At 63.5% G+C, this 165,529-nt stretch carries 161 protein-coding genes, 2 tRNA genes, 1 other RNA gene and 8 pseudogenes; 64 read left to right on the forward strand and 108 right to left on the reverse strand.

Annotated features, from left to right (window positions below):
• Positions 1–71: 71 nt before the first annotated feature.
• Positions 72–548: a tol-pal system-associated acyl-CoA thioesterase gene (gene ybgC, locus NKH19_RS04635; RefSeq protein ID WP_352864879.1), complete on the reverse strand. Its 477-nt coding sequence runs from the start codon at positions 546–548 to the stop codon at positions 72–74.
• Between the two features lie 57 nt (positions 549–605).
• Between ybgC and NKH19_RS04640 the strand changes: the two genes are divergently transcribed.
• Complete coding sequence (locus NKH19_RS04640) at positions 606–1,856, forward strand: glycoside hydrolase family 5 protein (RefSeq protein ID WP_352864881.1); 1,251 nt, start codon at positions 606–608, stop codon at positions 1,854–1,856.
• A gap of 12 nt (positions 1,857–1,868) precedes the next feature.
• Here NKH19_RS04640 and NKH19_RS04645 read toward each other — a convergent pair whose 3' ends face one another.
• From NKH19_RS04645 to NKH19_RS04680, 8 genes are all read right to left on the reverse strand, one after another.
• Positions 1,869–1,994: a hypothetical protein gene (locus tag NKH19_RS04645; RefSeq protein WP_352865140.1), complete on the reverse strand. Its 126-nt coding sequence runs from the start codon at positions 1,992–1,994 to the stop codon at positions 1,869–1,871.
• 63 nt (positions 1,995–2,057) lie between these two features.
• Positions 2,058–3,095 (reverse strand): Holliday junction branch migration DNA helicase RuvB, encoded by a 1,038-nt coding sequence (gene ruvB, locus NKH19_RS04650; protein ID WP_352864883.1) that lies wholly within the window; start codon positions 3,093–3,095, stop codon positions 2,058–2,060.
• Positions 3,096–3,135: 40 nt separating this feature from the next.
• Positions 3,136–3,756, reverse strand: coding sequence for a Holliday junction branch migration protein RuvA (gene ruvA, locus NKH19_RS04655; protein ID WP_352864885.1), 621 nt, complete (start codon positions 3,754–3,756; stop codon positions 3,136–3,138).
• A 15-nt stretch (positions 3,757–3,771) separates the two neighbouring features.
• Entirely contained in the window at positions 3,772–4,185 is a 414-nt protein-coding gene (locus NKH19_RS04660; protein ID WP_352864888.1) for a type II toxin-antitoxin system VapC family toxin, read from the reverse strand.
• Between the two features lie 2 nt (positions 4,186–4,187).
• On the reverse strand, positions 4,188–4,439 hold the full coding sequence (locus tag NKH19_RS04665; RefSeq protein WP_224700539.1) for an AbrB/MazE/SpoVT family DNA-binding domain-containing protein: 252 nt from the start codon (positions 4,437–4,439) through the stop codon (positions 4,188–4,190).
• A 63-nt stretch (positions 4,440–4,502) separates the two neighbouring features.
• Positions 4,503–5,012 (reverse strand): crossover junction endodeoxyribonuclease RuvC, encoded by a 510-nt coding sequence (gene ruvC / locus NKH19_RS04670; RefSeq protein ID WP_352864890.1) that lies wholly within the window; start codon positions 5,010–5,012, stop codon positions 4,503–4,505.
• 75 nt (positions 5,013–5,087) lie between these two features.
• Positions 5,088–5,621 carry a protease adaptor protein RcdA gene (gene rcdA / locus NKH19_RS04675; RefSeq protein WP_352864892.1) on the reverse strand — a complete coding sequence of 178 codons (534 nt, stop codon included), beginning with the start codon at positions 5,619–5,621 and terminating at the stop codon, positions 5,088–5,090.
• A gap of 448 nt (positions 5,622–6,069) precedes the next feature.
• Positions 6,070–6,450: a hypothetical protein gene (locus tag NKH19_RS04680; RefSeq protein WP_352864895.1), complete on the reverse strand. Its 381-nt coding sequence runs from the start codon at positions 6,448–6,450 to the stop codon at positions 6,070–6,072.
• A gap of 333 nt (positions 6,451–6,783) precedes the next feature.
• Between NKH19_RS04680 and NKH19_RS04685 the strand changes: the two genes are divergently transcribed.
• The gene (locus NKH19_RS04685; protein ID WP_352864897.1) at positions 6,784–7,335 is read left to right on the forward strand and encodes a DUF2269 family protein; all 552 of its coding nucleotides are present in this window, start codon (positions 6,784–6,786) and stop codon (positions 7,333–7,335) included.
• A 32-nt stretch (positions 7,336–7,367) separates the two neighbouring features.
• Here NKH19_RS04685 and NKH19_RS04690 read toward each other — a convergent pair whose 3' ends face one another.
• Together NKH19_RS04690 and NKH19_RS04695 are read right to left on the reverse strand one after the other, a co-directional pair.
• The gene (locus tag NKH19_RS04690) at positions 7,368–8,138 is read right to left on the reverse strand and encodes a sulfite exporter TauE/SafE family protein (RefSeq protein ID WP_352864900.1); all 771 of its coding nucleotides are present in this window, start codon (positions 8,136–8,138) and stop codon (positions 7,368–7,370) included.
• Positions 8,139–8,340: 202 nt separating this feature from the next.
• On the reverse strand, positions 8,341–8,820 hold the full coding sequence (locus tag NKH19_RS04695) for an Lrp/AsnC family transcriptional regulator (RefSeq protein WP_127268483.1): 480 nt from the start codon (positions 8,818–8,820) through the stop codon (positions 8,341–8,343).
• Between the two features lie 132 nt (positions 8,821–8,952).
• On the opposite strand from NKH19_RS04695, the gene NKH19_RS04700 reads away from it, so the two are divergent.
• The 8 genes from NKH19_RS04700 to NKH19_RS04735 all read left to right on the forward strand — a co-directional run bounded on the left by NKH19_RS04700 (position 8,953) and on the right by NKH19_RS04735 (position 16,190).
• Positions 8,953–9,870, forward strand: coding sequence for a DMT family transporter (locus NKH19_RS04700; protein ID WP_352864903.1), 918 nt, complete (start codon positions 8,953–8,955; stop codon positions 9,868–9,870).
• Between the two features lie 132 nt (positions 9,871–10,002).
• On the forward strand, positions 10,003–10,650 hold the full coding sequence (locus NKH19_RS04705) for a thiamine phosphate synthase (RefSeq protein ID WP_352864906.1): 648 nt from the start codon (positions 10,003–10,005) through the stop codon (positions 10,648–10,650).
• 1 nt (position 10,651) lies between these two features.
• Positions 10,652–11,686, forward strand: a complete 1,035-nt coding sequence (locus tag NKH19_RS04710) for a tetratricopeptide repeat protein (RefSeq protein ID WP_352864908.1) — start codon at positions 10,652–10,654, stop codon at positions 11,684–11,686.
• Positions 11,687–11,825: 139 nt separating this feature from the next.
• Complete coding sequence (efp, locus tag NKH19_RS04715) at positions 11,826–12,392, forward strand: elongation factor P (RefSeq protein WP_013529127.1); 567 nt, start codon at positions 11,826–11,828, stop codon at positions 12,390–12,392.
• Between the two features lie 24 nt (positions 12,393–12,416).
• The gene (locus tag NKH19_RS04720) at positions 12,417–13,217 is read left to right on the forward strand and encodes an inositol monophosphatase family protein (protein ID WP_352864910.1); all 801 of its coding nucleotides are present in this window, start codon (positions 12,417–12,419) and stop codon (positions 13,215–13,217) included.
• Positions 13,218–13,338: 121 nt separating this feature from the next.
• The gene (gene trhA / locus NKH19_RS04725) at positions 13,339–14,025 is read left to right on the forward strand and encodes a PAQR family membrane homeostasis protein TrhA (RefSeq protein WP_352864912.1); all 687 of its coding nucleotides are present in this window, start codon (positions 13,339–13,341) and stop codon (positions 14,023–14,025) included.
• 106 nt (positions 14,026–14,131) lie between these two features.
• Positions 14,132–15,157, forward strand: a complete 1,026-nt coding sequence (locus tag NKH19_RS04730; protein ID WP_352864914.1) for a MotA/TolQ/ExbB proton channel family protein — start codon at positions 14,132–14,134, stop codon at positions 15,155–15,157.
• A gap of 1 nt (position 15,158) precedes the next feature.
• Complete coding sequence (locus NKH19_RS04735; protein ID WP_352864916.1) at positions 15,159–16,190, forward strand: peptidoglycan -binding protein; 1,032 nt, start codon at positions 15,159–15,161, stop codon at positions 16,188–16,190.
• A 126-nt stretch (positions 16,191–16,316) separates the two neighbouring features.
• Here the strand turns inward: NKH19_RS04735 and NKH19_RS04740 are convergent, their stop codons facing one another.
• On the reverse strand, positions 16,317–16,670 hold the full coding sequence (locus NKH19_RS04740) for a DUF1304 domain-containing protein (RefSeq protein ID WP_352864918.1): 354 nt from the start codon (positions 16,668–16,670) through the stop codon (positions 16,317–16,319).
• 141 nt (positions 16,671–16,811) lie between these two features.
• Between NKH19_RS04740 and NKH19_RS04745 the strand changes: the two genes are divergently transcribed.
• On the forward strand, positions 16,812–18,299 hold the full coding sequence (locus tag NKH19_RS04745) for a carboxypeptidase M32 (RefSeq protein WP_352864920.1): 1,488 nt from the start codon (positions 16,812–16,814) through the stop codon (positions 18,297–18,299).
• A gap of 35 nt (positions 18,300–18,334) precedes the next feature.
• Here the strand turns inward: NKH19_RS04745 and NKH19_RS04750 are convergent, their stop codons facing one another.
• Positions 18,335–20,134 carry an ABC transporter transmembrane domain-containing protein gene (locus tag NKH19_RS04750; protein WP_352864922.1) on the reverse strand — a complete coding sequence of 600 codons (1,800 nt, stop codon included), beginning with the start codon at positions 20,132–20,134 and terminating at the stop codon, positions 18,335–18,337.
• Positions 20,135–20,340: 206 nt separating this feature from the next.
• On the opposite strand from NKH19_RS04750, the gene rpmE reads away from it, so the two are divergent.
• Complete coding sequence (gene rpmE, locus NKH19_RS04755) at positions 20,341–20,562, forward strand: 50S ribosomal protein L31 (RefSeq protein ID WP_023800009.1); 222 nt, start codon at positions 20,341–20,343, stop codon at positions 20,560–20,562.
• 84 nt (positions 20,563–20,646) lie between these two features.
• Here rpmE and NKH19_RS04760 read toward each other — a convergent pair whose 3' ends face one another.
• A complete protein-coding gene (locus NKH19_RS04760) occupies positions 20,647–21,288 on the reverse strand; it encodes a TetR family transcriptional regulator (protein ID WP_352864924.1) in 642 nt (213 codons plus the stop codon).
• 127 nt (positions 21,289–21,415) lie between these two features.
• On the opposite strand from NKH19_RS04760, the gene NKH19_RS04765 reads away from it, so the two are divergent.
• Together NKH19_RS04765 and NKH19_RS04770 are read left to right on the forward strand one after the other, a co-directional pair.
• Positions 21,416–21,895 (forward strand): anthrone oxygenase family protein, encoded by a 480-nt coding sequence (locus NKH19_RS04765; protein WP_352864926.1) that lies wholly within the window; start codon positions 21,416–21,418, stop codon positions 21,893–21,895.
• Between the two features lie 79 nt (positions 21,896–21,974).
• Complete coding sequence (locus tag NKH19_RS04770; RefSeq protein ID WP_502910880.1) at positions 21,975–22,124, forward strand: glycine zipper domain-containing protein; 150 nt, start codon at positions 21,975–21,977, stop codon at positions 22,122–22,124.
• Between the two features lie 18 nt (positions 22,125–22,142).
• Here NKH19_RS04770 and NKH19_RS04775 read toward each other — a convergent pair whose 3' ends face one another.
• The 3 genes and pseudogenes from NKH19_RS04775 to NKH19_RS04785 all read right to left on the reverse strand — a co-directional run.
• Positions 22,143–22,439 carry an Rdx family protein gene (locus tag NKH19_RS04775; protein WP_352864928.1) on the reverse strand — a complete coding sequence of 99 codons (297 nt, stop codon included), beginning with the start codon at positions 22,437–22,439 and terminating at the stop codon, positions 22,143–22,145.
• Entirely contained in the window at positions 22,436–23,185 is a 750-nt protein-coding gene (locus tag NKH19_RS04780; protein WP_352864930.1) for a YebC/PmpR family DNA-binding transcriptional regulator, read from the reverse strand. The genes NKH19_RS04775 and NKH19_RS04780 overlap by 4 nt, the downstream gene beginning before the upstream one ends.
• 234 nt (positions 23,186–23,419) lie before the next feature.
• Positions 23,420–23,584, reverse strand: a pseudogene (locus NKH19_RS04785) (ArsR/SmtB family transcription factor); the annotation flags it as partial.
• Between NKH19_RS04785 and NKH19_RS04790 the strand changes: the two are divergent.
• Both NKH19_RS04790 and NKH19_RS04795 read left to right on the forward strand, forming a co-directional pair.
• Positions 23,584–23,730 (forward strand): annotated as a pseudogene (locus NKH19_RS04790) (SRPBCC domain-containing protein); the annotation flags it as partial. The pseudogenes NKH19_RS04785 and NKH19_RS04790 overlap by 1 nt on opposite strands.
• A pseudogene (locus NKH19_RS04795) lies at positions 23,727–23,966 on the forward strand (SRPBCC family protein); the annotation flags it as partial. The pseudogenes NKH19_RS04790 and NKH19_RS04795, both read left to right, overlap by 4 nt.
• A gap of 5 nt (positions 23,967–23,971) precedes the next feature.
• Here NKH19_RS04795 and NKH19_RS04800 read toward each other — a convergent pair.
• From NKH19_RS04800 to ssrS, 4 genes are all read right to left on the reverse strand, one after another.
• Positions 23,972–24,739, reverse strand: a complete 768-nt coding sequence (locus NKH19_RS04800; RefSeq protein ID WP_352864933.1) for a TerC family protein — start codon at positions 24,737–24,739, stop codon at positions 23,972–23,974.
• 74 nt (positions 24,740–24,813) lie between these two features.
• Complete coding sequence (locus tag NKH19_RS04805) at positions 24,814–25,638, reverse strand: TIGR00282 family metallophosphoesterase (RefSeq protein ID WP_352631978.1); 825 nt, start codon at positions 25,636–25,638, stop codon at positions 24,814–24,816.
• A gap of 70 nt (positions 25,639–25,708) precedes the next feature.
• Entirely contained in the window at positions 25,709–26,296 is a 588-nt protein-coding gene (locus tag NKH19_RS04810; RefSeq protein WP_352865129.1) for a 5-formyltetrahydrofolate cyclo-ligase, read from the reverse strand.
• A gap of 95 nt (positions 26,297–26,391) precedes the next feature.
• A non-coding RNA gene (gene ssrS, locus NKH19_RS04815) (6S RNA) lies at positions 26,392–26,547 on the reverse strand.
• Between the two features lie 162 nt (positions 26,548–26,709).
• Between ssrS and NKH19_RS04820 the strand changes: the two genes are divergently transcribed.
• The 6 genes from NKH19_RS04820 (at position 26,710) to msrB (ending at position 30,562) form a co-directional block, all read left to right on the forward strand.
• Complete coding sequence (locus NKH19_RS04820; RefSeq protein WP_352864935.1) at positions 26,710–27,549, forward strand: AAA family ATPase; 840 nt, start codon at positions 26,710–26,712, stop codon at positions 27,547–27,549.
• A gap of 90 nt (positions 27,550–27,639) precedes the next feature.
• On the forward strand, positions 27,640–28,086 hold the full coding sequence (locus NKH19_RS04825; protein ID WP_352864937.1) for a GNAT family N-acetyltransferase: 447 nt from the start codon (positions 27,640–27,642) through the stop codon (positions 28,084–28,086).
• 62 nt (positions 28,087–28,148) lie between these two features.
• Positions 28,149–28,343, forward strand: a complete 195-nt coding sequence (locus NKH19_RS04830) for a type II toxin-antitoxin system HicA family toxin (RefSeq protein WP_352864939.1) — start codon at positions 28,149–28,151, stop codon at positions 28,341–28,343.
• A gap of 11 nt (positions 28,344–28,354) precedes the next feature.
• On the forward strand, positions 28,355–28,759 hold the full coding sequence (locus NKH19_RS04835) for a type II toxin-antitoxin system HicB family antitoxin (RefSeq protein WP_023758609.1): 405 nt from the start codon (positions 28,355–28,357) through the stop codon (positions 28,757–28,759).
• Between the two features lie 6 nt (positions 28,760–28,765).
• Positions 28,766–29,956, forward strand: a complete 1,191-nt coding sequence (locus tag NKH19_RS04840) for a vWA domain-containing protein (RefSeq protein WP_352864942.1) — start codon at positions 28,766–28,768, stop codon at positions 29,954–29,956.
• A gap of 201 nt (positions 29,957–30,157) precedes the next feature.
• Positions 30,158–30,562: a peptide-methionine (R)-S-oxide reductase MsrB gene (gene msrB, locus NKH19_RS04845; RefSeq protein ID WP_352864945.1), complete on the forward strand. Its 405-nt coding sequence runs from the start codon at positions 30,158–30,160 to the stop codon at positions 30,560–30,562.
• A 181-nt stretch (positions 30,563–30,743) separates the two neighbouring features.
• Here the strand turns inward: msrB and NKH19_RS04850 are convergent, their stop codons facing one another.
• The 13 genes from NKH19_RS04850 to NKH19_RS04910 form a co-directional block, all read right to left on the reverse strand.
• Positions 30,744–31,055 (reverse strand): hypothetical protein, encoded by a 312-nt coding sequence (locus NKH19_RS04850; RefSeq protein ID WP_352864947.1) that lies wholly within the window; start codon positions 31,053–31,055, stop codon positions 30,744–30,746.
• Between the two features lie 6 nt (positions 31,056–31,061).
• Positions 31,062–31,502, reverse strand: a complete 441-nt coding sequence (locus tag NKH19_RS04855) for a hypothetical protein (protein ID WP_352864949.1) — start codon at positions 31,500–31,502, stop codon at positions 31,062–31,064.
• A gap of 50 nt (positions 31,503–31,552) precedes the next feature.
• Positions 31,553–31,813 carry a DUF2312 domain-containing protein gene (locus NKH19_RS04860; protein ID WP_013529099.1) on the reverse strand — a complete coding sequence of 87 codons (261 nt, stop codon included), beginning with the start codon at positions 31,811–31,813 and terminating at the stop codon, positions 31,553–31,555.
• A gap of 180 nt (positions 31,814–31,993) precedes the next feature.
• On the reverse strand, positions 31,994–35,452 hold the full coding sequence (gene pyc / locus NKH19_RS04865) for a pyruvate carboxylase (RefSeq protein ID WP_352981887.1): 3,459 nt from the start codon (positions 35,450–35,452) through the stop codon (positions 31,994–31,996).
• A 303-nt stretch (positions 35,453–35,755) separates the two neighbouring features.
• On the reverse strand, positions 35,756–36,874 hold the full coding sequence (locus NKH19_RS04870; RefSeq protein ID WP_352864953.1) for a branched-chain amino acid ABC transporter substrate-binding protein: 1,119 nt from the start codon (positions 36,872–36,874) through the stop codon (positions 35,756–35,758).
• Between the two features lie 137 nt (positions 36,875–37,011).
• Positions 37,012–37,359: a DUF6867 family protein gene (locus NKH19_RS04875; protein WP_352864956.1), complete on the reverse strand. Its 348-nt coding sequence runs from the start codon at positions 37,357–37,359 to the stop codon at positions 37,012–37,014.
• Between the two features lie 111 nt (positions 37,360–37,470).
• Complete coding sequence (locus NKH19_RS04880; RefSeq protein WP_352864958.1) at positions 37,471–38,199, reverse strand: ABC transporter ATP-binding protein; 729 nt, start codon at positions 38,197–38,199, stop codon at positions 37,471–37,473.
• The gene (locus tag NKH19_RS04885; protein WP_352864959.1) at positions 38,199–39,749 is read right to left on the reverse strand and encodes an ATP-binding cassette domain-containing protein; all 1,551 of its coding nucleotides are present in this window, start codon (positions 39,747–39,749) and stop codon (positions 38,199–38,201) included. The genes NKH19_RS04880 and NKH19_RS04885 overlap by 1 nt, the downstream gene beginning before the upstream one ends.
• Entirely contained in the window at positions 39,749–41,344 is a 1,596-nt protein-coding gene (gene livM / locus NKH19_RS04890) for a high-affinity branched-chain amino acid ABC transporter permease LivM (RefSeq protein WP_352864961.1), read from the reverse strand. Before livM ends, NKH19_RS04885 begins: the two co-directional genes overlap by 1 nt.
• Positions 41,345–41,348: 4 nt before the next feature.
• The gene (locus NKH19_RS04895; protein ID WP_352631950.1) at positions 41,349–42,251 is read right to left on the reverse strand and encodes a branched-chain amino acid ABC transporter permease; all 903 of its coding nucleotides are present in this window, start codon (positions 42,249–42,251) and stop codon (positions 41,349–41,351) included.
• Positions 42,252–42,585: 334 nt separating this feature from the next.
• A complete protein-coding gene (locus NKH19_RS04900; protein ID WP_352864963.1) occupies positions 42,586–43,587 on the reverse strand; it encodes a 4-hydroxyproline epimerase in 1,002 nt (333 codons plus the stop codon).
• A 32-nt stretch (positions 43,588–43,619) separates the two neighbouring features.
• Positions 43,620–44,870, reverse strand: a complete 1,251-nt coding sequence (locus NKH19_RS04905) for an NAD(P)/FAD-dependent oxidoreductase (protein ID WP_352864965.1) — start codon at positions 44,868–44,870, stop codon at positions 43,620–43,622.
• A gap of 56 nt (positions 44,871–44,926) precedes the next feature.
• Complete coding sequence (locus tag NKH19_RS04910) at positions 44,927–45,820, reverse strand: dihydrodipicolinate synthase family protein (RefSeq protein WP_352864967.1); 894 nt, start codon at positions 45,818–45,820, stop codon at positions 44,927–44,929.
• 69 nt (positions 45,821–45,889) lie between these two features.
• Between NKH19_RS04910 and NKH19_RS04915 the strand changes: the two genes are divergently transcribed.
• Positions 45,890–46,582, forward strand: coding sequence for a GntR family transcriptional regulator (locus NKH19_RS04915; RefSeq protein WP_352864969.1), 693 nt, complete (start codon positions 45,890–45,892; stop codon positions 46,580–46,582).
• A gap of 47 nt (positions 46,583–46,629) precedes the next feature.
• Here the strand turns inward: NKH19_RS04915 and NKH19_RS04920 are convergent, their stop codons facing one another.
• Both NKH19_RS04920 and NKH19_RS04925 read right to left on the reverse strand, forming a co-directional pair.
• Positions 46,630–46,833 carry a hypothetical protein gene (locus tag NKH19_RS04920; RefSeq protein ID WP_352864970.1) on the reverse strand — a complete coding sequence of 68 codons (204 nt, stop codon included), beginning with the start codon at positions 46,831–46,833 and terminating at the stop codon, positions 46,630–46,632.
• 409 nt (positions 46,834–47,242) lie between these two features.
• The gene (locus NKH19_RS04925) at positions 47,243–48,739 is read right to left on the reverse strand and encodes a CoA-acylating methylmalonate-semialdehyde dehydrogenase (protein ID WP_352864972.1); all 1,497 of its coding nucleotides are present in this window, start codon (positions 48,737–48,739) and stop codon (positions 47,243–47,245) included.
• A 162-nt stretch (positions 48,740–48,901) separates the two neighbouring features.
• On the opposite strand from NKH19_RS04925, the gene NKH19_RS04930 reads away from it, so the two are divergent.
• Complete coding sequence (locus NKH19_RS04930) at positions 48,902–49,783, forward strand: LysR family transcriptional regulator (protein ID WP_352864974.1); 882 nt, start codon at positions 48,902–48,904, stop codon at positions 49,781–49,783.
• Positions 49,784–49,915: 132 nt separating this feature from the next.
• Here NKH19_RS04930 and NKH19_RS04935 read toward each other — a convergent pair whose 3' ends face one another.
• From NKH19_RS04935 to rsfS, 8 genes are all read right to left on the reverse strand, one after another.
• Entirely contained in the window at positions 49,916–51,172 is a 1,257-nt protein-coding gene (locus NKH19_RS04935; protein WP_352864975.1) for a D-amino acid dehydrogenase, read from the reverse strand.
• An 88-nt stretch (positions 51,173–51,260) separates the two neighbouring features.
• On the reverse strand, positions 51,261–52,400 hold the full coding sequence (gene alr / locus NKH19_RS04940; RefSeq protein WP_352864978.1) for an alanine racemase: 1,140 nt from the start codon (positions 52,398–52,400) through the stop codon (positions 51,261–51,263).
• A gap of 78 nt (positions 52,401–52,478) precedes the next feature.
• The gene (locus NKH19_RS04945) at positions 52,479–52,994 is read right to left on the reverse strand and encodes an RNA pyrophosphohydrolase (RefSeq protein ID WP_352864980.1); all 516 of its coding nucleotides are present in this window, start codon (positions 52,992–52,994) and stop codon (positions 52,479–52,481) included.
• Between the two features lie 156 nt (positions 52,995–53,150).
• Entirely contained in the window at positions 53,151–54,326 is a 1,176-nt protein-coding gene (locus NKH19_RS04950) for a divergent polysaccharide deacetylase family protein (RefSeq protein WP_352864982.1), read from the reverse strand.
• Between the two features lie 199 nt (positions 54,327–54,525).
• Positions 54,526–55,857: a S41 family peptidase gene (locus NKH19_RS04955; protein WP_056586250.1), complete on the reverse strand. Its 1,332-nt coding sequence runs from the start codon at positions 55,855–55,857 to the stop codon at positions 54,526–54,528.
• Positions 55,858–57,195 (reverse strand): murein hydrolase activator EnvC family protein, encoded by a 1,338-nt coding sequence (locus NKH19_RS04960; protein WP_352981888.1) that lies wholly within the window; start codon positions 57,193–57,195, stop codon positions 55,858–55,860. It lies immediately after the preceding gene.
• A gap of 178 nt (positions 57,196–57,373) precedes the next feature.
• Positions 57,374–57,856: a 23S rRNA (pseudouridine(1915)-N(3))-methyltransferase RlmH gene (gene rlmH / locus NKH19_RS04965; RefSeq protein ID WP_352864985.1), complete on the reverse strand. Its 483-nt coding sequence runs from the start codon at positions 57,854–57,856 to the stop codon at positions 57,374–57,376.
• Positions 57,857–57,912: 56 nt separating this feature from the next.
• A complete protein-coding gene (gene rsfS, locus NKH19_RS04970; RefSeq protein WP_023758584.1) occupies positions 57,913–58,290 on the reverse strand; it encodes a ribosome silencing factor in 378 nt (125 codons plus the stop codon).
• Positions 58,291–58,531: 241 nt separating this feature from the next.
• Here rsfS and NKH19_RS04975 point away from each other — a divergent pair, with 241 nt between their 5' ends.
• Positions 58,532–59,383: a mechanosensitive ion channel family protein gene (locus NKH19_RS04975; protein ID WP_352864986.1), complete on the forward strand. Its 852-nt coding sequence runs from the start codon at positions 58,532–58,534 to the stop codon at positions 59,381–59,383.
• A 4-nt stretch (positions 59,384–59,387) separates the two neighbouring features.
• Here the strand turns inward: NKH19_RS04975 and NKH19_RS04980 are convergent, their stop codons facing one another.
• From NKH19_RS04980 to obgE, 5 genes are all read right to left on the reverse strand, one after another.
• Entirely contained in the window at positions 59,388–60,677 is a 1,290-nt protein-coding gene (locus NKH19_RS04980; protein ID WP_352864987.1) for an MFS transporter, read from the reverse strand.
• A 68-nt stretch (positions 60,678–60,745) separates the two neighbouring features.
• Positions 60,746–61,378, reverse strand: a complete 633-nt coding sequence (locus NKH19_RS04985; protein WP_352864989.1) for a nicotinate-nucleotide adenylyltransferase — start codon at positions 61,376–61,378, stop codon at positions 60,746–60,748.
• A gap of 204 nt (positions 61,379–61,582) precedes the next feature.
• Positions 61,583–62,869, reverse strand: a complete 1,287-nt coding sequence (locus NKH19_RS04990; protein ID WP_352864990.1) for a glutamate-5-semialdehyde dehydrogenase — start codon at positions 62,867–62,869, stop codon at positions 61,583–61,585.
• Positions 62,870–62,871: 2 nt separating this feature from the next.
• Positions 62,872–64,044, reverse strand: coding sequence for a glutamate 5-kinase (proB, locus tag NKH19_RS04995; RefSeq protein WP_352864991.1), 1,173 nt, complete (start codon positions 64,042–64,044; stop codon positions 62,872–62,874).
• 4 nt (positions 64,045–64,048) lie between these two features.
• A complete protein-coding gene (gene obgE, locus NKH19_RS05000; RefSeq protein ID WP_352864992.1) occupies positions 64,049–65,080 on the reverse strand; it encodes a GTPase ObgE in 1,032 nt (343 codons plus the stop codon).
• 132 nt (positions 65,081–65,212) lie between these two features.
• Here obgE and NKH19_RS05005 point away from each other — a divergent pair, with 132 nt between their 5' ends.
• On the forward strand, positions 65,213–66,082 hold the full coding sequence (locus NKH19_RS05005) for an endonuclease/exonuclease/phosphatase family protein (RefSeq protein WP_352864993.1): 870 nt from the start codon (positions 65,213–65,215) through the stop codon (positions 66,080–66,082).
• Positions 66,083–66,259: 177 nt separating this feature from the next.
• On the opposite strand, the gene NKH19_RS05010 is transcribed toward NKH19_RS05005, so the two are convergent.
• From NKH19_RS05010 to NKH19_RS05020, 3 genes are all read right to left on the reverse strand, one after another.
• The gene (locus NKH19_RS05010) at positions 66,260–66,847 is read right to left on the reverse strand and encodes a GNAT family N-acetyltransferase (RefSeq protein ID WP_023758577.1); all 588 of its coding nucleotides are present in this window, start codon (positions 66,845–66,847) and stop codon (positions 66,260–66,262) included.
• A 118-nt stretch (positions 66,848–66,965) separates the two neighbouring features.
• Entirely contained in the window at positions 66,966–67,235 is a 270-nt protein-coding gene (rpmA, locus tag NKH19_RS05015) for a 50S ribosomal protein L27 (protein ID WP_015315190.1), read from the reverse strand.
• Between the two features lie 98 nt (positions 67,236–67,333).
• On the reverse strand, positions 67,334–68,017 hold the full coding sequence (locus tag NKH19_RS05020) for a 50S ribosomal protein L21 (RefSeq protein ID WP_352864996.1): 684 nt from the start codon (positions 68,015–68,017) through the stop codon (positions 67,334–67,336).
• Positions 68,018–68,415: 398 nt separating this feature from the next.
• On the opposite strand from NKH19_RS05020, the gene NKH19_RS05025 reads away from it, so the two are divergent.
• Positions 68,416–68,505: transfer RNA gene (locus NKH19_RS05025), tRNA-Ser, on the forward strand.
• Between the two features lie 77 nt (positions 68,506–68,582).
• On the opposite strand, the gene NKH19_RS05030 is transcribed toward NKH19_RS05025, so the two are convergent.
• Positions 68,583–68,876: a type II toxin-antitoxin system RelE/ParE family toxin gene (locus NKH19_RS05030; protein WP_352864998.1), complete on the reverse strand. Its 294-nt coding sequence runs from the start codon at positions 68,874–68,876 to the stop codon at positions 68,583–68,585.
• Positions 68,876–69,130: a type II toxin-antitoxin system ParD family antitoxin gene (locus tag NKH19_RS05035; RefSeq protein WP_352865000.1), complete on the reverse strand. Its 255-nt coding sequence runs from the start codon at positions 69,128–69,130 to the stop codon at positions 68,876–68,878. Before NKH19_RS05035 ends, NKH19_RS05030 begins: the two co-directional genes overlap by 1 nt.
• Positions 69,131–69,832: 702 nt before the next feature.
• On the opposite strand from NKH19_RS05035, the gene NKH19_RS05040 reads away from it, so the two are divergent.
• On the forward strand, positions 69,833–70,309 hold the full coding sequence (locus tag NKH19_RS05040; RefSeq protein WP_352865003.1) for a hypothetical protein: 477 nt from the start codon (positions 69,833–69,835) through the stop codon (positions 70,307–70,309).
• Positions 70,310–70,381: 72 nt separating this feature from the next.
• Here NKH19_RS05040 and recQ read toward each other — a convergent pair whose 3' ends face one another.
• The gene (gene recQ, locus NKH19_RS05045) at positions 70,382–72,217 is read right to left on the reverse strand and encodes a DNA helicase RecQ (protein ID WP_352865006.1); all 1,836 of its coding nucleotides are present in this window, start codon (positions 72,215–72,217) and stop codon (positions 70,382–70,384) included.
• Positions 72,218–72,483: 266 nt separating this feature from the next.
• Here recQ and NKH19_RS05050 point away from each other — a divergent pair.
• Positions 72,484–72,677, forward strand: a pseudogene (locus NKH19_RS05050) (aldehyde dehydrogenase family protein); the annotation flags it as partial.
• Positions 72,678–72,945: 268 nt separating this feature from the next.
• On the opposite strand, the gene NKH19_RS05055 reads toward NKH19_RS05050, so the two are convergent.
• The 8 genes from NKH19_RS05055 to uxaC form a co-directional block, all read right to left on the reverse strand.
• Positions 72,946–73,281 carry a cupin domain-containing protein gene (locus NKH19_RS05055; RefSeq protein WP_352865008.1) on the reverse strand — a complete coding sequence of 112 codons (336 nt, stop codon included), beginning with the start codon at positions 73,279–73,281 and terminating at the stop codon, positions 72,946–72,948.
• A 112-nt stretch (positions 73,282–73,393) separates the two neighbouring features.
• Positions 73,394–74,158, reverse strand: coding sequence for a 2-dehydro-3-deoxy-D-gluconate 5-dehydrogenase KduD (gene kduD, locus NKH19_RS05060; RefSeq protein WP_352865011.1), 765 nt, complete (start codon positions 74,156–74,158; stop codon positions 73,394–73,396).
• A complete protein-coding gene (gene kduI / locus NKH19_RS05065) occupies positions 74,155–75,006 on the reverse strand; it encodes a 5-dehydro-4-deoxy-D-glucuronate isomerase (RefSeq protein WP_352865013.1) in 852 nt (283 codons plus the stop codon). The genes kduD and kduI overlap by 4 nt, the downstream gene beginning before the upstream one ends.
• 21 nt (positions 75,007–75,027) lie before the next feature.
• Positions 75,028–75,804 carry a FadR/GntR family transcriptional regulator gene (locus NKH19_RS05070; protein ID WP_352865016.1) on the reverse strand — a complete coding sequence of 259 codons (777 nt, stop codon included), beginning with the start codon at positions 75,802–75,804 and terminating at the stop codon, positions 75,028–75,030.
• 69 nt (positions 75,805–75,873) lie between these two features.
• Complete coding sequence (locus NKH19_RS05075) at positions 75,874–77,154, reverse strand: TRAP transporter large permease (protein ID WP_352865019.1); 1,281 nt, start codon at positions 77,152–77,154, stop codon at positions 75,874–75,876.
• Entirely contained in the window at positions 77,154–77,681 is a 528-nt protein-coding gene (locus NKH19_RS05080) for a TRAP transporter small permease (protein ID WP_352865021.1), read from the reverse strand. Before NKH19_RS05080 ends, NKH19_RS05075 begins: the two co-directional genes overlap by 1 nt.
• Positions 77,682–77,740: 59 nt before the next feature.
• Entirely contained in the window at positions 77,741–78,718 is a 978-nt protein-coding gene (locus tag NKH19_RS05085; RefSeq protein WP_352865023.1) for a TRAP transporter substrate-binding protein, read from the reverse strand.
• 34 nt (positions 78,719–78,752) lie between these two features.
• The gene (gene uxaC, locus NKH19_RS05090; protein WP_502910881.1) at positions 78,753–80,165 is read right to left on the reverse strand and encodes a glucuronate isomerase; all 1,413 of its coding nucleotides are present in this window, start codon (positions 80,163–80,165) and stop codon (positions 78,753–78,755) included.
• A 145-nt stretch (positions 80,166–80,310) separates the two neighbouring features.
• On the opposite strand from uxaC, the gene NKH19_RS05095 reads away from it, so the two are divergent.
• Positions 80,311–81,828, forward strand: coding sequence for a mannitol dehydrogenase family protein (locus NKH19_RS05095; RefSeq protein WP_352865026.1), 1,518 nt, complete (start codon positions 80,311–80,313; stop codon positions 81,826–81,828).
• Positions 81,829–82,126: 298 nt separating this feature from the next.
• Here NKH19_RS05095 and NKH19_RS05100 read toward each other — a convergent pair whose 3' ends face one another.
• From NKH19_RS05100 to NKH19_RS05130, 7 genes are all read right to left on the reverse strand, one after another.
• A complete protein-coding gene (locus NKH19_RS05100; RefSeq protein WP_352865027.1) occupies positions 82,127–82,534 on the reverse strand; it encodes a F0F1 ATP synthase subunit epsilon in 408 nt (135 codons plus the stop codon).
• A 100-nt stretch (positions 82,535–82,634) separates the two neighbouring features.
• Positions 82,635–84,227 (reverse strand): F0F1 ATP synthase subunit beta, encoded by a 1,593-nt coding sequence (gene atpD, locus NKH19_RS05105; protein WP_352865030.1) that lies wholly within the window; start codon positions 84,225–84,227, stop codon positions 82,635–82,637.
• A 68-nt stretch (positions 84,228–84,295) separates the two neighbouring features.
• Complete coding sequence (locus NKH19_RS05110) at positions 84,296–85,180, reverse strand: F0F1 ATP synthase subunit gamma (RefSeq protein WP_352865032.1); 885 nt, start codon at positions 85,178–85,180, stop codon at positions 84,296–84,298.
• A 31-nt stretch (positions 85,181–85,211) separates the two neighbouring features.
• Complete coding sequence (atpA, locus tag NKH19_RS05115) at positions 85,212–86,741, reverse strand: F0F1 ATP synthase subunit alpha (RefSeq protein ID WP_352865033.1); 1,530 nt, start codon at positions 86,739–86,741, stop codon at positions 85,212–85,214.
• Positions 86,741–87,301: a F0F1 ATP synthase subunit delta gene (locus NKH19_RS05120; protein ID WP_109664418.1), complete on the reverse strand. Its 561-nt coding sequence runs from the start codon at positions 87,299–87,301 to the stop codon at positions 86,741–86,743. The genes atpA and NKH19_RS05120 overlap by 1 nt, the downstream gene beginning before the upstream one ends.
• A gap of 246 nt (positions 87,302–87,547) precedes the next feature.
• Positions 87,548–87,943 (reverse strand): AGROH133_08824 family phage infection protein, encoded by a 396-nt coding sequence (locus NKH19_RS05125; protein WP_109664413.1) that lies wholly within the window; start codon positions 87,941–87,943, stop codon positions 87,548–87,550.
• Positions 87,944–88,036: 93 nt separating this feature from the next.
• A complete protein-coding gene (locus NKH19_RS05130) occupies positions 88,037–88,732 on the reverse strand; it encodes an aspartate/glutamate racemase family protein (protein WP_352865034.1) in 696 nt (231 codons plus the stop codon).
• A 65-nt stretch (positions 88,733–88,797) separates the two neighbouring features.
• On the opposite strand from NKH19_RS05130, the gene NKH19_RS05135 reads away from it, so the two are divergent.
• Positions 88,798–89,043, forward strand: coding sequence for a type II toxin-antitoxin system Phd/YefM family antitoxin (locus tag NKH19_RS05135; RefSeq protein WP_352865035.1), 246 nt, complete (start codon positions 88,798–88,800; stop codon positions 89,041–89,043).
• Positions 89,044–89,091: 48 nt separating this feature from the next.
• On the opposite strand, the gene NKH19_RS05140 is transcribed toward NKH19_RS05135, so the two are convergent.
• Positions 89,092–91,275, reverse strand: a complete 2,184-nt coding sequence (locus tag NKH19_RS05140) for a primosomal protein N' (RefSeq protein WP_352865037.1) — start codon at positions 91,273–91,275, stop codon at positions 89,092–89,094.
• A gap of 90 nt (positions 91,276–91,365) precedes the next feature.
• On the opposite strand from NKH19_RS05140, the gene fsa reads away from it, so the two are divergent.
• Positions 91,366–92,022, forward strand: coding sequence for a fructose-6-phosphate aldolase (gene fsa, locus NKH19_RS05145; protein ID WP_352865039.1), 657 nt, complete (start codon positions 91,366–91,368; stop codon positions 92,020–92,022).
• Between the two features lie 74 nt (positions 92,023–92,096).
• Here the strand turns inward: fsa and NKH19_RS05150 are convergent, their stop codons facing one another.
• The 3 genes from NKH19_RS05150 to leuS form a co-directional block, all read right to left on the reverse strand.
• Positions 92,097–94,802, reverse strand: a complete 2,706-nt coding sequence (locus tag NKH19_RS05150) for a DNA translocase FtsK (protein ID WP_352865041.1) — start codon at positions 94,800–94,802, stop codon at positions 92,097–92,099.
• Between the two features lie 224 nt (positions 94,803–95,026).
• The gene (locus NKH19_RS05155; protein WP_352865043.1) at positions 95,027–95,605 is read right to left on the reverse strand and encodes an LPS assembly lipoprotein LptE; all 579 of its coding nucleotides are present in this window, start codon (positions 95,603–95,605) and stop codon (positions 95,027–95,029) included.
• Positions 95,592–98,216, reverse strand: a complete 2,625-nt coding sequence (gene leuS, locus NKH19_RS05160; RefSeq protein ID WP_352865045.1) for a leucine--tRNA ligase — start codon at positions 98,214–98,216, stop codon at positions 95,592–95,594. Before leuS ends, NKH19_RS05155 begins: the two co-directional genes overlap by 14 nt.
• A gap of 155 nt (positions 98,217–98,371) precedes the next feature.
• Here leuS and NKH19_RS05165 point away from each other — a divergent pair, with 155 nt between their 5' ends.
• The 3 genes from NKH19_RS05165 (at position 98,372) to NKH19_RS05175 (ending at position 100,726) form a co-directional block, all read left to right on the forward strand.
• Positions 98,372–99,034 (forward strand): YggS family pyridoxal phosphate-dependent enzyme, encoded by a 663-nt coding sequence (locus NKH19_RS05165; RefSeq protein ID WP_352865048.1) that lies wholly within the window; start codon positions 98,372–98,374, stop codon positions 99,032–99,034.
• A 199-nt stretch (positions 99,035–99,233) separates the two neighbouring features.
• Positions 99,234–99,560, forward strand: coding sequence for a hypothetical protein (locus tag NKH19_RS05170; RefSeq protein WP_352981889.1), 327 nt, complete (start codon positions 99,234–99,236; stop codon positions 99,558–99,560).
• Between the two features lie 116 nt (positions 99,561–99,676).
• Positions 99,677–100,726, forward strand: coding sequence for an aldo/keto reductase (locus NKH19_RS05175; RefSeq protein ID WP_352865053.1), 1,050 nt, complete (start codon positions 99,677–99,679; stop codon positions 100,724–100,726).
• A gap of 48 nt (positions 100,727–100,774) precedes the next feature.
• On the opposite strand, the gene NKH19_RS05180 is transcribed toward NKH19_RS05175, so the two are convergent.
• The gene (locus NKH19_RS05180) at positions 100,775–101,683 is read right to left on the reverse strand and encodes a LysR family transcriptional regulator (protein WP_352865056.1); all 909 of its coding nucleotides are present in this window, start codon (positions 101,681–101,683) and stop codon (positions 100,775–100,777) included.
• Positions 101,684–101,802: 119 nt separating this feature from the next.
• On the opposite strand from NKH19_RS05180, the gene NKH19_RS05185 reads away from it, so the two are divergent.
• Together NKH19_RS05185 and NKH19_RS05190 are read left to right on the forward strand one after the other, a co-directional pair.
• A complete protein-coding gene (locus NKH19_RS05185; RefSeq protein ID WP_352865134.1) occupies positions 101,803–102,984 on the forward strand; it encodes an MFS transporter in 1,182 nt (393 codons plus the stop codon).
• 57 nt (positions 102,985–103,041) lie between these two features.
• A complete protein-coding gene (locus NKH19_RS05190) occupies positions 103,042–104,076 on the forward strand; it encodes an aldo/keto reductase (protein WP_352865060.1) in 1,035 nt (344 codons plus the stop codon).
• A gap of 308 nt (positions 104,077–104,384) precedes the next feature.
• Here NKH19_RS05190 and NKH19_RS05195 read toward each other — a convergent pair whose 3' ends face one another.
• Entirely contained in the window at positions 104,385–104,657 is a 273-nt protein-coding gene (locus NKH19_RS05195; RefSeq protein WP_352865063.1) for an usg protein, read from the reverse strand.
• Positions 104,658–104,972: 315 nt separating this feature from the next.
• Here NKH19_RS05195 and acs point away from each other — a divergent pair, with 315 nt between their 5' ends.
• Positions 104,973–106,928, forward strand: coding sequence for an acetate--CoA ligase (acs, locus tag NKH19_RS05200; RefSeq protein ID WP_352865065.1), 1,956 nt, complete (start codon positions 104,973–104,975; stop codon positions 106,926–106,928).
• Positions 106,928–107,677, forward strand: a complete 750-nt coding sequence (locus tag NKH19_RS05205; RefSeq protein WP_352865067.1) for an MOSC domain-containing protein — start codon at positions 106,928–106,930, stop codon at positions 107,675–107,677. The genes acs and NKH19_RS05205 overlap by 1 nt, the downstream gene beginning before the upstream one ends.
• A gap of 1 nt (position 107,678) precedes the next feature.
• Here the strand turns inward: NKH19_RS05205 and NKH19_RS05210 are convergent, their stop codons facing one another.
• The 3 genes from NKH19_RS05210 to NKH19_RS05220 form a co-directional block, all read right to left on the reverse strand.
• On the reverse strand, positions 107,679–108,947 hold the full coding sequence (locus tag NKH19_RS05210; RefSeq protein ID WP_352865136.1) for a class I SAM-dependent methyltransferase: 1,269 nt from the start codon (positions 108,945–108,947) through the stop codon (positions 107,679–107,681).
• A 390-nt stretch (positions 108,948–109,337) separates the two neighbouring features.
• The gene (locus NKH19_RS05215; RefSeq protein WP_352865069.1) at positions 109,338–110,756 is read right to left on the reverse strand and encodes a pilus assembly protein TadG-related protein; all 1,419 of its coding nucleotides are present in this window, start codon (positions 110,754–110,756) and stop codon (positions 109,338–109,340) included.
• A gap of 328 nt (positions 110,757–111,084) precedes the next feature.
• Positions 111,085–111,954, reverse strand: a complete 870-nt coding sequence (locus NKH19_RS05220; protein WP_352865071.1) for a transglutaminase-like domain-containing protein — start codon at positions 111,952–111,954, stop codon at positions 111,085–111,087.
• 167 nt (positions 111,955–112,121) lie between these two features.
• On the opposite strand from NKH19_RS05220, the gene NKH19_RS05225 reads away from it, so the two are divergent.
• On the forward strand, positions 112,122–112,787 hold the full coding sequence (locus NKH19_RS05225; protein WP_352865074.1) for an HAD-IA family hydrolase: 666 nt from the start codon (positions 112,122–112,124) through the stop codon (positions 112,785–112,787).
• A gap of 82 nt (positions 112,788–112,869) precedes the next feature.
• Here the strand turns inward: NKH19_RS05225 and NKH19_RS05230 are convergent, their stop codons facing one another.
• The gene (locus NKH19_RS05230) at positions 112,870–113,091 is read right to left on the reverse strand and encodes a DUF1674 domain-containing protein (RefSeq protein ID WP_352865076.1); all 222 of its coding nucleotides are present in this window, start codon (positions 113,089–113,091) and stop codon (positions 112,870–112,872) included.
• A gap of 105 nt (positions 113,092–113,196) precedes the next feature.
• On the opposite strand from NKH19_RS05230, the gene htpX reads away from it, so the two are divergent.
• The 4 genes from htpX (at position 113,197) to purH (ending at position 119,340) form a co-directional block, all read left to right on the forward strand.
• Positions 113,197–114,213 carry a zinc metalloprotease HtpX gene (gene htpX, locus NKH19_RS05235; protein ID WP_352981890.1) on the forward strand — a complete coding sequence of 339 codons (1,017 nt, stop codon included), beginning with the start codon at positions 113,197–113,199 and terminating at the stop codon, positions 114,211–114,213.
• Entirely contained in the window at positions 114,210–115,598 is a 1,389-nt protein-coding gene (locus tag NKH19_RS05240) for an RsmB/NOP family class I SAM-dependent RNA methyltransferase (protein ID WP_352865081.1), read from the forward strand. The genes htpX and NKH19_RS05240 overlap by 4 nt, the downstream gene beginning before the upstream one ends.
• 248 nt (positions 115,599–115,846) lie before the next feature.
• Positions 115,847–117,571: a heparinase II/III family protein gene (locus tag NKH19_RS05245; protein ID WP_352865083.1), complete on the forward strand. Its 1,725-nt coding sequence runs from the start codon at positions 115,847–115,849 to the stop codon at positions 117,569–117,571.
• 152 nt (positions 117,572–117,723) lie between these two features.
• Positions 117,724–119,340, forward strand: coding sequence for a bifunctional phosphoribosylaminoimidazolecarboxamide formyltransferase/IMP cyclohydrolase (gene purH / locus NKH19_RS05250; protein ID WP_352865086.1), 1,617 nt, complete (start codon positions 117,724–117,726; stop codon positions 119,338–119,340).
• A 141-nt stretch (positions 119,341–119,481) separates the two neighbouring features.
• Here the strand turns inward: purH and NKH19_RS05255 are convergent, their stop codons facing one another.
• Together NKH19_RS05255 and NKH19_RS05260 are read right to left on the reverse strand one after the other, a co-directional pair.
• Positions 119,482–120,858 (reverse strand): MFS transporter, encoded by a 1,377-nt coding sequence (locus NKH19_RS05255; protein WP_352865138.1) that lies wholly within the window; start codon positions 120,856–120,858, stop codon positions 119,482–119,484.
• 253 nt (positions 120,859–121,111) lie between these two features.
• Complete coding sequence (locus tag NKH19_RS05260; RefSeq protein WP_352865089.1) at positions 121,112–125,974, reverse strand: NAD-glutamate dehydrogenase; 4,863 nt, start codon at positions 125,972–125,974, stop codon at positions 121,112–121,114.
• Positions 125,975–126,109: 135 nt separating this feature from the next.
• Here NKH19_RS05260 and NKH19_RS05265 point away from each other — a divergent pair, with 135 nt between their 5' ends.
• Together NKH19_RS05265 and NKH19_RS05270 are read left to right on the forward strand one after the other, a co-directional pair.
• Positions 126,110–126,673, forward strand: a complete 564-nt coding sequence (locus NKH19_RS05265; protein ID WP_352865092.1) for a peroxidase-related enzyme — start codon at positions 126,110–126,112, stop codon at positions 126,671–126,673.
• Between the two features lie 136 nt (positions 126,674–126,809).
• Positions 126,810–127,133 carry a YciI family protein gene (locus NKH19_RS05270; RefSeq protein ID WP_352865095.1) on the forward strand — a complete coding sequence of 108 codons (324 nt, stop codon included), beginning with the start codon at positions 126,810–126,812 and terminating at the stop codon, positions 127,131–127,133.
• 4 nt (positions 127,134–127,137) lie between these two features.
• Here NKH19_RS05270 and NKH19_RS05275 read toward each other — a convergent pair whose 3' ends face one another.
• A complete protein-coding gene (locus NKH19_RS05275; RefSeq protein ID WP_352865097.1) occupies positions 127,138–127,752 on the reverse strand; it encodes a LysE family translocator in 615 nt (204 codons plus the stop codon).
• Between the two features lie 750 nt (positions 127,753–128,502).
• On the opposite strand from NKH19_RS05275, the gene NKH19_RS05280 reads away from it, so the two are divergent.
• A complete protein-coding gene (locus NKH19_RS05280; protein WP_352865099.1) occupies positions 128,503–129,129 on the forward strand; it encodes a DUF1062 domain-containing protein in 627 nt (208 codons plus the stop codon).
• Positions 129,130–129,186: 57 nt separating this feature from the next.
• On the opposite strand, the gene typA is transcribed toward NKH19_RS05280, so the two are convergent.
• Positions 129,187–131,016: a translational GTPase TypA gene (typA, locus tag NKH19_RS05285; RefSeq protein WP_352865101.1), complete on the reverse strand. Its 1,830-nt coding sequence runs from the start codon at positions 131,014–131,016 to the stop codon at positions 129,187–129,189.
• Positions 131,017–131,213: 197 nt separating this feature from the next.
• Here typA and NKH19_RS05290 point away from each other — a divergent pair, with 197 nt between their 5' ends.
• Positions 131,214–131,495, forward strand: coding sequence for a hypothetical protein (locus NKH19_RS05290; RefSeq protein ID WP_352865104.1), 282 nt, complete (start codon positions 131,214–131,216; stop codon positions 131,493–131,495).
• Between the two features lie 43 nt (positions 131,496–131,538).
• Here the strand turns inward: NKH19_RS05290 and NKH19_RS05295 are convergent, their stop codons facing one another.
• Together NKH19_RS05295 and NKH19_RS05300 are read right to left on the reverse strand one after the other, a co-directional pair.
• Positions 131,539–133,113, reverse strand: coding sequence for an alkaline phosphatase D family protein (locus NKH19_RS05295; protein ID WP_352865107.1), 1,575 nt, complete (start codon positions 133,111–133,113; stop codon positions 131,539–131,541).
• A gap of 144 nt (positions 133,114–133,257) precedes the next feature.
• Positions 133,258–134,541, reverse strand: a complete 1,284-nt coding sequence (locus tag NKH19_RS05300; protein WP_352865110.1) for an MFS transporter — start codon at positions 134,539–134,541, stop codon at positions 133,258–133,260.
• 74 nt (positions 134,542–134,615) lie between these two features.
• Between NKH19_RS05300 and NKH19_RS05305 the strand changes: the two genes are divergently transcribed.
• A complete protein-coding gene (locus NKH19_RS05305) occupies positions 134,616–135,233 on the forward strand; it encodes a TetR/AcrR family transcriptional regulator (RefSeq protein WP_352865112.1) in 618 nt (205 codons plus the stop codon).
• Positions 135,234–135,277: 44 nt separating this feature from the next.
• A complete protein-coding gene (locus NKH19_RS05310; protein WP_352865114.1) occupies positions 135,278–135,871 on the forward strand; it encodes a hypothetical protein in 594 nt (197 codons plus the stop codon).
• Between the two features lie 10 nt (positions 135,872–135,881).
• On the opposite strand, the gene ppa is transcribed toward NKH19_RS05310, so the two are convergent.
• The 6 genes from ppa to NKH19_RS05340 all read right to left on the reverse strand — a co-directional run bounded on the left by ppa (position 135,882) and on the right by NKH19_RS05340 (position 140,172).
• The gene (gene ppa / locus NKH19_RS05315) at positions 135,882–136,415 is read right to left on the reverse strand and encodes an inorganic diphosphatase (RefSeq protein ID WP_352865116.1); all 534 of its coding nucleotides are present in this window, start codon (positions 136,413–136,415) and stop codon (positions 135,882–135,884) included.
• A 112-nt stretch (positions 136,416–136,527) separates the two neighbouring features.
• Positions 136,528–137,034 carry a GNAT family N-acetyltransferase gene (locus NKH19_RS05320; RefSeq protein WP_056586049.1) on the reverse strand — a complete coding sequence of 169 codons (507 nt, stop codon included), beginning with the start codon at positions 137,032–137,034 and terminating at the stop codon, positions 136,528–136,530.
• Positions 137,035–137,152: 118 nt separating this feature from the next.
• On the reverse strand, positions 137,153–137,791 hold the full coding sequence (locus NKH19_RS05325; protein WP_352865118.1) for a TPM domain-containing protein: 639 nt from the start codon (positions 137,789–137,791) through the stop codon (positions 137,153–137,155).
• 8 nt (positions 137,792–137,799) lie between these two features.
• Positions 137,800–138,684, reverse strand: a complete 885-nt coding sequence (locus tag NKH19_RS05330) for a TPM domain-containing protein (RefSeq protein ID WP_352981891.1) — start codon at positions 138,682–138,684, stop codon at positions 137,800–137,802.
• Between the two features lie 4 nt (positions 138,685–138,688).
• Positions 138,689–139,516, reverse strand: coding sequence for a TPM domain-containing protein (locus tag NKH19_RS05335; protein WP_502910882.1), 828 nt, complete (start codon positions 139,514–139,516; stop codon positions 138,689–138,691).
• A gap of 17 nt (positions 139,517–139,533) precedes the next feature.
• Positions 139,534–140,172, reverse strand: a complete 639-nt coding sequence (locus tag NKH19_RS05340; protein ID WP_352866100.1) for a LemA family protein — start codon at positions 140,170–140,172, stop codon at positions 139,534–139,536.
• A 158-nt stretch (positions 140,173–140,330) separates the two neighbouring features.
• Here NKH19_RS05340 and NKH19_RS05345 point away from each other — a divergent pair, with 158 nt between their 5' ends.
• The 6 genes from NKH19_RS05345 (at position 140,331) to NKH19_RS05370 (ending at position 145,620) form a co-directional block, all read left to right on the forward strand.
• The gene (locus tag NKH19_RS05345) at positions 140,331–140,582 is read left to right on the forward strand and encodes a hypothetical protein (protein ID WP_352866105.1); all 252 of its coding nucleotides are present in this window, start codon (positions 140,331–140,333) and stop codon (positions 140,580–140,582) included.
• Positions 140,583–140,595: 13 nt separating this feature from the next.
• Complete coding sequence (pdxY, locus tag NKH19_RS05350; RefSeq protein ID WP_352866108.1) at positions 140,596–141,480, forward strand: pyridoxal kinase PdxY; 885 nt, start codon at positions 140,596–140,598, stop codon at positions 141,478–141,480.
• The gene (locus tag NKH19_RS05355; RefSeq protein ID WP_352866110.1) at positions 141,477–142,247 is read left to right on the forward strand and encodes a DUF429 domain-containing protein; all 771 of its coding nucleotides are present in this window, start codon (positions 141,477–141,479) and stop codon (positions 142,245–142,247) included. The genes pdxY and NKH19_RS05355 overlap by 4 nt, the downstream gene beginning before the upstream one ends.
• 146 nt (positions 142,248–142,393) lie before the next feature.
• Positions 142,394–143,038, forward strand: coding sequence for a carbonic anhydrase (locus tag NKH19_RS05360; RefSeq protein ID WP_352866113.1), 645 nt, complete (start codon positions 142,394–142,396; stop codon positions 143,036–143,038).
• Complete coding sequence (locus NKH19_RS05365; RefSeq protein ID WP_352866115.1) at positions 143,035–143,469, forward strand: nuclear transport factor 2 family protein; 435 nt, start codon at positions 143,035–143,037, stop codon at positions 143,467–143,469. The genes NKH19_RS05360 and NKH19_RS05365 overlap by 4 nt, the downstream gene beginning before the upstream one ends.
• A 96-nt stretch (positions 143,470–143,565) precedes the next feature.
• Positions 143,566–145,620, forward strand: a complete 2,055-nt coding sequence (locus NKH19_RS05370) for a M3 family metallopeptidase (protein ID WP_352866117.1) — start codon at positions 143,566–143,568, stop codon at positions 145,618–145,620.
• 144 nt (positions 145,621–145,764) lie between these two features.
• Here the strand turns inward: NKH19_RS05370 and NKH19_RS05375 are convergent, their stop codons facing one another.
• From NKH19_RS05375 to NKH19_RS05390, 4 genes are all read right to left on the reverse strand, one after another.
• Positions 145,765–147,261, reverse strand: coding sequence for a M81 family metallopeptidase (locus tag NKH19_RS05375; RefSeq protein WP_352866120.1), 1,497 nt, complete (start codon positions 147,259–147,261; stop codon positions 145,765–145,767).
• Positions 147,262–147,284: 23 nt separating this feature from the next.
• Complete coding sequence (locus NKH19_RS05380; protein ID WP_352866580.1) at positions 147,285–148,109, reverse strand: carbohydrate ABC transporter permease; 825 nt, start codon at positions 148,107–148,109, stop codon at positions 147,285–147,287.
• A gap of 11 nt (positions 148,110–148,120) precedes the next feature.
• Entirely contained in the window at positions 148,121–148,990 is an 870-nt protein-coding gene (locus tag NKH19_RS05385) for a carbohydrate ABC transporter permease (protein ID WP_352866122.1), read from the reverse strand.
• Between the two features lie 262 nt (positions 148,991–149,252).
• On the reverse strand, positions 149,253–150,485 hold the full coding sequence (locus tag NKH19_RS05390; RefSeq protein ID WP_352866124.1) for an extracellular solute-binding protein: 1,233 nt from the start codon (positions 150,483–150,485) through the stop codon (positions 149,253–149,255).
• Positions 150,486–150,667: 182 nt separating this feature from the next.
• Between NKH19_RS05390 and NKH19_RS05395 the strand changes: the two genes are divergently transcribed.
• The 3 genes from NKH19_RS05395 to NKH19_RS05405 are packed head-to-tail and all read left to right on the forward strand — an operon-like array spanning position 150,668 to position 153,436.
• The gene (locus NKH19_RS05395) at positions 150,668–151,474 is read left to right on the forward strand and encodes an SDR family oxidoreductase (protein ID WP_352866126.1); all 807 of its coding nucleotides are present in this window, start codon (positions 150,668–150,670) and stop codon (positions 151,472–151,474) included.
• 2 nt (positions 151,475–151,476) lie between these two features.
• A complete protein-coding gene (locus NKH19_RS05400) occupies positions 151,477–152,544 on the forward strand; it encodes an ABC transporter ATP-binding protein (protein WP_352866129.1) in 1,068 nt (355 codons plus the stop codon).
• A gap of 10 nt (positions 152,545–152,554) precedes the next feature.
• Positions 152,555–153,436 (forward strand): MurR/RpiR family transcriptional regulator, encoded by an 882-nt coding sequence (locus NKH19_RS05405; protein WP_352866131.1) that lies wholly within the window; start codon positions 152,555–152,557, stop codon positions 153,434–153,436.
• Positions 153,437–153,452: 16 nt separating this feature from the next.
• Here the strand turns inward: NKH19_RS05405 and NKH19_RS05410 are convergent, their stop codons facing one another.
• Together NKH19_RS05410 and NKH19_RS05415 are read right to left on the reverse strand one after the other, a co-directional pair.
• Complete coding sequence (locus tag NKH19_RS05410; protein ID WP_352866134.1) at positions 153,453–153,767, reverse strand: DUF167 family protein; 315 nt, start codon at positions 153,765–153,767, stop codon at positions 153,453–153,455.
• Complete coding sequence (locus tag NKH19_RS05415; protein ID WP_352866137.1) at positions 153,764–154,054, reverse strand: YggT family protein; 291 nt, start codon at positions 154,052–154,054, stop codon at positions 153,764–153,766. Before NKH19_RS05415 ends, NKH19_RS05410 begins: the two co-directional genes overlap by 4 nt.
• A 160-nt stretch (positions 154,055–154,214) precedes the next feature.
• On the opposite strand from NKH19_RS05415, the gene NKH19_RS05420 reads away from it, so the two are divergent.
• Together NKH19_RS05420 and NKH19_RS05425 are read left to right on the forward strand one after the other, a co-directional pair.
• Positions 154,215–154,290 (forward strand) — tRNA-Ala (locus NKH19_RS05420).
• Between the two features lie 149 nt (positions 154,291–154,439).
• Positions 154,440–154,980 (forward strand): annotated as a pseudogene (locus NKH19_RS05425) (XRE family transcriptional regulator); the annotation flags it as partial.
• A 24-nt stretch (positions 154,981–155,004) separates the two neighbouring features.
• Here NKH19_RS05425 and NKH19_RS05430 read toward each other — a convergent pair.
• Positions 155,005–155,082 (reverse strand): annotated as a pseudogene (locus tag NKH19_RS05430) (helix-turn-helix domain-containing protein); the annotation flags it as partial.
• A 286-nt stretch (positions 155,083–155,368) separates the two neighbouring features.
• Here NKH19_RS05430 and NKH19_RS05435 point away from each other — a divergent pair.
• Entirely contained in the window at positions 155,369–155,623 is a 255-nt protein-coding gene (locus tag NKH19_RS05435; protein WP_352866140.1) for a hypothetical protein, read from the forward strand.
• A 233-nt stretch (positions 155,624–155,856) separates the two neighbouring features.
• On the opposite strand, the gene NKH19_RS05440 is transcribed toward NKH19_RS05435, so the two are convergent.
• From NKH19_RS05440 to NKH19_RS05455, 4 genes are all read right to left on the reverse strand, one after another.
• Entirely contained in the window at positions 155,857–156,774 is a 918-nt protein-coding gene (locus NKH19_RS05440) for a TonB family protein (protein WP_352866143.1), read from the reverse strand.
• Positions 156,771–157,205 carry a TonB system transport protein ExbD gene (gene exbD / locus NKH19_RS05445; RefSeq protein ID WP_352866146.1) on the reverse strand — a complete coding sequence of 145 codons (435 nt, stop codon included), beginning with the start codon at positions 157,203–157,205 and terminating at the stop codon, positions 156,771–156,773. The genes NKH19_RS05440 and exbD overlap by 4 nt, the downstream gene beginning before the upstream one ends.
• Positions 157,206–157,209: 4 nt before the next feature.
• Positions 157,210–158,181 (reverse strand): tonB-system energizer ExbB, encoded by a 972-nt coding sequence (gene exbB, locus NKH19_RS05450; protein ID WP_352866148.1) that lies wholly within the window; start codon positions 158,179–158,181, stop codon positions 157,210–157,212.
• Positions 158,182–158,246: 65 nt separating this feature from the next.
• Positions 158,247–159,038, reverse strand: coding sequence for an ATP-binding cassette domain-containing protein (locus NKH19_RS05455; protein ID WP_352866583.1), 792 nt, complete (start codon positions 159,036–159,038; stop codon positions 158,247–158,249).
• 221 nt (positions 159,039–159,259) lie between these two features.
• Here NKH19_RS05455 and NKH19_RS05460 point away from each other — a divergent pair.
• Positions 159,260–159,598 (forward strand): annotated as a pseudogene (locus NKH19_RS05460) (cysteine hydrolase family protein); the annotation flags it as partial.
• A 7-nt stretch (positions 159,599–159,605) separates the two neighbouring features.
• On the opposite strand, the gene NKH19_RS05465 reads toward NKH19_RS05460, so the two are convergent.
• A complete protein-coding gene (locus NKH19_RS05465) occupies positions 159,606–160,547 on the reverse strand; it encodes an LLM class flavin-dependent oxidoreductase (protein WP_352866151.1) in 942 nt (313 codons plus the stop codon).
• 112 nt (positions 160,548–160,659) lie between these two features.
• Positions 160,660–160,815 (reverse strand): hypothetical protein, encoded by a 156-nt coding sequence (locus NKH19_RS05470; protein WP_352866152.1) that lies wholly within the window; start codon positions 160,813–160,815, stop codon positions 160,660–160,662.
• 159 nt (positions 160,816–160,974) lie between these two features.
• Between NKH19_RS05470 and NKH19_RS05475 the strand changes: the two are divergent.
• A pseudogene (locus NKH19_RS05475) lies at positions 160,975–161,545 on the forward strand (SDR family NAD(P)-dependent oxidoreductase); the annotation flags it as partial.
• Positions 161,546–161,582: 37 nt separating this feature from the next.
• On the opposite strand, the gene NKH19_RS05480 reads toward NKH19_RS05475, so the two are convergent.
• The 3 genes from NKH19_RS05480 to NKH19_RS05490 form a co-directional block, all read right to left on the reverse strand.
• Complete coding sequence (locus tag NKH19_RS05480; RefSeq protein WP_352866154.1) at positions 161,583–162,527, reverse strand: ABC transporter permease; 945 nt, start codon at positions 162,525–162,527, stop codon at positions 161,583–161,585.
• On the reverse strand, positions 162,524–163,579 hold the full coding sequence (locus NKH19_RS05485; protein ID WP_352866156.1) for an ABC transporter permease: 1,056 nt from the start codon (positions 163,577–163,579) through the stop codon (positions 162,524–162,526). The genes NKH19_RS05480 and NKH19_RS05485 overlap by 4 nt, the downstream gene beginning before the upstream one ends.
• A gap of 224 nt (positions 163,580–163,803) precedes the next feature.
• On the reverse strand, positions 163,804–165,315 hold the full coding sequence (locus NKH19_RS05490; RefSeq protein ID WP_352866158.1) for an ABC transporter ATP-binding protein: 1,512 nt from the start codon (positions 165,313–165,315) through the stop codon (positions 163,804–163,806).
• Positions 165,316–165,529: the final 214 nt, after the last annotated feature.

Below are 165,529 nucleotides of genomic sequence, written 5' to 3' on the forward strand. Positions count from 1 at the left end.
AGTATATAAGGCGCGGCGCATTGCCACGCCCAGTGGCAAGGCGCAAGCCATCCCTATTGATCACAATGGGGCTAGTCAGCAGCGGCCTTGGGCATGAACGCCGCCACCCATTCCCTCGGAAAGCGCCTTGGGCGGCCATTCTCGCCGATGATCGCCGCCTCGACCTTGGCCTCGACCAGCACCTCGTCGCCGCGCTTGAGCTTTTGCGCCATGAAGATGCGCGCGCCGGAAATATCCTCGGTGCTTGTATCGACCGTCAGGATGTCGTCGATGCGGGCGGGACCGCGAAAATCGATCTCCATGCGCCGCACCACCCAAACAATTTTTTCGCCATGCTTGCCTTCGGCAAGTTCGGTGTGATGCACGCCAGTGAGTCTCAGATAGTCGGAGCGGCCGCGTTCGAAGAATTCGAGATAACGCGCATGATAGACGACACCCGAGAAATCGGTGTCGGCGTAGTAGACCCGCGCCATCAGCCGGTGGCCGAACGCCGTCAGCGCGCCGGAAAGCCCGGCCAGCAGCGTCGCCGATTCACCATGATCGCCCATTGCGCTTCCTTTTTCAGTCCCGACGAGGCACCTGTTTCCCGCGTGGCATAGCATCGGATGGCACTGTTGACGGCGATGATCAAGACCTTGACGGCGGTGTTGTTTGTGCTCACGGCGTTGGTGTGGCCCAGCCATGCGGCGACCTTCTCGATGAAGCGCGGCCTCAATCTGGACCAGTGGGTCACTTGGCCAGGCGAGGACCAGTGGGGCGACGCCAAGGCCATCCTGCCCTACCCCGAATGGCGCAAATTCCTTGGGGAAGACGATCTCAAGGCACTGAAGGACGCGGGCTTCGATTTCCTGCGCATGCCGGTCGATCCATCTCCGTTCCTGTCCGGCCAGACCGTGGCGTTGCGCGACGACCTCTATGCCAGCGTGCTGGACTCGGTGCGGATGATAAACCGCGCCGGGCTGAAGGTGGTCGTCGACATGCACCTGACCTCGGCCGGCGGCAGCCGCAAGATCGGCATGGCGCAAGTGATGGACGACCCGCAAACCTTCGACGACTATGTCGAGATGGTGCGCAGGATGGCCCGCACGCTGGCGAGCGAAGATCCCGCCCATGTCGCTTTCGAACCGATGAACGAACCGATCGTCGATTGCGACAGCGACGGCACCAGCCTGTGGCCGGACCGCCAGCGCAAACTGTTCGCCGCGGCGCGATCCTCGGCGACGAAACTGACCCTGGTGCTGACCGGCGCCTGCTATTCCGCCGCCTCGTCGCTTGAGAAGATCGATCCGAAGGCGATCCGGGACGACAATGTCATCTGGACCTTCCACTCCTACGATCCGTTCCTGCTGACCCATCAGGGTGCGACCTGGGCCGGCGACTTCATCCCGTATGTGACCGGCCTGCCCTATCCGCTGACCGCGGTGCCGCGGGCGCAGCTCGACGTGACACTCGACACCATCCGCGCCAGGATCAAGGCAGAGGCGCCATGGGCTCGGCAGAGCGGCCTGCTTGCCTATCTCGACGAACAGGTCGCCAGCATGGACAGTCCCGACAAGCTGCTCGGCTTGATGGATGCGCCGTTCAAAAAGGTCGAGGCGTGGGCGAAGGCCAACGGCGTCAAGCCCGAAAACATCACGCTGGGCGAATTCGGCATGATCCGCCAGGAATACGGCAACGCCTATGTGATGCCGGCCGAGTACCGGGCCGCCTATGTCAGGGACATGATCGCGCGCGCCGAAGCGCATGGCTTCTCATGGTCGGTGTGGAGCTATGGTGGCGCCTTCGGCATCGTCGATGCCTTCAGCGGCGACAAGGCCGAGCCGGATGTGCTGGACACGATCAAGTCGCTTCACTGAGGCGACTTGGATTTAGCCAAGCTCGATCGACAGGATTTCGGGGCGCATCCCAAAACGCACCGGCAGAATGCTGAAGCCGAGGCCGCCGGAGACGATCAACCTGCCGATCAGCCGCAGGAACCCACATCTGGTTGTCATGGCTCGCCGGCAAGCCGACCAGGACGAGGAGAGTTTGCGCAGACGTAGCGGCGCGTTGGAAAATTACTCTTCCTGGAACAGGTTGATCTGCCGCTGCGCCAGGTCCTTCGGCGCGTCGAGGCCGAGATGGCGCCAGGCATTGGCCGTCAGCATCCGGCCGCGCGGCGTGCGCTGGATGAAACCCTGCTGGATGAGATAGGGCTCGATGATGTCCTCGATGGCGTCGCGCGGCTCGGACAGGCCGGCGGCGATCGTTTCGATGCCGACCGGCCCGCCGCCGAAATTGCGCGCGATCATCGACAGGTACCGGCGGTCGAGCGCGTCGAGGCCGAGCGCGTCGACCTCCAGCCGGGTAAGCGCCTCGTCGGCGATCTTGCGGTCGACATGGCCGTCGCCGGCGACCGAGGCGAAATCGCGCACGCGGCGCAGCAGCCGGCCGGCGATGCGTGGCGTGCCGCGCGCACGCCGCGCGATCTCCAGTGCGCCATCATCGCCGAGCGGCATTTGCAGGATGCGCGCGCCGCGCCGCACGATCTGCTCCAGCTCCTCGACCGTGTAGAAATTGAGCCGCACCGGAATGCCGAAACGGTCGCGCAGCGGGTTGGTGAGCAGGCCAAGTCGCGTTGTGGCGGCGACCAGGGTGAAGCGGGCGAGATCGATCTTGACCGAGCGCGCCGCCGGCCCCTCGCCGATGATCAGGTCGAGCTGGAAATCCTCCATCGCCGGATAGAGGATTTCCTCCACCGCCGGGCTCAGCCGGTGGATCTCGTCGATGAACAGCACGTCGCCTTCTTCGAGATTGGTCAGCAGTGCCGCGAGGTCGCCGGCCTTGGCGATGACCGGGCCGGAGGTCGAGCGGAAATTGACGCCGAGTTCACGTGCCATGATCTGCGCCAGCGTTGTCTTGCCGAGGCCAGGTGGTCCGACGAACAGCACATGGTCGAGCGCCTCGTTGCGGCCCTTGGCGGCCTCGATGAACACTTTGAGATTGGCCCGCACCGCCGCCTGGCCGACGAAATCGTCAAGCGTCTGCGGCCGCAAGGTCTGCTCGGCATCCTCGCCGCGTTTTTCCGGCGCAATCAGGCGGGGCGACAGGCTCATAACGCCTTCCTTGCACACGGCAAGGAGCTGAACAAGCGACTCACCGTGCCAGTTCCTTCAACCCGAAACGGATCAGCTTCGGCGCATCCGCGTCCCCGCCCGCCGTCTTCAGCGCAGCCGCCACTGCATTGGCGGCCGTGTCGCGCGAATAGCCGAGATTGACCAGTGCCGAGACGGCGTCGGTGATCGGCGCGGATGCCACGCCGTCGCCGAGCTCCTGCTTGAGGCCGATGGTGCCCGAAGCGGTCCCGGCATAGGCCGGCGACTTGTTCTTCAACTCGGTGACGATGCGCTCGGCCACCTTCTTGCCGACGCCGGGTGCGCGCGAAACCATGGCGATGTCACGCAGCGCAATGGCATTGGCGAGGTCGGCCGGCGCCAGCGTCGACAGGATGGCCAGCGCCACCTTGGCGCCGACGCCCGGCACGTTGTTCATCAAGAGCCGGAACCACTCGCGCTCGAGCTGCGACTGGAAGCCGTAGAGCCGCAGCATGTCCTCGCGCACATAGGTCTCGATGAACAGCATGACCGCTTCGCCGATCGAAGGCAGCGCCGCCAGCGTACGCGCCGAGCAATAGGCGACATAGCCGACGCCATGGATGTCGACGAGGCAATGATCCTCGTCGATCCCATCCAGCGTGCCCTTGAGCTTGCCGATCATTGGATGCAGCCCTCGTTAAGGGTGGGTATCGGGCGTAATGAGCTCGACATCTGGAAAGTACTTTCTGAAACCTACGGGATCGCGAGTAAGAATGGGGTAGCCTCGGATGGCAGCGTGGGCACCTATCAGGAAGTCGGGCATCACTCTCTCTCGAGGTCCGCCCAGCCGCCGGTAGACCGAAAACGCTCTCGACGCCGCAAAGGCCGCTTCGAATGGGAGCCCTTCGCGCCGAAACTCATCTTGGGGCAAGGCATCATCGACATCATCGATGGCCTCATAGCGCATCGAAAACTCGGCGTAGATAATCTGATTGATGACCAGGCTGCCCTTCTCAAGGGCAGCCGCCATTTTTGACCGCGACCATTTCGACCAGACGGGATCGCGAACGGCGATATCAATAAGCACATTGGTGTCGACAAGTGTCGCCAAGATCAGCGATCCCGAGTCAAAGCCATGACATCGTCAGCATTCATTGTCTGATCGCCGCTGCCTTCAAGCCGATCAAGCGCAGCGAGAAAACGATCGAGTCTTTCGCGATCGGCAAGCCGTCCCCTGTCGTGCTTCGGCGTGATCGTGATCTTGCCCCCCTCAATGCCAAAGATGACTTCGCTGTTGGCGCCAATCCCGAATGTCTCCCGCAGATCCCGTGGAATTGTCACTTGGCCTTTGCTCGTCACGCGCATGGAACATACCTTGTTCTTACAAGTAAGAAATATTCCAACTATGCGAACAAGTCAAGAACATCTCTATCCAGCAAGCGCCATCCTGTAAGCCACGCTCTGCCGGTGATGCGCGTGGCAGATGGCGATGGCCAGCGCATCGGCGGCATGTTCGGTATCGAAAGTGGCTTTCGGCAACAGCACCTTCACCATCATGTGGATCTGCTTCTTGTCGCCATGGCCGACGCCGATCACCGCCTTCTTGACGGCGTTGGGCGCATATTCGGCAACGACGAGGCCCGCACGCGCCGGCACCAGCATGGCAATGCCGCGCGCCTGGCCGAGCTTCAGCGTCGCCACGGCGTCCTTGTTGACGAAGGTCTGTTCGACGGCCGCCTCGTGCGGCATGGCGGTGTGTAGGATCTCGGCGAGCCCGTCATGCAATTGGCACAGCCGCGTCGCCAGAGCCGCCTTGTCGTCGGACTTCACGGTGCCGGAAGCAATGAAGCGCAGCGAATTGCCAAGGCTTTCGACGATGCCCCAGCCGGTGCGCCGAAGCCCCGGATCGATACCGATGATGCGAATCGCTTCCCCCATCCGTCCAGTCTACCTCCGATGGACAGCGATGCCAGCGAAATGTGAACAAACCGGAAACAGAGAAGTACCCGAGGTCTATCCTCTGGCGAAAGCCGTGTTGAGCAGGCTGATCTGGTCGGAAACCGGATTGAGGCGGCGAGCCATCGGCTGCATGTCGGCCAACGCGCCGGAGCCATAGATCTCCTCGTCCATGCGGCGAACCAGTGCCTGCAGGCGCAGCGAGCGGGTGACGAGGTCGAGGAAATCCTCGGGCAGTTCGGCCCAGCCGGCGGCTTCGTCATGGGCGGAAGCGGTATCGAGGCGCACCTTGGACTTTTCAGACGCGACCTGATCGCGGGTCATCTCGCCGGAGTTGGCGGCGCGCTGCAAAAGCAGCCAGGACGCAACCTGCATAAGCCTGGTGGTCAGCCGCATCGATTCGGCCGCATAGAGCGTGGCCGCCAGCCTGGACAGCTTCTTCGCCTCGGCGCGGCCCTTGCCATCGAGATATTCGGCCGCCTGTTCGACCAGGCCCATACCTTCCTGGTAAAGCGGCTTGAAGGATTGCGAGAAAACCCGGCGTTCCGCCAGCTTGACGGTTTTCGCACTGCCCTTCGAAAGCTCGTTCATCGATACGTCCCTGCACTTGCAACCGGCCGATTCGGCTCCCTGCCGATACACCCGGAAACCCGTCTGACTGAAGCTTGAAAATGCGCTTCGTCACCGGTGAAGGCAAGCACATGTTTAACAGAAGGTTAATGGGCGAGCCGATGTCGGGCGCCCCATCTGAAATTCGGGCAAAAGGAAAAATGCGAACAAAAAAAGAGCCGCGGATAAGGCGGCTCTCAGGAGTTTAACAGGGAGGCGTCAAACAAAGTGGCTCCAACCACTCGGTAAGAATCCAGATCACTGGATGAACATAGTAAACACCTGTAAAGCTTAATGAAGCCTTAACAGCGCATATGTTTTTTGACCGAACGCCGCCGTCCTGTGCCGTAACAGCACAGCACGAACCTCACACTCAGTTCAGGCCGTCTTCCAGACGGCCGGCACAGCTTTATCTTGCCTCATGCTCAGTTCAGGCGGTCTTCCAGACCGCCGGCAAGGCGATGAAGGCAAACAGCAGCAGGGCTACGTAGAAGCCCATCGAAGAGGCCGCCACCAGCGGTTCGATCGCGGCATTGCCGGCAAGCAGGAAAAAGAGGCCGATCAGCAGGCCGATGCCGCTGATTGCAGTCAGCCAGAAATGAACGGTGGCGAGCGTCTTTTGCCCGATTGCCGGAAACAGATGGTAGAAGAAGGCGAAGACCGCCGACATCAGCCACCCGGCCACCATCGTGTGGGCATGGGTCGGCATCTGGCCGTGATCCTGGCTGATCGCCATGTACAGGCCGAGCGCCATGCCGCACAGCGCATAGATGATGGCCAACGTGAAGAAATTCCGTGCTACCCCTTGCATAATGGTCCCCCGAATTGCCTTTCCCGTCTGCGGGAATGGGTTGATGGTCAGGCGATCGTTGTCGCCACCGGGCTCCCGGCGTCGGCGCACTAGCATCGGCAATGTTTCCGGACGATGTCGCGCCAACCCCTCCCGACATTTCGTACATTAGCAGAAAATCAGATTGCGCAATCACTATCTCAGCCGCTTCGTTCATTGGCAGGGCGCTGAAACAGAGCCACGTTTTTCGCGACATCGTTTCGAAACAGGCGCCGCGCTAAACGCCCGCTCCTCTGACGGCCGGCGCAAATCAGCGCCGCCGCAAATCCGACCGGAACACCGCAGGAGCAACCCATGGACTGGTACTCGATCGTTAAATTCCTCCACGTCATCACGGCCATTCTGTGGGTCGGTGGCGGCTTCGTGCTGTTCCTGCTCGGCATGCTTGCCGAGCGGGCGGGCAACATCGAGGACAAGCTGCAGGCGATGCGCGCCAGCGGCCAACTGGGCGGCAAGTTCTTTGCGCCGATGTCGATGCTGACGCTGATCTTCGGCCTCATCATGTGCGGTTTCTGGGTCGGCTTCTCCGATCTGTGGGTACTGATCGGCCTTGCCGGCTACGCCACGACCTTTTCGATCGGCATGTTCATCTTCAAGCCGACCGGCGAGCGCATGGGGGCGATGATCGCCAAGGAGGGCGTCACACCGGCTGTTCTTGCCATCGGTGAGCGCATGATGAGCGCGGCACGCTTCGACTATGCGGTAATGCTGGTGATCATTGCCGACATGGTGCTTAAGCCGACCGCGCATGACATCGGCATCCTCGCCGGCATGGTGCTGGCCGTCGTGGTTGGCGCGGCACTGGCCTTCGGCGGCAATCGTCGCCTCGTGCCGAGCGCCGCCTGACCCTCGGTGAAGGCGGCCGCGCGGCCGCCTTTCTACATCAAGCCAACAATGCCGTCCCACAGCAGCTTCAGCGCCACGACCGCGACGGTTGCATAGGTGAAGGGATAGAAGATTTCCGGGCGCATCCGCCGCACCAGCCACGCCCCGGCGATGGTCGACAGCGGCGCCAGCGGCATCAGCACCGCCGACGCCGTCAGATTGGCGGTGTCGAACTGGCCGAGCGCGAAATAGGGCACCAGCTTCAGCGCATTGGTGGCGGCAAAGAAGATCGCCGCCGTGCCCGACAGCACCTTGGGATCGAGCCGGATCGGCAGGGCATAGACCTGGAAGGGCGGGCCGCCGACATGGGCGACGAAGCTGGTGAAGCCGGCGACCGTGCCCCAGACGGCGGCGGCCACACGGTTGGGCGCGACCGCGTGGTCGGCGCCGTGGCGAAACTGCAGATAGAGCCAGCGCAGCACGAAGATGATGGCGACGGCACCAACGATCAGCCGCACCGCCCCTTCGGTGACCAGTGCCGCCGTAAGCCAGCCAAGGCCAATGCCGATGACGGCGCCCGGCATCATGTCGAACAGCATCTTCCGGTCATAGACACCCCACCATGTCCAAACCGAGACGATGTCCATCAGGCACAGGATCGGCAGCAGGATAGCGGCGGCCTGCACCGGCGGCATGGTCAGCGCCATCAGCGGCACGCCGACGAAGCCGACGGCGCCGCCAAACCCGCCCTTGGACAGGCCGACCAGAATGACCGCCGGAATGGCAGCCGCGTAGAACCACGGATCGAGAAGCAGGCCTGACATGGGAGGGGACTGGTCCGGAGGGAAAGCGTGTCGGTGCTTGAATAACCCAGAATCCCGGGCGGAGCGACAGCAAATATGAACGTGGCTCCTGCGCGCCGCCAATGGCAGGCGCTGCCTATCAGCGGGCCGAGACCAGCAGGAACACTGGCCGCTCGAGATCCTTCGATTCAGGCTTCCGAAAGCCGGCCGGGGTTAGTCCGGTTCAAGATGCCTGCAAGACCTTTGCCCTGTCCCGAGACGCGGTTGCATCGAGCGGCGGCGGCCGCCGCCGGATCGGCTGCGCCTTGATGATGGCGGTGCTGGTCTCGGCCTTGTCGGCGATGCGGTCCAAAATCCCGTCAAGATCGCCGATCGAACGCACGAACAGACGGGCGACGAAACAGTCATCGCCCGTCACCTTGTCGCATTCGCCGAATTCGGGGATCTCCTCGATCAGCTTCTGGACGATGTGCAGCTTGCCCGGCAGAGGCCGGATGCGCACGATCGCCTGCAACGTATAGCCGAGCGCCAGCGGATCGATTTCGACGGTGAACGCCCGGATGACGCCGCGTTCCTCGAGCCGCCGAAGCCGCTCCGAAACGCTTGGCGAGGACAGCCCGACCTGGGCGGCCAGCTCCTTCAGCGACGTCCGTGCATCCTTGACCAGGATTTCGAGGAGATTTCGGTCGAGATCGTCCAGCATTTTACATTTCCCGCTGATTTGGAACCAGAGCCTAATATAATTAGGTGTCTTACCCATACCTCCTTTCTCATTCGATAGAAAGCCGCGTTACGGCATGAGATTATAACGGCTTAACCGATACGGAGGTTTGTTATGAACGATACAGTGCGTGGCACGGTCGAAATGTCGGCCGCGATGGCGATCCTGGGAACGATCGGATGGTTCGTCATCCTGTCCGGCCAGCCTATCATGGATGTGGTGTTCTGGCGCTGCGCGTTCGGCGCGCTGACGCTGCTCATCATCTGCACCGTCCTGGGCTTGCTGCGCAACAGGCTGTCGCCGCGCATCATCGGCATCGCCGTGCTCGGCGGGGTCGCCATCGTCGTCAACTGGCTTTTGCTGTTCAGCGCTTTCTCCCGTGCGTCGATCTCGATCGCCACGGCTGTCTACAACACGCAGCCCTTCATGCTGGTCGGCTTCGGCGCGCTCTTCTTCGGCGAGCGGCTGACCCTGACCAAGCTGACCTGGCTGGCCATCGCCTTCGCCGGGATGGTGCTGATCGTACAGTCGGCCCCCGACGCCGGCGCCAATGCCGGCATGCCCGGCACGGACTATTTTACCGGCATCGTCATGGCGTTGGGCGCGGCTTTCTTCTGGGCCGTTGCCGCCATCGTCACCAAGAAGCTCAAGGGCACGCCGCCGCACCTGATCGCACTGATCCAGGTCTGCGTCGGCGTCCTCATGCTGGCGCCGTTCGCCAATTTTTCGCAGCTTCCGGCCGATGCGTGGAGCTGGACCATGCTGGCGACGCTCGGCATCGTCCACACCGGCCTGATGTACATTTTGATGTATGGCGCCATCCAGAAGCTGCCGACGCATCTGCAGGGGTCGCTGTCCTTCATCTACCCGGTGGTCGCCATCCTGGTCGATGTCGTCGCCTTCGGCCATCGGCTGCATCTGAGCCAGGTCGTCGGCGCCACCGCCATCCTGATCGCCGCCGCCGGCATGAATCTCGGCTGGACGCTGTGGAGGTCGAAAACGCCCGTCGCAAGCCCACACCCGATCAGGTAAAGCGGTCCGCCGGCGTCCGGCGGGCCAATATCGCGATCCCGGCTGCCCGCCTGTTCAAAGCGGGCACTTTGCTCTATGCCGCAATCCAACCATCTTCGCCCGGCATAGGCGAAACGCGGGACCCGAAGAACCATGAATGACGCAACGCCCCCCAACCGCTGTCGCATAGTGCTGATCGCGCCGCCCGGCGTGCCGGCGGCCCGTATCGCCGCCGCATTCGAAGGCGGCGACGTCGCTTCGCTGATCCTTCCCGAAAACGGCATGGATGAGGCCTCCTTCCAGGCTTTCGCCGAACAGATCGTGCCGGCAGCGCAAGCCGCCGGCGCGGCCGTTATTATCGCCGGCGACACCCGCATAGCCGGCCGCGTCCAGGCCGACGGCATCCATGTCGAGGTCTCCAAGGCCGAGCTGGCCGAGACGATCGAGCATTTCCAGGCAAGGATGATGGTCGGCACCGGCGGCGCCAAAACGCGTGACAACGCGCTCGAACTCGGCGAGACACGGCCCGACTACATCTTCTTCGGCCGCTTCGGTTACGACAACAAACCCGAACCGCACCCGCGCAACCTGTCGCTCGGCAGATGGTGGGCGGATATGATCCAGATCCCGTGCATCGTCATGGCCGGATCCGACATCGCCTCGGTCGAAGCGGTAGGCGCCACGGGTGCCGAATTCGTGGCGCTGTCGAGCGCTGTGTTCGCCGACGGCACCGATCCCAAGACAGCGGTCGCCAGCGCCAACGCGCTGCTCGACGAGACCGCGCCTCGCTTCGAGGACTGACGTGCCCTCGGCGAGGCTTCCCCTCCAGGCTCTGCTTGCGGCGCTGATGGTCCAGGCAGCGGCCGCGGAGACCATCCCGCGGCCCAAGCCGGAAATCGGCATTCACACCGACAAGCCGATCGACAAGCCGCTGCCGCAGCCCGCCACCACGGCCGAGCCCGCGCCGCTGCCGTCGGCCGACACCATCAACCCTGACCGCTTCGGCGCAAAACCCGCCGACGCGGCCTATGGCGCCTTCCAGCGCGGGCTCTACAAGACGGCCTACAATCTGGCGCTGCTCCGGGCGCAAAACGGCGATCCGGCGGCGCAGACGCTCGTCGCCGAGATCCTGTCGCGCGGGCTTGGTGTGCCGCTCAATTCGGCTGAGGCGGCGAAATGGTACGCGCTGGCCGCCGAGCAGGGCGTGCCCGAAGCGCAGTTCCAGTACGCCCTGATGCTGCTTGACGGCCGCTACGTGAAGAAGGACGAAAAGGAGGCCTATGCGTTGATGCAGGCCGCCGCCGAAGCCGGCAACCGGCTGGCGCAATTCAATTTCGCGCAGATGCTGGTTCAGCAGGACCCCGGCGACGCCGGCATCGCGAAGGCGGTCTCCTACTATGAGCGCGCCGCCGCGACGGGCCTTGCCGACGCGCAGTATGCGATGTCGCAGATCTACGCCAATGGAGTCGGCGGCAGGCCGCGTGACGATGCGCAGGCAAGGCGACTGCTGGCGCAGGCGGCACGACAGAACTACGACACCGCGCAGATCGACCTCGCCGCCTGGATGATCGAAGGCCGCGGCGGTGCGCGCGACCTGAAATCCGCCTTCGGCTGGACGAAACAGGCGGCGGAAGGCGGCAATGTCGCCGCCGAGAACCGCCTGGCAAAACTCTATATGCAAGGCATCGGCACCGATCCGGACCTTGTCCTCGCCGGCGCTTGGTACATCGTTGCCCGCCGCGCCGGCCTCATCGATCCGCAGATGGACGACTTCCTGCAAGGGTTGAGCGACGACGAGACCAAGCAGGCATTGCAGAAGGCGAACCGCCTGCCGTAACCGCCTCTCCGGTTCGTTGCCGACTTGGCGCTCCCTTGCCTCTTCTGACGATTTGTGGTCTTGGGAGCCGAAATCGCTTTCCCAGCGAACACCCCATACCAACAGCCAGGCCGTTGGTATCATTCCGGATCACCTCATCATGGCCAAGATCAATGGCAACGAAATCCGTCCCGGCTATGTCATCGAGCATGATGGCGGCCTTTGGGTGGCGGTCAGGACCAACACCGTCAAGCCCGGCAAGGGCGGCGCCTACAACCAGGTCGAACTGAAGAACCTCATCAACGGCACCAAGCTCAACGAGCGCTTCCGCTCGGCCGAGACGGTCGAGCAGATCCGGCTCGACCTGAAGGATTTTTCCTTTCTCTACGCGCAGGAAGACGCGCTGGTGTTCATGGACACCCAGAGCTACGAGCAGCTCGAATTGAACAAGGACTTCGTCGGCGATCGCGCCGCCTTCCTGCAGGACGGCATGATGGTGACGGTTCAGCTCTACGAAGAGAGGCCGATCGGCATATCGCTGCCCGACTATGTGACGCTGACCATCACCGAGGCCGACCCGGTGGTGAAGGGCCAGACGGCGGCATCGTCCTACAAGCCCGCGATCCTGGAAAACGGCATCCGCGTGCTGGTGCCGCCATTCATCGGCGCCGGCGAGCGCATCATCGTCGACACCAACGAAATCACTTACGTGCGCCGCGCGGACTGACACGCAGCAGCAGGAAGAACCACTATGGCACGCTCAGCCCTTCTCAACGTCATGGTCCAGGCCGCAATGAAAGCCGGCCGCTCGCTATCGCGCGACTTCGGCGAGGTGCAGAACCTGCAGGTCTCGATGAAAGGCCCCGGCGATTACGTCAGCCAGGCCGACCGCAAGGCCGAGGACATCCTCTTTGCCGAGCTGTCCAAGGCACGGCCGGGCTATTCGTTCCTGATGGAAGAGCGCGGCGCGGTCGAGGGTGACGACGCCCAGCATCGCTGGATCGTCGACCCGCTCGACGGCACCACCAATTTCCTGCACGGCATCCCGCTCTTTGCCGTTTCGATCGCGTTGGAACGCCAGGGGCAGATCGTTGCCGGCGTCATCTACAACCCGGCGATGGACGAGCTCTACACCTGCGAACGCGGCGGCGGCGCCTTCATGAACGACCGCCGCTTGCGCGTCGCCGGACGCATCAAACTGGTCGACACGGTGATCGGCTGCGGCATGCCGCATCTCGGCCGTGGTCATCACGGCAATTTCCTCGTCGAGCTGCGCAATGTCATGGCCGAAGTCTCCGGCGTCCGCCGCATGGGCTCCGCCTCGCTCGACCTTGCCTATATCGCCGCCGGCCGCATGGACGGGTTCTGGGAAACGGGCCTGTCCCCCTGGGATATCGCCGCCGGGCTGCTTCTGATCCGCGAGGCGGGCGGCTTTGTCTCCGACATGGATGGCGGCCAGGACATGCTCGACAACGGCTCGGTTGTCGCCGGCAACGAGATCATCCAGCGAGCCCTGCTGAAGGCCGTGAAGAAGCCGCTCTCCTCTCGTTGACAGCCAAGCCGCGTTGAAGGCATGCCGCGCTGAAGCGCCGCAGTCGTAAAACCGCAAACAAGACTTGAAATACTGCCCGGCGAGCGTCCAAATTGGAGCGCTCGGCGCAGGAAACCCGGCAGTGAACGACATCAATCCCACCCCCGACATCCCATTCATCGGACGCTGGCACTATTCGCGCGCCGAGATGATCGCTGACGGCATCGTCCACGCGGTCGGCATCGTGCTGGCGATATCGGTCGGTTCGGCATTGCTGGCGCTGTCGGCCTTTCGTGTCGGGCCGGGCGAATACATTGCCGCCGCCTTCTATGTGGTCTCGCTGCTTACCGTGCTGTCGGTGTCGATGACCTACAATCTGTGGCCAGTGTCGTCGCCGGCGAAATGGGTCTTGCGGCGTTTCGATCACGCCGCGATCTATCTGCTGATCGCCGCGACCTACACGCCTTTCCTGGCCCAGCTCGAAGGCTCGCCGTTGGCGCGCTGGATGATTGTCCTGGTCTGGACCGCGGCGGTGCTGGGCATTGCCGTCAAGGTATTTTTTCCCGGCCGTTTCGACCGGCTGGCCATCGGCTTCTATCTCGCCATCGGCTGGAGCGGCATCATCCTGGTCAAGCCGCTGGTCCAGACGCTGCCGACGACATCGATCGCCCTCATCGTCGCCGGCGGCATCGTCTACTCCTGCGGCGTCGTCTTCTTCGCCTGGAAGGGGCTGCGCTTCCACAATGCGCTGTGGCACGGTTTCGTCGTCACCGGCGCCGGCCTGCATCTGGCCGCCATGGTCGACTGTCTGGTCATCAATCGGCTCTGACACAGAGTCGACGCGTCAATCTTGCCAAGCGCCATTCAATTTGGTCACAATTCCGTTTAGAGTCGCGGTTTACGTGATCGGCGGCGGCATCGGAAACGGGGCACGGATGGCTTTTCTCAAATCCTTCGGCATGGGCAGACGCTCTGACGTCCTGATCTACGACCCGCACAAACTCTCAAGCCCGCAGGTCTTCCTGCTGACCATGATGATCTTCCTGGTCATCGTCGCCTTCATCGCAGCCATCCTGACCCGGCAGATCTCGACCGCCTTTGGCAGCAATCCCGGCCTCAACGGGCTGATCGTGGGCGTCCTGGTGGTCGGCATCCTCTTGGCCTTCGCCCAAGTCGGCCGGCTGTTTCGCGAAGTTCGGTGGGTCAACTCCTTCCGGGCCGGCTCGGAGACCACCGAACCGGTGCTGCTGGCGCCAATGAAGGCGATGATCGGCCGCTCCTCGGCCACGGCATTCTCGACCAGTTCGATGCGCACGATGCTCGATTCCATCGCCACGCGCCTCGACGAAAGCCGCGACACCTCGCGCTACCTCGTCGGCCTGCTGGTGTTCCTAGGCCTGCTCGGCACCTTCTGGGGCCTGTTGAACACCATCGGCTCGATCCGCGAGACCATCGAATCGCTCGACCCGGGCACCGGTGACGCCGCGGCGGTGCTCGATTCGCTGAAGCAAGGGCTGTCCGCGCCGCTGGCCGGCATGGGCACGGCCTTCTCGTCCTCGCTGTTCGGCCTGTCCGGCTCCCTGGTGCTCGGCTTCCTCGACCTGCAGGCCGGCCGTGCCCAGACGCGCTTCTACACCGAACTGGAAAACTGGCTGTCCTCGGTTACGGACCTGTCGTCCGACATTGTCGTCGCCGACCCGGCCAAGACCGAATCCTCGGACGAGATCCGGGTCCTGTCGGAAAGACTGCGCAGCATGCAGGAGAATGGCGGCGGCTCCAATCCGCGCGTCGCCACCGCCATGGCCAATCTCGCCGACGGCATTTCCGGCCTGGTCAAGAACATGCGCTCGGAACAGCAGATCATGCGCGACTGGGTCGAGGCCCAGTCCGACGAGCAGAAGGCGATGCGCAACACGCTGGAAAAGATCGCCGACGCCCTGAAGAAGCCAGGGGTGCATTGACGTGGCACTTGCCAGGGGCCGGCGCACCGATCGCCGCATCGACTATTGGCCGGGCTTCGTCGACGCGCTGTCGACGCTGCTGCTGGCCATCATGTTCCTGCTCACCGTCTTCGTTCTGGCGCAGTTCCTGCTCGGCCGCGAACTCTCAGGCAAGGATACGGCGCTCACGCGCCTCAACTCGCAGATCAACGAATTGACCCAGCTTCTGGCGCTGGAGCGCTCGTCAACGCAGGACAAGGATGACTCGCTGGCCAATCTGCAGGCGTCGCTGTCGGCGGCTGAAGCGGAAAAGAGCCGGCTCGAACAATTGCTGGCGCAAGGTGCGGGTGCCGGCGACGCCGCCAACCAGCGCGCCGCGGCGCTGGGCGGCGAACTCGACAACCAGCGCCAGATCAGTCAGCAGGCGCTGAGCCAGGTCGAGATCCTCAACCAGCAGATCGCGGCTTTGCGCAAGCAGATCGGCGCGCTCGAGGATGCGCTCAACGTCTCCGAAACCCGTGACCGCGATTCCAACACCAAGATAGCCGATCTCGGCCGCCGCCTGAACGTCGCACTGGCGCAGCGCGTGCAGGAATTGAACCGCTACCGCTCCGATTTCTTCGGCCGTTTGCGCGAAATCCTCGCCGACCGCGAGAACATCCGCATCGTCGGCGACCGCTTCGTCTTCCAGTCGGAAGTGCTGTTCCCGACCGGCTCCGAGGTGATCAACGATGCCGGCAAGGTCGAGATGAAGAAGCTCGCCGACGCCATCATCGAGCTGCAGAAGGAAATCCCGCCCGAGATCAACTGGGTGCTGCGCGTCGACGGCCATACCGACAACAAGCCGCTTTCCGGCACCGGCCGCTACCGCGACAATTGGGAGTTGTCGACGGCGCGTTCGACCTCGGTGGTAAAATTCTTGATCGAGAATGGCGTGCCGGCCAACCGGCTCGTCGCCGCCGGTTTCGGCGAGTTCCAGCCGCTCGATCCCGCCGACACCGAAGAGGCGCGCAACAAGAACCGGCGCATTGAACTGAAGCTCACCGAACGTTGATCCATCATCACGGCGGCAACTACCCGAACGGCTGAGGCCACAGCGCCTGAAACGGTCCAAGAGGAAGGGGCCGCCTGACGCCCTCGGGGGGCCAATCCCGCGGGCTTTTTTTACCACCCCAGCTTCCTACCAGCCAAGCCAGACCGCGATCAGGGCAACTACCGCCGGCACGGTCTGGATGAACAGGATCTTGCGGCCGACCGTTGCCGCGCCATAGAGGCCGGCAATGGTTACGCACAACAGGAAGAAAACCTTGACCTGGAGACCGGCCGCACCGAGGTAAAGTCCCCAGATCAGGCCGGCTGCGAGGAAACCATTGTAGAGCCCCTGATTGGCGGCGAGCACCTTCGAGGCGCTGGCGAATTCGGGTGTCAGATTGAAAGCCTTGCGTCCGCGCGGCGTGTCCCACAGCACCATTTCGAGGTAGACGATGTAGATATGGATCAAGGCCACCAGTCCCACCAGGATGTTGCCGATCATGTTGTTCCCCCTCAATTGTTGCCGGCAGCATTTCACGCATGACCGCACCTGCGCAAGACGCGTCCCCCGCACCGTGCCTGAGGGTTGCAAACGTCTTTGTGTTGGTATCTTTTCGCGCCGTCCTCAATCACGGAAGCCGCCATGTCCTTTCAGAAACTCGATGACCTCGGCCACAAGCTCGAAGCGCTCGAGCATGCGCTGGCCATCCTCGGCGCCGACGAAGCCACCCACATGGCTGTCGGCGGTGGCGAGAAGCGCGCCGAGGCGATGTCGGCACTGGCCGGCATGTATCACACCAGGGCAACGGCGCCGGAGATAGCGGACTGGATCGCCGCGGCCGAAGGCGAAGCGCTCGGTGAGGAGCAACGGGCTGCTGTCGCGGAACTGCGGCGGCAATACACCAATCTGACCTGCCTGCCGGTCGAATTCGTCGAACGCCAGACGACCGCGCGCATGCGTTGCGAGCAGCTGTGGCGCGACTTGCGCGCCAAGAACGACTGGGCGGGCTTCCAGCCGGCGCTGGAGGGCGTGGTGACGCTGGTGCGCGAGGAGGCGGCGCTGCGTGCCGACGTGCTCGGCCTTGCCCCCTATGACGCGCTGATGGAGCAATACGATCCCGGCAACCGCACCGCCGACATCACGCCTGTGTTCACCGATCTGAAGGCTTTCCTGAAAAGCTTTGTGCCGGAGGCGCTTGCGATCCAGGAAACGCGGCTGCGTAAGCGCCCGTTGAAGCCGCTGTCGGGCACCTATGCGATCGACCGGCAGCGCGAGCTCGGCCTCGCCATGATGGCGGCGGTCGGCTTCGACCTGACACACGGGTCGCTATCGGTGTCGCACCATCCTTTCTGCGGTGGCGTGCCGAGCGACGTGCGCATCACCACCCGCTACAAGACGTCTGATTTCCTGTCGGCGCTGATGGGCGTGCTGCACGAGACCGGCCATGCGCTCTACGAACAGAACCTGCCGAAGGCATGGTCGCACTGGCCGCTCGGCAAGGCGCGCGGCATGGCCGTGCATGAAAGCCAGAGCCTGTTCGTCGAGAAGCAGCTCGGCCGCAACCCGGCCTTCTGGCGCTGGGCGCTGCCGGTGGTCGAAAAGCATCTCGGCGAAGCCTGGTCGCTCGACGACATCCTGCCGCATGTGCATCGCGTCGAGCGCGGCCTGATCCGTGTCGATGCCGACGAGGTGACCTATCCCCTGCATGTCATCCTGCGCTACGAACTGGAACAGGACCTCGTCTCGGGCCGGCTGGAGGTGGCCGACCTGCCCGAAGCCTGGGACGCCAAGATGCGCGACTATCTTGGTCTCTCCACCATCGACAACCCCGCCGACGGGCCTATGCAGGACGTGCATTGGCCGGGCGCCGCCTTCGGCTACTTCCCCTCCTATACGCTGGGCGCGATGATGGCGGCGCAGCAATGGGCGGCGCTGACGCGGGAACATCCTTTAGCCGACGAGGATCTTGCCAAAGGTAATTTCGAGGCGATCAACGACTGGCGCCGCCAAAAAATCTGGTCGCAGGGATCATGCTGGTCGACGCCGGACCTGCTCGAACGCGCCACCGGCGAAAAGCTCAACGCCACCTATTTCGTGAACCATCTGAAGCAGCGCTATGGAGCCGCGTAGGGCGGCCGCCACTTCAAGATTGCAGACAGCTTGAACTACTCCGCCGCCCCCTTGAAGGCGCTGGCGCCGGTTTCGAACTGCAGCTTGGCCAAGCGCGCATAAATGCCGCCCTTGGCGACAAGGCTCTGATGCGTGCCTTCCTCGACGATCGAGCCACCATCCATGACCAGGATCCTGTCGGCCTTCAACACGGTTGCCAGCCGGTGGGCGATGACGATGGTGGTGCGGCCCTGCATCAGGCGTTCCAGCGCCATCTGCACCAGCGTCTCGCTTTCGGCGTCTAGCGCCGAGGTGGCTTCGTCGAGCAGCAGGATCGGCGCGTCGCGCAGGATGGCGCGGGCGATCGCCACCCGCTGGCGCTGGCCGCCGGACAGCGTCACGCCGCGTTCGCCGACCTGGCTGTCATAGCCTTTTTCCAGCCTGAGGATGAATTCGTCGGCCAGCGCGTCCTTCGCCGCCGTGTCGATCTCGGCCTTGCTGGCGCCCGGCCGGCCGAAGCCGATATTGTCGCGCGCGGTGGCGGCGAAGATGGTGACGTCCTGCGGCACGATGGCGATGCGCTGGCGGACCGAAACGGGATCGGCCTCGCGCACGTCGATGCCATCGATCAGGATCTTGCCTGTTTCGGGATCGTAGAAGCGCAGGATCAGCGAAAACACCGTGCTCTTGCCGGCCCCTGACGGCCCAACGATCGCCACCGTTTCCCCGGGCATGACCTGAAAGCTCAAACCGTGCACGGCGGCGCGATCGGGCCGTGCCGGGTAGGAGAAGGAGACATTGTCGAAGACTATCTCGCCTTTTGCGACCGCGGGCAGTGGCTTCGGATCTGCCGGAGCATGGATCGCCGGTTTCTCGGCCAGGATCTCGGTCAGCCGTTCGGCGGCACCCGCCGCTTGCGCAAGCTCGCCCCACACCTCCGACAGCGCGCCCAGCGCGCCGGCGGCGAACACCGAATAGAGCAGGAACTGACCGAGCGTGCCCGGCGTTATCGAGCCTTCGAGCACGTCGCGCGAGCCGAACCACAGCACCGCCACGACCGACGAGAAGATGGTGAAAATGGCAAAGAAAGTGAGGAAGGAGCGCGCGAAGATCGAGGCGCGCGCCGCCTCGAAAGCGGCTTCCACCGCGGCGGAGAAATGGCCGGTGACCAGCTTCTCGTTGGTGAAGGCCTGCAGCGTGCGCACCGCGCCGATCTGTTCGCTCGCATAGGCTGTGGCATCGGCCAGCGTATCCTGCGCCTGTCGGGACTTGCGTCGCACCGAACGGCCGAAGGCGACCAGCGGCAGCACGATGACGGGAATGACGGCAATGACGAGGCCGGACAGTTTCGGGCTGGTGATTACCATCATCCCCACCGCGCCGAGGCCAAGGATGACGTTGCGCAGCGCGACCGAGGCCGTCGCCCCGACCGCCGACTTGACCTGCGTCGTGTCGGCGGCGAGCCGCGACACGATCTCGCCCGACTGGGCGGTATCGAAGAAGGAAGGGGACAGCGTCGTCACATGAGCAAAGACATCACGGCGGATGTCGGCGACGACGCGTTCGCCGAGCGTGATGACGAAATAGTAGCGGCCGGCCGATGCCGCCGCCAGCAGCGCGGCCATCGCCACCAGCGCGGCGAAATATTCGGCGATGAAAATGGTGTTGGCCGACGAGAACCCATGATCGATCATGCGCCGTACCGCCAGCGGCAGCGCCAAGGTCGTTGTCGCGGCGATGACCAGTGAGATGATGGCGCCGATGACCAGCGTGCGATAGTGCGTGATGTACGGAAACAGGCGCCCGAGCGGCTTGAGCGAGCGCCGGCGCTCGTCTGCGCTGCTGATTTGCGCCATCCCAGTGTTTCCTCTAGCCGCCCTTGAGGCATGCGCTTCAATATGCGCTTGCCGCGGCCTTGTGATTCAATTCCGGCTGATGTATAGGCTCGCCGACCGTTTTAGAAGCCGTGGCTCCTCAATAGCTGCGGCTTCGAGTTTTAAAAAGGGGCGCATCGACGCAGGCTCATGCCCGTCAGCAGCGCCGGCAAGCCAGGAACCGAACCATGAAGACCGACATTCATCCCGATTACCACACCATCAAGGTCGTCATGACCGACGGCACCGAATACACGACCCGTTCGACCTGGGGCAAGGAAGGCGATACGATGAACCTCGATATTGACCCGACCACCCACCCGGCCTGGACCGGCGGCCAGCAGACCCTGCTCGACCGCGGCGGCCGCCTGTCGAAGTTCAAGAAGCGTTTCGAAGGTTTCGGCCTCTAAGCGCGATAATCTTTCTCGGATCGGAAAACCCGCCCTTGTGGCGGGTTTTTTGTTGCAGCATTCATCCTCGCGCTTTTCCGCCTGCTATTCAGCCAGCAATTCCCTGAGCGCCATCCGCTTGTAAGCGGCGACCAGCCTGTCGCCCTCCTGGCGCTCGACCGAGATCGCCAGCCGCATGGCGGCTTCACCCATCTGCCAGACCAGGAACGCCGTCGTTTCCAGCGCCACCGGATCGGCCGTCGGTCGCAGCCGTTTCAGCACCGCGGACAGAAACTCCGCATTGGCCCGGCTGTCGGCGAGTTCGAGCTGTCGCAGCGCCTTGTCGGCCTGCGTACCCGACCAGATGTCGCGCATCACCGGCTCGGCCAGGAACAACCGGTAATAGATATCGACCAGCTCCGAAAACGCTTGGCTCAGGCCTTCGGCATCGCCGACGCCGGCGAGTGCGGCCGAGATGCAGGCCTGGCTCTCTGCGGTGTAGCGCTCGGCCAGTGCCCAGATGATCGCCCGCTTGTCCGGAAAGAACTGGTAGAGTGAGCCGATCGATACCCCTGCCCGCTCCGCCACTTCACCCATGCGCATGGCGTCGCTGCCTTGCTCGGCAATCAGCGCCGAAGCGGCGGCGAGCATGCGCTCGACCCGCTCGCGACTGCGCTGCTGGCTCGGCGCCCGGCGCGGCGAAGCGACCTGCTCCTGAGGGGAAATCCGCGCGGCCGTGTCTTCCATTGCTAACTCCAGTGCCGGAAAAATCGCTTGACTAGGAAAATACGAGTGTTTATCACGTTTTACAAATGTGAGGATTAGTCACATTTTAAATGCCGAAGAACCCGCAACAGGCATCTGGAGCAATGACATGATTGCCAAACTTCTACCCATCCTCGTCTTCGTCGCCGCAATCGGCTCGGGAATCATCGGCGGCGTCTTCTTCGCCTTTTCCAGCTTCGTCGTGCCGGGCCTCGCACGCATGCCGGCCGCCGGCGGCATCGCCGCGATGAATTCGATCAACGTGACGGCTGTGACGCCGCTGTTCATGACAGCGTTGTTCGGCACGGCGCTTGCGTGCCTCATTGTCGGTGCCGGCGCGGTGATGGGCTGGAGCCAGCCGGGTTCGCTCTGGCTGATTGCCGGCAGCCTGGTCTATCTGATCGGCGTCGTGGTGGTGACGATGGTTTTCAACGTCCCGCTCAACGATGCGCTCGCCGCCGTCGATCCGGCAAGCGCCAGCGGCGCAAGCCTGTGGTCGCGCTACCTCAATGAATGGGTGATGTGGAACCATGTCCGCACCATCAGCGGCATAGCCGCATTGGCATCCTTCTGGTTCGCTGTGCGTTGACGACAACGCGCGGAGCCGCCGGTGATCGACAGTGTGTCTCCGCGCTTGAAATTCACGGCGATCGTTTGCGAGATGCGTTTTGAAGGATCAGTACTCAAACATGGCCTTCGGCATGGCAATCGGAGTTGGTGTCGGCACGGCGATCGGTGCCGCTCTGGATGATCTGCCAATCGGCATCGCTATGGGCATTGCCATAGGCGCCGCCTTCGGAGCCTTGCGGCCCAAATGACGGCGGTGCCGGCGACCTTCAGGCCTTTGTTTTCCGATCCGAATGGCCGAGATCGCGATCCGGATCGATGACGTCGCGCACAAGCTGCTTGAGTTTGGCTGCGTCTGGAAAGCCGCCATCGCGCTTGCGGTCCCAGACCAGAGTGTCGTTGCAGGAAATGGTGAAGATGCCGCCGGTGCCGGGCACCAGCGTCACCTCGCCGAGATCGGTGCCGAAGGTCGACAGTAGCTCCTGCGCCATCCAGCTGGCACGCAGCAGCCATTGGCACTGCGTGCAATAGGTGATGCGGATGATGGGAAGCGCTTTTTCGCTCATGCCGCGCTGAGCTTTGCCATGGTCTCGTCATCGACCTCGAAGTTGGCGTAGACGCTTTGCACGTCGTCGTCATCCTCGAGCGTGGCGACCAGCTTCATCAGCGACTGGGCCCGCTCCTCGTCGACCGGAACATTGTTTTGCGGCCGCCAGATCGGCTTCACCGATTCGGCCTCGCCGAGCGCGCCTTCCAGCGCCTTCGATACCTCGCCGAGATTTTCGAAGGCGCAATAGATCGTGTGGCCTTCTTCGTCGGACTCCACATCATCGGCGCCGGCCTCGATCGCCGCATCCATGATCTTGTCGGCGCTGCCGGCCGCTGCCGGATAGTAGATCTCGCCGGCACGGTCCCACATGAACGACACCGAGCCGGTTTCGCCCATCGCTCCGCCGGCCTTGGTGAAGGCGGCGCGCACGTTCGACGCCGAACGGTTGCGGTTGTCGGTCAGGGCCTCGACGATGACGGCGACGCCACCTGGACCATAGCCCTCATAACGCACGGCTTCGTAATTTTCGGCGTCACCCATCGAGGCCTTGTTGACGGCGCGCTGGATGTTGTCTTTCGGCATCGACACCGCCTTTGCGTTCTGGATCGCCAGGCGCAGGCGCGGGTTCATCGATGGATCGGGCGTCCCGCTCTTGGCGGCGACGGTGATTTCGCGCGCCAGCTTGGAGAACATTTTCGACCGCACCGCATCCTGGCGGCCCTTGCGGTGCATGATGTTCTTGAACTGTGAATGGCCAGCCATGGCACCCCTGTCGTCTTCTCGGCTAGAGCATCCCGAAGCGAGGTGATCTCACCTTCGTCTTCCGCAATGCTCGAATTCAAAATTTCAGAGCGTCCCAGGTGCAACTCGTGGAAGCACGGCGTTCTCTGTCGGAATGGCCGGCTTATAGATAAATCGGCTCAATTCGTCCAGCCACACGGCGTAGGGGACGCACGACATGGGTCGCCGCCATCGCTCACGCCTCCAGATCCGACTTCGGTCGATAATGCTGAGCGCGTGGCCTGCATACTGGCTGATCCAGCGGTCGTGGATCTGCTTGATCGGCAGCGCGTTGAGATGGTTCCAGCGCTCGCGTCCGTCGCGCCGCGCGACGATCAGGTCGGCCTCCTCCAGCACCTTGAGATGCAGCATCACGGTGCAGGCGCATCGTGCTGCGCTGGGATGCCACCGACGCCGACGGCAAGCCCGCCTACAAGACCCGCATCGAGATGAATTTCGAGCCGCTCGACGATGGCGGTACCTTCGTCACCATCGCCGAGAGCGGCTGGCGGGAAGGCGCGGTCGGTGGAGCGATCCGCCGACCACGGTGGTCTGGACCTTCACGGAAATGCCAGGCGACGCGACCTTTCTGGAGGTTCGCAATTTCGGCTTCGCCGGCAACGGCGATCAGCAAGTAAAAGAAGCCGTCGATTCAACCGGCGGCTTCACCCTCGTGCTGGCCGGCGCCAAGGCGTGGCTGGAGCAAGGCCTGACGCTCGGCCTGATCGGCGACCGTCACCCGAAGAGTGTGCCGACCAATTAGTTTCCTCAGTGCCCGCCGCCCGACTTCGCCTTCTTGCGCCGCCGCGCCAGCATGTTGAGCCCCTCGACCAGCGCCGAAAAGCCCATCGCCGCGTAAATATAACCCTTCGGCACATGGTAACCCATGCCGTCGGCGATCAGCGTCATGCCGATCATCAAAAGGAAGCCCAGCGCCAGCATGACGATGCTCGGGTTCCTGGCGATGAAATCCGCCAGCGGTCCGGCCGCCAGCATCATCACGCTCACCGCGACGATCACGGCGATGTACATGATGGCAATCTCGTCGGTCATGCCGACGGCGGTGATGATCGAATCGATCGAGAAGACGAGGTCGAGCAGCAATATCTGGAAGATCGCGCCGGCAAGGCTGATCTGCAGCGTCTCGCCCAGCATCGTATCCCTGTGGTCGTCGGGATCGACCGTGTGATGGATCTCCTTGGTCGCCTTCCAGACCAGGAACAGGCCGCCTGCGATCAGGATCAGGTCGCGCCAGGAGAAGCCGTGGCCGAGGGCCGTAAAGACCGGCGTCGTCAGTTGGACGATGATGGAAATGGTGGCCAACAGCACCAGCCGCATGATCAGCGCCGCCGAAATGCCGAGCCGGCGGGCGCGGGCCCTTTGCGCTTGCGGCAGCTTGTTGGTCAGGATCGAGATGAAGATCAGATTGTCGATGCCGAGGACGATCTCGAGCACCACCAGCGTCAGCAGCGCGACCCAGGCTGTTGGATCGGACACGAATTGAAAATGCGGCGCCAGGAATTCGATGAGCTGCATGGAGGTCGTCCCCTCTTTTAACGATCTAGAGCAGTGTCGCCGGCAATTAGGTACTAAGCGCGCCTATATCAATGTCACGACCAGAAGGACGGCGCGGTTTCCTCCAGCCGTGGGCCGCGACGAAACGGCGCGATCCGCTCGGTCAGCCCGGTGCGGTCGGAAATATCGACGCCGACGCCGCACAATGTCGCCGGTCCGGTCGCGGCCTCGAAGCGCCCTTTCGGTACCTTCGACAGGAACCGGTTGAGCGGTTCCTCCTTGTCCATGCCGAGCGAGGAATCATAGTCGCCGCACATGCCGGCGTCGGACATATAGCCAGTGCCGCCATTGAGGATCTGGTGATCGCCGGTCGGCTGGTGGGTGTGGGTCCCGATGACGAGGCTGGCGCGGCCATCGACGAAATGCGCGAAGCACATCTTTTCCGAGGTCGCCTCGGCGTGGAAGTCGATGACCACCGCGTCCGCCTGCTCGCCGAGCGGGCAGGCGGCAAGCTCGCGTTCGCCGGCCTGGAACGGGTCGTCGAGCTCGGGATGCATGAACACGCGGCCCATGATGTTGGCGACCAGCACGCGCGCGCCGCTCCTGGCGATGTAGACGCCGGAGCCGCGTCCGGGCGTGCCCTTGGGAAAGTTGGAGGGGCGCAGGAAGCGCTCTTCGCGCGGCGCGAAGGCCAAAGCGTCGCGCTGGTCCCAGACATGGTTGCCGGTGGTGACGACATCGGCGCCGGCCGCGATCGTCTCGCGAAAGATGTCTTCGGTAATGCCGAAGCCGCCGGCGGCATTCTCGCCGTTGACGATCACGAAATCGAGTTTGAAATCGGAGATCAGCCCCGGCAGTTGTTCCCACACCGCCGTGCGTCCCGTTTTTCCAACCATGTCACCGAGGAAGAGAAGTCTCATAAGATCCCGCACCGAAAGTCAGCAAAGCAAAAGTTGCATGACGCCAGTGGAAGATCATGCGTCCATTTATCTACAATTTTGGCACGAAGCGGCGCAACCCGCTCTCGGTGAGTATTTCCGCGATGATGACGTCATGCTCCTCATCCGGCACCTGCGCCACCTCTTGGCAATCAAAGGCGATGCCGATCAGTCGCGGCGGCTGTCCGTTGTCGATCAGCCTGGCGATAGCGCGGTCGTAGTAGCCGGCGCCATAGCCGATGCGATGGCCGCGCGCATCGAAGGCGGCGAGCGGAACCAGCATCACCGAGGGGTCGAGCACCTCGGCTTCCTCATGCGGGCCGATCGTACCAAAACCCATGTCGACCATCGGCGCGCCGCGCACCAGCTCGCGAAAGACGATGGTGGTCTTGTCGAGAATGGCCGGCAGGCAAAGCCGTGCGCCCTTCTCGCGCAAGGCAAACATCAGCGGCCTGACGTCGACTTCCGAACGCATCGGCCAGAAGCCGGAAACGATCTGGCCCGCCTCGATGTGGAGGTGATCGCGCGCCGTCTCGGCCATTTCGAGCGCGACCTCGACCCGCCAGAACTCATCGAGCGCGTCGCGGCGCCCGAGTGCCTCGCGGCGAAGCTGCTTTTTCAGGTCTCTGGGAGAGGTCATGCGGCCAAGGTAGAAAAGGACAGGGCTGGGTGGAGTGTTGGGAGCGACGGTTTCCACCGCATCATCCACCGAAATGCGTGGACGCGAGGCAATAGTGACGGTCCACACAACCGGTGGAGAGAGCGATCCCGGGAACCTACAAAGTAGGTGGGCGCCGTGTGAGAAAACCCACGGGTCTTCCCAGGGACAGCTCCCTAAGGATCGTTAAGGCCCCGGGGAAAATGTTCTCCTGCCGGGAAGCACAGACCGTCATCTGCAATATAGGCTGCTCATCGGGCAAGCGCCAGAGAGACAGCGTTGCCGGCGACTTTATTCTCTGCGAATCCGTTACCCCTGTTCAGCGCCGTTCGCCGCCGTGCCTTGCACTGGCAAGTCCGCCTCCTTACGGTTGTCATGGCAACCAGGGAGCAAAAATGCGTTTCGAAGGCACGGCGGCCTATGTCGCCGACAAGGATCTGATGGTGGCCGTCAACGCGGCGATCGCGCTGGAACGGCCCTTGCTGGTCAAGGGCGAGCCGGGAACAGGCAAGACGGAACTGGCGCGCCAGGTGGCGGCGGCACTTGGCCTCGACCTGATCGAATGGCACGTCAAGTCGACGACCAGGGCGCAGCAAGGTCTTTACGAGTATGACGCCGTCTCGCGCCTGCGCGACAGCCAGCTTGGCGATATCAGGTTCAACGACATCAGGAACTACATCAAGCGCGGCAAGCTTTGGGAGGCGTTCGCGGCCGGCAAGAAGATCGTGCTCTTGATCGACGAGATCGACAAGGCCGACATCGAATTCCCCAACGATTTGCTGCAGGAACTCGATCGCATGGAGTTCTTCGTCTACGAGACCGGCGAGACGATCCGCGCCGCGGTCCGGCCGATCGTCATCATCACCTCCAACAACGAGAAGGAACTGCCGGACGCCTTCCTGCGCCGCTGCTTCTTCCACTACATTCGCTTTCCTGACGTCGACACGCTGCACAAAATCGTCGATGTCCACTATCCCGGCATCAAGCAGAATCTGGTGCGAGCGGCGCTGACCCAGTTCTACGAGATCCGCGGTGTGCCGGGGCTGAAGAAGAAGCCTTCGACCTCCGAGGCGCTCGACTGGATACGCCTGCTGGTCGCCGACGACATCGCGCCGGAGGATCTGCGCGCCGATCCGAAGAACGCCCTGCCCAAGCTGCATGGCGCGCTGTTGAAGAACGAACAGGACGTGCACCTGTTCGAACGGCTGGCCTTCATGGCGCGAAGGCAGCAATAGGGTAGCAGCAGCAGCGCTTTCCCTTCTGTGGACCGTTGCCGACAGCCGAACAGGCAGGCAGGTTCGGCCAGAACCTTCGGAGGAGATGAAATGTCTGAGATTGTCGTCCGTCCGCTCGCGCGGTCCGACCACGCCGACTGGCGGCGGCTGTGGACCGACTACCTCACCTTCTATGAGACGAAGCTGCCGCAAGAGGTCTACGCCGTCACCTGGAGACGGCTGTTCACGGAAAGTGAGTTCGAACCGAAGGGCTTCATCGCCACCCTCGACGGCAAGGCGGTCGGCCTCACCCACTATCTCTACCACCGCTCCGGCTGGTCGGAAAAAAACAACTGCTATCTGCAGGACCTGTTTGCCGACCCGGATGTGCGCGGCAAAGGCATCGGCGCGGCGCTGATCAAGGCGGTACAACAAGAAGCGGCGAAAATCGGCGTCAAGAACGTCTACTGGATGACGCACGAGACCAACACCACCGCGCGCAAGCTCTACGACCATGTGGCGCGGCGAACTGGCTTCATCGAGTATGATCTATTGTGAAGAAAGTGGGAGATTGAAATGGTCGCCATTGCGCAATATATTGCGCATGATCTGAGTGTGTAATGCCGTTGATCGAGACCAATACGCGCAAAATTGTCATCAGGCTTTTGCGCGATGGCTGGATAAGTGTCGGCGGCGGCAAGCACGACAAGTATGAGCATCCGGAACGGCCAGAGGTGATGATCATCGTACCTAGGCATCGTGAACAATCTCCCGGTGTCGCCCGGTCGATCGCCCGACTGGCTGCATGGATTTGAGGACAGACCGCATGACGCATTATGTCGGAATTCTCGATGGGGCAGAGGACATCTGGGGGGTGCGAGTCCCTGATCTTCCCGGCTGCCACGGCGGCGGCGCAAGCCCCGAAGAAGCCATTGCCGATGCGACTTCCGCCGTGCGCGAATGGGTCGAAGCACGTGCGACGAAACATCTGCAGTTACCGGTCTCGCGTACGGTGGCGCAATTGCTCCTGCAAGACGAACTCGATACTGCCGCCGGCGAATCCGCCGTGATGATCCCGGTGCTGATCGACTCCGGCCGGCCCGTCCGAGCCAATCTGTCGCTCGACGCCGGTCTTCTGGCGGCGATCGACGAAGAAGCAGGCCGACGTGGCCTGACGCGTTCCGCATTCATTGCAAGCGCCGCACGAGAGAAGATCGAAGGCCACAGATAACCGACGATGTTCATCCCCTTCTTCCTCGAACTGAAGGCAGCGCGCGTTCCCGTTTCGCTGCGGGAATATCTGTCGCTGCTGGAGGGGCTGGAAGCCGGGCTGGTCGACTATGACGTCGAAGGCTTTTATTACCTCGCCCGCACCGCACTGGTGAAGGACGAGCGCCATATCGACCGCTTCGACCAGGTGTTTGCGCATGTCTTCAAGGGCATCGAAGCGCTGGGCGGACCGGATGCGGTCGACGTTGCGAACATTCCCGAGGAATGGCTGCGCCGCCTTGCCGAAAAGCACCTGACCGACGAAGAGAAAAAGCTGGTCGAGGCGCTCGGCGGCTTCGAAAAGCTGATGGAGACTTTGAAGCAGCGGCTCGAAGAGCAAAAAGGCCGCCACCAGGGCGGCTCGAAATGGATCGGCACCGGCGGCACCTCGCCTTTCGGCGCCTATGGCTACAATCCCGAAGGCGTGCGCATCGGCCAGCACGAAAGCCGCAACCGCCGCGCGGTCAAAGTCTGGGACAAGCGCGAGTTCAGGAATTTCGACGATGCGGTCGAACTCGGCACCCGCAACATCAAGATCGCGCTGAAGCGCCTGCGCCGCTGGGTGCGCGAGGGCGCCGAGGAGGAGTTCGACCTGCCCGGCACCATCCACGCCACGGCCGAACATGGCTATCTCGACGTGCAGACGCGGCCGGAACGGCGCAACGCCGTGAAGCTGCTGATGTTCTTCGATGTCGGCGGCTCGATGGACGACCACATCAAGAGCGTCGAGGAGCTGTTCTCGGCCGCCCGCGCCGAATTCCGCCAGCTCGAATATTTCTACTTCCACAACTGCCTCTATGAAGGCGTGTGGAAGGACAATCGCCGCAGGCATGCCGAGGTGATTCCGACCTTCGACCTCATCCACAAATACGGGCCGGACTACAAGGTGATCGTCGTCGGCGATGCCTCGATGAGCCCCTACGAGATCGCTCACCCCGGTGGCTCGGTCGAGCACTGGAATCCGGAAGCCGGGGGCATCTGGCTCGGCCGCCTGCTGCAGCAATGGCCGAACGCCGTATGGCTCAATCCTGAAAACCCTGAGAATTGGCGCTTTACCCATTCGATCGCCATGATCCGCGACATCTTCGGCGGCCGCATGTTTCCGTTGACATTGGCCGGGCTCGAAGGCGCGACGAAGCAGCTTTCAAGAAAGCACTGAACCTTGCCCGGCTTCTCGGAACTGGGCAGACGCGTAACAAATGCCTATGTTGGTGCGAATATGAGGTTGCAATCCGCGCATGACCCCGAACCTCCGGTTCGGAAAGGATCATGCGCAAAGCCAAAAGTGCTACAGCGCCCTTTGCGCGTCCGATGGACGCGCGGCGCTGTAGCAGCGAGCCGGTAAGGCTGAGGAGATCGAATGGACACCCGCACCTACCCCGTAACCCGTACCGACGCCGAATGGCGTGCCCGGCTGACGCCGGAGCAATATGCCGTCATGCGCGGCCACGGTACCGAACGGCCGGGAAGCTGCGCTTTGCTCTACGAGAAGCGCGCCGGCACCTTTTCCTGCGTCGGCTGTGACCAGCCGCTTTTTGAATCCAAGCTGAAGTTCGAGAGCGGCACCGGCTGGCCGAGCTTCAACGATCCGGTGCCGGGCTCGGTCGAGAACACTGTCGACCGCAGCTACGGCATGGTCCGCACCGAATGCCACTGCGCCCGCTGCGGCAGCCATCTCGGCCATGTCTTCGAGGACGGCCCGCCGCCGACCGGCCTGCGCTATTGCATCAACGGCGTGGCGCTGAAATTCGAGCCGGCGGCTTGATGCAAGTCGCCCAAAAGTGCGCAGCGGTTTTGGGACAACGACATGCATAGAAACAGTAATTCAAAGCGCGACGCGCTTTGAGCCAAACGATCGCTGGATAAGTGGAAAGGGCGGCTGCGGCCGCCCTTTTCTTTGGGCGGCAGGAACTCCGGCGAACACGACAGGCGCCCGTCTCGCGCTATCAGGCCACGACCGTCAGGATCAGCCACAATGTAGCCCCGAGCGCCATCAACGAGGCCTTGGTGCCACCGGCCCTTTCCGTGGTTCGCCAGACGGCAAAGGTCAGGAAGATGTTGTAGGGCACCAGCGCGAAATGCACCGCCAGAACCAGCACAAGCGGCAGCTTCAGCGCAAGCACGATAATCGCGGTCACCGCGGACGCAACGTTGAGCGCCGTGCCGACAAGGGCAAGGTCGCGCCAGAACAGCCGGTCGAGCGGCACCCGGCCTTGCCAACGTGAGCGGAAGAAGGATCCGACGCCTTCTGGCAACACCTGATATCACCCCTGCCCCAGGACTTCGGTCACCGCATGTTCGATACGCGAACATTCGGTCACCAGCCAGTCGGTCATAGCCGGCCAATTGTCCTCGGCATAACAATTCACCCGCCACATCGAATTGATGCCGAGGCCCTCGCAACTCTGTTCCGGCCTGAGCTTCAGCCTGTCTTCGATCGCCGGCTGGAACGGCTTCAACCGCGACCAGGCTTGCGTGGCGCCGAACTTCTCGTTGCGGCCGAAGAAGACGCCGACATGGTTCTGCGCCGGCGCGACATACATGGAAAGGACCAACGCGAAGTCGGGCAGCCCGCGTTGCCAGAACCAGGGTCCGCGCCTCGCCATCAGAGGCTTTTCTTCCGGATGCCGCTCGGCGAACAGCATCCAGAAGCCGCGTTGGCGGAATTCAGAAGCACGGCGGGCGCCGAAGTCGAATTCGCTCATGGTTCAAACCGTTTCTCCGGCAACCGCATTGGATGCCGGGTCGGTTAGTCTTACACCATGCCGAGCGCGGCCTTGTACAGGTCGAGGATAGTTTCCTCTTCCTGCCGCTCGGCCTGGTCCTTCTTGCGCAGCCGGATGATCGTGCGCATCGCCTTGGTGTCGAAGCCGGTGCCCTTGGCCTCGGCGAACACTTCCTTGATGTCGTCGGAAATGGTCTTCTTCTCTTCCTCGAGCCGCTCTATGCGCTCGATGAAGGCACGCAGCTGGCCGGCGGCAACAGTCTGGCTGGTATCGGTGATATCGTCGGCCATTTTTTCTCCACATCGTTTCCGCGCCGCGACTCGGCGACGACGGCGGCAAATTCGAGCCGGTTCGATGCCCGACCGGCGGCGGCGGGTCAAGCCGTTATCGATGCTGCATGAAGGGTTGGGCACACCCTAAGGTGTGTTGAGATTGAGGTCAGGCCGGCATCATCTGAATATCAATACACCTTATCCGAAGACGATCAGCAGATCCTTGGCATCGATCTGGTCGCCGGCCTTGACCAGCACCTCGGCGACGGTGCCGTCGCGCTCGGCATGCAGCGCCGTTTCCATCTTCATCGCCTCGATGGAAAGCAGCACGTCGCCGGCCTTCACGGCCTGGCCGGCGGCAACCGAAAGTGCGGAGACGACACCCGGCATCGGCGCACCGACATGGGCCTCGTTGCCGGGCTCGGCCTTGCGGCGGGCCTTGGCGGCGGACGCGCCATGCGCCCTGTCGGGCACCTTGACGCGGCGCGGCTGGCCGTTGAGCTCGAAGAACACGGTGACCATGCCCTTTTCGTCGACATCGCCGATGGCAAGGCAGCGCACCACCAGCGTCTTGCCCTTCTCGATATCGACGAATATCTCGTCTTCCGGCTTCATGCCGTAGAAATAGGTCGGCGTCGGCAGGACGCTGACCGGACCGTAGGTTTCCTGCGCGCCGGCGAAATCCGTAAACACCTTCGGGTACATCAGCCACGAGGCGAATTCGAACTCCGAGAGTTTGCGCTCGAGCTTCTCCTCGATCTCCTTGCGGTTGGCCTTGAGGTCCGCGGGCTTCAGTAGCGAGCCAGGCCGCGCCTTTATCGGCTTGTCGCCTTTTAGCACCTTCTTCTGCAGCTTGTCAGGCCAGCCGCCGGGCGACTGGCCGAGATCGCCGCGCAGCATCGACACCACGGAGTCCGGAAAGGCGATGTCCTTGCTGGGGTTCTCGACATCGGCGACGGTGAGATCCTGGCTCACCATCATCAGCGCCATGTCGCCGACGACCTTGGACGACGGCGTCACCTTGACGATGTCGCCGAACATCAGATTGACGTCGTGATAGGTCTGCGCCACCTCGTGCCAGCGTGTCTCCAGCCCGAGCGAACGCGCCTGCTCCTTGAGATTGGTGAACTGTCCGCCCGGCATCTCGTGCAGGTAGACTTCGGAGGCCGGTCCCTTGAGGTCGCTTTCGAAGGCCGCATACTGGTTGCGCACCGCTTCCCAGTAGAACGAGATCTTCCTGATCCATTGCGGGTCGAGGCCCGGATCGCGCTCGGTGCCCTTCAGCGCCTCGACGATGGAGCCGAGACATGGCTGCGAGGTGTTGCCCGAGAGCGAATCCATCGCCGCGTCGATAGCATCGACGCCGCTGTCGACCGCCGCCAGCACCGTCGCCGCCGACAGGCCTGACGTGTCGTGGGTGTGGAAATGGATCGGCAAGTCGGTCGCTTCGCGCAGCGCTTTGAACAGCACACGTGCGGCGGAAGGCTTCAGCAGTCCGGCCATGTCCTTGACGGCGATGATGTGGGCGCCGGCCGCCTGCAATTCCCCGGCCAGGCCGACATAGTATTTGAGGTCGTATTTCGCCCGCGCCGGATCGAGGATGTCGCCGGTGTAGCAGATCGCCGCTTCGATCAGCTTGCCCTCGGCGCCGACCGCATCCATGGCGACGCGCATGTTCTCGACCCAGTTCAGGCAGTCGAAGACGCGGAACAGGTCGATGCCGCCGGCGGCCGCCTGCTTGACGAAATGCTGCACGACATTGTCGGGATAGTTGGTGTAGCCAACGCCGTTGGCGCCGCGCAGCAGCATCTGCAGCAGCACATTGGGCGCCGCCTCGCGCACCAGCGACAGCCGCTCCCACGGGTCTTCGGTTAGGAAGCGCATGGCAACGTCGAAGGTGGCGCCGCCCCAGCATTCGAGCGACAGGAGCTGCGGCAGGGCGCGCGCATAAGTGCCGGCAATGCCGGCGATGTCATGCGTGCGCATGCGCGTCGCCAGCAGCGACTGGTGGCCGTCACGCATCGTCGTGTCGGTGACCAGCACCTCTTTCCGGTCGCGCATCCAGCCGGCGAATTTCTCCGGTCCGAGCACGTCGAGCTTCTGCTTGCTGCCATCAGGCACATTGCCGTTGAGATAGGGCACCAATGGTGCGGCCGCGTCGGCCTTCGGCTGCGGCCGGCCGCGCGTCTCGGGATGACCGTTGACCGACACGTCGGCCAGATAGTTGAGCAGCTTGGTGGCGCGGTCCTGCCGCTTGACCTGCTGGAACAGCTCCGGCGTCGTGTCGATGAACTTCGTCGTGTAGGAATTGTCGGCGAAGCTCGGGTGGTTGATGATCGCTTCGAGGAAGGTCAAATTGGTGGCGACGCCGCGGATGCGGAACTCGCGCAGCGCCCGGTTCATGCGGGCGATGGTCTCCGCCGGCGTCGGCGCCCACGCCGTCACCTTCTCCAGCAGCGGATCGTAGAAGCGGGTGATCACCGCCCCGGAATAGGCGGTGCCGCCATCGAGGCGGATGCCGAAACCCGTCGCGCCGCGATAGGCGGTTATGCGACCGTAGTCCGGGATGAAATTATGCTCGGGATCTTCCGTGGTGATGCGGCACTGCAAGGCGTGGCCGTTCAGCCTGATGTCCATCTGCATCGGCACGCCCGATTCCGGCGTGCCGATGGCGAAGCCGTCGAGGATGTGGATCTGCGCCTTGACGATGTCGATGCCGGTCACCTGCTCGGTGACGGTGTGCTCGACCTGGATGCGCGGGTTGACCTCGATGAAGTAGAATTTGCCGGTGTCGGCGTCCTGCAGGAACTCGACCGTGCCGGCGCCGATATAGCTGGTTTCGCGGGCGATCTTCAGCGCATGGCCGCAAAGCTCCTCGCGCTGCGACATTTCGAGGTATGGCGCCGGCGCCCGCTCGACGACCTTCTGGTTGCGGCGCTGGATCGAGCAGTCGCGCTCGAACAGATGCACGGCGTTGCCATGCGTGTCGCCCAGCACCTGCACCTCGACATGGCGGGCGCGCTCTATCAGCTTTTCGAGATAGACCTCGTCCTTTCCGAATGCGGCTTTCGCCTCGCGCTTGCCTTCCGTGACTTCACGGGCAAGGTCGGCTTCGGCGCGGATGGCGCGCATGCCGCGGCCGCCACCGCCCCATGATGCCTTCAGCATCACCGGATAGCCGATCTGCTTGGCCAGTTTCTTGACCGCATCCATGTCGTCCGGCAACGGATCGGTGGCGGGGATCACCGGCACGCCGACCTCGATGGCGAGATTGCGCGCCGCGACCTTGTTGCCGAGCCGGCGCATCGTATCCGGCTTCGGCCCGATGAAGGTGATGCCGGCCTCGGCACAGGCATCGGCGAATTCGGGGCTTTCCGACAACAGGCCGTAGCCGGGATGAATGGCATCGGCGCCCGAGAGCCTGGCGACGCGGATCACCTCCTCGATCGACAGATAGCTTTCGATCGGTCCCATGTCCCGGGTCAGATGCGGCCCGCGTCCGACCTGGTAGCTCTCGTCGGCCTTGAAGCGATGCAGGGAGTATTTGTCCTCCTCGGCCCAGATCGCCACGGTTTTGAGACCGAGTTCGTTGGCCGCGCGAAAGACGCGAATGGCGATTTCGGACCGGTTGGCGACGAGGATCTTCGTGATGGCCAAGGACTGAGGCTCCAGCAACGGAAGGGAAGAGAAATCGGCGCAATGATTAGCGTGAAAATGCTGCAGTGCAAACGAAATTGACAGGCATTTAAACCGATTGAAATGGAATCTTTGCGCCAAGGGCGGTCGCATTCAGTCGAACACGCAGCGAAGCGATGGGCATTGCGGTCAACGCGCGATCGTTTCCGGGCTAAAGGCCCGGGCTGGATTGGTCTGCCGGCCTCGATGGAGAGGCAACGGCCTCAAAAGAAAAATGCCCGGCGCGAAGCACCGGGCATCCGTAAAGTCTGGAGACTGACGAGCTTACATCTTCTGGATGTAGGTGTACTTGCCGTCGGCGCCCTTCTTCCATTCGTACATGACGTAGCCGGGCAGCGTCGGGTCGCCCTTGGCGTCATAGGACAGGTCGCCGAGCACGGTCTTGAACGGGCCGTTTTCATGCAGCGCCTTGGCAACTGCCTGCGGGTCGTTCGACTTGGCAGCGGTCGCTGCTTCGGCGAGCGCCTGTACGGCGGCGTAGGAGTAGAGCGTGTAGGCTTCCGGCTCGAAGCCCTGCGCGCGGAACTTCTCGACGAGTTCCTTGTTGGCGGGGATCAGGCGCGGGTCCGGGCCGAACGTGTTGAGCGTGCCCGCAACCGCGTCACCTGCGATCGAAGCCAGCTCGTTCGACACGATGCCGTCGCCGGAAATCAGTGTCGCCTTGAGGCCCTGGTCAGCCGCCTGGCGGATGATAAGGCCGGCTTCGGTGTGCAGGCCGCCCCAGTAGATGATGGTTACGCCGGCTTCCTTCATCTTGGCGATCAGTGCCGAGAAGTCCTTGTCGCCGACATTGATGCCTTCGTACATGACTTCCGTCAGGCCCTTGGCATTCATCGCCTTCTTGGTTTCGTCGGCAAGGCCCTGACCGTAGGTGGTCTTGTCGTGAACGACGGCGATCTTGGCGTCCTTGAAGTTCGCGGCGAGATAAGCGCCGGCGATGCTACCCTGCTGGTCATCGCGTCCGCAGGTGCGGAACACGTTCCACAGGCCGCGCTCGGTGAGCTTCGGGTTGGTGGCGGCCGGGGTGATCTCGACGATGCCGTTTTCCGCATAGACTTCCGATGCCGGGATCGAGACGCCCGAGTTGAAGTGCCCGACCACGAACTTGACACCGTCGCCGACGAACTTGTTGGCAACCGAGATGCCCTGCTTCGGATCGGAGACGTCGTCGCCGACTTCGAGCTTGATCTGCTCGCCATTGATGCCGCCCTTGGCATTGATGTCGGCCACAGCGGCTTCCGCACCCTTCTGAAGCTGCGCGCCGAAGGCGGCATTCGGACCAGTGATCGGACCGGCTACGCCGAACATGACGTCAGCCCACGCGTTGCCGCCGAACGCGACCAGCGCGGTCAGGGCGACGGCGGACAAAAGTGACTTTTTCATTTAAACGCTCCCATTTACGGAGTGGGCGTGGATGAAGCTTTCATGCGATGCCCACCCTTATCGCAGAAAGCATAGTTTGCCGATTTTCAGGCACTTGTCACGCCGATTCAATTCCGATGCGGCGCTAATGATGAACGTCAACCTTTCGGTTTCCAGCTCAAGATTGAAGCTCTTTCGTAGAGCCAATTATACTGTGTCACCATCTGGTTGGTGCGCGTGTATTGAAAGCCGACAAAACCGAGGATCATCAGCACGATTGTATCGACGACATAGTAGTGCAGCGAGAACATCGTGCCGCCGAACAGCGCGTGATGGATGAAGCGGATGCCGATGCCGAGACCCAGCATGTAGGCGAACAGCTGGATGAAGCTGCGCCAGGTCTGCGCGCTGGCCTTGCCCGTCATCCAGGCCGCCCAGCCGCCGAGCAGACAGGTGACGAAGAAGAACTGCCAGATCGAGGGTTCCTCATAGAGAATGCCCTGCATGATGAAGTCTCCTTAGCATGATCCCGAAAAGTTGCAGACTTTTCGGACAAGGATCATGCGACAAACAAACAATTTGGAGCGGAATATCGAACGCACACATCCGCTCTAAACTCAGTGGTGTCCGCCTTCGAGATAGGCGGCGCGCACTTCCGGATTGGCGAGCAGTTCCTTGCCGGTACCGCTCATCGTCACGTTGCCGTTGACCATGACATAGCCGCGCGTGGCGAGCTTGAGCGCGCCGAAGGCGTTCTGCTCGACCAGGAACACGGTCAGCCCCTGGGTGCGGTTCAGCTCGCGGATGGCGTCGAAGATCTGTTTGACGATCAGCGGCGCGAGACCCAGCGACGGTTCGTCGAGCAAAAGCAGCTTTGGCCGCGCCATCAGCGCGCGTCCGATCGACAGCATCTGTTGCTCGCCGCCCGACAGCGTGCCGCCGCGCTGGGCGATGCGCTCCTTCAGCCGCGGGAACAGCGTGAACACCTTCTCGACGTCCTCGTCATAGTGATTGAGGTTGTCGAGGCTGGCGCCCATTTGCAGGTTTTCCATCACCGTCATGCGCGGGAAGATGCGCCGGCCCTCGGGCGATTGGGCAATGCGCATGCGCGCGATCTCATGCGTCGGCATCTGGGTGATGTCGGTGCCGGCGAATGTGATGGTGCCGGCGCGGGCGCGCGGCGCGCCGAAGATAGTCATCATCAGCGTCGACTTGCCGGCGCCGTTGGCGCCGATCAGCGCCACGATCTCACCTTCCTTCACGGTGACATCGACGCCGTTCAGCGCCCGGATGTTGCCGTAATAGGTCTGCACACCCTTGATATCGAGCAGCGTTGTCCCGGCCATCACTTGCCCCCTCCGCGCTTGCCCGCCACGGGCTTGGCGGCAGTCTTCCCGGAAGTATGGCTGGTCGCAACCTTGCCCGCATCGACCCGGCGCGAAAATTCCGTGTCCTTGCCCTGGCCGAGCAGCCTGGCCTGCTTGACCCACTCCTCACGAGCGATGCGCCCATCGAAGGCAAGATAGGCTTCGGCGGCTTCGACGTCGGCCTTTTTCCAGGCGCCGATCTGGTCGAAGTGGAAGATGCCGTGATCGTTGAGCTTCTTCTCGTTGACCGAACCGATGCCCTTGATGCGGGTCAAATTATCGGCCTTGCCGCCGCGAGGCGCTGGCAGCCGGTTGGAGATTCCCCCAGCCGTCGCCGCAGGGGCCTTCGCGGCAGGAGCCTTGGCTGCCGGCTTGGCCGGCGCAGTCGACTTCACCGCCGTTCCGGTTGCCGCCTTTGACGCCGCTTTCGGAGCAGGCTTTGCCCTCCCCGCCGGAGCGCGCGGCGTAGGCGGCACAGCCGCCAGCGAGGCCGCCTTGTTTGCCGCGGCGAGCGATTTTGCGTCGACCTGACCGGCCTTTGACGCGCCCTTGGCCACCGTGACCCGCTCGCCCGAACTGTGGCCGACCGTGTCGGTCACCGGCCCGGCGAGATAAGACGACGATGTTCCCGGGCCGTGTGCTGCATCCGGTCCCGTATCGAGCTGTTCGATGACGTCTTCGTCGCCGACTTCTGTCAGCACCGACTCGACTTCCTCGTCGTCGACGCCGAGATAGGCTGCGATGACGCGCGGATCGGTACGCACCGATTGCGGGCTGCCGTCGGAGATCTTGCGGCCATATTCCAGCACCACGACATGGTCTGAGATCTGCATGACCACCGACATGTCATGCTCGATCAACAGGATCGAGGCGCCTGATGTGTTCTTGATGTCGATCAACAGCTCGTTGAGCGCTGCGGATTCCTTTGGATTGAGGCCAGCGGCCGGCTCGTCCAGGCACAAAAGCTCCGGACCGGTGCACATGGCGCGGGCGATCTCGAGGCGGCGCTGCGCGCCATAGGGCAGGTCGCCGGCCGGATCGTCGGCGCGGTCGACGAGATCGGCCTTCTCCAGCCAGTGCCTGGCAAGTTCGACCGATTCGGCGGAGGCCTTGCGGTAGCCGCTGAAGCCGAACAGGCCAAGGACCGTATAGCCCGAGGCCTTCATCAGCTTGTTGTGCTGGGCAACCAAAAGGTTCTCCAGCAGCGTCATGCCCGAGAACAGGCGGATGTTCTGGAACGTACGCGCCACCTTGGCGCGCGCCGGGATCTCGTGGTTGGGCAGACGTTCGAGCAAATAGCTCGAGCCGTCGTTCCGGTTGAGCGTGATCATGCCTTCCGACGGCTTGTAGAAGCCGGTGATGCAGTTGAACACGGTGGTCTTGCCGGCACCGTTGGGTCCGATCAGCGCGGTGATCTCACCGCGCTTGGCGGTGAAGGACAGGTCGCCGATGGCGACCAGGCCGCCGAACTTCATCGACAGATGCTCGACCCGCAGGATGGCGTCGTTCATGGATGTGCTCGCATTCATCAGCCGTGGCCTTCCTTGGTGAAGGAACCGGAGACCGCTCTTCGCACCTTGAGGAAGGCGGTCGGCTCGCGACTGCCGACGAAGCCGCGCGGCTTCCACAGCATGACGATGACCATGGCCATGCCGAACAGAAGCATGCGGTAGAGCTCCGGTGTGAAGTCCGGCCCGAATATCTGCTTGAGGAAGTCGAGTTCGCGCAGCGCCTCGGTGCCGCCGATCATCACCATCGCGGCAACCGCGATGCCGACCAGCGAGCCCATGCCGCCGAGAACGACGATGGCCAGGATGATGGCCGATTCCAGGAAGACGAAGGATTCCGGGCTGACGAAACCTTGCCGCGCGGCGAAGAACGAGCCGGCGAAGCCGCCGAACATGGCGCCCGTGGCAAAAGCCGTGAGCTTGGTCGTCGTCGTGTTGATGCCCAGAGACCGGCAGGCGATCTCATCCTCACGCAGCGCTTCCCAGGCGCGGCCGACCGGCAGACGCCGCAGCCTGATGGTGACGAAGGCGGTGAGCAGGCACAGGCCCAGGATCAGATAATAGAGGAAAATCTTGTAGTAGGCGCCTGACTGGGCGATGCCCAGCACCTTGGCGATGTAGTTCGAGTCAGACACGTTGAACGACATCAGGCCGAAGAAGCTGACCTTGGGAATGCCGGAAATGCCGGCCGAACCGTTGGTCACGTCGCGCCAGTTGATCAGCACCAGGCGGATGATCTCGCCGAAAGCCAGCGTCACGATAGCCAGATAGTCGCCACGCAGGCGCAGCACGGGGAAGCCGAGCAGCACGCCCCAGAGGGCGGCCATGGCGCCGGCGGCCGGCAACAGGATCCAGAACGACAGGCCGAAGTGCGTGGCGAGAAGCGCATAGGAATAGGCGCCAAGCGCATAAAAGGCGACGTAGCCGAGGTCGAGCAGGCCGGCGAGGCCGACAACGATGTTCAGGCCCCAGGCCAGCATCACATAGATCAGGATCTGGATGCCGAAATTGTCGACCCATTTCAGCGAACCCTGCAGCCCGCTGGCGATCGACCAGGCGTTCAGCGACAGCACCGCCACCACGAGGATCGGATACAGCACCAGAGCCGTGACGCCCAATTTGTTGAAGTTGGCATGGATGAAGGCGCGGAAGTAATAGATCACGCAAGCCAGCAGATAGATGACCGCGAGCGCGCGCAGGAATTGCAGATAGCCGGCGGGTTCTGCTCCGACCCATCCGGGGAGAGAATTGCTGAAAACGAACAGCAGCACCGCGGCGATGACGGCCGCGATGAAGGCCGGCAACTGGAAGAAGCGTGATGCGACGCTGGCCGGCAACAGGCCGGTGGCAACATCGGCGATCTTCTGGTTGGCCAAGAAGGGCTGGCCATAGGCGACATAAAGAAACCGCCCGACCGCCGTGGCGATCACCACTGCGGCAAGCAGGCCCCAGCGCGCGGTCAGGACCAGTTCATTGGAGATGTTCTGACCGGTCTTCAGCCCGATGAACAGCACGAACAGGCCAAGCGCGATGGCGCCGGCATAGAAGGCTTCCTTGAGAGCGCGTTGGACAGGGGTGGCGACGACGTCGCGCTCCGGAGATACGGTGACGGCCATGGTCTCAGACCTTTTCGACTTCTGGCCGGCCCAATATGCCGGAAGGCAGGAAGATCAGCACGATCGCCAGGATCGAGAACGCCGCGACGTCCTTGTAGTCGATCGAGAAATAGGCCGACCACATGCTCTCGATGAAGCCGATCATCAGCCCGCCGAGCACCGCGCCCGGAAGCGAACCGATGCCGCCCAGCACCGCTGCGGTAAAGGCTTTCACGCCGGGCGTGAAGCCGTCCGAGAAGGCGATGACACCGTAATACATCAGGAACAAGGTGCCGGCGACGGCGGCAAGCGCCGCGCCCATTATGAAGGTGATCGATATGGTACGGTCGACATCGATGCCGAGCAGCGCCGCCATTTTGCGGTCCTGCTCGCAGGCGCGTTGCGCTCGGCCAAGCGAAGTCCTGTTGACCAGGTACCAGAACAGCGCCAGCAGCAGCGCCGTGACGATGACGATGATGATCTGCTTCAGCGACACGCTGATGCCGTTGATGTTGTAGACTTGGCTGACCATCGGCGGGATCGGCTTGTTGCGCGGCCCCTGCGTCACTTGGACGAAGTTCGACAGCGCGATCGACATGCCGATCGCTGTGATCAGCGGCGCCAGCCGGAACGAGCCGCGCAATGGCCGGTAGGCAACCTTCTCGATCGTCCAATTGTAGAGGCTGGTGAGCAGCATAGCCACGATCATCATGAGCAGCAGCGCCAGCACCACGGGCACCGAATAGAACAGCGCGCCTAGAGCGAGGAAGACGATCAGGGCCGTGAAGGCACCCACCATGAAAATGTCGCCATGAGCGAAGTTGATCATGCCGATAATGCCGTAGACCATCGTGTAGCCGATTGCGATCAGCCCATAGATCGATCCCAGCGTCAGCCCGTTGATAAGCTGCTGGACAAAGTACTGCATGTGTACGTGGCTCCCCTGGAATGTCGCCCATGCAGACGCATTCCTTTTCGTATTTCCCCTAGTCGTAAAGTTTCGAGCCCGGATTGCAACGTCATTTTTCAATCGTCATGCGCGTTTTGCCGACACGCCGTCTGATTGCCCGTTTTTTCCCACCCGGCCCCTGGACTATCGCGGACCCTACCATTGGCATAACGCAATGTCTTTGACGATTCGACCGCATCATGCACCTCGTTTCGAAGAAATCGCCGTCAAAATTAGGTGATGAGAAGAATCGTTGCGTTACTGACATAGTCCGTTTTTCGTTCCGCTCCTTGCCGTAGGGTCAGCTTTCCCTTCACTTGACCACAAAACCATGCGCGAACGGATCGCGGTCGTCGATGAAAATGGTGTTCAATCCGGTCATCCGCGCCCAGCCACCGATCGAGGGAACAATGGCCGGTTTGCCCGCGACGGTGACATCCTTTTCGACCTTGCCCTTGAAAAGCGAACCGATGATCGATTCATGGACGAAGCTGTCGCCGGCCTTGAGTCTGCCCTTGGCATGAAGCTGCGCCATGCGCGCCGAGGTGCCGGTGCCACAGGGTGAGCGGTCGATCGCCTTGTCGCCGTAGAAAACGGCATTGCGGGCGTCGGCCTCGGGGTTGGTCGGCTTGCCGGTCCACAGCATGTGCGACAGCCGGTTGATGCCTGGGTTCTCGGGATGCACGAAGGAATATTTCTCATTGAGCCGCTGCCGCACCACCGGGCTCCAGGCAATGAAGTCGCCCGCCGAATAGTCGGCCATGTCGCGATAGTTCTTCTGCGGCTCGACGATGGCGTAGAAATTGCCGCCATAGGCGACGTCGACGGTGATTTCGCCGAGCTGCGGGCATTCGACCGTCAGCCCCTCCGCATGGAGGAAAGACGGTACATTGGTGATGCGCACCTCCTCGACATAGTCGCCGACCTGCTTGTACTCGGCGATGACCAGGCCGGCCGGCGTGTCGAGCCTGAGCACGCCCGGCGTCCTCGGCTTGATCAGCCCATGCTCGATCGCCATCGTCACCGTGCCTATCGTGCCGTGGCCGCACATCGGCAGGCAGCCGGAGGTTTCGATGAACAGGATGGCGATGTCGCAATCCTCGCGCGTCGGCGGATAGAGGATCGAGCCGGACATCACGTCATGGCCGCGCGGCTCGAACATCAGCCCGGTGCGGATCCAGTCATATTCGGCCAGAAAATGCGCCCGCCGTTCCATCATCGTCGAACCCTGCAGCAGCGGGCCGCCACCGGCGACCAGACGGACCGGGTTGCCGCAGGTGTGGCCGTCTATGCAGAAGAAGGATTTCTTGGCCATGACGCTCCTCGAAAAATCAAAACCCACGAAAATCAAAAACGATGTGGACTGAAGGGGGCCAGATCGATCGACGGAGTCTGCCCCAGGACGAGTTCCCGGATCAACCGTCCGGTGGCCGCCGCCTGGGTCAAGCCGAGATGGCCGTGGCCGAAAGCATAAACCGCCGATCGGCTTCCCGATGCATGACCGATGACGGGCACTGAATCCGGCAGCGAGGGACGGAACCCCATCCATTCGCGCCCGCCCGAGGGATCGAGCCCCGGCAGGAATTTCTGCGCCTTCCGTAGCAGCGCTTTCGACCTGGCATAATTGGGCGGTCGCTCGATACCGCCGAGTTCGACGGCGCCGCCGACGCGCAGCCCCGTTTCGAGCGGCGTGATGACGAAGCCATGGCCGGAGAAGATCAGCATCCGCTTCACGTCGAAGGCGCTCGGCGGCAACGTCGTGTTGTAGCCGCGCTCGGTTTCGAGCGGGATGCGATCGCCGAGTTGCCTCGCCAGCAGATGCGACCAGGCGCCGGCGGCGACGACAAGGTGCCTGGCTTGCCTCGTCGTGCCGTCGGCCAATGTCAGCGCGGCGCCGTCATGATCCGCCGCGACGCGCTCGATCCGAGCCATCTCAAAGCGTGCCCCCTTGGTCTGCGCGTAGGCCCACACCGCCTTGCCGAGCAGTTTCGGGTCGGCGACCGTCATCCATCCCGGGACGAACGTGCCCTTGACGAAGCGCGGCGAAAGCCCCGGCTGCAAGGCAGCCAGGTCCTCGCCCTCGACATGGCGGAAACCGATGCCGAAACGCCCGCGCGCCGCCCAGCCAGGCAGCCCAGCCTGAAACTCGGCCTCGCTTTCGTAGAGTTCGAGCGAACCATCCTCGCGCAGCATCGATCGTGTACCGGACCGATCGAGCAGGCCCATCCATTCCGCTTCGGCGAGCTTCATCATGCCCGCCTGAGCGGCGAGGCTCGCCTCGTATTTTCCCGGCGCGCCGGCGCGCCAGAAGCGGATCAGCCAGGGCAGAAGTTTTGGCAGATAGGCCGGCGGAATGCTGAGCGGGCCGAGCGGATCGGCCAGCCATTTCGGCAGCTGCCGCATCATGCCCTTATGCGCCATCGGCATCACGTCGGAGAAGGCAAAGGCGGCGGCATTGCCGGAGCTCGTCTCCTCGCAAATGCCCGTCCGATCGAAGATCGTGACATCGCGTCCCGCCTCAGCGAGAGCGGCGGCGGCGCAGATGCCGATGATGCCGCCACCGATGATGGCGATGTCGATTGCAACGTTGCTATTCATCGTTGCACGCCAAGCCGCATGTCCAGTCTCCGCCCCGCTTCACCCTGCGGTCAGCCTCAGAACGACGGCAGCGTCGGCCGCACCGCCAGCGCATCCTTGACGATTTTCTCGACTGCCTTGCGGCGCTCGCCCGACAATGGCTGGCGCGGCATGCGCACGCGATCATTGGTGTTGATCGCGAACACTTCGGCAAGCTTGATGTTCTGTACGAGATAGGTCGAGACGTCGAGATCGAGCAGCGGCCGGAACCAGCGGTAGATGGCAAGCGCCTCTTCGCGGCGGCCCTGCTTCATCAGCTGATAGATGGCGACCGTCTCGCGGGGGAACGCGGTGACCAACCCGGCCACCCAGCCGATGGCGCCGACCGACAGCGCCTCGAAGGCGAGATTGTCGACGCCGGTGAACAGGTCGTAGCGAGTGCCGAGGCGATTGATGATCTCGGTCGAGCGGCGGATGTCGTCGGATGATTCCTTGATGGCGACGAAGCGCTTGTCCGACGCCAACTCCTCCATCTGGTCCACAGTGACGTCGACGCGGTAGGCAAGCCGGTTGGAGTAGATCATGACCGGCAGGTCGCCGGCCTCGGCTACGGCACGAAGTGCGGCGACCGTCTCTTCCGCATTGGTGTGGTAGATCGGGCTCGGCACGACCATCAGGCCGTTGGCGCCTTCTTTCGCCGCACGCTTGGCAATGCTGGCCGCCTCGCGTGTGCCGGCCTCGTTGACCGTCAGCAGCACCGGCTTCTTGCCGGCGACCTTCTGCGCGGTCTTCAGCACCTCGATCTTCTCGTCGGGCGACAGCATCGGCCCTTCGCCGAGCGATCCGCAAACGATGATACCGTCGCAGCCAGCCTCCATCTGCAGGTTGAAGCAGCGCTCCATCTCGGCATGATCGAGACGATCATCCGCGGTGAATTTGGTCGTGACGGCTGGAAAAACTCCGCTCCACATGATCATCTCTCCATCTGATATATCAGCCGTATATCTGTTAAGAAACGGCCTGTCAACACGGATTCCGTTATGATATATGCAAGATATATCAGGAGAGCGCCTTTGATATCCATGGAAGCCAGCACCGTGACCGAGCCAGCCGCGACCAAGGCCTATCACGTGCTCGAGCACATGATCGTCACGCTTGAACTGGCCCCTGCGAGCTTCGTCACCGAGGGCGCCCTGATCGAAAGGCTCGGGCTCGGGCGGACACCGGTGCGCGAGGCGATCCAGCGGCTAGCCTGGGAAGGGTTGCTCGACGTGCGGCCGCGCGCGGGCATCGCGATCGCTCCGCTCCATCCCGGCGACTGGCTGCGCGTGCTTGATGCGCGCCGCGGTGTCGAGGTGGTCCTGGCCCGCTCGGCCGCCCGCTTCGTCACCCGCGAAGCCGCCGACCTGTTTCACGAAGCAGCCCTTGCCATGCAGAAAGCAGTGATCGCGGGCAATGTGCTTGCCTTCATCCAGGCCGACAAGGCACTCGACGAGGCGCTGGCCCTGGCCGCCGACAATCCGTTCGCCGCTCGGCTGGCCGCCCCCTTGCAGACCCACAGCCGCCGCTTCTGGTTCCGCTACAAGGCCGACACCGGCTTGGCGGAATCGGCAGAACACCATGTCGCTCTGATCCGCTCGATCCTCGACGGCGACGAGGAGGCCGCGGCCAAGGACGCCAAGCGGCTGATGGCGCTGCTGCGCGGCCACGCCGAGGTGGCGGCGACACGCTGAGCGCCGTTAGGTCCGCCGGGCGTTCGGTGTCTTTCCAACGCTTCGGTCTAGGTGCCTGGCAAGGCAGCCTCCACCAAAGGACCGTCCCAACCTTCACCTGCCGTGATGACGCAGCTCTGACCCTGCGTATCGGTGGCCAGGATAGTCCAGGTGCCTTGGTCGGAAACGAAGATCTCGAGAATCACGCTCGGGTTGACCACGCCGCGCGCCGCCTCGCTTTCGTGGAACTTCTCGCCGAGCGCCTTGATCATGTCCGCTCGGGCCGCGCATTGTCCGGCCGCCAAGGCCGGGACGGCAAAAGACGAAGACGCAGCACAAAGTATCATTGCCATGAGACGTGTCATCAGACACCTCCTTGCGCCACGCGGTACCCCCGAAGCTGTCGCCAGCGCCGTTGGTTGATCTGCCGCACCTCCTTCGCGGCAGGATTGAAACTTAAGACTACAAACGCCCGTCCGGTTCCATCACATTAACGTTTAGGCCGATACGGCCCGCGACCGGATTGCAAAAGGCCCGGGCGCAGCGCGCCCGGGCCTTGAGTTCAAAATCGATTGTCGTTCGGCCAGTTCATCGTCGGGATAACGAATTCCGCACTGTTCTTGATGCCTGCCCGCCCGCGGCAGTAGGTAGGCGAGGACGCGCAAGCAAGAAATCGTCCGTCTAGTTCATGGTCGGGATGACGAACTCCGCACCGTCCTTGATGCCGGACGGCCAGCGCGAGGTGACCGTCTTGGTCTTGGTGTAGAAGCGGAACGCGTCCGGACCGTGCTGGTTGAGGTCGCCGAAGGAAGATGCCTTCCAGCCGCCGAACGTGTAGTAGGCGATCGGCACCGGGATCGGCACGTTGATGCCGACCATGCCGACCTGGACACGCGAGGCAAAATCGCGCGCCGCGTCACCGTCGCGGGTGAAGATGGCGACGCCATTGCCCATCTCGTGGTCGTTGGCGAGCTTGATCGCGCTCTCATAGGTCGGCGCGCGCACCACCGAGAGCACCGGCCCAAAGATCTCTTCCTTGTAGATGCGCATGTCCGACGTGACGTTGTCGAACAGGCAGCCACCCATGTAGTAGCCGTCTTCATAACCCTGCATGGAGAAGCCGCGGCCATCGACGACCAGCTTGGCGCCTTCCTTGACGCCGGTGTCGACATAACCCTTGACCCGCTCCAGCGCCTGCGCCGTCACCAGCGGGCCGAAGTCGGCGGAAGAGTCGGTCGAAGGTCCGACCTTCAGGCTCTCGACGCGCGGGATCAGCTTTTCCATCAGCCGGTTGGCGGTGTCGTTGCCGACCGGAACGGCCACCGAGATCGCCATGCAGCGTTCGCCGGCCGAGCCGTAGCCGGCGCCGATCAGGGCGTCGACGGTCTGGTCCATGTCGGCGTCGGGCATGATGATCATGTGGTTCTTGGCGCCGCCGAAGCACTGCACGCGCTTGCCGGCGGCGGTGCCGCGCGAATAGATGTAGTGGGCGATCGGCGTCGAGCCGACAAAGCCGATGGCCTTGATGTCGGGATCGTCGAGGATGGCGTCGACCACGTCCTTGTCGCCATTGACGACGTTGAGGATGCCGGCAGGCAGGCCGGCTTCGAGGAACAGTTCGGCAATGCGCATCGGCACGCCCGGGTCGCGCTCCGACGGCTTCAGGATGAAGGCGTTGCCGCAGGCGATGGCAGGCGCGATCTTCCACAGCGGGATCATCGCCGGGAAGTTGAACGGCGTGATGCCGGCGACGACGCCGAGCGGCTGGCGCATCGAATAGACGTCAATGCCGGGGCCGGCGCCGTCGGTGAATTCACCCTTCATCATATGCGGCGCGCCGATGCAGACTTCGACCACTTCGAGGCCGCGCTGGATGTCGCCCTTGGCGTCGGCGATCGTCTTGCCGTGCTCGCGTGCCAGGATGTCGGCCAATTCGTCATAGTCGCGGGCGACGAGTTCGAGGAACTTCATCAGCACGCGCACGCGGCGCTGCGGGTTCGTTGCCGCCCACTTCGGCTGCGCTGCCTTGGCATTCTCCACCGCCGCGCGCAGTTCCGCCTGCGAAGCCAGCGCCACCGTGCCGCGCACGGAGCCGTCCATCGGCTGCATGACATCCTGCTTGCGGCCGCTGGTCCCGGCGACATGCTTGCCGCCGATGAAATGACCGTAGTCGATCATGATTTCTCTCCCTTTGTTTATGATGGCGTATTGTCCGCCTTTGCAGCGGCGATGGCAACGCGAGGGAGAACGCAACCGTTGTGCGGAAAGTAGATAACGATTGACGGGCGAGCATCAATTCCCGCAAATGATGAGACCGCAACATACATTTCAAGGATCGCCATGAACTGGGATGACGTCCGCATCTTCCTGGCCGTGGCCCGCGCCGGCCAGATCCTTGGCGCGGCCAAACGGCTGGAGCTCAACCACGCCACCGTCTCGCGCCGCATCGCCGCACTCGAGGATGCGCTGCGCACAAAACTGTTTCGCCGGCTGACCACCGGCAGCGAACTGACGCCGGCCGGCGAGCGCTTCCTCGACATTGCCGAGCGTATGGAGGGCGACATGATCGCCGCGCGCTCGACCATTGCCGGCGAAGGCGACGACGTCTCCGGCACGGTGCGCATCGGCGCGCCGGACGGCTTTGGCGTCGCCTTCCTGGCCAAGCGCCTCGGCGAACTGACCGCGCTGCACCGCGAACTGACGATCCAGCTTGTGCCGGTGCCGCGTTCCTTCTCCCTGTCGCGCCGCGAGGCCGATATCGCCATCACCGTCGAGCGGCCGACCGAAGGCCGGCTGGTGGCGGGAAAGCTGGTCGACTATTCGCTCGGCCTGTTTGCCTCGCGCGCCTATGTCGAGGCGCATGGCTTGCCCAAAACTGCCGCCGAGCTTGGCCAGCACACCCTCATCGGCTACGTGCCGGACCTCATCGTCAGTCCCTCGCTCGACTACGCGGCCGAGTTCAGCGCCGACTGGCGCACCAGCTTCGCCATCTCCTCCGCACTCGGCCAGGCCGAGGCGGTGCGCTCGGGCGCCGGCATCGGCATCCTGCACACCTTCGTCGCCCGCTCGATGCCGGAATTGGTGCCGGTCGATGTGGTCGCACCCATCCGTCGCGCCTACTGGCTGGTCTATCACGAATCGGTCAGGCCGCTGCGCCGCGTCCAGATCGTCGCCAGCTTCATCACTAAGATGGTGGAGCGGGAGCGGGGCCTCTTCACCTGATTTCGCAAATCCGGCAAAATAAATCCGCCATCTGGGGCGGGTCGAGCACAAACGAATTCACCACACGCTCAACCCTTGTCCGCCAATGGCGCCCATTCTACGAAGACTGGGTCCGGCAGTCGTTCCGACCTTTTATCGCAGATAGCGCTCCTGTGCGAGGTCGCGGACATCGATGTCCGGCACCCGGCTGGAGATGATATCGGCCAGAACCTTGCCCGAGCCGCAGGCCATGGTCCAGCCGAGCGTGCCGTGGCCGGTGTTGAGGTAGAGATTGGAAAGCTCGGTGCGGCCGATCAGCGGCGGGCCGTCCGGCGTCATCGGCCGCAGCCCGCACCAGAAGGTCGCGTCCCGCATCGCGCCGGCGCCCGGAAACAGATCGCCGACCGAGTGCTCCAGCGTGCGCCGTCGCGATTCATGCAGCCTGAGGTCGAAGCCGGAAATCTCCGCCGTACCGCCAACCCGAATGCGGTTCCCTAGCCGGGTGATCGCCACCTTGTAGGTCTCGTCCATCACCGTCGACACCGGTGCCGCCGCGGCATCCTTGATCGGCACGGTGATCGAATAGCCCTTGACCGGATAGACCGGGATCGGCCGCTTCACCCGGCGCATGAAACCCGCCGAATAACTGCCCATCGCCATCACATAGGCGTCGGCGGCCTTCCAGCCCTTGCTGGTGCTGAGATTTGCGATGCGGTTTCGGCTGCGGATGACACGCCAGATCGTCACGTCGTATTCGAACTTGATGCCGCGCGCCACGCAGAGTTCGGCCAGCCTGTCGGTGAACAGCTTGCAGTCGCCGGTCTCGTCATGCGGCAGCCTGAGGCCGCCGACGAACTTTTCGCGCACCCCGGCCAGGCCAGGCTCGGCCGCGATGCAGCCGTCCTGGTCGAGGATCTCGTAGGGCACGCCATACTTCTTCAGCACCTCGACATCGCCGCCGGTGCCGTCGAGCTGTTTTTGCGTGCGAAACAGCTGCAGCGTGCCCTGGGTCCGCTCGTCATAGGCGATGCCGGTCGCTTCGCGCAGCGCCTTCAGCGTGTCGCGGCTGTATTCGGCCAGCGGCACCATGCGCGCCTTGTTGATCGCGTATCGCTCGGCCGTGCAGTTGCGCAGCATCTTGATCAGCCAGGTCCACATATGCGGATCGAAGGCCGGCCGCACCACCAGCGGGCCATGCTTCATCAGCAGCCATTTGATCGCCTTCAGCGGAATGCCGGGTCCGGCCCAGGGCGAGGCGTAGCCGGGCGATATCTCGCCGGCATTTGCAAAGCTGGTTTCCAGCGCCGGGCCTTTCTGGCGGTCGAGAACCGTCACCTCGTGACCGGCTTCGGCGAGATAATACGCCGTGGTCACCCCGATGACGCCACCGCCCAGCACCATGATCTTCATCGTACAACACTCCCACGGCGACGCCCAAACCGGCCATCTTCTGTCTGCCGGATTCTGTGGCGCCCGCCAAGGGGCTACACGCTAAGCGTTAGCTATCGACATAGCGCCGATGGAAGCGCGGGCCGAGGCTGGTCAGGATCTCGTAGCCGATGGTGCCGGCATGACCGGCAGCCACATCGACGCTTTGTGAGGGACCGAGCAGTTCGACGAGATCACCCTCGCGTAGCCTGCCGGACGGCAGAGCGGAGATGTCGAGAATGATCGAATCCATCGACACCCGCCCGAGGAAGGGCAGGCGCGCGCCCTCGAACCAGGCTGCGGACGCCGCCCGCCGGTGCCAGCCATCGGCATAGCCCAGCGAGATCGTCGCGGCAGCGAGCGGAGCCGTCGTTTGGAACATGTGGCCATAGCCGACACCGGCGCCGGCCTCCAGCATGCGTGTCTGCACGACCTTGGCCTCCAGCCGTACCACCGGCAGCATCGGGTTCGGCCTGGCCGGTGTCGGATTGATGCCGTAGAGCGCGGCACCGGGGCGGGCGAGATCGTAGTGGAAGCGCTGCCCCAGAAAGATGCCGGACGAATTGGCGAGCGAGGCCGGCGCCTTCGGCAATAGTGCGCGCAGCCGCTCGAACGCCAGCCGCTGCCGCCCATTGGCCGGATGCTCCGGCTCGTCGGCGCAGGCCAGATGGCTCATCACGAAGTGGATGTCGATGCCGTCGAAGGCATGCGGATCGGCGGCAACGCGCTCCACGTCCAGGGGCGCCATGCCAAGCCGCGACATGCCACTGTCGACCTGGATCGCGGCCGGCAGTTTTCGGCCGGCGCGCCGAGCCGCCACGCGCCATGCCGCCAATTGTTCCGGGCTGTTGATCACGGCGCAAAGATCTGCCGCCACCGCGTCCGGTTCGGCACCAGGCGGAATGCCGTTCAAGACGAAAATGGCGGGATCCGGCCCAAGCGAGCGGCGCAAGGTGACGCCTTCGGCCAGAAGCGCGACGAAGAAGGTATCGCAGCCTTCGCGCAGCAGCGCCGCCGCGACCTGGCTGGCACCAACACCGTAGCCGTCGGCCTTGAGCACACCAGCGCAGCCGACATCGCCCAATCGCGATTTCAGCCGCCTGTAGTTTTCACGGATCGCGCCGAGATCGATGGTGAGGACGGCGCCGGCCGCCACTTCGCTTGTGGCGGTGACCTCTTCGGGCAGCGACCTTTTGGGGGCGTCGTTCATGGCGACCCTTTGCGCAGTGGATACATACATCAATAGGACCGCCGGGCCGGCGCGGCAACCAGGGTCGTTGTGTTGAGCCTATTGCACCAGATGCCGAAATGCCGCCACCACATCCTCATAGACATGGCGCTTGAACGGCACGATCAGGTCGGGCAGATCCTGCATCGGCCGCCATGCCCATTTGTCGAACTCGGCGGTGTGGCCGCCCGGCGGCGGATTGATCTGGATCTCGCTGACATCGCCGTGGAAGCGAAACGCGAACCATTTCTGCGTCTGGCCGCGATACCGCCCCTTGAAGGCGATGCCGACGAGATGGTCCGGCAAATCATAGTTGATCCAGTCCGGCGCCTCGGCCAGCAAAGAGATGCCGCGCATGCCGGTCTCTTCGTAGAGTTCGCGCTCGGCCGCCTGCAACGGCTCCTCGCCCTTGTCGATGCCGCCTTGCGGCATCTGCCAAAGCTGAGTCGTGCCGGCGAATTCGCTGTCCGGCTCGGCAATGCGATGCCCGACCCAGACCAGGCCCTCGGCATTGAGGATCATCAATCCGACGCAGGGGCGATAAGGCAGCGTTTCGCGGTCAATCTTTTTAGCCATGCGTGATGGGCTCCAGCCGTTTTGAGAATTCGCTCCGGTGAGGCAGGTGGCGAGCGGTTTCGAGAACCGGAGCGGAGCGTACTTAAAGTACGTGAGCACCGGAAGCGCAGAAAACGTCGCCAGATGCCCGCCGGAGTAGAATTATCAAGACGGCTGTTAGCCTTTTTGCGGATCAATCGCCACCGCTGAAATCGGCACGATCTCGATGCCGCGCTTCTTTGCCTCGACCACCCACGACGACACGGTGTCGACCGTCAGGTCGAAGGCCGAGCCGATGCCGACGGCAGTGCCTTTGGCCCGCGCGGTCGCTTCGAGACTGTCCAGTTTCTTGAGGATTTCGCCGCGATCCTGCACCGCATCGATCGCCATGTCGCCGGAAACGAAGGGCACGCCATCCCTGAGCGCGAGGTCGGGCGCCAGGCTGCGCGCCGACGATCCGTCATCGATATAAGCGAGGCCGCGTTTGCCGAGTTCGGCCATGAACGGCTCCATCGCCGCCGCGTCGGCGGAAAAGCGCGCGCCCATATAGTTCATGACGCCGGTGTAGTTGGTCGTCCGCGACAGCGCCCAATGCAGGTTCTTCAAATTCTCGTCCGCGCTCGCCGCCACCGTCAGCGTGTTACGGCCGGGATTGATGTTCGGATAGTCGAACGGTTCGAGCGGCACCTGCATGACGATCTCGTGGCCGCTTTGCCGGGCGGCCTGCATCCAGCGGCCGATGCTGTTGCCTTGCGGCGCGAAGGCCAGTGTCACTTCCGCCGGCAGCTTGGCGATGGCCGCCTGGGTGCCTGTCTGCGAAACGGAAAGCCCGCCGATGACGATCGCCACCCGCGCGCCGCGCCCGCCCGACCAGGGCCGCGCATAGACGTCGAACGGCCGCCTTCCATCGGCGGCGCGCACAGGCAAGGGTCCGGTATCGCTGGCTTCGATCAGCGCCCTGTCGGGAATATGCGCGATCTTCAGGTTCTGGCCGATGGTCGACGGGTCGCGAATGACGATCGCCGCCTTGGGCGGGCCATCGCCCTCTTCCGTCTGCACGTGGATGATCCGCGGCCCGCCTGTCTTTGTCGGCGTCTCCGTCTTCGGTGCCGTCACTGGGGCCAATGCGGCAGCGGGTTCGGCCGCCGCTGTTACTTTCGGCGTCGAAACGGCAACCTCTCGCGGCTTTCGGAACGGCTTTTCCCGGAGCGCGATCGCGCCGGAGACGCCGACCACCGCCAACACGGCCACGGTCGCCATGATCGCACCGCCGCTGACCTTGCTGCCGGCAGCGCGCGGCGACCTGACAGCCTGTCCGAGCGGGCGTTCGATGTCCTTGCCTATATCAGCCAAGCCTAATCCCCGGGGCGCATCAGCTTCGAAGACGAAACCGCTTCGAAAGGACATGCGCGAATTCATCAATCCTGGCGCACCCCTGGCGCCGTGTTTGGGGCTTTGCCTTGCCCCCGAATCAAACTGCCGGAACCTTTCGGTCCCGGCAGCATCGCATTGCTTCCATCGGGCGGCCAGACCTACTTGTCCGGCCCCACCGCTACTGGTTGAGAACGGCCTTCTGCGGATTGGGCGGGAAGGACGGATCGGTCTTCTGGCCGCGCAGCAGCTGCTCGGCATAGATGAGCTGCAGATCGTCCTTCGGATCCGGCGGCACATAGGCCGCCGAGCCCGAACCGGTCGTGCTCTCGTCGGCGCCCTTGATATGGCCCTTGAGGTCGGATTCGCCGCGCGTCAGGTCCCTGCCCTGCAGTTCCGGCGGCAGCGGCTGGTCGACCTTGATGTCGGGCGTGATGCCCTTGCCCTGGATCGACTTGCCGGACGGCGTGTAATAGAGCGCCGTCGTCAGCCTGAGCGCGCCATTCTCGCCGAGCGGAATGATGGTCTGCACCGAACCCTTGCCGAAGGACTGCGTGCCGACCACCGTGACACGGCGCAGATCCTGCAGCGCGCCGGCGACGATTTCCGACGCGCTGGCCGAACCGCCATTGACCAGAACGATCATCGGCTTGCCGTTGATGTCGTCGACCTGCTTGGGCTTGGCGTCGAAGCGAGTGACGTCCTTGGGATCGCGGCCGCGCGTCGAGACGATCTCGCCACGGTTGAGGAACGCATCGGACACGCTCACCGCCTGGTCGAGCAGGCCACCAGGATTGAGGCGCAGATCGAGCACATAGCCCTTGAGCTTGTCGTCCGGCACCTGCTTCTTGATGGTATCGATGGCGTTCTCGAGGTCGTCATAGGTCTTTTCGGTGAAGGAGGTGATCTTCATGTAGCCGATGTCGTTCTCGACCCGGAACTTGACCGCCTTGACCTTGATGATGTCGCGCACGACCGTCAGTTCGATCGGCTTGTCGGCGCCCTGGCGCAGGATGGTAAGCTTGATCGGTGTGTTGACCAGGCCGCGCATCTTGTCGACCGCGTCGTTGAGGGTGAGGCCGCGAACCTCTTCGCCATCGATCTTGGCGATATAGTCGCCGGCCAGCACGCCTGCCTTGGCGGCCGGTGTGTCGTCGATCGGCGTGATCACCTTGACCAGATCGTTCTCCATGGTGACCTCGATGCCGAGGCCGCCGAACTCGCCCTTCGTCTGGACGCGCATATCCTGCGCCTGCTCGGCGTTCATGTAGGAGGAGTGCGGGTCAAGCGAGGCGAGCATGCCGTTGATGGCGTTCTCGACCAGCGACTTGTCGTCGGGCGGCGTCACATACTGTGCCCGCACCCGCTCGAAGATATCGCCGAAGATCGCCAATTGCTTGTAGGTCTCCGACCCTGCGGCGTTCGCCGCCGAGCCGGGCGTACCATAAACAAGGCTCATGGCGGACGCGCCCATCAGCGCACCGGCAAACAGAAGCGACAGTTTCCGCATTATTCACGTCCTTCCAGAAAAACGGTCCGCCCACCATGGGGCCGGATCGACGGGTTTTCCATCCTTGCGGAACTCGACATAGAGCTCCGGCGTGGCATTTCCATTCTTCGAAACCGAGGTGCTCGCCACCCTGGCCTCTCCCATCGCGCCGATCGGCTCTCCTGCGAGCACTGATTGACCGGTCGCGACGCTGATTCTGCTCATCCCCGCCAAAACGACATGATAGCCGTCGCCTGCGTTAAGGATCAAGAGTTGACCATAAGAGCGAAACGGCCCCGCATAAAGCACATTCCCATCCGCCGGCGCGGTAACGATGGCTCCTGATTGTGTCGCAACCATGTCGCCAAGCATCATCGCGCCGTTACCATCATCGGCGCCGAATCGCCGTTTGATGCGGCCGGTCACCGGCAGCGCGATCTGTCCCTGCAACGCTGAAAAAGGTGCCGCGGCGGCAAGCCGATTGCCTTCCGGCACCGGCAGCGACGCCAGTTCCGCCGGCGTTGATGGCTTGTCGCCGTCCGCCGTCTTCTGCTCGGCGGCTTTGGCCGCATCGGCTGCCTTGCGGGTCTTGTCGGCCTGCGCTTCGAGCGATGCGATCAATTCCTTCAAGCTGCCGGCCTTGGCCGCCAGCGCCTCGGATCGCTGCTTTTCAGCGGCCATTTGGGATTGCGTGTCGGCTTCGAGCTTCTGCTTGGCCTCCAGCAACATGCTCAGACGCCTTTTTTCCGTCGTCTGATCGCCGACCGCCGCCGTCAGCCGCGCTCGTTCGGCCTCGATCGAGGCCGTGACCCGCGACTGCTCCTTGAGATCGGCCAACAGGCCCTCGGTCTGCTGACGCAGTTCCGGCACGACGGCGCCGAGCAGGATGGCGCTGCGCACCGACGACAGCGCGTCCTCTGGCTTGACCAGGATCGCCGGCGGCGGGTTCAGCCCCATGCGCTGCAGCGCGCCCAGCACTTCGGCCAGCACGTCACGTCGAGACGCAAGCGAGACGCGGATCTTCTGTTCCTGGCCCTTCAGCCCTTCGAGCCTTGCGCCGATGTCCTCTATGTCCTGGCCGAGCTTCTGCTCGGTCATCGCCGACTGGATCAGGGCTGCGGTGATCGAAGCGTGATCCTTCTTGATGGTCGCGATGTCGGCGGAGAGCTTGGCCAACCGTTCCGACGACAGCGTGATCTCCTTCGAGACCTGCTCGTATTCCGCCTTGCTCTGGTCCGGATCGGGAGCCATGTCGAGCGTGTTCTCGGCCCGCCCCGCATGCAGCGACAGGACAAGCACCGCCGCCGCGATGCCGCAGCGCGCGCGCCATGAGCCCGTTCTCGATTTCCAACCTTCAGACATTCGGTGTCGACTCTATCCGCGGCTTCGTTAACGAACCATCAACCATGTTTGAGAGGCCCGTTTCCGAATGCATGTCGCCCAAAAGTGGTAGGTTTGGGAAAAACGAATGCAAGACCAAAGGTCCAATCTTGCGCGGCATTGGGGCGGAAATCCGGGCGGGTCGCGCCAATTCACCAGTTTATGAGCGATGATAGGGATGTCCCGAAAGGATGGTGGCCACCCGATAAAGCTGCTCTCCCAGCATCACGCGCACCAGTTGGTGCGGCCAGGTCAGCAATCCGAACGACATCACCAGGTCGGCCTGATCGCGCAGCGACTGGTCGTGGCCGTCGGCGCCGCCGATGGCGATGATCAGCGCCTTGCGGCCACCGTCACGCAACAGGCCGAGGCGCCCGGCGAAATCTTCCGAGGAAAAACTCTTGCCGCGTTCGTCGAGCAGGATCAGCGCTGTGCCGGGTTGCAACTGCGCCTGCAGCTTCTGACCTTCCTCGCGCCGCCGCTCGTTGGCGGTCTGACCACGACCTTCGGCGATCTCGGCAATGCCGGCGAATTCAAGCCCCACCGCCGGGCCGCTCTTGGCGAAGCGCTCGAAATAGCGGTCGGCGAGCAGCTTCTCGGGGCCGGCTTTCATCCGGCCCACGGCATGAACTGATATCTTCATCCTTGCCCCTATAAGCCGCCGATGCACGCGATGACATGCATCAAAACAAAGGCGGCTTAGTGGAGGGTCTCTTCCTCGAGATCCGGCGCCTGCCACATCTTTTCAAGATTGTAGAATTCGCGGACCTCGGGGCGGAAGACATGGACGATGATGTCGCCCGAATCGATCAGGACCCAGTCGGCACCTGCCAACCCCTCGACGCGCGCCATGCCGAGCCCGGCATCCTTGAGCGCTTTGAGAAGGTGATCGGCGACAGCCGAGACATGACGGTGCGATCGACCCGAAGCGACGACCATGTAGTCGCCGAGGCTCGATTTTCCCTGGATGTCGATGGAGACAATGTTTTCGGCCTTGGAGTCTTCCAGACTGGCAAGGACTGTCTTGATGGCGCGGGACACGGCGTCGTCTACGCTGATCCTGGCCGGCGAAGGCATGATATCGGCCTTCTTCCGCAGTGCTGTTCTCAGTGTATTTCCTTTCGCAGCAAGAACAACCAAATCACCCTTGAAAGCAGGTGACGCCACTTAGATAGGCAGAGTTCCCTTACAGTTTCAAGACGGGACCTGCCTGGCACGAACGTATTCTCGTTCCTGTGGTTCCCCCGCACGCCGGAAAAGATCGGAACCCTCGCTCCCCGCATGGGTTATCGGCTCACCGACCAACCGGATTTTCACCATGCCGATCGACCCACAAAACACCCTTGCCACCGTCCAGGCCGGCCTCGCGCAACTGAGCACGCTGATCATTTCATACTCTTTCTCGGCCATCGGCGCCGTCATCCTTTTGGTTGTCGGCTACATCATCGCTGGGCTTGCCGAACGTTCGATCTTCGCCGGACTCGGCCATATCCATGGCTTCGACCAAACGCTGCGGCATTTCTTCTCCAAGATCGTCCGCTATGCCATCCTGATCCTCGTCACCATCATGGTGCTTGGCCAATTCGGCGTGCAGACGGCGTCGATCATCGCCGCCATCGGCGCCATAGGCCTGGCCATCGGCCTGGCGTTGCAAGGCACGCTGCAGAACATCGCCGCCGGCATCATGCTTCTGGCGCTGCGGCCGTTCCGCATCGGCGAATCCGTCGAGGTCGGCTCGATTGCCGGCACGATCGAGGAGATCGGCCTGTTCGCGACCAAGCTCAGGACCGCCGAAGGCGTCTATATCCTGGCGCCCAATTCGACGCTGTGGAATCAGCCGGTGCGCAACTTCACCCGCAACGGTGTGCGCCGCAGCGACATCACACTCTCCATCGGCTCCTGGAACGACATCGACCGCGCCCAGAAGACCTTGCTCGCCATTGCCGCCGCCGACCGGCGGGTGAAACGTGAGCCGGCGCCGATCGCTTTCGTCGCGACATTGGGCGACAGCACCGTGTCGATCGCCTTGCGCTACTGGACATCTTCGGCGGACTTCTTCGCCACCCAGACCGACCTCACCAAACGTGCCAAGCAGCAATTCGACTCGGAAGGCATATCGATTCCGCTGCCGCCACCGGAAGCGCCAGCGCCGGAGGCCCGCCGGCAATGATCGGTTAGCCGTTGCGCCGGTCTTGCTCGTCCGGCGCGAACGCAAGTTCGACCGGCAAAGGCGCCTGCGCGGTCATCGGTGCGAAACTGCCGGTTTCACCGGCGGGAACCGGACGCGTCGTGAACACACGCAGAAGCACGAACAGGCAGAAGGCTGCCGCGATGAGGATCGCTACATAGATGAAGGTCCGCGTCCCGAAGACGGCCGAAAGCGCCGTTACGATGCCCGGCACGATGAAGCCCGAAAGCGACCAGGCAAACAACAGCGTACTGGACATCGCCACCATATCCTCCTTGCCGGCACGGTCGGAGGCATGCGCGCTGGAAAGCGAATAGATCGATTCCGAGGCGCCATCCCAGATGATGTAAATCACCACCAGCGCCGCCAGCGCGCCGCCGTCGAACCCAAGCGCGAACAGGCCGGCGACCATGGCGAGTGCGGATGCGGCGACCAGCACATAGCGGCGGTCGGTGCGGTCGGAAATCCAGCCAAGCGGGATCTGCAGGATCAGCGTGCCGACCGGCATCGCCGAAAGCAGCAGCGCCACATCGGCTTGGCTGTAGCCCTTGGCCGTGGCGTGGATCGGCGCGAAGCCCGCGATCGACATCGACAGGCCGCCGACCGCCAGCATGCCGGCGACGCCGACCGGCGAAATCCGCCAGGCCCGTCCGAGCGCCACCGAGGCCGCCCGCGGTGCCGGCGGCTGGGCCAGCCTGGTCATCCCGACGGGGAGGATCGACAAAGCGGTGAAGGCGATACCGATCAGCGGCGCATCCGCGGTCCTGATATCGATCAGCGCCAGCGTCGCGTAGCCGACGCCGAGCCCGGCGACATAGGCAACGTAGAAGAAAGCCATCACCCTGCCGCGGATGGCATTGGCAATGGCATCGTTCAGCCAGCTCTGCGCGACGATGAACAGACCGCATATGGCAAAGCCGTAGAGCGCGCGGGCGGCGATCCACAGCAGCGGATGCGGGCCGGCGCCGACAGCGGCGTTGGCCAGCGCGATCAGCGCCGACAGCACCATGAAGGCGCGGGCATGGCCAACCCTTCTGACCAGCGGTCCCGTCAGGATGCAGCCGGCGAGGCCGCCGGCCGAAAGTCCGGTGATGATCAGCCCGGCCCAGGTCGGATCGAAGCCCTCGGCGCCGAGCCGGACCGGGATATAGGCAAACATCAGCCCATTGCCCACGGCTATCAGCGCCATCGACGCGATGACGCTGGCAATCGCGATCAGCGGCGTGGGCTCCGTGCCTTGCCCGACTTCGCTGCGGTTTTTCCTGGGAATCGACATGCCTGCTCATGATTGCCCACGAAACGGGCAAAGGGAGCGATAAAAGCGACATGGCCGGGCGAGCGGGCTCACCCCTGTGCCAGTTTGCGGATCGCGCTCGACGACAGCGACGAACGCGGGCCGTGGATGAACGTCCAGGCCGGCGCCTTCATGCGGGCAAGCCGTGGCGCATCGCCTTCGTCGACGCGGGCATAGTCGAAGGTCTTGGCGACAACCGATGACAGGAACGACAGCGTCGCTCCCGGCCGGTCGATCACCGCGATCGGGAAGGTCATGACGATCTCGCGCCAGCGCTGCCAGCGATGGAAATCGCGCAAACTGTCCGCACCCATGATCCAGACGAAGTCGACGCCGGGATTGCGCGCCTTGACCAGCGCCAGCGTGTCGGCGGTGTAGCGGACATGATGGGCCCCCTCGACGGCGGTGACCTTGATCTTCGGGTTCTTGGCGATCTGCTCGGACAGTTGCAGCCGTTCGCTGAGCGGCGCCAGCTCGCCTGTGCTCTTCAGCGGGTTGCCGGGCGTCACCATCCACCAGAGCTGGTCGAGCGCCAGGCGTCGCAGCGCAATCTCGGCGACCAGCGCATGGCCGGCATGCGGCGGATTGAATGAACCGCCGAACAGGCCGACGGCCAGCCCCTTCTCGGCATGCGGCATCTTGAGATAGTGGGAGGGGATTGCGGGTGGGGAAGGGGATAGCATCGCGCTAGGCACCCCCCTCTGCCCTACCGGGCATCTCCCCCACAAGGGGGGAGATCAGCAGTTTCGGCGTAGGCGTAAATCTTGCAGCGTTGAAGACTGGCGAAATCAGAAATGTCAGCCAATCTCCCCCCTTGCGGGGGAGATGTCCGTCAGGACAGAGGGGGGTGGCTGGGCGCAAGCTTCAGGCCCTTCGGGCAAAAGACGTCAAGGCCTCACCTGTCCGGACCCGCGCACGCGGTATTTGAACGAAGTCAGCTGCTCGACGCCGACCGGTCCGCGCGCATGCATCTTGCCGGTGGCGATGCCGATCTCTGCGCCCATGCCGAACTCGCCGCCATCGGCGAACTGGGTCGAGGCGTTGTGCAGCAGGATCGCCGAATCGATCTCGTTGAAGAACCGCTCGACCGCTTGCGCGTCCTCGGCGACGATCGCCTCGGTGTGATGCGAGGAAAAGGTTTCGATGTGCTCGATTGCGCCAGCGATACCGTCGACCAGCTTCACCGCGATGATGGCATCGAGATATTCGGCCACCCAGTCGAGATCGGTGGCCGGCTTGGCGTCGAAAAATACTTTCAGCACTTCGGCGTCGGCATGGATTTCGCAACCCGCGGTGCGAAGTGCGTCGAGGATCGGCACCAGATGTGTGGAGGCAACCGCACGGTCGATCAGCAGCGTCTCGGCGGCACCGCAGACGCCGGTACGCCGCATCTTGGCGTTGACGGCGATCCGCACCGCCATGTCGAGCTCGGCTGAGCGGTCGATGTAGAGATGGCAGATGCCTTCGAGATGCGCGAAGACCGGCACCCGTGCCTCGGTCTGCACCCGCCCGACGAGGCTTTTGCCACCGCGCGGGATGATGACGTCGAGCGTACCGTCCAGTCCTTTCAGCATCTCGCCGACGGCGGCGCGGTCGGTGGTCGGCACCAGCTGGATGGCGTCTTCCGGCAGGCCGGCTTCCTTCAGCCCGTCGACCAGGCAGGCATGGATGGCGGCCGACGAATTGAGCGAATCCGAGCCGCCGCGCAGGATCACCGGATTGCCGGCCTTGAGGCAGAGCGCGCCGGCATCCGCCGTAACGTTCGGCCGGCTCTCGTAGATGACGCCGACGACGCCGAGCGGCGTGCGCACGCGCTCGATATGCAGGCCGTTCGGCCTGTCCCATTGCGCGATCACGTCGCCGACCGGATCGCGCAGCGCGGCGATCTCCCTGATGCCTTCGGCCATGGCCAGAATGCGCGCCGGATCGAGCTTCAGTCGGTCCATGAAGGAGACGGAAAGCCCGGATTCCTGACCATTCGAGACATCGATGGCGTTGGCGTCGAGGATGTCCTGCCCACGCGCGACGATCGCCTCGGCCATGGCGAGGAGTGCGGCGTTCTTGGCGGCGGTCGTGGCAATGGCCAGCGGTCGGGCGGCGGCGCGGGCGCGGCGGCCGATATCGGCCATCAGCGCGACGGTGTCGTCCCCGGATTTTTCATGCAATTTCAGCATGCTCATCCTCCGCTTACATCGCCACCGGCCAGCACTTGGTTACCGGCTCCTACTTGGTCACTGGAATGGCTCACCACAAGGTCGTCGCGGTGGATCATCGCCGAACGCGCCTCGTAGCCGAGCACGGTTTCGATCTCGGCCGTCTTCAGACCAGCGATCCTTACGGCATCGGCGGCATCATAGGCAACCAGCCCACGGGCGATCTCGCGGCCCTCGGGCGACAGGATCGCCACCGTGTCGCCGCGCGAGAAATTGCCACTGACCAGCTTGACGCCGGCCGGCAGCAACGACTTGCCCGACAGAAGCGCACCAATGGCGCCGGCATCGACCGTCAGCCGGCCAGCCGGTTCGAGCTGGCCGGCGATCCAGGTCTTGTAGCCCTTGACCGGGTTGCTGCTCGGCCGGAAGAAGGTGGCGCGCTCGCCGCGTTCGATCGCCATCAGCGGCGACAGCCGCGTGCCGGACGTGATGATCATCGCCGTGCCGGCGGCGGTCGCGATCTTGCCGGCATCGAGTTTCGTGCGCATGCCGCCGCGCGACAGCTCGGAAGCGGCGGCTCCCGCCATCGCCTCGATGTCCGATGTGATCCGGTCGACCACCGGAATGAACTTTGCATTGGGGTCCCGCGCCGGAGGCGCCGTGTAGAGCCCGTCTATGTCGGAAAGCAGCACCAAAAGGTCGGCGCCCATCATGGTGGCGACGCGAGCCGCCAGCCGGTCATTGTCGCCGTAGCGGATTTCGGAGGTGGCAACCGTGTCGTTCTCGTTGATGACCGGCACCGCCTTCATCTTCAGGAGCGTCGAGATCGTGGCCCGCGCGTTGAGGTAACGGCGGCGCTCCTCGGTGTCGCCGAGTGTCAGCAGGATCTGGCCCGATTTCAGGCTGCCCTTGCCGAGCGCATCCGACCAGGCGCCGGCCAGTGCGATCTGCCCGACGGCTGCCGCGGCTTGGCTCTCCTCGAGCTTCAAGGCGCGCTTGCCGAGGCCAAGGATGGTGCGGCCGAGCGCGATGGCGCCGGACGACACGACGAGGATTTCAGCACCGCCCTGGGCAAGCACGGCAATGTCGTCGGCGAGCGAATCCAGCCAGTCGCGCTTCAGGCCCGTCGCGCGGTCGACGAGCAGCGCCGAGCCGATCTTGACGGTGATGCGCCGATATTTTTTCAGCGACTGCATAGTCCTATCTGTCCCAGCGCGTCTCGACCGGTGCAGCGATCCGCGCGCGTGCCTCGGCCACCACCGACATCAGCGCCCGCAGCACCGCCTCGACACCCTCGCCGGTGACCGCCGACAACAGCATCGGCGCGCGGCCGGCGGCACGCTTCAGCGAGGCGACCTTCTTCTTGCGAGCCTCGGCGTCGAGCGTGTCGACCTGGGAAAGCGCCACGATCTCGACCTTGTCGGTCAGGCCGTTGCCATAGGCCTCGAGCTCGGCGCGCACGGTCTTGTAGGCCTTGCCCGGATTTTCCTCCTGCGCCGAAACCAGATGCAGCAGCACGCGCGTGCGCTCGACATGGCCAAGGAAGCGGTCGCCGATGCCGACGCCCTCATGCGCGCCTTCGATGAGACCCGGAATGTCGGCGATGACGAATTCGCGCGCGTCGATGCGGGCAACGCCGAGGCCGGGATGCAGCGTCGTGAACGGATAATCGGCGATCTTCGGCTTGGCGGCGGTGACCGCGGCCAGGAATGTCGACTTGCCGGCATTCGGCAGCCCGACCAGCCCGGCATCGGCGATCAGCTTCAGCCGCAGCCAGATGTTGAGCTCTTCGCCCGGCAGGCCGGGATTGGCGCGGCGCGGCGCCTGATTGGTCGAGGTCTTGAAATGCTGGTTGCCGAAGCCGCCATTGCCGCCCTTGGCCAAGAGAAAGCGCTGGCCGACCACGGTCAGGTCGCAGATCAGCGTCTCGTTGTCCTCTTCGAACACCTGCGTTCCCGCCGGCACTTTCAGCGTGACATCGGCGCCCTTGGCGCCGGTCATGTTGCGGCCCATGCCATGGACTCCGGTCTTGGCCTTGAAATGCTGCTGGTAGCGATAGTCGATCAGCGTATTCAGCCCGTCGACGGCCTCCACCCAGACATCGCCGCCACGACCGCCGTCGCCGCCGTCCGGCCCTCCGAATTCGATGAATTTTTCGCGCCGGAACGACACCGAACCGGCGCCGCCGTCACCGGAGCGGATGTAGACTTTGGCTTGATCGAGAAATTTCATGGGATTTCGCAGTTTCTACTAGTGGCTTTGCGGCATTGCTCTAAACCTTGGGCCTTGCTCTAAACCAAGGCGCGGCGAAGGGCGAGGCCGTTTTGTGACAATGGCCGCATGGATCGGCCGGAGAGATGTTGGATGAAGCTTGTAACTTACAACATCCAGTACGGTATCGGTCTCGACGGGCAGTACGATGTCGGGCGCGTCGCTGACGCCGTGCGCGGCGCCGATGTGATCGCACTGCAGGAGGTTACCCGCAACAACCCCAGGAACGGCGGCCGCGACATGGTCGCCGAGATCGGCGAGGCATTGCCCGATTACTTCGCCGTCTATGGCAGCAATTTCGAAGCCAACATCGGCTCCCACCTCGAGAACGGCCGCGCCATCACGAAAACCTTCCAGCTCGGCAATATGATGCTGTCGAAGACGCCTATTCATCTGTCGCGCAACCTGCTTTTGCCGCGCAGCCGCAGTTTCGAGATGATGAACTTCCAGCGTGGCGCGCTGGAAGCGCTGATCGAGACACCGCTGGGTTTCATCCGCTTCTATTCCATCCATCTCGATCACCGCAGTCCTGTCGAACGCGCCAGTCAAATCCAGTTCCTGCGCCGGCGCCTGTTGAACTATGCGCTCGAAGGCGGCGCGCTGTCCGGCGTCGCCGAGATCGGCCTGCCGGAATTGCCGCATCCCGAAGCCTTTGTCGGCATGGGCGATTTCAACATGCTGGCCGGCTCACCGGAATATGTCGAACTCGCCGGCCGGCCGGACCACGAATTCGGCATGCCGCTGACCGCCGATTTCGCCGTCGATGCCGCCTTGCGCCTGAACGCCACCGGCGACGATCTCGTCAGCTGGGTCGACCCCAAACAACCCGCCAATCCCAACCGCCACAAACGCATCGACTACATCTTCACCAGCGCTTCGCTTGCCAAATCCCTGAAGCGCCTGTGGGTCGACCGAAAGGCCGTCGGTTCGGACCACCTGCCGGTGTGGGTCGAACTAGGCTGATTCCATGTCCGAACCCTTGGTTTCAACGCGACGCGCCGAGATGTGTTGAGATTCAGGTCAGGCCGAGCCGAAAACGCTGGTTTTCGAGAACCGGAGCGGAGCGTACTTAAGTACGCGAGCACCGGAAGCGCAGAAAACCAACGTTTGCAGGCCGGCCTCACCTGAATATCAACATATCTAAAAGTGCACCCAGTTCCGGAGACTCGTCCAGGTCTTGCGGTCGAGTCGGTAGCGCTCGACCGGCACCTGGCCGGCGACGATCGAGTTCAGCATGCCTTGGCCGGCATACTGGAACCCGCACTTGTGGATGACGCGGCGCGAGGCTGGATTGATGACCCGCGTCGAGGCATGCAGCACCTGGATCGACGTCCTCTGGAAGGCGAGATCGACCAGCGCATGCGCTGCTTCGGTCGCATAGCCCTTCTTCCAATAGGGCTCGCCGATCCAGTAGCCAAGCTCCAGTCCGCGATCGGTGGTGTTGAGACCCGCGCAACCGACGAAAGTGTCGGTGCCGGCCAGCGTCAGGGCGTAGGCGATGCCCGCCCGGCGCGACTTGGTCATGGCGAGGAAGGCGCGCGCCTCGGCCTCGCCATAGGGGTGCGGCATGCGGGCCAGCATTTCGGCGACATGACGGTTGTCGGCAAGCTCGACCAGTTGCGCGATATCGCCTTCGTGCGGCGCCCGCATCACCAGTCGCTCGGTGACCAGCACCGGGCAGTCTATCGCGTAACTTTCGTCTTCTGAGTCTTCCGCTTCGGCAACCATTTGAAGTCCTCCAGGCACAAGAAAAAGGGGAGATGGAAACCCATCTCCCCTGATCCATTTCCTGGTTTTGCCAGACACCGGTCCCGAGATGGGCGCCGGTGTTCTAGTGCGGAACCGGCTACTCCGCGGCTTTGGTAATCGGGTTGACCGATACGTAGGTTCGGCCGTTGGCTTTTTTGTTGAACGTCACGGCGCCGGTCTCGAGCGCAAAAAGCGTGTGGTCCGTGCCCATGCCGACATTGACGCCGGGATGCCACGTGGTGCCGCGTTGACGAATGATGATGTTGCCCGGGATGACGGCTTCGCCGCCGAACTTCTTCACGCCCAGACGCTTGGAATGCGAGTCGCGACCGTTGCGCGACGAGCCGCCAGCTTTCTTGTGTGCCATCTAACTAACTCCGTTGCGCCGCAAGGCGCCTAAAAGGCGTTATGAACGCGTTCGCGTTCCGTTTCAAGTCCGATCCGGCGACCTAAACGCCAGAAAAATTACTTCGCCGCCAATTCCTTGGCCTGCTCGCGCCAGTCCTTGATCTGGTCGGCGCTGAAGGGCATGTGCTCGTCGATCTTGGCGACATCCTTGTCGGTCAGCTTGGCGAGCTGAGCGAAGGTGATGATGCCCTGCTCGTTCAGATCCTTGGCTGCGACCGGGCCGATTCCCTTGATCACGGTCAGATCGTCCGGCTCGCCCTTCGGCGCCTTGAACAACGGCGCTGACGCGGTCTCGGCTGCCTTTGTCTCGGCTGCCTTGGCCTTGGGCTCCTTCTTCGGCGCGGCTTCCGCCTTCGCTTCCGTGGCTGCCTCTGCCTTGGCTTCCTTCTTCGGCGCCTTGACCGCTGCCGTCTTCGTCGGCTTGGCACCACCCAGCAGGATCTCGGAGATCCGCACGGTGGTCAGAAGCTGACGATGGCCGATCTTGCGGCGCGAATTCTGCCGGCGGCGCTTCTTGAAGGCGATGACCGTGCGGTTCTTGCCCTGCTCGACGACTTCGGCGGTGACCACCGCGCCATCGACGAACGGCGCGCCGAACGTGACATTTTCGCCTTCGCCATGCGCGAGAACGTGGCCGATCTCGACCATATCGCCGACATTGGCTTCGACTTTTTCGATCTTCAGGAGATCGTTGGCGGCAACGCGATACTGCTTGCCACCCGTTTTAATGACTGCGAACATTTTTTGCCTTTCGCTGTTCGGTCGGCCTTGATGAACCGCCTCTGGCGGTTCAGCCGTCTTTTTGTCAGTCTGCGGGTTCAAAAAACAAGCGGCGCGGAAGAACCCTCCACGCCGATTGCGCGCTGTCCCTAACCGAAGGTTGAGTGTGAGTCAAGGCAGACAGCCGCGCCGGGTTATTGGCGGCAGGCACTGGCCGTGTCGACAGCACCGCGCCGCGCTGCCGTCGTGGAAGCAAGGATGCGTGACTGGTCGGCAACCTGCCTCGGTCTCCCTGCACCGGACCCGCCGCGAATCCGCCGCTTGTCCGGCAAGCCAAATAACTGACGGATTTGGCCTTGTAACCTGCCCGTTCAGCCGTTATCTAGTGCGCCGCGCCGGCAACGGCCGACCATGACCGCGGAGAGGTGGCAGAGTGGTCGAATGCACCGCACTCGAAATGCGGCATGGGTGCAAGCCCATCGGGGGTTCGAATCCCTCCCTCTCCGCCACTCTGCTTCGGTCCATTCCGCTGCCGAAAATCACCGAGTATCTGGAAGGATACGGCAGTTTTTGGCCCTAATCCAATCTAGAAAGGGTCGCCCGCCCAATCCTCATGTCCGTGGCGGATTCGGACAATGAGGATGTCGCCGTCCGCTTCGATCCGGTACACGACAAGATGGGCCTTGCACGGGTGGATGCGCATTGGCGGCGAGATCTCCCGGCGCTCCCGCGCCATGCGCGGATTGGCGGCGATCAACTCAAAGACCGCAAACAACCCCTCATGATACTGTCTAGCCTGCACCGCGCCGAACAGACGCACTCCCTGCTCGGCAATAGCGACAACGTCTTCTTCCGCCGCCAGGGAAAGGCGGAACCCCATTACCCGTTGCCGCGCGTCGCATCGGCCCGCGTCAACGCGGCTGCAAAAAGTGCGTCTTTGGAACGACCCCCGATGCCACTTTTCAGCCCGTCATCGACATAGCGCTGCATGGCCGCAATCTTGTCATTGCGCTCCTGATCCCGGCGGATCAGATCACGCACATAGTCGCTGGCATTTGCATAGCGACCTGTTCTAGTTTGCGCCTCGACCCAGTCTTTCATGGGGTCGGGCAAGGATACGTTCATAGTCGCCATATCGGCCTCCATTGATTGCCATTATGGGGTATTTTGGCAAACTTTGTCAAAAACCTTTGCTGTTCCGCCACATCGCCAGGACGAGACGGACACACGAACTCGGGAAATAGCGTTTGATTTCAACTCCTGGCAGAGCCTGCTCGTCACGCTTACCGGCCTGGCGCCGATCACGCTGATCAGCATCGGCATCGCCTGCTGATAGTGTTCACGAATCTACAGCGCCGCGAGCGCATGGACTGCCGGATCAACGAGCGCCCACGCACCTGATCGCTGCCGACAGGGCACTGGATGGATCATTCACCGGAACATGGCTGTCGATCCTATCCATCTGCGCGACTTCGCGAGCGGGAATCGTGGAGGACGATACGACCGTCGACCTCAAGGTCGAATGCGTCGGGGATCGGACCACGCTCGCAGCATCCGCAATGCGGTCGAAGCATGCCTGTCCGACATCCTGCTGCTCGGCACCGAAGGCGTCCAGCCACGGCCGGGGCCATCCGCGAGTTCGTGGTCGCACATCTCCGCCCCTCCGATGCAGAAGAGTAATAACCGGGTATACCTCTCGCGGTGACCCGGATATACTTTGCGATCCGCGCCGACGAGAATTTGCTGAAATAACTGCCGTCTCTTGCGGAAATATTCGCTTTAGGAGATGCTGATCCCTGGCCTTGGGAGGGCTTGGGGATGAAAAGAAGAACATTGATGGCACTCACTGCCATTGTGCTGCTCGGTGGCTGCCAAACAAGCAATCAAGCCGACTACATGCAAATCGGATATGGACCCAGTTTCGAGGTTGCGCATGCTCAGTGTGAGATGCGGAAAGGGTCGGTGGACCAAGGTTATCTTGCCATCGGATCGCCGGCCTTTGTTGCCGGCGCTGGCCTTGGCAACGCACTCGGCAATGCGATAGCCGAAGATCAATACATGAAGAACTGTCTGATCATCAGCGGCTGGAAACGGGCACCTCAAGGAAAGGCGTCGGCCGCAGTTGCCAATCCGGCCACTCCGGCCGGTGGCTTTGGCCAGCAGCGCGCACCTGGCAGCTGGATAAATACCGCCCTTCTGGATTGGTCGTCAGCCAATAATCAGTGCATTGCCGGCAACAAGTCCGCCTGTGCTACCCGGACCAAACTGGGGGCTCAGCTAAGGGCTGCGGGCGTCAATCCGGCGCCGATCTGAGTTCCTCAAGATCGGACCGGAAGTCGTAGCCAGAAGGGGTTTAGGTATTCTCTGCAGGGGGAGGGCCTGACGTCAGCCCACGCCATCCGCCCGATGCCCCTCGATCGCGCTCAGAAAAACCTCGCCGAACTCCTTGAGCTTCGCCGCCCCCACACCATTCACTTCGGCGAAGGCGTCGAGGTCGCGAGGGCAGCGTTCGGCCATGTCGATCAGCGTGCGATCGGAGAACACCACATAGGCCGGCACTTGGCGCTCCTTGGCAAGCCGCAGGCGCAAGGATTTGAGCGCGGCCAGCAGAGATGCGTCCACGCCTTCGGCGTTCATACCCTCGGTCGCTCGCATCTTGCGCAAGGCGCGGGTGCGGACTTCGACCCGATAGTGGAAGGGCATCTCGCCACGGCCGAGCGCATGGCCTTTTTCGGCGATGGCGAGACCGCCATGTCCGCTCGGATCCGGTTCCAGGAACCCGCCAGCGGCGAGCTGCCGGATCAGCGACAGCCAGAAATCCTTCTTGTGCGCCAGCCCACTGCCGAAGCTGGCGAGCCTCTGGTGGTTCCTGGCCAGCACCTTCTCGGTTTCATGACCGAGCAGAATGTCGATGACATGACCGGCGCCGAAGCGTTCTCCGCTCTGCGCGATGGCCGCCAGGATGACCCGCGCCTCCGCCCCGCCATCGGCGCGCGGCGCCTGGTCGAGGCAGGTGTCGCAATTGCCGCAGGGCGAAGCCTCTTCACCGAAATAGCCAAGCAGCACCTGGCGGCGGCACTGCGACGTCTCGCAATAGCCGATCAGCGTGTCGAGCCGGCGATGCGAGCGCCTTTTGTGCTCCACGGCAGCGTCCTCATCGTCGATGAAAAGCCGCCGCATGCGGATGTCGCCAAGGCCGAACAGCATATGCGCTTCCGCATCCCGCCCATCGCGGCCGGCACGGCCGATCTCCTGATAGTAGGCCTCCAGGCTGCCCGGCATATCGGTGTGGAAGACATAGGCGACATCGGGCTTGTCGATGCCCATGCCGAAGGCGATGGTCGCCACCATGACAACGCCGGAGAGCGTCATGAAGGCGTTTTGATTCGCATCACGTGCCTCCTTGCTCATGCCGGCATGATAGGCGAGCGCGGTGACGCCGTTCTTTTCGAGGAAGGCCGCCATCTCTTCCGTCTTCTTGCGCGACAGGCAATAGACGATGCCGCTGCGGCCGGGATGACGCTCGACGAAGCGCAGCAACTGGCGCTTGCTGTCCTGCTTGGCCTCGATCGCAAGCTTGATGTTCGGCCGGTCGAAGCCAAGCACCAGGGTTTCGACACGCTCGCCGAACAGCCGGGCTTCGATATCCGTGCGCGTGCTCTCGTCTGCTGTCGCCGTCAGCGCGATGATCGGCACGTTGGGGAAAATGCCGCGCAGCCGCGACAGGTCCTCATACTCGCGCCGGAACGCCGGGCCCCATTGCGAGATGCAATGCGCCTCGTCGACGGCAATCAGGCTGATATCGAGCCTGGCCAGCGCGTCGAGCATCCGCTCGGTCATCAGCCGCTCCGGCGCGAGGTAGAGCAGGCGCGTCTGGCCCGAAGCGACGCGCCGCCAGGCGGCGATATTGGCATCGCGGTCGATCGAGGAATTGATCGTGTCGGCCGCCACGCCGGCAAGGCGCAAGGCGGCGACCTGATCCTGCATCAGCGCGACCAGCGGCGAGACGACAATGGTGAGCCCGCCCAGAACCAACGCCGGAACCTGGTAGCAAAGCGATTTGCCCGCGCCCGTCGGCATGACAGCCAGCACATGGCGCCCGGCCAGCAGCGCGTCCATGACATCGGCCTGGCCGGGACGAAAATCATCGAAGCCGAACACGTCCTTCAGGACGCGCCGTTTGGGATCCGCGGCTGGGACGCTCATTGCCGATGCCTGCATCAGGCAGACACCGGGCTGGAATTTCGTGGACTGGAGAGGATGTGGAAACCGGTCAAAACGACTCTCTGCATGGGCGCCTTGGCTTAGCGCAGCTGTTATCGCACCACAACAGGAACAAGCCGGTATAAGGGATGGTCGGACTTCGGGGGCGCCGAAGGAGGCCAACCGATCGACGGCATTGAGCAAGGGCAGGCCTTCCCTGGGAACACCTCCAGCCCCGCTGGTTCCCTCACGCACCACGATGTAAGCTTGGCCCGACAAGCCAAGGCATCCGCCACGCGCTGTCCCATCTCAGGGGCTGGATGCGCGAGCGTCGTGTCGCCACCGCCATGCCGTTCCTGCCGGGCAGAAATCGCCTCGTCGCGCAGCCGCTCGGTGTCGTCGGGCGCCCTGGAATTATCCTTTCCAGCTCGCCGTCGCGCCGGTCACGGCGGCGCTCGCCGCCGGCAACCGCGTGCTCAATCCCGCCTGAGCGCCGGGGCCTTGCTGCGCCCGCCTTACGGCAAGACGTTCGAGCGGCTTTTCAGCCTGCTACGGCACATCACCCGACCGAACGCGGCCATCAGCCATCGTCACCACTCGGAACCGGCGCGTTAAGACTATCTTCACCATCATGCGGCAGCTTCCGCATCCTGCGGTCATGTCTTGAGTACCGCGGCGCCACAAGCGCCCAGGCAACAACCCGCGCCTCCTTTGGGGCGCGGGTCTTCCCTGCTCGATCTCTTCGGCTAGGCGAGAAAATCGGCCCGGTGCGGCGTAAAGCTGTCGACCAGCCGCCCCGCTTCCAGTGCCTTGACGCCGTGAACCAGACCGGACGGCACGATGAAGCTGCCGCCGGCCGCGAGGATTTCGGTCCGGCCGTCGATGGTCACCTCGAAGCGACCCTCGGCGACGTAGCTCGCCTGGACATGTGGGTGCGAATGCAAGGCGCCGACCCCACCCTTGTCGAAGCCGAACTCGACCATCATCAATTCGTCCGTGTGCAGGAGAACGCGTCGCCTGTTGCCGTCCGGCGTCGCCGTCCAAGCGCCCTCGCCGTCATGCGCGAAAATCTTTGCGGTCATCGTCATCTCCTCAGAGCAATTCCAGGAAAAGTGTGAAACGGTCTTCCGTCCGGAATTGCGTCAAAACAAAGAGGTAGCGCAGTTCGGCGCTTCCGTGAAACGATGAACCGTGCTAGCGCGCCAGCCAGCCGCCATCCACCGGCACCACCGCGCCATGCATGTAGTTCGACGCCGGCGCCAGCAGGAAGACGGCGGCGTCACCAATATCACCCGCCTCGCCCCACCGGCCGGCCGGGATGCGCGCCAGGATGGCGGCGCTGCGATCGGGATCGGCACGCAGCGCCTGCGTGTTGTTGGTCTCGATATAGCCGGGCGCGATGGCGTTGACGTTGATGCCCTTTTGCGCCCATTCGCAGGCGAGCAGTCGAGTAATGCCGAGCACGCCATGCTTCGAGGCGGTGTAGGACGCAACGCGGATGCCGCCCTGGAAACTCAGCACCGAGGCGATGTTGACGATCTTACCCTGACGCCCGCCGGCCAGGACACGCCTGGCAAAGGACTGGCAGAGCAAAAAAGCCGTCTTCAGGTTGACGTCCATGACGTCGTCCCAATCGGTCTCGCTGAGATCGACGGCATCGGCGCGCCGGATGATGCCGGCATTGTTGACCAGCCCGTCGAGCGGACCGCTTCCGTCCCAGATACGGTCGAGCATCGGGCCGGCGGCAGCCGTGTCGGCAAGGTCGGCGCTCACCGCCTCGAATTCCTCGCCCAACGCGGCGACCCTGCTTGCCGTTTCGTCCATCGACGAGCGGCCGACGCCGATCACCACGCCGCCGGCGCGTGCGATCGACACCGCGATGCCCTGGCCGATGCCGGTGTTGGCGCCGGTGACGAGGATGCGCTTTCCGGCCAGGCTGAAGGCGGAGAGGTCGCTCACCGCAATTCGTCCAAGGCCACCGGGTCAACGTCGGTATAGTCGACATTGTCCCCGGCCATCGCCCAGATGAAAGCGTAGTTGGATGTGCCGGCGCCCGAATGGATCGACCAGCCCGGCGACAGCACCGCTTCCTCGTTGCGCATCACCAGATGGCGCGTCTCGTCCGGCTCGCCCATGAAGTGGAAGACGCGCGCCGTCTCGGCCAGGTCGAAATAGAGATAGGCTTCCATGCGCCGGTCATGCACATGGCACGGCATGGTGTTCCACACCGAGCCAGGAGCGAGCTGCGTCATGCCGACCACCAACTGGCAGGTCTTTGCGCCCTCGGCATGGATGAACTGGAAGATCGAGCGTTCGTTGCAGGCATCCTTGCTGCCGAGGTCGAGGCGTTTGGCATCGCCGATGCGGATCAGCCGGCTGGGATGAGCCTGATGCGCCGGCGCGCTGAGCAGGTAGAATTTGGCCGGCGCGCTCTTCTCCGCCGACGCGAACGACACGTCGGCTGTCCCCATGCCGAGATAGAGCATGTCGCGCGCCTGCAATTCAAAGGACTGGCCGCCGGCCTCGATGACGCCTGCCCCACCGATGTTGACTGCGATCAGCTCGCGGCGGTCGAGGAAGTTCTTGGTGCCGGTCGGCTTGATCGCCTCCAGTTGAAGCGGCGAACCGGTCGGCACGGCGCCGCCGACGATCATGCGGTCGTAATGGGTATAGGTCAGGCTGACGCGGCCGGGCTGGAACAGGTCTTCGATGTGGAAATTGTGGCGCAGCTCGTCGGTTCCCATCGCCGCGGCGGCGACCGGATCGATGGCAAAGCGGGAGGTGAAGTCGATATGGCTCTGGCTCATTGTTGTCCTGACTTGAGATAATTATTCGCCGGTAGCGGCGGCTTTGACCGAGTCGGTGTAAAAAGCCTGACGCGCATGCAGGCGCTCGCGGTAGCGCTGCTGGCTGGCGGTGAGATGCGTCCGCATCGCTTCACGCGCGGCCTCGGCATCGCCCGATGAAATGGCGTTGAGGATCACCAGATGCTCGCGCTGCAGCCCGCGCTGGTAGCTGTCGGATTGCACCAGCTCTGTCGACCAGGGCGAGGTCACGTCGCACGGAATGGCGCGCCGGCCGAGCACGTCGAGCATCTCGACATAGAACGGGTTGTTGGTGGCGCTGGCGATCGCGCGGTGGAAGGCGAGATCGGCCGGACCGGTCGGCTCGCTGGCAAGCAGCAGCCGCTCGAACTCGAAGAAAGCTTCCTGGATTGCCGCTTCCTGCGCGGCGTTGCGACGGATGGCGGCAATCCCCGCAGATTCGATCTCGATCGCAAGCCGCACTTCGAGCACGTTGAGCGCGATCGAATCCTTGCTGCCCATGTCGGCGGCCAGCGCGCCGAACATCGTCGAGATGTGCTCGGTGACGAAGACGCCGGCGCCCTGGCGCGGCTCGACCAGCCCGTCGGCGGCAAGCTTGGCCAACGCCTCGCGGACGACGGTGCGGCTGACGCCGAAGGTCTCGGTCAGCTGGCCCTCGGTCGGCAATTTGTGGCCAGGCTGAATCTCGCCCGCCTGCAGCTGCCTGCGGATCGCCGCGACGACGGTTTCCGACAGCTTGGGTTTTCTCTCGACCTTGAGGTCGGCGGATGCAGCGGACACTTGATGGTCTCCTTAAGCAATTCCAGGAAAAGTGTGAAACGGTTTTCCGTCCGGAATTGCGTCAAAACTCTAGTGGAACAGGCTCGGCAGCCACAATGAGATTTCCGGTATGTAGGTGACAAGCATCAACACGACGAAAGCGGCGCCGTAGAACGGCCAGATCGAGCGCATCGCCGTCCAGATCGGGATGCGCCCGATGGCGCAGCTGACGAACAGCACCGCCCCCACCGGTGGCGTGCACAGGCCAATGCCGAGATTGAGGATCAGGATGACGCCGAAATGCACGGGGTCGACCCCGTAGGCCATCACCACGGGCAGGAAGATCGGCGTGGTGATGATGATCAGCGGCGACATATCCATGAACGTGCCGAGGATAAGCAAGACGACATTGATCATCAGCAGGATGACCAGCTTGTTGTCGGACACGGACTGCAGGAAGGCGACGAGCGCGGCGGGGACCCTGAGATAGGCCAGCAGCCAGCCAAAGGCAGCAGCACAGCCGATGATCATCAGCACCATTGCCGTCGTGCGCACGGCAGCCGTTGTGGCGGCGACGAAGTCGTTCCAGCTCATCGAGCGGTATATGAAAAGCGTCACCAGGAAGGCGTAGACGATGGCGATGCATGAGCTTTCAGTGGCCGTGAAGATGCCGGAGCGGACGCCGCCGAAGATGATGCCGATCAGGACCAGGCCTGGAATCGCGGCGACAAGCAGTTGCAATGCGCGGCCGAAGCCCGCGAAAGGCTCGGTCGGATAGCCGCGACGGCTGGCGACCCAATAAGCCGTGATCATGAGAGACAGCGCCAACAGCAAGCCGGGTATGACGCCCGCGGTGAACAGGTCGGCGATCGAGATGCGGCCGCCGGCCGAGATCGAATAGATGATCATGTTGTGCGAGGGCGGGATCAGCAGCGCAATGATGGCGCCGACGGAGGTGATGTTGACGGCATAGTCGACGCCATAGCCGCGCGCCTTCATCTGCGGGATCATCAGCCCGCCGACCGCCGAGGCATCGGCCACCGCCGAGCCGGAAATGCCGCCGAACATGGTCGAGGCAGCGATGTTGACCTGACCTAAGCCGCCGCGCAGATGGCCGACCAGTGACCCTGCAAGCGCCACCAGCCGGGCGGCAATGCCGCCGCGCACCATCAGGTCGCCGGCGAAGATGAAGAACGGGATTGCCATCAACGAGAACACGGAAACGCCCGAGTTGAGGCGCTGGAACACCACAAGCGGGGGCAGACCCAGCACCAGAACCGTCGCGAAGCTGGCGACGCCGAGGCAGAACGCGATAGGCGTGCCGATGATCAGCAGGAAGACGAAGGTGCCGAACAGAACCGTCAGTGCCATCACAGACCCTCCTCGCCCGTGGCGTACTGATCGGCATCGACCGGCAATCCGGCAAACCGTCCGGCCAGCCGCTCAAGCGAAAACAGGCAGACAAGCGCGCCGCCCAGGATGACCGGCAGGAAGCCGATGCCGCCCGGGAAAGCCAGAGACGGCATCACCGTGTTCCAGGTCAGCCTGGCAAGCTGGACGCCGTAGACGATCATGCCGGCACCGAAGGCGAGCACGACGATATCCGAAATGCTGCGCAGCACCGCCTTGGCGGCGGACGGCAGGAAATAGAGCAACACATCGAAACCCAGATGGGTGCGCTCGCGAACACCGACTGCTGCGCCCAGGAAGATGAACCAACCCATCAAGAGCACCGAGAAGGGTTCCGTCCAGCTTGGCGAACTGTTGAGCACATAACGCGAAAATACCTGCCAGAAGATGATCACCGTCATCAGGGTCAGCCCGATGCCGCTGACCCATAGCGCAAGCCTCGCCAATCCTGACAGCAGCCGCTCTATTGCGAGCCAAAATGATTTCATATGCACACCTCCCCCGGATGATGGCGCGGACAATCGCGCCATCATTTGCCACGAACGGATTACTTGGTTGCCTGGATACGCGACGCGAGGTCTTTCAACTCGGGCGTCGACAGATACTTGTCGTAGACCGGCTTCATCGCATCGATCAGCGGCTGTTTGTCGATCTCGCTGACCTTGACGCCGGCCTTCTCGACGATGTCGCGCGACTTCTTCTCCTGCGCGTCCCACAATTCGCGCATCTTGACGACGCTGTCTTTTGCCGCTTGCCGGACGATCGCCTGGTCTTCCGGCGCGAGCTTATCCCAGCTCGCCTTCGACATCACCAGCACTTCCGGAACGATCTGGTGCTGGTCCATGGTGTAATGCTTGGCGACCTCATAGTGCTTGGCGGATTCGAAGCTCGGCCAGTTGTTCTCGGCGCCGTCGATGACACCGGTCTGCAGAGCCGAATAGACCTCGCCATAGGCCATCGGCGTGGCATTGGCACCCAACGCATTGACCATGTCGACGAACACGTCCGACTGGATGACGCGGAACTTCATCCCTTTCATATCGGCCATCGAGGTGACGTCCTTCTTGGTGTTGTAGAAGGAGCGCGCCCCGGAATCGTAGAAGGCGAGGCCGACGAGATCGTGAGTCTCAAAGGCTTTCAGGATTTCGTCCCCGATCGGGCCGTCCATGACATGGCGCATATGCTCGACCGAGCGGAACATGTACGGCAGGGACGGAACCGCCGTTTCCGGCACGACGCCGTTGAACGGTCCCATCGAGACGCGGTTGAGGTCGATGACACCGGCCTGGGTCTGCTCGATCGTGTCCTTTTCCTCTCCGAGCTGCGCCGAATGGTAGACCTCGATCGAGTAGCGGCCATTGGTGCGCTGCTTGATCAGGTCGCCCATGTATTTGACCGCCTCGACGGTCGGATAGCCGTCGGGATGGGTATCCGATGACCTCAGCACGGTGTCGGCATTGGCAATGCCGACCAGCAGTGAGCCGAAGGCAAACGTGGCTGCCGTCAATTTCGAAAAATGCAACATGACTTCCTCCCTTTTAAAAATCGGAGCGCCCGGCTCAGAGCCGGTACGCCTTCTTGGCAAGCGTGTAGGCGAGCTCCCGCGCAAGCTCATGCGCCTCGTCCTCGCGCAGCCTGTGCTCGGCGACGAGACGCGCGAGGAACGCGCAGTCGACCCGGCGCGCCACATCGTGACGCGCCGGAATGGATGGAAAGGCGCGGGTGTCGTCGTTGAAGCCGACGGTGTTGTAGAAGCCGGCCGTCTCGGTGGTCATCTCGCGGAAGCGCCGCATGCCTTCCGGGCTGTCGTGAAACCACCAGGCCGGCCCGAGTTTCAGCGCCGGGTAGACGCCGGCGAGCGGCGCCAGTTCGCGCGCATAGCTGGTCTCGTCGAGCGTGAAGAGTATGATGGTGAGATCACGCTCCAACCCGACGCAATCGAGCAGCGGTTTCAGCGCCGTCACATAGTCGGTCCGGGTTGGGATATCGAAGCCCTTGTCGCGGCCGAACTTCTGGAAGATTGCCGGCGAATGGTTGCGCCAGGAGCCGGGATGGATCTGCAGCACCAGCCCGTCGTCGAGGCTCATCTTGGCCATCTCGGTCAGCATCTGCGCGCGGAACAGTTTGCGCTCGCGCTCGTCGTCGGAACCACGGCGAATCCGATTGAACAGCTCCTCGGCCGCCGCATCCGAGAGATTGGCGGTCTCCGCCGTCGGATGGCCATGATCGGACGAGGTCGCGCCAAAACTCTTGAAGAAGGCGCGCCGCCGGCGATGCGCATCGAGATAGCCGGCCCAGCTGCCGGTGTCGCAGCCGGTGATTTCGCCGAGCCGGTCGAGATTGGCCGAGAATCCTTCGAAGTCGGGATCGACGACCGCGTCCGGCCGGTAGGCGGTGATAACGCGGCCCTCCCAGCCGCTGTCGCGGATCATCTGGTGCCATTTGAGATCGTCGAGCGCGCCTTCGGTCGTCGCGATGACCTCGATGTTGAAGCGCTCGAACAGCGCGCGCGGGCGGAAATTCTCCCACTGCAGCAGCGTCGCGATGGTGTCGTAGTGGCTGTCGGCGGTCGCGGCGGTCAACGGTTCGTCGATGCCGAACAGATGCGCCAGCACATGGTCGAACCACAGCCGGGTCGGCGTGCCGCGAAACAGAAAATAGTGCTCGGCAAAGCGCCGCCAGATCGTCCTGCCGTCGGTCTCGACAGGCGCGCCGTCCAGCGTCGCCACGCCGAGATCCTCGAGGCGGACGCCCTGGCTGAACAGCATGCGGAAAATGTAGTGGTCCGGGACGATGAGCAGTTGCGCCGGATCCGGGAACGGCTCGTTCAGCGCATACCAGCGCGGGTCGGTGTGACCGTGCGGGCTGACCAGGGGCAGATCCTTGATCCCGGCATAAAGATCGCGGGCGACCGAGCGCGAATGCGCCTCGGCGGGAAACAGCAAATCCGCATCGGTCAGTGCCACGATCATCCTCCCAGAGCGGCTATCGGTAGGGTCGGCAAGAAATAATGTCAACATACAAAAATTAGATTGTTGTATGATGACTTTTCGGCCCATTGTGTGGCAGGAAATCGAATGTTACGCCGCTTGCCGACCACTCCCTGAGGCTTTTTTCATGCCATCCGACCGAACCAGCCGCGCCACAACGACCAAACGCCTTTCCTCGATAACGGCGCGGGCATTGCCGGCTTCGATCGCGACACCTTTGTACGATCGCAGCCGCGTCGTCCCGGGCATCGTGCATCTCGGCGTCGGCGCCTTCCATCGCGCCCATCAGGCGGCCTATGTCGACGACTGCCTGGCTGCTGGCGAGACAGGCTGGGGCATAACAGGCGTGTCGCTGCGCAGCGCCGACACACGCGACGCGCTCACGCCGCAGGACGGCCTCTATACGCTGGCGATCAGAAGCAGCGGCGAGGAAAAGCTTCGCGTCATCGGTTCGATCGCCTCGATGCTGGTGGCGCCGGAAGACCCAAGCGCGGTGCTGGCCGCGCTGACCGATCCGCGCACCCGCATCGTCACGCTGACGATCACCGAAAAGGCGTATCTGCGGGCAGCGGGCGGTGGACTGGATACCGCTCATCTCGATATCGTCCACGACCTGGCAGAGCCGCAGACGCCGAAGACGGCGCATGGTTTTCTGACCGAGGCGCTTGCCCGGCGACGCGCCGCCGGCACGGCGCCCTTCACCGTGCTGTGCTGCGACAACCTGCCGGCCAACGGCGCCACGCTGCACCGGCTGCTGATCGAATTCGCCGAATTGCGGGATGCCAAGCTCGATGCGAAGGGCGATGCCGGGCTCGCCAAACACATCGCCGATGCGGTCGCCTTTCCGTCGAGCATGGTCGATCGCATCGTACCGGCAACCACCGATGCCGACCGGGTGCGGATCGCAGAAGAACTCGGCGTCGAGGACGCCTGGCCTGTGATGACCGAGCCGTTCTGCCAATGGGTGGTCGAGGACAATTTCCCGGGGGGCCGCCCGGCCTGGGAACAGTTCGGCGTCACCATGGTCGACGACGTCAGGCCGTTCGAGGACATGAAGCTCAGGCTGCTCAATGGCTCGCATTCGGGCATCGCCTATCTCGGCCTGCTCAGCGGTCACGCCACCGTCGACCGCGCCTTCGCCGATCCGGCGATACGGGCCTTTGTCGATACACTCTGGGCCGAGGCCATTCCGACGCTACCGAGGAATGCCGGGCTGGATACGGCAAGCTATACGGCTGAACTGGCCGAGCGTTTTTCGAACACCGCTCTCGCCCACCGCACAGCGCAGATCGCCAATGACGGCAGCCAGAAACTGCCGCAACGCATCGTCGCTTCCGCCTTGGAGAGCATCGAGGCCGGCGCTGTGCCCGAACATCTGACGCTGGTGATCGCCGCCTGGATCGCGGCCTGCGAGGCGCGCGGCAAGACCTTGCCGGAGGGCCATTTCACTGATCCGCTTGACTCAGCACTGGCCACGCTTTTCGGTCGGAATCTGCCGACGGAAGAGACGGTAGCGGCTGTATTCGACCTCGCCGGCTTCGCCAAGGACCACGCCTCGCGTCAGACGCTGATCGAGTTCGTGGCCACCCACATCGTCCATCTCAAGCAGGGCGGGCCAGCCCTTGCGAGCAATCCTGAGCTATGACTTGATGGTTGTGATGGGCGCAGACCGTTGACGTCGGCGGGACAGCGCCCCCCTCTGTCCTGCCGGACATCTCCCCCACGAGGGCCCTCGAGGGGGAGATTGGCAGCTCGGATGCCGGCGCCAACCCTACAACGCTGGAGATTTGCGAAAGCCGCGATGACGGCCGATCTCCCCACTTGTGGGGGAGATGTCCGGCAGGACAGAGGGGGGCGTGAAGGATCGCTACAGAACGCTCCTTTGCGCTACTGCGCTCCGCCTCGCGTTCGCTCTACCCGGATGGCGAGGAGATAGCCGGCCCTTACGCCGGCAGGATGGCAGCTTCCAGCGTCGTGAGCTGGCTAAGGAACTGTTCGGCCTTGCTTCTCGCTTGGTCGTCCTTGGCGTCGGCGGCGTCTTCCCTGGCTTCCTGGATGCGGCGCGCGAGATCGGCGCGGTCGACATCCTTCACCGCGACAGCCGATTCCGCCAGCAGCGTGCAGCCGGCCGGAACGATGTCGGCGAAGCCGCCGAACACCACATAGCGTTCTTCGCCGCCCGACACGGTCTTCACCGTGACGACGCCGGGCTTGATCGTGGTCATGACCGGCGCGTGATGCGCCATCACGGTCATCTCGCCTTCGGCGCCCGGAATGACGACGGATTCGACCTGCTCGGAAACCAGCAGGCGCTCCGGCGAGACCAGTTCGAACTTGAAAGCTTCAGCCATGTCAATCTAGCGAATAGCGAATAGCGACCAGCGAATAGTCAGAAGAAGAATTCGCCGGCCCATATTCCCTATTCGCTACTCCCTATTCGCTATTCGCTTTTTATGCTGCTTCAGCCGCCAGGCGCTGTGCCTTCTCGACTGCTTCCTCGATGCCGCCAACCATGTAGAAGGCAGCTTCCGGAAGGTGATCGTAGTCGCCATTGCAGAGGCCCTTGAAGCCCTTGATGGTGTCGGCGAGGTCGACCAGCTTGCCCGGCGCGCCGGTGAACACTTCGGCGACGAAGAACGGCTGCGACAGGAAGCGCTCGATCTTGCGGGCGCGGGCCACGGTCTGCTTGTCCTCTTCCGACAGCTCGTCCATGCCCAGGATGGCGATGATGTCCTGCAGCGACTTGTAGCGCTGGAGGATCGACTGCACCTGGCGCGCGACGCCATAGTGCTCGTCTCCGACGACCAGCGGGTCGAGCATGCGCGAGGTCGAATCCAGCGGGTCAACCGCCGGGTAGATGCCCTTTTCGGCGATGGCGCGGTTCAGCGTCGTCGTCGCGTCAAGGTGGGCGAACGAGGTCGCCGGTGCCGGATCGGTCAAGTCGTCGGCAGGCACGTAGATGGCCTGCACGGACGTGATCGAGCCCTTGGTGGTGGTGGTGATGCGTTCCTGCAGCGCGCCCATGTCGGTGGCTAGCGTCGGCTGATAGCCGACGGCCGACGGGATACGGCCGAGCAGAGCCGACACTTCCGAGCCCGCCTGCGTGAAGCGGAAGATGTTGTCGACGAAGAACAGCACGTCCTGGCCCTGGTCGCGGAAATATTCGGCGACCGTCAGGCCGGTCAGGCCGACGCGGGCGCGCGCGCCCGGCGGCTCGTTCATCTGGCCATAGACGAGTGCCGCCTTGGAGCCTTCGCCACCGCCCTTCTTGTTGACGCCGGACTCGATGAACTCGTGATAGAGATCGTTGCCTTCGCGGGTGCGCTCGCCGACGCCGGCGAACACCGAATAGCCGCCATGCGCCTTGGCGATGTTGTTGATCAGTTCCTGGATCAGCACGGTCTTGCCGACGCCGGCGCCGCCGAACAGGCCGATCTTGCCGCCCTTGGCGTAGGGAGCCAGTAGGTCGAGCACCTTGATGCCGGTGATCAGGATCTGCGCTTCCGTCGACTGCTCGACATAGGTCGGAGCTGGCTGGTGGATGGAGCGCATTTCGATCGCGTCGACCGGACCTTCTTCGTCGACCGGCTCGCCGATGACGTTGATGATGCGGCCGAGCATGCCCGGACCGACCGGCACGGTGATCGGCGCACCGGTGTCACGCACGTCCTGGCCGCGAACCAGACCTTCGGTCGAGTCCATGGCGATGCAGCGGACGGTGTTTTCACCCAGATGCTGGGCAACTTCGAGCACCAGGCGGTTGCCGACATTGGTCGTCTCGAGCGCGTTCAGGATCGCCGGCAGGTGATCGCCGAACTGGACGTCGACGACGGCGCCGATGACCTGGCGGACCTTACCGACAGCGCCGGTTGCCTTGCTGGCCACTGCCGATGTCTTGGCCGCGGCGGCCTTCACCGGTGCTGCGGCCGTCTTGGGCGGAGCCGCCTTCGCTGCTGGAGCCTTGGCCGCCGCTTTCGCGGGGGCCGCGGTCTTCGCGGCTGCCGCCTTGGGGGCCGCCTTCTGGGGGGTCGCTGCTTTCGCCATCGTCTTTACCCTTTTTCGTCCTTTGTTTCACGCGGTCCGGTCGCGGGTCGATGACCCGCGGACCGCGCCTAGAGCGCCTCGGCGCCCGAAATGATTTCGATCAGTTCCTTGGTGATCTGCGCCTGCCGCTGGCGGTTGTAGGTGATCGACAGCTTGTTGATCATCTCGCCGGCGTTGCGCGTCGCATTGTCCATGGCGCTCATCTTGGCGCCCATTTCGCCGGCCGCGTTTTCGAGCAGCGCCCGGAAAACCTGCACCGAGATGTTGCGCGGAATGAGGTCGGAGAGGATTTCGCCTGGCTCCGGTTCGTACTCGTAGACGGCGTTGCCGCCATCCGTCACTTCCGCCGGAGCCGAAGCAATGCCGGCCGGGATGATCTGCTGCGCGGTCGGAATCTGGCTGATCACCGACTTGAACTGCGAATAGAACAGCGTGCAGATGTCGAAGCCGCCCTCGTTGAAGAGCTGGATGACCTTCTTGGCGATGGCGTCGGCATTGACGAAGCCGAGCGTCTTGACCTCGCGCAGATCGACACGGTCGATGATCAGCGATGCATAGTCGCGGCGCAGGATGTCGAAACCCTTCTTGCCGACGCAGATGATCTTGACCTGCTTGCCGTCGGCCAGCAGCTTGCGGATGTGGTCGCGGGCGACGCGGGCGATCTGCGAATTGAAGCCACCGCACAGGCCGCGCTCGGCTGTGCAGACCACGAGCAGATGCACGTCGTCCTTGCCGGTGCCGGTCATCAGCGCCGGGGCATCGCCGCCGCCACCGATCGCCTGGGTGATGTTGGCCAGCACGGAACCCATGCGCTCCGAATAGGGGCGCGCTGCTTCAGCGGCCTCTTGCGCACGGCGCAGCTTCGCCGCGGCGACCATCTGCATCGCCTTGGTGATCTTCTGCGTCGCCTTGACCGAGGCGATACGGTTACGAAGGTCTTTTAATGAAGGCATGCTTCAAACCTGATCCCGTCTTGCGCTTCGCTCAGGCGAAGGTCTTGGCGAAAGCGTCGATCTCGGCCTTCAGCTTGGCGCGCAGATCATCCGACAGCGCCTTTTCGTTGCGGATGGCTTCGAGAACGTCCTTGCCGGCCGCACGCATGTGGCTGAGCAGGCCATGCTCGAACTTGCCGACCTGGTTGACCGGCAGCTTGTCGAGATAGCCGTTGACGCCGGCGAAGATCACCGCGACCTGCTCTTCCGTCTTCAGCGGCGAGAACTGCGGCTGCTTCAGAAGTTCGGTCAGGCGCGAACCGCGGTTGAGCAGGCGCTGCGTGGCGGCGTCGAGATCCGAGCCGAACTGCGCGAAAGCCGCCATTTCGCGGTACTGCGCGAGCTCGCCCTTGATCGAGCCGGCGACCTGCTTCATTGCCTTGATCTGCGCGGCGGAGCCGACGCGGCTGACCGACAGACCGACATTCACCGCGGGACGGATGCCCTGGAAGAACAGGTTGGTTTCGAGGAAGATCTGACCGTCGGTGATCGAGATCACGTTGGTCGGGATGTAGGCCGACACGTCGTTGGCCTGCGTTTCGATGATCGGCAAAGCGGTCAATGAACCACCGCCCAGATCGTCGTTGAGCTTGGCTGCGCGCTCAAGCAGGCGCGAGTGCAGGTAGAAGACGTCGCCGGGATACGCTTCGCGGCCCGGCGGGCGGCGCAGCAGCAGCGACATCTGGCGATAGGCGACGGCCTGCTTCGACAGATCGTCATAGCTGATCAGCGCATGCATGCCGTTGTCGCGGAAGTACTCGCCCATGGTGGCGCCGGCGAACGGCGCCAGGAACTGCATCGGCGCCGGGTCGGAAGCGGTGGCGGCGATGATGATCGAGTATTCGAGCGCGCCGCGCTCTTCCAGCACCTTGACGAACTGCGCGACGGTCGAGCGCTTCTGGCCGACGGCGACGTAGACGCAGTAGAGCTTTTCCTTTTCGGGGCCGTTGTCGTGCACCGACTTCTGGTTGAGCATCGTGTCGAGGATGATGGCGGTCTTGCCGGTCTGGCGATCGCCGATGACCAGCTCGCGCTGGCCGCGGCCGACCGGGATCAGCGCATCGATGGCCTTGAGGCCGGTCGACATCGGCTCGTTCACCGATTTGCGCGGAATGATGCCGGGCGCCTTGACGTCGACGCGCTTGCGCTCGACTGCCTTGATCGGGCCCTTGCCGTCGATCGGATTGCCGAGCGCGTCGACGACGCGGCCGAGCAGGCCGGGACCGACGGGAACGTCGACGATGGCGCCGGTGCGCTTGACGATGTCGCCTTCCTTGATGTCGCGGTCGGCGCCGAAGATGACGACGCCGACATTGTCGGCTTCGAGGTTGAGCGCCATGCCGCGGATGCCGCCGGGGAATTCGACCATTTCGCCGGCCTGGACATTGTCGAGGCCGTAGACGCGGGCGATGCCGTCACCGACGGACAGCACCTGTCCAACTTCGGAGACCTCGGCCTCCTTGCCGAAATTCTTGATCTGGTCTTTCAGAATTGCGGAAATTTCCGCGGCGCGGATGTCCATCAGCCGACCTCTTTCAGTGCAAGCTTGAGCGAATTGAGTTTGGTTTTGAGCGACGTATCGATCTGGCGCGAGCCCATCTTGACCACCAGCCCGCCGAGCAGCGACGGATCGACGGTGACGGAGATGGCCACGTCCTTGCCGGCAACGCTCTTCAGCGCGGCCTTGAGTTCGGTCTGCTGGGCAGCCGTCAGCTCGTGAGCCGACGTCACTTCAGCAGCGGTTTCGCCACGATGTTCGGCGGCGATCTGGCGGAACGCCCTGATCATGCCGGGAATGGCGAACAGCCGGCGGTTTCTGGCGACGACGCGCAGAAAATTGCCGGTGAGCCCGGTGATCCCGGCCTTGTCGGCGATCGCCGCGATGGCTTTGGCCTGGTCCTCGCTGGAGAACACCGGGCTGTTGATCAGCCGGGTAAGGTCCGCGCTGCCCGCGAGCATGGCTTCGAAGCTGTTGAGATCGGCTTCGACCTTGGCGACGGAATTTGCCTGCAGGGCGAGTTCGAACAGCGAACCCGCATAGCGTTCTGCGACACCTGAGATTGGCGATGACGATTGAGCCACGGACCGTCTTTTCTCTTGTCTGACAGGCCGTAGATTGTTGGCGCGAGCAAAAACTCTGGCTAAATCTTTGACCTTACTGCATTTTTTCGAGCACGGAGGCGCGGCTTCCGCTATCCCCGGCCGAAAGTCGATTGCCGTCTAGCACAGGCATTTTAAGACCGCAATGCGTCGTTCCGCATGGTTTTCAGGCACTATTGTCGCATCCGGCGAAAGTCACCCGTCTTCCATCGCGGAATACCCAACGATTCAAGGCAGAAAGCCGAAGGCAAAGGCGAGCGGCAACGCCGCCAGCACCAATTCCACCACGATGGAAACCCAATTGAAAGGCGTGTTGGCGCCATCCGACATCATCGACAGCAGCCGGCCAAAAGCGGTGAACAGCCAGGAGAAGCCGAGCGCCATGTAGATCAGCGGCTGCGCCAGCAGGATACAGCACAGGCCGACACCCAGATAGAAGCCCGACATCCTGCCGCGCCCCTCGGCGATCGCCGCCGCCTTCTCGGGCTTGACCTGCAAGCGCAGGGCACGGAAGGCGAGGCTGGGTGCCAGAAAGAACAAAAGCCCGAGCAACACGGTGACGACGGCGCTCGACCATGCCAGCCATTCGCCCTGGCTCGTCGGCCACGGAAGCGCAAAATCCATCTTGTCCCCTCGAATGCCTGTTTTGAAATTCCGGGCATTCTAGCGAAGGAAAGAAACGACGCCAGATGGAGTCCGGCAATTTGCGGAAGCCTGTCAGCCCAGCGCGAATTCGACCGCCGCCTCGGCATGGATGCGCGTCGTATCGAAGACCGGGATGTCGAAGTCCTGCTGACCGATCAGCATGGTGATCTCGGTGCAGCCCATGATGACGCTGTCGGCGGCCTCTTCGCGGCGCAGGCGTTCGGTCTCGGCGATATAGGCAACCTTGGAGGCTTCGGTGACGATACCCTGGCACAATTCCTCGTAGATGACGCGATGGACCATGTCGCGCCCGGTAGCATTGGGGACGACGGGCCGCAGGCCGTATTTGTCGGCGAGCCGGCTCTTGTAGAAATCCTGCTCCATGGTGAACCGCGTCGCCAGCAGTGCCGGGCGCTGCATGCCGGCGCGCTTGACCGCGACCGCCGTGGCGTCGGCGATGTGGATCAGCGGGATCGACACCGACGCCTGCACCTGGTCGGCCAGTTTGTGCATGGTGTTGGTGCACAGAAGCAAGCCTTCCGCGCCGCCCGCCTCGAGCTTGCGCGCCGCTTCGACAAGAAGCACGCCGGCGCCGTCCCAGTCGCCACGATGCTGCCGCTCGGCGATTTCGGTGAAGTCGAACGACCACAGCAGCAATTTGGCCGAATGCAGCCCGCCCAGCCGCTCGCGCACGACCTCATTCAGCAGGCGATAGTAGATGGCGGTCGATTCCCAGCTCATGCCGCCCAGAAGGCCAAGGGTTTTCATAAGGGCTGTTCCTTTGCTGGGTAATCCCGATATCATAAACACACGAGACTATAAGGGAGGTCGTCGTGAAAACTATTGAGCTTCGGCAGGCCAAGGCGAGACTCTCGGCAATCGTCGAGGCCGCAGGAAACGACGAGCCAACCATTGTCACGAGAAACGGCAGGCCGACCACCATGGTCATTCCGGTTGCTGAAGGGCGAAAGCTTTATCCGCAAGACAGCCAGGAAAATTTCGGGGACTTTTTGCTTCGGTATCCGGGCGGCATCGAACTTGAGCGAAATGAATCGCCATTGAGGGACGTCGAATTTTGATCCGCTCTCGATGAACCCATTTGCCGAGAGTGGCCGACGGCGTTCAACTTACAAAAAGCTCTGCGGGTCGATGTCGACCTGCACCCTGACCGAGCCGCGCTGCTTCGGCCCGTTGGCCAGCATGGTGCGGATAAAGCCTTGCATGTCGGCGCGCCGCTCGCCCTGGATCAGCAGGCGGAAGCGGTGACGGCCGCCAAGCAGGGACAGCGGCGCCTCGGCCGGGCCGAGCACGAACACGTCGGTGGCCTCGGGCGCGGCGCGGCGCAGGCCGCGCGCATGGCCCTCGGCTTCGGCCCGCGTCACCGCGCTGACGATGACACCGGCCAGCCGGCCGAAGGGCGGCAGGGCGGCCCGCTCGCGCTCGGCGATCTCGCGCTCGTAAAACGCCTCGGCGTCGCCGGAGACGATCGCCCGCATCACCGGATGCTCGGGCTGGAAGGTCTGCAGCAGGCCAAGGCTCTTCTTGCCGGTGCGGCCGGCGCGGCCGGTCACCTGGCTGAGCAGCTGGAAGGTGCGCTCGGCGGCGCGCGGATCGCCATTGGCAAGACCGAGATCGGCGTCGACGACGCCCACCAGCGTCATGTTGGGGAAATTGTGGCCCTTGGCGACGAGCTGTGTGCCGATGACGATGTCGGCCTCGCCATTGGCGATCGCCTCCAGCTCCAGCCGCAGCCGCCGCACGCCGCCCATCAGGTCGGACGACAAAACGATGGTGCGCGCGTCGGGAAAATGCGCGACGACCTCTTCGGCGATGCGCTCGACACCTGGCCCGCAGGCGACCAGATGATCGAGCGTGCCGCATTCCGGGCAGGCTTCGGGGCGGCGCTCATTGTGCCCGCAATGATGGCAGACGAGCTGGCCGCGAAACCGGTGCTCGACCAGCCAGGCCGAGCAGACCGGGCAGCCGAAGCGGTGTCCACAGACCCGGCACAGCGTCAGCGGGGCATAGCCGCGCCGGTTGAGGAACAGCAGCGACTGCTCCTTCCTCTCCAGCGTCTGGCGCATCTGGTCGAGCAGCACCGGTGACAGGAAGCCGCCGCGCGCCGGGGGTGCCCGGCGCATATCGACTGCCTTGAGATGGGGAAGCGCCGCCTCGGCGAAACGGGCAGAGAGGACGGCTCTGTTGTATTTGCCTTGGCTCGCATTGACGCGGCTTTCAACCGATGGCGTCGCCGATGCCAGCACCACCGGAAAACTGCCGATATGACCGCGCACCACTGCCATGTCGCGCGCATTGTAGAAAACACGGTCTTCCTGCTTGTAGGCAGGGTCGTGCTCCTCGTCGACGACGATCAGGCCGAGCTCCTTGAACGGCAGGAACAGCGCCGAGCGCGCGCCGGCGACGACCCGCACGCCGCCTTCCGCCACTTGCCGCCAGACTTTTTCGCGCATCCTGGGCGGCAGGTCGGAATGCCATTCGCCCGGCTTGGCACCGAAGCGCTGCTGGAAGCGCTCGAGAAAGGCATGCGTCAGCGCGATTTCCGGCAGCAGGATCAACACCTGCTTGCCCTGGTCGAGCGCGGCCGCCACCGCCTCGAAATAAACCTCCGTCTTGCCCGATCCGGTGACGCCGTCGAGCAGCGCGACGTTGAACACGCCGGCTGCGACATTGGAGCGCAGCATCAGCGCGGCGTCGCGCTGGTCCGGCATCAATTCCGGTATGGCGTAGCTGGAATCGGGTGCCGCCACGACCGGGCGCGGCGGGATCATCACCGTCTCGAACACGCCTTGCGCCCTCAGGCCGTCGATCACCGTCGACGACACGCCGGCAGCATGGGCGAGGCCGGACCGCGTCCAGGCCAGCCCGCCTTCAGCCGTCTCCAGCACACGCTCTCGGGCAGCCGTCATCCGATCGGGTGCGAGAAGCGTGCGCTGCAGCCCCTCGATCCATGGTTCGGGATCGAATGCTTCGGGTGCCCTGAGCAGCATGCGCGCCACCATGCCCGGTGGCGACAGCGTGTACTGCGCCACCCAGTCGACGAAGCGGCGCATCGCGCGATCGATCGGCGGGCAGTCGAAGACCTGTTCGATGGGGCGCAGCTTTTTCGCGTCGACCTTCTCGACGGCGCCATCCCAGACGATGCCGGCGACCTGGCGAGGGCCGAGCGGCACGCGCACGATCGAGCCCGGCACCACGCGCATGCCGGCGGGCACGGCATAGGTGTAGGGGCGTTCGGCGGGCATCGGCACCAGCACCGGTGCGGCCGCGACAAAGGGCGAATCTTCGATCATGAGGCGTGACCTTGCCCTGACTTTGGTCTAGATCAAAGGCCGACCCCGAATGTGCATGGCATGCACATAAAAATCTTCAGGAGACCCGCCATGAAATTTTTTGTCGACACCGCCGACATCAAGGATATCCGTGAGCTGAACGATCTGGGACTGCTCGACGGCGTCACCACCAACCCGTCGCTGATCCTCAAATCGGGCGGCAAGATCGCCGACGTCACCAGGCAGATCTGCGATATCATCGAGGGTCCGGTCTCGGCGGAGGTCGTGGCGACCGAATTCAAGGACATGATGGCGGAGGCCGAGGTGCTGGCCAAGATCGCGCCCAATGTCTGCATCAAGGTACCGTTGACGCTCGACGGACTGAAGGCCTGCAAGACGATCCGCACCCAGATGAACCGTATGGTCAACGTCACGCTGTGCTTTTCGGCCAACCAGGCGCTGCTGGCGGCCAAGGCCGGCGCGTCGTTCATCTCGCCCTTCGTCGGCCGCGTCGATGACACCGGCTCGGACGGTATGGAGCTGATCCAGGAAATCCGGCAGATCTACGACAATTACGATTTCCAGACCGAGATCCTCGTCGCTTCGGTTCGCACCGTGAACCATATCAAGCAGGCCGCCCTGATCGGCGCCGATGTCGTTACCGCGCCGCCGGCGACCCTGAAGGCGCTGGTCAACCATCCGCTGACCGACAAGGGCCTCGCCGCTTTCCTCGCCGACTGGGCAAAGACCGGCCAGAAGATCGGCTGAGGTCACACCGTTTTCAACAGCAAAAAGGCCGGGCAACCGGCCTTTTTTCATATGCGCTTCAAACGACCTGCCTATCAATCCGTGCCATCGTCGACAGGCGTGCTCGCCTGCTGGCGCCGGCCCATGATGATTTCGCGTTTGCCGACATGGTTGGGGGCGCCGACCAGCCCTTCCTTTTCCATCCGCTCGACCAGGGATGCGGCGCGGTTGTAGCCGACGCCGAGGCGGCGCTGGATGTACGACGTCGAACACTTCTTGTCGCGCACCACCACCTTGACCGCCTCGTCGTAGATTGCATCACTGTCCTCGGCTGCAACCGATCCCTTGTCGAACACCGCGCCCTGGTCGGCTTCGGCTTCTTCCTCATCCTCTTCGGCTGTCACGGTTTCCAGATATTCAGGCCGGCCCTGAGCCTTCAGATGCGCCACGACGTGCTCGACCTCCGCATCTGAAACGAAGGGACCATGCACGCGGGAAATGCGCCCCCCACCCATCATGTGCAGCATGTCGCCCTGGCCGAGCAGCTGTTCGGCGCCCTGCTCGCCAAGGATGGTGCGGCTGTCGATCTTTGATGTTACCTGGAAGGAAATCCGGGTCGGGAAGTTGGCCTTTATCGTACCCGTGATGACGTCGACCGAGGGGCGCTGCGTTGCCATGATCAGGTGAATGCCGGCAGCGCGCGCCATCTGTGCCAGACGCTGGATCGCGCCTTCGATCTCCTTGCCGGCGACCATCATCAGGTCGGCCATCTCGTCGACGATGACGACGATGTACGGCATCGGCGCAAGGTCGATTTCCTGCTGTTCGAAAAGCGGCTCGCCGGTGCCCTTTTCGAAGCCGGTCTGCACGGTCATGACGACCGTCTCGCCCTTGTCGCGGGCAGCGGCTGCGCGCTCATTGTAGCCATCGATGTTGCGCACGCCGAGCCGCGCCATCTTGCGGTAGCGGTCCTCCATCTCGCGCACCGCCCATTTCAGCGCGGTGACGGCTTTTTTGGGGTCCGTGACGACGGGCGTCAGAAGATGCGGGATGCCGTCATAGACGGAGAGCTCGAGCATCTTGGGATCGACCATGATCAGCCGGCATTCTTCCGGCTTCAGCCGGTAGAGCAACGACAGGATCATGGTGTTGATGGCAACCGACTTGCCGGAGCCGGTGGTTCCGGCCACGAGCAGGTGAGGCATCTTCGCCAGCTCGGCGATAACAGGCTCACCGCCGATCGTCTTGCCCAGACAAAGCGCCAACTTGCAGCTGGTCTTGCGGAAGCCCTCCGATTCGATCAGCTCGCGGAAATAGACGGTTTCGCGCGTCTCGTTCGGAAGCTCGATGCCGATGACGTTGCGGCCAGGCACGACCGCGACGCGCGCCGAAATCGCTGACATGGAGCGGGCGATATCATCGGCAAGCCCGATGACCCGAGAGGATTTGACGCCCGGCGCCGGCTCGAACTCATAGAGCGTGACGACCGGGCCGGGGCGAACATGAATGATCTCGCCGCGCACACCGAAATCCTCGAGCACGCTTTCCAGCAAATCGGCGTTCTGCTCGAGCCGCTCCTGCGACATATAGAAGCCTTGTCCCTCCGGTGGCTGTTGCAACAGGTCTTCCGGGGGAAGCTCATAGGGATCGCCCGATTTTGATGGCACAGTTTTGCCGGTCCGAGGCAAGCGTGAAGAAGGACGCGCGGTCGCCACCCTGATAGTGGCGTCTCCACTTGCGAGGGCGGGCACGGGAACGGCATCGCGCGCCGCAGCGGGGATTGCAGCGGGCTGGGCCTTCAGTGACGCGTTGCTCGCTGGCACTTCAGCCTGGGCGAGAGCCTCGTTCGAGGTTGCCGGCCAAACATCCGGCAACGGCTTCGAGGCTTGGCCTGGAAGACATTCGATGACGCGAAACAGCGAGGTGGCATCGGTCACTATCGGCGGGCGGATGCCGACCCACGCAGCGGCGACAGGCACCGCGGCGACCGGTGCAGGCGAGGCTGGGCTGGCCTGCCGGGCCTGTGACGAAACATCGACCAGATAGGGTGCCATGGCCTCGAAGAAGGCGTGATCCGAAAGATAGGGCCAGCGCGGCTTTTCGGCAGTGGCCGGTTTGATCGGCGCGCCCGGAGCGGCAATCCCGCGCGCGGAAGCTCGTCCCGTTGCGGCCGTCACCGGCGGCACCGGAGCAACGACGCGCGCGTTCTCCCTGGCGCGCCCCGGGGGAACGAAAGCCGCGGTCCGCGGTGACGGCCTTTGCGCGGCTCCTCGGTCGGCCAGCGGCTGGGAGGCGTGGCTTTTCACCGACGCCGGCAATGCCAGGAGCGAGGGCGCGGAGGATGCCTCGTCGACCATGGGTTGCACGACTGCCTGCTGCGTTGGGAGCGCGTCTGCATCGCCTTGCTCGACAACACGCTCGTGCCGCGGGCGATGCTTCTTGGCCTCATAGTCTGGTGTGCGGGTAAAACGCACGTTGGGCGCGAGGAAGAAATATTCTTGCCAGGCAGGACTTTCGATATCGCCGACTTTCGAAGGCGCCTCCTTCGAGCTACCCCTCGGCTCCATATAGGGCCGCTTGTTGCCGCCGAGATCGACAACCGGCGCGGAATAGCCGGCCTGGTGTGTGCCGGGCCGCCGGCCGTCCAGTCCCGTGTGAGCCGGACGATCAAGATTGCCTGCCGCAGCTGAAGACGTTCGCTGCCCGCCCTTGTCGCCGATGCCGTCGTAACGCTTCACCTCGGGATCATCGGGCGACGCTGCCTTCAGTAAATTGACCCGGGAAAAACGCCTGGCTTCCATTCTCAAGACTCACTCTGAAATGTCTGCCGAGCAATAGGGAGCGAGTGGTTAACAGTTGCTTCCCGGATGGATCGGCAACGATCCTTGGGCAGCGAAATCGTCGTGACAAACCTTTGCGGACGACGCCGCCGGATCGTCATCTCACAGCGCACGCCGGTGGCGCGATCTGCTCGCTGTGCCGTGGGGAGTTTGATGATGCTTGGGCGCTAGACCGATAAGCCGCGCTAGCCGGCCTTCGCGTGCCTGACCAGATCCTGGGCGATGGACAGTTGCAGCGCTTCGGCCAGTTCGCGCGCGGCGCGATTCTCGGCATCGATCTGCGCCCGGTACGCGGCGAACTCCTGACGCGGCCTGTCGAACGACGAGGTGATCGAACGCTTGCCGGATGCGATGACCACACCGGACTTCGCGTCGGACAGCGTATAGTTGCCAGTCAGCGTCACGGAACCGGCGGTCGGTTCGTCCTCGTTGGTTCCCACCTGCACAAGCGCCGCTGATTCGACGGCTTCGGTCACGCCGAGATTGAGCGAATAGGCCGGTGAGGCCGGCTCGCCGGCACCTCGTCCAAACCCGAAAATCAGATTGTTGCGCACCTGCTGGGCATAACGCGAGCCGACCGGCTTGATGGCGATCGAAGCCAGTTCGGCGCTGGCGCTCGCCTGCGAACCCGACAGCGCCGCGCTCGAATAGAGCGGCCGCACCGTGCAGGCCGAGACAAGCGCGAGCGAGCCGACCAGGCCGGCGAACGCGATATGGCGCAGCACACGGCTCAGCCCTGTCTTTTCCTGATCAGGCAACGACATTGACGATCCTCTGCGGCACGATGATCACCTTGCGCGGAGCCTTTCCTTCGAGCGCTTTCTGCACGAAGTCGAGAGCCAATACCGCTTTTTCGACAGCACCTTGGTCCGCGTCGCGGGCAATTGTCAAATCTCCCCGCTTCTTGCCGTTGACCTGCACCGGATAGGTGACTTCGTTGTCGACGACCAGCGCCGGATCGAACACCGGCCACGGCCGTTCGGCAACCAGATCGGTGCCGCCGAGCGTTTCCCAGCACTCCTCGGCCAGATGCGGCATGACCGGTGCGATCAGATGCACCAGAACCTCCACGGCCTGCCGGCAGGCGCCTTTCAGCACCGCTTCGGCCTTGCCTTCGGCCACCTCATTGAGCGGCGTGGTCAGCGCGTTGGCCAGTTCGTAGATACGGGCGATGGCGCGGTTGAAAGCGAGCTTCTCGATATCCTCGCCGACCGCCTTCAGGATCTTGTGCGCGGCCTTGGAAACCACAACGGCCTCGCCGCTGTCAGCCGCCGTTGGCTCGATGCCGGCCAGCGTCTCGGCCGCCGTCGACACCAGGCGCCAGATGCGCTGGATGAAGCGATGCGCGCCGGCGGCGCCTTCGTCGGTCCACTCGACGTCGCGCTCTGGCGGTGAATCCGACAGCATGAACCAGCGCGCCGTGTCGGCGCCGTAGCCATCGGTGATGTCTTCCGGACTGACCGTGTTCTTCTTCGACTTCGACATCTTTTCGAGCGGACCGATCGTCGCCGTCTCGCCCGTAGAGATCTCGATGGCGCGGCGCTTGCCGTCGACGTCCTCCAGCCGAACCTCGGTGGGCGCCAGCCAGCGGCCATTCGATGCCGAGCCGACGCGGTAGGTCTCGTGCACCACCATGCCTTGCGTGAACAGGCCCTTGAACGGCTCGGCCAGATCGACATGGCCGGCCTCACGCATGGCGCGGGTGAAGAAGCGCGAATAGAGCAGATGCAGGATCGCGTGCTCGATGCCACCAATATACTGGTCGACCGGCAGCCATTCATTGGCCGCCATGGGATCCGTCGGCTCATGCGCCCAGGGTGCGGTGAAGCGGGCAAAATACCAGGACGAATCGACGAACGTATCCATCGTGTCGGTTTCGCGCCGCGCATCCTTGCCGCAGCGCGGACATTTCACATGGCGCCATGTCGGATGCCGGTCGAGCGGATTGCCCGGCCGGTCGAAATCGACATCGTCGGGCAGCTTGACCGGCAGGTCGGCCTTCGGCACCGGCACCACGCCGCAATCCTCGCAATGGATCATCGGAATCGGGCAGCCCCAGTAGCGCTGGCGCGAAATGCCCCAGTCGCGCAGGCGGAAATTCACCTTGCGCTCGGCCATCGGCCGGTTGCCGATGGTCTTCCGTTCCAGCAGTTTCGCCACCTCGTCGAAAGCCTGATCCGGCTTCATGCCGTCGAGGAAGCGCGAATTGATCATCACGCCGTCGTCGACATAGGCTTCATCGATGATCTGGAAACTCGCCGGATTCTCACCCTCCGGCATCACCACCGGGATCATCGGCAGGCCGTATTTGTTGGCGAAGTCGAGGTCGCGCTGGTCACCGGACGGACAGCCGAAAATGGCGCCGGTGCCGTATTCCATCAGCACGAAATTGGCGACGTAGACAGGCAGCGTCCATGTGTCGTCAAACGGGTGAACAACCCGGACGCCGGTATCAAAACCCTTCTTCTCAGCCGTCTCCAGCGCCGCCGCGGAGGTGCCCACATGGCTGATATCCTCGATGAACTTGGCCAGCGCCGGATTGCTCTCGGCGGCCTTCTTGGCCAGCGGATGATCGGCGGCGACGGCCATGAAGGAAGCGCCGAAAATGGTGTCGGGCCGTGTCGTATAGACTTCCAGCTCATGCTCGCCACCGGCAGCATCCGCCAGCGGCCAGCGGATCAGCAGGCCTTCCGAGCGGCCGATCCAGTTCTGTTGCATCAGCTTCACTTTTTCCGGCCATTCGTCGAGGCCCTCAAGCGAATCCAGCAGGTCCTGCGCGAAGTCGGTGATCTTGAAGAACCACTGCGTCAGTTCGCGCTGTTCGACCAGCGCGCCCGAGCGCCAGCCGCGTCCGTCGATGACCTGCTCGTTGGCGAGCACGGTCATGTCCTCCGGGTCCCAATTGACCTTGGAGGATTTGCGCGTCACCAGCCCCTTCTCGACGAAATCGAGGAACAACATCTGCTGGCGGTGGTAGTAGTCGACGTCGCAGGTGGCGAATTCGCGCGCCCAGTCCAGCGACAGGCCCATGACCTTGAGCTGCTCGCGCATGGTGGCGATGTTCTGGTAGGTCCATTGCTTGGGATGGACCTTATTCTGCATCGCCGCGTTCTCGGCCGGCATGCCGAAGGCGTCCCAGCCCATCGGGTGCAGCACGTTGAAGCCCTTGGCCCGCTTGTAGCGCGCCACGACGTCGCCCATCGTGTAGTTACGGGTATGGCCGATATGGATGCGCCCCGACGGATAGGGGAACATCTCCAGCACGTAGTATTTCGGGCGCGGATCGTCATTGTGCGCTTCGAACAGCTTCTTGGCGTCCCAGGCCTTCTGCCATTTGGGCTCTGACGCGCGCGGATTGTATCGTTCGGTTGCCATGGGATTATTTTCACTTAAAAGCATGCGCGAACCGCGGGCGACGGCTCGGCAGTTCAGGGAATGTGGTCCGGGTGTTCACCATGGTTTGGCAAACCCGTCAACCATATGGGTATCGCGTCTGACAAAAACGCGGGCCAAAACAGCGGGATTTACATATGGGCGACGCCGTTCAGCGGTTTTTCACGGTCAAGGCCAAGATTGCTGCGGCAGAACACGAGGCTGGCCGCCAAGCTGGCGCGGTGACGCTGGTCGCGGTTTCCAAGACTTTTGACACCGCCGATATACGCCCGGTCATCGAGGCCGGTCAGCGCGTCTTCGGCGAAAACCGGGTGCAGGAAGCGCAAGGCAAATGGCCGGCGCTGAAGGAGGCTTTCCCGGATATCGAACTGCATCTGATCGGTCCGCTGCAATCCAACAAGGCCAAGGAAGCGGTGACGTTGTTCGATGTCATCGAGACGGTCGATCGCGAGAAGATCGCCGCCGAACTGGCCAAGGAGATTGCCAGGCAACGCCTGGCACCAAAACTCTACGTCCAGGTCAACACCGGTTCCGAGCCGCAGAAGGCCGGCATCGAGCCGCGCGAGGCCGTCGCCTTCGTCGCCCGCTGCCGCGATGTGCATGGCCTCGCCATCGAAGGCCTGATGTGCATCCCGCCGGCCGACGAAAATCCCGGTCCGCACTTTGCCCTGCTGGAGAAGCTTGGCCAAGAGGCCGGCGTCGCCAAACTGTCGATGGGCATGTCCGGCGACTACGAGACGGCGATCGCCTTCGGCGCCACCAGTGTCCGGGTTGGTTCGGCGATCTTCGGAGCTAGGTAGCCGCGTCATGGCACCGCATTGCGAAGTCGGTGGCGTTCCCTAATTCCAGCAGGGAACCCGAGCGACCATCATGGCCGTTCCTTTGCAATGTCGAAGGAGGCATCATGAGCAACCAACACGCCCACCAAGGGCAGCAGCCCAGTGACCGGCCTCACAACAGGCATGTCTCCGACAGCTGCATTCAGACGTCTATCTTGCGATGGCCGGGCTTGCCGGATGGTATGCGCTGTCTGCCTGGGTGGGTTTCGGCGGCAGCAGCTACGCCGACTACCTTCTTGTCGTCATGACAGGATTCCTCGTCATCGCGGTGGCGCTGCCGGCGATCGCCGGACATATTCGGCATCGGCGCCGGCTTTGGACACCCTCGAACGTCGGCAGTTTCGAGGATTGGATCGCTGGCGAATTCGATCTCGGCCAGGGCAACCGCGTCACCACCAAGCGAGCGCTGCTTGAAATTCTGCTGCCGCTCGCCGCCGTCGCTTTCGGCATGACGGCTTTCGCGATCGTGGCGCTGCTGGCCGGCTGAACGCCGGCAGGCACTATCGACGCCCGGCCAGATGAGGAATTTTTTGAGCAAGGGCTGGAAACGAAACGTTCCGTTCCTATTTACTCGGATGTTACAGCACTCTCTGGAGCTCGACCATGCATTACAACCAGCTTGGAAATACGGGGATGTTCGTCTCCGAACTATGCCTCGGCACCATGACGTTCGGTGCCGCCGGTGAAAATGCCCAATGGGGCCTGATCGCCAGCCTCGACCAGAAGGGCGTCAACGAGATCGTCGCCCGCTCGCTCGCCGCCGGAGTCAATTTCTTCGATACCGCCGACGTCTACTCCTTCGGCCAGTCCGAACGGCTGCTCGGCCAGTCGCTCAGGGATCTCGGCGTCGACAGACAGAACGTGGTCATCGCCACGAAGGTCCACGGCGCCATGGGTGACGGCCCCAACCAGCGCGGCTCGTCGCGCGGCCACATCATGGACTCGGTCGACGCCAGCTTGGAGCGGCTGCAGCTCGACCATATCGATCTCTATCAATTGCACGGCACCGACACGGTGACGCCGATCGACGAGACGCTGCGGGCGCTCGACGACCTCGTTGCCAGCGGCAAGGTCCGCTATGTCGGTGTCTCCAACTGGCAGGCCTGGCGCATCGCTAAGGCGCTCGGCATCGCCGACCGTAAGGGTTTTGCTCGTTTCGAGACCGTCCAGTCGTATTATTCGATCGCCGGTCGCGACCTTGAACGCGAAATCGTGCCGCTGCTCAATGAGGAGAAGCTCGGCCTGATGGTGTGGTCGCCGATGGCCGGCGGACTGCTGTCGGGCAAATACGGCCCCGGTGCACCGGGCAATGGCGAAGGACGCCGCGCTTCCTTCAACTTCCCACCGGTCAACGAGGACCGTGCCTGGGCGGCTGTCGCCGTCATGCGCGAGATCGCCAAAAAGCATGACGTGAGTGTCGCCACCGTGGCGCTCGGCTATGTCCTGGCCAAGCCTTTTGTGATGAGCGTCATCATCGGTGCGAGCCGCATGGAGCAGCTGGAGCAGAATCTTGCGGCGACACGGCTGGAGCTCGACACCGATGATCTCGTCCGCCTCGATGAGATCAGCGCCTTGCCGGCCGAATATCCCGGCTGGATGCTGGAGCGTCAGGCCGCGGGCCGACGCCCGGCCCCGTTCTCGCCGAAAGCATAACGCGGCCAACGCCGACATCTCGGGAGCCCATGGGCTCCCGAGTACCAGTCAGCTCAGCCGAACGTTTTCCCCGAGAAAATCGAGAAAGGCGCGCACCCGCGCTGGCAGATGCCGGCCTTGGCCGACATAGACGGCGTGGGTGGCCTCCTCGTCGCCTGGATTGAAATCCTCGAGCATCGGCACCAGCCGTCCGACAGCTATATCGGCCGCCACATGCCAGCGGGCCAGCCGGGCGATGCCCGCGCCCGCCAGCGCCATCAGCCGCATCGCCTCGCCATCGCTCACCAGCGTGTTGCCGATGATTGGAACCATGATGGAATTGCCGGCCGCATCGAGAAAAGGCCAGCCGTCGAGGTGCCGCACGAAACCGAAGCCCATGCGGTTGCGGCTGTCGAGATCGGCCGGTGTCGGCGGCGTGCCGTGCGTTTCGAGGTATGAGGGCGCCGCGACGACGACCACCGGACTTTGCCCAAGCTTGCGCGCCATCAGCCGTGATTCGCTGAGCGGCCCGGCACGAATGGCGACATCGGCACGTTCCGCCATCAGGTCGATGACGCTGTCGCTCAGCACCAGATCGACCGAAATCTCGGGGTAGCGCTCGAGGAAGCGCGGCAGAAGCGGGATCAGCCGGTGCACTCCGAAGGGCACATAGCTGTTGACGCGCAGCCGTCCGCGCGGTGCCGCACCCGCCGCGGCCTCCTGCTCGGCCGCCGCCATGTCGGCGAGAATGCGCAGGCCGCTTTCGTAGAACGCGGTGCCTTCCGGCGTCAGCTGCAGTTTTCGCGTCGAACGGCTGACCAGCCGCGCGCCCAACCGGGCCTCCAGCCGCGCGATCAGTTTGCTGACCGCCGACGGCGTCATCCGCAATGCGCGTGCGGCGGAGGAAAAACTACCTTCCTCGACGACACGCACGAACACTTCGATCTCGCCGGAGCGATTGACGTCGGGTCTAGCCATCTGTGAATCTATTTCACAGAAAATGTGCCCGAGGCAAGTCTGGTTCACAATGCATGGCAACACGATCTTTCGGGTCGGGGCGCGGGACGGCGCTCGTCGCCATCGAAATGGAAACCGCCATGCCTCTTGCTCTCTACGCGCTCGCCGCCGGTGCCTTCGGCATCGGTGTCACCGAATTTGTCATCATGGGTCTGCTGCTCGATGTCAGCAAGGATCTCGGCGTCTCGATCTCGGCCGCCGGCCAGCTCATTTCGGGCTACGCGCTCGGCGTCGTCATCGGCGCGCCCTTGCTGACCATCGCCACCGGCAACTGGCCGCGCAAGACCGTGCTTCTGGCGCTGATGGCGATCTTCACGCTCGGCAATCTCGCCTGTGCGCTGGCGCCGGACTACTGGACGCTGATGGGCGCCCGCGTCATCACCGCCTTTGCCCATGGCACCTTCTTTGGCGTCGGCTCCGTGGTCGCCACCGGGCTGGTCGCGCCTAACAAGAAGGCCTCGGCGATCGCGCTCATGTTCACCGGCCTGACCATCGCCAACATCCTCGGCGTGCCCTTCGGCACGTGGCTCGGCCAAGCCTTTGGCTGGCGGGCGACCTTCTGGGCGGTGACATTGGTCGGCCTGGCGGCCTTCGCCGTCATCCTGGCTCTGGTGCCGCGCAGCCGGACGGCGCCCGAAAAGAGCGATTTGCGCGCCGATCTCGCCGTCCTGCGCCGCGCGCCCGTCCTGCTCGGCCTCGCCACCACCGTGCTCGGCTATGCCGGTGTCTTCGCCGTCTTCACGTACATCGCCCCGTTGCTGACCGAGATAAGCGGCTTCAAGGAAGCGGCGGTATCGCCGATCCTGCTCGTCTTCGGCGGCGGTCTCATCGCCGGCAATCTCGCCGGCGGCAAGGTCGCCGACCGCTGGCTGGTGCCCGCCGTGCTGGGCAGTCTCGTGGTGCTGGCGATGGTGCTCGCAACCATGACCTTCGCCATCCACAGCCAGGTGATGGCCGTCATCTATGTCGGGTTGCTGGGTGCTGCCGCCTTCGGCACCGTGGCGCCGCTGCAAATGTGGGTGCTGGACAGGGCGCAAGGTGCCGGCCAGAGTCTCGCCTCGTCCTTCAACATCGCCGCCTTCAATCTCGGCAACGCCGCGGGCGCCTGGCTTGGTGGTGCGGTGATTGCGCATGGCCTTGGCCTTGGTTCGCTGACCTGGGTCGCCGCCCTGCTGCCGCTCGCGGCGCTCGCCGTGGCGGGCTTGGCATTGCGTCTCGATCGCATCGCCACGCTCGGCGCGCCTGCCTCCGTCCGGTCGTGAATACCTAAACCGGATCGCTTTCGACACCCTTTTTTCCACACCACCAGGAGCAAGAAAATGGACTATCGACGCCTCGGTGCATCGGGCCTGAAAGTGCCCGCACTCTCATTTGGCGCGGGAACCTTTGGCGGTTCCGGCCCGCTGTTCGGCGCCTGGGGCAACAGCGATGCCAGGGAAGCGCGGCGGCTGATCGACATTTGCCTCGAGGCCGGCGTCAACCTGTTCGACACCGCCGACGTCTATTCGAACGGCGCTTCGGAAGAGGTCCTTGGCGAAGCGATAAAAGGCCGCCGCGATGCAGTGCTGATCTCGACCAAGACTTCGCTGCCGATGGGCGACGGTCCGGCCGATTACGGCTCGTCGCGTTCGCGGCTGATCAAATCCGTGGACGATGCGCTCAGGCGCCTCGGCATCGAATACATCGACCTTTTGCAGCTGCACGCCTTCGATGCCGGCACGCCGATCGAGGAGGTGCTGTCGACGCTGGACGAACTCGTGCGCGCCGGCAAGCTGCGCTATGTCGGCGTCTCCAATTTCTCCGGCTGGCAAGTGATGAAGTCGCTGGGAGAAGCCGACAAGCACGGCTACCCGCGTTATGTCGCGCATCAGGTCTACTATTCACTGGTCGGCCGCGATTACGAATGGGAACTGATGCCGCTTGGCCTCGACCAGGGCGTCGGCGCGCTGGTGTGGAGCCCGCTCGGCTGGGGCCGCCTGACCGGCAAGATCCGCCGTGGCCAGGCTTTGCCGGAAAAGAGCCGGCTGCACGACACAGCAAGCTTCGGGCCACCGGTCGAGGACGAGCATCTCTACCGGATCATGGATGCCCTTGACGCGGTGGCCGAAGAAACCGGCAAGACCGTGCCGCAGATCGCCATCAACTGGCTGCTGCAGCGCCCGACCGTGTCATCCGTCATCATCGGCGCCCGCAACGAGGAACAGTTGCGCCAGAATCTCGGCTCCGTCGGCTGGAGTTTGACGCCGGATCAGATGAAGAAGCTCGACGCGGCGAGCGAAGTCACCGCGCCCTACCCGTATTTTCCCTATCGCCGCCAGGAAGGTTTCGCCCGGCTCAACCCGCCGGCGGTTTGATATCGTGATCGTTCGTGTCGGCGGAACGTTCGAGATTGGCCGATGCTTCCCCAACTTCGTCATCCCTGAGCGAAGCAGGAGCGAAGCTCCGTCGCGGAGACCCTGGGATCCATTCCGTGACGGCTGTCGAGGAATGCGACGGAGCAGATTCTGGACCGCAGCAACGCTCTGAAATCGCGGCATGGATCCTCGGGTCTGCGCTGCGTCGCTACGCTCCTTGCTCCGCCCGTGGATGACGAAGATGATGGGCGTTTCCGCCAATCGCCAAGGTATGCGGTTCGCTGGCGTCAAACTTCTGCGCCAAGAAACTAATGCAGCACGAACTCGCCGTCGACCTTCCGCCATTCGTTCGGTGCGATCAGCTTCTGGTGTGTGTAGCTGATCGAATGCAGCGGCCCGTCCAGCTCGGCCTTCCAGAATTCGATGAACTTGATCAGCACCGGAAACTTCGGCGCCAGATCGTAGTCTTGCCAGATGAAGCTCTGTAGCAGATGCGGGTGGTCGGGAAAATGATAGAGAATCTTGGCCGTGGTCAGGCCATAGCCTTTGAACATCAGATCCATTTCGGAATGGTCGCGCATGGCGGTCCCCTTGGGCGGTCTCTGGTTGAGTCTCCTTTCCTCCCAACGTCAGATTGTGCGCGCCGTTGCTTAACTGTCTATTGATTTTTCCTGATCGAAAACGGGTTTTCCGCGCGAAAACATGCAGTTAGCAGCGAGCCGAACTGAGTGCTGACAGCCCTGGAGAAAGTCCCTGCGGCATCCCGCCACGCGAATCCAACGTCTAATATTGCGATGGCGGACGAACTGGTAATAATGCCGCCGAATTCGCGGCGGCTTTGCCGCGATCCCGCCGGCGTTTCAAGTCGGCGGATCGGTTTGGGAGGAAAGTCAGGAATGTCCGAGGCTCATGTCCATCGCGTCCAGCCGGCGTGGAAGAAAAACGCGCTGATCGACAATGACACCTACCTGAAATGGTATGCCGACAGCGTCAAGAACCCGGACAAGTTCTGGGGCAAGCACGGCAAGCGCATCGACTGGTTCAAGCCCTACGGCAAAGTCAAGAACACCTCCTTCGATGGCAAGGTCTCGATCAAATGGTTCGAGGATGGGCTGACCAACGTCTCGGTCAACTGCATCGACCGGCACCTGAAGAAGCGCGGCAACCAGACCGCCATCATCTGGGAAGGCGACAATCCCTACGACGACAAGAAGATCACCTACAACGAGCTTTACGAGCACGTCTGCCGGCTTGCCAATGTGATGAAGAAGCACGGCGTCAAGAAGGGCGACCGCGTCACCATCTACATGCCGATGATCCCGGAAGCCGCCTATGCGATGCTGGCCTGCACGCGCATCGGCGCCATCCACTCCATCGTCTTCGGCGGCTTTTCGCCGGATGCACTGGCTGGCCGCATCGACGATTGCAAGTCGACCTTCGTTATCACCGCGGACGAGGGCCTGCGTGGAGGCAAGCCGATCCCGTTGAAGGACAACACCGACAAGGCGATCGAGATCGCCGCGAAGGCCGGAACGAAAGTCGAAAAGGTGGTGGTCGTGCGCCGCACCGGCGGCAAGACCGGCTGGGTGGCCGGACGCGACGTCTGGTACCATGACGAGGTCGCGACGGTTAAGGCCGAGTGCAAGCCCGAGAAGATGAAGGCCGAGGATCCGCTGTTCATCCTCTACACCTCGGGCTCGACCGGCAAGCCGAAGGGCGTGCTGCATACCACTGCCGGCTACCTCGTCTACGTCTCGATGACGCACCAATATGTCTTCGATTACCATGACGGCGACATCTACTGGTGCACCGCCGATGTCGGCTGGGTGACCGGCCACAGCTACATCGTCTACGGCCCGCTCGCCAACGGCGCCACCACGCTGATGTTCGAAGGCGTACCGAACTATCCGTCGCAGTCGCGCTTCTGGAACGTCATCGACAAACACAAGGTCAACATCTTCTATACCGCGCCGACGGCGCTGCGCGCGCTGATGGGCGCCGGCGATGCACATGTCACCAAGACGTCGCGCAAGTCGCTGCGCGTGCTGGGTTCGGTCGGCGAGCCGATCAACCCGGAAGCCTGGGAGTGGTATTTCAACGTCGTCGGCAACGGCAAGGTGCCGATCGTCGACACCTGGTGGCAGACCGAGACCGGCGGCATCCTGATCACGCCGCTGCCTGGCGCCACCGATCTCAAGGCAGGTTCGGCGACGCGGCCGTTCTTCGGCGTCAAGCCGCAGTTGGTCGACGGCGAAGGTAAGGTGCTGGAGGGTGCCGCCGACGGCAATCTCTGCATCTCCGATTCCTGGCCCGGCCAGATGCGCACCGTCTATGGCGACCACGACCGCTTCATCCAGACCTATTTCTCGACCTACAAGGGCAAGTACTTCACCGGCGACGGCTGCCGCCGTGACGCCGACGGCTATTACTGGATCACCGGCCGCGTCGATGATGTCATCAACGTCTCCGGCCATCGCATGGGCACGGCGGAAGTCGAATCCGCGCTTGTCAGTCACGACAAGGTTTCGGAAGCCGCCGTCGTAGGCTATCCGCACGATATCAAGGGCCAGGGCATTTACTGCTACGTCACGCTGATGGCCGGCGAGCAGCCGAGCGAGGAATTGCGCAAGGAGCTGATCGCCCATGTCCGCAAGGAGATCGGTGCCATCGCTTCGCCCGACAAGATCCAGTTCGCGCCCGGCCTGCCGAAGACCCGCTCGGGCAAGATCATGCGCCGCATCCTGCGCAAGATCGCCGAGGATGATTTTTCGGCACTCGGCGACACCTCGACGCTGGCCGATCCGGCCGTCGTCGACGACCTGATCGCCAACCGGCAAAACAAGAAGGCTTGATGCAAACCAGGACCGCACTGGGTTCCGTCACCGAGCTTTGGCGTTATCCGGCGAGTTCGCTCGCCGGCGAGCGGCTCGACGCGATCCTTGTCGGCTCGGAAAGCATCGACGGCGACCGCTTGTTCGGCCTTGTCGACGCGTCCGACAACGAGATCGCACGACCGGACCGCGAGGCGAAGTGGCACAAGGTGCCGCGCATCCGGACCCGATTGTCGCCTGGCCGCGAACTCGAGATCGCCGTTCCGAACGGCGACTGGCTGGCTGCGCCGGGTATCGAGAGCGACCGCGCGGTATCGGCCTATCTTGGCTTCGAGGCCTCGATCCGGCCGTTTCGCCGGGAGAACGCCGCCTCGGGCTATTCCGGCCCGCTGACGGCGGAACGCTATCGCAAGGCCCCGATCCATCTTCTGACCACGGCTTCACTGGCCCGCTTGAAGGCGCTGCATCCGGAAGGGGCCACCGACCCACGCCGCTTCCGCCCCAACATCGTCGTCGACATGGCGGCAATCGAAGGGTCGTTTCCCGAGACGGAATGGATCGGCCGCAAGCTTGCCATCGGTGATCTCCTGCTAACCATCTCGGAACCGTGCCGCCGCTGCGGTTTCACCATCATCGCCCAGGATGGCTTCGACAACGATCCGGCGATCCTGCGCAATCTGGTTCGCCACAACGCGCACAATCTCGGCGTCTATTGCACGGTCGACCGGCCGGCCAGCATCGAGATCGGCGACATGATGCGCTTCCGGTAAGCTACCGATACAGATCCGCCCGCGTCGGCGGCAAGCCGCTCGGGCCACGCGCGCGCTTGGTGGCAACGGTCTGGAAAATCTGCGCCGAGGCGCGCTCGAAGGTGATCGAACAGCCGGTCAGGTAGAGCAGCCACAGGCGTGCCTTCGGCTCGCCCACCTCGGCGATTGCCTCACCGAAGCGTGCGTGCAGGCGCTCGGCCCACAGCCTGCAGGTGCGGGCGTAGTGCTCGCGCAGGTTCTCGACATCGTAGACGAGAAAACCATGGGCCTCGAGATTGCCGAGCGTCATGCCGATGGTGTCGAGTTCGCCGCCGGGGAAGATGTATTTGATCAGCGCCTTGTATTCCGGTCCTTTGCGCAAGGTCTTTTTCATATCGCCCTTGCTGCGCCTGGTGATGGCGTGATGCAGGTAGATGCCACCCGGATTGAGCAGGCGATGAACGGTCGAGAAATAGGCCGCATGATTGGCAAGGCCGAGATGCTCGAACATGCCGATTGACGATATCTTGTCGAACGAGCCGGAGAGTTCGGCATAGGATTTTATCTCGATGGTGATGCGGTCCTCCAGCCCTTCTGCGCGGATGCGCTCACGGGCAAGATTGGTCTGCGCCTCCGACAGCGAGACACCGTGGCCGATGACGCCATAGTTCTTCGCGGCATGGATGAGCATCGCTCCCCAGCCGCAGCCGATGTCGAGCAGCCTTTCGCCGGGCTTCAGCCGGAGCTTGCGACAGATATGGTCGAGCTTGTCGATCTGGGCTTGATCGATGCTGTTGGCGAAATCCTTGAAGTAGCCGCAGCTGTAGACCATGCGCTCGTCGAGGAAGAGCCGATAGAAAGCGTTCGAGATGTCATAGTGATGCTGGATCGCTTCCTGGCTTGAACCGCTGACGAAGGGATTGCGTCCCGAAAGATCGGTCCGCGCCGTCATCTGCTTTCGCGAAAACAGAACTGCCGGCAGGTCTCGCAGGATCGCCAGCTTCGGCAGCGATTTGAGCTTCGTCCTCAACTTGCCCTGCGAAGGCAGCGCGTAGAAGTCGAATAGCGATCCCTCTTCGATGTCGACGGTCTTGGAAATCCACATTTCGATCAGCGTCGACAAGGTGGGGTGGCGGACCATCTGCCAGACGATGTCCTGGTCGTTGATGGTGAGCACGGGGCCGGTGACGGGGCCGATCCGTTCGCCGGTCCACAATCTGACCGCGAAGCCTGGCTTCAACGTCTCGATGATCGTTCGAACGATCCGAGCTGCCCTCTCGGCTGCCTCCATGCCGCTTTCCTCCCAGACCATGGCGTGGTCCGGCAGTTTGCCCGTCAGCTCGGCTGGTCGCAACCCACCTCGGGCTCGGGAGCTGCCTGGATGGCTTTTTCAAACCGACGCCTTGTCTTTTGCTGCAACGCACCCCATCATGAGGGTGTGTTCAACAAATCGAAAGGAGGTGATCCGATGTCGAGTGATTTCGTTTTCCAGAACGTGGCCTCAGCGGATTGCACTTTCGGGAAGCAGTCTTCCCGTTAAGGCGCGAGATGCGCGGCGGGTGACCTGTGTCATCGCCATAGGGCCGCGCCACGGACGGAAACACGGAAGGCCGCCAGCTTCGCGAGAAGCGGCGGCCTTTTCCGTTTGGGCGATCACGACTGAACCGCAGTTCTTGAGAGCTTATTTGGCAACGGTGACCTTCTCGATGTTCCGGACGATGTCATCGAACGCCTGCTTCAGTTCCGCACCGGTTGCGGCCTCGTAATAATGCTTCAGCGAGGATGTGTCCGCCGTGGAGCAATCCTGGAGCACGCTTTTCGCCTGGTCCCGTTCGGTCGCCGTCATGGTCGGATCGTTCAGGTCGAAGCCTATCGTGAAGATTTCGATGCCGTCGCGCTTCATGGCATCGCAGATACCTTCGGCATTGCCACGCGACATCTGGCCCGCGTTCTGTGATTTTGACGCCCCGCTACCGCCGGCGAACGCTGTATTGAACTGGCCGTCCGTCATCAGGATGGCGACCTTGGCGACCTTCCTCTTGTCGAAATTGGCGGGACCCGCACCGAGCCCGGCATTGACGATCGTCGGGCGCCACGACGGCGAAAGCATGTAGTAGCCCCACTGCACGGCGATGCCGCCGGCGGTCACGCCTGCCGCGCTGAAATCGTCGATCGTGTCGAGCAGTTTCTCCTCGTCGGCCGACAACGGGATGAGCTCCGGCGTCGGGCACGTTCTCATGCGATCATCCCGATTGATTCTAGCCAGATACTCTTTGCCGTTGTTGTCCCACCGCGACGTGTAAGGCCCGTCGGATGACGTGTCGGCATAGCCATCCTTGTCCTTGCGCTCGTTGGCACATTTGTCCGGCGCGGGTGTCACCGACGCCGAAACGGGAGCATCCACAGGCGGCGGCAGATTCGGCCCGCCTCTCGTCTCGACGAAGACGCTGTCAGCGAGACCACCGGTATTCACCGCCTCGGCATAGGGAACAATCGCCACGCGCACACGTGGGTTTTTCGCATCGATGTTGTTGTCCAGCAGATCACTGACAGCTCCAGAAGCGGCACTTTGCAGATCTGCGATCTTGTTGGTCTTGGCCCATGCGTTCGGCCCCATCGAACCGGTCACATCGAGCATCATCGCCACTTCGATGGTCTTGTCCGAATAAAGTGCCGTCGTGGAAGCGGTGACGCGCTTCATGTCGCCCACGCCAAGAATCGGGAAATACAGGGCGACATCGGCATGCACGTCCGCCTCGACCGTCTTGGCCGTCCTGTCGACAATCAGCCTGTCCAGCACGATCTGGCCGGCCTGCAGGATGCCCGCCGCGCTGTTGGCGTCAAGAAAGGCCTGCACCGACCTGTTGGCGTCGCCTTCCCCGATGACGCCAGTCGTCAGATCACGTGCCGTCGACGTAACCGCGGCGTCGAGCACGCCCTGCAGGCTGGATCTGGCATTGTACAGCTGAGAGACGTTGACGGAAAAGCCAACGCCCAGCGCCAGGACCGATGTAGCAAGCCCGAACAGGACTGCGAAATTTCCACCGCGATCCCTGGCGAACCCGCCGACCGCGTGAACAAGATCCCCGTAATTCCGCATCCTACAGCCTCCGCTTGCCTCGGCCTCGTCGCCGCGGACAAGGCAATGCAGGATTCCCGCCGGACGACGCCGCTCGGCCTCCGAAAGCACGCCGCCCTTCAGCAACACATTGTTTTTGCTTGATTTCGACCTTTGCGAAGGTGAATGACTGGTAAACAGAACAACGCGGGCCGCGGCAGCGTTTACGAGCTGGTTACCATCCTCAAGACGAAGCGATCGAAGAAAGCTCAACGACGTCCTGTTGCGGCACAGGGCCTCTGTGCCGAAGCGGACCAGCTGTCTCGAAACCACAGAACGCGAAATGGTCTGATCGGACGCCTTACGACTACTAGGCCAGCATCCGCGCGCTGACCGTCCTGTCGATGCCGTGATAGGGCGGGTTGAACAGATTGCCTTCCTGTTCGTAGGTCCACACCTTGAACAGGCTGAGCCGGTGCGGACCGAAGCTGTGCAGGAGCGGCACGTCGGTGGCGTCGCGGCCGCGCGCGATGACGACGCGGCCGATCCTCGGCATGTTGTGGCGGGGATCGAACGTGTACCACTTGCCGTCGAGGAACACTTCCAGCCATGCCGAGAAATCCATCGGCGCCGGATCGATCGGCACGCCGATGTCGCCGAGATAGCCGTTCACATAGCGCGCCGGAATGTTCATGCAGCGGCACAGCGTGATCGCCAGGTGGGCGTAATCGCGGCAGACGCCGACGCGCTCCTCATGCGCCTGGGCCGCGGTGCGGGTCGAGCGCGCATAGCCATAGCCGAACGACAACCGGTTGTGGACATAGTCGACGATGGCTTGCACGCGCGCCCAACCAGGCGGGATGTCGCCGAAGAGCTGCCAAGCTAGGTCACTCAGATGATCCGTCTCGCAATAGCGGCTGCCCAGGAGATAACCGAGCACCTCGTCGGGCAGGTCCGCCACCGGCACCTCCCTGGCCAGCGTGTTGACCTCGTCGGTCTCGCCGCTGTCCTCGACGACCGCGTCGTAAAGAATGCGAAAGCCGCCAGCGGGCGCGGTGAACCGGCGGCAGGCATTGCCGTATGGATCGTGGTAGAGCCTGGTCGGCACGGCAGGCGATGTCAGCACCCGCGTCTGCCGCTTGATGTCGGCCTGTCTTTCCTCGTGGACTTCGAGCAGCGAAATCACCGGGGTGGCCGCGTTACATTCGATGGCGATTTCGTAGCCGAGCCGGATCAGCATCGCGGTCCCCCTTCGATCGTCGTGGAAAGCAGTCTTGTTCAAACGCCGGGGGGGTTGCCGTGGTTCCCTGGCCGATTGAAAAGCCCGACCCGTGTCTTCCCCTGCCGTGAGCGAGGCGTTAGGTTCGGGATCGCCACAAGCGCTCCCCCAAAAACTCAAGGAAAATCATGTACTCAGGCAGAAAATTCGCGGCCTTCCTCTTCGATATGGATGGCACGCTCATCAATTCCATCGCCTCGGCGGAACGGGTGTGGAGCGAATGGGCACGCCGTCAGGGCCTGGACGTCGCCGCCTTCCTGCCGACGATCCATGGCGTGCGGGCGATCGAGACCATCACCAGCCTGGCACTCCCTGGCGTCGACCCGGCGCACGAGGCTGATCTGCTGCTGAAGGCCGAGGCGGCCGATCTGGATGGTATTCTCCAGATCGCCGGCGCCGTGGCGTTTCTCGACGCGCTGCCGCCCGAGCGCTGGGCGATCGTGACCTCAGCGCCACGCGAGCTGGCGCTGTTGCGCATGAAGGCCGCCGGCATCCCTGTCCCGGCCGTCATCGTCGCGGCGGAAGATGTTTCCCGCGGCAAGCCGGCGCCCGATTGCTTCCGGCTTGGCGCTGAACGGCTCGGCTTCGATGCGCGCGACTGCCTTGTGTTCGAGGATGCTCCGGCTGGCATCGCGGCCGCCGAGGCGGCGGGGTCTGCGGTCATGGTCGTCAACGCCACGCACCAGCATCCATTGCCAACGCAGCATGCCGCGATCGCCGGCTATGAGATGATCGGCGTCACCGTCCACGAAGATGGCTGGATCGCGCTCGAGCCGCAGCGCAGCGCCGCCTAGATATCTAGCGCAACGCCGTCTAAAGGTGTGTTGAGATTCAGGTCAGGCTTGCAGACCAGCATCACCTGAATATCAACATACCTTAGAAGTCGCTGGTCAGGCCCTTGACCTCCCAATCGCCATAGCGACCAGGCTCCTTGCCGCCGCGGCCGCCGATTTCCTTCGGCGCCGCTGCTTCCTTCTCCAGATATCTTATGCGTCTTGCTTCGGCTTCCGCGAGCGCACGTCTGGCTTCCGGCGTCAGTGCCTTTGGCCCAACGTCACGACCAGGGTCGGCATCGGTTTTACTGGTTTCGTCGTTCATGCGATATTTCCGGCGGATTGAAACAGGAACTGGCGTTTCCCATCATATAGCGATGAACCCACAACGATCGACCCTTTTTCGCTACCATCTGGACAGGAGCAGACGATGAACACACTTCGCACCGCCATGCTTCTTGCGGCGATGACGGCACTGTTCATGGGCGTCGGCTTTTTGATCGGCGGAACCGGCGGCATGATGATCGCTCTGCTGATCGCCGCCGGCACCAATCTGTTCAGCTATTGGAACGCCGACAAGATGGTGCTGTCGATGAACCGCGCCGTCGAGGTCGACGAAAGGACCGCCCCCGAATATTACGCCATCGTCCAGTCGCTGGCCAAACAGGCCGGCCTGCCGATGCCGAAGACCTATCTGATCGACAACCCACAGCCGAATGCCTTCGCCACCGGTCGCAATCCGCAGAACGCGGCGGTCGCCGCCTCCACCGGTCTTTTGCAGGCACTGACGCACGAAGAGGTCGCGGCTGTCATGGCGCACGAACTCGCCCATGTGCAGCACCGCGACACGCTGACCATGACGATCGTCGCCACCTTCGCCGGCGCCATCTCGATGCTCGGCAATTTCGCCTTCTTTTTTGGCGGCAATCGCGACAACAACGACCCGTTCGGCTTTGTTGGCGTGCTGGCGGCGATGATCGTGGCGCCCTTTGCCGCGATGATCGTGCAGATGGCGGTCAGCCGCACCCGCGAATACGAGGCCGACCGGCGCGGCGCCGAAATCTGTGGACACCCGCTCTGGCTGGCATCGGCCCTTGACAAGATCGCCCGCGGCGCCGAACGCATCCGCAACCCCGATGCCGAGCGCAACCCGGCGACCGCGCATCTCTTCATCATCAATCCTCTTTCCGGCGAGCATATGGACAGTCTGTTTTCCACCCACCCGAACACAGAAAACCGCATCGCTGCTCTCCAGGCGATGGCGCGGCAGATGCAAGGCGGCGGCGCTCAGGTTCCGCGCCGGGCCCAGACGCCGCGAGCAGACGAACAGCGGCCATCGGGGCCATGGGACGAGGTCGCACAGCCCGAGATGCCGGCGGAACCCGCCAAGCCGAAATCCAACCCGTGGGGTCGCAACCCGACCGGACCCAAGGGCCGGTGGTCGTGAGCGTGGCGGACAGAGGACCTCGACGTACGGTTTCAGGTGACCAGGAACACAGGGACGGCGGCGACCTCGTTGCCGGCCTCGCCGCCCGCAAGGCAGCGGCGCGCCTGCTTGCCGCCGTCATCGATGCCAGGACCCCGCTTGACGGGCTGACCGACCACGAGAACGGCCATCCGCAATACAAGGCGCTCGATTTGCGTGATCGTGGCCTGGTCCGCGCCATTCTGGTCACCGCGCTGCGCTATCGCATGACCATTTCAGGGCTGCTGGCGCGGCGCCTGGAGAAGCCGCTGCCGCCCAACGCGACCGCACTGTCGCACATATTGCATGTGGCGGCCGCGCAGATCCTGTTCCTCGATATCCCCGACAGCGCAGCAGTCGACCTGGCCGTGACCCATGCAAAGTCCGATCCGCGCACGGTGCGATTCTCCGGCCTGGTCAACGGCGTGCTGCGCACGTTGGCGCGGGCCAAGGAAACGGAACTTCCTGCCGCTCTCGCCGCTACCGACGAAGCGCCCAAATGGTTTTCCGACCGGCTGAAGGCCACTTACGGCAATGACAAGGCCCGAAAGATCCTGGCAGCCCACCGCGTGGAGGCGCCGGTCGACTTTTCGGTCAAGGCCGATCCCGAGCTGTGGGCCGAAAAGCTCGGCGGCATCGTCCTGCCGACCGGCACAATTCGGGTGGAGAATCTCGTTGGCCCCGTCACCGAACTGCCAGGCTTCGCCGAAGGCGCCTGGTGGGTCCAGGACGCCGCGGCCAGTCTGCCGGCCCGGCTGTTCGGCGATGTCAGGGGACTTCGCGTCGCCGATCTCTGCGCAGCCCCCGGCGGCAAGACCGCGCAGCTCATTCTCGCCGGCGCCAGGGTCACCGCCGTCGACACCTCGAAAAACCGGCTGGTGCGGCTGACGCAGAACCTCGACCGTCTCGGTCTGTCCGCCGAGATCGTCCAGGCCGACCTGCTCAAATACGAGCCGAAGGAATTGTTCGACGCCGTTCTCCTCGACGCGCCCTGCTCGTCCACCGGAACGGTGCGGCGGCATCCCGACGTGCCATGGACCAAGACGGCGGCCGATGTCGAGAAACTCGCCGACCTGCAACGCAGGCTTCTCGCCCGCGCCGTCACGCTGGTGAAACCCGGCGGCAGGATCGTCTTTTCCAACTGTTCGCTCGACCCGCTCGAAGGCGAGGACCTCTATCGCGCCTTTCTGGCCGGCACGGCCGACATAGCCAACGATCCGCTGCGGCAAGGCGAGATCGCCGGCATCGATCCATTCCTGACGCCGCAGGGCACGCTGCGCACCACGCCCGCCGACCTCGACCTTGGTTCGCCCGGGATCTCCGGCCTCGACGGCTTCTTCGCGGCTCGCATCCGCCGAGCCGGCTAATGCATGTCGCCCAAAAGTGTGCAGCGGTTTTGGGACAACGACATGCATAAACAGAAGACCAAAGCGCGTTGCATTCAACCGGTCGGGCGCGACGCGCTTTGATTTAACTGCCCCCGGATTTACTGGCTTTTTAGCGATGATCGGGGGCAAAACCGGGTGAACCGGCGGCGTCCCATGGAATTCGCCTTCGCACGAGTCCTGCAATCATGTAAACTCGGCGTCGGGGTAATGGACGATCAGGAGGGGTTTTGGCACTTGCTGCCAGCAGCACGACGCGTCTGTGGACGCTTGTCGCGAAGGAGTTCTGGCGCAAAACGCGCCGGCGCCTGCGTGCCGGGCCGGTCTACCGCTGGCGCTATTCCGGCCGCACGCCGGAACGTGTGCTGATCGCACCGCCGGACCTGCGCCTCGCCGACCCACAGATCGCACTCGAAATCTACTACGGTCGCTATCCCCTGTCTGGGCATCTGGTCGAAACCGGCGGCAAGTCACCTTTCCAGATCAACGTGCCCAATCATGGCTGGCAGAAAACGCTGCACGGGTTTCGCTGGCTGCGCCACATGCGCGCCGCCGGTACGGAGCTTGCCGCCGCCAATGCCCGCGCCCTGGTTTCCGACTGGATCGTCATGCATGGTAGCCACATTTCCGGCGTCGCCTGGGAGCCCGGCACCGCCGCCAAGCGCATCATCGCCTGGCTGCAGCACTCCCCCGTCGTGCTGCAGGGGGCCGAGTTCCCCTTCTACCGCGCCTTCCTGAAATCGCTCGCCGTCCAGATCCGCTACCTCAGGTCGATGGCGCGTGAGATGCCGGACGGCAAGGACAGGCTGCGCGCCCGCATCGCGCTCGCCTTCGCCGCTTTGTCCCTGCCGGCACCGGCATCGGCGCTGCGCGGCGCGACCCGCAACCTTGCCGCGGAACTCGACCGCCAGATCCTCGCCGACGGCGGGCATATTTCGCGCAATCCGATGGTCGTCCTGGAAATCCTCGCCGACCTTCTGCCGCTGCGGCAAACCTATGCCAACCAGGCGGAAACGCCGCCGCAGGCGCTGATCGGCGCCATCGACCGCATGCTGCCGGCGCTGCGCTTCTTCCGCCATCAGGACGGCAGCCTCGCTCGCTTCAACGGCATGGGCGCCACCATCCACGACCGCATCGCCACCATCCTTCGCCACGACGACACCGCCGGCGCGCCACTGCTGCATGCGCCGCATTCCGGCTATGAGCGCCTGTCGATGGGGGGCGTGACGGTTATCGCCGACACCGGCCTGCCGCCGCCGATCGACGTGTCCAACGCCGCACATGCCAGCTGCCTCGCCTTCGAACTGTCGTCCGGGCGCCAGCACTATATCGTCAATGCCGGCATCGACACCTATGGCGCGGCTGAATTCCGGCCGCTGGCGCGCGCCACGGCCGCGCACTCGACCGCCACCATCAACGACACCTCGTCGGCACGCTTCAGCCATTCGCTGCGCGTCAACGACCTGCTCGGTTCGCCGCTGATCGGCGGCCCCCAGCATGTGCAGTGCAAGCGCATCGATCAGAAGGGCGTTCAGGGGTTCATCGCCCGCCATGACGGTTATGTCCCGCGCTTCGGCTTCCTGCATGAGCGCGAACTGAAGCTGTCCTCGAACGGCAATGTGCTGGCCGGCAGGGACCGCTTCCAGCGGCCCGGCAATGCGGCGATCCGCAACAACGGCCGCGACTTCGTCACCGTCCGCTTCCACGTCCACCCCGACATCAACCTGCTGCAGGACGAGCATGATCGCCTGGTGATGACCGTCGATCAGGCCGACACCTGGGTATTTACGTGCACCGAGGTGGTGCCGGAGGTCGAGGAATCGATCTATTTCGCCGGTCTTGGCGGCCCGCGCCGCAGCCGCCAGATCGTGCTTGCCTTCAAGGCCTCGGAAGTCGCCGAAGTCCACTGGCAACTGACGCGCACCAGCATCGCCGGTTACCCGGAAATCAACTGATCGTGTCGAGCATGATGCCGAAAGTTGCGGACCTTTCGGACAAACACCATGCGGCAAAACAAAGAGACAGGCGCCGCTTCCGGTTTGATTTCCCGATGGCATGTGCTACGGGCGCGGCATCCATCACACCAGCCGTGAAAGGCCGCCAGCCCATGGCCGTCGCCGCCAAGAACATTCCAGCACCTGACCTCGTTCCGGTGCGTCGCGCCCTGCTCTCCGTCTTCGACAAGACCGGCCTCATCGATTTCGCCAAGGCGCTGGCGGCGGCCGGCGTCGAGCTGGTCTCGACCGGCGGCACGGCAAAGGCAATCGCCGAAGCCGGCCTTGCTGTGCGCGACGTCTCCGAGCTCACCGGTTTTCCCGAGATCATGGATGGACGGGTCAAGACCTTGCATCCCAACGTGCATGGCGCGCTGCTTGGCGTGCGCGACGACCCGGATCATGCGGCTGCAATGCGCAAACACGGCATCGAGCCGATCGATCTCGTGGTCTCCAATCTCTATCCGTTCGAGGAGGTCCGCCGCTCCGGCGCCGATTACGCATCGATCGTCGAGAACATCGACATTGGCGGACCGGCAATGATCCGCGCCTCGGCCAAGAACCACGCCTATGTCGCCATCGTCACCGATCCCGGCGACTACGCCTCGGTGCTGAACGCGCTGGAGCTGAACATCGGCTCGCTGTCGCTGGATTTCCGCAAGAAACTGGCGGCCAAAGCCTTTGCCCGCACCGCCACCTATGACGCGGCGATCTCCGGCTGGTTTGCCGAAGCGCTCGAGATCGAGCACCCGACTTGGCGCGCCTTTGGCGGCAAGCTGGTCGAGGTAATGCGCTACGGTGAGAACCCGCATCAGAGCGCCGGCTTCTACCTCAATGGCGACAAGCGGCCCGGCGTCGCCACGGCACGCCAGCTGCAGGGCAAGCAGCTCTCCTACAACAACATCAACGACACCGACGCCGCCTTCGAACTGGCCGGCGAATTCGATCCCGACCGTTCCGCCGCGGTTGCCATCATCAAGCACGCCAACCCGTGCGGCGTCGCCGAAGGCACCTCGCTGAAGGCGGCCTACGCCAAGGCGCTGGCCTGCGATCCGGTCTCGGCCTTCGGCGGCATCGTCGCTGTGAATCGCATTCTCGACGCCGACGCCGCCGGAGAAATCGTCAAGACCTTCACCGAGGTGATCATCGCGCCCGGCGCGACCGACGAGGCAGCGGCAATCGTGGCGGCAAAGAAAAACCTGCGCCTGCTGGTCACCGGTGGCCTGCCGGACCCGCGCACGCCTGGTACGACGGTCAAATCCGTCGCCGGCGGCCTGCTGGTCCAGGGCCGCGACAATGCCGTCGTCGACGACCTTGAGTTGAAGGTGGTGACCAAGCGCGCGCCGACATCGGCCGAAATGGACGACCTCAAATTCGCCTTCCGCGTCGCCAAGCACGTCAAGTCCAACGCCATCGTTTACGTCGAGGATGGCGCCACCGTCGGCATCGGCGCCGGCCAGATGAGCCGGGTCGATTCCTCACGCATCGCCGCGCGCAAGGCGCTCGACGCCGCCGAGGCTGCGGGCCTTGCCGAACCGCTGACCAAGGGCTCGGTCGTCGCTTCCGACGCCTTCTTCCCCTTCGCCGACGGACTGCTGGCCGCCATCGCCGCGGGCGCCACTGCCGTAATCCAGCCTGGCGGCTCGATGAACGACAAGGACGTCATCGCCGCCGCCGACGAGCATGGCATCGCCATGGTCTTTACGGGCGTGAGGCATTTCCGGCATTGAGTACCTTACCCTCCCCCTTGTGGGGAGGGTCGGTGAACGATTTTTGCGAAGCAAAATTCGTGAGACGGGGTGGGGGCGGCGCCGCACCCCCACCCCGCTCCGCTTCGCGGATCGACCCTCCCCACAAGGGGGAGGGTAAACTCACTCCGCCGGTCGATCCGCCGGATAGGGCGTCTTGACCAGGATCGCCATGCCGAGCCCAAGGAACAGCACGATCACCGCCATTCCGAGGCGCGCCGAGCCACTGGCCAAGGTGACGGACGCGACCATGAACGGCGCCAGGAAACTGGTCGCCCGCCCGGCAAGCGCATAAATTCCGAAATAGCGGCCGGATTCGGCGGCGGTAACGCTGCGCGCCATGTAGGAACGCGACGACGCCTGCACCGGCCCGAAAGCCACGCCAATCAACAGGCCGAAGAAGATGTAGGCCTTTTCCGCCGTCGTACCGAACAGGCCGCCGCTGTCTGGTCCGGGCATCATCCAGAGGCCGAACAAAGTGTAACCCGGTCCGGTCGAGACGATGCCGATCGTGGCGATGCCGAGCAGGACCAGTGAGATCATCACGATGGTTTTTGAACCAAGCGCCGTGTCGAGACGGGCTGCAACCAGGCAGCCGAAGATGGCGACGACATTGAGAATGATGCCGAAAATGCCGATCTCGGTGATCGACCAATGGAACATTGCAGCCGCAAACGTACCACCCAGCGCCAGCAGCGCGTTGACGCCGTCCTGATAGATCATGCGGGCGACAAGGAAGCGGAAGATACCGCTGCGCTTGCGCACCTCACCCAGTGTTACTTTCAGCTCAGCCAACCCCTCTCGCACCGCCGGGCCGATCGGCAGGCCCTTGAGGGCGTCGGGCGTGAAAAAGAACATCGGCAGGATGAACAGGAAGTACCAGCCGGCCGACAGCGGCCCGGTGGCGCGGGCGTCCTCGCCGAGTTTCGGGTCGAGCCCGAACAGCGGGTCGATGCCGATGATCGTCTTGCCCGTCTCCGGCGAACCGGCCATGCAGGCGACCACGAAGATCAGCGCGATCATGCCGCCGAGATATCCAAGGCCCCACGCCATGTTGGAAATCCGTCCGATCTCGCTCTTCGGCACCAGGCGCGGCATCATCGAATCGTTGAACACGGTCGAAAACTCGGCCGCGACCGACGCCAGCGAGAACAAGAACACGACCAGGAAAAGGTTCGAACCGGGAGCCGCGAACCAAAGCAGGCTAAGGCTGGTGACCTTGACCGCGGCGAAGAACGCGATCCACGGCTTGCGTGGGCCGGTCTGATCGGCGATCGAGCCCAGGATCGGCGACAGCACGGCGATGACCAGGCCCGCCGCGGCAATGCCGTAACCCCAGGCCGCCTGGCCGGTTTCCGGATCGCTCGCCATGCGTGAGACGAAGTACGGCCCGAAGATGAAGGTGGTGATGACCGTGAAGAACGGCTGCGCGGCCCAGTCGAACAGCATCCATCCCCAGATACCACGTCCAGACGCGCGCTGCACCGCCTCTACCGCCATGATGATTCCCCCGGCCGTGCCCGTATCGGGCGCCATGTCTGCATTTTTCCAGCATTCATGCAAATATCAAGCATTGCGCCGCCCTCATGGCTCTGTCGGGCATTTCTCCCGGTATAGCGACGGAGAGAAAGACGTCGTCATTGACGGTTTCGCCAATCATCGGCGTCGCGAGAAAGCCAGCATTGCGGCCGAATCCCTTCCCTCGTCGCTATGCGGGGAAAAGGTGGCGACAGCCGGGTGAAAACAAACCAACTCACATCCCCGTCAAGTCGCTCATCAACCCGGAAGCGACCGACAGCCGCGACACGGTGATGTCGCCGCCTTCGGTCAGCGCCTGCAGCCGCTCGCGGATGCGCGCCACCCGCTCGCCGCCAGCTTCCAGCCAGGCCGCCACCGGATCGGCCGTCTTGGCATGACCGGTGAGTGCCGCCACCGCGATGCCGCGCCGCGCGGCGCCGATCATGTCGGTGGCGCGCGAAAGCGCCAGCTGGTCGTAATAGTCCGACGGCGTGATCGAGCGTGCCGCGTCCTCGACACGCGGGATGCGGAAGGCATCGCTCACGGCGAAGAATGCTGTGGCCGCCGCGACGATGTCGGCGCCGGCGGTGCGCGCCGTCAGCGCGATGTCGGGGATGAGTTCCGCCACCTCGCTCAGCGCCAGCTGCTCGGCCAGCCGTTCCGGCGCGCCGCTCTTGAACAGCCCGTGCCGCTTCTCCTCGATCCGCTCGCGCGAGAAGGCCGGCAGCAGCGAAACGAGCCTAGGCTCCAGCGCCTTGCGGGCTTCCAGCAGTTCGGCGATGCGCTGGCCAAGGGCTGCCGTGCCGACATCGTTCTTCAGATACCAGCCGCTGGTCACATAGATCAGCCGGCTGACCATCTGATAGAGATCGAGCTGCACCTGGCCATCGATCTGGTTGTCGAGCGCGTCGATCTCGCGATAGAGCGCCGGCAAGGCAAAACCGTCGCGCACCACCGCGAAGGTCCGCACCACGTCGGCAGCGGTGCGCCCCGTGGCCTCCTGCAGCCGGTTGACGAAGGACGGGCCGCCGCGATTGACCAGATCGTTGGCGACGACGCGCGTAATGATCTCGCGGCGCAGCCGGTGGCCGTGGATTTCGGCGGCGTATTTCTTCGCCATCCGGTCGGGAAAATAACCCATCAGGTCGCGGTCGAAATGCGCGTCGTCCGGCACGTCGCTGGCGACGATGTCGGAAAACAGCACGATTTTGGCATAGGCGAGCAGCACACCGAGCTCGGCCCTGGTCAGCGGTTCGCCGCGCGCTTCGCGCTCGGCGAGTGCCGCCGGCGACGGCAGCGTCTCGACGGCGCGGTCGAGCAGGCCGCGCGCCTCCAGCGCCGTCATGAAACGGCTCTGATGCGCGATGTCGGCGAGGCCGCGCTTGCGGGCGATCGAAAGTGCCAGCGTCTGCTGGTAGTTGTTGGACAGGACGAGCGAGCCGACCTCGTCCGTCATCTCGGCCAGCAGCTTGTTGCGAGCAGGGCGCGTCAACGATCCCTTGCGCATGGCTGACGCCAGCGCGATCTTGATGTTGACCTCGACGTCGGAGCAGTTGACGCCGCCGGAATTGTCGATGGCGTCGGAATTGCAACGGCCTCCGTTCATGCCGAACTCGATGCGCGCCCGCTGGGTGACGCCGAGATTGGCACCCTCGCCGATCACCTTGGCGCGCACGTCCAGCGCGGTCACGCGGATGGCATCGTTGGCGCGGTCGCCGACCTCGGCATTGGTCTCGGTCGATGCTCGCAAATACGTGCCGATGCCGCCGAACCACAGAAGATCGACCGGCGCCTTCAGGATGGCGGTCATGATCTCGACCGGCGTGGCGGTCGTCTTGCCAAGGCCGATCGCTGCCGCCGCCGCAGCCGGCAGGGTGATCGACTTTTGGTTGCGCGAGACGACGATGCCGCCTTCCGACAGTTTGGTCTTGTCGTAGTCCTGCCAGCTCGAGCGGGGGAGAGCGAACATGCGCTCGCGTTCGGCCATCGACGCGGCCATATCCGGATCGGGATCTATGAAGATGTCGCGATGATCGAAGGCGGCGATCAGCCGGGTCTTCGGCGACAACAGCATGCCGTTGCCGAACACGTCGCCCGACATGTCGCCGACACCGACGACAGTGAAAGGCGAGGTCTGGATATCGCGGTTGATCTCTCGGAAATGCCGCTTGACGGCTTCCCATGCGCCCTTGGCGGTGATGCCCATCTTCTTGTGGTCGTAGCCGGCCGAGCCGCCGCTGGCGAAAGCGTCGTCGAGCCAGAAGCCGTGCTGCTCGCTGATGGCGTTGGCGATGTCGGAGAAGGTCGCCGTGCCCTTGTCGGCGGCAACGACGAAATACGGATCGTCCGGGTCGCGGCGCACGACGCCGGCCGGCGGGATGACACCCTCGAGGCCGATATTGTCGGTGATCGACAGCAGGCTGGAGACGAAGTTCTTGTAGGCCGAGGTGCCGGCCTCGAAGATCGCGTCACGGCCGGCGGTCATCGGCAGCTTCTTCGGGTAGAAGCCGCCTTTGGCGCCGACCGGCACGATGACGGCATTCTTGACCTGCTGCGCCTTGACCAGGCCGAGCACCTCGGTGCGATAGTCCTGGGCGCGGTCCGACCAGCGCAGGCCGCCGCGCGCCACCGGACCGAAGCGCAGATGCAGGCCCTCGACTTCAGAACCGTAGACGAAGATCTCCCGCCACGGCCGCGGCGCCGGCAAGCCTTCCACCGCATGCGAATCGAGCTTGATCGCCAGCGACTGGCCTTTCTCTTTCGTATCGGCAACGAAATGATTGGTGCGCAGCGAGGCTTCGATCAGATTGAGATAGCGCCGGATGATGGTGTCGTCGTCGATGTTGGGAACGTCTTCCAGCGCGTCCTTGATCTTTGCCTTGAGGTGCTTTGCCGCCACCACGCCTTCGGTCTCGGCTGTCGGGCCAAGCCTGGCGATGAACAGCGCATGCAGGCCGCGCGCGATATCGGGATAGCGATTGAGCGCGGCGGCGATGAAATCCTGGCTTTGCGGAATGCCAACCTGCTGCAGATAGCGGCCATAGGCGCGCAGGACGGTGATCTCGCCCGACCACAGGCCCGCGGTCTGGGCAAGGCCATTGTAGCCGTCATTGTCGACGTCGCCGCGCCAGACGGACAAGAACGCGTCCTCGAACAGCGCCCCGCCATCGGTCAGATCGATTGGCTTGCCGTAGCTGTTCTCCAGCTCCATGTCGTGGATGAAGACCCGGCCTGGCTGATCACTACTGATCATGCCGGGCTGATCACTATTGATCATGCCGGGCTGACCGCTACTGATCTGGCCGGACTGGCCGTCACCGACTTCGAAGGTGCGTTCGCTGATGACGCGGAAGCCGATGTTTTCCAGCACCGGCACGCGCCGCGACAGCGCCACCGGGCTGCCGTGGTGATAGATCTTCAGCGCTGCCTGGTGCGGCTTCTGCTCGCCATGGCGATAATAGTTGATGGCGATCGGATTGCCGGCGCTGATTTTGGCAATGCGCCCGGCATCGGCCAGCGCTACCGCCGCGCTAAACGAATCGCGGTAGCTTTCCGGCAGCCGCGCGGCGATGCTCTTCAACATCTGGTCGGCGCCATTGGCCTCCGCCGCATCTGAAAGCGCATCTTCCCAGGTACGCACGATGTCGCGGATCGCGGCTTCGATCGTCGCTTGCTCGACCTTCGGCGTCTTGCCGCCGGAACGGCCGATGATGAAGTGCACGCGCGCCAGCCCGCCTTCGGGGAATGCCGGGTAGTAGGCCGACAGCCGGCCCTCGAACACGGTTTTCAGATAGAGGCCGATCTTCTCGCGCACCACGCTGTCGTAACGGTCGCGCGGCACGAAGACGAGGATCGAGACGAAGCGGTCGAACTGGTCGGCGCGCACCAGCGCCCGGACCCGCGGCCGCTCGACCAGACCGAGAATGGCGGCGGCGTGCTTCCTCAGGATCGGCACCGGCACCTGGAACAATTCGTCGCGCGGATAGCTCTCCAAAACGTTGATCAGCGCCTTGCCGGAGTGGTCGTGCCGGTCGAAGCCGGACTTGGCGATGATGGTTTCGGCCTTTGACCGGAGATAAGGGATCTTCATCACCGAGCGCGTGTAGGCGGTCGAGGTGAACAGGCCGACCATGCGCAATTCGCCCGCCAGCGTGCCTTTGGCGGTGTAGGTCTTGACGCCGATGTAATCGAGATAGATGCGGCGATGCACGGAAGACTTGGCATTGGCCTTGGTGACGATCAGCGGCTCCGGCCCATGCAGGAAGGCGCGGATCTCCGGCGTTGTCGTCACCGCTTCGGTGCCGCGCCTGAGCACCAGCACATCGGGATCAGCGAGGATGCCGAGGCCGGCCTTGTCGGCGCGCTCCAGTGTGCCGCTCTCCTCGCCGCCGGTGTATTTGAACTCGCGCATGCCGAGGAAGGTGAAATTGTCGTCGCGCAGCCACTCGAGGAAAGCGATCGCCTCGGCAACGCTTTTCTTGTCGAGCGGCACCGCCGAATAGCGGAATTCGGAAATCGCCTGATCGAGGCGGGCCAGCATCGGTCTCCAGTCGTGGACGGCGGCATGAACCTGGCGGAGCGTCTTGCGCAACCGCTCGGTCAATCCGCTCGCCTGCTCCGCGGTCAGCCGCGGTATGTGGACATGGATGACGCTCAGCCGGTCGTGGCTGCCGTCATCCTTGGCGAAATTGCCGTCGCCGAGGATCTCTTCCACACCGCCTTTGCCGTGACGAACCACGATGACCGGATGGGTGACCAGCATCGGCTCGCCTGACGTCTCGGTGATTTCGCCAAGGATGGAATCGAACAGGAACGGCATGTTGTCGTTGACGACCGTGATGACCGTCACCGGGCGGCCGTCTCGGACAACGCCGGAATCGGCGTCGACGGCGACGACGCACTCGCCTTTCTTGTGAACGGCGATTGCCTGGCCGGCGAGATCGGCGGCGCGTTCGAGATCGGCCATTTCATAGGCGGCGAGATCTTCAGCCGGCGCGCGGGCGAGCAGATAGTCGGCGAGCCTGGCTGGCCTTTCCTCCGCTTTTGTCGCTGCCGTGGTTTTTTTCTTCGGCTTGCTCGCGGATTTCACGCTGGCCATGAGGCACTTCCCTCCCGTCAATGCTTTTACGACTATGGTAGCAGATGACCGCTGTTTGGCGACAAAGGTTTGACGGCTTGCAAAGAAATATCGGAATTCCGCAACAAGACGCCGTCCAACGAGGAGAAATGACCCATGACTGGCAAAATCACCGCGCTTGACCTTGCCTCGGGAGATCTGAGCGAGGCGACAAAGACCTATTTCGCCAAATGCGAGGAGAAGCTCGGCCTCGTCCCCAACGTGCTGCGCGCCTACGCCTTCGATGACAAGAAGCTGCGTGCTTTCACCGACATGTACAACGATTTGATGCTCGGAGAATCCGGCCTGTCGAAGCTGGAGCGGGAGATGATCGCGGTCGCCGTCTCTTCGATAAATCATTGCTACTATTGCCTGACCGCCCATGGCGCGGCGGTACGCCAGTTGTCCGGCGACCCGGCGCTCGGCGAAATGATGGTGATGAATTTCCGCGCCGCCGATCTTTCGCCCAAGCAGACCGCAATGCTCGAATTCGCCGTCAAGTTGACCGAGGAGCCGGCGAAGATTGTCGAGGCCGATCGGGCAGCACTTCGCAAGGCCGGCTTCACCGATCGCGACATCTGGGACATCGCCTCGACCGCGGCCTTCTTCAACATGTCGAACCGGGTGGCCGCGGCGATCGATATGCGGCCAAACGACGAATATCACGCTATGGCGCGGTGAGGCTGGCGGCTGCAACCCGACTGGGCCTTATATTAGCTGTCTCGCATTCTCATTGCTTGTTTGCCGGTTTGGTCCGATGATCGGCAGGCGGCATGACCGCATGCCGGTTCGATGCCGCTCACCAAGGGAGGAGAACATGGCGAAGTATCTCTACGTCTATCATGGCTCGGGCAAGATGCCGACCGACGAGGCCGAGCGGAAAGCGGCAATGGACGCCTGGAACGGCTGGTATGGCAAGCTCGGCTCGGCCGTGGTCGACGGCGGCAATCCGGTCGGCATGTCGAAGATGGTGCTACCCGGCGGCAAGGTCGAGAACAATGGCGGCAGCAATCCGACTGCCGGCTACACGATCGTCGAAGCGAAAGATATCGACGATGCCGTAGCCAAGGCCAAGGATTGCCCGATCCTGATGGACCCGGGTTTCAGCGTCGAGATCGCGCCCATCATTGAGATGATGTGACGGGTTATGACCGCGCCGCGATCGCCGCGGCCGCGCCGGCCATCGTCGTGGCGCTGATGCGGTTGGCGATCTTCATGGCGCGCTTGCTCTTCAGGAGCTTGCGCGCCTGTGATGCGGCGAGCACCCAGGCCAGATCGATGGCGACAAGCACCACGGCCATGGTCGCCGTCAACTCGACCCAGCCGACGATGCTGACCGAAGCGAGGTCGATGATGGTCGGCAGCAGCGCCAGATAGAACATCATGATCTTGGGATTGCCGAGCGTTACCGCCATGCCGGCGAAGAACAGCTTTGCCGGAGAATCCTCGCGCGGCATCTCGCCCTCTTTCGCGTCGACAGGTGCGGTCCACATCTTCCAGGCAAGGTAGGCGAGGTAGGCGACGCCGACCCATTTCACGACGACAAAGGCGAAATGGAAGGTCTGCGCCACCACGGCCAGCCCGAATACCGCCAGCGACAGCCAGATGCCCTCGCCGATCCACATGGCAAGCAGGAACGGGAACACGTCGCGGAAGCCTTTCGAAATGACGCGCGCGACGAGCGCCGCGATCGATGGACCGGGCGAGCCGGCGGCAACGAACAAGGCGGCGGCGAAGATCAGGAGCGATGTGAGGTGCATGGCCAGGGCCTTCAACGTTAGAGAGCGAAGGATAGCCGATCGACGGCGATTTGGCAGCGAAATTTCGCCTCTGAAGAGGCGTTTGCGCCGCCCCTCATCTGCCTGCCGGCATCTTCTCCCCGTATAGTGACGGGGAGAAGGGGGCTGGCCGCAACCTTGGCATCTTTTCCGCAACGTTGGAGATTGGCGAAATCCTTTGCGAAGCCGTCCTTCTCCCCGTCACTATACCTATGGCATTCACACACTAGCGCCGCCAAGGGATCATGACGACATCGCCCTCACTTAAGTCTTTGATTTCACGTTTCTTTAGCCGCCGCAGAAAGATGTGTGAATCCAATAGGTCACTATACGGGGAGAAGTGCCCGGCAGGGCGATGAGGGGCGGCGCCGACATCAGCAACTGTGCGACTCTTGTTATGCATCAACTGCCGAACCCCTTGCCCGGCCTGCATCTCGCGGCTAGAAGTGCTGCCGCGAAACAATTTTGAGCTTCACTTTGCCTACGTAACCGCCGGTCTCGTCAACTCCCCCGACACACTGCATGACGCCGCATTCGCGGTGTCTGTTTTCATTTTCATGTGTTCCTCTGGGCGGCGGTTCGAGACCGGTTTGGCACTGCTGAACCGCGTCGCGCGGCTTTTGCCCGTGACACCCGATTTCCAAAAACCGCAGCCTATCGCCACGCCGTGCCCGCATGGGCATCTCGACATCGCCGGCCTGATGAACTTCCCGACGGGAAGGGCTTATCGGCATGTCCGGCACTCTGCGCATCCACTGGGCTATCGCGCCCAAAATCGCACCGCGACCGCTCATCAACTGCAATCGCTGCGGCACTGTGAAAGCCTATTGCAGCAGCGGGAAATTCCGCGTCAACGCCAACGGCAAGCGCATCGATGTCTGGCTGATCTACCGCTGCATCGACTGCGACAATTCCTGGAATTTCGGCATTTTCGAGCGCTGTAACCGCCGCGACATCGAGCCTGCTTGGCTGCGGGCGCTCGAAAGCAACGATCCGGGACTGGCCCGCCGCCATGCCTTCGATGTCGTCGCGCTGCGAAACCGGATCGGGCGCCTCGAGGAATTTCCCGATGTCGCCGTTCACAAGCGCAGGCTTGGCGGCGCAAGGGAGACGGCAACCGCGCTGGAGCTCCAGCTTGGCCTCGAAATACCGACGTCGCTGCGACTCGATCGGCTGCTCGCCGGCGAACTCGGCATCTCGCGATCACGGCTTCAAGCGCTGGAAGAGCGACGATTGCTGGTCGTTCATCCCGACGGTGCCAAAGCCTTGCGCAAGCCGGCCCGCCAGGGAATGACCATCCGCATGGATCTGGCCGGTGAAGTAGACCAGGACGACATTATGTCGGCTGCCGGTGGATGAACGAAAGAGGGGGCGGAGCATTGGTTTGCTCCGCCCCCTCTTTGGAAATAAAGAAGCTTATGCCGCGCCGACCGCCTTGGCCGACTTCTCGAAGCGCTTGCGCTCGTTCGGGTCGAGATAGAGCTTGCGCAGCCGGATCGTCTTCGGCGTCACTTCGACCAGTTCGTCGTCCTGGATCCAGGCCAAGGCCTTCTCCAGCGTCATGCGGATCGGCGGGGTCAGCTTCACCGCCTCGTCCTTGCCGGCGGCGCGGATGTTGGTCAGCTTCTTGCCCTTGAGCACGTTCACTTCGAGATCGTTGTCGCGGCTGTGGATGCCGATGATCATGCCCTGATAGACCTTGACGCCCGGGTCGATGACCATCGGGCCGCGGTCTTCCAGGTTCCACATGGCGTAGGCCACCGCCTCGCCCTGCTCGTTGGAGATCAGCACACCGTTGGTGCGGCCAGGCAATTCGCCCTTGTAGGGCTCATAGGCATGGAACAGCCGGTTCATCACGGCGGTGCCGCGCGTGTCGGTCAACAGTTCCGACTGGTAGCCGATCAGGCCGCGCGTCGGCGCGTGGAAGACGATGCGCTGGCGGTTGCCGCCGGACGGACGCAGTTCGACCATCTCTGCCTTGCGCTCCGACATCTTCTGCACGACGATGCCGGCATGCTCCTCGTCGACGTCGATGACGACTTCCTCGACCGGCTCGAGAAGCTCGCCATTTTCGCCCTTCTGCATGACGACGCGCGGACGCGACACGGCGATTTCAAAGCCTTCGCGGCGCATCGTCTCGATCAGCACGGCCAGCTGCAATTCGCCGCGGCCGGAGACGAAGAACGAATCCTTGTCGGGCGATTCCTCGATCTTCAGCGCGACATTGCCTTCGGCCTCGCGCAGCAGGCGGTCGCGGATGACGCGGCTGGTCACCTTGTCGCCTTCGGTGCCGGCCAGCGGACTGTCATTGACGAGGAAGGACATGGTCACGGTCGGCGGATCGATCGGCTGCGCATGCAGCGGCTCGCTCACCGCCGGATCGCAGAACGTGTCGGCGACGGTGCCTTTCGACAGGCCGGCAATGGCGACGATATCGCCCGCCTGGGCTTCTTCGATCGGCTGGCGCTCAAGGCCGCGGAAAGCGAGGATCTTGGAGATACGGCCGGTTTCGACCAGCGTGCCGTCATGGTGCAGCACCTTGACCGGCTGGTTGGACTTCAACGTGCCTGATTCGATGCGGCCGGTGATGATGCGGCCGAGGAACGGATTGGCTTCCAGGATGGTGCCGATCATGCGGAACGGGCCGGGATGCACGGTCGGCGCCGGCACATGCTTGATGACGAGGTCGAACAGCGGCGCCAGCTGCTGGTCCTTCGGTCCTTCCGGGTTTTCCGAAACCCAGCCGTCACGGCCCGAACCGTACAGAATCGGGAAGTCGAGCTGCTCGTCGGTGGCGTCGAGCGCTGCGAACAGGTCGAACACCTCGTTGACCACTTCGACATGGCGGGCGTCCGGACGGTCGATCTTGTTGATGACGACGATCGGCTTCAGGCCGACCTTGAGCGCCTTGCCGACGACGAATTTGGTCTGCGGCATCGGCCCTTCGGCCGCGTCGACCAGCACGATGGCTGAGTCCACCATCGACAGGATGCGTTCGACCTCGCCGCCAAAATCGGCGTGGCCGGGGGTGTCGACGATGTTGATGCGGGTGTCCTTCCAATCGACCGAGGTCGCCTTGGCCAGGATGGTGATGCCGCGTTCCTTTTCGAGGTCGTTGGAATCCATGGCGCGTTCGGCGACACGCTGGTTGTCCCGGAAGGAGCCGGATTGGCGGAGCAATTGGTCGACGAGGGTGGTTTTTCCATGGTCGACGTGCGCGATGATCGCGATATTACGGATTTTCATGTTCTGGTCTCGGAAGCGTTGCAGGCAGCAGGCCAAAAGGCGCTGCCTCTTTCGGTTGCGCGGCTCATACAGGGTTTTTCGCAGTTGCGAAAGAGGAGGCGCGCCACCAAATACTCATCAAATCTTAAGCATCCGCGTGTGAGATGATTTTGTTAACCAAGGCGGGAACCTTTCCGGGTCCGGGCAGTTCGAAAATCATGACCGATAAACTCAACCGATTTTGGCCACTCATCGCGTCCGCGGCCTTTGCAATCCTGCTGGCCGCCAACGCCGCGCAGTCGGCCGCGACGCTGCGCGAGACGCGCCCCGTCGCGCAGTCCGGCACGCAGACAGCCGAGCAGGTCTTCGCCGACGCACCCGACGGTGTCGACCCGATGGTGACCGGCCCGGTCAGCGCCTCCTTCAAGCATAGGCAGGATACCGCCAACTGCGACAGCGCCGTCTGGCCGAACATTCCAATGGTCTGCTACCCAGACTAAGACGTGGCGGGCGTCCGGGACGCTTTTCCAACAGACCGCGCGCTTACGCCGACCGCACCGGGTCGAGCGTCACCTTGTAGAGTTCGTTGTCGTCGCGATCCATCAGCCGCACCGTCATCTGCTCGCTGGCGCCTGAAATATCGACTAGCCCGAAGAATTGCAGGCCCGCCGATGGCGGCAGGTTCTGACCCTGTTCGGCGGTCGGCGCCTTGATGAACTTCAGCTCCGGCCCGAATGTCATGTCAAAATCATTGGGGCCGAACGTGCCGGCATGGATCGGGCCCGAGACGAATTCCCAGAACGGATTGAAATCCTGGAACCGCGCCTTGTCCGGGTTGTAGTGGTGGGCGGCCGTGTAATGCACGTCGGCGGTCAGCCAGACTGTGTTGCTGATGCCGGCGTTCTTGATGAAGCGCAGCAGGTCGGCGATCTCGAGCTCGCGTCCCTTTGGCAAGCCACTATCGCCATTGCTGACCGCTTCGGCACCGACTTTCTTGGCGCCGTCGTCCCAGACGACGAGGCCGAGCGGCATGTCGGCGGCAATGATTTTCCAGGTCGCCTTCGAATTCGCCAGTTCGCGCTTCAGCCATTTCGTCTGCTGTTCGCCCAGTATGCGCGATTGCGGTGTCATCTCATCTTGCATGTCCGGACCGTTGGGGCCGCGATAGGACCGCATGTCGAGGAAGAACACGTCGAGCAGCGGCCCGTAAGCGATTTTGCGATAGACGCGGCCGGGCTCGGACGGCTCGTAGCGGATCGTCGTCATCTCGTGGAAGGCGCGCGCCGCACGGGCCGCCAGCACGTGGATGGACTTCTCCGTGTAGCGATTGTCGGCGCTGAGGTCCTTCGAGTCCGACCAGTTGTTCAGAACTTCGTGGTCGTCCCACTGGTAGAAGGTCGGGCAGATGGCGCTCAGGCCGAGCACGTTCCTGTCCATCATGTTGTATTTCCATTGGTCCCGGTATTCGTCCAGCGTCTCGGCGACCTTGCGCTTGCCGTCGATCAGCACGGCGTTCTTCCACTTGCCGCCGCCGGGCAGGTCGACCTCGTCCTTCATGGCGCCGTCGGCATAGATGGTGTCGCCCGAATGCAGGAAGAAATCGGGCGTGTGCCTGCCGATCGTGGCGTAGGTCTTCATGCCGGTCTCGTCGATGCCCCAGCCCTGGCCGGCTGTGTCGCCCGACCAGGCAAAGCGGATGTCGCGCTTCGACGCCGGCGCCGTCCTGAAGCGACCTGTGATCGGCTCGGAAACGGCGTTGATGTCGGCTAGATCGGCTGACGTCATGCGGTAGAAGATGTCCTGATCGGAAGCGAGGTCGGTGAGAAGCCGCTTGACCGTATAGTCGCTGGCCGGTGATGTATCGAGCGGTGCCAGGCGCGTCGCATTGGCGAAACTCTCCGTCGACGACACCTCGAACATGACGCGCGACGGGCGGTCGGTGCGCGTCCACACCATGCCGCTGATGGCGTCGACATCGCCCGACTGGACGCCATGGGTGAAGGCCGGCCGCTGATTGGCACGCGAATAGTATGGCAGCGCCAGGCTCGAGACCCCGGCCAGGCCAATGGCGCTGGCGGACGTGACGAAGGCGCGGCGGGTCATCGAAAGCTTGTTCATGGCTGTTTCCTGGATGGCTTGAACGGTGCCACCAAGGTCCAGCGTCAATGTTTCAGGCGCATCTCGGGACGATGAAGTTTTGGTAACAACCACATCTTCCCTTCTCCCCTTGTGGGACCCACAAGGGGAGAAGGGAAGAGCAGCTCAAGCCGCTTGCGGCTCCGGATCAAACGCCGGGCGATTTGTATTGATCAGCAGCGAGATACAGGCGGCGGCAATCGCCGTCATGCCGGCAATCAGGAAGGCCAGTTCGTAATTGCCTTGCAATTCGCGCATGGTGCCGCCGAAAGCCGCCGCGGTCGCCGCACCGATCTGGTGGCCGGCGACGATCCAGCCGAACACGATCGGTCCGCTGCGATCGCCGAACGCCTCGTTGGCGAGCCTTAGCGTCGGCGGCACAGTGGCGATCCAGTCGAGGCCGTAGAGCACGGCGAAGATGATCAGGCTGGTCGCCGAGAAGCCGGAATAGGGCAGGTAGATCAGCGACAGGCCACGAATGCCGTAATAGACGCCAAGCAGCTTGCGCGGATCGTAGCGGTCGGTGAGCCAGCCCGACAGCGTCGTGCCGATCAGGTCGAAAATGCCCATCATCGACAGCAGGCCGGCGGCCTGCACCTCGCCGATGCCCATGTCGCCGCAGAAGGCGATCAGATGCGTGCCGACCAGCCCGTTGGTGGTGAAGCCGCAGACGAAGAAGGTGGCGAACAGATACCAGAACACCCGCGTGCCGGCGGCGCGGCGCAGCGTCGAGAACGTATGCGCGAGGAAATTGCCCTGTGACGCGGGCGGAGCCGGCGGCAGGTCGTCGGCATCGGCGCCGTAGCGCACCATGCCGATCGAGGCCGGCCGCTCCGGCACCAGCAGCCAGACCAGCGGTATCAGGGCCGCGGTGGCGATCGCCACCGCAATGACGACCGGCTGCCAGCCGCCCGACTGCGCCAACGCGGCGATCAGCGGCAGGAACACCAGCATGCCCGATGCGCTGGAGGCCGACATCAATCCCATGACAAGGCCGCGATTGGTCTTGAACCAGCGATTGACGATGGTGGCGCCGAGCACGCTGGCGACAGCGCCGGAACCGATGCCCGAGAACACGCCCCAGGTGATGAACAGATGCCAGGGCTTGGTCATCAGCAGGCTGAGGGCGGTAGAGCCCGACATCACCATAAGCGAGGCGAGCAGCGTGCGCCGTAGACCGATGCGCTCCATCAGCGCCGCGGCGAATGGACCGGTGAGACCGTAAAGCAGGATGCCGACACCAGCGGCCAGCGAGATGACGTCGCGCCGCCAGCCAAAGCTATTCTCCAGCGGCAGCATCATGACGGCGGGTGCGGACCGCAGGCCGGCCGCGACCAGCAGGCAGAGAAAGATGATGCCGACCACGACGAAGGCGTAGCGCTGGCCAAAGGGACGAGATTGAGTTATCATGTTACTGACCGGTACGTTACAGGGTGCGGACAGGTATACGTACCGATCGGTAACATTGTCAATCGAGTCACACGATGCCAACGGACAAAAATATTGATCTGACCATCAGCGACGGTCATGCATCGGCGCCGCCGAAAGCCGCCAAGAAGATACTCGATGTGGCCTATGATCTGTTCTACCGGCGCGGCATCAGGGCGATCGGCGTCGACGAGATCGTCAAACGCGCCGGCGTCACCAAGCCCAGCCTCTATCGCAGCTTTCCGTCCAAGGATGAGTTGGCCGCTTCCTATCTCAGGCAATACGATCTTGAATACTGGGAGCGTTTCGACGAGGCGGTCGCCGCTCATCCCGGCGACCCGCGCGCGCAGCTCAAGGCCTTCCTGACCCGCATCGGCAAGCGCACGCAAGTGGCGGACTATCGCGGCTGCGGCATGACCAATGCGGCGGTCGAATATCCCGACCACAGCCATCCGGCCCGCGTGGTCAGCGAGGCCAACAAGCAGGAATTGCGCCGCCGCCTACGCGCCATGGCGGTTGCGATGGGCGCGCAAGACCCTGACACGCTGGGCGACGGCCTGCTGCTCCTGATCGAAGGCGCCTATATCAGCGGCCAGTTGTTCGGGCTCGGCGGCCCGGCCCAGTCGGTCGCCCGCAACGCCGATCTGCTGATTGAAGCCAGCTTGAAGAAATAGCATTTGGCGCTACGCTGCGATGCCCTGCAACGGAGATGTCCGCGATGCGTAGCCTGCTGATTTCGCTCACCCTCGCCGGCTTCTGCCAGGCCGCACACGCCGATGGCATTGCAAGCGCCTACACCGATCTCGACTCGAAGAAGGATTGCGTGACCTACGCGCAGGCCGAGGAAGGCGACGGCGACTGGGCCCAACTCGCCTGTTCGGGTTTTCGCGGTTATCCCGTGCTGATCGCCTACGACGATGCTCGTGAATCGCTGTTCTACGGTTTTCCGCCCGGCGGCGACATGACAACGGTCTGGGAGAGCTTTTCCGGTTTCAATTCATCCGGAGCCAAGATCGAATGGCGCATCGAGACCAAGGGCGAGACTGCGGTGCCCTTTGCCGTCATCCATCGCCGCTCGATCAGCAACGCGGATGACGAAAAAAAACCGACCGAGGTACTGCTCGTCGCCAAGGTCGGCCAGATGGGGGCCCGCGACGGCTGCACCGTCGGCCTGGTGCTTGCCACCGGCAATCCAGGCGCCAACGATCAGGCGCGCAAGCTTGCCGACGACAAGGCGCGAACCTTCGCCTGCGGCAAGGACAGGCACACCGTCATCGGCAACGTGCCGGCTTTCGGCCGGGTGGATAACTGAGCACGGCGGGCTACTTGCCCGCCTTGGCCCGCTCGATCGCGTCGACGATCATCTTCTTGGCATATTTGGAATCGTGCCAGCCTTCGATCTTGACCCATTTGCCGGGCTCGAGATCCTTGTAGTGCTCGAAGAAGTGCTGCACCTGCTGGCGCGTGATGTCGGGCAGCTGGGTGTATTCGGTGACGTTCTCGTAGCGCAGCGTCAGCTTCGGCGACGGCACGGCGATGATCTTCTCGTCCTGGCCGGCATTGTCTTCCATGATCAGCACGCCGATCGGCCGCACGTTGATGACGCAGCCCGGCACCAGCGCGCGTGTGTTGCAGACCAGCACGTCGATCGGATCGCCGTCGCCCGACAGCGTGTGCGGCACGAAGCCGTAATTGCCGGGGTAGCGCATCGAGGTGTGCAGGAAGCGGTCGACGAACAGCGTGCCGGCCTCCTTGTCCATCTCATACTTGATCGGCTCGCCGCCGATCGGCACCTCGATGATGACGTTGACGTCCTCAGGCGGATTCTTTCCACTGGCTATGGCTTCAATGCGCATGGCTTTGTCCCTCTTTTGATGAGAGATCGATAGCGGGCGGCGCGCCATGGTGCAATGCGGCGAATGGTGCTGGGTACGATCGGAAGACGCGGGCGGCCGAAAAGCCGGGCTGTCATTCCCAGACGAAAGCGACCTTCTTCAGCGCTTTCTGCTCGAAGATCTCGACGCCCTCGGCGACATCGCGGCCGCCGGCGCCGGCATAGAAGGCAAGCGCGTTCTGGTTGTCTTCCAGCGCCCAAACCACCATGCCTTTCAGCCCATGATCGGCCAGACGCGCCCTGGCCGCCGCGAACAGCCGGCTGCCAAGCCCGATGCCCTGATATTCCGGGCGCAGGTACAATTCGTAGATTTCGCCCTGCTGGCGCAGTTCGCGGGCCCGGTTCTTGCCGATCGTCGCATAGCCGGCGATCTTGCCGCCGATTTCGACCACCAGAACGGTGGCGGCGCGGCGAATCGCATTCGCCCACCAGTCGGCGCCGCGGCGGTTGATCATCGATGTCAGGGTGCGGTGCGGAATAATGCCGGAATAGGCGCCGCGCCAGGCCTCCAGATGCACCTCGGCGATGGCGCTGGCATCGCGCGGGTCGGCCTTCCTGATGTCGATGGTCAGCGTATTCATGATTTGTTAACCATAAACCCGCATCGCCCGATTGCAAGAGTCCGGGCGGCCCGCCGCCGGCTTTCTCACAGGCGATCGTCGCATCAGCGAGGTGCCTTCGAAGTCCCTCTGGAAGAACTCAGATTTCGACCAGATGGTCGTCCAGTTCGTTGCTGTCACCCACCGTGACCGGGAAATGCTCGGCCAGCACCGCCCCCACCCTCTCGATCACCTTGACGAAGCCGTCGGCAAGCCGGTCGTCGCCGGCATGCGCCGTAAGGTCGCGCACAACGCCATCCCAGACATGCTGGCCGACCTTGGCGTCGATGCCCGAGTCGGCGACCACTTCGGCATAGCGCTCGGCGATGGAGACGAAGACCAGAACCCCGGTGCGCGCCGTGGTGCGGTGGACGTTGCGGGCGAGGAACTGCTTGATCGCGTTGGCATGCGCCGCCTGATAGCGCAGCCGCCTCGGCACCAGATGGATGCGCAGGCCGGGCAGCGCCCACAACAAGGCCAGCACACAGGCCAGCGCCAGGAGCTGGGCGAGGACGAAATGCGGCAGCCGGATCGACAGCCACCAGGCTTCCAGCCCATAGCCGACGGCCAGGCTGACGATCAGCATGCCCACGGTCGCCATGAAGGCGGCCGGGAAGAAATAGCCGTCGCTGGCATGCGCCACGACGCAGTAGATTTCGCCGTCGGTTTTCGATTCGGCGGCGCGGATCGCGGTCGCGATGCGCTCATGATCCTGCGGGCTGATTGGTCGTGTTGCCATGATCTGTCTCACCAGCTTCCTGAAGAACCGCCACCACCGGATGAGCCGCCGCCGCCGGAAAACCCGCCACTGCTGCTTGACCCCGAAGACCAGCCACTGCTCGAACTTCCCGACGACCAGCCGCTGCCCGACGACGAACCCGTTGTCCAGCCGCTGCGGCCCGAGGACCCGCTCGGTCCGCGACCGTAACGAAACGTCATGCCCAGCCATTTGTACACGCCCGGCGACAGCTTTGTGCCGAACATCGGCGGCAGGAACGCCATCGCCAGCCCACCGAAGAACATCGTCGCCCACAGGATCAGGAACACCGCCACGATGGGATCGATGGAAGTGCTGTTATCGGCGGGATTGCGCTTGCCGCGCGCTTCCAGTTCTTCCGGATTGCCTTCCAGCACCATCACCATGTCGTCGACGGCCTTTTCTATGCCGCCGGAGAAATCGCCGGCGCGGAAGGCCGGCACCATGTCGTTTTCGATGATCAGCTTGGTGTGCAGGTCGGTCAGCGTGCCTTCCAGGCCATAGCCGACCTCGATGCGCATCTTGCGGTCGTTCGGCGCCACCAGCAGCAGGACGCCGTTGTTTTCCTTCGCCTGGCCGAGTTTCCAGAAGCGGAACAGCCGGTTGGCGTAAGGCTCGATCTCCTCGCCATCGAGGCTGGGAACCGTCGCGACGACGATCTGGTCGGAGCCTTTTGTCTCGAAATCGGCAAGCTTCCGCGTCAGCGCCGCCTTGGTCGCGGTATCGATGATGCCGGCATTGTCGACGACACGGCCGGTCAGCGCCGGCAGGTCGGCGGCGTGGGCCGCAAACCCCAGGAACAGCGCCGCCATAGCCATCAGGACAGCCGAGGCGAAGCGGCCGGGTCTCGACAGGCTGATGCTGCGGATCGTCATGCCGTCACCAGCCTCCCGACGATCCGCCGCCGCCTGACGAACCGCCGCCGCCGGAAAAGCCGCCACCGCCACCCGAGGACCAGCCACCGCCGGAACCTCCCGACGACCAGCCGCCACCGGAGGATCGCCGGTGTGGCTCGAAGGTCATGCCGAGCCAGCGATAGCGGCCGGGCCCAAGCTTCCGGCCGAAGATCGGCGGCAGGACGGAAACCGCGATGCTGCCGAAGAAGATGATCGCCCAGATGCTGATGAAGACGGCGAAGAACAGGTCGTCGGAATCGAAGGGCGCCTGCTGGTTGCGCTCGCCGCGCGCCTCCAGCTCCTCCGGATTGCCTTCCAGCACCATGATCATGTCGTCGACGGCCTTGCTGATCCCGCCGGAGAAATCGCCGGCGCGGAAGGCCGGCACCATGTCGTTTTCGATGATCAGCTTGGTGTGCAGGTCGGTCAGCGTGCCTTCCAGGCCGTAGCCGACCTCGATGCGCATCTTGCGGTCGTTCGGCGCCACCAGCAGCAGGACGCCGTTGTTTTCCTTCGCCTGGCCGAGTTTCCAGAAGCGAAACAGCCGGTTGGCGTAAGGCTCGATCTCCTCGCCGTCGAGGCTGGGAATCGTCGCGACAACGATCTGGTCGGAGCCTTTTGTCTGGAAATCGGCAAGCTTCCGGGTCAGCGCCGCCTTGGTCGCCGAATCGATGATGCCGGCATTGTCGACGACACGGCCGGTCAGCGCCGGGAGATCAGCGGCGAAGGCCGAGAATGGCAGCGCAAGGATGAGGAGCACGACGGCGACAAGACGAATGACGCGTCGCCCCTCATCGGTCTGCAAGATCACGACGTTTGGCCCGCCGATCACCCGCCCTGCTTCGTGCCGAAATCGACCTTCGGTGTCTGCAGCTTGTCGTCCTCGATGGTGAAATTGGCGAAGGGCTGGTTGCCACGGAACCAGAAGGTCGCCCACAGCACCGAGGGGAAGGTCCTCAGCGTCAGATTGTAGTCCTTGACCGCCAGGATGTAGTCGCGTCGCGCCACCGCGATGCGGTTTTCGGTGCCTTCGAGCTGCGCCTGCAGCGCCAGGAAATTCTGGTTGGCCTTGAGGTCGGGATAGTTCTCGACCACGGCCAAGAGCCGCGACAGCGCGCTGGTCAGGCCGGCCTGGCTGTCCTGGAACTTCTTGAAGGCTTCGGGGTCGTTCAGCGTTTCCGGTGTCACCGTGATCTGGGTGGCCTTGGCGCGGGCTTCGACCACCGCGTCGAGCGTGTCCTTTTCGTGCGAGGCGTAGCCCTTGACCGTCTCGACCAGGTTGGGGATGAGGTCGGCGCGGCGCTGATACTGGTTCAGCACCTCGCTCCATGCCGCCTTGGCGCTTTCCTCTGCCGTCGGGATGGTGTTGTAGCCGCAGCCGGCAAGCAGCGGCAGCACGATCGCCATGATCAGGAAGGCGGGCAGCGTGCGGAACATGGACGGTGAGGCAAGGCGCTGGGCAAGCATGATGGGGTCCCTCGGTAGAAGTTGCATGCGAAGCATTACCACAATCGGCGCGCAAGAAAACGCTCGACCGGCAGGCGCTTGCGTGGCACGCCCGATGCCGAAGGCCCTGTGATTGACCGTGCGAACGCGATAAGGTCCTGTCGAAACGGGACATCATCATGGCGGAACGCCAGGACAGCGAGAAGGAATCGCGCCGTATCCTCGAGCGCGTGGCGCGCGAGACGGATCCGGCCGGCAACTCGTTTGTCGCGCGGGCCACGAAAGGCCTGCACGATCACGTCACCGCGGCCGATGCCGATCCTGCCGATCCTATCGAAGTCTGGGGCACCCGCATTGGCCGGACACTCGGCCTGCTGCTGGCGCTGGGCCTGATGATCTGGCTCGTGCTTTACATCATCCGGGGCAGTTAGGAATCAAACAACAATGAGCGCCGAACAAACCGACGCGCCGCGTGCGGTCATCGTCATTTCCAGCCATGTCGCGCGCGGCTCGGTCGGCAACCGTGCCGCCGTGTTCGCGCTGGAGACGCTGGGCTTTCCGGTCTGGGCGGTGCCGACGGTCATCCTGCCCTGGCATCCCGGCCATGGTCGAGCGACGCGCATCGTGCCGCCGCTCGACCAGTTCAAGGCGTTGATGGCCGATCTCGAGCGCGCGCCATGGCTGGGTGAGGTCGGCGCCGTGCTGTCCGGCTATCTCGGCGAGGCCGGCCAGGCCGAGGCCGTCGCCTCGCTGGTCGCCGCGGTGAAGGCAAAGACGCCTGACGCCGTCTATATCTGCGATCCGGTGATGGGTGATTCGGGCGGGCTCTATGTGCCCGAACCGACCGCCATCGCCATGCGCGACCGGCTGATGCCGATCGCCGACATCGCCACCCCCAACCGCTACGAACTGGAATGGATGGCCGGCGCCCCGTTGCCCGACCTGAAATCGGTGATCGCGGCGGCGCTCAATGCCGGGCCATCGACCATGCTGGTCACCTCGGCGCCGTCGATGATGACGGGCGGCACCGGCAACCTGCTGCTCGACGGCAGCCAGGCGCTGCTTGCCGAGCATCGCCTGATCGACAAGCCGCCGAATGGCCTGGGCGACCTGACGGCGGCCGTCTACCTGGCGCGCATCCTGTCCGGCCAGCCGCCGATCAAGGCGCTGCAATCGACGACGGCGGCGGTCTACGAGATCCTGGCGCGAACCGCCAAGCGCGGCGGCGACGAACTGCAGCTCGAAACCGATGCGCAGAGCCTGTCGCACCCGATGGCAATGGTGCAGCTTCGCCACCTCACGCATCCGGAGCGGGACCGCCGGGCGTGACATCGACTGAGGCCCTGCTTGTCGGCGTCGACGGCTGCAAGGCCGGCTGGATTGCCGTCCGGGGCGCGTTTGGCATGGCACCTTCCGTCGCTGTCTTTGCAAGCTTCGCTGCCCTGCTTGCGTCATTCCCCGACGATGCGGTCATCGCGGTCGACATGCCGATCGGCCTGCCCGAGCTTTCGGGCAAAGGCGGACGTGGCCCGGAAGCGCTGGTGCGGCCATTGCTCGGGGCACGCCAATCCAGCGTCTTTTCGATCCCGTCCCGCGCCGCGCTCTATGCCGACACCAACGACTTCACCACCATGGAAGCCTGGTATGCCGCGCATATCAGGGCAAGCGAGGTGGCCAAAACCACATCCGACCCGCCGCGCGGCGTGTCGATCCAGGCGTTCGGCATTTTTGCCAAGATCCGCGAGATCGACGCACTGCTGATCGCGCGACCCGATCTTCGCGGCCGTGTGTTCGAATCGCATCCGGAGGTCGCCTTCTGCCGGCTGAATGGCGATCGGGCCATGCGGCTGCCGAAGAAGATCAAGGGCAGCATCAATCCGGACGGCATGGCGGAACGCAAGGCGCTGCTCTGCCGGCATGGCTATGAGATGGGCTTCCTCGACCAGCCGCCACCACGCGGTGCGGCCGCCGATGACTTCCTTGACGCAGCGGCGATGATGCTGATCGCCGGCCGCATCGCCGATGGCGAGGCACGTCCGTTTCCCGACCCGCCGCTCATCGATCGTGTTGGCATACCGGTTGCCATTTGGGCGTGAGGGTGCCTGCGAGAGTCGCGCTTCGTGCCTGGCTTTTACGACAAGCTCCTACAATTCTGCATTGCTCGCGACGGGCTTTTGCCGCTAGAGGCTTCTCTCGACTGCAACGAGCTGCCGCCTCCAACCCGGAAAGGCCTTAGCCGCCCATGCCTCACCTTCCCGACCATCTCCTCGCCGGCTACCGCAATTTCATGAGCGGCCGCTATCTCACCGAGAGCGGACGCTATCGAGAGCTTGCCCGCGAAGGCCAGGCGCCGGAAACGATGATCGTCGCCTGTTGCGACTCCCGCGCAGCCCCCGAGGCGATCTTCGACGCCGGGCCCGGCGAACTCTTCGTGCTGCGCAATGTCGGCAATCTGGTGCCGCCCTACGCACCGGACGGCGAATTCCATTCGACCTCCGCCGCGCTCGAATTCGCCGTGCAGAGCTTGAAGGTCAAGAATATCGTCGTCATGGGCCATGGCCGCTGCGGCGGCATCCGCGCCGCGCTCGACACCAATTTCGCACCGCTGTCACCCGGCGACTTCATCGGCAAATGGATGAGTCTCATCGCACCGGCCGCCGAAACCGTGTCCTCCAGCACCTTCATGACGGCGTCGGAGCGTCAGACCGCGCTGGAGCGGATTTCGATTCGCTATTCCATCGCCAATCTCCGGACCTTCCCTTGCGTCTCGATCCTCGAAGGCAAGGGTCGGCTGTCGCTGCACGGCGCCTGGTTCGACATTTCGACTGGTGAACTCTGGGTGATGAACAAGGAGACCGGCGATTTCGAGCGGCCGGAGCTGGGATGAACGCAGCGGCGCGCAAGGTGGTGAACCTCCGGTCGACCGTTTTTACGGCGGCCGCGCTGCTGATCGCGACTATTGCCGCCCGCGCCGATGATCGCGCCATCATCAGCCGCTGGTATTCGGCGCTGCTGGTCGCCGACCGCACGGAACTGTCCGACCTGCTTGCCGACGATGTCCGCATCAAGTTGGACGACCTCGGCATTGTGCAAAGCAAGCAGGAATTCATCGCCTCCATCGACGAATGGAAAGATGCGGTTGCCGGTGCTGCGATCCGGCACAGGATCGAGAAGAGCGAAGGCGGCGTCACCACGGTGGTCGCCTGTTACGATTTCCCCAACAACGACATGCTGATGCAGGAAACCTTCGCGGTGGCCGACAACCGCATCACCGCCAGTTCGCAAGCGGCGATCGCCGAGAACTGCGACGGCTTCTGAGGCGGATATCGGCCACCTGTGATATTGCGGGTCCGCCGGCCGCGTCCTACATCGGTACCGACCCACCCCGCCGCCTTCATCAACGAAAGACTGTCCATGCATTCCACGAAAGCCGTCGACCTCGCCGCCCATCCGCTGACCGCGTGGCAAGGGCCGCTCGGCCTGCCTGATTTCACGCGCATTGGCGACGGCGATTTTTCCCCGGTCCTTGATGCGGCCCTGAAGGCGCATGAGGCCGAGATCGAAGCGATCGCCGGCAATGAAGATACACCGACCATCGAGAACACGCTTGCCGCGCTGGAACTCGGCGGCGAGGCGCTCGACCGTGTCTCGTCGATCTTCTGGTGCCGCGCCGGCGCCCACACCAATGAAACGATCCAGGCGCTGGAACGCGACATCTCGCCAAAGATGTCCAGGCATTTCTCGGCGATTTCGATGAATGAGAGGCTGTTTGCCCGCATCGACGATCTCTATCAGCGCCGCGAGAGCCTGAAGCTCGACGCCGAGACGCTGCGCGTGCTGGAGAAGACCTGGAAAGGCTTTGTCCGCTCGGGCGCGAAGCTTGATGCCGAGGGCAAGAAGCGGCTGGCCAAAATCAACGAGGAGCTGTCCTCGCTCGGCACCAGCTTCGGGCAGAATGTGCTGGCCGACGAGCGCGACTGGGCGCTGTTGCTCGACGAGGCCGACCTTGCCGGCCTGCCGGACTTCCTGAAAAGCTCGATGGCCGAAGCCGCCGAAATGCGCGGCCAGAAGGGTCGCTATGCCGTCACCCTGTCGCGCTCGATCTATGAGCCGTTCTCGACCTTTTCGGAGCGCCGCGACCTGCGCGAGACCGCTTTCCGCGCCTTCACCATGCGCGGCCAGAATGGCGGCGCCACCGACAACACATCCGTAGTACGCGACATGCTGAAGCTGCGCGCCGAAAAGGCGAAGCTGCTCGGCTACCCCTCCTTCGCCGCGCTGAAGCTCGACGACACCATGGCCAAGACGCCGAAGGCGGTGCACGCGCTGCTTGATCCCGTGTGGGAGAAGGCGCTGGAAAAGGCCGCGGCCGACCGGACCGACCTGCAGCGGCTGGCGACGCAGGCAGGCAGCAACGAAAAAATCGCCGCCTGGGACTGGCGCTTTTACCAGGAGAAACTGCGTGCGGAGAAGTTCGCTTTCGACGAGGCCGAGCTGAAACCCTATTTGCAGCTCGACCGGATCATCGACGCCTGCTTCGACGTGGCGACACGGCTGTTCGGCATCACTTTCGAGGAGAAGAAGGGCATTGCCGCCTGGCACCCCGACGCGCGCGTGTTCGTGGTGAAAAATGCCGACGGCAGCGAGCGCGGCCTGTTCCTCGCCGATTATTTCGCTAGGCCGTCAAAGCGATCCGGCGCCTGGATGAGCGCGCTGCAATCCGGCTATGGGCTTGGCCACGGCTCGAAACCGGTGATCTACAACATCATGAACTTCGCCAAGCCGCCGGTCGGCGAGCCGGCTCTGCTGTCGGTCGACGAGGCGAAGACGCTGTTCCACGAGTTCGGCCATGCGCTGCACGGCATGCTGACCGACGTCACCTGGCCGTCGGTAGCGGGCACCTCGGTCAGCCGCGATTTCGTCGAACTGCCCTCGCAGCTCTACGAGCACTGGCTGACCGTGCCGGCGGTGCTGGAAAAGCACGCTTTGCATGTGAAGACCGGCAAGCCGATGCCCAAGGCGCTGCTCGATAAGATGCTGGCCGCGCGGACTTTCGGCGCTGGCTTTGCAACTGTGGAATTCACCGCTTCCGCCTTGATGGACATGGCCTATCATGCGCGGGCGGATGCGCCGCAGGAGCCGCTTCGTTTCGAAACCGAAACGCTCGAAAAGCTTGACATGCCGGACACTATCGCGATGCGCCATCGCACCCCCCATTTTGGCCACGTGTTTTCCGGTGACGGCTACTCCGCCGGCTACTACTCCTACATGTGGTCGGAAGTGCTCGATGCCGACGCCTTTGCCGCTTTCGAGGAGACGGGCGACCCCTTCAACCCGGCACTCGCCGAGCGGCTGCGCAAGAACATCTACGCCGCCGGCGGCTCGAAAGACCCGGAAGAGCTCTATACGGCGTTTCGCGGCAAGATGCCGTCGCCGGAAGCAATGATGGTGAAGCGCGGGCTGGTGTAGCGCTGGGTAATCTCCCCCCTCGAGGGGGAGATGGCCGCGAAGCGGCCAGAGGGGGTCGTCGCGCGTGAAGCGCCGACCTCGCGCAGAAGAAGGCCGAGCCTGGTTGGACCGACCCCCTCTGTCGCCTTCGGCGACATCTCCCCCTCAAGGGGGGAGAATATCAGCGTCACCCTCCCAAGGATCCGCCACCCGCGGCCAGATCGGCCGCGTTAGCTTGGTGTAGTTGGTCACCGCTGGATTGCTGGGATACGAACTCGGTGCCGAGACATAGATGATCTCGGCGGCGATCGGCTCGAAGCCGGCGTAGAAATGATTGGTCGACTTGATCAGCAGCATGTCCTTGGCCAGCGGATCGACGCCGATATTGGAAAAGATATCCGGCTCGAAGGTCTGCGTGCGATTGGTGTTGAGGATGATATCGACCTCGGTGCCTTCGATGCGAACCAAGGCCGTCGGCCCAAGCGTCACCCGGCTTGGCCCGAAACTTTGCCAACCCTCCGGAACCGCCTTCAGCACCTTGACGCGTGCGTCGATCGGTTCGCCGGCCTGCGGCCCGGCCTTTCCGCCGAAACGCAAGTCGATGACCGCGCCCTCGCCCGCCGCCAGGCAGAAGGTGACTGCGATCGGATCCCAGATCGTCGCCACGCCAAATTTGTCCAGGCCACGCGCCAGCATCTGGCGCAGCACGAAGGTGCCGTCGCCGGGAACGCCGCCGCCAGGATTGTCCCAGATATCGGCAATGACCACCGGCTTGCCCGGATTTTCAGCGCGCACGGCCAGCGCCCGATCGATGCCGTCGGCGGCGCTCAGCATGGTCATCGCCGTCTTCTCGCGCAGCGCGTAGAGCTCCCGCCCCAGCTTCTCAGCCAGCGCGTCGCCCTTGGCCTTGTCATTGTCGGTGACGACCAGGAGGCGAGTGCCCATCTCGGCCACATCGGCCGCCATGAAGCCGTGGATGACCGAGACCGACAGCACGCCGTCCCTGCCATGCAGCGCCTTGATACGGTCGACAAAGGAGCGCATCGGCTCGCGGCTGGTCGGCAGTACCTGGATCATGCGGCAGTCGAAGGTCGAGATGACAGGCTTGATCTCGCCGCGCGCTGCTGCCAGGCCGAGCTCGACGACATGTTCGCCGCGCTCGTAGAAATCGGTGTGCGGAAATTCAAGGAAGTAGGCGAGGATGTCCGAGGCCGCCACGCGCTTCGGCGTCAGATGGCTGTGCGGATCGAGTTCGACCGCGATCACCACGTCCGGTCCGACCATGTCGCGGACGCGCTCGAGCAGATCGCCTTCGCAGTCGTCATAGCCTTGCGCCACCATGGCGCCATGCAGGCCGAGGATCACCGCATCGACCGGCAGCGCCGCCTTGAGCTGGCCCAGGATCTCGTCGCGCAGCGCCTCGTAGGTCTGTCGCTGCACCAGGCCGCCCGGCTCCGCCCAGGTGGCGGTGCCCTCGATGACATCGAGGCCTTCGGCGACTGCCCGCCGGCGCAGCGCGACCATCGGCGAGGAGCACAGCGTCGGTGTTTCCGGATGCTTGCCGGGCCCGGCATAGAAGGCCATCTCGAACGAGGCCCGGTCGGTCGGCACCGGCGAGAAGGTGTTGGTTTCCGTCGCCAGCGAGGCGGTGAAAATGCGCATGAAAGCTCCGTCGTGAATAGGCGCTATTTGACCGCTCCGAGCGCCAGCCCGCGGACGAGGTAACGTTGCAGCCAGATGAACAGGATGGCCACCGGCAAGGTCGCCAGCAGCGTCGCGGCCATGACGTGGTGCCATTCGATCGTGTAGCGGCCGGCGACCAGCGAAAACACCTGGATCGGCAGCGTGTAGCTTTCCTGGCTGCGCAGCATGGTGAGCGCGACGACGAATTCGTTCCAGGCATTGATGAAGGTGAAGATCGCGGTCACCGCGATCGCCGGCAGGCACAGCGGCAGGAACACCTTGCGCAAGGTCAGCCAGCGGCCGGCGCCTTCCATCCAGGCCGCCTCCTCGAGATCGCGCGGAATGGTGTCGAAATAGCTCTGCAGCATCCACACCGTGAAGGCGACGTTGAAGGCCATGTAGATGAAGCCAAGCGCCGTCGTGCTCTCGACCAGCCCCCAGGCGGCCATCAGCCGGAACAGGCCGAGCACCAGCACGATCGGCGAGATCATCTGCGAAATCAGCAGGAACTGGCGCAAGGCGCCGTATCCGGCAAAGCGGAAGCGCGACATCGCGTAGGCCGCCGGAACCGAGATCAGGATGGCGCCGACGGTGGCGATCACGGACACGTAGAGCGAATTCATCAGCGCCTGGCCGAAGCCGGTCGCCACCCACATGTCGGAGAAGTTGGACCAGCGGAACTCGCTCGGCCACCAGGTCGGCGACAGCACTTCCTGTCGTGGCTTGACTGCGGTCAGGAACATCACGGCGAAGGGAAAGAGCGTCACCACGATCAGCGGCGCCAGCAGCAGCCAGGCGATGATCGAACGCTTCAGCTTGCCCGTCATGAGCCGATTTGTCATGCGCGTTGCTCCCGCATCGCCAGCCGCACATAGATCATGGTGAAGACCAGCAATATGGCGAACATCACCAGCGACACCGCCGACGCTTCGCCGAGTTTGCCGATGCGGAAGGCCAGCTTGTAGAGATGGGTGACCAGGATGTCGGTCGAGTTGGCCGGCCCGCCTTGCGTCATCACCCAGATGATCGGGAAGGAATTGAAGACGTAGATGGTGTTGAGCACGATGGCGATGTTGATGAACGGCTTTAAGAGCGGAAAGGTGATTTCGCGGAACTGCTGCAGCGGCGTCGCCCCTTCGAGCGCCGCCGCCTCGTAGAGATCGTCGGGGATCGACGACAGGCCGCCAAGGAAGATCGTCGTCGTGAACGGCACCGTCACCAGGATGCCGATCAGCACCTGCATCGGAAAGGCGGTCTCGGCACTCGCCAGCCACTGGATGTTGTGGTCGATAAGGCCGAGGCCGATCAGCGCCGAATTCAGCATGCCGCTTTCGCCGCTCAGCGCCCAGCGCCAGACCACCGCGGTCATGGTCAGCGACACCGCCCAGGGCAGCATGATGATGACGCGGGCAATACCCCGGCCATGGAAATCGGTGTTGAGGATCATCGCCACCGGGATCGACAGCAGCAGCGCACCGCCGACGACCATCACGGTCCATTGGCCGGTGCGCCAGAGCGCGGCCATGAAATCGGGATCGGCAGTGAGTGCCGCGAAATTGGCGAAGTCGTTGAATTCACGAAGCTGGCCGAAGCGGTTGACATCATGCGTCGAGATCTGGATCAGGTCCCAGACCGGCCAGAAGATAACGACCGCCGCCAGGAACAGGCTGGGCAAGGTCAGGAGATAGGGCAAGAAACGGTTTTGCATCGGCTGGCTTTATACCGTGTTGGACATCAGTAGTGCTGGCGTGCCAGCTCGGGTCAATCTCGCATATCAGTCCTGGTCTGGAGCAGCGCTTCAGGCTTTGAATTTCCTGCCGGCATAGCGGCCAGCCCCTTTCTCCCCGTCACGGAGAGAAATGCCCGGCAGGGCAATGAGCGGCACTGACATCGACGAATCTGTTTTTCCGCTGAGATGTGTGGCGCGCCCCGCCTGAGTGGGACGCGCCACGGGCGCAGGGAGATACGCCCTATTTCTTCAGCACGGCGTTGGCCTTGGCGGCTGCGTCTTTCAAGCCTGCCTCGGGGTCGCCGCCGAGATAGATCTTCTGCATGGCGTCCGACGTGATCTGGGCAACCTCTTCCCAGCCCGGAATGACCGGCGCGAAGCGGGCGTCGGGCAGCAGCGCCGTGAATGCCGCCAGATCGGCATTGTTGACGTAGTAGTCCATTTTCGCCTCTTCCTTGTTCACCGGCAGGAAGCCTTCGCCCTGTGTGAACTTGGCACGCTGTTCCGTGGTGAACAGGAAGTCGAGCAGCTTCCAGGCCTCGTCCTTGTTCTTGGAGTTCTTGAACATGATGATGGAATCGGTGACGCCATAGGTGCCGCGCGCGCCGGTCGGTCCGGCCGGAATGGCCGCCACGCCATACTTCAGGTTCGGCGCCTCGTCCTTGATCTGGTTGGACAGGAAGGGTGCGGTGATCATCATGCCGACCTTGCCCTGCTTGAACAGGTTCTGCACGTCCTCGCGGTTGTTGGATGTGACGCCGGGCTCCGTCAGCCCTTCGTCGATCATCGACTTGTAGAGCTTGGCCGCTTCAAGCGCGCCTGGCGTGCTGAGGCCGGAGGTGCCGTCCTTGTTGAGGATTTCGGTGCCGTAGGACCACATCGCGTAGTAGTAATAGACGTCGGTCTCGATCTCCTTGCCCTGCAGGCCGAAACCGAAGGTGCCGGACCCGAGCGCCTTGATCTTGCGCGCGTCTTCCTGCAGTTCGGTCCAGGTTGCCGGCGGATTGGCGATGCCGGCTTTTTCGAACAGCTCCTTGTTGTAGTACATGGCGCGCGCCGAGGCCGCGATCGGCAGGCCGTAGGTCTTGCCGTCCATGATCGAGGGCGACAGGAAGGTGTCGATGAAGCGGTCCTTGAAGTCGGGCTTGATGTAGCTGTCGAGCGGTTCGGCGACATCCTGCTGGACGAAGTCGATCAGCCAGCGCGTGCCGATGATCGACAGATCGGCATTGGTGCCGGCGGTGATGTCGGTGGTCAACTTCTGCAGCAGCACATCCCAAGGCACCACCTCGAATTTGACGGTGATGCCCGGGTTCGCCGCCTCGAATTCCTTCTTGACGTCGCCGAAATAGGGAGCAGTCTTGGCGCTGTACTCGGCGACGGTGACGCGCACCTCACCCGCATCCGCCTGCGCCGCGATTGCCAGCATGCTCATTCCGGCCATCAGGCCGACTGTCCATTTTGCAAGGCTCATTTGATCTCTCCCATTTTGATTTTGCGCCTGCGCGCCTCTTCGTTGCCGGAGCAGAAGATTTATGTGACTTTCCTACATTATCGATGATTTGAAGGCTTGCAAGCAGATTATTTTGTTGCAAAATTACATTCGCAGGCCTAGGCATTGCACGATCTGTCAGGACTCCCGGAGGATGACGCACGGTGGTTTCGCGACCCAAGTTCGAAGGTGGGGCCAAGTTCGAAGGCAGGGCCGAATTCGAAGGCAAGACTGTCGTGGTGACGGGTGCTGGCGGCGGCCTCGGCACCGCCATCGTGGCGCTGATGGCGCATAGAGGCGCCAGGGTCATAGGCTGCGATCAGTCGAGCGAGGCGTTGAAAAGCCCGCATTTTGCTTCCCGCCACGTCTTCGATCTTCTCGACAAGGCGTCGATAGCCACGGCGATCGCCGCGATCCTCGAGCGGGATGGCGTGCCCGACATTCTCATCAACAATGCCGGCTGGACGCGCGCCGAGACGATTTCGGCGCTCGATCCCGACAGAATAGAGCAGGAACTCGGCCTCAACCTGGCCGGCGTGATGAACTTCGCCGATCCGCTGGTCAAGGCGATGGCCAGCCGAGGCTCCGGTAGCGTCGTCTTCATCTCGTCGGTCAACGCCATCGCGCATTTCGGCAATCCCGCCTATGCCGCGGCCAAGGCCGGCATCAACGCCTATGCCAAGGCGATCGCCGTCGAGCTCGGCCGCAGCGGCCTGCGCGCCAATGTCGTCTGCCCCGGATCGATCCGCACCGCCGCCTGGGACCACCGCCTTGCCAAGGATCCCGAAATCCTCGGCAAGCTGCGGCGGCTCTATCCGCTTGGCCGCATCGTCAACGCTTCGGAAGTGGCGGAAGCCGTCGCTTTCCTTGCGTCCGATCGCGCATCTGGAATAACAGGCGTGGTGATGCCCGTGGACGCGGGGCTGACCGCCGGTTGCCTGCCCTTCATCGACGACATTCTGGGAGCGTGACCATGACCGACGTCGAATTTCGCGACCTGTCGAAATCCTTCGGGCAGCACAAGATCCTCGAAAACATCAGCCTCGATATCAAGAGCGGCGAGTTCGTCGTGCTGGTCGGCCCATCCGGCTGCGGCAAGTCGACCTTGCTGCGCATGCTGGCCGGGCTGGAGACGATCACCTCCGGCGATCTGTTGATCGGCGGCGTGCGCGCCAACGCGCTGCCGCCGCAGCAGCGCAACATCGCCATGGTGTTCCAGTCCTATGCGCTGTTTCCGCATCTGACGGCAGCGGACAATATCGGCTTTGGCCCGAAGATACGCGGCGAGGCGCGCGAGTCGGTCGACCATAAGGTCAAGAAGGCGTCCGGCGTTCTCAATCTCTTCTCCTATCTCGACCGCTACCCCCGCCAGCTGTCGGGTGGCCAGCGCCAGCGCGTCGCCATGGGCCGCGCCATCGTGCGCGAGCCGTCGGTGTTTCTGTTCGACGAGCCCTTGTCCAACCTCGACGCGCAATTGCGCGTGCAGATGCGCGTCGAGATCAAGGCGCTGCACCAGCGGTTGAAATCGACGATCGTCTATGTCACCCACGACCAGATCGAAGCCATGACCATGGCAGACCGCATCGTGGTGATGGACCGCGGGCGGATCCAGCAGGTCGGGGCGCCGCTGGAGCTCTATGACAGGCCGGCCAACAAGTTCGTCGCCAGCTTCCTCGGCTCCCCGTCGATGAGTTTCGTCTCGGGCTCTCTCAGGACATCGCCTGAGAAAACCTGGTTCGAATCGGCCGGTGGCGGGCGGCTTGCGCTTGCCGGCAAACAGGTACCCGCGGGCAGTGCGGTGGAGGCCGGCATCCGGCCCGAGCACTTCGTCATCGGCGAGGCTGCCGGCGCGATGGCGATCAAGGTGGATGTCGTCGAGCCGACCGGCTCCGAAACCCATGTTTATGGCGCCATCGGCGCTGATATAGTGCGCGCCGTGTTCCGCGACAGGGTGCCGGTCAGGCCGGGCGACCTGCTGCCGGTGACCGTCGACCCCGGCAACGTCCACCTGTTCGACAAGGCGACGGGCCTGCCTCTATGAAAACATCAGCATGAAGACGCCGGCCGACATCATCACGCGCTTGCAACTGACGCTGCAGGACGGAACGAAGTCGGATCGCAAGCTTGCCGGCTTCGTGCTGGCAGACCTCGACTTTGTCTCCAAGGCGGCGATTTCGGAAATTGCCGCGCGCGTCGGCGTCAGCGAGCCGACGGTGACGCGGTTCTGCCGCAACCTCGGTTGCGAGGGGGTGCGCGACTTCAAATTCTATCTGGCGCAAGCCATCGCCATCGGCGGCCAGTATCTGTCACCGGAGCCGTTGAGCCGCGATGCCCGCGAACAGCGCATCGCGTCCGCCATCACCGAAGCGGCGATATCGGCCATCCAGCGCGCCAGCGAAAACCTCGATATGACGACGCTGGTCGCCGTCGCCGCACGCATCGCCGTTTCCGGCAATGTGCTGTGCATCGGTTCCGGCGGCATTTCGTCGATGATGGCGACCGAGATGCAGAACCGGCTGTTCAGGCTGGGCGTGTCGGTGCTGGCGCAGATAGACGGACAGCTGCAGCGCATGTACGCAGCCGTTGCCACGCCCGACACCACGCTGATCGCCTTCTCTGTCTCCGGCTATGCGCGATCGGTCATCGATGCGGCGCAGGTCGCCCAGCAATATGGCGCCACCACCATCGCCATCACCCCGCCGGACTCCGCACTCGCCAAGGTCGCCGACACGGTCATCAATTTCCAGTCGCTGGAAGACGGCAACATCTACAAGCCGACATCGTCGCGCTATGCGCTGCTGTCGATCGTCGACATGATCGTCACGTCGGTCGCCGAGACGCGCGGACCAAGGGTTCTCGAAAATCTGCGCCGCATCAAGCAGAGCGTGAACACGTTGAAAGTCGACGATCCCCGTTTGCCGCTGGGGGATTGACCCCCACCGAAGGGCATCAGGACTGCTGGCCGAGCCCTTCGATCCTTTTCGCCAACGCCGCCGGATCACCCGCGATACGCAGTGTCTTCAGCCGGGCGGTGCCACCGGCGACAATCGATACAGTCGAAGCCGGCACGCCCAGCGCCTTGGCAATCAGCTTTTCAAGTGCATGATTGGCGGCGCCGTTTTCCGGCACGGCGCGGACGCGGGCCTTGAAATGGCTTCGTCCGTCCGCTGATGTCTCGACGCCTTCGAGCCTGTCCAGCGCAGCCTTTGGCGTCAGCCGGACAAACAGCTCGACGCCACCATCGCGCAGGCGGAAAGGGCTCACAGGATCAGAGGCGCCACCGTGGTGAGTATGAACTGCCGCAGGAAGAACAGGACCAGAAGCAGGATGATCGGCGAGATGTCGATCCCGCCAAGGTCCGGCATGAAACGGCGGATCGGCCGCAACGCCGGCTCGGTCAGGCGGTAGAGCATGTTGCCGATACTGCCGACGAACTGGTTTTTCGAATTGACGACGTTGAAGGCGTAGAGCCAGGAGAAGATCGCCGAGGCGATGATGATCCACCAGTAGAGGTCAAGCGCCATGACGATTGTTTGAATGAGGGCGAGCATGCCAGTCTCCAATTGTTGCCGACATGTAGCCATTGCAGGCGAAACCGGCAAGGGTCGCCTGCCGCAGCGCGCCGGCCTGACGCCCGGCAGCCAGGAATTTCGCCGAAACGCCGCCTTGACAGGAAACCACGGCGCCCGATAAATGCCCCATCCGCTGGACGGGGCTGTAGCTCAGCTGGGAGAGCGCGTCGTTCGCAATGACGAGGTCAGGAGTTCGATCCTCCTCAGCTCCACCAGCGGAATAATCGATTTCTGCTTTCCACGACAGGAGAAACGCACCGCGCTCGCCTGCCGGCGATATTTGTTGTGCCAACACGCCTGTGAAGGCCGCACGCGCTACTGCGCGCCCGTCTCGCGATATCTGACAAAACCGTGGTCAATTGTCCCCGAACCCAGTGTCCCCGGCCTGCCGCCGGTTTCCGAGAGCTTGTTCAACCAGATGATCCGGCCGCCCAGCCCATCGATCGCGGGAGGCACCTATTTCACTTATTTCTCGATCCCGGCCCGGCGACCTCTTGATGCGTTCGGTAACCTTCGTGCGGCGCGAAGCCGAACTGGTCACCTTCAGAAGGGTCACCGGGTGGTCGGAGCGCCGGGGGCCGACATGGGCGGGCGGGCGCGCGGCAATCACTATGGGGTGGCGACCTCGCGCCTGAACTGGATCTATTTCAGCGGCATCAATCGCCGCCAGACTGGCGAGCCGTCGCTGATCTCCGTGCAATGGGCTCCGATCTCCGAACCGGTGCTGATAGGCAAGGCCATGCTTCTGACAGAGGCCGGGCCGGCATTCGTGTCCGTCATCATGCGGCGCGACATTGTCAACATCCGCCCAAGGGTTGCCATCAGCATGGCACATGTCATCAGGCTCGACGATCCGAGCGTCGATCAACTGGTGGCCAGCCCTCACTCGGGAAGGACTGGGTTAATCCCTTCGATCGCCGTGGCTTACGCTAAATAAGAATAAGCATGATGCCGAAAAAGCGTATGCTAGCGATTGTCTGCTCTGTATCTGGATAAAATCGATATTTTACACTTCAGCGCGAGGAAAGATAATTCATCCGCCTGCCTTGGCGCGCGGATTTACTACGATTTTAACATACCATTAACTCTTTCGACCTTACCTTTCTTGGCGTGGGTCCGGTTTGAGGGGCCTTTCAACGGATCCCGATGGGGTCAGGAAACGGATGAAAATAGCTAGGAAAGTGAACGCCGCTCCGGAAGAAGCCTCGTATTCCGCGAGTCAATCGATCAATTAGTCGGCTCAGTATGGTCGGTAACGCGTTCCCTAGGTTCCACCAGAGACAGGAGCAGAACATGTCAAATCAGTCCTTACGTCAGTCGGAAATCGATAATCTTCAATATATTTCGTCGATGACCAATGAGCTCGTGCAGATGGCCGAAGCAAGCCGTTTTCCCATGATCTCCTATCTGCTGGGCATGGCCTATGCGGAAGCCTTCGACGTGCTTCGCGGCGCACGGCCGGCCAGGCATACGCAGCTCAGCGGCAACCCGCTGCACCCCCAGGCGCGGGCAAAAGACAATCGTGCCGCCCAGCCCCGAAGGGCGTAGCGGTATGCACTCGTCAACCGCGTGCGCGGTTGCCGGCTCGGCATCACCGGTCAGGCAGACAGTCTCTGGGGCGGTGGACGCCTTCCACGCCCATTTCGACTTCATGATACAGACCATCGAGATTGACGGCGCCGACGACCCGAACCTCAGACGCACGAAATGCCGCTTCCATCTGGAGCAGGTCGAGGCCCTTTGCCTGTCGCTGAGCTATTGGCCCGGGTTTGCCCTAGCCTCTAGTTGCGCAGGCTGAATACGAATGGCGCCGTTCGGCTCTGGCGTGAGCCGAGTTCCGGCGGCGGTGCCGGCACCGTGGCGCCTTGCAGCACGGCCAGTGCCGCGCGGTCCAAATCCGCATCTCCGGAAGAGCGAGAGAGCCTGGCGGACAGGACCCGGCCGGACGAGTCGACCGTGAAGGCGACATACGGCTTGCCTTCCACGCCTCTGGCCTTGGCCGAACTGGGATAGCGCGTGTGCCGCCTGATCCAGGCGCCCAGACGGGAGTCCCATTTGCTGGCGTCGCCGGAGCGTGACGTCGATTGTGCCGACTTCGGCGCGGCGGTCCTGGCCGCCGGCTTTGCATCGGCACTGGCGACGGTTGCCGTCCTTGGCGGCGCCGCCTTCTCCTTCTTCGGACGCGGCTTGGGCTTCTCGACAGGCTTTTTCGCCTTGGCCTCGGCCGGTTTCTTGTCCTTGATCACCTCGACCGGTTTCGGCTGCGGCAAGGGAATGACGACCTCGGGCGCTACAGCCTCGACAATATCCGGGACGACCTCATCCGGCGGTGGCTGGTCGACCTGCTCGGCCATCTCGGTCTGGGTGGGCTCGGTCTCGTCGGGCGGGACGGCTTCCGGCTGTTCCTCCGCCTCCTCGACCGGCTCTTCGGGCGTCGGCTCGGCCTGATCGGGCTTCACCGCGTTCGGCGCCGCAACCTGTTCCTCCACGGCCGGCATCACCGCCATCGGCGCCATCTCGATCACCAGGGCCGGCGGCGGACCGCCGTCCGGGTCGGTGACCATCGTGAAATTCTGCATGGCATAGGCGACCGCGACATGGGCTCCGAGGACCAGCGCGGCGGCACTGGCCCACAAACCAAAGTCGCGCCAGCCGAAGCGCGACAACTCAACCGAGGGCAAGGCGGCCGCATGCATCATGGCCCCGCTGCCGGCGCCGCCTCGAGGCCGACCAGCGCGATCTTCAGATAGCCGGCGCCGCGCAGCAGGTTCATCGCGTCCATCAGGTCGCCATAGGCGACCGCCTTGTCGGCGCGCAGGAAGATGCGCGTCTGCTTGTCGCCTTTTGTCCTGCTGTCCAGCGAGGCGGCGAAAGCCGGGCGCGGCACGCTGTCGTTGCCGATCGCCAGCGTCAGATCGTCCTTCAGAGTCAGGAACAGCGGCGTTTCGGGCCGTGGCGCGGGCGTTGCGGTCGAGCCCGGCAGGTCGACATTGACATCCACGGTCGCCAGCGGTGCCGCGACCATGAAGATGATCAAAAGCACCAGGATGACATCGATGAAGGGGGTGACGTTGATCTCGTGGCTTTCCTCGAGATCGTCATCCATGGTCGGTCGGATTCTGCTGCCCATGGCGCTACTCCGCCGCCAGCGCCGTTGCCGGCGCGACCGTGCGATAATCGAGGTCGCGGCTGACCAGCCGTTCGACGCCCGCCGAGGCATCGGCGAGTATCTGCCGGTAGCCGGCTATCGAGCGGGCGAAGACATTGTAGATGACGACGGCCGGTATCGCCGCGACAAGGCCCATCGCGGTGGCCAACAGCGCTTCGGCGATGCCCGGCGCGACCACGGCGAGATTGGTGGTCTGCGCCTGCGAGATGCCGATGAATGCGTTCATGATGCCCCAGACGGTGCCGAACAGGCCGACGAAGGGCGCGGTCGAACCGATCGTCGCCAGCACGCCGGTGCCGCGCGACATGCGCCGCGACGCCGCCGCCTCGATGCGCGACAGGCGCGACGTCACCCGTTCCTTCAGCCCATCACCGGAGACATGATCGAGCGCGCCGGCCGAAAGCGCGGTCTCCTCCTCGGCCGCCCGCACCAGAAGCGCACCGGGGCCGCCGCCGCGGTCGAGCGCGCGGCTGGCCTGCTTCAGCGTGGCGGCATCGCCGATCGCCCGGACGGCGCGCCGGATGCGCAGCTTGCCACCAAAGATCTCCAGCGATTTCGCCAGCCATATCGTCCAGGTGACGAGTGAGGCGAAGGCTAGCCCGATCATCACCGCCTTGACGATGATATCGGCCGCCATGAACATGCCCCATGGCGACAGGTCATGCGGCAAGGTCAGCTCCGTTGCCGGCGAAGATCCGGCCTCGGCCGGCAGGGTCGTGTTCGGCTGGTTGGCTGGCTGCACCGGCGCCATCGTGGCCGGCGGGACGACTGCCGGTGCGGCGGATGCCGGTGCAACGGGCGCCGGAGTAGCGGGTGCCGGCGCGGCGGGTGCCTCGATCGCGGGGGCGGCTCCGGCCGGTTGCTCCTGGGCGGTCGCGCTGCCGACCGACAGGATGACGGATGCGACCAACGCCGCCAACAAACCACTTTTCGACAACAGCTTCTTCCTTGTTCTCACAGCGGTCGGCCGCTTTCTGTTTCCCACCGCCGCATCAGATCTCGTCACTGCACATATCCGACAGGCTGGCCGGTGACGGGGTGCGCGAACACGCCCATCTCGACGCCGAAAATGCCCTTCAGCACATCGCCGCGCATGATTTCGCGGGGCGTGCCGCGCGTCAGCAGCTTGCCATCCTTCAGTGCGATCAGTTCGTCGCAGTAGCGCGCCGCCATGTTGGGATCATGCAGCACCACGACGACACAGAGGTCGCGTTTGCGGCTGAGATCCTTGACCAGCCCGAGCACCTCGACCTGATGGGCGATGTCGAGCGCCGAGATCGGTTCGTCGAGCAGCATGACACCGGCATTCTGCGCCACCAGCATGGCCAGCCAGGCGCGCTGGCGTTCGCCGCCGGACAATTCGTCCACCAGCCGATCCGCGAAACCTTCCATGTCGGTCAGGACCAGCGCCTCGTCGACATGCTGCCTGTCCTCGGCGCGGAAACGGCCAAGCGCGCCATGCCAGGGATAGCGCCCGAGCGTCGCCAGTTCGCGCACCGTAAGACCTGTCGCCGCCGGCGTCGTCTGCGGCAGATAGGCAAGCGCGCGGGCGAGTTCTCGCGCGCCCCATTGCAGAAGCGGGCGCCTGGCGAAGGTGATGGCGCCCGAGCTTGCCGGCTGCTGGCGCGCCATGAGCTTGATCAGTGTCGACTTGCCCGAACCATTGTGGCCGATCAGCCCGTAGACGCGCGAGCGCTCCAGTTCGAGCGAAACCGGACCGAGCAGCGTTCGCTCGCCGACAGCAAAGCGCACCGCGTCGATATGGAAGGCAGTTTGGGCATCAATTCCAGCCATGGTCATGGCTTTTCTCCAGTGCGGCCGCCCGCATTTCCAGATTCCGGGTTTCGACGGGCCGATGCCGGTTGACTAGGAAACATGACATTACTAGTCAAGATTGAAGATGACTACAACGATCAACAAATCAATGCGACTGCCGCAAACAGGTCCCGCCCGGACAACGGTGGCGACCGCGTCGTTGTCGAACCCAGTTTGCACAGCGAACTGATCCGCGCCGGCGGTCGCCGCAGGACATCATAGTCGACAAGACCTGCAACAGCGCCTTCACCTATACGGATTTCGAGCTTGTGCTGCGTGCGCAAGGCATCACGCATCTGCTGTTTTCCGGATGCACCACGGATGTCTGCGTCCACACCACGCTGCGCGAGGCCTGCGACCGCAATTTTCAATGCCTGACGATCTCGGACGCTTGTGCCAGTGGCGACAGACAAGCCCACGAAGCCGCGCCTCACATGGTGACAGTCGAGGACGGCATCTTCGGCGCGCTGACGGATTCAGCCGCCGTCATGCAAGGCCTGTCGCAGCTTGGCGACAGGCCTGAGGCAACGAAGGGCTGAAGGCTCCTTAGTCCGCTACGCGCGCTTCCATGCCCGCGCGCGGCGCAAACGCCCCGGGCTGGAATTCTTCGGTCTCGCGGCGCGCCAGCGAGTTGCGCAGAAGGGCGATCGTTTCCCGGCCGACGGTTGTGATCTCACGCGGCGTGTCGACGCCGACAATCATGAATTCGTCGATCCCGAGAGCCGCATAGGCAAGCAGCGACAGGGCGGCCTGGGCCGGCGGCCCGGCCACGTCGACCGCCTTGAGGCCGGGGGCGGAAGCACTCTGGTGGATCCTGACCGGAAGCGCAAAGCGCAGCTTGCCGGCCCGGCCATGTTCGGCGGCGGCGCCGCGCACCCGCTCCATCAGCTGCCGGACCTCATCGATCGAGCCCGGCGCCAGTTCGAAGACATCGGCATGCCGGCCGGCCACCTTGACCGCCGTTCCGGATTGTCCGCCCATGCGGATGATCAGGTCGGCGCCGTGCGGACCCTTGCGCGGCACATAACCGCCCTTGATGCTGTAGAACGCGCCTTCATGGTCGAAGGGCCGGTCGTTCGACCAAAGCCGCTTGAGCAGCACCAGATATTCGTCGATACGCTGCCAGATGACGGTGTGCCCGACCGGCCGTGTTTCGGCATCGGCGTCGCTCAGCGGCTCGCTGATCATCCGCAGCGCCAGCCGCCCGCCGCTTTTCCTGTCGATCGATGCAAGCTGGCGGGCCGCCACGGTCGGTTCAACCACGCCCGCCCAGTGCGTTAGCACGACTTCCAGCGACAAGGTCCGGTCCAGCACCTGGGCAGCAAGATCCATATTGGTCAGCAGCCCGGCCGAATCGTCGACGACGATCTTGCGGAAACCGCCGTCCTCGATCAGTCCGAGCTTGGTCGCGGTCTCGGCAAAGTCGTAGAAAAAGGGAACCGCGGCGTCGGCGGTCTTGCCAGGAACATGCGTGAACTCGATCGGCATTGCCATCTCCTCCGTTGTGTCGGGCGCGCGCAAGCGCACCGAGGATTCGGTTCATTCAACTCCGATTGCCTAGAAGCGGCGGGGCAGCTAATCCCGGCCTATCTGACGGATTCTAGGGGATGAGGCCCAGAACAACTGCCCCGGTGAACACAAACGCAAGGGCAAAGACCACATAGGCGAAAGCGCCGGCATAGGCCGGGCGAAAGGTCTGGGCATTGGCCAGCCTCTGGCCGTTGCGATCCGTCTGGGCGTTCTGGATATAGGACATATCGGCCTCCGTCTCGCTGGTTAATCTATAAAACTTGTAGACTTTGTCGATTGCTATTTTCAGCCCCTCGCCAGAAAGATTTTCTACTGAGCCGTCACAAATTGGTACCTGCTTGCTGAGCGAGCCCGCAGGGCCATCATTTCGGGCGGCGCGACGGGAATGGGTGGAGCGGCCTCGGGGCTGTTCGTCGCCGAGGGCGCCAAGGTGGCGATCATCGACCGCAATGGCGAGGCGGCCGCGGCCACCGTGGCGGCGATACGCGCGCGGGGCACATAACCGAACACTGGGTGGTCGACGTCTCCGACGAAGCCCAGGTCGAAGTGGCAGTGAAGGGTGCTATCGAAAAGCTCGGGCCGGTCACCGTGCTGTTCAACCACGCCGGCACCATCGTGATAAAGCGTTCCTGGAGACGACGGTCCAGGAATGGGACTGGCTGCATGCCGTCAACGTCCGCTCGATGTTCCTGATGACGCGCGCCGTGCTGCCCGGCATGATTGCGGCCGGCGGCGGCTCGATTGACTGCACTTCATCGATCTCGGCGGTGGCGGCGACTCCGAACGAGGTGCTCTACGACACCACCAAGGGCGCCTGCCACATGTTCGCGCGGGCCATCGCCGTCGAGCTCCGCGACCGCAACATCCGCTGCAACGCGGCCTGCCCCGGCTTCATCCGCACGCCGCACGGCCTGCGCGAGGTCGCCGATCTCGGCAGGCTCGGCATCGACGTCTCCTCCGGAGGGAGAGGAAAGGACACCAAGTCCTGCTCGTCTACCGCTCCTCGCGCCGAAACGGCTTGAGCAGCGCCGACGGCGCCACCGCGTTGCGTGACATCACCGCCATCGCGACGATGGTGAAAATGAACGGCAGCATCAGGAACGCCTCATAGGGGATGTGGCCTAGCCCACTCGCCTGCATGCGCAGTTGCAAGGCATCGACGAAGGCAAACAGCAGTGCCGCACCCGCCGAGCGCCATGGGTCCCAGCGGCCGAACACGACCAGCGCGATCGCCACCCAGCCGCGCCCGGAGACGACGCCGAAGGTGAAGGCGTTGAACTGCGCCATCGACAGGAAGGCGCCGGCCAGCCCCATCAGCGCACCACCGAGAATGACCGCCTGGAAGCGCGTGGCAATGACGCTGACGCCGGCCGAATCGGCGGCGCGCGGGTTTTCGCCGACCATGCGCACCGACAGGCCCCATGGCGTGCGGTAGAGTACGAAAGCGGCAAGCGGAATGGCCAGGATCGCCATGTAGACCAGCGCGAACTGGTTGAAAACCGCCGGCCCGAGCACCGGAATGTCCGAGAGGACCGGAACCGGAAGTGTCCGAAAACCCTTGATGTTCGGCGGCACCGATTGCTGGCCGAAGATCAGTCGGTAGAGGAAATAGGCAAGGCCCGAAGAGAACAGCGTCACGCCAATGCCGCAGACATGCTGGCTGAGGCCGAGCACCACCGTGAACAGCGCATGCAGCGCGCCCATCAGCATGCCGGTCAGCACGGCCGCCAGCACGCCGAGCCACAGGCTGCCGCTGAGGCTGGCGGCGGTGAAGCCGGTCATCGCCGACAACAGCATGATGCCTTCGATGCCCAGGTTGAGCACGCCGGCCCGCTCGGAGAACATCTCGCCGAGCGTGGCAAAAGCCAGCGGCGTGGCGATGCGGATGATGGCGGCGAGGAAGCCGACCTGAAAGATCTGTTCGAACACCGCGCTCATCGGGCGGCTCCCACGCGGCGGATGCGATAAGCGGTGAACAGCAGCGCCACCAGCATGGCAAGCAATGCGGTGCCCTGGATGACGTCACTGAGGAAGGCCGGCACGCCGGTCGCCCGCGACATCGCCTCGGCGCCGGTCATCACGGCGGCAAGGAAGATCGCAGCCGGCACGACGCCAAGCGGGTTGAGCCGCGCCAGCATGGCAACGACGATGCCGGAATAGCCGTAGCCCGGCGAGATGTCGCTCATCACCTGGAAATGCACGCCGCCGACCTCGCCGACACCGGCGAGGCCGGCCAGCGCACCGGACAGCAGCGCCGTAGAGATCAGCACGCGCTCGACATGGATGCCGCCATATCTGGCGGCTTCGGGATTCTCGCCGATGACCCTGATCCTGAAACCGAGCGTCGTGCGCACGATCAGGAACCAGATCAAGGGTGCCGCGATCAGCGCCACGACGACGCCGAGATGCAGCCTTGTGCCTTCGAGCAGCACCGGGAAATTCGCCGAATCCTCGATCGGCGGCGAGATCGGGTAGCCGCTGAAACTGTCCTTCCACGGCCCCTCGATCAGCGCCATCAGCGCATAGTAGATGACCGAGTTGAGCAGCAGCGAACTGACGACATCATCGACCTTGAACTTCACCCGTAGCGTGGCGGGAACGAGCGCCACTGCCGCACCAGCGGCGGCACCGGCCACCGCCATCAACACCATGGCAAGCGGTCCCGGCATGGGGATGGCGCCGACAAAGCAGCCGGCCACCGCGCCGGCCAGCAATTGACCCTCGGCGCCGATGTTCCAGAATTTTGCCCGGAAGGCGACGGCCACCGCCAGCCCGGTGAAGATCATCGGTGCTGCACGCACCATCGTTTCGGTGATCGCATAGCTGTCACCCAGCGAGGCCGTGAACATCACGCCATAGGCCTCGAGCACGCCGGCGCCGGCCAGCGCGATGAGGCCGCTGCACAAGATGAGCGTTGCTCCGATCGCCAGCAATGGCAAAGCGAGGTTGAACCAGGCAGGAGTGCTTGCACGGACTTCCAGGCGGAACATTAGACGGCACCCTCTGTTCGGTCTGTCGAACAAGGATTCTGACGAAGAGGGACCCCCACCCCTAGCCCCTCCCCACAAGGGGGAGGGGAACTCTCGGAGGCGCTGACCACGACAAAACGGCTGAAGTTTGGGCTCGGAAGCTGTGTGAACGGAGCGCGGCAGCATCCCCCTCCCCCTTGTGGGGAGGGGTTAGGGGTGGGGGTCAGCGCCGCCAGAAGGTTCATCTAGACTCTCCCCTCCGCGCCGGTCATCATCAGCCCGAGCCGCGCGATCGTTGCATCGGCGCTGTCGAGCGTGCCGACGATGCGCCCCTCATACATCACCGCGATGCGGTCGCAGAGCACCAGCAGCTCCTCGAGATCCTCACCAATGACGACGATGCCGCAGCCCTTGGCCCGCATGTCGAGGAACTTTTCGTGGATGAAACGCGCGGCCCCGATGTCGAGGCCGCGCGTCGGCTGCGAGACAATAAGCACCTTCGGATCGAAGGCGAGTTCGCGCGCCAATAGCGCCTTCTGCAGATTGCCGCCGGATAGCGCTCCGGCGCGGGTCATCGGCCCGGGGCACCTGATATCATAGGCCTTGATCTGCGCCTCGGCGAAGGCGCGGATCGCATCCGGCTTGAGCAGGCCCCTGCTGCTGAAAGCGGCGGTGCCGATGCGCGGCAGCACCATCGAATCGGCGAGCGGCAAATTGGTGACCAGCCCGGTGGTCATGCGGTCTTCCGGAATGCGACCAAGGCCAAGCGCCTGCACCTCGCGCGGCGAGAAGCGTGTGACCTTGCTGCCGGCGATCGTCATCTGGCCGGCGTCAGGCACACGCGTCCCGGAGATCACCTCCGCCAAGGCACGCTGGCCATTGCCTGACACACCGGCAATGCCGAGGATCTCACCGGCACGAACGGCAACCGACACGTCGCGCAGCGGCGTGCCCGAATGATGCGATGTCGAGATGCCCTTGAGGGTAAGCACATCAGCACCAGGCGTCGATGGTCCCCGCGCCGGCGGCACGATCTCGTGGCCGCACATCAGTTGCGCCATTGCGGCCGACGTCGTGTTGGCGGGATCGTCCACCCGGCCGGCGACGCGGCCGTGCCGCAGCACCGTGCAGCGATGCGTCAGCGCACGCACCTCGTTGAGCTTGTGCGAGATGAAGATGATGCCGAGGCCTTGCGCCGCCATCGAGCGCAATGCCGAAAACAATCCGTCGACCTCGCTCGGCGCCAGCACCGCCGTCGGCTCGTCGAGGATCAACAGCCTGGCGCCGCGAAACAGCGCCTTGACGATTTCGAGCCGCTGCTGTTCGCCGACCGACAGCGCCGAGACCGGCAGGGCCGGGTCAAGTGTGAGCCCATGCTGCCGGCCGATCTCGGCCAGCCGCGCCAGCCCGCCGGCACGGTCGATCCGGCCGCTCTTGCCGGGAATGCCTATTAGAAGATTTTCCAGCACGGTGAGCCGTGGCGCGAGGTGAAAATGCTGGTGCACCATGCCGATGCCGGCGGCCAGCGCATCGGCCGAACTGGTGATCCGCACCGGCCGGCCCTGGATAAGGATTTCGCCGGCGTCCGGCGCATAGGCACCGAACAGCACATTCATCAGCGTCGTCTTGCCGGCGCCGTTCTCGCCGAGCAGCCCAAGGATCTCGCCCGGCGCTACGCTAAGGTCGACGGCCTCGTTGGCCTTGACGGCGCCGAAGTGTTTGGTGATGCCGCGCATTTCGATGAGGGGGGCGGGCAAGGGTGCTCCTGCGGAGAGAGGGCTCTGCTTCACCCTCCCCCTTGTGGGGAGGGTCGGCTCGCAGTCGGAGCGAAGCGAAGATTGCGAGACGGGGTGGGGGCGGCGCCGAAGACCCCCCCCCCCCCCGGCCCGCGCGCGACGAGCCCCACCCCCCCCACGGACTGCAGAAACAAACACCGCGCCACAACACGTAAGCACACGGGGTGTAGTCGGG

The sequence above is a fragment of the Mesorhizobium sp. M1338 genome (genome assembly GCF_040318045.1).
Taxonomy (GTDB): Bacteria; Pseudomonadota; Alphaproteobacteria; order Rhizobiales; family Rhizobiaceae; genus Mesorhizobium.

What these genes read in the sequence shown, in the direction of transcription:
- ybgC (WP_352864879.1), bottom strand. Translation starts at nt 548, where the DNA reads ATGGGCGATCATGGTGAATCGGCGACGCTGCTGGCCGGGCTTTCCGGC.
- NKH19_RS04640 (WP_352864881.1), top strand. Translation starts at nt 606, where the DNA reads ATGGCACTGTTGACGGCGATGATCAAGACCTTGACGGCGGTGTTGTTT.
- NKH19_RS04645 (WP_352865140.1), bottom strand. Translation starts at nt 1,994, where the DNA reads ATGACAACCAGATGTGGGTTCCTGCGGCTGATCGGCAGGTTGATCGTC.
- ruvB (WP_352864883.1), bottom strand. Translation starts at nt 3,095, where the DNA reads ATGAGCCTGTCGCCCCGCCTGATTGCGCCGGAAAAACGCGGCGAGGAT.
- ruvA (WP_352864885.1), bottom strand. Translation starts at nt 3,756, where the DNA reads ATGATCGGCAAGCTCAAGGGCACGCTGGATGGGATCGACGAGGATCAT.
- NKH19_RS04665 (WP_224700539.1), bottom strand. Translation starts at nt 4,439, where the DNA reads ATGCGCGTGACGAGCAAAGGCCAAGTGACAATTCCACGGGATCTGCGG.
- ruvC (WP_352864890.1), bottom strand. Translation starts at nt 5,012, where the DNA reads ATGGGGGAAGCGATTCGCATCATCGGTATCGATCCGGGGCTTCGGCGC.
- rcdA (WP_352864892.1), bottom strand. Translation starts at nt 5,621, where the DNA reads ATGAACGAGCTTTCGAAGGGCAGTGCGAAAACCGTCAAGCTGGCGGAA.
- NKH19_RS04680 (WP_352864895.1), bottom strand. Translation starts at nt 6,450, where the DNA reads ATGCAAGGGGTAGCACGGAATTTCTTCACGTTGGCCATCATCTATGCG.
- NKH19_RS04685 (WP_352864897.1), top strand. Translation starts at nt 6,784, where the DNA reads ATGGACTGGTACTCGATCGTTAAATTCCTCCACGTCATCACGGCCATT.
- NKH19_RS04690 (WP_352864900.1), bottom strand. Translation starts at nt 8,138, where the DNA reads ATGTCAGGCCTGCTTCTCGATCCGTGGTTCTACGCGGCTGCCATTCCG.
- NKH19_RS04695 (WP_127268483.1), bottom strand. Translation starts at nt 8,820, where the DNA reads ATGCTGGACGATCTCGACCGAAATCTCCTCGAAATCCTGGTCAAGGAT.
- NKH19_RS04700 (WP_352864903.1), top strand. Translation starts at nt 8,953, where the DNA reads ATGAACGATACAGTGCGTGGCACGGTCGAAATGTCGGCCGCGATGGCG.
- NKH19_RS04705 (WP_352864906.1), top strand. Translation starts at nt 10,003, where the DNA reads ATGAATGACGCAACGCCCCCCAACCGCTGTCGCATAGTGCTGATCGCG.
- efp (WP_013529127.1), top strand. Translation starts at nt 11,826, where the DNA reads ATGGCCAAGATCAATGGCAACGAAATCCGTCCCGGCTATGTCATCGAG.
- NKH19_RS04720 (WP_352864910.1), top strand. Translation starts at nt 12,417, where the DNA reads ATGGCACGCTCAGCCCTTCTCAACGTCATGGTCCAGGCCGCAATGAAA.
- NKH19_RS04730 (WP_352864914.1), top strand. Translation starts at nt 14,132, where the DNA reads ATGGCTTTTCTCAAATCCTTCGGCATGGGCAGACGCTCTGACGTCCTG.
- NKH19_RS04740 (WP_352864918.1), bottom strand. Translation starts at nt 16,670, where the DNA reads ATGATCGGCAACATCCTGGTGGGACTGGTGGCCTTGATCCATATCTAC.
- NKH19_RS04745 (WP_352864920.1), top strand. Translation starts at nt 16,812, where the DNA reads ATGTCCTTTCAGAAACTCGATGACCTCGGCCACAAGCTCGAAGCGCTC.
- NKH19_RS04750 (WP_352864922.1), bottom strand. Translation starts at nt 20,134, where the DNA reads ATGGCGCAAATCAGCAGCGCAGACGAGCGCCGGCGCTCGCTCAAGCCG.
- rpmE (WP_023800009.1), top strand. Translation starts at nt 20,341, where the DNA reads ATGAAGACCGACATTCATCCCGATTACCACACCATCAAGGTCGTCATG.
- NKH19_RS04760 (WP_352864924.1), bottom strand. Translation starts at nt 21,288, where the DNA reads ATGGAAGACACGGCCGCGCGGATTTCCCCTCAGGAGCAGGTCGCTTCG.
- NKH19_RS04765 (WP_352864926.1), top strand. Translation starts at nt 21,416, where the DNA reads ATGATTGCCAAACTTCTACCCATCCTCGTCTTCGTCGCCGCAATCGGC.
- NKH19_RS04775 (WP_352864928.1), bottom strand. Translation starts at nt 22,439, where the DNA reads ATGAGCGAAAAAGCGCTTCCCATCATCCGCATCACCTATTGCACGCAG.
- NKH19_RS04780 (WP_352864930.1), bottom strand. Translation starts at nt 23,185, where the DNA reads ATGGCTGGCCATTCACAGTTCAAGAACATCATGCACCGCAAGGGCCGC.
- NKH19_RS04800 (WP_352864933.1), bottom strand. Translation starts at nt 24,739, where the DNA reads ATGCAGCTCATCGAATTCCTGGCGCCGCATTTTCAATTCGTGTCCGAT.
- NKH19_RS04805 (WP_352631978.1), bottom strand. Translation starts at nt 25,638, where the DNA reads ATGAGACTTCTCTTCCTCGGTGACATGGTTGGAAAAACGGGACGCACG.
- NKH19_RS04810 (WP_352865129.1), bottom strand. Translation starts at nt 26,296, where the DNA reads ATGACCTCTCCCAGAGACCTGAAAAAGCAGCTTCGCCGCGAGGCACTC.
- NKH19_RS04820 (WP_352864935.1), top strand. Translation starts at nt 26,710, where the DNA reads ATGCGTTTCGAAGGCACGGCGGCCTATGTCGCCGACAAGGATCTGATG.
- NKH19_RS04825 (WP_352864937.1), top strand. Translation starts at nt 27,640, where the DNA reads ATGTCTGAGATTGTCGTCCGTCCGCTCGCGCGGTCCGACCACGCCGAC.
- NKH19_RS04830 (WP_352864939.1), top strand. Translation starts at nt 28,149, where the DNA reads ATGCCGTTGATCGAGACCAATACGCGCAAAATTGTCATCAGGCTTTTG.
- NKH19_RS04835 (WP_023758609.1), top strand. Translation starts at nt 28,355, where the DNA reads ATGACGCATTATGTCGGAATTCTCGATGGGGCAGAGGACATCTGGGGG.
- NKH19_RS04840 (WP_352864942.1), top strand. Translation starts at nt 28,766, where the DNA reads ATGTTCATCCCCTTCTTCCTCGAACTGAAGGCAGCGCGCGTTCCCGTT.
- msrB (WP_352864945.1), top strand. Translation starts at nt 30,158, where the DNA reads ATGGACACCCGCACCTACCCCGTAACCCGTACCGACGCCGAATGGCGT.
- NKH19_RS04855 (WP_352864949.1), bottom strand. Translation starts at nt 31,502, where the DNA reads ATGAGCGAATTCGACTTCGGCGCCCGCCGTGCTTCTGAATTCCGCCAA.
- NKH19_RS04860 (WP_013529099.1), bottom strand. Translation starts at nt 31,813, where the DNA reads ATGGCCGACGATATCACCGATACCAGCCAGACTGTTGCCGCCGGCCAG.
- NKH19_RS04870 (WP_352864953.1), bottom strand. Translation starts at nt 36,874, where the DNA reads ATGAAAAAGTCACTTTTGTCCGCCGTCGCCCTGACCGCGCTGGTCGCG.
- NKH19_RS04875 (WP_352864956.1), bottom strand. Translation starts at nt 37,359, where the DNA reads ATGCAGGGCATTCTCTATGAGGAACCCTCGATCTGGCAGTTCTTCTTC.
- NKH19_RS04880 (WP_352864958.1), bottom strand. Translation starts at nt 38,199, where the DNA reads ATGGCCGGGACAACGCTGCTCGATATCAAGGGTGTGCAGACCTATTAC.
- NKH19_RS04885 (WP_352864959.1), bottom strand. Translation starts at nt 39,749, where the DNA reads ATGAATGCGAGCACATCCATGAACGACGCCATCCTGCGGGTCGAGCAT.
- livM (WP_352864961.1), bottom strand. Translation starts at nt 41,344, where the DNA reads ATGGCCGTCACCGTATCTCCGGAGCGCGACGTCGTCGCCACCCCTGTC.
- NKH19_RS04895 (WP_352631950.1), bottom strand. Translation starts at nt 42,251, where the DNA reads ATGCAGTACTTTGTCCAGCAGCTTATCAACGGGCTGACGCTGGGATCG.
- NKH19_RS04900 (WP_352864963.1), bottom strand. Translation starts at nt 43,587, where the DNA reads ATGGCCAAGAAATCCTTCTTCTGCATAGACGGCCACACCTGCGGCAAC.
- NKH19_RS04905 (WP_352864965.1), bottom strand. Translation starts at nt 44,870, where the DNA reads ATGAATAGCAACGTTGCAATCGACATCGCCATCATCGGTGGCGGCATC.
- NKH19_RS04910 (WP_352864967.1), bottom strand. Translation starts at nt 45,820, where the DNA reads ATGTGGAGCGGAGTTTTTCCAGCCGTCACGACCAAATTCACCGCGGAT.
- NKH19_RS04915 (WP_352864969.1), top strand. Translation starts at nt 45,890, where the DNA reads ATGATATATGCAAGATATATCAGGAGAGCGCCTTTGATATCCATGGAA.
- NKH19_RS04920 (WP_352864970.1), bottom strand. Translation starts at nt 46,833, where the DNA reads ATGATCAAGGCGCTCGGCGAGAAGTTCCACGAAAGCGAGGCGGCGCGC.
- NKH19_RS04925 (WP_352864972.1), bottom strand. Translation starts at nt 48,739, where the DNA reads ATGATCGACTACGGTCATTTCATCGGCGGCAAGCATGTCGCCGGGACC.
- NKH19_RS04930 (WP_352864974.1), top strand. Translation starts at nt 48,902, where the DNA reads ATGAACTGGGATGACGTCCGCATCTTCCTGGCCGTGGCCCGCGCCGGC.
- NKH19_RS04935 (WP_352864975.1), bottom strand. Translation starts at nt 51,172, where the DNA reads ATGAAGATCATGGTGCTGGGCGGTGGCGTCATCGGGGTGACCACGGCG.
- alr (WP_352864978.1), bottom strand. Translation starts at nt 52,400, where the DNA reads ATGAACGACGCCCCCAAAAGGTCGCTGCCCGAAGAGGTCACCGCCACA.
- NKH19_RS04945 (WP_352864980.1), bottom strand. Translation starts at nt 52,994, where the DNA reads ATGGCTAAAAAGATTGACCGCGAAACGCTGCCTTATCGCCCCTGCGTC.
- NKH19_RS04960 (WP_352981888.1), bottom strand. Translation starts at nt 57,195, where the DNA reads ATGTCTGAAGGTTGGAAATCGAGAACGGGCTCATGGCGCGCGCGCTGC.
- rlmH (WP_352864985.1), bottom strand. Translation starts at nt 57,856, where the DNA reads ATGAAGATATCAGTTCATGCCGTGGGCCGGATGAAAGCCGGCCCCGAG.
- rsfS (WP_023758584.1), bottom strand. Translation starts at nt 58,290, where the DNA reads ATGCCTTCGCCGGCCAGGATCAGCGTAGACGACGCCGTGTCCCGCGCC.
- NKH19_RS04975 (WP_352864986.1), top strand. Translation starts at nt 58,532, where the DNA reads ATGCCGATCGACCCACAAAACACCCTTGCCACCGTCCAGGCCGGCCTC.
- NKH19_RS04980 (WP_352864987.1), bottom strand. Translation starts at nt 60,677, where the DNA reads ATGTCGATTCCCAGGAAAAACCGCAGCGAAGTCGGGCAAGGCACGGAG.
- NKH19_RS04985 (WP_352864989.1), bottom strand. Translation starts at nt 61,378, where the DNA reads ATGCTATCCCCTTCCCCACCCGCAATCCCCTCCCACTATCTCAAGATG.
- NKH19_RS04990 (WP_352864990.1), bottom strand. Translation starts at nt 62,869, where the DNA reads ATGCTGAAATTGCATGAAAAATCCGGGGACGACACCGTCGCGCTGATG.
- proB (WP_352864991.1), bottom strand. Translation starts at nt 64,044, where the DNA reads ATGCAGTCGCTGAAAAAATATCGGCGCATCACCGTCAAGATCGGCTCG.
- obgE (WP_352864992.1), bottom strand. Translation starts at nt 65,080, where the DNA reads ATGAAATTTCTCGATCAAGCCAAAGTCTACATCCGCTCCGGTGACGGC.
- NKH19_RS05005 (WP_352864993.1), top strand. Translation starts at nt 65,213, where the DNA reads ATGAAGCTTGTAACTTACAACATCCAGTACGGTATCGGTCTCGACGGG.
- NKH19_RS05010 (WP_023758577.1), bottom strand. Translation starts at nt 66,847, where the DNA reads ATGGTTGCCGAAGCGGAAGACTCAGAAGACGAAAGTTACGCGATAGAC.
- rpmA (WP_015315190.1), bottom strand. Translation starts at nt 67,235, where the DNA reads ATGGCACACAAGAAAGCTGGCGGCTCGTCGCGCAACGGTCGCGACTCG.
- NKH19_RS05020 (WP_352864996.1), bottom strand. Translation starts at nt 68,017, where the DNA reads ATGTTCGCAGTCATTAAAACGGGTGGCAAGCAGTATCGCGTTGCCGCC.
- NKH19_RS05030 (WP_352864998.1), bottom strand. Translation starts at nt 68,876, where the DNA reads ATGGGGTTCCGCCTTTCCCTGGCGGCGGAAGAAGACGTTGTCGCTATT.
- NKH19_RS05035 (WP_352865000.1), bottom strand. Translation starts at nt 69,130, where the DNA reads ATGGCGACTATGAACGTATCCTTGCCCGACCCCATGAAAGACTGGGTC.
- NKH19_RS05040 (WP_352865003.1), top strand. Translation starts at nt 69,833, where the DNA reads ATGGCACTCACTGCCATTGTGCTGCTCGGTGGCTGCCAAACAAGCAAT.
- recQ (WP_352865006.1), bottom strand. Translation starts at nt 72,217, where the DNA reads ATGCAGGCATCGGCAATGAGCGTCCCAGCCGCGGATCCCAAACGGCGC.
- NKH19_RS05055 (WP_352865008.1), bottom strand. Translation starts at nt 73,281, where the DNA reads ATGACCGCAAAGATTTTCGCGCATGACGGCGAGGGCGCTTGGACGGCG.
- kduI (WP_352865013.1), bottom strand. Translation starts at nt 75,006, where the DNA reads ATGAGCCAGAGCCATATCGACTTCACCTCCCGCTTTGCCATCGATCCG.
- NKH19_RS05075 (WP_352865019.1), bottom strand. Translation starts at nt 77,154, where the DNA reads ATGGCACTGACGGTTCTGTTCGGCACCTTCGTCTTCCTGCTGATCATC.
- NKH19_RS05080 (WP_352865021.1), bottom strand. Translation starts at nt 77,681, where the DNA reads ATGAAATCATTTTGGCTCGCAATAGAGCGGCTGCTGTCAGGATTGGCG.
- NKH19_RS05085 (WP_352865023.1), bottom strand. Translation starts at nt 78,718, where the DNA reads ATGTTGCATTTTTCGAAATTGACGGCAGCCACGTTTGCCTTCGGCTCA.
- uxaC (WP_502910881.1), bottom strand. Translation starts at nt 80,165, where the DNA reads ATGATCGTGGCACTGACCGATGCGGATTTGCTGTTTCCCGCCGAGGCG.
- NKH19_RS05095 (WP_352865026.1), top strand. Translation starts at nt 80,311, where the DNA reads ATGCCATCCGACCGAACCAGCCGCGCCACAACGACCAAACGCCTTTCC.
- NKH19_RS05100 (WP_352865027.1), bottom strand. Translation starts at nt 82,534, where the DNA reads ATGGCTGAAGCTTTCAAGTTCGAACTGGTCTCGCCGGAGCGCCTGCTG.
- atpD (WP_352865030.1), bottom strand. Translation starts at nt 84,227, where the DNA reads ATGGCGAAAGCAGCGACCCCCCAGAAGGCGGCCCCCAAGGCGGCAGCC.
- NKH19_RS05110 (WP_352865032.1), bottom strand. Translation starts at nt 85,180, where the DNA reads ATGCCTTCATTAAAAGACCTTCGTAACCGTATCGCCTCGGTCAAGGCG.
- atpA (WP_352865033.1), bottom strand. Translation starts at nt 86,741, where the DNA reads ATGGACATCCGCGCCGCGGAAATTTCCGCAATTCTGAAAGACCAGATC.
- NKH19_RS05125 (WP_109664413.1), bottom strand. Translation starts at nt 87,943, where the DNA reads ATGGATTTTGCGCTTCCGTGGCCGACGAGCCAGGGCGAATGGCTGGCA.
- NKH19_RS05130 (WP_352865034.1), bottom strand. Translation starts at nt 88,732, where the DNA reads ATGAAAACCCTTGGCCTTCTGGGCGGCATGAGCTGGGAATCGACCGCC.
- NKH19_RS05140 (WP_352865037.1), bottom strand. Translation starts at nt 91,275, where the DNA reads ATGATCGAAGATTCGCCCTTTGTCGCGGCCGCACCGGTGCTGGTGCCG.
- fsa (WP_352865039.1), top strand. Translation starts at nt 91,366, where the DNA reads ATGAAATTTTTTGTCGACACCGCCGACATCAAGGATATCCGTGAGCTG.
- NKH19_RS05150 (WP_352865041.1), bottom strand. Translation starts at nt 94,802, where the DNA reads ATGGAAGCCAGGCGTTTTTCCCGGGTCAATTTACTGAAGGCAGCGTCG.
- NKH19_RS05155 (WP_352865043.1), bottom strand. Translation starts at nt 95,605, where the DNA reads ATGTCGTTGCCTGATCAGGAAAAGACAGGGCTGAGCCGTGTGCTGCGC.
- leuS (WP_352865045.1), bottom strand. Translation starts at nt 98,216, where the DNA reads ATGGCAACCGAACGATACAATCCGCGCGCGTCAGAGCCCAAATGGCAG.
- NKH19_RS05165 (WP_352865048.1), top strand. Translation starts at nt 98,372, where the DNA reads ATGGGCGACGCCGTTCAGCGGTTTTTCACGGTCAAGGCCAAGATTGCT.
- NKH19_RS05170 (WP_352981889.1), top strand. Translation starts at nt 99,234, where the DNA reads ATGGCCGGGCTTGCCGGATGGTATGCGCTGTCTGCCTGGGTGGGTTTC.
- NKH19_RS05175 (WP_352865053.1), top strand. Translation starts at nt 99,677, where the DNA reads ATGCATTACAACCAGCTTGGAAATACGGGGATGTTCGTCTCCGAACTA.
- NKH19_RS05180 (WP_352865056.1), bottom strand. Translation starts at nt 101,683, where the DNA reads ATGGCTAGACCCGACGTCAATCGCTCCGGCGAGATCGAAGTGTTCGTG.
- NKH19_RS05185 (WP_352865134.1), top strand. Translation starts at nt 101,803, where the DNA reads ATGCCTCTTGCTCTCTACGCGCTCGCCGCCGGTGCCTTCGGCATCGGT.
- NKH19_RS05190 (WP_352865060.1), top strand. Translation starts at nt 103,042, where the DNA reads ATGGACTATCGACGCCTCGGTGCATCGGGCCTGAAAGTGCCCGCACTC.
- NKH19_RS05195 (WP_352865063.1), bottom strand. Translation starts at nt 104,657, where the DNA reads ATGCGCGACCATTCCGAAATGGATCTGATGTTCAAAGGCTATGGCCTG.
- acs (WP_352865065.1), top strand. Translation starts at nt 104,973, where the DNA reads ATGTCCGAGGCTCATGTCCATCGCGTCCAGCCGGCGTGGAAGAAAAAC.
- NKH19_RS05205 (WP_352865067.1), top strand. Translation starts at nt 106,928, where the DNA reads ATGCAAACCAGGACCGCACTGGGTTCCGTCACCGAGCTTTGGCGTTAT.
- NKH19_RS05210 (WP_352865136.1), bottom strand. Translation starts at nt 108,947, where the DNA reads ATGGAGGCAGCCGAGAGGGCAGCTCGGATCGTTCGAACGATCATCGAG.
- NKH19_RS05215 (WP_352865069.1), bottom strand. Translation starts at nt 110,756, where the DNA reads ATGCGGAATTACGGGGATCTTGTTCACGCGGTCGGCGGGTTCGCCAGG.
- NKH19_RS05220 (WP_352865071.1), bottom strand. Translation starts at nt 111,954, where the DNA reads ATGCTGATCCGGCTCGGCTACGAAATCGCCATCGAATGTAACGCGGCC.
- NKH19_RS05225 (WP_352865074.1), top strand. Translation starts at nt 112,122, where the DNA reads ATGTACTCAGGCAGAAAATTCGCGGCCTTCCTCTTCGATATGGATGGC.
- NKH19_RS05230 (WP_352865076.1), bottom strand. Translation starts at nt 113,091, where the DNA reads ATGAACGACGAAACCAGTAAAACCGATGCCGACCCTGGTCGTGACGTT.
- htpX (WP_352981890.1), top strand. Translation starts at nt 113,197, where the DNA reads ATGAACACACTTCGCACCGCCATGCTTCTTGCGGCGATGACGGCACTG.
- purH (WP_352865086.1), top strand. Translation starts at nt 117,724, where the DNA reads ATGGCCGTCGCCGCCAAGAACATTCCAGCACCTGACCTCGTTCCGGTG.
- NKH19_RS05255 (WP_352865138.1), bottom strand. Translation starts at nt 120,858, where the DNA reads ATGGCGGTAGAGGCGGTGCAGCGCGCGTCTGGACGTGGTATCTGGGGA.
- NKH19_RS05260 (WP_352865089.1), bottom strand. Translation starts at nt 125,974, where the DNA reads ATGGCCAGCGTGAAATCCGCGAGCAAGCCGAAGAAAAAAACCACGGCA.
- NKH19_RS05265 (WP_352865092.1), top strand. Translation starts at nt 126,110, where the DNA reads ATGACTGGCAAAATCACCGCGCTTGACCTTGCCTCGGGAGATCTGAGC.
- NKH19_RS05270 (WP_352865095.1), top strand. Translation starts at nt 126,810, where the DNA reads ATGGCGAAGTATCTCTACGTCTATCATGGCTCGGGCAAGATGCCGACC.
- NKH19_RS05275 (WP_352865097.1), bottom strand. Translation starts at nt 127,752, where the DNA reads ATGCACCTCACATCGCTCCTGATCTTCGCCGCCGCCTTGTTCGTTGCC.
- NKH19_RS05280 (WP_352865099.1), top strand. Translation starts at nt 128,503, where the DNA reads ATGTCCGGCACTCTGCGCATCCACTGGGCTATCGCGCCCAAAATCGCA.
- typA (WP_352865101.1), bottom strand. Translation starts at nt 131,016, where the DNA reads ATGAAAATCCGTAATATCGCGATCATCGCGCACGTCGACCATGGAAAA.
- NKH19_RS05290 (WP_352865104.1), top strand. Translation starts at nt 131,214, where the DNA reads ATGACCGATAAACTCAACCGATTTTGGCCACTCATCGCGTCCGCGGCC.
- NKH19_RS05295 (WP_352865107.1), bottom strand. Translation starts at nt 133,113, where the DNA reads ATGAACAAGCTTTCGATGACCCGCCGCGCCTTCGTCACGTCCGCCAGC.
- NKH19_RS05300 (WP_352865110.1), bottom strand. Translation starts at nt 134,541, where the DNA reads ATGATAACTCAATCTCGTCCCTTTGGCCAGCGCTACGCCTTCGTCGTG.
- NKH19_RS05305 (WP_352865112.1), top strand. Translation starts at nt 134,616, where the DNA reads ATGCCAACGGACAAAAATATTGATCTGACCATCAGCGACGGTCATGCA.
- NKH19_RS05310 (WP_352865114.1), top strand. Translation starts at nt 135,278, where the DNA reads ATGCGTAGCCTGCTGATTTCGCTCACCCTCGCCGGCTTCTGCCAGGCC.
- ppa (WP_352865116.1), bottom strand. Translation starts at nt 136,415, where the DNA reads ATGCGCATTGAAGCCATAGCCAGTGGAAAGAATCCGCCTGAGGACGTC.
- NKH19_RS05320 (WP_056586049.1), bottom strand. Translation starts at nt 137,034, where the DNA reads ATGAATACGCTGACCATCGACATCAGGAAGGCCGACCCGCGCGATGCC.
- NKH19_RS05325 (WP_352865118.1), bottom strand. Translation starts at nt 137,791, where the DNA reads ATGGCAACACGACCAATCAGCCCGCAGGATCATGAGCGCATCGCGACC.
- NKH19_RS05330 (WP_352981891.1), bottom strand. Translation starts at nt 138,684, where the DNA reads ATGACGATCCGCAGCATCAGCCTGTCGAGACCCGGCCGCTTCGCCTCG.
- NKH19_RS05340 (WP_352866100.1), bottom strand. Translation starts at nt 140,172, where the DNA reads ATGCTTGCCCAGCGCCTTGCCTCACCGTCCATGTTCCGCACGCTGCCC.
- NKH19_RS05345 (WP_352866105.1), top strand. Translation starts at nt 140,331, where the DNA reads ATGGCGGAACGCCAGGACAGCGAGAAGGAATCGCGCCGTATCCTCGAG.
- pdxY (WP_352866108.1), top strand. Translation starts at nt 140,596, where the DNA reads ATGAGCGCCGAACAAACCGACGCGCCGCGTGCGGTCATCGTCATTTCC.
- NKH19_RS05360 (WP_352866113.1), top strand. Translation starts at nt 142,394, where the DNA reads ATGCCTCACCTTCCCGACCATCTCCTCGCCGGCTACCGCAATTTCATG.
- NKH19_RS05365 (WP_352866115.1), top strand. Translation starts at nt 143,035, where the DNA reads ATGAACGCAGCGGCGCGCAAGGTGGTGAACCTCCGGTCGACCGTTTTT.
- NKH19_RS05370 (WP_352866117.1), top strand. Translation starts at nt 143,566, where the DNA reads ATGCATTCCACGAAAGCCGTCGACCTCGCCGCCCATCCGCTGACCGCG.
- NKH19_RS05375 (WP_352866120.1), bottom strand. Translation starts at nt 147,261, where the DNA reads ATGCGCATTTTCACCGCCTCGCTGGCGACGGAAACCAACACCTTCTCG.
- NKH19_RS05380 (WP_352866580.1), bottom strand. Translation starts at nt 148,109, where the DNA reads ATGACGGGCAAGCTGAAGCGTTCGATCATCGCCTGGCTGCTGCTGGCG.
- NKH19_RS05385 (WP_352866122.1), bottom strand. Translation starts at nt 148,990, where the DNA reads ATGCAAAACCGTTTCTTGCCCTATCTCCTGACCTTGCCCAGCCTGTTC.
- NKH19_RS05390 (WP_352866124.1), bottom strand. Translation starts at nt 150,485, where the DNA reads ATGAGCCTTGCAAAATGGACAGTCGGCCTGATGGCCGGAATGAGCATG.
- NKH19_RS05400 (WP_352866129.1), top strand. Translation starts at nt 151,477, where the DNA reads ATGACCGACGTCGAATTTCGCGACCTGTCGAAATCCTTCGGGCAGCAC.
- NKH19_RS05405 (WP_352866131.1), top strand. Translation starts at nt 152,555, where the DNA reads ATGAAGACGCCGGCCGACATCATCACGCGCTTGCAACTGACGCTGCAG.
- NKH19_RS05415 (WP_352866137.1), bottom strand. Translation starts at nt 154,054, where the DNA reads ATGCTCGCCCTCATTCAAACAATCGTCATGGCGCTTGACCTCTACTGG.
- NKH19_RS05435 (WP_352866140.1), top strand. Translation starts at nt 155,369, where the DNA reads ATGTCAAATCAGTCCTTACGTCAGTCGGAAATCGATAATCTTCAATAT.
- NKH19_RS05440 (WP_352866143.1), bottom strand. Translation starts at nt 156,774, where the DNA reads ATGATGCATGCGGCCGCCTTGCCCTCGGTTGAGTTGTCGCGCTTCGGC.
- exbD (WP_352866146.1), bottom strand. Translation starts at nt 157,205, where the DNA reads ATGGGCAGCAGAATCCGACCGACCATGGATGACGATCTCGAGGAAAGC.
- NKH19_RS05455 (WP_352866583.1), bottom strand. Translation starts at nt 159,038, where the DNA reads ATGGCTGGAATTGATGCCCAAACTGCCTTCCATATCGACGCGGTGCGC.
- NKH19_RS05465 (WP_352866151.1), bottom strand. Translation starts at nt 160,547, where the DNA reads ATGCCGATCGAGTTCACGCATGTTCCTGGCAAGACCGCCGACGCCGCG.
- NKH19_RS05470 (WP_352866152.1), bottom strand. Translation starts at nt 160,815, where the DNA reads ATGTCCTATATCCAGAACGCCCAGACGGATCGCAACGGCCAGAGGCTG.
- NKH19_RS05480 (WP_352866154.1), bottom strand. Translation starts at nt 162,527, where the DNA reads ATGAGCGCGGTGTTCGAACAGATCTTTCAGGTCGGCTTCCTCGCCGCC.
- NKH19_RS05485 (WP_352866156.1), bottom strand. Translation starts at nt 163,579, where the DNA reads ATGTTCCGCCTGGAAGTCCGTGCAAGCACTCCTGCCTGGTTCAACCTC.